This window comes from Sediminicoccus rosea, assembly GCF_033547095.1.
Classification (GTDB): Bacteria; Pseudomonadota; Alphaproteobacteria; order Acetobacterales; family Acetobacteraceae; genus Roseococcus; species Roseococcus rosea.
On sequence record NZ_CP137852.1, the window covers coordinates 737,501 to 967,120 of the forward strand.

Genomic DNA, 229,620 nt, shown 5'->3' on the forward strand with positions numbered 1-229,620 from the left:
CATGTGAGACGGCCAAAACAACCAGGAGGTTGGCTTAGAAGCAGCCATCCTTTAAAGAAAGCGTAATAGCTCACTGGTCTAATAGCTGTCTTGCGGCGAAAATGTAACGGGGCTCAAGCCATCTGCCGAAGCTGTGGATGCACCGTAAGGTGCGTGGTAGCGGAGCGTTCCCTAGGCCTGTGAAGGTGCATCGTGAGGTGTGCTGGAGGTATGGGAAGTGCGAATGCGGACATGAGTAGCGACAAAGAGGGTGAGAAACCCTCTCGCCGTAAGTCCAAGGGTTCCTGCGCAAGGCTAATCCGCGCAGGGTGAGCCGGCCCCTAAGGCGAGGGCGACAGCCGTAGCCGATGGGAATCAGGTGAATATTCCTGAGCTCGTCAGAAGTGACGGCCTTGAAGTTCCATCATGCCTTATTGGATTGGTGTGGTGGTTGGATAGGTCCGGGAAATAGCTCTGACATTGAACCGTACCCTAAACCGACACAGGTGGACTGGTAGAGTATACCAAGGCGCTTGAGAGAACCATGTCGAAGGAACTAGGCAAATTGCTCGCGTAACTTCGGGATAAGCGAGACCCATGCTTGCGCAAGCAGGTGTGGGTGGCACAAAGCAGGGGGTGGCGACTGTTTAGTAAAAACACAGGGCTCTGCGAAATCGAGAGATGACGTATAGGGTCTGACGCCTGCCCGGTGCCGGAAGGTTAAAAGGAGATGTGCAAGCATCGAATTGAAGCCCCGGTAAACGGCGGCCGTAACTATAACGGTCCTAAGGTAGCGAAATTCCTTGTCGGGTAAGTTCCGACCTGCACGAATGGCGTAACGACCTCCCCACTGTCTCCGGCATGGGCTCAGCGAAATTGAATTCCCCGTGAAGATGCGGGGTACCCGCAGTTAGACGGAAAGACCCTATGAACCTTTACTGCAACTTCGCAGTGGCGCCAGGAAGGGACTGTGTAGGATAGGTGGGAGGCTTTGAAGCATGGGCGCTAGCTTGTGTGGAGCCAACCTTGAAATACCACCCTGTGCCTTTTTGGCGTCTAACCGAGCCTGGTTATCCCGGGCCGGGACCCTGCGTGGTGGGCAGTTTGACTGGGGCGGTCGCCTCCCAAATTGTAACGGAGGCGCGCGATGGTGGGCTCAAGCCGGTCGGACATCGGCTGTTGAGTGCAAAGGCATAAGCCCGCCTGACTGTGAGCGTGACAGCGCGAACAGAGACGAAAGTCGGCCTTAGTGATCCGGTGGTCCCTCGTGGACGGGCCATCGCTCAACGGATAAAAGGTACTCTAGGGATAACAGGCTGATCTCCCCCAAGAGTCCACATCGACGGGGAGGTTTGGCACCTCGATGTCGGCTCATCGCATCCCGGGGCTGGAGCAGGTCCCAAGGGTTCGGCTGTTCGCCGATTAAAGCGGTACGTGAGCTGGGTTTAGAACGTCGTGAGACAGTTCGGTCCCTATCTGCTGTGGGTGTTGGAGACTTGAGAGGATCTGTCCCTAGTACGAGAGGACCGGGATGGACATACCTCTGGTGCACCAGTTGTCACGCCAGTGGCACAGCTGGGTAGCTAAGTGTGGACGGGATAACCGCTGAAAGCATCTAAGCGGGAAACCCACCTCAAAACCAGGTCTCCCCGAGGGCCGTGATAGACCATCACGTTGATAGGTCGCCTGTGGAAGCGCAGCAATGCGTGCAGCTAAGCGATCCTAATCGCCCGATAGGCTCACTACTCCCCAATGCAGTGTTCGCTGGCAACAGCGACACACCGCACGCAGCACCAAACCCCACTTCACCCACCCACTCAAAACCAACCAATCCAACACCACCTGAACCACAGTTTTCGGTTCGGTGGCCTGGTGCCTATCGCGGAGTTGAAACACCCGATCCCATCCCGAACTCGGCCGTGAAACACTCCAGCGCCCATGGTACTGCCGCTCAAGCGGCGGGAGAGTCGGTCAGCGCCAGGCCACCCAACCGAAAACTCACAATCACCACCGCGGGGTGGAGCAGCCCGGTAGCTCGTCAGGCTCATAACCTGAAGGTCACAGGTTCAAATCCTGTCCCCGCATCCACTGATACAGAACGCGAGAACACATCAAGCCCACCGGCAATCGTCGGTGGGCTTTTTGCATTTCCGCCAATAGCTTCGACACCAGCCGCCACCAATAGGGCGCTGAGCTCGCCCAAGAGCTCCAGCCGCGGGCGAGCGCCCGGCTCGGCGGGCGGATGGACCTCGACCCGCGCTATCAGCGCACGCGCCGCCTCCAGCACTTCACGATCCCCCTGAGCCTCGATCCCCTCCCGAAGAAGCGCCACCCGCGCCCGGTAGACCTCGGACAGGTTCGGATGCAGGCGCGGCGCCGACTGGCGCGCCTCCAGCCCGGCCAGCTCCGCCCGAAGCGCCTCCCGACGAGCGCCCAACCCATCAAGCCGGTCCTGAAGCCCAGGCGCCCGAAGCCCATCGGCAATGGCATCGATCAAGCCGTTCAGCTGCCGCTCGACCTGGTCGAGCTCCCGCCGACGAAGAGAGACCTGACCCCCGCTCTCGGCCGAAAGCCGATTCCACTCGGCCGTGAACTCCGCCACGAAGGTCGCGACCGCATCGGGCTCCATCAGTCGGGTCCCCAGCGCCTCCAGCACCTCGGCCTCGACCCGGCTGCGCCGAATCCGAACCTTGTTGGTGCAGGTGCCCTGACGCTCGGCCGCCTTGCAGCCCATGTAGTCTTTGCCGTTGGTGGCGTAGCTCCCGCCGCAGACCCCACAGACGACCTTGCCGCTCAGAAGCGACACGGCGCGCCGATGTTGCCAAAGCGTCTCGGGGCCATCGCCGCCCTCGCGCACCCCTTGCGGGCGCGCCGCCCTGGCGAGGCGCGCCTGGACCTTGTCCCACAGCTCCTGGGGAATGATCCGAAGCTCGGGTACCTCCTCCTCGATCACCGCCTCGGCATCATTATGCCGCGCCACCCGGCCGCCCGTTGTCGGATCCTTGAGCCAGCGGCGGCGGTTGCAGACGAGCCGACCGGCATAGAGCGGGTTACGGAGGATCCCAGTGGCCACCCGGGCATGGCCACGAAGCGCCCCATCGGACCAGGGTCCACCCCGCGGACCGGGGATGCCCTCCGCATTCAGCGCCTTGGCGATGGCGATAGGGCTCTCCCCCGCCGCGAAGCGTTCGAAAACGCGTCGCACCACCTGCGCCTGGACAGGGTCGATCTCCCGCAGCCCCCGCTCAAGCTCGCCACGCCGGTCCAGCGGACCGCGGACCACGCGGTAGCCGTAGGAGAGGCCACCTCCGGATCGCCCCTCGCGCACCCGTCCCTCCAGGCCTCGGCGGGTCTTGTCGGCCAGGTCTTTCAGATACAGCGCCCCCATCGTGCCCTTGAGGCCCACGTGAAGCTCGGAAATCTCACCCTCGGAGAGCGTGATGATCCGGACCCCGGCGAACTGCGCCGCCTTATGGAACCCAGCCACGTGCTCCTGATCACGGGAAAGCCGATCGAGGCTCTCAGCCAGGACCACGTCCACCGCGCTCGAGCGCATCGCCGACATCAGCGCCTGGTAGCCGGGACGCAGCGTCGTCGAGCCCGACACCGCGTAGTCCGTGAAGGTCTCGGCGATCACCCAGCCCTCGCGCTCGGCCCGAGCGCGGCAGATCCGAACCTGATCCTCGATCGAGGCATCTCGCTGGTTCTCCGAAGAAAACCGGGCGTAGACAGCCACACGAAGCGGACGGGTGGAGGTTAACGGGCGCATCGGTCACAGGCTCCGACGGGTGAGGGCGAGGCAGTGTGCCTGAGGGAAGGGATTCGACGGCAAGGGAATCACCCTGGACATCTCTATCCGCCCCCCCGTCGCTGGCGCCGCTCCGCATAGGCCCGGTCCGCCAGCTCCCCTAGCTGCTCGCGCAGCTCCGAGATGTACGCACCATGTCGACCACCGCTGTGATAGTCGACCGCCTGGGCATAGTATCGCAGGGCAACCCGCGGGGTATGGCCGGCGACCTCTGCCGCATCGAAGGCGGCCTCCGGCGAGCGGTTCTTGGCGGTCTCGGTGAGCCATTTCCGGGCCATCTGAGGCCCCTCCGCCACGCCTGTGAAATCCCGGTTCCGTCGCCGTACAACGCCCTCGAAACCCCGGTAGGTCAGTGGCTCACCGACCTTGCCCCACCAAAGCCAATCCTCCTCGGCAGGACCGCAAAGGTGGGGGCGCGCGAGTTCCAGGTAGTCCCGGACGATGGCGGCAACGACCGGGTGAAGGGGGTATTCCCGCCACCTCTTGTCCTTGGTCGCCGTCTCCCGAAAGCGCGCGATCATCTGCCCATTCCGGGTCATGCGGAGGTTCTCGCCCATCACCATCGACGAGATATCAGCGTGCCGCGGGCCGTAGACGTAAAGCATTGCCATGATTGCCGCGTCGCGGAGGGCCTTCCACCGTTGGTCGCCGTCACGGTCGGTCAGTCCACGGGCATGCAGAGCCTTGGCGTGCTCCAAAAGGTCGCCGCTGTCATGTGGGGTAAAGGGCTTGGGCTCGGTCGGGAAGAGCTCGTCCAGCGAGCGGCCGCCGGGGCGCAGGATGAAACTCGTGTCCGTCCCCGGCGCGAGGAACGCGAGGATGGCGTGAAGGCTCATGAGATAGAGTTTGATCACCCCGTTCTTGCGCCCCATGTCGCGCATCGTGCGGACCCAGCCGGCGATACGTTCGGGCGACGGGCGCTGGCCCGGCCCCTCAGCCGGGTCCAGCTGGCCCGACCGGTCCAGCCAAGCCAGCCAGATTCCATAGGCGCGCGCGTAGCCCTTACGGGTCCATGGCCTCAGCCTGAGCGCCTTACCGGCATCGTCCCAGACATCGTAGGAGACGGTATTCGCCAGCTCCCAGGCGGCGCGATCAGCCTCCGGCCAGGCGGCCGGCTTGCGTCCAGCCATCCGGTTCATCGGCCGCGCCCCCAGCCGCGCATCGGGCCTGGGCGCCCCTGCCGAGGAAGCGGGCTGCCCGGGCCAGGGCGCTGCGGCAGTCCGGTGGCGCGCCCCTCGGCGATGATCTCGCCCAGGCGGCGGCCTGCCTCCCAGGTGTTCATGCGGCGATAGAATTTCATCGCAGTGTCGAAGGTGGAGTGACCGAGGATCGCCCGGACATCATCGATCGCGTGCGGATCCCTCTTGAGGATTAGCGCACCCGCGATCACCCGAAAGGCGTGCGGGTTCACCCGAAAGCCCAGAACGTCGGCGATGGTCTCGGTGATCGTTGTGCCAAAAGCCTGGATGTCGCGGGGCTTGGCCGGCCCCGGTTTCCCCGGGAAGACCCACTGGCTGTTCGCGTTCGGCAGCAATGGGCGGAAATCGTCGAGATACTCCTTGAGCAGGCGGCGTGTCTCCGGGCGGATCGGCATCTGCAGCCCCTGACCGGTCTTGGAGGTGCGTGCGAAGTGGAACGAACCGCTGGCCTCCGGCGAAGCCTCCGCGGGCAGGCGAAGCTCCTGTCCGAGGCGCATCGTCGTGAGGTCCGTGATGCGCACCGGGGCGTGCAGCTCGATCTCAACGGCGGCCGCGATGCTCGCGAGCCAGGCGGCCTCGACGGGGCGAGGCGCTTGAGTGACCTTGCCCTTGCTCCATCCGTCACGGAGGCGCCGCGCGTTGTGCATGATCTGCATCGGCAGCTTGAGAAACATGGCCAGGATGCGGGGGTCCTCCAGGCGCTCCAGAATGCGCTCGTGGCGGTCGATCAGGCCGGTGCGGCGCTCAGTGACCGCAACCTTCTTGAAGAACGCCTTGAGCTCCGCGCGCTCCTCTCCGTCGACGCCGCAGTAGTTCGCCACCGAGAAGATCGTGGCCACCATGCTCATGAGGTGGTCGTCGAACTTCTTGTCCTGGATTCCCTTGCGCGCCATGTGCCAGCTGAAGGACCGCCTGAAGACCTTGGGCGAGAGGATCACGCGCAGGCTGTTCAACTGCTCCATCGGCACGCCGGCCTGGTGTGCACCCCAGAGCAGCGCCCGGACCCCGTAGCGGCGCGTGCGGACGGTGCGGGCGCTGCGCGGCTGTTTGGGAAGAACCTTGCGGAAGGTAATCACGGGCTCGTCCTCCGGTTCGTCCTCGGACCAGATGTCGCCGGCCGTCCGGATGTCGCAGAGATAGGTCTCGACCTCCTTCTCGAGCGGCGCCGGATAGGCATCGAAGGGGAGGGACATCTGGCGCGGGTTGGGATTGGCGAGGCCCGCCTGCGGCCACCCCTCGATGGTGCGGGCGGCGCGGCGCCAGAGGCCTACCACGCGGCGCATATGGTCCGTCTGCTTGTTGCCCCCGCGAGAGACCTCGCGCTCGAGCGCATAGGCGGCGAGGTGGTCCTGGCTGGTCTCCGCCGGAGCCACGCCCTGACGCGCCAGCCAGTTCACGAAGGCCTTGAGCCGGTCGAAGTCATGTCCCTCCTGCGGCAGGCGCTCGAGCAGGGCGACCCACGCCGGATCCTCCACAGGCGCCAGGGCCTCGCGACCCTTGAGCAGCCCAAAGCGGCGCAGGATGGCGCGGAGGTTGGACCGATAGCCGTTCAGCGTCGCCGCAGACTTGAGACCCAGTTCCGCCGGCGACGCGCGCTCCAGCAGGGCGAGCGATTTCTGCGGGTGGAGCACCAGCGATTCGGGCGGCTGGCCCTGGAGGCGCGCCAGCGCCTGGAGGGCAGACCGCAGCTGGCGACGCCGGCTGTCAGAAAAACCGGCATCCGTAGAAATACGGTTCAGAGCCTCAGCAATGGTGGGTAAATCACGTTTGCTCACGTTCGCTCTCCTATGTTTGAAACAGGCGGAAATTTCTCTGAATGGTCGACAGTGGAACTACCAAATCTACTGCCGACCATTCTGGCGTAGGGTTGTCATGCCCTTGTTCTGGAAGGGAACTCATCGCCGTCCCTCCTCCCAGAGCTTGCGGACGTCCTCAGGGCGGTAGTACCGGCGGCCGCGGATGCGGATCGGGGCGAGCACACCCTTCTGCTCCCAGTTCGACAGCGTCCGGCTGCAGATCCCGAAGAGCCACGCGACGTGGCCGGGCGTGACGAGAGGCTCGGGGACGGCGCTCTCCGAAAGCGGGGGCGCCTCAGGGGCCGAGGCACCAAATTGGCGCGCTACATCCGATCGGGCTGAAGCACCCGGCTGCCGGGAAGGGCGCGTCTGAGAAGCGTTCGGAGCGCCAGAGCTGGTACGCCCCGTCATGGCTCCCCACTCCGGGCATTAGGCACCGACGCGGCGAACGCCTCGCGTGCCGCTTGGCGGGCGAAAGCGCGGACCAAGTCCATGAGGAGAGACGGGCTGCAGCCGCCCGGCGAAGGGGCAACGAGGTCAGGTGCGTTCGACAAAAGCGTATTGCCGGTCATGCCAGCACGCAGATCCCAGTGGCGTGGTGTCGCCCTGATCGAGCGAAGCGCCGCACAATGCGTCGCCGGCTATTCTCGGTATCTGCAAATTTGGGAAAGTAAAGCGAATCACAGAAATGCATGCCAATGCAAGGCAACTACTAGTTTACATCACGAATGGGACGAACGCCTCTGATAATAAGATAATTTATTTAAGACTATGAATTTCCTCGATTGTCATGTGGGCGGGATATAGGGAGGTAACCCACGGTTGCTTCTGAAAAATATTCGTCATTTATTCCAATGAATGCAAAATAGCCAGCCTGGCTCATGCGCGAATCGGAGGCGCGAAGATCCCTCTCACCGCCGAACGGGCATCGGCCGCTCGGCCGCGCCCCGGTAACGAAAAAACGGCCCCGACTTTCGTCGGGGCCGTTTCGTTGGATTGGGTGCCTGGCAGGTCGTGTCAGGCCAGCGGTGGAAAGCCTCGGTGCGTGAAGAGCATGTTGACCGCCTCGACCAGGAGGTCGTGGGCGTTCTTGCGCTCCTTGGCCGCGAGGATCCTCAGCTGCTCCCATGCGTCTGGGTCCAGCCGTAGGGTCTGGCCGATCCGCCCATCGGTTGTGCTCCCCCGCAGAATTCTCGAACCGCTGCGCCGCTTGGGTGCGGGAGGCGGAGGGTCTGGGAGTTCGAGTGCCGGTTGGGGCTGATTGGCTGGTAGTGCCGGTTTCGGAGGCTTGCTCATGGCAGGCCGCCATCGCCGGCGGGTGGGAAGGGGGCGAGCAGCCGGCATGCGGCCACCCGCCCCAGAGCGCGCGGCATGGCGCCGGCGCCCAGTAGTGCTGGGGTCATTAGGTGATCCTAATTGTGGGGAGGTGAGCGAAATACGCTCGACGCAACTATGACATAAATTGCCATATAATTCAATTTATTAGTGATCCATTGAGCAGCGCATTGTCGGCCCGTCCTGACGACCGCCCGTCCGAGGGGGCGGTGATAGCGGACGCTGGAATCCGGCCACTGTCCCAGGATCAAAAAGTGGCCCGCAGTCGAGAAGGTCGGCTCGTCCTAGGTCTCGCGCATCCTGCGGCTGGCCCTGCTAGCGCCAGAGATCGTCGAGGCGATCCTGAACAGGCGGCTACCGGAGGCGCCGACCTTGTGGAGGCTAATGGCGCGGCTTCATGTGAATTGGCATTTATTGCATCGTGCCATCAAGATGTCATTGTGCGCCAAACAGCCTTTAAGCGGATATCGCTTGGCGCATTTACACTGGGGGACCCATGCAGAAGAAATCGCCATTGCGTATCCGCCAGGACGTCGAAAGCGCGCGAGGCCGGGTTGGTCTCCTGGTCGGGGTCCTCCGCGAGAATCAGAGAGAGCGGCGATGGCGGCTGGGCGAAGAATGCGAGCGCGCCGCCGACGGTCTCTCGCGGCTGCTGGAGGAGCACGCCGTCCCCGAGGACTACAAGGTCGCGGTCATCGGCCGTTTCAAAGCCGGCAAGTCCTCCTTCGTCAATGAGCTCCTTGGCAGCCGGCTGGCCGGCGAAGACACAAATCCAGAAACCGCCGCGGTTACCACGTTCCGGGCCGGTGAGCGGATCGTCGCGAAGATCCGGCTCATCGCGAGGGAGACATGGGACGAGCTCAGGGCGCTCCATGCGAAAGATCCAACCGATCCTGCCGCTTACAGAATCGCGAACTGGCTGAAGTTCTCCGGGAAGGATTCGAAGGCATCGGCATCCGGCCCTGTTGAGGTTTTCGACATCGGCTCGATCGAGAGAGAGCACATCCGGGCAGGCGGCCACACGCTCGTCATCGCTCTGCCGCAAGGCAACGGTGCGGAAGAGGACCGGAAAGCCGGTGCCGAATTCCGACGTCGGATCAAGCAGTTCACGTCCAGCACGAGACCTCACCACTGTCTCGTGGAATCCATCGAAATCGAGACGCCGTCGCAAATCCTGCAGCAAGGCGTTATCCTGGTTGATACGCCCGGCCTCGACGACACCGAGCGCTTCCGCATCCATCTGACCGAGCGCGCTGTCGAGGGTGTCGACGCAGTCCTCTTCCTGACCAAATCAGGCGGTTCCTACGGCCAGGCTGAGAAGGACTTCTTGCTCCGCCTTCTGCGCAAGGGAACGGTCAAGCAGCTCATCTTCGTCGTCACACAGGTGGACCAGACCTACGAGCAGCATGTCCGCCAGGCACGGGATCAGGATGAAGACGCCGAGCCCATTTCCGTTCGGATCGCTGCGGAGCGGCGTCGCATTCGCGCGGAGATCGAGGCAACCCTGGATGAACTAGCGGGTGATGCGGGCACTGTTTCGACCCAGCGCTTTCGTGAGCAGCTCAGCGCAGTCGAAATCGCATTCACCTCGGCAGCGAACCACCGCGACCATGCCCGCGGTGAGCGGATCGCGCACCCGATCGATCCCGCAGACCCAGGCGGCCTGAACCAGGTCAAGAGAACGCTTTTCCGGATTCTATCTACGGAATCCCGCTTGGCCACGTCCAAGCGAGCCATTGAGCAAGGCACCCGGTCGATCCTTCAGGAGATGCTTGGCGCAATCGAAAAGCGCCGGCTTGTCGTTGATGGCATGCGGAACAGGGAGGTGGCCGAAGAAAAGCTGGCTACCTTTCGTCAGCAGTTTGAGGAGGCTGGCGTTCGCTTCACAGAGGTAACGCGGCAGGCATCGGAGGTCCTGAAGAAGCAACTCGTGACGAAAGCGGCGGTCGGTGCCGTGGTGGCGCAGCTCGCCTCGTCCGAAGCGGATAGTGTCTTGGCTGCCTACGAGACCGATGATGCAGGACGCCACTGGAAGACGCGGCGGAGTGGCCATTGGGGCTACATGTCGGACCTGCAGAACCGTGTGGCAAACCGCATCTTTCCGCGCGTGGCGGAACACCTCGAGAGCCAAACGGGCGAGTTCGCAGTCTTTATCGATACCTTCCGTGCACACCTCGGAGGCCTCTCGGACGAAGCAGCGAAGTCCATTCGCGATCTTGAAATCGGGGAGGAACTGCAACTCGACATCGCCTCCAGCCTCGAAGAGTTCCTGGAAGGTGCGCTGGAGACACAGCAGGAGTTGCTGGAGGGCGAGGAGGCCAAAATCGTCGCGCTTCTGGAGGATTTCGTCGACGAATCTGTAGAGGCAACCATCTCGGCGGCGCGGGAGCGGGTATCAGGCGTGTGGGGGCGTGGAACAACGACGGCGCAGACAGGCGAGGTCCGTACATTCTATCGAGAGGTCCGCGGCATTTTGCGGAACGCTGTTAAGGGCCATGTCGAGATACGTTTTACGGAATTCGCACAGACCCTGATCGAACAGGCGGACGCCCTGCCGGAGCGGTCCATGAGCCAAGTGAGGGCCGAAATTCAGCGCGCTTCTGCTGACATCAAGGCAGCCGCCGAGGCGACCTTCGAGGGGCAGAAGGAGATATTTATTCGTCTGGTCGCGGAGCTGAAGGAGGCGGCCGAGGCCGCATTGAGGGATGTCGAATTCCTGCTGACGGAAGACCAAGCGATTGCCTTGGACGCACCAGCTTCCCCCGTGCTGCTCTCGGCTCCGTCGGGTGGAGAAGGCGCGCCAAGTCAGACGAGTTCTGCCAGCCAGGAGAATGAAACCCGCCGGCCATTTCCTGCCACACCTGCGCCAACAGGCTCGGCTGAAGCCGGGACCGAGGATATCGTAGCTGCGATCCGGCGACAGGCGACGCGGTGTGTGGGGCGTCATATCCTGCGCAACGGGGATAAGAATTGGCCGTTTTCCCGTATCTTCGCGGCAGAATTTCTCGGCGGCGCCGCAGAGATTTGGCTGATTGACCCCTATCTGGCGCAACCCCACCAGCGCCGGAACCTGCGCGAATTCCTGGACGCCGCTGCTGCGGCAGCGAGGCCCAAGATCGTCAACATTGTGACGCGCGAGGTTTCGGATTCAGGAGCGGAAGCGGACCAGTCCTTTTACGATGCACTGGATCGGACCTTCTTCGAGAAAGCCGGGATGAAGCTCACGCTCACCTTTGATGAGGACATCCATGACCGTTTTGTCGTGCTCGACAACGGCGTCGTCTTCAAGCTGGGCCGCGGTCTTGACCTTTATAAGCCGGTGGCCGGTCTGGCGGGGCGCGACCCGGCGCTGCGACAGACCCGCGCCTGCGAAATCGACGTGTTCGCGCCCGGCGATCGCGAGGGCTGAACAGCACTTCGTAGGCGCGGCCGGCGATCCTGATGGGCAGCGCGGCCCCCATTTCGGCTGAACGGTTGGGGGAACCGCGCAGGGCCTATGTTGAAGCCGCGGGCGGTGCCTCATCCGTCATCCCCCGGAACGCGCCCGGCCAGCCGCCGTGCTCCTCGATGATCTGGTCGATCTTCGGCATCAGTTCGGCTGTTCGGGTCAGCGCCAGGATGATGCGGCGGTAGTGGAGGATGTCTTGGTCCGTGAGGAGGCGGCCGGGATTGGCTTTCTTGCCGGATTTCTTGGTAGCGCGGTCCTTCAACCATTTCTGCGCGGGTTGATAGCCGCCGATGTGGAAGTTCCAGGCGAGCTCGGGGACGGTCTCGAACCAGCGCGTGCCGCTGTGACGTGCCCCCCTTGATGTATCCACTCAGACGGAGAGTCCTCTGCGTTGATGTCTGATGGTTGATGGGATGGCAACGGGGTTGGGGGCATGCCCCCAACCCGGTTGGCCGGCGATCTCGGCGGGGGGCCGCCCGCCCAGCTTCGAGTGCGGCCGGATGGTGTTGTAGTCCTGCCGCCAGGTGGCCAGTACCGCCCGGGCCTGCGGCATCGACGTGAACAACGTCTCGTTGAGGCACTCATCCCGCAGGCGGCCGTTGAAGCTCTCGACGAACGCGTTCTGGGTGGGCTTCCCGGGGGCGATGTAGTGCCACTCCACCTGCCGCTCCTGCGACCAGCGCAGGATCGACGTCGACGTCAGTTCCGTGCCGTTGTCACTGACCACCGCCAAAGGCTTCCCGCGGAGCGCCACAATCGCATCGAGTTCACGGGCCACCCTCGCACCCGACAGCGAGGTGTCGGCCACCAGTGCCAGGCATTCGCGTGTGAAGTCGTCCACCACGCACAGGATGCGGAACCGCCGACCACAGCCCAGCGCGTCGGACACGAAGTCCAGCGACCAGCGCTGGTTCGGCCCCTGCGGCAGCACCATCGGCGCCCTGGTGCCCAGCGCCCGCTTACGGCCCCCGCGGCGGCGCACCTTGAGCCCCTCCTCGCGGTAGAGCCGCAGCAGCTTCTTGTGGTTCGGCGCGAGGCCCTCGCGGGCCAGCAAATAGCCCAGACGCCGATACCCGAACCGGCGACGCTCGGCCGCCAGCTCCCGCAGCCGCTGCCGCAGGCCAGCGTCATCCGCCCGGCTCGGCTGATACCGCGCCACCCGCCGGGCGATGCCGATCAGATCACACGCCCGACGCTCGCTCAGCCCGTGACACTCCCGGGCATGGGCGACCGCGTTCCGCTTCGCGCCGGGCGTCACCATTTTTTTGTCGAGATGTCCTTCAGCACCGCGATGTCCAGCATCGCTTCCGCCAGCAGCTTCTTGAGCTTGGCGTTCTCCTCTTCCAACGTCCGCAGCCGCTTGGCCTCAGTCACCTCAAGGCCGCCAAACTTCGCCTTCCACTTGTAGAAGGTCGCGCCGCTGATGCCGTGCCGCCGGCACACATCCGCCGTAGCCGCACCGGCCTCCTGCTCTTTCAAAATCCCGATGATCTGCTCATCGCTAAACCTGCTGCGCTTCATTCGTCCGTCCTTCGCTGGATCGGACTCTACCGAAAAATGGCACCACTTCAGGGGAGCACGTCAGCTGATATAGACGCGTCCGGCCTGGAAGGTCGGGGCCTGGGAGACGCGGGCTTCGCCGCTGCCAGCGAGGCGGATGCCCTTGGGGTCGGCGAAGATCGGCAGTTTCTCGGGGCCGAAGCGATGTTCGGCATCGAGCAGATGGGTGGCGACGAGATCGGTGCCGATCGGGACCAGCGCTTCGAACAGCGCTGCGCTGCCGGGTAGCGGCACGCGGGCGAAATCGCTCTTCAGATAATCGGCGTAGCGGCTGCGATAGGCGGGTGAATGCAGCACCGCGTAGATCCAGTCGAGCAGGTCGCGCGGGCCGAAGCTGTGACCGGATTCGCCGCGCTCGCGGCGGTTGGCGAACATCGCGGTCTGGGTCGGCTTAGGGGGCAAGACGCCGGTTAGTGCGGCCTGCTTCGGCCCCTCAACGCAATCGTCCCAGGCGAGGCCGGTCAGCACGGCGACGCGCTTGGCAAAGATGGGCGCTATGTTGGGAAGCGTGCGGGTTTCGGTACCCTGGGGCTTGAGCCAAAGAGGGAATGCTATCGTCATGTCGTAGTTGCCAACGATCTTGTGAGCTGGCGGAATGTTGGTAACAAATACGGCAAACGGTTCAGTTGAACTTCGAGTTGCAAGAAATGCAACACTTTTTCCTGATAAATGCTGCATTACATTCAGGCGCGGATTTGTCACTACATCAGGATGCAAGAGCGTATATCTGTCATCGAAAGGCCGAAAAAGCACGCGTCGTATTTCGCATCGCCAATTCAGTTTGTTAAGCCGCGCCTTGGCACGCCCGAAATCCCACTGGTTAGATTTGCAAAGCTCAAAATTGTTCCTCAGCATTGATTCTGTTGAAGCCGCAGAAGTAAGCTGCTCAATATTTTGTTCAACAGTGAGGGCATCAAACCCAATCGCAAACTCGTCCTGCTGAGATTTGAAACCAGCACCGTAAAAGTGAGTTTTGTCACTCATCCAATTTCCTGTGCCGAAAATCTCAGCAGCAGATTGCCATTTTGGCCAGTCTAAATCGGTGCGGTCGCGAGGCACGAACGCTTGTGTGATGTAGTTTTGTGAGAGAATAGACCAACTCATGTCATTGAGAGAGCTCATCAGCTCTTTTGTTTTAACGCCTCGTTTTCCCCACAAATCGGTATATTTGATATTAGATTGATTATCACCAAAACGCGATCCTATAAATATAGAAACGCCTTGCTGAATATCGAATACGTTCTCGTCTTTACCCCCATCTGGAGCGACCTCCTTTTTTCTAGAGTCGCCATGCAAGTTAATGATATTAATTTTAGGCAAGTTATCACCCAGGGAGCGCCGAAGATCCCGAAATATTCGTCCATCAAGATAGCCATTATTTGTAATAAATCCAGCAATACCTAGATTATTTTTAATAATTTGTAGCTCTGCTAGTGCAATAAACTTAACGTAGTCGTCAGACAGGGCTTGTATCTGAGTCTCTTCGGTTCGTACTGTTGTCTTATAATTATTAATGATGTCCCGTACCCAAGGTGTATTGTTATCTGATCGGCTGTTGTACGGGGGGTTTCCAACTACAACCGTGAATCGCGTTTCCTTCGCATCATTCGCAGCCTTCGCTTCATGGGCCAACGCATCGCTCATGAAGGCGAGCTGCATGTCTAGGTCCTGCGCCGGTTCGAGCGCATTCGTAAGATAGATCTGCGCACGAGCGTCGCTACCGAAACGGTAGCCGGTGTCGCTGAGCTTCAGCCCCAATTTGACATGGGCAATGGCATAGGGGGCCATCATCAACTCAAAGCCGGTCAGGCGCGGCAGTAGGTGTTTCGGGACATAGGCGTTCCAAAGCGCCTTGATGTCGGCTGCGCTGCGTCTCTCCCTCTGCCATTTGGCCAGCATCGTCTTGTGGATGAGGTCGACGCACTCCACGAGGAATGTGCCGGTGCCGGTGGCGGGATCGAGAATGCGGACGAACGGATCGGCGAGGGCGGCGCCTGCGGGCAGTTTAATGGGCTTGGCGCCGCCGCGCGCAGCGCTCGCCGCGATCACCTCGCCCCAGGTCGCGGTGGAGGCGAGGCCGTCGGCCAGATGAAACTCGCTGCGCAATACTTCGTCGACCGAGCGGACGATGAAGCTAACAACGGGCCGCGGCGTATAGAAGACGCCGCGCTTGACCTTCTGTTCGGCGTCATACTCCTTAAGAAAAAGCTCGTAAAAATGGATGACGGGGTCTTCGTCGGGGTTCTTGCGATCAAAATCTGCCAACACCGCGTCCATGTCGGCGTTGCGCAGCAGCTCGACGACCTCGCCGATGCCAAGTTCGTCGAAGTCGAGTTTCGCGGCGGCTTTCCCCGTCTTCTTGCCGCCGGCTTCAATAAATTGACCGAGCATCTCCTTCAGGAAGGGGCTGGTGCCGGCTACATTGGCGGTGACGTCGTCCTGGGTCAGTCCACCCGAGGCTCGGCTGATTCGGGTGGAGAGCAGCCCATAGGCGACCGTCTGCGCGTAGGTGTCGGCAAAGCCCGCTGGCGTCAGATCGTGGATTAGCGCCTCCTTGAATGCGGCGTGGAGCTTCACCAATGAGCCATTGTCCGTCTGCGCCTCGATCAACTCCGTGGCGCGCGCCCGGATTCGGCGGGCGAGGGCCGCCAGCGCCTTGGCCATCGCCTTCGAATCGCGAACGACGGTGCGCGTATCGGCACGGGTGAAGGCCGCTGACCATTGGGCGCGCCAGTGTTCGGTGTCGGCGGGATTGTTCGGCCAGCGCAGCTTGGCGGCCAGCGTACTCTTGGTCAGCTCCAGCCGCCGTGGCGTGTCATCACCGTCCCACCCGAGGATCTTCAGCGTCGCAGCATTGCCGCCGAGCGGATCGTCCTGGAAATGCGCAAACGCCAGCCGCCGGTCGGCGCCCGCGCCGGTCGAGGTGATGAACAGCAGGTCACTTTTCAAGAAAGCCGGCCGGGACGGATCGTTCGACGCCTGCCGCTTCTTAACGGTCAGGCGGCCAAGGATGTTGCGGACGATGGTCTGCGGCAGCCGCTTGTGCGGCAGGTTGAGGAAGAACACGCCCCAGGGCTGGTTGTCGGTCAACTTGCGCAGTTGCTTGATTTCAATCGCGCCGCCGACCGCATCGGCCTTCAGCCCCAGCTCTGGCGGCGTGAAATCAAACGTCGCCTCCTCGAAGTTGGCTTCATTGATCGGCCAGTCGAGTTCCTCCTCGAGATAGGTGAGCAGCCCCGGGAAGTCGGTGATAGCGTCGAGGTTGGTGGGCGGCATCAGTTGAGTTCCATCCATGCCTTGAGCAGCGGCTTGACGCCGACCGGGGCCTGCATCTGCTTGAGGTAGCCGTTGCGAATATGCTTCTCGACCGCCTCTCGCGCCTCAGCGAGCGTGGGCCGCGGCGTCACGATCCGGCGTGGCGTTTCCGGCGTCGAGCGGATGAGGTCAGCGATGCGGTTGACGTCCTCGGCGATCTCGCCGGAGGCCGCGTCGCGAAAATACCATCGGACGTCGCCCGGGCTGGCGGTCCAGGCGTCGGCACCAAGCGACGGGTCAGCATCGCGCATGCGGACCGGCAGCGACCAGCAGAAGAAGGTGCCGGTGGCGCCCGGCGCTTCACGGCCACTGAAGATGCGGTTCGGAAAGCCGTCGAGCCGCTCGGCCAGCTTGGGATCAGCGTTGAGGATATCGGCGAGTTCGAGGCGCAGCGCCTCCTCCGGGCTCGTCGTGCCCTCGTAGTTGGCATTGAAGTCCTGGAGGTCGTCATAATCGTCGGCCGCGGTGAGCAGTTTTCGGCCTTCAATGCCGAACAGCTTGGAGATCCGCAGCGTCTTGCCGGCAATGCGGCTGTAGAGCGCGAGAAGGCGGTCGAGGTCGTTGGGCGGCAAAAAGTTCCAATAGGCGACGTGACCACGCAGTGGTGCCTGCTCCGGATGATCCGCAACGATCGCCGCCTCGATCGTCGGGTTCATGCGGCGGTCGACACGGCCGATGCGCTGCATCAGCCGCACAGGATTCCAGTGCAGGTCGTAGTTGATGAGGCGCGTCGCATCCTGGAGGTTGAGGCCTTCCGACAGCACGTCGGTCGAAATCAGAATGCGCGTCTCATTTGGCGCGACTTTGCGCGAGTTGCTGCCGTTGTAGTAGGGCGCAAAGCGCTTGATGACCTCGCCGCGGTCGAGTTTGGTTGTGGAATCGACCTGGGCGATGCCGGTCAGCCCGGCCTTTTCCAATTGCCGCTTGATGTGGCGAGCGGTCACAGTGAATTCGGTGAATATCAGAACCTTATGTTTGCTGAGCACTGGATCGGTCTTGAGCAGGTCGATCAGCGCCGCCAGCTTGCCATCCTGCTCGGCCGTGAAATCACGGAGGGTTTCCAGCAGGTGCGCGAGCTGCGTCAGGTCCTCATAGGTCTCGTTGACGATGGCGGGGACGTCGTACACCTCGTCGTTTAGCGCCTCTTCCGCCTCGATCATCTCGGGCGAGACGAGGTCCTCGCCGGCCTCGGCCTCCTCCTCCTTCCAGGCGGCGCGCACCTTGACGATATGATCGAGCAGGTCGGCGTGACGATCCTTCCACTGCGCAAGGCGGCGCTTTTCGAGCTCGGTTCCCGCGTTCCGCTCGACGAAGGCGAGCAGCTTGACGAACAGGTTCTGACAGCTGTTGTCGAAGGCCGGGGTCGAACTCTCCAGTCGCTTGAGAAATCCGGTGCGGATCAGAGTGACAACCTGCTTAAGGCGGCCACGATCGAACTCGGCAGCCGCGCCCTGACCTTTTCGCCGAAACTCTTCCGGATTGTAGATGGCCAAGCTGAACAGGGGTTTTTTCTTATCGAAAGACGCATCCACCAGATCGAGTAGCTTCACCTGGAGCAGCGAGTAGCTGTAGTTCGCCACCTTCGGGTCTTCGCGGGTGGGAAACTGGGCTGGCGCTCCCTTCGCCTCCCGCTTCTGGCTCTCTTTCACGTAGGCACGGCTGCGCTGCACTACTAAGTTTTGAACGAGCGGGTCCGAGGCGAAGATGTCGTGCGCTTCGCCCCCCGTGACATCCTCGTCGACACCTGCGGGTTGGTCTCCCGGATCGCCTGAGGCCAAGGCGATCCGCTTTTCGAGTTGTCGGAAATGGCCCCGAAGAGAATGGATGCCAAGCGGTGCTTGTTTCAGCTTGGTACCGTCGCCCGACCAAATTTCCACCAGGTGCATCAGATCGAGCAACGAGTTGTTCACAGGCGTCGCCGTGAGCATAAAGACCTGCTTGCCGGTCGCTAGCCGCTGCAGCACGCGATACCGCGATTCCTTGCGCTCCCCCTCGCCAGCGATGCCCGGATTCCGAAAGTTATGCGCTTCATCGATGATGAATGCGTCGGCCCGCTCAGCAATTTGCGCGAGCTGCCGGTCCATGCCGGGCCGGTTGAGATCTGTGTGGTTCAGGATGACAAGGCCCGAGAAGACGCCATCGGCGAGGTCGGGCATGAAGCGACGAAGGTTGGCGATCCAAACTGACTCGCGAGCCGATTTAGGAACCAGCAGGACGACGTTCTTCTTCTCGTGGCGCACGAGCCGCTCCAGCAGCATCAGACCAACGAATGTCTTGCCCAAGCCGACGCCGTCACACAGGAATGCACCGCTGAACGCGTCCGCGATCTCGAGCAGCCGCCCATATCCCTCGCGCTGGTAGCCGTCGAGCTGAGGAAAAATGACTGATTCATGCTGTTCCCATTCCGACGCCGAGAACTCACGGTCGCGGAACAGCTCACGCAATGAGTGTGCATAGACATCGAAAGGCGAAAAGGACTGGATGTGTCTATCGATCACCCGAAGCATGTCGAGGGTAACGTCCTCGGCTTCGTCCCAATGCTCGTCGTACCACTCTTGAAGAACTACTACAGGCTGACCCGTGATCTGAACGTTTAGCTCAATGTTCTGCGTGAGGCCGGGGCGGGTGAAGTTCGACGATCCGACCAGCGCTGCGGAACCTACCACTTCAAGACGGGCGTGAGTGATGTAGGCCTTCGCGTGGAACCGCTCCTTACGATAGATTCGAAACTTGATCTTGCCGCTCCTAACGGCGTCTGCAATCGCTGGAACACCGGTCAGGAAGTCGTCCTGCTCCTTTTCGGCTTCAACGCTTGCATCTAACCTAGCGACGCGCTCAGTGACGGCTCGCTCGAATGCCTTGCGGGTGCGGCGGCTGACTTCATCCCCCATCAGGACGCGCATTTCGTCGACGCGCTGCCACTCCCCTTCAAGCGCTATTAGCGAGCCGATTTCAAAGTAAGCCGTCGCGACATCGATCGCGCGTGAAATCTGACACCAATCGCGGATGTAGCGGAGCGCCCTCCACTCTTCGTCACTATTGTCGACGATGAATAGCTCGCTGCCTGCACGAGCACTCTTACGCTTTGGCATCAATCCCCCTGTTTCGGACGCCAACCATGCTCACCCATAGCTCTACACAATCAAGCGCGAACGGTCCTGTGTAAATAGATGATTGATGATGGATGACGGCGCGGGACGAGGTTCTTGGAGGGGGCAAGCCTGTCTATCTAGGTCAGTAGCTCTGAAGGCAATTGGCTTGCAGAGAGCCATCTGACGGCGTCTCCTCGCTGGGGCAGTCACCAGCTCGGCGCTGGGGCTATCAGTTCAAGGAAACCTGCCCCACAGCTAGGGGCTCTGGCAGACGGAGAACACGGCTCGCCTGGGAACTGGCGGACCGCCTGAGATCCAAACCGACGCTACGCTTATCTGAGCTTAGTTCTCCATAAGCCGAACCCTGTCCCCGCATCACCCAGTACAGAACCAGAGAACACATCAAGCCCACCGGCAATCGTCGGTGGGCTTTTTGTATTTCCGCCAACATCTTCCATACCAGCAGCAGCCAGCAACGCGCTGAGCTCACTCAACAGCTCCAGCCGTGGACGGCCGCCCTCCACCGCCGGCGGGTGCACCTCCACCCGCGCGATCAATGCACGCGCCGCCTCCAACACCTCCCGATCGCTCTGGGCCTCGATCCCCTCCCGAAGACGCGCCACCCGCGCCCGGTAGACCTCGGACAGGTTCGGATGCAGACGCGGCGCCGACTGACGCGCCTCTAGCGCGGCCAACTCCCCACGAAGCGCCTCCCGACGGGCGCCCAGCGCATCAAGCCGGTCTTGAAGCCCGGGAGCCCGAAGCCCATCGGCGATGGCGTCGATCAAGCCATTCAGCTGCCGCTCGACTTGGTCGAGCTCCCGCCGACGAAGAGAAACCCGATCCCCGCTCTCGGCCGAAAGCCGGTTCCACTCGGCCGTGAACTCCGCCACGAAGGTCGCGACCGCATCAGGCTCCATCAGCCGGGTGCCCAGCGCCTCCAGCACCTCGGCCTCCACCCGGCTGCGCCGAGTCCTGACTTTGTTGGTGCAAGTGCCCTGACGCTCGGCCGCCTTGCAGCCCATGCAGTCCTTGCCGTTGATGACGTAGCTCCCGCCGCAGACCCCACAGACGACCTTGCCGCTCAGAAGCGATACGGCGCGGCGATGTTGCCAAAGCGTCTCTGGGCCATCGCCGCCCTCGCGGGCCAGCAAGTAGCCCAGACGCCGATAGCCGAATCGCCGACGCTCGGCCGCCAGCTCCCGTAGCCGCTGCCGCAGGCCAGCATCGTCCGCCCGGCTCGGCTGATACCGCGCCACCCGCCGGGCAATGCCAATCAGATCACACGCCCGACGCTCGCTCAGCCCGTGACACTCCCGGGCATGAGCGACCGCGTTTCGCTTCGCGCCGGGCGTCACCACTTTTTTGTCGAGATGTCCTTCAGAACCGCGATGTCCAGCATCGCCTCCGCCGGCAACTTCTTCAGCTTGGCGTTCTCTTCTTCCAGCGCCCGGAGCCGTTTGGCCTCGGTCACCTCAAGGCCACCAAACTTCGCCTTCCATTTGTAGAAGGTCGCGCCGCTGATGCCGTGACGGCGGCACACATCCGCCGTCGACGCACCGGCCTCGTTGATCCGCTTTGCGGCTCAACTCTTCAATATCCCGATGATCTGCTCATCGCTGAACCTGCTGCGCTTCATTCGTCCGTCCTTCGATGGAGCGGACTCTACCGAAAAATAGCGCCATTTCAGAGGAGCACGTCACTTCCGTCGCATCGCGCCTGCGGGAAGATGGTCCCGGCCGATCAGCGCCAGATGCCGCGCTTATCCTGAATTAGCTTGCGGTGAATACAGTGTTGCATAATTCTAGCCGGATGCGTTCCGCCAAAGTCCCCCCCACCAAGATCGAACCCGCCCGGGGCAGCGCTGGTGACATGGCGTATGAAGCCCTGCGCGGGATGCTGCTGATCTTTGAGCTGCGCCCTGGCGAACGGCTCAACGAGGTTCATCTGGCTGAGCGTCTGGGCCTCTCGCGCACGCCGGTACGCGAGGCGCTGAACCGCCTGGCTGCCGAGCGCCTGGTCCTCGCGCGCGGCGGGCACGGCTTCTATGTGCGCGACCTCGACCTCAAGGAAGCGATGGACCTCTACGAGCTTCGCACCGCGCTGGAAATTACCGGGTTTCAGCAGGCCTGCGCCCGGGCGAAGGCGGCCGACATCACGGCGCTACGCCGCTCCTGGCGCGCCGCGCTCCGCCAATCGAACCGCATGAACGACCGTGCGGCGATGGTGGGCGAAGATGTGCGCTTCCACGAGGCGCTCTGCGCGCTCGGCGGCAACCAGGAATTGCTACGCATGCTGGGCGAGGTGAATGCGCGCACCACCTTCATCCGCTGGGCCTACGCCACCGGCCCGCGGCCCGAGCTCAACTTCGACGAGCATGACACGCTGCTGGAAGCGCTGGTGGCGCGCGATGCCCCAGCCGGCGCGGAGATCCTCACCCGCCATATCGGCCGCCGGGCCGAGGCGCTGACCACCTTGCTGGCGCCCGAGCGCGCCTTCCCCATCGTCCCCCGCAGGAGGAATCCCTGATGTCCGAGACCCTCGCACCGCTGGTGGTCGTGCAGCCCGATGACGCGCGCTCCTTCTGGCAGCCCGTGCCGGCCAATGGCTTCGTCCGCTGCATGCTGGCGTCCAACGAGATCGGTGCCGACACGCCCTTCTCGATGGGCACGCAGCTGGTGGATCCCGGCTGCTTCGTGCGTGAGCACGTTCATCCCGACAATGAGGAGGTGATCTTCGTCCTGGAAGGCAAGGGCGAGGCGCTGCTGAACGGCACGGACAAGGTGCCGATGCAGAAGGGCACCTGCATCTTCCTCGGCAAGAACCGCTCGCACCGCTTCCAGGCCAGCGATGACGGGCCGATGACCTTCATGTGGCTGATGATGCCTGGCGGGTTGGAAACCTTCTTCGCCCGCATCGGCCGGGAGCGGAAGCCGGGCGACCCCCAGCCGCCGAATTTCCCGCGCCCCGTGGACGTGCTGCAGATCGAGGCCGAGACGGTCTTCGGCACGCTTCCGCCCAAGGCCTGAGCGCATGATCGTCGAGGAGCGGGATTATCGCCTGAAGCCCGGCAAGCTCGGGCTTTTCGTCAGCACCTATGAGAAGCACGGGCTGCCGCTCCAGGTGAAATACCTGGGAAAGTTCCTGGGCTACTTCACCACCGAAATCGGTGAGCTCAACCACGTCGTCGCGCTTTGGGGCTATGAGGGGCTGGATGACCGCGCGCGCCGCCGCGCCGCCATGCTGGCCGACCCGCAATGGCAGGAATATCTCGGCATGGTCGCGGATTACCTGGATGTGCAGAGCACGCGCATCCTGACACCCTCCAGCTTCTCGCCGATCCAATGAGCGTGTCGCTGAAAGTGGCGCTGATCGGCGCCGGCACCATCGGGACGGCCTGGGCCGTGGTCTTCGCCCGCGCCGGCTGCACCGTGCGCGTCTGGGATGGCGATGCGGGCGCGCTGGAGCGCTTTCCCGCCCGCGTCGCCGCTGTCTTCGAGGCGCTGGAAGGCTCGGCCATCGCGGGACTGCCCGGCGGCGCCTCGCGCATCACCACCCATGCCGCCCTCGCGGATGCCGTGGGCGATGTGGATTGGGTGCAGGAACAGGTCAAGGAGGACCTCGCCATCAAGCAGGAGGTCCTGCCGCGCGTGGAGGCCGCGATGCGGGCGGATGCCATCCTCGCCACCTCCACCTCCGGCCTGTCGCAGGCGGCGCTGGCTTCGGTGCTGGCGCGGCCGGAGCGCTTCATCGTGGTGCATCCGCTGACGCCCCCCTTCCTGCTGCCGGTGACGGAAGTCGTCACCCATCCCGGCACCTCGGAGGCGACCCTGGCCGAGGCCTATCGTGTGATGGAAGCGGTGGGCCAGAAGCCGATCCGCGTGCATGGCGAGATCAGCGGCTTCGCGATGAACCGCATCCAGGCCGCCATGCTGAATGAGATGGTGGCGCTGGTGCGCGATGGCGTGATCAGCCCCGAGGATGCCGACACCACGCTGACCCATGGCTTTGGCCTGCGCTGGGCCGTGATCGGCCCCTTTGCCGGCGTGGACCTGAACGCGCTGGGCGGCATCCGGCAATACATGGAGCTGTTCGGCTATATCCTGAATGATGTGGCGAAGGATCGCGGCGCGGCGAAGGCGCTGACGCCGGCCGCGGTGGACAAGCTGGAAGCAGGGCTGCGCGCGCAATTGCCGCTGACTGAACTGCCCGCGCGCCAGAAGCGGCGGGACCGTGCCATTGCCGCCCTGCGCGGCCACCTAGAGAAGGCGGGCCGCCCGTGAAGCTGATCCTGGCCGGCATTGATGCCGTCAACCTCCTGCTGAAATACGTGCTGGCCCTGCTGCTGGTGATGATGACGGTGGGCGCGTTGGGCCAGGTGATCGTCCGCTTCGTGGTGCCGCTCTTCGGCTTCAACGCCTCCGCCGCCTGGACCGAGGAGGTGGCGCGCTTCTCGATGATCTGGACGGTCTTCCTGGGCGCCGCCTGGGCGCTGCGGCATGGCGAACTCATCGCGCTGGATCTCGTGACGCATGCGGTGCCGCGGATGCTCGGCATCGCCATCAAGGCGCTGGCCTACCTCAGCTGCGCCGCCTTCTGCCTGCTGCTCATTGTCGTCGGCCTGGAATTTGCCGAGATCGGCGAGATCGAGCGCAGCCCGGTGCTGGGGCTGTCGAAGTGGTATGTCTTCATGGCGCTCCCCGTGGGGGCGGGGCTCATGGTGATGAATATCGCGGGCTTCCTGCTCGCCTGCATCATCGAGGGCCGCGATCCCCGCGGCTCGCTCGATGCCGTGGCGGATTGAGCGATGATCGGGACCGCCATCGCGCTGATCATCATGTTTGCCGCCGCGGTGCCGATTGCCTTTTCGCTGGGCATGGCGCCGCTCATCGCGCTGGACGCGCAGGGCATCCCGCTGATCGTCATTGCCCAGGCCGCGCTGGAAAGCCTCGACAGCTTCACGCTGCTCGCCATTCCCTTCTACGTTATGGCCGGGCGCATCATGCTGGCGGGCGGGATGGCGACGCGCCTTGTCGGCCTCGCCGCCGCGCTGGTGGGCTGGGTGCGCGGCGGGCTGGGTGCCGCGGGTGTGCTGACCGCGATGTTCTTTGCCACCATCAGCGGATCCTCCTCGGCGACCGCAGCCGCGATCGGCTCGATCCTCGTGCCCGAGATGACCAAGCGGAACTATCCGAAGCCTTATGCGGCGGCGATCATCGCTTCCTCGGGCGAGATCGGCGTCATCATCCCGCCCTCCATTCCCATGGTGATCTACGCGGTCACGGTGAGCGAGAGCATCGGCTCGCTGTTTCTCGCAGGCATCCTCCCCGGGCTTCTTATCGGCTTCAGCATGATGGCGCTGATCATCGTGCAATCCACCATGCGCGGCTATGGCGACCCCACGCGCTTCGCCCCGCGCGAGATCGCCCGTGATGTATGGGCGGCGACGAAGCGCGCGGCTCTCTCGCTCCTCATGCCCGTGATCGTGCTGGGCGGCATCTATGGGGGCATCTTCACCGCCACCGAGGCGGCCGTGGTCGCCGCTGTCTATGCGCTGATCCTCGGGCTGTTCGTCTACAAGGAGCTGCGCTGGCGCGACCTGCCGGATATTCTCGCCGGCAGCGCCAAGACCTCGGCCATCGTGCTGATCATCGTCGCCTTCGCCAGCGTCTTCGCCTATGTGCTCACCACCTATCAGGCGCCGCAGGCCGTGGCCGCCTGGCTCACCGCCGTCACGGCGAGCCCCCTGATCTTCCTTCTGCTGGTGAACGGCTTCCTCTTCATCGTCGGCATGTTCATGGAGACGCTGGCGGCCATCATCATCCTGGCGCCGGTGCTCGCACCGGCCGCCATCGCCTTCGGCATTGATCCCATCCATTTCGGCACGATCGTCGTGGTGAACCTGGCGGTGGGCATGGTGACGCCGCCGGTCGGCGTCAATCTCTTCGTCGCGTGCAGTATCAGCAAGCTCCGCATGGAGCAGTTGATGCCACCGCTGCTGCCCTTCCTCGCGACCCTCATCCTCTGCCTGCTCATCATCACCTATGTGCCCGCGCTGTCCCTGGCGCTGGTGCGATAACGCCCAGGAGAATCCCCGAGATGACCGCCATTCCCCGCCGTACCCTGGCCCTTGGAGCCATCGCCGCGCCGCTGGCCACGCCCTTCGTCGCGCGCGCGCAGGCCGTGACGGAGCTGCGCCTCGGCCACGTGCTGTCCGAGCAATCCTCCTATCACGTCGCCGGCACCAAGCTCTCCGAGCTGGTGGACCAGCGCACCAATGGCCGCGTCAAGATCGTGGTCTTCGCCAACTCGGCCCTGGGTGGCGAGTTGCGGCTGATCCAATCGGCCCGCACCGGCGCGATTGACCTGATGTTCAACAGCCAGCCTTCGCTGGAGAACACCATCCGGGATCTCGGCGTGCTCTCGCTGCCCTGGCTCTTCGACAATTACGAGCAGGCGAACCGCCTGATGCAGGGCCCGATGGGCCAGCGCCTGCTGACGCTGCTCGAGCCGGTCGGCATGGTCGGCCTGTCCTGGTTCAACCTGTTTGAGCGCAGCGTGCTCACCAACCGCCCCTTCACCAACCTGGCCGAGGCGCGCGGCCTCAAGATCCGCGTGATCCAGTCGCCCGGCTATGTGGAGACCTACCGCGCCATCGGCATGCAGCCGACGCCGACCGCCTATGCCGAGCTCTTCCTCGCCCTGCAGAACGGCGTGGTGGATGCGGCGGAGCTGGCGCCGGATCAGATGATCGCCGATCGCTTCGTCGAGGTGATCCGCCACTACGTGCTGACCAAGACGCACCAGCTGCCCTCCGTCCTCATCGCCTCGCGCTCGCGCTTCAACGCGCTGCCGGCGGATGTCCAGGCGGCGATCCGCGCCAGCGTGCCGGCCGCCATCACCGAGGGGCTGGCCTATTACAACCGCTTCCGCGAGGAGAGCTTCGTCGAGGTGCGCCGCCGCGGCATCAACATCATCGAACCCGATCTCGCCCCCTTCAAGGCGGCCGCCCGCCCGGCCTATGACACCATCCTGGCCAATGCGCCCAATGGCCGGGCGCTGCTGGCCGAGATCGAGGCGGCGAAGGCGCGCGCTTGATCAGCCAGCGCGGGACGCGCCCGTGCTGATCGAGCGGCCCGACGGCGCCCGCCTTGCCGTGACCGTGACGGGGGAGGGGCCGCTGCTGCTGCTTCTCTCTGGCCTGGGCGGCACTGCGTCCTTCTGGAATGGCGTGGTGCCGGACATCGCCCGGCACCACCGCGTCGCTGTCATGGACCAGCGCGGCATCGGCGCCAGCACACGCGGGACGGCGTCCGTCACGATCGGCACGCTGGCCGAGGATGCTGCGGCGGTCGCCCTGGCGCTTGGTGGGCCCGTGGCGCTCTGCGGCCATTCGACGGGTGCCGCGATCGTGCTGACGATGGCGGCCGGGCGCCTCTGCCCCGTCTCGCGCCTGGTGCTCTCGGCCGGATGGCTGCGGCCGGACCCCTATCTGCGCGCGCTGTTCGAGATGCGCCTCGCCGTCCTCGAGCGTGCCGGCTTCACGGCCTATGAGTTGGCGGGGCGTTTCCTGGCTTATCCGCCGGAGGTGCTGGTCACCGAGGGGAAATTCCCCACGCCTGACTGGCTGCCGGCCGAGCGCGAAGCGGCCGAGAGAACCCGCTGGTCGGAGCGGATCGGCGCGCTGCTGGGCTTTGACGGCATGGACCTGCCGCAGCATGTGGCGGTGCCCACGCTGGTCCTGGGCACGCCCGATGATGTGATCGTGCCGCATCACCACCAGCGGGAGATGGCCGCGGCCATCCCGGGCGCGGCCTTGCAGCCGCTGCCCGATGGCGGGCATTTCTACCCGCAGACACGGTCCGCCGCCTTCCTGGACCGGCTGCTGCCGTTCCTGGCGGCCTGAGCCTCACATCACCACGCCGCCACCATCCACGACATAGGTGGCGCCTGTGACGAAGGACGCATCGTCGGAGGCGAGGAAGACGATCACCTGCGCCACCTCCTCCGGGCGCCCCGTGCGGTTCATCGCGCTCCGGGAGTTCAGCACCCGCTTGAATTCCTCGGGGTCGGCGGCGGTGGCGATCATCCGGTCGAAATAGGGGCTGCTGATCGGCCCAGGCGCCACGGCATTCACGCGGATGCCATCGGCGACATGATCGAGCGCCATCGCGCGGGTCAGGCTGTCCACCGCGCCCTTGCTGGCCACATAGGTCACGCGGTCCTTCAGGCCGATGATGGCGATGTTGGACGCCGTGTTGACGATGGCCCCGCCGCCCTGCGCGCGCATCACCGGCACGACGTGCTTCGCCGAGAGAAAGACGCCCTTCACATTGACGTCAAAAAGCGCGTCCCAATCCTCCTCGCGCGTGCTCACGACATCCCCCTGGATGCCGTAGCCCGCATTGCTGCAGAGGATGTCGATGCGGCCGAAGCGAGCCACCGTCGCCGCTGCCATGCGCGCACAATCGGCACTGATGGTCACGTCGGTGCCGATGGCGAGGCCCGGCCCCGCCAGCAGGCCGACCGTCTCTTCGGCGGAGGCAAGGTTGCGATCGGCGACGGCGACCGAGGCGCCCTCGCGCGAGGCCAGAAGGGCGGTGGCCCGGCCGATGCCGCTGCCTCCGCCGGTGATGAGGAGCACCTTGTTCGCAAGCCGCATGTCGCATCGCCTTCACTCGGGAGAAATCCGCCGGACCAGGCGGTCTCCGCATTGCTGTCTCAGCGCTTATCCTAGGCGGACGAGGTGCTTCTGCACAAACCGCGTGTCACAGTTCGGCGACCGCGTGCGCACGCGCCGGAAGCGGCCGGAGATGGCTGTGCTGCGTACGCCGGAGGGGGTGGAACGAAGCCCGCCACCTCCTCTCCGGCTCTGTCACGGACACCCCCCGCCGGCAGCCAAATGGTGCATTCGACCACGCCGGACTTGCCGAAGGCTCCGGTGCCTGGAGAGGCTGGAGCAACTGCCATACCCCCGTAGAAGCGGTCCGCCGATAATGTGAGATCGGCGGAACCGTGGAAGGTGTTGGAATGGCGATTAAGCGTTCACCTACCTGGGTGCAGGCGCTTTCAGCAACACGGCGGGCCAGTTGCGTTTCTCAGCGAGCGCACTCCAGGGGGATGTCGATGGGGACGGCGTTGCAGACCTCCACATCGATATGACTGGCGTCGTCACGCTCGCCGCCATCAGCATCTGGTTGTAGAGACCACAGGGCGGGTAGGGCAGCGCGACGGCGATATGGTGGAGGCGTGGACCGCGCCTACCGCCGCGTTAAACCACCAGCAGCAAATCAAGCTGTCTGCGCGTTCCTGCATCCCAAAAAGCCCGTTAACTCACAAGATCGGCGGGTTTCGTGCGTTTGGGCCCCGAAAGCGAGCCACATCCAGCAAGCGCATTGAAAGCAACAGGAAAAACCGCACGGGGCGATAGGCGATAAAGCCCGCTGTGATCTGCAGAGTTATGTTGAAGCAACCAGCCCGCTGTCGTAACCAACCCGGAAAAACACCAGCTTCCGGCGATCCAAACATTGGTCGCGGATCACGGAGGGAGCACCCAAGTGTCCAACAGACGGGGTACGTTACACGGCAAATGCCCGGCCAAGGACCGCCGAAGCGACGTAGAGCGCAACGGATGCTTGCTCAAAATCCATATTATTTTTTGCAATAAGTCAAACGTCGCGCTAGCGTGGCCCGGACGACCGGGAGACGGAATTGACCCAAATCCTGCCGCGCCGCCTTCGTGTCGCGCTCACCAGCCTGGTGGCGTTACTCCTCTTCGCGGTCAATGTCGCGCAGGCCTGCACCTCGCTGATCTACCGCGATCAGGCGGGGCGCATTTACTTCGGACGAACGCTCGAGCTGGCCATGGAGCTGCCCTATCAGGTCACGGTGTTTCCGGCCGGGCTGTCCTACACGTCACGCACGTCGCCCCAGGCGCCGGCGGCGAGTTGGACGACGCGCTACCGCATGCTGGCCGTCACCATGCCGGATGCGGGCCCGGATGACCTGAAGATCGTCGAAGGCTTCAATGAGGCGGGGCTGACCTTCAGCCTGCTCGCCTTTGCCAGCGCGGCGGGGCCGCGTGATTCCGCCCTACGCACCCGCGCTGCCCTCGCCGCGATCGACCTGGGCGCCTTCACCTTGGGCCAATTCGCGACAGTGGCCGAGGTAAAGGCAGCGCTGGCGGCGCAGCCGGTGCTGCTGACGCCGCTCGGGCCGGTGGGGGGCGCCGCCAGCCCCTTCCACTTCGCCCTGCATGACCGCTCCGGCAGGTCGATCGTTGTCGAATTCGTCAATGGCCAGCAGTTGGTGCATGACAATCCTGTCGGCGTCATGACCAACGGCCCGTCGCTACCTTGGCACCTGACCAACCTCGCCAACTACAGCTTCCTGCGGAACACGGACGTGTCCACCGGCCAGTTCGGCTCGCTGGCGGTGGCGCAGCCGGATTCGGGCATCGCAACGCAGGGCTTGCCGGCGTCCAACACCTCGGTCGGGCGCTTCGTGCGGGCGGCCTTTTACGCGCAATATGCCGAGAAGGTCGCAGCCCCGGATGATGCGGTGCGGACATTGGCGCGCATCATGAACAACTTCGATCGCCCGCGGAACATCACGATCGACCCGCGCGGCGCGAGCGGGGAGGGGCTGAGGGTCCCCACGGCACCGGGGGCAGCCGTACCGGACTTCTCCAGCGAGTACACATCCTGGACCGCGCTGACCGATCTGGACCGCTCAACCTTCTATCTGCGGACCTATGGCGGCCTGAACTACGTAAAGTTCGACCTCACGACGATGACTGGAATCACGCGGACACAGTCCATCCCGCTCGCCTCGTTGAACGGCATGGCGGCGGACGGAACGGCCGCCCTGGTCGCGGCGCGATAGGCGGCGGGAAGGAACAGGCGCTCGCCTGAGGCGGGTGAACCTCGAGAGTCTTCGGGCCGGACACCGGCTGACGACCAGGACGCGAGCGGAGCATAGAGGCAAGGATGCAGCGCGAAGACTGTCGGCGGAAACTGCTTCGGGGCGCGCGAGGCGGCGCGGCTCTGGCCCTGCTCGCCGGCGCGCCTGCCACGGCACAAACCGTCCCGGCTTTCCAGCTCTCCGCGGGGAACATCGCGCTGGTCACGTCGCAGGCGCCTGACCCCGCGAATAACTGCTCGGCACGGCAGACGGTCTATAATTCCGCGACACAGGCCGCAGGCTTCGCGAATGGCGTCGTGGCCTGTGTCGCCGGCATCTCGTCGCCCGGCACGGTCATCTCCGGCCCGACCAGTGACTCTGCCGGCACCGTCACGATTGCCAATTCGGCGAATATCGTGGCGACCACGGCCAATGCGCCAGGCGCGGCAGGGATTGTCGGCCTGTCCATCGGCGGCACGCCCGATGTGGCCACGCCCAGCTTCGTGCCGGGGGCCGGGGCGGGCGGGGCGGTGATCATCAACAATACGGGCAGCATCAGCGCCGTGCCGGGAACGGCCACCCCACCTACAACTTTCGTCAGTGGCCAGAATTTTGGCTTCTTCGTCCTGCCCTTCGGCGGGGCCGTGGCGGGCGTTTCCTTCGGCGGGCAAGGGACGGGCGGGTTCGCGTCGAACAGCCAGTCCGGTGCCGCCACGACGCAGGTCACCGGCGGGGCGGCGGGGGACGTGACCATCGCCAACGGCATTGATGCGTCCGGCAACCAGAGCTTCGTCAACATCTCCACCGGCGCCAGCGTGACGGTGCCGGCGGCCGGCTCATTCCAGGCACAGCCCAGCATCAATGCCGGGCTGCTCGCCATCAGCCTGGGTGGGGATGCGGCCTATGATTGGGGCATCGGCATCGGCCAGGGCGGTGCGGGTGGTACGGTCAGCATCACCACCTTGGGCAACATCACGACCATCGCCGACAACAGCCCGGCCGTGCTGGCCTTCAGCGCGGGCGGAGGCGGTTCGGTCGCCGCGGGCAGCCAGGGCGGCGGGAGTGGCGGGGCGGTCGGCGTCTCGTTCGTGGCCTATCTGGGCAATACCGGCGGCAGCATCTCGACCAGCGGCGGCGCCGCGCCGGGCATCCTCGCCATCAGCGCGGGCGGCAACATCATCGGCAGTGAGGAGCAGGGCAATGGCGGCCCGGGTGGGCCGGTCACGGTCAACGTCGCCAGCCCGAACCAGATCGTGACGTCGGGTGCCTTCTCGGCCGGCATCATCGCCGGCAGCCTCTCCGGCGGGGCCACGACCGGCGTCACGCAAACCCGCCCCTTCTTCAACGCGCCCGGCAATGGTGGCGCGGTCACGGTCACCAGCAACGCGACCATCGTGACGCAAGGGCCTGGCAGCGACGGCATCGTGGCGCAGAGCATCGGCGGCGCGGGCGGGACGCAGCAGGCCAGCAACGTGACCAGCAGCTTCACCCTTGGCTTCGGCACGAGCAATGTCAGCACCGCGAGCCTGGTCACGGTCACCCATGGCGGCAGCATCACGGTGGGCGCGGCCGGCATGTCGACCGGCACCCAGGCCGATTCGCAGAATCCCAATCTTATGGCCAATGGCATCGGCATCCTGGCCCAGAGCATCGTAGGCGGCGGCGGCATCGCCTATCTCGTCAACACCGCCGAGGGCGCTACGGTCAATCTCGGCGCGCCGAGCGGCGGGGGCAATGCGTCCGCCGCAGGCGGCGTCACAGTCACCAACACCGGCGCGATCACCACCTGGCAGGCGGGCGGCGTCGGTATCCTGGCGCAGTCCATCGGTGGCGGTGGCGGCAACGCCAAGAGCGTCTCTGGCCTGTTCCGCGTCGGCGGGAATGGCGGCGAGGGCGGCACGGGTGGCGTGGTCACGGTCGTCAATTCGGGCAGCATCCTGGCCAATGGCTGGCAGGCCCAGGCGATCGTGGCGCAAAGCCTGGGCGGCGGCGGCGGGAGCGGCTCCACCGTGCGCTCCGCCTTTTCGGCCGTCGGCGGCAGTGGCGGTGGTGGCGGCGCCGGCAATACCGTGCAGGTGACGGCGGGGGCCGGTGGCAGCATCCGCACCACGGGCGATGACAGCGCGGCCATCGTGGCGCAGAGCATCGGCGGGGGCGGCGGCCTGGGCGGCAAGGCCAGCGCCTGGGGGATCATCGCGAGTGTCGCGGTCGGCGGCACCGGCGGAGAGGGCGGCCCCGGCGGGGCGGTGACCGTGACCGCGGCCGGCACCATCGCCACCGGGACGGCCACCACCGACGGCACCAACATCTTCACCACGGGCGCCCACGCCTTCGGCATCCTGGCGCAGAGCGTCGGCGGCGGCGGCGGCGCGGCAGGTGCTGCCTTCTCGACCCAGGCGGGTTCTCCCTTCGCCATGAGCGTCGCGGTCGGTGGCACGGGCGGGACGGGCGGCGATGGCGGGACTGTCTCGGTCGCCTTCGGGGGAAGCGGGCCGGGCCAGCTTTCCACGATCGGCCCCGATGGACATGCCATCGTCGCGCAATCCATCGGCGGCGGCGGCGGGGCAGGGGGGCAGTCGCGCGCGCGCTCCTGGGGCCTGGTGTCCACCACGGCCATGCCGAGCCTGCAGATCGCGACCGCGGTCGGCGGGGCCGGGGGCGTGGCGGGCACGGCGCAGGGCGTGACCGTGACGACGGCGGCGCCGATCACCACCTCGGGGATTGGCGCCATGGGCATCCTGGCGCAGAGCATTGGCGGCGGCGGCGGCGCAGGCGGCGACAGCACCGCCCTGGCCACGACTCTTTTCGCGACCGGCAGCGCCGCCATCTCGGTGCCGGTCTCGGTGGGTGGCCGGGGCGGCGCGGGGGGCGATGGCGGCACCGTGGCGGTCACGCTCGGGGGCAGCCTCTCGACCATCGGCGATGGCGCGCATGGCATCGTCGCGCAGAGCATCGGCGGGGGCGGCGGGACCGGCAGTATCGGCAATTCGGCGGCGCTTCCGACGCTCGGCACTGGCACGCCGGCAACGGTCGCCTTTGCCGTTGGCGGCGATGCGGCGGGGGCCGGGGCCGGCAATACGGTCAGCGTCACCACCACGGCCGCCTTGCAGACGCAGGGGCTGCAGGCGCATGGCATCCTGGCGCAATCCATCGGCGGTGGCGGCGGCGTGGCCAATGGTGGCCTGGTCAATGGCTCCACCTCGACGAGCGCGGGCAGCGCGTCCTATGCGCTGACCGCCACCATCGGCGCCAAGGGTGGCGCGGGCGGCAATGGTGCAGCGGTGACGGTCAACGCCGGCGCGGGGATCGCCACGAGCGGCGCGTCCTCCATCGGCATCCTGGCGCAGAGCATCGGCGGCGGCGGCGGCGCGGGCGGTACGGCCGCCCCGCCACCGCCGGAGAGCTGGCTGGCCGCGCTCGCGAACCAGGCCAACCAGATCTACGGCTTTGGGACCGTGGCGCAGGCGGCACTGCTCCAGGGCAAGTTTCCGAGCATCATCAGCCTGACCTCCTTCACCGCCAACCTCACCATTGGCGGCCGCGGCGGCGCGAGCGGCGATGGCGGGAGTGTCACCATCAACCAGACGGCGGGGGTCATTTCCACCAGCGGCCTGCAGGCGCATGGCATCGTCGCGCAGAGTATCGGCGGCGGCGGCGGCATTGGCGGAGCCTCCTCCACGACCTCCAGCACCTCGACCCTGACGGCACCGCTCTCCGCCTCGCTCGATCTCGCGCTGGGCGGGGCGGGCACGTCTGGCGGCACGGGTGGGCAGGTGACGGTCAATCTCGGCACCGCCGGCCAGCCGGGGCAGACGGGCGTGTCCACCACCGGTGTCTCGGCCCATGGCTTGCTGGCGCAATCCATCGGCGGCGGCGGTGGCCTGGCTGAATCCGGCGGGGTGCAGAGCGCCGGCGTGATGACCCTGGGCTTCGCGCAATCCGGCAACGGGGGCGGCGGGGGCGCGGGCGGGACGGTCAACGTCACCAATTACAGCGCCGTGCAGACGGCGGGCGATGGCGCGCTCGGCATGCTGGTACAAAGCATCGGGGGTGGCGGCGGCGCCAGTTCCCCGCCGACCCTCACGGCCGGCGCGGGGCCGATCTCCTTCCGCCTGGGCGCGACCTTCTCCGGCAGCGAGGGCAGCGGCGCCATGGGTGGGGCCGTGAACATCGCGCATAACGCCGGGCTGACGACGAGCGGGCCGCGGGCGATCGGCATTCTCGCGCAGTCCATCGGCGGCGGCGGCGGCTACGCGCCCACGCTGTATGGGCAGACGGCTCCGGTCTCCCTCGTGGCGGCCGGTTCCGGTGCCGCGAGTGGCGGCGCTGTCAGCGTCAACCTGGGGCCGGGCGGCTTCGTCGCCACCAGCGGGGCCGGGGCGCATGGCGTCATCGCGCAGAGCATCGGCGGCGGTGGCGGTGTGGCTGGCAATATGGACCAGCCGACCGTCTTTGGCTTGGCATCCGGGACCATCTCGAGCACCGCGAACGGCAATGGCGGTGCGGTGACGGTGCAGGTGACCGGTGGCAGGGTCTCGACCACCGGAGCCAATGCACATGGCATCATCGCACAATCGCTGGGCGGCGGCGGTGGCATCTTCGGCGGCAACATGGGTGCCAGCGGCGTCAAGGGTACGGCGGGGACTGTCACCGTGAACATCGTGGGCGGCAGCGTCACCTCCGCCCAGGGCTATGGCATCCTGGCCCAGAGCATCGGCTCGACCGCCGGCGGCGCGGCCCAGCTTTCCATCACGGGCGGCGCCCAGGTGTCGGGCGGGTTGGCGGGGGTGGCCATCCATACTTCAGGTGTCGGGAACCCTATCACGAGGCTGACCATCGGTCAGGCATCGGCGCTCTGCGGCATAAGCTGTTCCACCAACACCGGCAGCCCGGTCACTCTGGTCAATCCGTCGAGCCAGGTGGTCGTCACCACCTACGGGCTGATTGCCGGCACGTTTCAGTCAGAAGGGATTCAGCTGGTAGCCGAATCGGGAAGCACATTGCGCCTGAGCGGGACGAACACCTTGGGCGCGCTGACGATGGCCCCCGGCAGCACCCTCGATCTCCAGACTTTCAGCAGCTTTGCCGGCGTGACACTCCAGCTGCCGTTCGGGGCTGTTGCCCTGGACAAGGCGACCATCCTGATGCCGGTGGATTTCCTGAACCAGCAGTCCAACCGCCTGACGGTTGTTGGGAACTATAGCGTCAACGGGGTGAACCTCAGTATCTTCCCAACCAACCTCTACCCGGTCTCCACCCCGGTCGAGGTCATCGCCAGCCAGGGGCTCAACGTCGGAACCAACACCGTCGCGAACGGCGTGTCCGTCGGGAACAGCGACCTCGTCTACAGCTTCTCGCTGGTGAGCCAGGTCCTCCAGCAGGTCAACACCCTGGGTGTGACGGTTGGCGCCAATTTCACGCCGGCCAATGTCGCGCTGACCGGCAATCAGTCCCAGGTGGCGGCGGCGGTGCAGTCCAGCTGGAATACGGATGCGGCAGGGCAGCCCAACTCCTACACGCCGCAGCAGCGCGCCGTGGTCTATTCCAGCCTCTATGGCCAGAGCGCCAGCAGCTATGGCACCGCGCTTGGCAACCTCCAGAGCCAGACGCCGGGCGCCCAGGTTGCCAACAGCCTGAGCAGCGGGGCTGCGCTGGCCAATACCCTGCAATCCTGCCCGGATTTCGCGGGGCCGGAGACGCTGCTGCGTGAGAATACCTGCCTTTGGGCCAGGGTGATCGGCCGGCTCAGCGACACCGGTCGCACCCAATTCGGCTCCACCTCCAGCGCCTCCGCCGTGGCGTTCCAGATTGGCGGGCAATATGAGTTTGCGCCCAATTGGTTCATCGGCGCTGTGTTCAGCGAGGAGCAGGCCTGGCTTCGTGCCTCGGCCGGCAATGAGCGTGCGACGCTCCAGGGCCAATCCTTCGGCGTGACGCTGAAGCGCCAGATCGGCACCTGGCAGGTCTCGGCCTCGGCCATTGCCGGCTATGCTTCGGGGGATGCGCGTCGCAGCCTTCCCGCCTTCGGCGCGAACGCCACGAGCTCGCCCGGCGGCGACATTCAGATCGGGCGGTTGCGCGTGTCACGGGAATTCGTGGGCGAGGCCGTCTATGCGAAACCGGCCGTCAACCTCGACGTGATCCGGCTGGGCGCCTGGGGCTACACGGAGCAGGGTGCCGGCGCCTTCGGATTGCGTGTGGCTGGCAGCAGCCAGGTGCAATTCGCCGTCACGCCGCAGGTCGAACTGGGTGGCCGCTGGAATGTCTCCGAGAATACCGTGCTGCGTCCGAACGTGACCCTTGGCGCCACCTTCCAGTCGGAGAGCAGCTACGAGACGCGGCAATATCTGCTGGGCCAGCAGATGCGGATCCGAAGCCCGCTGGCGGGGACGATCGGAAGCTTCGCCCTCGGCGTGGACCTGACGCATAGTCGCGGCTTCCAGATGCGGGCGCAGTATGTGCTGGACGCATCCGCGGACATGACGGCCCATACGGGGACGCTCCGTGCGGGGTATCGGTTCTGACGCAACTGACGTCTCGCCTTGCACGTGCACTGCGACCTCAAGTCTTGTGCTGCTGGATTCTTCCTCGCCACATCCTCGGTAGCAACGGAGCCACGCTCTACCGATCGCCTTGCGGCAAGTGGTCCTGTCAGGCCGCCGCATTGTGGTGCGCGGCGTGATCCCTCGAACCAGCGGCCATGGCTATGCTGCCGCTGGACGAGGGAGAGGGCGTTGCGGTTCGGCACGGCACGTCCTGCTCGTCCCGCGCGGCAGATCAGAGCGCATCCGTGACCGAACCTGGGAGGAGGCGAGACCGACCACAGGCGATCCATGGTACGTCCTTGCAGGGCTCCGGTGACGTTCTTAGGTGCCGCGCGAACCAGAGCGAGACTGGCGGAGAAGGTGCGCCTCGGGACAGGCGGTCTCCAGGCTGACGCCTTGGAGAGCGGCGCTCACCGCACCCCCGTTGCTGGCTTGTCGAGCGATCGCCTGGGGCTCGGAAGATGCCTTATCTCAAAGGCGCGCATCCGGGAGAACAAGCCGGCCTGACGCAATCAACGGGTGGAAGCCGTCAATCCACCATCGACGACGAGTTCCGTCGCGGTCACGTACTTCGCCTCGTCAGAGGCAAGGAACAGCGCGGCATGGGCCACGTCCCAACCCTCGCCCATCTGGCCGATGGGAACGGCGGCGTTGCGCTTCGCCACGAATCCCTCCAGGTCGCCGCCCGCAAATTGTTCGGCGAGCTTGGCCACCAGCGGCGTGTAAATGAGGCCTGGCAGCACGCAGTTCATGCGGATGCCGCGCGGAGCATAGGTAATGGCGGTGGTCTTGCTGAAATGGATCAGCGCCGCCTTGGCCGCGGAATAGGCCGCCTGGGGCTTGCCCGTGTAGCGAATGCCCGCCGTGGAGGCGATGCTGACCACGGCTCCCTTTCCCTGCTTCTGCATGATCGGCAGCACCGCGTGGCAGCAAAGGAAAGCGCTTTTGAGGTTGATGGCGATCTGGCTGTCCCACAGCGCCTCGTCCATCTCACCGGGGATGGCGGGTTCGGACTTGCCGACATTGTTCACCAGCACGTCGATACGGCCGAAGCGCGCCATGCAGGCATCGACCAGCCGCGCCACCTCGGCGGAATCCGTGACGTCGCCCGTCGCGATCTCGCAGGTGCCGCCCTCGCCCTGGATGATCGCCTGCGTCTCGCGTGCCGCGGCTTCGTTGATGTCCACGCCGAAGATGCGCGCCCCCTGCCGGGCAAACAGCACCGCGATCGACTTGCCGTTGCCCCAGCCCGGTCCGACCGAGCCGCAGCCGGTCAGGAACACCACCTTGTCCGTCAGCTTGAACATGCGCGCCTACTCGATCTCGATATTGGCGGCGCGAATGACGGGGCCCCAGAGCGCCGCCTCCTCCGCGATGAAGCGCGTCGCGCTTTCGGGCGTGGAATCCGTCACGGGCACAAAGGCGATGGCCTCCAGCGCGCGGGCAATCTCGGGCGTGGACATCGCAGCGCGAGCGGCAGCGGCCAAGCGCTCCAGCCGGTCCGGCGGCGTGCCGGGGGGTGCAGCCAGGTAGTTGGCGATGCGGGTCACGACGTCGAAGCCGCTCTCGCGCGCGGTCGGCACATCGGGCACCACCGCTGCGCGCTGCTCGCCGAAGACGGAGATGATCCTGAGCTTCCCCTCGCGGTGCTGCGGCAGCAGCGTCGTGAAGGCGTCGACGGCGAAGGAGATCGTCCCGGAGAGAAGATCCTGGGTCAGCGGCCCCGAGCCTCGGTAGGGCACGTGCACCACATCAAGGTTGCCGACCCGTATCCGCAGCAACTCCGTCGAGAGGTGCGGGGCGCCCCCGATGCCCGAACTGCCATAGCTGAGCCGGCCCGGCTGGGCGCGGATGAGCGCAATCAATTCGGCCAGGCTGTTCACGCCAAGCCGTGGATTGACCGCCAGGGCGAGCGGCGTGATGCCGAGGATGGCGATATGCGAAAACCCCGTCACGGGATCGAAGGGCGGCACGCGACGTGTGAGTGGGCCGGTGATCCCGGCCGTCGGGCTTTGAAAGATCAACGTATACCCATCCGGCCGGGCGCGATGCACCTCGGCCGAGCCGATGAGACCCCCCGCCCCGCCGCGATTGTCGACGACAACGGATTGGCCGAGCGCCCGCCCGAAGGGCTCGGCAAACATGCGCCCAAAAATGTCGGTGTTTCCACCCGGCGGGAAAGCCACCACCATGCGGATGCTGGAACTGGGGAAAGGCGCTTGCGCATAGGCGGGGGCGGCCAGCAGTCCAAGGCCGGCTGCCGCGCGCAGGATCTGGCGCTTCTTCATGGCTTTTTCCTCATCGCCCTCTCGCGGGGCCGATGATAGGCAACGCCGCCCCGCCCCGGCTGTCAATGTGAGGGTGAGGTCATGTGGCGTGCCTGACGTGCTCCCGCCGGACCAGTTTCAGGGGTCAGGACCAGGGGCGAGACGGCACCACCAGCCGGGCGATCGAGGCACGCGGATCCGAAGCGGGCGGGATGGCCCGCGGCCCGGCGGCCCCAACCCCTGGGAGGGGTGATGACTGAGCGATCACTCATTTCCCTTGACCACCCGGCCGCAGCGGTCGCAGGCTCCTCCGGGGAGCAACGCCATGACGCCAACGCGCGTGATCACGGCACAAGTCAGTGACACCGGCCTCGTGAACGAGCGCCGCGCGCATATCGCGCAGGCCGCCGCGCGGGTGTTTCGCCGCAAGGGCTTCCACAACGCCACCATCCGCGACATTGCGGTCGAGGCCGGGCTTTCGCAGGGCAGCCTCTACAACTACGTCCGCACCAAGGACGATATCCTCTACCTCGTGCATCAGGACATGACGGCGGCCTATGCGCGCGATGTGGAGCGCGCGCTGGAAGACGTGACCGAGCCCCGCGCGCGGCTGCACGCCGCCATCGCCGCCTTCATCCATTCGATGCGGGAGCGTCGCGCGGACATCGCCCTGATCTACCAGGAGACGCATGCGCTGGGCGAGGAGTCGCGCCGCGCTGTGCTGGCGCAGACCCAGGCCTTCATCCAGCGTTTCGCCCAGTTGATCGAGGAGGCGCGCGCCGCCGGCATGGCGCTGCCGGGCGCCGGCCCGCTCGCCGCCGATATCGTGACCTTCCTGCCCGTCATGCTCTCGCTGCGTGCCTGGCGCCTCCGGGACATCATGCCGGGCGATGCCGCCGAGGCGGAGCTGGTCGGTTTCCTCATGCGTGGATTGGGCATTCAGGATGGAGTTTGACCGGCAGCGCCTGCTGGTGGTGGGCGGCAGCCGCGGCGTGGGCCGCGCCATCGCGCTGGCGGGTGCCGAGCGTGGCGCCGATGTCGCCATCCTCTATCGCAGCCGAAGCGAGGAAGCGGAGGCGGTGCTGCAGGCGATCCGCGCCAAGGGCCGGCGCGCCGTCGCGGTGCAGGCCGATCTGGCCGCCGCCGAAGCGACTTCCGCCGCGATCAATGCTGCCGCCGAGGCGCTCGGCGGGCTTTCGCTGATGGCGCATGCGGCGGGCGCCATGGGGCAATGGGCCAGCGTGGCCGAGATGTCGCCGTTGGATTGGGGGCGCTACATCGCGGTGGATCTGAATGGCTGCTTCCACGCGCTGCATGCGGCGATTCCGCATCTGCGCCAGGCCAAGGGGGGCGCCATCCTCGCCATCTCCTCCATCGCCGCGCAGATGTGCCAGGCGCGCAATGCGCAAGGGGCTGCCGCCAAGGCCGGCGTGGAGGCGCTGATCCGCGTCACCGCCAAGGAGGAGGCGCGCCATGGCATCCGCGCCAACGCGCTCGCCATCGGCCTGACGCAGACCGACATGGCGCAGACCGCCTTCGATGCCTGGGGGCCCGAGACCTCGGCGCGGATCATCAAGGGCATTCCGCTGCAGCGCATCGCGACGGCCGAGGAAGTGGCCGGCGTCGCCTGCTTCATGATGGGACCAGCCTGCAGCTATCTCACCGGCAAGGTGCTGCAGCTTGATGGAGGCCAGATCATCGCCGGTTGATTTCACGCAAGACGGCAGCCGGAACACCGGCGCCATTCCAGGAGGAACACCCGCATGACCATGAACATCGCCCGCCGGCCTGCCTTGGCCGCACTTCTCGCCGCCCCCGCCTTCATCAACACCGGCCGCGCCCAGGGGGCGCCGCTCAAGATCGGCGTGCCGACAGCCATGACCGGCACCTGGGCTGCGCTGGGCGCGCAGGTCGTGCGCTCCTGCCGGCTCTGGGCCAAGACAACCAATGCCGAGGGCGGGCTGCTCGGCCGCCCCGTCGAATTTCTCTTCGAGGACACGCAGGGCGTGCCCGCCAACTGCCTGCGCAAGGCGCAGGAAATGGTGGAGCGGGACCGCGTGAACATCCTGCTCGGCCTGATGGCGAGCAGCGAGGCGCTGGCGGTGATGCCCAAGCTCGCCGAGTGGAACGCGCTCTTCATCTCGTCGGTGAACGGTGCCGGTTCCATCACGGCGGAAGCCTGGGTGCCGAACGCCTTCCGCTCCAACACCTCGGGCCCCATGGGCGCGCGCGCGCTGGCGCTCTGGCTGCGCAATTCGCCGCAGACGGATTTCTTCTCGCTTTCGCTCGACTATGCCTGGGGCCGTTCCTCGGTGGAGACCTTCGAGGGGCTTCTGCGCGGCATCGGCAAGCGCTCCATCGGCAGCGTCTTCGCCCCCGTCGGCACGCGCGACTATTCCAGCTTCATCACCCGCGTGCGCCAGGCCAATCCGCAGGCGCTCTACATCGCGCTCACCGGCGATGACGGCACGGCCTTCCTGCGCCAGGCCGCGCAGTTCCGGCTCTTCGAACGCATGCCGGTGGTGACCGAGACGGTGGACATGCTGTTCACGCGCCCCGCCGGCGATGCGGCGATCGGCCTCGTCGGCGGCAGCCGCTACACCTTTGCTTACGATCACCCGGCCAACAACGCCTTCGTCCAGCGCTTCCGCGCCGAATACAACGACCTGCCCGACACCTACGACGGCGAGCAGTGGCAGGCCTGCGAGGTGCTGCGCGCCGCGGTGAACAAGGCGGGTTCGACGGAGACGCCGGCCGTGGTGGCCGCGCTGCGTGACCTGGAGCTGAACTCCATCAAGGGCCCGCTGAAGATCCGCGGCTGCGATGGCCAGGCCGAGCAGCAGGGCTTCGTGGTGCGCGTGGCGCGTCGCGAGGGCTTCCCCGTTCCGGCGCCGGAGGTGATCGCGACCTTCACGGCCTCCGAAGTGACGCCGGCCTGCCGCGCCTCCAACTTCACCTGAACGGGCGATGGACCCCCTCGCGCTCTTTACCCTGCAGACGCTGAACGCGCTTTCGCTTTCGGCGCTGCTCTTCTTCATTTCGCTGGGGCTGACGCTGATCTTCGGCATCATGCGGGTGGTGAATTTCGCGCATGGGGCGCTGTTCATGCTGGGCGCCTATGTCGGCGTGGCGACCCAGACGGCAACGGGCAGCTTCGCCCTCTCGCTGGTCGCGGCCCCGCTCGCGGCAGCGCTGCTCGGCCTCGCCTTCGAGCGGAGCGCCCTCTCGCGGCTTTATGCGCGGGAACATTCGGCCTTCCTGCTGGTCACCTTCGGCCTCGCCCTCGCGCTGACCGAGGCGATCCGGCTGATCTGGGGGGCGGATGCGCGCCAGGCGGAACTGCCGCAGGCTTTGGCGGGCATCGTCTGGGTGATGGATGAGCCGTTTCCGGTCTATCGCCTGGTCCTGATCGGCGCCGGGCTGCTCTGCGCGCTGCTCTGCTGGGCAGGGTTGCAGCGCACACGGCTCGGGCTGCTGCTGCGCGCCGCCTCGCAGAACGCGACGATGACGGCCGCACTCGGCAATGACGTGGGCCGCGTGCGGGCGCTGGTCTTCGCGCTGGCCTGCGGGCTCGCGGCGCTGGGGGGCGCGCTGGCGGCCCCCTTGCTCAGCGCGTCGCTCGGCCTCGGTTCCAACGTCATCATCGACGCCTTCGTGATCGTGATGATCGGCGGGATGGGAAGCTTCATCGGCACGGCGGCGGGCAGCCTGCTCGTGGGCTTCGTGCAGACCTTCGGCAATTTCTACGTGCCCGAGCTGGCCCTGGGCATGACCTACGCGCTGATGATCGCGGTGCTCGTGCTGCGGCCGGGCGGCCTGTTCGGACGGAGTGAATGAAGCTGACCGATCCGCGATGGGTGCTGGCCGGGATCGCGTTGGCGGCCGCGTTGGGCTTCGTGCTGCCGGGTCATGCGACGACGCTGCTGACCGAGGCGCTGATCCTCGCCCTCTTCGCGCTGAGCCTCGATCTTCTGGTGGGGCATGCGCGGCTGACGTCCTTCGGCCATGCCGGGCCCTGGGCCTTCGGCGCCTATACGGCCGCCACGCTGCTGCTGGTCTGGCAGGTGCCGCTGCCGCTTGCCGTACTGCTGGCCGGCGCCTTGACCGCGCTTGTCGCCATTCCGGTGGGATGGCTCTGCGTGCGCACGGGCGGTGTCACCTTTGCCATGCTGTCGCTCGCCTTCGCGCAGCTCGGCTATGCCGTGGTGTTCAAATGGAATGCGGTGACCGGCGGCTCGGACGGGCTGGCCGGCATTCCGCGCGCCGGCCTGCCGGAGATGTTCTCCGGCCGCGAGGGCTATCATCTTCTCGTCTGCCTCTTCCTGGCGTCGGCCTATCTGGTGGCGCATGGCTTCATCCGCTCGCCCTTCGGGCATGTCGTGGCCGCGGTGCGCGAGAACGAGCAGCGCGCCGAGGCGCTGGGCCATGATCCCCGCCGCATCCGCCTCGTCGTCTTCGTGCTGTCCTACGCCCTCGCCGGCGTGGCGGGTGCGCTCTATGCGGGCTTTGCCCGCTATGTCTCGCCGGAGCTCTTCTTCTGGACCGTCTCCGGCCATGTGCTGGTGATGGTGGTGCTGGGCGGCGCGGGCACGCTCGTCGGGCCCATGCTTGGCGCGCTGGCGCTGTTCTATGCCGAGCATGAACTCTCGGGCCTTACGCAAAGTTGGGGCCTGGCGCTGGGCATCCTCTTCGTGCTCGTCGTCATCTTCGCGCCCGCGGGACTGATGGGCTGGGTGCAGGCGGCGCTGCGGGGGAGGGCACGATGAGCCTTCTGGAATGCCGCGGCCTGACCCGTGCCTGGGGCGCCTTCCGCGCCGTGGATGGCGTGGACCTGACAGTCGAGGAGCGCGAGATCTGCGCCGTCATCGGCCCCAATGGCGCGGGCAAGAGCACGCTCTTCGCCATGATCGCGGGCAACCTGCGCAAGACCTCCGGCACGGTGCGGCTGGGTGGCGAGGATGTGACGGCGCTGCCCGCCCATGCATTGGCAAGGCGCGGCGTGGCGCGCAGCTTCCAGATCACCGCCATCTGCCCAGGGCTGAGCGCGCTCGAGAATGTGCGCCTGGGCGCGCAGGCCAAGATGCCCTGGCGATTCTTCGGCGGTGCCGCCGCGATGCGCCAGGGCGAAGAGCGGGCGATGATCTGGCTGGACCGCCTCGGCCTTGCCGCGCAGGCCGGAACCCTGGCCGGGGAACTGGCGCATGGCGACCAGCGCCTGTTGGAAGTGGCCGTGGCCCTGGCGCAGGAGCCGCGGCTGCTGATCCTCGATGAGCCGACGCAGGGGATGTCGGTCGAGGAGACGCGCCGCACCGTGGAGTTGCTGCGCAGCGTGATGGCGGAGGCGCGCACGGCCATCCTGCTGGTGGAGCACGATCTGGAGGTGGTCTTCGCGCTGGCGCCGCGCATCGTGGTGCTGCATCGCGGCCGCAAGATCGCCGATGGCCCGGCCGATGAGGTTCGGGCCGACCCCGCCGTGCAGGACGCCTATCTGGGCGGGCTCCATTGATGCTGGAACTGCGCGACATCCGCGGCGGCTATGCCTCGGCCGAGGTTCTGGGCGGCGTAAACCTGCGTGCCGCGCCCGGCGAGGTGACGGCGCTGATCGGCCGCAACGGCGTGGGCAAGACGACGCTCCTGCGCGGCGTCATGGGTTTGCTGCCGCGCTGCGCGGGGCAGGTCACGCTGGCCGGCGCGGCGCTGGCCGGTCTGCCCACGCACCGCATCGCCCGCGCCGGCATCGGCTATGTGCCGGAAGGCCGGCAGATCTTTCCCGAGCTGACGGTGATGGAGAACCTGGCCGTCGGTCAGCGGACACCCTCGCGGCTCTGGCCGGAGGAGCGGCTCTTCGCGCTGCTGCCCAATCTGCGCGAGCGTCGCGCCAATGCCGGCCGCGCGCTCTCGGGTGGCGAACAGCAGATGCTGGCCATCGCCCGCGCGCTCGTCACCGATCCCCGCGTGCTGCTGCTGGATGAGCCGAGCCAGGGCTTGGCCCCCATGGTGGTGCAGGAGCTCGCGCGCGTGCTGCGGCAATTGGCGGGCGAGGGCGTGGCGGTGCTGCTGGTGGAACAGAACCTGCGCATGACGGAGGCGGTGGCGGACCGCATCCTGATCATGGCGCGCGGCCAGGTGGTGCATGACGACACGGCAGCGGCCTTCCAGGCCGATGCGGATGCGCTGCGCCACCGCTGGCTGACGATGTGAGGGAGGCAAGGATGCGTTTCACACCCCGGCGGGATGAGGCGCGCGCGGCGCGATGGCGTGCCATCGGCCAATGGACCGGCGAGACCCAGCACGACCTGCTGGAGCGCGCCACCGCCGCCACGCCGGACAAGATCGCCATCACCGATGGCACGGCCAGCATCACCTATGCCGAACTGCGCGACGCGGTGGACCGCATGGCCGCCGCCTATCGCGCGGCGGGGATCGGCGAGGATGATGTCGTCGCCATCCAACTGCCCAACTGGATCGAGTTCGCGCCGGTCTTCTTCGCGCTGGAGCGTGTCGGCGCTGTCGCCGTCACCGTCTCCACCGATTTCCGCGCACGGGAGCTGGAGTACATCCTCCGCTTCAGCGAGGCGCGCGGCTTCGTGACCACCGGGCAGTATCGCGGCTTCGACCATCTTGGCATGGCGCTCGATCTGCAGACGCGGCTGCCGAACCTCGCGCTGATCGGCAGTCTGCGGGCCGAGCCACGCGCGGGGGTGACGGCGCTGGATGCCGCCTTCGCAGCCAGCGGCCAGCCGCCCGGTTTCCGGCCGCTGCGCCAGCCGGCGGCGGCGGTGATGCGGATGGCCTTCACCTCCGGCACCACCGGCAACCCCAAGGGGGTGATGCACAGCCACGAGACGACGCTGCCGGCCGCGCGCATCCTGAATCACGATCTGCGCCTCGGCCCGGAGGACCGGATGATGATCTGGCTGCCGCTCGGGCTGAACTGGGGCTACCTCACGCTCGTGCAGGCCATCATGGCGGGGGCGACCGCCGTGCTGCTGGAGCGGTTCTCCGCCAAGCCCGCGCTGGCCCTGCTGGCCCGTGAGCGCTGCACCTATGTGCCGACGGCGCCGGCTTCGCTCACCGCGTTGCTGCAATTGCCGGACATGGCGGGGGCGGATCTCTCGGCGCTGCGGCTTGTCGTCTCCGGGGGCGCCTCTGCGCCGGTTGAGACCATCCGCGCCTGGCGCGCCGCCGCCCCGGGCCATTTGCTCGAGCTCTACGGTATGCTGGAGGACGGGTTCCACACCTTCACCCGCCAGGAGGATGATCCGGAGGAGGTGGCGGGCTCCGTCGGCCGCGTCGCGACCGCCATGGGCCTGCGCCTGCTCGACCCCGAGGGGCATGATGTGCCGGCAGGCAGCGAGGGCGAGATCGCGGCCGATGGCCCCTCCGTGCATCTGGGCTATCACGCCAACCCCAGCGCCAATGCCGAAGCCTTCACGCCGGATGGATGGTTTCGCACGGGCGATCTCGGCTTCATTGATACGCGTGGCAATCTGCGCATCAGCGGCCGCGTGAAGGAGATGATCAATCGCGGCGGCAAGAAATTCTTCCCGCGCGAGATCGAGGAGGTGCTCTACACCCATCCCGGCATTCTCTACTGCGCCATAGTCGGCCTTCCTGATGCGCGGCTGGGCGAGCGCGCCTGCCTCTGCATCGTGCCCCGCCCCGGTGAGCCGGTCCTGGACCTGGCGGGCGTGCTGGAATTCCTCGGCGATGGCTTCGCCACCTACAAGCTGCCGGAGCGCGTGGTCGTGCTCCCGGAGCTTCCCTTCACCCCCACCGGCAAGATTCAGCGCCACAAGCTGGCGCAGGCCATTCTCGCCCGCGATCAAGAGGACACGACGCCGTGAACTACGACACGCTGCCCCATATCCTGGCCGACCGGCCGCATCCGCGCGTGCTGCGCCTCACGCTCAACCGTCCCGACCAGCTCAATGCGCTGACCCCCGACATGCACCGCGCGCTGACCGATGTCTGGCGCGAGATTGACGCAGATCCGAGTGTCAGCGTGGTCATCGTCACCGGCGCGGGGCGGGGCTTCTCGGCCGGCGGCGATCTCGATCTCGTCGGCCGCATGATGGAGGATTTCGAGACCCGCATCCGCGTGTGGAAGGAGGCGCGGGACATGGTCTACAACATGATCGGCTGCTCCAAGCCGATCATCTCCGCCATCAACGGCCCGGCGGTGGGCGCGGGCCTGGTCGTGGCGCTCATGGCGGACATCACCATCGCCGGGCATTCGGCCAAGCTGATCGATGGGCACACGAAGCTCGGCGTCGCGGCTGGCGATCATGCGCCGATCATCTGGCCGCTGCTCTGCGGCATGGCCAAGGCGAAGTACTACCTGATGACCTGCGAGCCGTTGGACGGCATCGAGGCCGAGCGCATCGGCCTCGTCTCCCTCGCCGTACCGGATGACGTGCTGCAGGCGCGCGCGCTGGAGACGGCGGTGCGCCTGGCCGAGGGGCCGCAAAGTGCGCTGCGCTGGACCAAGCATTCCATGAATCTCTGGCTGCAGCAGGCGCGCCCCATTTTCGAGGCGGCGGTGGCGATGGAGTTCCTGGGCTTCACCGGGCCGGAGTTGCCCGAGGGCGTGCAGGCGCTGCGCGAGCGGCGCAAGCCGAGCTTCGTACCCGGCAGCCCGATCTGAGGCAGCGCTGGCGACGTCGGCACGGATGCCGCGCGTTTGAGGCCGGGAGTGGGCGGTCGCATCGCCCTTCGGTCTCGGGCGGCGAAGCCTGGCTTTCGGCGGTTGCAATCGGCAGCGTCTCGTGCGCTGCATGGACCACGTAGAACCCGGATCAAAGCCGCAATGCCCGGGCCCGAGTCTGGGTGCGTCCTATAGAGGCATGGAGTCCATCGCGTGAGCGCCGAGATCGAAGCGAGCCAGGATTTCCTGCCGCACAGTTCGCATTGGGGTGTCTTCCAGGCGGCGCTCCGCGAGGGCGCACTCCTGGTGCGCCCCTATTCGGGCGATCCCGACCCGAACGACATTCTCCAGAACTTCCCCGCCGCCCTGCGCCATCGGGCGCGCATCGCCCAGCCCATGGTGCGTCGCGGCTGGCTCGAGCGCGGCCCGGGTCCGGATCGTGGACGCGGCCGGGAAGAGTTCGTCCCGATGTCCTGGGATGCGGTGCTGGATCTGCTGGGCGGGGAGCTCCGCCGCATCCGCGACAGGCACGGGGCGGGCGCGGTCTTCGGCGGTTCCTATGGCTGGGCCAGTGCTGGTCGCTTCCACCACGCCCAGAGCCAGATCCATCGCTTCCTGAACTGCGCCTTCGGCGGCTATGTCGCCTCGGTCAATTCCTACAGCTCCGGCGCGGCCTCGGTGATCGTTCCGCACATCCTCGGCAACTACGAGGACCTGACGAAGCACAACGTCACCTGGGATCAGGTGGCGGCCCATAGCGAGGTGGTCCTGGCCTTCGGCGGCATGGCGCTCAAGAACGCGATGGTCGCGGGCGGTGGCATCAGTGAGCATGTCGAGCGCGGCGCCATGCGGGCGGCACGCGAGCGCGGCTGCGACTTCATCCTGGTCGGTCCGCTGCGCAGCGATCTGCCGGAGGAGGTCGGCGCCGAGTGGATCGCCAATATCCCGGGAACCGACACCGCGCTGATGCTGGCGCTCGTGCACACCTTGGTGACGGAGGGGCTGCATGACCAGGCCTTCCTCGATCGCTACACCACCGGATGGCCCGTCTTCGCGCGCTATCTGCTCGGCGAGGCGGATGGCCAGGCGAAGGACGCCGAATGGGCAGCACCGATCACGGGGATCGCAGCCCAGGACATCCGAGACCTCGCCCGGCGGCTGCATGGCCGCCGCGTGCTGGTGACCGTGGCGCACGCCCTGCAGCGCGCGGAGCATGGGGAACAGCCGGTCTGGATGGGCGCCGTGCTGGCGGCCGCACTAGGGCAGATCGGCTTGCCCGGCGGGGGCTACGGCTATGCGCTGGGCGCCATCGGCTACTACGGACGCCGCGCCAATGCCGTCCCCGGCCCGACCCTGTCTCAGGGGCGCAACCGGCATGGCAACTATATCCCCGTCGCCCGTATTGCCGACATGCTGCTCAAGCCGGGCGCGGCTTATCGCTACAACGGGCAGACGCGCACCTATCCCGATATCCGGCTGGTTTATTGGGCGGGCGGCAACCCGTTCCATCACCACCAGGACCTCAACCGGCTACGCCAGGCCTTCGCGCGCCTGGACACGCTGGTTGTGCACGAACAGGCCTGGACCGCCACGGCGCGCCACGCCGACATCGTGCTGCCGGCCACGATGACGCTGGAGCGCGAGGATATCGGCTATAGCTCGCATGATCCGCTGATGGTGGCGATGCATCGCATCGCGCCGCCCTTCGGCGAGGCGCGGGACGACTACGATATCTTCGCCGGGCTCAGCCAGCGCCTCGGCGTGGGGCAGGCCTTCACGGAAGGCCGGAGCAGCCGCGAGTGGCTTCGTCACCTCTATGCGCGCACGCAGCAGGGTCTGCGCGATCAAGACCTGCCGGCGCCCGATTTCGATGCCTTCTGGGCCGCCGGAACATTGCGCCTGCCGCAGGCGCCCGATGATGGCGGCCCCTGGCGCGCGTTCCGCGAGGATCCGGAGGCCAACCCGCTGCCGACAGCGAGCGGGCGGATCGAAATCTTCTCCGAGACCGTTGCCAGTTTTGGCGAGGTGAGTTGCCCCGGCCACCCGGCCTGGTTGCCACCCGAGGAGGCGCCCGGTCCGGGCACGCCGCTGCACCTGGTCGCCAACCAGCCTGCCACACGGCTGCACAGCCAGCTCGATTTCGGCGCGCACAGCCTCGGCTCGAAGCGACAGGGGCGTGAGGTGGCCACCATGCATCCCGCCGATGCGGGGCCGCGCGGCATTGCCGATGGTGACATCATTCGTCTGTTCAACGGCCGTGGTGCCTGCTTGGCCGGGGTGCGGCTGAGCAGGGAGATCCGCCCCGGCGTCGTGCAACTCGCCACGGGCGCCTGGTACGATCCGGAGGACCCGGAGGATGACCGGCCGCTCTGCGTGCATGGCAACCCGAACGTGCTGACCCGAGATGTCGGAACCTCAGCGCTTGCCCAGGGGTGCACCGGGCAGTTGACCGTGGTGGAGGTGGAGCGCTTCAGGGGCAACCTCCCGCTGATCCGTGCCTTCGATCCGCCGACAGGCGTGTGACGATGCACGGGAATCGCGGATCGACCATGGCGGCCGTGCGTCAGGGGATGCGAACTCTCATCCCTTGATCAAGGGCTGGTGCCCCCCCGTTACGCAGCCTCGTCCTGCATGAGCCGAACCCTGTTGTCCTAGAGCCAGAGATCGGTTGCGGTCAGCGTGGCGATCCCGGTGAGCGTGACCTGGAAGTCGGCCCCGCCATCGCCATCCAGGTCACCCTCGAGCACCCCGCTGGCAAAGCGCAACTCGCCCACCACCTCGCCAAAATCGGCACCACCAATCCAGGTGAAGCTCTGATTGCCCAGCAGGCTGGAATCCGGGTCGATCCGGCGCAGGTCGATCCTGTCGCCCGCCGCCACGTTGAAGTCCGCGATGACATCACCATCGGCCTCGGTCGCGCTGCCGAACAGGAAGACATCGGCCCCGAGCCCGCCCTCGATGCTGTCCGCGCCCGCGCCGCCATCGAGGGTGTTGGCCCCGGCATTGCCATCCAGCCGGTTGGCCATGCCATTGCCCGTGCCGTCGAGGTCATCGCTGCCCTCGAGGCTCAGCCGCTCCAGGTTGGCATCCAGCGTGTAGCTGATCGAGGCCGAGGATCCTCTCCCTTGGCGCGTGTGGCCGCGCCACAAGCGCCGGTCGGGGCCGTGAGACCAGCCTCAGTCGTGGCTGGCCCAAACGGATCCCATCAGCCTGCCTGACTGCGACGGGCAACTTTCGCGCGTCAGTAAGGGATGTCCCTCATGCCGAGGCTGGCCGCTGCCCGCGCTTGATAGGCCAGCAATTCCGGTGTGACCTGGCGTCCCTTGAAGCCACCCCGAACCGTGCCGCGCTCGACGCTCTTATAGGCATCTTCCAGCGCCGCGCAGAGCGGGCGTCCGCTCGGCACCGCGAGCCAGAGGCGGAACAGGTGGCGCTTGAGCTCCTCTTTGTCGTGATCCTCGTAATGCGTGCGCGAGTGATAGAGCACGTGGTTGTTCACGAGCTGCAGGTCGCCCGGCTCCAGCCACATGTCGAAGGAGAAGGCGGGGCTGCTCGCCATGTCCTGCAATCGGTCCAGCGCCTCGTGCTGCAACGCCGTCAGCCGCGGCTCGCCCTCCATCAGTTGCGTCGAGCGGATGTGGTTGCGGAGGTAGCGGCTGGCGAAATGCCCCTCGCGCAGGCTGTAGACCGGCGCCATGTAGGTGGGTGGCTCATCCGGCGCATGCTCGTTCTGGCGGCTGTGCGGAAAGAGGCCGTAGAGCGTCTCCACGAGGTCGGGCCGTTCCGTCAGCAGCGCGTTGTGAATGGCGACGGAACTCGCCAGCCGGCTCAGCCCGCCCGACTTCGCCGTGTTGCGGCAAAGCAGCGCGACGATGTCGCTGCCATCGGTGTGATAGTCCAGCTCAGCATTGGTGTTGTACCCGCGCCCGCTGCCGCCGCGGTAGGTGCCCCCTGCGTCGCGCACATCGGACATCAACTGGCTCGCCTTCCCCTGAGGTCGCGCCACGCCAAGATGGGTCCCGATGGCCCAGGCCATCAGGCGGTTGTGCTCCACGTCCTGTCCTTCCATGGGCAGACCCCGCAGGACGAGGAAGCCGATGCCTTCTTCCATCTCCGCCTCGGCCTCGGCCAGGACAGCGCCGAAGGCGCCAAGCGGCACGTCGGCACGGGTGATCTCAAGCATCGGCCGGCCGGATTCCGCCAAGCCATCAATGGCGGCGCGCAGATCGGCCCTCTCGCGGTCGGTCAGGACGCGGAGCCAGCGCCCGGATTGTTCCAGCTCCGAGGGGCGCCAATCGGCCCGGCTGATGATCTTGTGTGTCACTCTCGTCCTCGCCTCGTTCCGCGCGGTTCTGGCGGCCGCGACCGGAGATAGATTTGCACGGACCTATTCTCCGGACCAGCGGTCGCTTCACCTGATCCCCCGTCAGGCTGCCGAAAATCCGTCCACCGGCGATTGCAGGTCGGCTCCGTCACCCCGATTGCTCGCAGCGCACCGGCCACGATCTTCCTCTCGCCAACCCGCCCCTCCGCCGACCGTCGCTTTGCCACGCCGTAGGACGCGGCAGGCGTGAGAGAGGAGGGCTTCGATGCCCCAGGGTGCAGCGTTGCCGCCCCCCATCCGTGCCGTCAGGTCGCCAGCCATTCGGCGAGGACATGGATGGCCGCCATCAGGTCCGGCGTATCCATCGCCTCATGGGGGTTGTGGCTGCCATTCTGGTTGCGGACGAGCAGCATGCCCGTCGGCACGCCGGCGGCGGCGAAATTGTTCGCGTCATGGCTGCCCGGGCTGTTCAGGCGTGGGGCGTTGACGCCGCAGCGTCGCGCGGCCGTCGACAGGCCTTCGATCAACGCCGGGTCCATGGGGCCGGGTGCGGCGGCGCTGCGCTCGCCCAGCGCGATCGTGACGTTGCGATGCGCCGCGACCTCGGCCGTGATGGCCTGCAGCCGCGCCTCCAGCGCCGCCAGATGATTGGCGTTGTAGGCGCGCAGATCCAGGCTCAGCTCGAACTCGCCCGAGACGGCGGTGAGGCTGTGGCGCGCGACGGGCGTGTGGAAGCGGCCGATGGTGACGGCCATGGGGCGGCCCTGCGCTTCCTCGTCCAGCCAAAGCCGCTCCAGCGCGAGCGAGAGATCGGCACCGGCCAGCGCCGCGTCCCGGCGAAAGCGGTGCGGCAGGCCGGTATGCGCGTCCTCGCCCGTGATGCGGATGAAGGGGTGGCGCACATTGCCGGGATTGGCGAGGCAGATGGCCAGCGGCGCGCCGGCCTCGATCAGCTGTGGCGCCTGTTCGATATGGATTTCGAGATAGGCGCCGATGGCGCGTGGGTCGCGCAGGGGGGTCGCTTCGCGCAGGCGCGCGGGGTCGCCGCCGCAATCCGCGATGCTCTGCGCCAGGGTGCGGCCGGTGCGGGCATGCGGCAGGTCCAGCGCGCCCTGCGGCAGGCGCGCCAGCATGCAGCGGCTGCCGATGAGGCCGAGGCCGAACCACACCGCCTCCTCGCAGCGCAACGCCAGCACTTCGATGTCGCGCCTCGGCTGGATGCCGGCGGCCTTGAGTGCCGCGATGGCGCCGATGCCCGCGATGACGCCCGCCGCGCCATCGAAATTGCCGCCCTGCACGATGCTGTCGAGGTGCGAGCCGATCAGCACCGGCGCGACCTCCGGCCTGGGCGCGGCCCATCGCAAGGTGAGGTTGGCACCCGCGTCGGTGCTGGCGGTGAGGCCCAGCGCAGCGCCAGCCTCGGCGATCAGGGCCTGGGCCTGGTTCTCGCCCAGCCCATAGGCATCGCGCGTGATCCCCGGCGGATCCGCGCCGATCGTGGCGACACCGTCCAGCAAGCGCTGCACGAGCGGGGTCTGCGCCGCGATGGCATCGGCGAGGGTCATGCCTTCATCATCCTCGCGCGGTAATCCTGGATACGCTGCTTGAGGCCCGGCCGCGCGACCGAGCGCGCCAGCGCGGCAAGGTCGCCGTTATCATCGGCCTGGCGCGTGCGCCCGTGCAGCGCAGCCACGGTTTCCGCGTCGAGCCGCGTGGCGGCCGCGGTCGCGGCGGCGATGTCCTCGCCCATGGCGGTGGCGAGGCCAAGCGCCAGCGCCGCTGCCGCGTCCACCGCTTCACCCGCGAGCAGCAGTCGCCGCGCCGCGTCGCCGCCCACCAGGCCCGCCAGACGCGCGGTGCCGAGGATCAGGCCGAAGGCGGGGCCGGGAAAGGCAAAGCTGGCGCCAGGCATGGCAAGGCGGTGGTCGCAGGCGGCGAAGAGATCAGCCCCCGCGCCGAAGACGCGGCCCTGCGCGATCGCCACCGTCGTCACCGGCAGGGCGTGAATCTTCTGGAGCAGGATCTCGATGCGAAGGATGCGCAGCGCCAGATCGCCATCCGTGCAGGCCTCAAGGTCGCCGAGATCGAGGCCGGTGCAGAAATGCCGGCCCTTGCCGCGCAGGATCAGCATGCGCGCACCAGCCGCCAGCGCCGTGTCGATCGCGGCGTCCAGCGCCTCGACCAGGGCCGCGCCCAACGCATTGCCGCGCTCGGCGCGGTTGAGCCAGAGGGTGGCGGCGGGTCCATCCGCCTCGATGAGGACGAGGTTCTCTGTCTGCACGGTCATTCCCGCAAGTTATGGGCAACAACGGTGCAGGATTCGGGAGTTGGCGTCGATACGCTGCTGGTGCGGCCGGTTGCCATCCTCCGGCGCAAGCGGCGCACGCCATGGCGCGCATGCCTGCCGGCATCGCATGCGGTGAGGGCTGGATCCACGGTGTCGAAGCGCAGACGGCGTTCGTTGAACCGGGCTGTCCGTAGGAGAATAGCTGCGACGAGCGCTGCAACGGCAAATTTCCAAACCAACCGCTGGACGCAGAGCTGTTAAACCTTCTCCGGGAGGCTCAAATCCTGATCGAGGAATGAGGGTGCCACTGCAACCGGACCCGGTCACGCTCATCGCAGGGATATCGCCCGCCCGCACCTGAAACGCCATGGCAGGCGGCCCATCCAAGATGGCTCAGGAAGAGGTCCGGCAGGGATGGTGACCTGAAGTTTCGCCCGGATCATTCAACGGGGCCTGTCCATCAGACCACACGTGTTCGCCATGATCCGAACGCGGTCCCAACATCCATCAACACAGAGCCAAAGAGCAGATCATGCCCATTGGCCCACGCCAACGGGCTTCTTGCGTTAGCGCCAACACCCTCCGCCCCTCCGGGGCAGATATTCAAACGGCAGACCAAGTCATGCAGCGCCTTGTCCTAGAGCCAGATATTGGCTGCCGTCAGCGCTGCGATCCCGGTGAGCGTGACCTGGAAGTCGGCCCCGCCGTCGCCATCCAGGTCACCCTCGAGCACCCCGCTGGCAAAGCGCAACTCGCCCACCACCTCGCCAAAATCGGCACCACCAATCCAGGTGAAGCTCTGGTTGCCCAGCAGGCTGGAATCCAGGCCGATCCGGCGCAGGTCGATCCTGTCGCCCTCCGCCACGCCAGGCCTGTCCGATGCCCTGCGCCGCCCCGGGCTTGATGATGGGTGCGCGCCGGCCCCGCTCCTGGGCTAGCCTGGCGTGAGACTGGGCTGCATCGCCCCGCCCGCGCCGCGGGCCGGCGCCAGGCCCGGATCACCCACGCGCCCCGGCCATGGGGCCAGCCCGGAGCCCGCGCATGCCTGTCGTGCCCCTTCCCGAAGGTCTCGAAGCCGCGGTGATCGCGGTGGCCTCCTGGCTCAAGCTGGGCATCGAGGCGGTGAGCATCGCCATCATCCTCGTCGCCATGCTGATGGCGGTGGGGCGGTTGCTGCGCCAGGCGCTGGGCCGCGCGGCGCCGGATGTGCGGATGGGCCTGGCGCGCGGCCTCTCGCTCGCGCTGGAGTTCCAGCTCGCGGCCGACATCGTCGGCACGGCGATTTCGCCGGGCTGGGACCAGATCGGCAAGCTCGCCGCGGTGGCGGCGATCCGGACCTTCCTCAACGTCTTCCTGCAGCGCGAGATGGTCGAGGTGCCGCGCGCCAGCCCACCCCGCTGATCGCGGCCCACGCCCGGGTGCCGCCCATGCGGGCCTGTCCGCTCACCGCTCGCGAGGGCCGCGACGGTCATGGCGGAGGGTTAGAGGACAAAGCACTCCCGTCACCATGAGGTGGCGCCGCCCGTGAAGGTGCGGCTCACGGAGCATGCCCCTTGGCGCGTGCCCCAGCGCCCGCATGACGCCATCGGACGGCCGACGCTTGCCATCGTCACGACCCTGGGCGTCCTGATCGTCCAGACCGGATTGCCGGCCTTCGGCGCCGAGATGGGCCTGGGCCATGCGGGCAGGCTGACGGTCTTGGGCGTCATCCTCCCCTCCATCGCGCCGCGGCCGCGCGGCTGCGCCGATCCGCCGGCGGTGGCGCGCCATCTGCTGAAGGATCCGGGCCTGATCGCCTTCGTCGCCATCATGGGCCTCCGTGCGGGCAATCCGCTGCTCGCGCGGGGCATGGGCGTGCGGCTGACGGACGCCGGTTATCTTGCCATGCTGCCGGCGCAATAGCCCGATCGGCCAAGGAGAGCAGGAATGGCGTGGTTCGCGGAATTTCTCGTCAGATATCCGGAACTCGCGCTGTTCCTGGTCATCAGCATCGGATACCTCATCGGCCGCGTGCGGATCGCGGGCTTCAGCCTCGGTCCCGTCACCGGCTCGCTCTTCGCGGGCATCCTGATCGGACAGTTCGCGCATGTGCCGGTCTCGGGCATGGCGAAGTCCTTTCTCTTCCTGCTCTTCCTCTTCGGCATCGGCTATTCGGTCGGCCCGCAATTCGTGCAGGCGCTGAAGCGGGACGGGCTGAAGCCCGTGCTGCTCGCCATCATCTGCTGCGTCACGGGGTTGCTCACCGCCATCACCGTGGCGAAGACGCTGGGCCTGGATGCGGGCTTCGCGGCCGGCCTCGTCTCCGGCGCGCTGACCGAAAGCCCCGCCATGGGTACCGCGACCGAGGCGATCAACGCCCTGCCGCTCCCGCCCGAGGAGCGTGCGCGCCTGGTCGCGCACATCGCGGTGGCGGATGCGGTCTGCTACGTCTTCGGGGCGGTGGGTGCCATCCTGTTCTGCAGCGTGGTCGGCCCACGCCTGCTCGGCATCGACCTCAAGGCCGAGGCGTTGGCGCTGGAGCGTGAACTCGGTATCACCCGGCGTCCGCCGGGCACCATCTCCGCCTGGCGCCGCATCGAGGCGCGCGCCTATCGCGTGCCGGAGGGCGCGGCCGTCATCGGCATGACCATCGCGGCGGCGGAGGCGCGCAGCGGGGTGCACCGTCTCTTCGTCGAGCGCGTGCGGCGGAATGGCGAATTGCTGGAGGGCACGCCGGAGCTGGTGCTGGCGGTGGGCGACGTGGTGGCCGTCACCGGCCCGCGCGCCGCACTGCTCGAAGTGGTGGGCCCGCTGGCGGAGGAGGTCGAGGACCAGGAGCTGCTCGACATCCCTGTCAGCCTGGTGGACGTGCTGCTGACGAGTGCGGAGGTCGCCGGCCGCTCCGTCGCGGAGCTGGCGCGCGAGCCGGGCGCCCGCAGCCTCTTCCTGCGCGGGGTGCGCCGCGGCGGGCAGGAACTGCCGCTCTCACCCGGCCTGGTGCTGGAGCGCGGGGACATGCTCCGCCTCGCCGGGCCCGCCCCCACCGTGGCGCGTGCGGCCGCGCGCATCGGCGCGGTGGTGGCGCCGGTCGCCAGCACGGATTTCGTCGTGCTGGGCCTCGCCATCTTCCTGGGCGGGCTGGCCGGCGTGCTGGTCACCTTCACCGTGGGCGGGCTGCAGATCTCGCTCAGCACCAGCGTGGGCACGCTGCTGGCCGGGCTCGTCGTCGGCCATCTGCGTACGCGCTTCCCGCTCTTCGGCCGCATCCCGGATGACGCCGTCTCGCTGATGACGGCGCTCGGCCTCGCCGCCTTCGTGGCGATGACCGGGCTGCATGCCGGGCCGGTCTTCGTCTCGGCGCTGGCTGAGGCGGGCATTGGCCTGCTCTTCGGCGGCATGGTGGTGACGCTCATGCCAATGATCGTGGGCCTCTATTTCGGCCGCTATGTGCTGCGGATGAACCCCATCCTCCTCCTGGGCGGGCTGGCGGGCGCGCAGACCATGACGCCTGCGATGGCTGCCGTGCAGGATCGTTCGGGCAGCGCGGTCGCGGTGCTGGGCTATACGCCCGCCGCACCCTTCGGCCACATCCTGCTGACCACCTGGGGCACCATCATCGTGGGCGTGATCGCCGGATGAGCGGCCTCACCCTCGCGGGCGTGGTGGGCCGGCGCCGTGGAGGACAAGGAGGCGGTGCGGGCCGGCTTGCTCTCCGCCAGCGTCGCCATCCTGACCGTGGGGCGACCGTGGCCCCCTGAACGCCCATGGCGGGGCGCGCCTGAGGGGCTGGCGCCAATCAAAGGTCGAAAGGCCCGCTCTGATCGAGATAGTCGTGGCTGTGCACGATCACCGCGTCGTCGCTCACCCGCACCAAGGCATAGGCGGCAGGTTCATGGCTGCCCGGCACGGTTCCGCGTTCGGAGAGGTCGAGTGCCACCTGGTGCGCGGTGCCGCGGATCGAGCTGAAGGGGATGCCCCGCCATGATCCCGCCAGCGGCCGGTGCAGATGGCCGTGGAACATGTGCCGGATGCGCGGCTGGTGCGGCGCGAGCACGGCGGCCAGCTCGGCCGCATGCATCATCTGGATGCGATCCATCTGGACGATGCCCACGGGCATGGGCGGGTGGTGCAGGAACAGGAAGACCGCCCCCTCGCTCTCGGCCAGGCGGGCGGCCAGCCAGGCCAGCCGCTTCTCGCACAGCGCACCGGCATGGGTGCCGGGTGTCTTGGTGTCGAGTAGGAGGAAGAGCCCTGCCTCCGTTTCGATCGCCTGCTGGACGAAGCCGTCTTCGTCCACGCCCTGATCGGGGAAGGCGGCGCGGAAATGGTCGCGCTCGTCATGATTGCCGAGCATCAGGTGGAAGGGCAGGGGCAGCCCCTCCAGGATCTCGCGCAGCTGCGCATAGGCTTCGGGCTGGCCGTGATGCGTCAGGTCGCCGGTGGCGATCACGAATGCAGCCGGTGCTGCGCTGCCGGGGCCGTGCCGCTCGGCGATGCTCCTGACCGCCATGCGCAGCCGCTCCGCCGGGTCGAGCCCGTAATTGGTCTCGCCGGCGGGCAGGATGTGCAGGTCGGTGATGTGGATGAAGTCGAACATCGGATCAGCGGCGCGGCAGCAGGGCTTGCACGTCGGCCGCCATGCGGGTCAGCGCCGCCTGCGGCTCGGCCCGCCGGGCCACCACGCTTTGCAGATGGTCATTGATCGTGTCGGTGATGCGCAGCGCGTTCTGGCCGGGGAAGGCGTACCAGCCGGTGATCACATCCTGCTGGCGGAAGGTGACGAGGTGGTTCGGGTTCTCGCGGTAGAAGCGGCCCAGCATCTCCTCGCGCTGCGCCGGGATGGTGCTGGCGGGCATATAGCCGGTGGCGTTGACCATCATGGTGGCGCCGACCGGGCCGGTCGCGAATTTGATGAACTCCCAGGCGGCGGCCTGCTTCGCCGCGTCGCGCGTGAACATCATCGCGACATTGCCGCCGGCCGGCAGCCGCGCATTCGGGGCCGAGAGCGGGTAGCGGCCGCAGACCAGCGGGAAACGGCCGCCGATCTCGCGGTTGTAGCGGCCGAGCTGGGCGGTGGACTGCATCGAGATGCCCAGGCGCCCGGCGAAGAAATCGGCGATGGCGGCGTTCGGCCGCATGTCGGGCATGCGGCCCTCATCCACGAGCATGCGCAGGGCCGCGATGGCGCGCTGGCCCTGCTCATTGCCCATCGCCACCTGGCGCTCATCGGCTGACAGCATGGTCCCGCCATGGCTGAAGACCAGCGCCTGCCAGGCCCAGTTTCCGGTGATGGTCCAGTCGTAGAACATGCCGTTCAGGTTCTCGGCCGTGCCATGGATGGCACGCGCCAGCGCCGCGACCTCGGCCCAGCTGCTGGGCAGCTTCTCCGGATTGCCGCCGGCGCGGCGCAGCTGTTCCATATTGTAGTAGAGGATGGGCGTGGAGAGCGCGAAGCCGATGCCGGTCTGCAACTGGCCGACCTGGCCGAGCGACAGCAGGCTCTCCGAATAACCCTGCTCGGCGAGGCGCGCATCGGCCGCCATGAAGGGCTTGAGGTCCACCGGGATTTCGCGTTCGACCAGCGTGCGCTGCCGGTTCAGGCCATGGAAGGCGACATCGGGCAACTGGCGCGTCACCGCATCGCGCAGGTTGCGCTGGAGGATGGCCTCGTAATCGGGCTCGGGCGCGCGGATCGTCACGCGGATGTTGGGGTTGGCCCGCATGAAGGCGGTGGCCACCTCCTCCATCAGGCCGCGGAACAGCTCCGGGATGGAATACTGGATGGAGATGTCCGTGGGGGCGGTCTGTGCCAGGGCTGGCGCTGCCAGGGCAGGAAAGGCAAGCGGCGTGGCAAGCAGGGTGCGGCGATGCATGGCGGGGCTCCAGCGAGTGTTGTGGGTCATTTCACGCCCGTCATCGTCACGCCCGAGATGAAGGCGCGCTGGGCGAGCAGGAAGGCGAGGGCAAGGGGCGCGGTCACCACCGTGGCGGCCGCCATCAGCGGCCCGAAGGAGGTGCCCGCCTCGGCATTCGAGAAGAAGGCGATGCCGAGGGGCGGCGTCATCAGGTGTTCCTCCTGCACCGCGATCAGCGGCCAGAAGAACTCGTTCCAGTTCCAGATGAAGGAGAGGCAGGCGAAGGCCGCGATGGCGGGTGCGGCGGTCGGCAGCATGATCCGCCAAACGATGGCCCATTCGGACAGCCCGTCCATCCGCGCCGCCGCGATCAGGTCATCGGGCACGGTGCGGAAGAATTGCCGCATCAGGAAAATGCCGAACACCGAGATGGTGGAGGGCAGGATGATGGCGGCGTAGGTGTTGAGCAGCCCGAGCTGCCACAGCCCGATATAGAGCGGGATGGCCGGCACCTGCGGCGGGATCAGCAGGGCCAGCACCACCAGCGCGAAGGCCGCCTCGCGCCCACGCCAGCGCAGCTTGGCCAGGGCATAGGCCATGGGCAGCGCGGTGATGGCCTGGGCGGCGAAGATGCAGAGCGTGACGAAGAGCCCGTTCGCCATGAAGCGCGCCAGCGGCACCTTGGTGAAGGCGGCCGTGTAGTTCTCGACTGCGTGCCATTGCGTGGGCAGGAGTGCGAATTGCGGTGAAAACACCTCGCCCGGCGGCTTCAGCGAGATGGACAGCATGATGACGAAGGGCGCCAGCATGGCCACGGCACCGGCCAGCAGCACGAGATGTGTCAGCGCGCGCCTAACCATAATGCGCCCGCCGATCCAGGATCACGGTCTGCGCCAGGGTGATGGCGAGGGTGAGGAGCAGGAACACCATCGTGATGGCGGCGCCATAGGCCGAGCGCAGGAAGGTGAAGCCCTGCTGCACCATGGTGAAGAGCAGCACCTCGGTGGATTTCGAGGGCCCGCCCTCGGTCAGCACCTGGACCGTGTCGAAGACCTGGAAGCTACGGATGGCGGTGATGGCGACGACGAAGACCAGTGCCGGGCCCAGCATCGGCCAGGTCACGCGGCGGAAACGCTCCCAGGTGCCATCGGCGCCATCCATCGCCAGCGCCTCGTACAGATCAGGCGGGATGGCTTTCAGCCCCGCCATGAACAGCACCATGGCCAGGCCGAGATTCTGCCAGACGCCGATGGCGGCCAGCGCGAACAAGGCCGTGTCCGGGTTCTGCAGCCAGTCGGCGGTGGGCAGGCCCAGGGCCCGGAAGACCTGATTCACGAAGCCCACACTGGGGTGGAACATGAACTCCCAGACCAGCGCCATGGCCAGCAGCGTGCTGGCCACCGGCAGGAAATAGGCGGCGCGATAGAAGCCGCGCAGCTTGGGCCCCACGCTCTCGATCGCGACGGCGGCGAGGAGCCCGAGCATTACCGTGGCGGGCACCGAGATGCCGACATAGATCACCGTGTTGCGCAGGCTGATCCAGAACACCCGGTCGCCCCACATCTCCTCGTAGTTGTCGAGGCCGGCGAAGCGGATCTGCGGCTCGCCGAAATTCCAGTCGGTGAGCGAGAGCAGGCCGACCGCGACGGCTGGGCCCAGCAGCATGAGCCACATCAGGATGAGGGCCGGCAGCGCCAGCAGCGTGCCGGCCAGCGCCTCTGCGCGCCGGGGGCTGGGTGGGCGTCGCGGATCAGCCAAGCGCGGCCTCCCGCAGCGCGGCCTGCAGGGGCAGCCGCCGGCCATCCGGGCCGAACAGCACCGCCTTGCGCACGGCCAGCCGCAGGGCCTGCCCCGCGAGCATCCCCCGCGCCGCGTCAGGTGCGAGCCGCAGCACCGCGCCACCCTCGAGGTGGCACAGGGTCTCGGCGCCCAGATGCTCGATCAGCGCGATGACGCCAGGGATGCCGTGGCCGGCCGGCACCCAGCCCTCGGGCCGGACGCCTAGCATCACCGGACCACGCGCCGGGCTGAGCCAGGGCAGGCGGACATCACCAACCATCACCGCGCCGTCCTCGCCGACATGGGCGGGCAGCGCGTTCATGGGCGGCGAGCCGATGAAGCGGGCGACCTCCAGACTGGCCGGCTCGTCATAGAGCTCCTGCGGCGGCGCCAATTGCAGCACGCGGCCGGCCTGCATCACCGCCACGCGGTCGGCCATCGCCATCGCCTCACCCTGGTCATGGGTGACGTAGAGGGTGGTGACGCCGAGCCTGCGGGTGAGCGCCACGATCTCGGCCCGCGCCTCCGCCCGCAGGCGCGCATCGAGGTTGGACAGCGGCTCATCCATCAGGAAGGCCGCGGGGCTGCGAACCATCGCGCGGGCCAGGGCCACGCGCTGGCGCTGCCCGCCGGAGAGTTGCGCCGGCTTGCGGGCGAGCAGCGGCGCGAGACCGAGCGGCGCCGCGACGGCCGCGACATCGGCCGCGATCGCCTGGCGCGCCGCGCCCGACCAAATCCGCCCCAGCACCGGAATGCGCTGGATCGCCGACATCCGGCGCATCTCCAGCGGGAGGGCGATGTTCTGGCCGACGGTCATGTAGGGGTAGAGGGCGTAGCTCTGAAACACCATGGCGAGGTCCCGCGCCTTGGGGGGCAGCGCATCCACGCGGCGGTCACCGATCAGCACCTCGCCGGCATCGGCGGTTTCCAATCCGGCGAGGATCCGCAGCAGGGTGGATTTGCCACAGCCGGACGCGCCCAGGATGGCGACGAACTCGCCCTCGGAGACGTCGAGCGTGACGTCCCGCAACACAGGTGTGGCACCGAAGCTCTTCTGGATGCCTCGCAACAAAACGCCCGGCACAAGCACCCTCCCACCCATCAGGTTGCGAGGCGGGGGTAGGGCAGGGGCATGTCACCGATGCTGCGAATGGAAGAAGCTTTGGCGACAGGCGGTGGCGTGTATCCCGCCTGCCTCCACCTCTTCCGGATTCATCCGCGAAGCTTGAGAGGCTTCAGCGAAGCCAGCCCCCGTGCCGCACCCGGCCCAGACACCTCCTGGCGGGAGGCCGTGGCCATCCCCGGCATCCTGTGGTCCAGCGCCTCACTCCGCTTCCGCATCCCGGTCCATGCCCTCCGGATGATCGCGATGGCGCCGCCGGCGCCGGGCAGCGTGCAGCCGACCCGCCCATCCGTCGGGCAATCGCTGTCGCGCGCGGGCTGGTCCTGCGGGTGCGGATGGCGAACCGGGCTGAGGATCACCGCGGCGGCGTGTTCGGCGATGGATTCGGGCCAATGGGCCGGCACTCGGATGCGCTCCTTGGCCTCCGGCCGTCCCCCCTTCAATCGATCCCGATGCACGACCCAGGCCTCCCTGACCCCAACGGGTCACGTGCGTCTCGGCGTCCTGCGACGCCAGAACGGCCGGAGAGCCAGCCTTTCAAGCAGTCGGCCGGGCGAAGCACATTTATCCATGCGGTCAGCCCCATGGACGGGCTAAACAAGCATGAGGCTCTGCGCATCGAAGGCGAGGCGAACAACCTCATCCGGATGCGTTGAGGACCGAGCTGCCGCCACCAAGGCACGAGGGAGGAAAGCCGCATGCTGCGTGCAGCCGGAGAGGAAGCCGCCGTCGGCTTCCGCCGCTTCGCCGAGCCGGAGGATTTCGCGGCCGACCTGCTCGGTGGGCAGTTCGAGTATCTGCCCATTCCGGGCCGCCCCTTCTCGGGCACGCTTCGCGTCCTGCGCCTCGGCGATACCGTGATCCAGCTCGCCGAGGACGGCGCCCATATCGCGCGCGCCGCCTTCGACCCCGGCATCGTCGGGCTGGTGTTTCCGCGCCGCTGCCATGGCGTTCCCCCCACCCTGAACGGCACGCCACTCCAGCCCATGCAGGTGCTCCTTGCGCCCGGTGGCGCCGAGTTCCTCGCGCAGGCGCCCGACCCGCTCGAATGGGGGGCGATCGCCCTGCCGGCGAGCGACCTGGAGGAGCTTGCCGAGTTGACGTCGATCCCCGGCCGCGCCACCGGCTCGACCCGCCTTCTGGCGCTCGACCCGGTCGCCGCCGAGGCCCTTGCCGCCGCTTATGCCGGCGCCGCGGCGCTGGTGGATGCCCCGCCCGAGATCCTGGGGCGCCCGGATTGTGCGCGGGTCCTGGCGCTGTCCATGCGCGAGCTGGTCGCGTCGGCCCTGACCAACGATGCCGTCGCGGGCCCGCCGGGACGCGCCACGCGCGAGGCCCTGCGCGTGGTGCGCGGCGCCGAGGAGTTCCTGCGCGTTCACCTCGCCCGGCCGATCAGCCGTGACGAGCTGTGCGTGGCGCTCGCCGTGTCGCGGCGCAAGCTGCAGGATGCCTTCGTGGCTGTCGTCGGGATGAGTCCCGCCGCCTACCTGAAGATGCGCCGCCTGGTGCTGGCCCGTCGCGCCCTGCTGGATGCGGAGGGCGGCACGCCGCAGGTGAAGTCGGTCGCGCTGTCGCACGGCTTCTGGCACTTCGGTTACTTCGCCCGGGATTATCGCGGGCTTTTCGGCGAGACCCCATCACAGACCCTGGCGCGGCGGCATGGCCCGAAAAGCGCCTGAGTTTGCCCGATCTGGATAGTGAGACCTCCTACCGACCACGAAGGCGGTATGGGACAGTTTCGTGGAGCCGGGCGACATCTCCACCGATCGACTTGGTCGCCGGGCCTGCCAGTGGAGCAAGAACCGATGATCAGGTTGAGAACGACGGCCCGCGGGCTGCTCTGGGCTGGATTGGCGATGGTCGCCGTGACCGCGGGGGCTGCGGCCCAGGAGATCCGCGGCACGCCCGGCGCCCCCGATGCCGTGATGACGCCGAACAGCTTCAGCCTGCCGGCGCCGACACCCCCCTTCACCGGCGCGATCATGCCCAATGTGGGTGACAGCCAGCTCGCCTGGCCGCCACAGATCGCCGCGCCCGAAGGGGCGCCCAATGTCCTCGTCATCCTGACCGATGATGTCGGCTTCGGCGCGCCCTCCACCTTCGGCGGCGTCGTTCCCACGCCCGCGCTGGAGCGCGTGGCGCAGGCCGGGCTGCGCTACACCCAGTTCCACACCACCGCGCTGTGTTCGCCCACGCGCGCCGCCCTGCTGACGGGCCGCAACCACCATTCGGTCGGCGCCGGGGTGATCTCCGAGCTGACGACCGGCTTCCCCGGCTACAACTCGATCGTCCCGCCCGAGACGGCGCATGTCGCCGCCGTGCTGCGCGAGATGGGCTACGCCACCTCGTGGTTCGGCAAGAACCACAATGTGCCCACCTGGGAATCGACGCCGGCCGGTCCGTTCCGGAACTGGCCGACCGGCCAGGGCTATGACTATTTCTACGGCTTCGTCGGCGGCGACACGAGCCAGTGGCAGCCCGGCAACCTGTTCCGCAACACCACGCCGATCCATCCGAACCTCGGCGTGCCGGGCTGGAATCTGACCACGGCGATGGCGGATGACGCCATCAACCACATCCGCCTCACCACCTCGGTGGCGCCCAACCGCCCGTGGTTCATCCACTACGCGCCAGGCGGCGCGCATGCGCCGCACCACGCGACGCCCGAATGGATCGCCCGGTTCCGCGGCCAGTTCGATGGCGGATGGGAGGTGCTGCGCCAGCGCATCTTCGACAACCAGCGCCGCCTCGGGGTGATCCCGGCCAACGCGCAGCTGCCGCCATTGCCTGAATATGTTCCGCGCTGGGAAAGCCTCTCCGACAACCAGCGCCGGCTCTATGCCCGCCAGATGGAGGTCTACGCCGCCTACCTGGCCTATACCGACCATGAGATCGGCCGGGTGATCCAGGCGGTGGAGGATGCCGGGCAGATCGACAACACCCTCATCATCTACATCAGCGGCGACAATGGCGGCAGCGCGGAAGGCGGGCCCGACGGCACGGTGAACGAGGTGGCCTGGTTCAACGGGACCTTCTTCACGGTGGACCAGATGATGCCGTTCCTCGACGCCTGGGGGAATGACCGCACCTACAACCACATGTCCATCGGCTGGACCTTCGCGCTCAACACGCCCTACCGCTGGACCAAGCAGATCGCCTCGCACCTGGGCGGCACGCGCAACGGCATGGCCATCTCCTGGCCCCGCCGCATCGCGGAGCGTGGCGGCATCCGCCACCAGTTCCACCATGTCATCGACGTGGTGCCGACCATCCTCGAGGCGGCCGGCATCCGGGCGCCCAACATGGTGAACGGCGTCCCGCAGCGCCCGATCGAGGGCGTCAGCATGGCCTATACCTTCGACGCGGCGAACCGCGACGCGCCATCCCGCCGCCGTACGCAATATTTCGAGATCATGGGCAACCGCGCCATCTATCACGAGGGCTGGATGGCCAGCACCACGCCGCCCGTGCCGCCCTGGGATTCGCAATCCCCCAAGCCGGCCGACGTGACCAACGGCTACCGCTGGGAGCTCTACAACCTCGCCGAGGACCCGACGCAGATGAACGATCTGGCCGCGCGGGAACCGGCACGGCTGCGCGCGCTGCAGGACCTGTTCCTGACGGAGGCGACGCGCTTCCAGGTGCTGCCGCTCGACAATTCCACGCTGACACGGCTGATCTCGGCGCGGCCCGGTCCGGCCGCGGGGCGCCGCCAGTTCACCTATACCGGCCCCGTCAGCTCGATCCAGGGCAGCGCGGCGCCGAGTCTGCTCAACCGCTCCTACCGCGTCACCGCCGAGATCGAGGTGCCGCCGGGTGGGGCGAATGGCGTGCTGGTGACGCAGGGTGGCCGCTTCTCGGGCTATGCCTTCTACCTCGTCCAGGGGCGCCCGGTGTTCAACTGGAACTTCCTCGGCACGCAGAACCACCGCTGGGAGGGGCCGACGGCGCTGCCGCCGGGCCGGCACACGCTGGTCTTCGACTGGCAGATGCAGCCGGAGGGTATGCCCTTCGGGCGCGGCGGCACCGGCACGCTGACCGTCAACGGCACGCAGGTGGCGCAGCGCGCGCTGCAGAACACGCTGCCCTTCACCGTCGCCTGGGACGAGACCTTCGACGTGGGCCTCGACACCGGCACCTCCGTGGATGACCGCGACTACACCTCGCCCAACCCCTTCACGGGGCGGATCCGGCGGCTGACCATCGACCTCGGCGAGAGCACCATCACGCCGGCCTCGCTGCGGATCTTGGAAGAGGAGATGGCACGACGCCAGCGACGGCCGAACTGAGCCGGGACCCGCGGCCGCCCGCCGGCCCGATGTCGGAGCCGAAGATGGCCGCCAGGCTTCCTGGCCCCGTTCCGGCGCCGACGGCCGCTCGGCGCCTGGCGGGCAGCCTGGCGCTGCTGGCGATGATCCTGCTGCCCTTCGTGATCGCGGCGCTGGTCACGGTGCCGGCGGAGCCCAGGGCGCGCGAGGCGGAGCGCGCGGGCTTCGTCGGTTCGGCCACATGCGGCGGCTGCCATGCGCGGGAACATGCCGATTGGCAGGCGAGCGATCACGCGCGCGCCATGGCGGCGGCCACGCCCGCGACCGTGCTGGGCGACTTCTCCAGCCGCAGCGTGACCGATGGGCGGCACAGCGCCACCTTCCTGCGCGATGGGGCCCGCTGGCTGGTCCGGACCGATGGTCCTGGCGGCGACGTCGCCGATGTCGAGGTGACCGAGACCTTCGGCGCCGATCCGCTGCAGCAATACCTCGTCCTCATGCCGGATGGGCGCCGCCAGGTGCTGCCCTGGGCCTGGGACAGCCGCCCGCGCGAGGATGGCGGGCAGCGCTGGTATCACCTGCTGCCGGAGGAGACGCTGCGCGCCGGTGATCCGCTGCACTGGACCGGACGTGACCAGAACTGGAACTTCATGTGCGCCTCCTGCCACTCGACCGGCCTGGTGCGCGGCTATGACGCAGCGCGCGACCGCTACGAGACGCGCTGGACGGAGATCAGCGTCGGCTGCGAATCCTGCCATGGCCGTGGCGCCGCCCATGTCGCCTGGGCGCGCGATGGCGCGCGCCCAGGCGTTCTCCATCGCGGGCTCGAGGTCGTGTTGCGCGATCGCTCCGGCGGCGGCTGGCGCTTCCTGGAGGGCGACGCGCGCGGCATCGCGCGCTGGGACGGCCCGCCGCGCCAGGCGACCCAGGCCGGCGTGGAGACCTGCGCGCCCTGCCATGCGCGCGCGCGCCCGCTGGTGGCCGATCCGCTGCCCGGGCAGCGCTTCCTGGACACCCATGCGCCGCTGCTTTTGGCGCGCGGCGAATACCATGCGGATGGCCAGATCCAGGGCGAGGTCTTCGAATGGGGCAGCTTCGCGCAGAGCCGGATGCAGCGCGCCGGCGTGGTCTGCGCGGATTGCCACCAGCCGCATAGCGGCAGGCTGCGGGCGGAGGGCAATGCAGTCTGCACGCAATGCCACCTGCCCAGCCGCTTCGAGGCTGCGGAGCATCATCGCCACGCAGCGGGCGGGGCGGGTGCGCGATGCGTGTCCTGCCACATGCCGGCAGTGACCTACATGGGCGTGGATCGGCGGCGCGACCACGCCTTCAGCATCCCCAGGCCCGATGTCGCGGCCACGATCGGGGCGCCCGATGTCTGCACCACCTGCCATGCGGGCCAGACCCAGGCCTGGGCGGCGACGCAGCTCGCCGCCTGGCACGGCCCCCCGCGTGGCCCGCCGCATCCCGCGCTGGCGATCCATGCTGGCCGCGAGGCCGCGCCCGGCGCCGACCAGGCGCTGGCCCGGCTCGCGCTCGACCGCGCGCACCCGGCCATCCTGCGCGCCACGGCGCTGTCGCTGCTGCCCGCCCGCCCGAGCCGCGCCGTGGGCGAGGCTGTGGGCGGCACGCTGCTCGACCCCGAGCCCCTGGTGCGCGCCGCGGCCTTGCGCGCGCTGGAGGGGCTGCCGCCGCAGAACCGCTTGCACGCCGCGCGGCTCCTGTCCGACGAGGTGCGGCTGGTGCGCATCGAGGCCGCGCGCGCGCTGGCGCCGGTCCCGCCGGATGCGCTGCCCGAGGCCGCGCGCGCCGCCTTCCCGCGCGCCTGGGCGGAGTTGCTGGCCAGCGAGGGCGTGGCGGCGGAGCGACCGGAGGCGCATGTGAACATCGCGGCCCTGCTCGCCCAGCGCGGCGACCGCGCCGGGGCCGAGGCGGCGTATCGCGCCGCCCTGGCGCGCGACCCCGCCTTCCTGCCCGCGCTCGTGAACCAGGCGGCCTTCGAGGAAGCGCGCGGCCAGCCCGACGCCGCGGAGGCACTGCTGCGGCGCGCCGTGGCCGCGCACCCGGCCGATGCCGAGCCGATCTACGCGCTGGCGCTTCTGCAGGTCCGGCGGGGCCGGCTGGGCGAGGCGACCGAGGCCTTGGCGGCCGCGGCCAGGCTCGCGCCGGACAGGCCACACTATGCCTATGCCCATGCGCTCGCGCTGCATCGGCAGGGCCGCACCGACGAGGCGGTCGCCGCGCTTGCCCGCAACCCACGGCATCGCGAGAGCCTCATCGCCGCAGCCGCGCTGGAGCGTGACCGGGGAAGGCTGGCGCAGGCCGAGGCGCATGCGCGGGCCGCCCTGGCCCTCGATCCACGCGACCGGGAAGCCGCGGCCCTGCTGGCCGAGATCACCTCACGCGCGGCGCCGCCACAAGGCGCCCTCGGGCGATGAACGTCACCTCCGTCGCGGGCGGTCTCAGAACCGCAGCGTCAGCGCCGGGACGTAGCTGATCGCCAGCAGCACGCCGACGGCCACGGCGAAGAAGGGCCACATCGCCCGCACCGTCTCGCCCATCTGCGCCCGGGCGAGCGTTGACGAGATGAACAGCGTCGTCCCCACCGGCGGCGTGTAGAGGCCGATGCCGAGGTTGATCACCATCATCAGCCCGAGCTGCAGCGGATCCATGCCGATCTGCGCCGCCAGCGGCAGGAAGACCGGCGTGAGCAGCAGGATGGCCGGCGGCAGGTCGAGCGGCCCGCCGATCACCAACATGATCAGGTTCATCGCCAGGATGATGAGGATGGGATGCTGCAGGGTGAGCGAGATCCACTCGGCGAAGCGCTGCGGCACCTGGTCATAGGTGAGGATCCAGGAGGCCGCCGCGCTGCCCATGATCACCAGCATGACGATGCCGGTGGCGACGCCGGCATCCACGAAGGCCCGCAGGAAGCGCCGCCAGGTCATGTCGCGGTAGATCAGGATGGAGGCGGCCAGCGCGTAGAACACCGCCATCACCGCGATCTCGGTCGGTGTCGCGAAGCCGAAGCGCAGCGCCAGAAGGATCAGGATGGGCAGCAGCAGCGCGGGCGAGGCCAGCAGCGCGAGGCGCGCGAGGCGCTTCAGGTCGAGCCGCGCATCCGCCTCGGGCGGGCGGCCCTTCCACCAGCAGACCGCCATGAAGCCGCCCGCCATCATCAGCCCCGGCAGCACGCCCGCCAGGAAGAGCGCGCCCACCGAGACGCCGGAGACGACGGAGAAGAGGATCATCGGGATGGAGGGCGGGATCAGGATGTCGATCACAGAGGAGGTCGCGTTGTTCGCCGCGCAAAGCCCGGGCGCATAGCCCAGCCGCTTTTGCCAGGGGATCATCACCGAGCCCAGCGCGGAGGCGTTGGCGACGGCCGAACCCGAGACGCCGCCAAACACGACCGAGCCCACCACCGTCGCCTGCAGGGGGCCGCCGCGGAAGGGCAGCATCGCCTCGCCGGCAAAGCGCAGCAGCTCCTGTCCCAGGCGGCCATCCATCATCAGCGCGCCGGCCAGGATGAAGAAGGGCAAGGCGAGCATGGGGAAGGACTGGGTCTGCGCGAACATCTGCTGCGCCACCAGCATCAGCGGCATCTGCCCGTCCCACATCACGGCGAGGCCCGAGGCGATGACCAGCGCATGCGCCACCGGAAGCGCCGCCGCCATGAGGCCGAGGAAGGCCAGAACGAGGACGAGGCTCATGTCACGCTGGTCTCCCCGGCGTCGCGCGGCAGGCCTTCGGGGCCGAGCAGCGCGACGCGCAGCATGTTGGTCGCCGTGCCGAGCACCAGCAGCACGCAGCCCGAAGCCACCGCCCAATAGCCATGCGCGCCGGAGAGGCCGAGCACGGGCGACCGCTCGATCGCGGCGATCTCCGCCACCTCGAGGGAGGATTGCGCCAGCATCACATAGGCCGCGATGACCAGCGCGTGCCCCGCCAGCAGCAGCGCCTGCGCGGCGCGGCGCGGCATGAGGTAGAGCGCGGTCTCCACGGCCACATGCCCGCCCGTCTGCACCGCCAGCCCCACGCCTGCCATGATGAACCAGGGAAACAGGCGCTCCGGCACCTCCTGTGCCCAGTCGAACCCGCCCGTGTCGAAGATGTAGCGGGCGATGACATTGGCGCCGAGCGCCACCATCAGGGCGATGCCGGTGATCACCAGCACCAGCTGGCACAGCCCGCGCACGGCCGCGTCCAGCGTCCCGGCCATGCGCAGGCCGCCCATTTCAGGAGACCGCGCTGCGCAGTTGCCGCACGAAGCCGCCGATGGGGCGGGTCTGCCAGGCATCGAGCACGCCCGCGGTGGCGGCTCGGAAGGCGGCCTGGTCGGCCACATTCACCTCGACCGAGGACATGCCGCGATATTCCGCCAGAAGCTGCACATCGGCCTGCTGCATCAGCATCCGGTTGTGCTGCGTCGCCTCCCGCGCGGCCTGGGTGACAAGCGCGCGATCCGCCTCGTTCAGCCGCCCCCAGGCGACGCGCGAGGCGAGGAAGGGCGAGCATTCCCACTTGTGCGCCGTCAGCGAGATGAAGCGGTTCACCTCATGCAGCTTGGAGGCATGGATGTTGGCCAGCGGATTCTCCTGCCCATCCACCACACCCTGCTGGAGCGCCACATAGAGCTCGGAGAAGTTGATCTGCTGGGTGGCCGCGCCGAGCGCCTGGAAGGTGTCGATCGTCGCCGGGTCGGCCGGGGTGCGGATGCGCAGGCCACGCAGATCCTCGGGCCGATTGATCGGGCGGCGGCGGTTGGTGATGTGCCGGATCCCATTGTCCCAGAAGCCGAGCGACACGAGCCCGACGGCGCCGAGCTTCTGCCCCAGCTCCTGCCCCACCGGGCCATCCACCACGCGATAGGCGGCATTGGCGTCGGGGAAGAGGAAGGGCAGGCCGAGGGCCGCGATCTCCGGCACGAGCGAGGAGGTCGGGCCCTGGCTGTTCACGCTCATGTCCAGCGTGCCGGTGCGCAGCGCGGTCAGCATGGCGACGTCATCACCGAGCTGCGCCGCATGGGCCACACGCATTTCGATACGGCCATTGGAGAGTTCACGCAGCCGCAGCGCCATGCGCTCGGCGGTCACGCCGCGCGGATTGGCGGCGGCGGTGCCATGCGCGAGGGTCAGCCGCACCTGCCCCTGCGCGCGCAGCGTGGTGGGCGCGGCCAGGATGGCGGTGCCGGCCAGCACGGCGCGGCGGGCGATCTTGATGTTCATTGGTGTCCTCCCTGTCTCGATGTTCGTCCCCGTTCCGGGGATCAGCTGGGTTGAAGCGATGCGAAGCGCACCGGCAATTGCTCGGCCAATGCGGGAAATCCCTCGCGGAAGCGCGCGAGGTGCGGTGTGGCGAGATGCGCGTCGAAGGCCGCGCGGTCGTCATAGATCTCGTAGAACAGCACGCGGTTTTCGACGGCGTGCAGCAGGGTCACGTCGAAGCGCCGGCAGCCGGGCTCGTCGCGCAGCGAGTGGCTGGCATCCTCGCGCGCCAGCCTGAGGAACGCGTCCAGGCAGCCGGGCTTCACCTGGAATTCCGCGAGGACGACGAAGCCGCTCATGCCGCGCGGGCCTGTCCCGGTGCGCCGCCGCGCTCCATCTCCTGCCGCAGGGCGAGCACATCGAGGTCGCGGACGATCTCGACATCGTCGAAGGAGACCAGGCTGCCCTCCGCCACCGGACGGCGGAGCTTGACGTTGTGCGCGAGGCCGATGGGCAGCGCGCGCGCGGCAAGGCTGCGCGTGGCGGGGATCGCATCGGCAAAGACGGTGAAGCCGCCCTCGCCATCCAGCATCTCGCCCGGCTGGAGGTTGCGCTTGGCGATGGAGACGGCATCGCCGCGGAATTCGCGGGGCGTGCCCGTGGGCTCGCCCCGCAGCACGGCGGAGAGGACGGAGACCGAGGTCTCCAGCCCGATCATGTGGAAGGGCCGCCACATCGAGCCATACCAGCCCGACTGGTCCACCAGCAGCCCATACTGGTTGAAGCAGGCGCGGGTATATTCGTTGTTGGCGCGGAAGGTGACGAAGACGCCGTACTGGATGTGGTTGTGCACCACGCGCCCATCCGGCTCGCGGCTGGCGGCGATGTCCACCAGGCCCGCGCGCGGCAGGCGCCCGCCCTCCGCGCGCGGCTTGAAGACCTGCGCGAGGTCATGCAGGCCGGTGGGCGGGAAGGCGAGGCCTTCATCGGGGCAGTCGAGGCCCGTGCCGTTGGCGACGGCGGCCATCTCGATCGCCGCCTTCGTGCCATCGGTGAAGGAGTTGTACATCTTCGGGTTGAAGTCGCCCTTCGCCACCTCCTCCTCGGTCCAGCCGAAGAAGCCCCAGACGGTGTCGGGCGTCGAGTGCCGGTAATGCGGCGCGAAATTCATCCCCTTGCCGGCCGAGACCAGCTCGAAGCCGCAGGAATGCACCCAGTCCACCAGCTCGCAGATGATGGCGGGCTGGTCGCCATAGGCCATGGAGTAGACGAGGCCCTTGGCGCGCGCGCGCTCTGCCAGCAGCGGGCCGCAGAGCACATCGGCCTCGACATTCACCATGATGACGTGCTTGCCGCCCTCGATGGCGGCGAGCGCGTGGCGCACGCCGGCGATGGGGTGGCCGGTGGCCTCGATGATGCACTCGATGCCGTCGAAGGCGGCCAGCGCGCCGGCGTCATCCAGCACGCAGGTGCCGCCCGTGCGATGCGCCTCTTCCAGGCTGCGCGCGGCGTAGCGCTCCTCCGGCCAGCCGACGCGGGCGAGCGAGGCGCGCGCCTTGCCCACATCCAGATCGGCGACACCCACCACGTGGAAGCCCGGGATGCGCTGCGCCTGGGCCAGCACCATGGAGCCGAACTTGCCCGCGCCGATCAGGCCCACCCGCACCGGGCGGCCGCGCGCAGCCAGCAACGTCGAAAGATTCATCGTGTCCTCCCTCAGTCTTTCGTCGCGGTGAGGCTAGGCGGCGCGATCCATTAGGAACAAACGAGTTTTTTGGCGGCTTGCTTCAGTTTTTCTAATGATTCACGCTCCCAGGTACGCGCTTCGGCGCGCAGCCAATCGGCGAAGGCCTGGACCCGGCGGTGGCGCAGCCGGTCCGGCGGGCAGACCAGCCATTGCGTGGCACGGCGCATCTCCGGCGGCGCGGCCACGGGGCAGACCAGCCGCCCATCCTCCAGCGCATCGCCCAGCATCAGCGTGCTTTCCAGTGCGATCCCCATGCCGGCCATGGCGGCATCGACCGACATGTGGCTGCGATCGAAGAGCACGCGGCGGGAGGCGGGCAGGGGCAGGCCCTGCGCCGCGAACCAGGCAGCCCATTTCACCTGCGACTTCACCGAATGGATCAGCCGGTGGGCGCCGAGATCCTCCGCGCGCAGGCTGCCGGCCGCGACGAGGCCGGGGGCGCAGACCGGCAGGAAGCGCTCCTCCGCCACCGGCTCGGCCATCAGGCCGGGCCATTCGCCCTCGCCGTGGCGCACCTCGAGGTCCACGCCCTCGCGCGTGAAGTCGGTGGGTTCATTGGTCGCATCCACCCGCAACTCGATCTCGGGATGGGCGTCGAGGAAGCGGGGCAGGCGGGGCAGCAGCCACTTGGTGGCGAAGCTGGGTGTCGCGCGCACGATCAGCGATGCGGAGGAGAGCGTGCCGCGCACATACAGCGTCGCCTCGGCGATGCGCTCGACATGCGGCGCGATCATCTCGAGGTAGCGCTGGCCCGCCTCGGTCAGCGCGATGCGCCGGCCCTGGCGCGTCATCAGCGCGGTGCCGAGCTGCACCTCCAGCGCCGCGATCTGCTGTGACACGGCCGAAGGTGTCACGCCCAGCTCCATCGCCGCGCGCGTGAGGCTGCCGGCCCGCGCCGCGGCATGGAAGACGGCGATGGAGCGCAGCGGCAGCATCAGCCGAGCCACCCCTTGATGCGCCCGGCCATGGCCTCGGCCGAAATGCCGTAGCGCTCATGCAGCGTCGGCAGGGCGCCGGCGTCGAGGAAGGCGTCGGGCAGCGCGATCTGCCGGAAGCGCGGCGGGATGGTGCCCTCGTTCAGCAGCAGCGCGGCCACCGCCTCGCCCAACCCGCCGATGACGCTGTGGTTCTCCGCCACCACGGTCAGGCGCGGCTTGCGGCCGACCTCGTGCAGCAGCGTCGCCGTGTCCAGCGGCTTGATGGTCGGGCAATGCAGCACGGCCACATCCACCTGGTCGGCGGCAAGCAGCTTCGCCGTCTCCAGCGCGCGCATGGTCATGAAGCCGGAGGAGATGAGCAGCACATCCGCGCCGTCGCGCAGCAGCTTCGCGCGGCCGAGCTCGAAGCGGTAGTCATACTCGTCCAGCACCATCGGCACGTTGCCGCGCAGCAGGCGCATGTAGACGGGGCCGTCATGCGCCGCGATCTGCGGCACCGCCTGCTCAATGTCGAGCGCATCGCAGGGGTCCACGATCACGAGGTCCGGCATGCCGCGGAAGATCGCGAGATCCTCCGTCGCCTGGTGGCTCGGGCCATAGCCGGTGGTGAGGCCGGGCAGGGCGCAGCAGATCTTCACCGGCAGGCCTTCCTCGGCGATGCCCTGGCTGATGAAGTCAAAGGTGCGGCGCGAGGCGAAGGCGGCATAGGTGGTGACGAAGGGAACGAACCCCTCATGCGCGAGGCCCGCTGCCGCCAGCATCAGCAGCTGTTCCGCCATGCCCATCTGGTAGAAGCGGTCGGGATAGGCCTGCGCGAAGATGTGCAGGTCCGTGTATTTCGCGAGATCCGCCGTCAGCCCAAGGATCTCCGGCCGTGTGCGACCCAGTTCCACCAGCGCGCGGCCGAAGGGCGCGGGACTCGTGCGCTGATCCTCGCCCGCCAGCGAGGCGATCATGGCCGAGGTGGTCAGGCGTGGCCTGTTCGGATCGGCCGCGGCCATCTGCTTCTTGCGGCTCATGCGCGCTCTCCCGCATCCAGCGCGGCCAGCGCCAGCGCCCATTCATGGGCCTCGACGCGGAGGAAGTGGGACTTCTCGCGCGTTTCCAGGAAGGGCACACCCTTGGCCATCTTCGTGTCGCAGATGATGACGCGGGGCTTCGGCTCCGGCGTGTTGCGCGCCGCGTCGAAGGCGGCGACGAGGGCGGGGATGTCGTTGCCGTCCACCCGCTGCACATGCCAGCCGAAGGCCGCCCATTTGTCAGCCAGCGGCTCGAAGTTCAGCACGCCGGTGGAGACGCCATCCGCCTGCATGCGGTTCACGTCCACCAGGCAGATCAGGTTGTTCAGCTGGTAATGCCCGGCCGACATCGCGGCCTCCCAGGTCGGCCCCTCATCCAGCTCGCCATCGGACATGAGGTTGAGGACGATGCTGTCGCTGCCCTTGCGCTTCAGGCCGAGGCAGCGGCCCACGGCGATGCCGAGCCCGAGGCCCAGCGAGCCGCCGCTCATCTCCATGCCCGGCGTATAGGCGGCCATGCCGGACATGGGCAGGCGGCTGTCATCCGTACCGTAGGTCTCGATCTCGCTTTCGGGGATCACGCCGGCCTCGATCAGCCCGGCATAGAAGGCGATGGCGTAGTGGCCGATGGAGAGCAGGAAGCGGTCCCGCCCCTCCCACTCCGGATCCTCGGGCCGGTGCCGCAGCGCATGGAACCAGGCGACGGCCAGCACATCGGCGATGCCGAGCGCCTGGGCGATGTAGCCCTGGCCCTGCACCTCGCCCATCCGCAGCGCGTGGCGGCGGATGTTGCGGGCGCGCTCGGCCAGGCTCGGGGCGTTGGCGCGGGACATCAGTGGATCAGCATGCCGCCATTGACGTCGATCACCGCGCCGGTGACGTAGCCGGAGAGGTCCGAGGCGAGGAAGAGATAGATCCGCGCCACGTCGATCGCATCGCCCAGGCGGTTGAGCGGGATGCCCTTCAGGATCTCCGTCTTCATCTCGGGCGTCAGCTTGCCGCCGGTGATGTCGGTCTGGATCAGGCCCGGCGTCACGCAGTTCACGCGGATGCCATCCGGGCCCAGTTCGCGCGCCATTGCCTTGGCGAGGCCGAGCACGCCCGCCTTGGCCGCAGAGTAGTGCGGCCCGCCGAAGATACCGCCGCCGCGCTGCGCCGAGACGCTCGACATGCAGGCAATGCTGCCCTGCTTGCGGGCGCGCATATGCGGGATGAAGGCCTGGCTCAGATAGAGCACGCCCGTCATGTTCACATCCACGACACGCGCCCAGTTCTCGGGCTCGATCTCCATGATCTTCAGGGGCTGGGTGATGCCCGCATTGTTGATCAGGATGTCCACCTTGCCGAAGGTGCCGATGGCCTGCTCGGCCGCGCGGCGGCAGCTTCCGGCATCGGCCACGTCGCAGCCGATGCCGATATGGCCCGCGCCGAGTTCGGCGGCGGCGGCCTTGGCGCCGGCTTCGTCGAGGTCGAGGATGGCGATGCGCGCGCCCTGCGCGGCGAAGAGTTGCGCCGTGGCGCGGCCAATGCCGCGCAGGCTGGCGGCGCCCGAAATCACGGCGGTCTTGTCGGCGAGCAGCATGCGTTTCCCCTGGGAGTATGGTTCTTGAAGGGGATGTGACGCGCAGCCATGCTCATCCACAAGCGAGAAATTCACGCCATATGGAGAGTTGAATTCATCTATTGGCGGCAGCGTCCACCCCGTCCAGGTTCAGGGGCAGCCCCAGCTCCTGGCTCATCCAGCCGAGGAAGAGCAGCATCGAGCGCGCGTAGCGCTTGGCCCGCGGGAAGACGAGCCAGTGGCCGGTATAAACCACATCCTCGCAGATGCCCTGGAGTGGGCGCACCAGGCGGCCGCTCGCCAGCTCGCGCTCGGCCAGCAGCGTGCTCTCCAGCGCGACGCCCAGGCTGTCGGCGGCGGCGCTGATGGAGATGAAGCTGCGGTCGAAGCGCGGGCCGCGTGGGGCGGGGGCGGGGAGGCCATTGGCCGCGAACCAGGCGGGCCAGCGCACGCGCTTGTTGTCGCTTTCGATCAGCGGCAGGGCGAAGAGGTCACGCGCGCTCTGGATCCGCTCCGCCATGGCGGGGGAGCAGAGGGGCGTGACCACCTCGGTCCCCAGGGGCAGGACGACGACGGCCTGGTGGCCTGTCCCGTAGCTCTCGGCGGGTGGCGCGCCATAGACGACGTCGGCGTCGAATTCATCGGCCACGAAGCGTGTGTAGTCGGTGCCGGCGGCGATGCGGATTTCCAGCCCCTCGCACTCCTCCAGGAGCCGGCCGAGGCGCGGCACCAGCCATTGCGCCGCAAAGCTCGGCGCGCTGTGCACCTTGAGCAGGTGCGGGCGGCGTGCGGCGACGCTGCCGATGCCGAGGTGCAACTCGCCGAAGCCGCGCTCGACATGGCGCATCAGCGTGTCGCCCTCGGGCGTCAGGCGGATCGAGCGGCCCTCGCGCTCGAAGAGCATGGTGCCGAGGTCCCGTTCGAGGCCGCGGATGGCGTGGCTCACGGCGCTGGGCGTCAGGCCCAGATCCTCGGCGGCGGCGCGGAAGGAGCCGGTGCGGGTCGCGGCCTCGAAGACGCGGAGCGCGGAGAGGGGCAGGTGCTGGGGCATCTGGAATGATGAACTGAGTTCAGCAACGCGTGCAATATTCTCGCTTGTGCATGAGTCGGATGCAGGGCGACATCACCCCCAACCAGGAGGAAGCCGGCATGAACAGCCCCATCGACCCGCGCCGGATGGCCCATGCCATCCGCTTCCTCGCCATGGATGCCTGTGAGCGCGTGGGCGAGGGCCATCCGGGAACGCCGCTGGGTGCGGCCGATATCTGCACCGCGCTCTTCACCCGCCACCTCAAATACAACCCGGCCGATCCGCTCTGGTTCGACCGCGACCGCTTCGTGCTGAGCGCCGGCCATGGCAGCATGCTGCTCTACGCGCTGCTGCATCTGACCGGCTATGCCGGCATGCCGGTCGAGGCGCTGCAAAGCTTCCGCGAACTCGGCTCACCCTGCGAGGGTCACCCGGAATACTGCCCGGCGCATGGCGTGGAAGTGACGACCGGGCCGCTCGGGCAGGGCATCGCCAATGCCGCCGGCATGGCGGTCGCCGAGGCCTTCCTCGCGGCACAGCTTCCCGGCGTGATCGACCATCGCAGCTACGCGCTGGTGGGCGATGGCTGCCTGCAGGAGGGCGTGGCGCATGAGGTCGCCTCGCTCGCCGGGCATCTGCGTCTCGGCAAGCTCACCTGGCTCTGGGACGACAACCGGATGACCGATGACGGCCCCATCGGCATCGCGCAGAGCGAGGATCTTCCGGCCCGCTTCCGCGCCGCTCATTGGCAGGTGCTGGAGGTGGACGGGCATGATCCGGAGGCGCTGGATGCGGCGCTCACGCTCGCCAAACGCGACCCGCGGCCCAGCTTCATCGCCTGCCGCACCGTGATCGGCCGCGGCCTGCCCGGCGTGGAGGACACGCGGGCCGCGCATTCCGGCAAGCTCACGCGGGCCATCACCGATGCGGCGCGCGCGGCGCTGGATTGGCCGCATCCGGCCTTTGTCGTGCCGCCCGACATTGCCGAAGCCTGGCGCGCGGCGGGCCGCCGCTCGGCCGCGGAATACCAGGCCTGGCAGGGTCGCGTCGCGGCCCTGCCGCCCGCGCAGCGCCGGCTGCTGGACCGCCTGCGCGAGGGGCGCCTGCCGGAGGGCTGGCAGGATGGCCTGCGCGCCTACGCCGCGCGCGCGGCCGAGGCCGGCCTGACCCAGCATGGCTGGAAGACCTGCGGCGAAATCGTCGAGATCGCCAGCGCCGCCATCCCGGAGATGCTGGCCGGCGCGCCCGACCTCGAGGCGGCGACGCAGCACAAGCGCAGCCTCTCCGCCTTCACCGCCGAGCGGCGCGACGGACGCTACCTGCATTACGGCGTGCGCGAGCATGCCATGGGCAGCATGCTGAACGGCATGGCCGCGCATGGCGGCGTGGTGCCGAGCGGCGTGACCTATCTGGTCTTCTCCGACTACGAGCGCCCGGCCTTCCGCATGGCGGCGATGATGGGCCTGCCCGTGCTCTACGCCTTCACCCATGACAGCATCGGCATCGGCCGCAACGGACCGACGCACCAGCCGGTCGAGTATCTGGCGGCGCTCCGCGCCATTCCCAACCTGCACGTCTTCCGGCCGGCGGATGCCGTCGAGGCGGCCGAGTGCTGGGAGCTCGCCATCGCGCATCGCAGCGGTCCTTCGGCGCTGATCTTCGCGCGGCAGCCGCAGCAGGGCGTGCGCCGCGAGGCGGGGGCCAACCGCAGCGAGGCCGGCGCCTATGTGCTGGCGGAAGCCGAGGGGGCGCGTGCCGCCACCATCCTCGCCACCGGCACGGAAGTGGCCTTGGCGATGCGCGCCCGCGCGATGCTGGCGGCCGAGGGCATCCAGGTGGCCGTGGTGTCCATGCCCTGCTGGTCGCTGTTCGAGCAGCAGCCGCGGGACGAGCGCGAGCGCATTCTGGGCCGCGCGCCGCGCATCGGCGTGGAGGCCGCGGTCCGGCTGGGTTGGGACCGCTGGATCGGGCCCGACGGTGTCTTCATCGGCATGAGCGGCTTCGGCGCCTCCGGGGCGGAAGAGGATCTCTGGCGCCATTTCGGCATCACGGCCGAGGCGGTCGCCGGCGCCGTCCGCATGCTGGTGGCGCGCTGACGCGCCCCGCCCTGGAGTGGCCGGAGATGTGCGGGCGCGACATCCGATGGGCAGGTGGCCGATCCGCCGGGGCTGCCAAATCCATGAAAATCGGATGTATTGGAATGGCTTGCATCCTGGAACGAAAGGGGTTGATCTAAATATCAAGAAAAGTGTCCCGGCTCCTTTCCCGGCCCCCGGCGCCGATGAGAGACGGCGGTTTGGGGAGGAAACTGGCCATGAAGATCGGATGGCAACCGCGTCCCGTGCGGTCGCATCTTCTCCGTCATCTCCTCCTGGCCAGTGCGGCCTTGTGGGTCGCGTCGCCATCGCGGGCGGTCTGGGCGCAGACGCCGAACTGCGCCATCTCCGACAATGCCTGCACCATCGCAGCGGGTAACTATACGGACGTCTATTACCTGGACGGGGTGACCAACCCGTCGCTCACCGTCACCAACAACGGCACCTTCAACGTCACGAGCACAGGCTATTTCGGCGCCCTCGCCTTCGTGCTGTCGGCCAATAGCGGCCAGACCGTCGCCAGCGGCGATGCCGGTAATGCCGGTTCGGCCGGGCCCCTCACCTTCACCAACAACGGGGCGATCACGCAGAACCTCCCGGTGCAACTCGGCTCGACCTACAGCATGGTGACGCTCTACGCGGCCTCCGTCGGCGGCAATGGTGGCAGCTATGCGGACACGGACGGCAAGGGCAATGCCGGCTATCCCGGGAATGGCGGCACGGCCACGCTGACCAACAACGCCGCCGTGCAGCTCTGGAGCTCAGGCTACTCCAGCCCGCCCGCCACCATGGTCTTCGGGGCGGCGCTGCTGGCCGACAGCCAGGCCGGCGCTGCCGGCAGCGTGGCGAACAGCTCGACGGACAGCTTCGGAAATCCGAGCTACAGCGGCGACGGCACCGCCGGTTATGGCGGGGGCGCGGCAGCCGCCAGCTTGACCAACAGCGCCGCCGTCTCGGTGGATCTTTTGGGCGGGCCCTATGTCTCGCAAGGCTTCATCGGCGCTGGCGCCCGCTCCATCGGCGGCAATGCGGGCAATGGCCCGAACGGGCCGCCCGGCGGCAATGGCGATAGCGCGGCCGTCATCAACACCGCCCATGTGAGCGTCGCCCTCGGGTGGGGGAAGAGCAGCGCCTCCGTTCCCCTGACGCCCGCGGTGACCTCCGGCGCCTTCGCCGTGCTGGCGGAAAGCCGCGGCGGCCGCGGCACCATGTCCCGCGAGTCGTCGGTCAACGGCGGCTATGGCGGCGCGGGGCAGGCCGCGAGCCTCACGGCGGGCCTGGCCGGCACGCCGGTGACGATCAGCCTGAGCACCTCCAACCCGGACAACCTGTCCACCACGCCGCTCTCGGCCGCCATCGGCGCCATCTCGCGCGGCGGCGATGGCGGGCAGGGCTACAAGAACTCGACGGGCGGCTTGGGCGGTGCCGCAGGTCAGGCAAGCGTCACCACGCTGGACGCGTTGACCATCACCGCCACCGGCGACCGCACGCTGGGCATCCTGGCGCTGTCCCACGGCGGGGCGGGGGGCAGCAGCGGGCAGGGGCAGGACGGCAGTGCCGGCGGCAATGGCGGCTCGGCCGGCGTCACCACCGACACCGCGAACTTCGCCACCATCAGCATGACCAACACCGTGGTGAGCACGGCAGGTCTGCTCTCCCCGGGCGTGATGGCCCTGGCCCAGGGCGGCGCCGGGGGAACCGGGCAGGCCGACGGCTCCGACGGCTCCGCGGGGCGCGGCGGCGGCGGCGGCAATACCGGGCCCGTCCAGGTCATCATGAGCGGGGGCTCCATCAGCGCGACGGGCTCCCAATCGGTCGGCCTCGCCGCCATCGCGCAGGGCGGGGCGGGCGCGGTCGGGGGCGATCTCAACGCTTTCGGCGGCACTGCGGGCGATGGCGGCTCGGGCGGCGGCGCCGGGCCCGTCACGGTGACCCTGCAGAACAATGCGCGGATCAGCACGAGCGGCTCGCCCTCCGGCTCCGGCGGCAATCCCGCCCATGGCCTCTATGCCGCCTCGCTCGGCGGGGCGGGCGGGGTGGGTGGGACGCTAAACTCCTCGGCCGGCGGCGCCGCTGGCGCGGGCATGTTCGGCGGCACGGCGAGCCAGGTGACGGTCACGGTCACCTCGGCGACCATCACGACCCAAGGAGCCTCGGCCAGCGCGATCGCCGCCTTCAGCATCGGCGGCAATGGCGGCTCGGCCAGCAGCGTCGGCACCTCTGGCTTCGTGGGCGTCCCGGCCACGGGCGGCAACAGCGGCAGCAGCGGCGACGTCAGCGTGACCAATGCCGGCACGCTCACCACCAATGGCAGTGCGGCGCACGGCATCTTCGCGGTCTCGCGCAGCGGCGTCAGCGGCAATGGCAGCAACGGCACGGGCTTCCTCTACGGCCCCGGGGGCGATGCGGGCACGAGCGGCACCACCGGCAACGTCACCGTGACCAACACCGGGTCCATCTCCACCTTCGGCTCCTCCTCCCTCGGCATCCTCGCGCAGTCCCTGGGCGGGGGCTCAGGGGCGGGCGGCAGCGCGGAGGGCAGCATCGTCAGCTTCGGCGGCTCGGGCACGGCGGCGGCGAATGCCGCGGCAGCCTTCGTCAACCACAATGCCGGCGGCATCACCACCTATGGCAGCTACGCGCTCGGCATCCTCGCGCAGTCGGTGGGCGGCGGCGGCGGCAATGCCGGCGATGCGAGCGGCGTCTTCGGCTCGATCGGCGGCTCGGGCGGCGGGGGCGGCGCGGGCAACACGGCGCAGGTGAGCCTGGGCGGCGGCGGCATCAACACCAGTGGCCGGCTGGCGCATGGCGTGGTCGTGCAATCCATCGGCGGCGGCGGCGGCAATGGCGGCGATGCCACGACCACCGGCACGGTCGTCACGCTCGCCATCGGCGGGACGGGCGGCAGCGGCGGCATGTCGGGCCAGGCCGTGGTGAACGCGACGGGCGGCACCATCAGCACCTGGGGCTCCAACGCGGCCGGCATCGTCGTGCAGAGCATCGGGGGCGGCGGCGGCACCGGCGGTTCGGGATACACGCTCAACGGCGGCGCCGTCTTCACGGCCGCCATCTCGATCGGCGCCACGGCCGGCTCGGGGGGTGCGGGCAACGCCGCCTCGCTCAACCTCTCGGGGCTGAACATCTCCACCGGGCAGGGCACTGTGCCCAACTCCAACCAGAACCCGGTGGATGCCTACGGCATTGTCGCGCAGAGCATTGGCGGCGGCGGCGGCCTGGGCGGCTCGGCCGCCGCGACGGCGCTGACCTTCGGCATTCCCGTGCCGGGGACGGATGCCAACACCTATGCCGGAACGGTCGCGATGGCGCTGGGCGGGGCGGGCGGCGCGGGGGGGGCGGGTGGTGCGGTCAACCTGACCATGAACGGCGGCGGCAGCGTCACCACCCAGGGCCAGGGCTCGCACGGCCTCCTGTTGCAATCCATCGGCGGTGGCGGCGGCGCGGGCGGCGATTCCTCGGCCATGGCCATGACCATCTCCTATGGCCGCGCCACCTCGGCCGCCTCCAGCGTGACGGCCAGCAACGGCTTCTCGTCGGCGATCTCGATGGCGGTCGGCGGCAACGCGGAGAACGGCGCGGGCGGCGGCAGCGTGACCGCCAATGTCGACCAGACGAACATCATGACGCTGGGCGACTATGCCAATGGCCTGGTCGCGCAGAGCATCGGCGGTGGCGGGGGCAATGCCGGCTTCGGCTCCTCCACCACCCTCGCCTTCGGCAGCACGCGCAGCGTCGATCTCTCCATCGCCCTGGGCGGGGGCGCGGGCGGCGGCGGCGCGGGTGGCGGGGTGAGCGTGACGATCGAGCCCCAGGCGGTGATCCAGACCTATGGGGCGAGCGCGATCGGCCTCGTCGCGCAGAGCATCGGCGGTGGCGGCGGCACCGCGCAGGGCGGCACGATCAACCTGGGCGCCGCCTTCGCCATCGGCAGCGGGCCGACCGTCACGCCGAGCGGCAACTTCACCGTCAACCTGGGCGCTTCGGGCGGCGCGGGCGGCGATGGCGGGGGCGTCACCATGGTGATGCAGGGCCAGGTGCGGACCAGCGGCAGCGATGCCGCCGGTGTCGTGCTGCAGAGCCTGGGCGGCGGCGGCGGCATCGGCGGCTCGGCCGGCACCGAGGCGTCGTTCGACAACCCGATCGCCATCGGCACGAAGACGCGCACCGCCATCAGCGACATCGTCGAGCGCAACCTGCCCTTGGGCTTCACCAAGACACTCAATGCCGGCAGTGGCGGTGGCCCCGGAGTGGCCGGCAACGGCTCGGGCATCAACTACAGCCAGGCCGGCGGCATCACCACGCTGGGCGACTGGTCGCACGGGGTCGTCGCACAGAGCATCGGCGGCGGCGGCGGCATGGGCGGCCTGGCCAATTCCAGTACGAGCCAGGCGGGCACAAGCTCGACCATCCGCCTCGGCAGCCAGGGCAATTCCTCCGGCAATGGCGGCAGCGTCAGCCTCACCTTCGGCACGGGTTCGAGCATCTCGACCGGGCTCGTCTCCAGCAGCAGCGTCACCGGCTACGCGGCCTTCGGCGTGCTGGCGCAGAGTATCGGCGGCGGCGGCGGCGTGGCGGCCGATGGCTCGATCTCACCGAGCGAGGATGTCGTTTACCTGGGCGCCAATGGCAGCGTGCCCTCCGGCACCACCCGGAATGGCGGCACCGTCACGATCAACGGCACGGCCAGCATCGTCACGCGCGGCGCCTTCGGCGTCGGCATGGTGCTGCAATCCATCGGCGGGGGCGGCGGCGTCGTGGGCACGGGCAATTCCCTCTCGCTCGGGCCCGGTGTGTACACCGGCTATGATCGCTTCTGGGTGGGCGGCGGCGGCGGCACCTCCGGCAATGGCGGGGGCATCAGCACCAGTTCCAGCTTCGCGGTGAACATCCAGACCTCCGGGTCCAACGCCTTCGGCATTCTCGCGCAGAGCATCGGCGGCGGCGGCGGCTTCGCCTTTTCGCCGGGGCCAGCCTATCAGGGGACCTACAGCCTGGGCCCGCTCAACAATGCGGGCGCGTCCGGCAGCGGCGGCATGATCAGCCTGACGCTCGCATCGGGCAGCATCACGACCTCCGGGCTGGGCGCGCATGCCATCGTCGCGCAGAGCATCGGCGGCGCGGGCGGCATCGCCGGCCTGCCGACGGCCGCTGCGACGCTGTCAATCACGCCGACCAACGGCTTTGCCGTGGCCAATGGCGCGGGGTGGGGCGACACGATCACCATCGCCTCCAACGCCGTGATCACCACCACGGGCGCCTTCGCCCATGGCATCCTGGCGCAGAGCATTGGCGGCGGCGGCGGGCTCTGGCTGGACGGCAGCGGGCGGGTGCTTGCGGGGACGACGGGCGTGGCAAGCTCCGGCGCCATGGGGGCCGGCGGCATCATCAACATCACGAGCACGCAGTCGATCCTGGTGACGGGTTCGAACTCGGTCGGCATCTTCGCGCAGTCCAATGGCGTCAATGGCGGCAACCAGGTCCTGATCACCGCGAATGCCAGCATTACCGGCGGGTCCGGCGCGCAGGGCATGGGGATCTGGGTGGACACGCCCATCGCGAGCAGCCTCGTCACGGTCGGGCTGGGGGCGGTTATCTCGGCCACCTCGGGCCTCGCCATCACGATGACGGCGGGCAGCGTCACGAACAACGGGATGGTCGTCGGCAGCTACACGCTGGGCAATGGCAGCTTCATCAATACCAGCGGCGCGACGCTCAACGCCGGTGCGTCGCTGGTCGCCGCACGGCTCGATAATGCCGGAACGCTGCGCGTCGCGGCGCATGTGCGGCATGGCGTCTCGCGCGTCAGCCAGGATTTCGTGCAGCAGGCCTCGGGCCGCATGCTGGTGGACGCCGATTTCGGCAACCGCCAGGCGGACATGCTGGTGGTGGCGGGCGATGCCACGCTGGCCGGGCGGATGAAGCCGCTGATCTCCTCCGTGCTGCCCAACATCGCGCTGCCCTTCATGACGGTGCAGGGCACGATCCGCGGCACGGTCGAGGCCGAGAACTCGACGCTCTTCACCTACCGGGCGGACCGCAAGGATGGCGGCTTCACCGTGACGGCGACGGCGGCCGATTTCACCCCGGTTGGCTACAATCTCAGCCGCAACGTGGCCGCCGTGGCGGGGCACATGCAGGCCGCCTGGGATGCGGGCGGCGCGGCGTTCGGCCCACTCTTCGCGCTGCTCGGCAACACGGCGGATGCCCGCGGGGCCGGCGCCTATAGCGCCGCGCTCAACCAGATCTCGCCCAATGCCAGCCTGGCGCCCGGCGCGCGCCTCGCGGCCGCCGCGCGCGGCTTCGCCAATGCAGCGATGAGCTGCCCGCAATTCGAGGGCACCACCGCCATGCTGCGCGAGGGTGAATGCGTGTGGGCGGGTTTCACCGGCCGCACCGCCTCGCAGGCCGGCAGCGAGGGGCTGTCCAGCTTCCGGGTGGACTCCAGCACCTGGCAGGTGGGCGGCCAGCGCGCGATGGGCGGCGGCTGGTTCCTGGGCGGCTCCCTCGCCTATGAGGGCACCCGCCTCACCACCACCGAGGGACTGAACAATGGCCGCGGCCAGGCAGGCTTCGCGGCGGTGACGACGAAGTACCAGACCGGGCCGTGGCTCTTCGCGGGCGCGGTGTTCGGCGGCGGCGGCGCCTTCAACGGCACGCGCACCATCACCCTGCCGGGCTTCGGCAGCGTGGCGCGCGGCAGCCCCACGCTCGCCAATGCGGGCGCCATGCTGCGCGCGACCTACACGATCGGCCGTGAGGAGATCTATCTCCGGCCCTCGTTGACGGCGAGCCTCGTCCATTCCGCATCGAGCGCCTATCGCGAGAGCGGTGCGGGCGTGCTGAACCTCGAAGTCTCGGGCGCGTCGAGCACGGTGGGCGCGCTGACGCCGGCGCTGGAGCTGGGCGGGCGCGCGAACCTGCGGGATGGCACGGTGCTGCGGCTCTACACCACGGCGGGGGTCAGCCTGCTGAGCCAGGGGCAATGGCGGCAGGACAGCCAGCTGATCGCCGCACCGGCCGGGACGGGGCGCTTCTCCACGGTGGTGCGCGCGGACCAGGTGGTGGGGCGCTTCGCCGCGGGCATGCAGGTCTTCGCGACGGACCGGCTGGAGCTGCGGCTGCAATACGAGGGCGAATACAGCCAGAACCTGACGGGCCATGGCGGCGTGGTGGCCTTCGCCTACCGGTTCTGACGCGCGCCCCCGTCAGAACGCCCAGGACAGCGCCAGCGTGCCGCCATGCCCGGTCAGGCTGTTGCTGTATTCGCCCTCGTATTGCAGGCGCAGCGACAGGTTGCGCCCGGCATAGAGCTGCGCGCCGGCCGTGACGCGGCCGACCACCCCGTCCATCCGCACCGCCGTCCGGAAGGCCGCCGCGCCCGCGGGCGCGCCCAGCAGGCGTGCCTCCTGCGTCCAGCTGTCATTGCTCGCGAAGCTCAGCCCCGCATTGGCGAAGAGCCGCAGCACGCGCTCCGGGGCGAGGGCGATGCGGCCGCCGACCTCGACCGCGGGCGTCACGCTCGCGATGGTCGCCGAGGCGCTGGAGACGTCGAGGCTGAGGGCGCCCGCCCCGCTCTCGCGATAGCCGCCGCTGCGCGCATGCACGACGCCGAGCGTGACGGAGGGGCGGAGGTAGATCTCCTCGCCCCCCATCGTGAAGGAGGCACGCAGCATCACACCCAGATTGCTCAGCCCCGGCCCGCCGCTCGCGACCGCGCCGAAGCCCGGCAGCTGGATGGTGCGGCGCGTGTCGAAAGAGCCGCCGCCGCCGAAGGCGACACCGGAGAACAGCCACGGTCCGGTCTGGTACTTCACCGTCACCGCGCCGTAGCCGGCCTCGCCCCGCCCGCTTTCCGTCTTGTCCGAGCTGGAGAGCCGCCCCGCCTCATAGGCCAGCGATCCGCCGAGGAACCACCCGCCGCCGAGTTCGCGCTGGCCGCCGACCTGCCAGGTGCTGGTGTCGACGCGGAAGCGCGAGACGCCGTCCGTCGCGCCCTGCGTCGCGGTGCGGCCCATGACGCGCGCCCAGACGCATTGGCCCTCGACCAGCATCGCGGTGGTGCCCTCGAAGGCGGGGCAGCTGAGGGCGGCATTGGCAAAGGCCTGCGCGCCGGCCACCTGCCGCGCACCGGGCGCGAAGGTGGTGTCGGGCGAGAGCTGCTGCATCTGCGTCGCATAGGGGCCCGGCCCGCCGAGGGCCGCCGTATTGCCGAACAGGGCGAAGAACGGCGCCAGCGCCAGGCTGCCGCCCGCATCCCAGGCGGATTGCAGGTGGCCCGCGACCGCGGCCTGGGCCCGGCTCAGCGGGAAGCCCGCGGGCGTGAAATCGGCCGAGGTCACCTTGACCGAGTAGATGCGGTTGGCCTCGGTGATGCCGTAGCCGAAGACCGGCGTGGCCTCGCCCGTCAGCATGCCCGCGGCGTTGCCGCCCACGGTCAGAAAGGGCAGCGCGATGTCGGGCAGCGCCGTGGCCAGCAGCGGGCGCACCCGCCCGTCGAGTGTGGCCGCGCCCGCGACCTCCAGCCGGGCGGCGCGGCGCCCGGCGAAATCGGCCTGGACCGCCATCACGCCGGCCGGCGTCTGGATGAAGGCATCCGAAACGCGCGAAACGCCATAGGGCGACAGCGCCGCGACGCGCAGCGTGCCGGCATTCACCAGGCTGGCCGCGACCAGCGAATCCCCCGCGTTCAGCGTGCCGTAGTTGGTGAAGCCGCTCGGCGCATTGTAGGATCCGGTGACGGTGCCCTCGTTCACCACGCCACCCTGCGTCATCGAGATCGCGACGCCTGAGAGGGCGGAGACGCTGCCCGTCGAGGTGACGGTGACGAGGCTCGAATAGTCGTAGCTGTCGACCCAGATTCCGCGCCCCTGCGAACCCGATCCACCCTGGATGGCAGCCGACACGGTGACATTGACCACCGAGCTCAGAGCGAGGCTGGCGCCGGCACTCTGCGCGAAGATTCCGACCGAATTGGCGCCTGTCGCGCTGATCGGCGCGGATTGGGTCACCGTCACGATCCCGCCCGGGGCATTGGGCGGGCCGCCATTCGTCATGGCGGCGGAACTCGTCCCCGCCACGATCGTCGATCCCTGCACCAGCAGCCCGCCGCCGCTGCCGACGCTCTGCGCCAGGATGCCGTAGGCGAAGTCGCCCGTGGTGGTGATCGGCGACGAGGAGTTGATCGTCACCGTGCCACCATTTCCGGCCGGCGCGTAGGTTGAGGTGGGGCCGTGCATGCCGGAGGTGACGAGCGTCGGGGTGATGCCGGGGGCCGGCACGCCGGCGATGCCACCGCCGCCGCCGATGGATTGTGCCACGATGCCATGCGCCCCGAAGCCACTGGTGCGGATCGAGCCGCCGCTCAGCGACAAGAGCATGCTGTTCCCATTACCGACCGCCTGGCCGTAGCTGACGTTCTGCGCGCCGATCGCAGTCGTCGTCGTGGTCGTGATGTTGGAACTGAACGCGAAGCCGCCGCCGCCGCCAACGCTTTGCGCCAGGATGCCATAGGCATTGGCGCCGGCCGTGCTGATGGTGAGCGCGGCATTCTGGATGATGACTTCGGCCCCGTTGCCGCCCGCGCCATTGGCCGCACCGACCGTGATGGAAGTGGAGCCGCTGACCGGCCCCAGCCCGTCCGTGAAGGAGGACCCGTTGCCGGCGAGTCCGCCGCCACCACCGATGGACTGCAGCACCACGCCCACTGCGACGTCTCCGAGCGTCGTGATGGAGGTGGTGCCGCCCAGGTTGATGGAGTTGGCTTGCCCCCCATTGCCGCCGATCCCGGCGAAGGTCGCACCGAGCCGCATCGTGCCGGTGGACGCCATGTTGCCATCCACCCCGACGCCGCCGCCGCCGCCGACGCTCTGCGCCAGCACGCCGAAGGCGCCGTAGCCGGTAACACCGTTCGCTGTGTTCGCTCCGGTCGAGATGCTGCTGCCCGATGCGAAGGTAATGCCGATATAGCCGCCGAGGCCACCGGGCCCGCCCGCGCCGCCAACCGCGATTTCGGTGGAGAGGCCGAGCCCGCTTCCGGCAGAGGTCGCGACACCACCCTTGCCGCCACCGCCACCGATGCCCTGGAGCAGGACACCGTGGGACCAGTCCCCCTGCGTCGTGATGCTGCCGGACTGGCTGTAGGAGATCAGATTGGAACTGCCGCCCGCGCCGCCCGATCCACCGACGGTGACGCTGCCCGTCAGGCCGAAGGTGATGTCCTTGATCCAGATCTCCGTGATCGTCTCGCGGATGCCGGTCAGCGGGTTGATCGGATTGTCGGAGGATGCGTCCGCGCCAGCGGCGCCGCCTGTGCCGCCGCCGCCACCGATGGATTGCAGCACGACGCCTTGCGCATCGCCCCCGGCGGTGCGGACCTGCCCTGAGATTGTCGCCGTGACCGGCGACGCGGAGCCACCGGTTGCGCCGGTCGCGCCCAACTGGACGTTGAGATAACCTTGAGGGGTTACGCTCGGGCTTTGGCCGAGCGAATAGGCGCCGCCGAAGCTGAATCCGCCGCCCTGGGCCGTGCCGCCACCGCCGCCGATGCTCTGTCCGACGATCCCGATCGCGCCGGAGCCGTAGGTCTGGATCACGGAGTTCGCTTCATGCGTGACGGTAACGGAGCCGCCCTGGCCGCCGGACCCGCCCGTGCCGCCCAGGTTGAGCCCGAGCTTGACCTCGCGCGAATTGCCGAAATTCAGCGTGTTGGAGGAGCCGACGCCGCCATTGCCGCCGCCGCCGCCGATGCTCTGCGCGACGACCGCGTTGGCATAGTCGCCATAGGTCGTGACGGTCGCGCCACTGAGCGTGACGTTCACCGGACCGCCATTGCCCCCATCGCCGCCGCTGCCGCCGAGCGCTACGGAGGCCTGCAGGTTCCACATGGATGCGCCTTCGGAACTGCTCGATGCGCGGCTGTACGAGATCGTCGCCGCGAGCGCCGAGGAATCGCCGCCGGCGCCGCCGCCGCCGCCGATCGATTGCAGCAGCAAGCCGTGCGAGCCCTGCCCCTGCGTAGCGATGGTCGCATTGTCGTTCAGGGTGGCGGAGACATTCCCCCCATTGCCGCCCGATCCGCCGCTGCCGCCCATGGCGAAGGACAGGGCACCGGTATAGCTGTTCCCGGTTTCCGGGTTCGGCAGGCCGACCGCGACTGCGCGGGCCGTCGCCGAGCCGGCCAAGCCGCCACCGCCGCCCAGCGACTGCGCGACGATCCCGTAGGAATCCACCGGGTTCGTGTTGGTGCCGGAGATCACGGACTTGCCGGTGGTAATCGCGGTGCCTGACAGCGTCAGCGTCACGCCCCCCGGCGTCCCGCCGCTGCCGCCCGACCCGCCCATGGCGACGGCCACCGAAAGCTCCGTGGAGCCCGTTGTCGAATAGGCCGATCCGCCCGCGCCGCCGCCCCCGCCGATGGACTGCGCGACGATGCCAGCGGCGTTCGTGTTGAGGGTGCCGATACTGCCGCCCGTGGCGGTCACCGTGACCGCCCCGGCGCCACCACCGTCGCCGCCAGATCCGCCATAGCTCATCGTCACCAGCGTGCCGGCCGAGGTCGCATTCCCGCCGGTGCCGCCGCCGCCGCCGATGCTCTGCGCGACCAGGCCGTGCGCCAGGTTCCCCTGCGTCGCGATCGTGCCGGCCGACAGCGTCGCCGTGACCGTCGTGGCGCTGCCGCCCCCGCCCCCAGACCCGCCGAAGGAGCCGATCACCTCATTCGAGTCGCCGCCATTGCCGCCGCCGCCGCCGATGCTCTGCACCAGGATGCCGAAGGAGGACTGGCCGGCCGTGCTGATCCTGCTGGAGTGGGTGACGCTCGCCGTGTTGCCGCTGGCCGCCGCGGGGGCGGAGCCGCCGACTCCGAAGAAGCCGCCATCGGTCGCGCCCGCCGTGCCGGTGCCGCCGCCGATCGACTGGGCCTGGATGCCGATGGCGTTCTGGCCCTGCGTCGTGATGCTGCCGCGGTTCGTGACGCTGACCGGGCCGACGGTGCCGCTCGCGCCCGCCGAACCCGCGGGGCCATAGATGATCCCGGCGCCATTGCCGCCCGATCCGCTGGTGCCGGTGATGGAGAGCGCCATGATCCCATGCGCGCCTTGCCCCGTGGTGGTGATGGTCGCGGCGCTCTCGACCGTCACGGTGCCGCTGTTGCCGCCAGCGCCGCCATTGCCGGGATTGGTCGCGATGCCGCCTGACGAATTGTACTCGCTGCCCGACCCGCCGCCGCCGCCGACGCTGCGGGCGATGACGCCAATCGCGCCGCTCCCGGTCGTTGCGACGCTGACGCGGGGGCCGAGCTGGATGGTGACAGCTTCCGCGCTGCCGCCCGCGCCGCCATCGCCGACCGCGCCGCCCAGATCCACATTGATCGCACCGCCCGTGCCGCCCATCCCGCCAATGGAGGCCGCACTGACGCCGAAGGCAGCTGTCCCGTCCGAGGCCTGCCCGCCGGCGGTCGAGATCACGACATCGCCCAGAATGCGCACGAAGACGGAGCTGGCCGTCCCGCCGGCGCCGCCCGTGCCGGAATCGCCCTCGCCGGATGCGAGGTTGCCGCCATTCCCGCCGGTGCCGCCGCGCGACAGCCCGAGGATGGCAGGCGAGCCGCTGCCGGTGGTCGTAACGCCGCCGCCCAGCATCTCGACGCGGACTGCGCCACCCGCGCCACCCGCACCGCCCATGCCCGCCGTCGTGCCGGGCTCGAGAGCCTGGGTGTAGTCCTGACCGGTGCCGCCGGCGCCGCCTTGCGCGATCGCGGCGACGCCGGCCGCGAGGCTGCCGCTCGTGGTGACGCGCGTCTCGGCGAGGCGCGCGATGGCGATGTCCGGCGCCGAGCTGGTGGTCACGACGCTGGAGGCGCCGCCAGGCCCGGCACGGCTGTGATCCTGGCCGATGCCGCTATTGCCGCCGCTGCCGCCCTGCGACAGCGCCAGCAGGCCGAGCACGCCATTGCCGCTCGCGGTGATGTTGGCGAAGCGCGCGCTGGCCTCGGCCGCACCCGCATTGCCGCCTGAGCCGCCGGTGGACGAGTCGTAGCCGGCGCCGCCATTGCCGCCGAGCGCGAGTGCGCCGACGGCGGCGGAGCGCGTGCCCTGCGGCGCCGTGCCGAACCCGCTGGCCGAGATCGTGACCGGGGCGTCCTGGCTGCCGGTCACCGTGGCGAAGGCCGCACCGGTCGAGCCGCCCGGGCCGCCATTGTTGCCGCTGTTGACCGACATGGTGCCGTTGCCACCCTGGCTCAGCGCCAGCACGCCGAAGAGGCCGGTGGGCGTGCCGAGTGGCGGGGTGCCGGAGGGCGTGATCCATGTGGCGGCGACCGTGACCGGTGCGGTCGTCGTGACCTCCACCTGTGTCGCCGATCCGCCGGCCTGGCCATTGTTGCCAGTGCCGGCATTGCCGCCGAGGCTGCGCCCGGCCATCGCCCAGTAGCCCTGCATGACGTTCGGCGTGAAGACGCTGATGGCGCCGCTGTTGGTCAGCGTGACGGCCCCGGCACTGGCGCCGTTCGTGCCGGTCTGGCTGCCATATTGCGGATTGCCGTTCTGGTCCGGCCCGCGCGACGTCACATTGCCGCCCTGGCCGCCCAGGCTTTCGGCCAGCAGCCCGGCCCCGCCGAACATCAGGCCCGCAGCAACGCCCCCGACCGAAGAGCTGGTTGCAAACTGGATCGGTCCGGCATTGGTCACATTGACCGTCGAGCCGGTCTGTGCGGCGCCTGCGCTGTGGTTGGTGTCGGTATTGGTGTAGTTGCCGCCATTGCCGCCCTGCGAGGCGGAGCGGAGGACGAAGGCGGTGAATGGCGTATTGGTGTCGGTCAGCAGCGTCTGGGACAGGGAACCGCTGTTGTTGAACTGCACCGGGCCGGCCGGGCTGCCATTCTGGCCATTGCCCGTCGAACTGCTTGTGCCGTTGATCGCGACCAGGCTGAATTCGAGCGCGCCGGCGAAGCCCCCACCCCCGCTTGGGGTCGAGATGACGAAGTTTCCGGTGCTGCTCCCGGAGTAGGTCAAGTTGCTCGCGATCTGCACCTGCAGCGGCGCGTTGAAGTTGCCGGGCGAGACGGTGCAGACATAGGTGCCGCTCTGCGTGGTGGATGCCGCGCAGGAATAGGTCGCGGTCTGTGACGAGGCGGAACCCGCGGGCACCAGCAGCCCCGCGACGGCGAAGGCCATACCGAAGCCGGGCACCAGATGACTACGCGGCATGATCTCGGCTCCGACGCGACCGGCACACATTAATTAACATGGTATCGCTTGCATCTGACCTTGGCCAGACGAAGCAGGCCGGCAGGCCTGGGGTCAAGCCGCGGCATTGGCTGCACCGGCCGAAGCCTGCCACCGCGGCCAGCCTGATCTGCACGGGGAGCGCCGCAGCCCCACGGATGATCAGGGGCCGTTGAACCCCGCCGGCATCATGGGACTCAGAAGGTCCAGAACAGCTGCGCCTGCAGCGTCGTCCAATTGGCCGCGCCGCCGCCCGCCGCGCGGATCGCCTCGCCCGGCTGGGCCAGACCGGCGACCCCCAGGAAGAACAGCCGCTCATTCAGCGGCATGCGCAGCACCGCCTGCCATTCCTGCCCGAGATCGCGCGAGCTGAGCTGCGCGAGGCGCGGATTGCCGCCGAGGTTGTTCAACTCCATCGCGCGGTTCAGATACCAGTCGAGCGTGAGGTTGGTGCCCTCGCGCGGGCTGACGTTCAGCCGCACCCGGTGCACGGCGCGGTTGGACTGCGTCAGCAGCTTGCCCATGGTGATGCCCTGCAGCCATTCGTCGAGACCGCCGGAGTAGAGCGTGTCGAACCGTTCGTAACGGGCGGTGGCCGGATTGTCCCCGGTGAAGGCCGCGTACCGATAGGAGAGGCTGGGCTGCCAGGGCAGGTCGCGCGCGAGGAAGCCCAGCTGCCCATAGCCGCCCCAGGCCGACATCGGGAAATTCTGGTTGGACTGGTGCGCCAGCGCCCCCTCGATCCAGAGGCCCGGCGCCACGGCCGGGTCGGCCCAGCGGCCGCGCGCGGCGAGCGTGAGCAGCCCCTCGCGCCCGCCCGGGGCGGGCGCGTTCGGCACCGCGTAACTGGTGTTGGACATGGGCACGTAGATGACATTCGCCGCCGCATGGCTGTGCGCGTCGAAATTCCAGCGCAGGCTGCCGCCGACCAATTGCGTGCGGGAGAGAATCTCCCCCGTCCGGTTGGGCTCGAGCCAGAAGCCATTGAACACCCAGTTGCCGGCGCGGGCGCTGACGAGGCCGGCGAGGTCGGCCGCGGTGCGTGGCGAGAGATAGACGCCGGGCAGCCAGCCCGCATTCAGCCGCTGGGTGAAGCGCGCGATGAGGAAGCCGTCCTCCAGCGTGAAGGCCTGCCTGCCAACAGAGGCGTTGACGCGAAGGTCACTCTCCAGGGGCGCATAGATCACGCCGGCATAGGCGCGGTTGAGTTCGTTGGTGGAGCGCGTGTCGTCGCGGAAGATGTCCTGCCCGGCGCTGATGGCGCCAAGGCCAGTGAGCGCGCCGTAGAGGTAGAAGGGGCTCTCGCGCAGGCGCGTGGCGCCGCCGATCCCGTATTCCGCATAGGCTTCGCCCCAGCCGGCCCGCGCGCCGGTGCCCACGCCCTGCGGCGGGTTCAGTGCGAGCGGGCTGCCGCGCGTGAAGACGGCGGGGCGGCCGAACCAGGGATGGCCGTCGGTGAAGACGCCGAGGCCGCCATTGGCGATGAAGGTCACCAGGCTGCGCTCGTCACGCCAGATGGTCGGGAAGGCGCGGATGCCCTGCTCGGCCAGGATGCCCGACGGCCCAACCGCCCCAGGGGCCAGGCGCAGCACGACGGTAAGGCTGCGCCCCGCGCCATCCAGCGCGAGGCGATAGGTGGCGCCACCCAGGCCCGGCAGCGCCCGCACGCGGCTGAGTGCCGCCTCGACCAGGATCGCCTCGAAGCCCGAGCCGGGGGTGAGCCCGAAGGCGCGGCGCGCGGCGGCCTCGGTCACGGCGGCGACGGGCGCGCCGCCCGGACCTTCCACCGTGACCGCCGCGATGGTCGAGCCCTCGGCCAGCGCGGGCTGGTCCGCCGTGCCGGGGCCGCCGAGGCCCGTCGCATTGCCCGCCATCTGCGCGCGGGCGGGCCCGGCCAGCGCGAGCAGCGCGAGGAGGAGAAGCGCCCGCCTCAATGCCCGAAGAGGCGCACCACGCTGCCGCCGCCATGGACGTTGATGGTCTGCCCGCTGATCCAGCTTCCGGCGGGCGAGGCGAGCCAGAGCATGGCATGCGCCACATCCTCGGGCCGGCCGGGGCGGCCGGTCAGCGTGTCGGGGTGCATCATCCGCTCCTGCGTCGCCGCATCGATGCCGGCCGCCGCATAGCCCTCGGTGATCACGGTGCCGATCAGCACCGAGTTCACGCGCACCCTCTTCGCCAGCGCATGGGCGAGGCTCACCATCATCTGGTTCAGCGCCGCCTTGGCCGTGGCATAGGCCAGGATGTCGTAGGCCGGGACGGCGGAGGAGAAGCTGCCCGAATTGATCACCGCCGGGTTCTGCGCCTGCAGCAGATGCGGCACGCAGGCCGCCGTCATGCGATAGGCGCTGATGGTGTTCAGCCTGTAGCTGTCCAGCATCTGCTGCTCCGTCACGGCCAGCGGGTCGGTATTCACGCCGCCCCAGCCGACATTGTTCACGAGCGTCGAGAGGCCGCCGAAGGCCGCGACGGCGGCGGCGACCACGGCCTGGATGTCGCCCTCCTGCGTCACGTCGCAGGCCATGCCGCGCACGTCGCGGCCGGTCTCGGCGGCGATGGCGGCGGCGGTGGCTGCGGCCTTCGCGCCGTCGAGATCGGCGATCATCACGCGCGCACCGGCGCCGGCGAAGGCGCGCGCGATGCCGGCGCCGATATTCTGCGCGCCGCCGGTGACGATGGCGGCGTGGCCCTCCATCCGGAAGGCGGCGAGCGGGTCATAGGTCATGGTCGTTGCTCCCTGTCAGTCCAGTTCCTGCACGCCGCCGCCGCTGACGGTGAGCACCTGGCCGCTGATCCATGTCGCCAGCGGCGAGCAGAGGAACAGCACCGCATGGGCGATGTCCTCCGCCGCGCCGAGGCGGCCGAGCGGCGTGTGCTTCAACATCGCGGCCTCGATGGCGGGCGTGAGCACGCTCGCCAGTGCCTGCGTCTTGATGGCGCCGGGTGCCACGGCGTTCACGCGGATGCCCATGGGGCCGAGGTCGAAGGCGATATTGCGCGTCAGGTGATTGGCCGCCGCCTTGGAGGAGGCGTAGGACGCCATGCGCTTGTTGGTGTTCTCGCCCGCCATGGAGGAGATGTTGACGATGGCGCCGCCGCCGGCGGCCCGCATGTGCGGCGCGGCCAGCTGGCAGAGGCGGAAGACCGAATAGACGTTGAGGCGGTAGGCCCATTCGAAGTCGGCCATGGGCATGTCGAAGGGCTTGGGCCCGCCGCCGCCCGCATTGTTCACCAGGATATCGAGCCGGCCGAAGCGCGCGGTCGCCACCGCGACGAGCGCGGCCAGCGCCGCCTCCTCCGTCACGTCGCAGGCCTGCGCCAGCGCCTCGCCACCCGCCCTGCGGATGCCCTCAGCAGCGGCCTCGGCGCTGGCGGCGTCACGGTCGCTCACGACGATGTGCGCGCCGGCCCGTGCCAGCGTCTCGGCCGAGGCACGGCCGATCCCGGCCCCCGCGCCCGTCACGATCGCCACCTGGCCGGACAGGCTGATCTCCACGCCCATGATGATGTTCCTCCCCTGTGCCGGATCGGCTTGCCGGCTGAATGACATGCTCGCAAGAATGAAGGTGCCCATTCTGGGCATGGCCCAGGGAGCCACCCCCATGACGCGACGCATGCCCCCGCCCCCCGAGGCGCAACCCTCCGCGGAGCAGGCGTTCGAGCGCGCCTACGCGGCGCGCTTCGCCGAGTATCACCTGGCCTGGTCGGTCTTCTTCGTGGGCCACATGGCCGATCTCCGCACCCATTTCGACGATCTCGAGGATGCGCTGCTGCTGGCCGCATTCGGCCTTGGTCCCCTTGCGGAGAAGCTTCGACGCTCGCGCCGCGAAGGCGACGCGGAGGGGCTGATCTATGGCAAGCGCCCGGCGAGCGAGGGCTGGACCAATGCCCGGCGGCTGGCGGAGGTCACCGGCATCCCGCGGGAGACGGTGCGGCGCAAGCTCGAGCGCTTCCGGCGCCGCGGGTGGGTGGAACAGACGGACGACCGGTCCTGGCGGATGGCTCTGCTGCCCGATGGCAGCGCTCCCCTCGCCGCCGACATGAAGGCCGCCAACGCCGAGTTCGTGGCGCGGCTGGCGCGGCTCATGGCGGAGTTCAAGCGCATCGAAGGCGCCGGGCCGGGATAGGCCGGAGCGCGGCAGCCTTCGGCGGAACGGGGCTCCCGGCTTCGCCTGTCAGCTTCCTGTCAGGTTCATCTCCTACCGATCCCTTGACCCGGCCGCGAGCCGGATCGCCGCGGCTGCCTTCGTCCGGGCGGCGTCAAGGATCCTGTCATGCCCATCCCCGCCACCAAGCTGTTCCTGACCACCGCGCTCACCGCGGGTGGCGCCTACCAGCTGCTGCCCGAATCCCCCACCGACTTCGCGCCCGCCCTCGCCACCCCCCCGGGCAGCGTCTGGATCTCGGGCATCGCGGACCTCAACGGCGACGGCCTGGCAGAGATCATCACCGGCGCGGCCGGCAGCGACGACAAGGCGGCCGATGCGGGCCGCGTCTATGTCACCTTCGGGCAGTCCATCGGCGGCACCAGCACCACCATCGGCGATTCCGTGCAGGAGATCATCATCGATGGCCTGAACGCGGGCGACCTCGCGGGCACGGCCGTGGGCAGCATCACGGACCTCAACGGTGACGGGCGCGCCGAGATCCTGGTGGGCGCGCCGGGGCAGGACATCTCGACGCGGCTCGACGCTGGCGCGGGGTTCGTGCTCTGGGGCGACGCGACCGCCGGCGGCATCGACCTGGGCGACCCGACGGGCGGGGCTGGCAATGGCGTGGGCTACATCATCCGCGGCGAGGTGGCGGGCGATGCGGCCGGCTCCGCCATGCTGTCCATCGGCGACCTGAACGGCGATGGCCGGGCCGAGGTGCTGATCGGCGCGCCCGGCAATGACGCGGGCGGCACGGATGCGGGCGCAGCCTATGTGGTCTTCGGCAAGGCCAGCGACGGCGCGGTCAACCTCACCAGCGTCACCGCGGGCACGGGCGGCTTCCGCATCAAGGGTGCCGGCAAGAAGGATCGCGCGGGCGAGGCGCTGGGCGTGCTTGGCGACCAGAATGGCGACGGCAAGGCGGAGATCCTGGTCGGCGCGCCCGGCAGCGAGGCGGGCGGCACGGATGCGGGCGCGGTCTATGTCGTCTTCGGCAAGTCCACCGGCACGCAGGTGGCCCTCGGCAGTCTTGGCGCCGGCGGCTACCGCATCACGGGCCAGGTCGGCGAGGGCGCGGGCAGCAGCGTGACCGGCCTGGGCGACGTGAACGGCGATGGCCGGGCCGACCTGCTGGTGGGCACCACCTCGGGCACGCAGGCCTATGTGGTCTTCGGCCAGGCGGGCACGTCGGAGATCCTGCTCTCGGACGTGGCGGCCGGCACGGGCGGCTACATGATCACGCCGGAATGGCCGGACGACCTGGCCGGCATGACCGTCACCGGCGGGCGCGACCTGAACCGCGACGGCGTGATGGACCTGGTCATCGGCACCCCGCATGAGAGCGAGGGCGGCGTGGATGCGGGCGCCGTCTATGTGGTCTGGGGCGGTGGCCGGACGGCGGTGGATCTCTCTCTCGTCGCGCAGGGGATCGGCGGCGCCAAGGTCGTGGGCGAGGCCGGCAGCCTGCTGGGCAGCGCGGTGGCACTGGCAGGCGATGTGGACGCGGATGGCACCTCGGACCTGCTGCTGGGCGCGCCCGGCACGGAGACCGTCTCGGTGCTCTACGCCCCGCCGACCTGGCAGCCTGACGCGAACATCTACGGCACGAACGCGGCGGATGTGATTGGCGCCGGCTATGGCGGGCTGCATGTCGTGGACAATCTGGACAACGAGATCCACGGCCTGGCCGGCGATGATTCCATCACGGCGGGCGAGGGCGCCGATACGCTGGATGGCGGCAGCGGCGCCGACACACTGGTGGGTGGCCTGGGCGACGATGCCTATGTCGTGGATGACGCGGGCGACCTCGTCACCGAAGTCGCGGGGGAGGGGCAGGACCGGGTCGAGGCCTGGGTGGATCATGCACTGGGCGAGGCGGTCGAGGCGCTGACGCTGCGGGGCGGCGCGCATTCCGGCTTCGGCAACGCGCAGGCCAACACGCTGGCCGCGACCCAGGGCAATAACGCGCTGCGCGGCGGCGGTGGCGCGGATACGCTGCTCGGCGCCCTCGGCCAAGACACGCTGGATGGCGAGTCCGGCGATGACAGCATGGCCGGCGGCGCGGGCAACGACCTCTACCTCGTGGACAGCCTGGGCGACGTGGTGAGCGAGGCGGTCGGCGCGGGCAGCGACACCATCCGTGCCGTGCTCGACTGGACGCTGGGCGCCAATGTCGAGGGGCTGGCGCTGGAGGGCGCTGCGGTGCGGGGCGAGGGCAATGGCCTGGCCAACCGCATCGTCGCCAACGCCGTCTCCAGCACGCTGCTGGGCCTTGGCGGCAATGACACACTGCTCGGCGCCGCGGGCGATGACAGCCTGGATGGCGGCACGGGCGCCGACAGCATGGCGGGCGGCGCGGGCAATGACAGCTATCTGGTGGACCAGGCCGGCGACATCGTCACCGAGGCCGCGGCCGGCGGCTTTGACACGGTGCGTGCCAGCGTGGACCACACGCTCGCGGCGCAGGTGGAGGCGTTGGTGCTGACCGGTGCGGCGCGCCAGGGTACCGGCAATGCGCTCGCCAACCACATCACCGGCAATGCGCTGGGCGATACGCTCTCGGGCGCGGGCGGCCACGACACGCTGCTGGGCGGCATCGGTGCCGACAGCCTGGATGGCGGCACCGGCGATGACAGCATGGCCGGCGGCGCGGGCGATGACACCTACAGCGTGGACAGCGTGCTGGACCTGGTGGTGGAGGCCGCGGGCGCGGGCACCGACACGGTGCGGGCCACCGGCGACTACGTGCTGGGTGCCGAGGTTGAGAACCTCGTCCTGCTGATGGCCGGGCGCACCGGCACGGGCAATGCGGGCGCCAATAGGCTCGTGGCGGCGGCCGGCGGCGATACGCTCCTGGGTGATGCCGGCCATGACACGCTGCTGGGCGATGCCGGTCAGGATCGCCTGGATGGCGGCATCGGCGCCGACAGCATGGCCGGCGGCGCGGGCAATGACGCCTATGTGGTGGATGATGCGGGCGATGTGGTGACCGAACTCGCCGCGGGCGGCACCGACACCGTCTTCGCCACGGTGGACCACACGCTCGGGGCCGATGTCGAGGCGCTGGTGCTCACCGCCGCCGGCCATAGCGGGACGGGCAATGCGCTGGACAATGCGCTGACCGGCACCGCCGGCAGCGACACGCTGCTGGGCGAGGGCGGCGCCGACACGCTGGACGGCGCGGGCGGCGGCGACCGCATGGTGGGCGGCGCGGGCGACGACACCTACCATATTCGCAACGCGGGCGACGTCGTGGTCGAGGAGGTGGCGGGCGGCTTCGACACCGTCATCGTCTCCAGCGACTGGACGCTCTCCGGGAATATCGAGGCGGTGCAGCTCATCGGCACCGGCCATGCGCTGACCGGCAATGCCGGCGCCAATTCCCTGAGTGGCAATTCCGGCAGCGACACGCTGGATGGCGGCGGCGGCGACGACACGCTGCTGGCCGGCGACGGGGATGACGTGCTGGTCGTGCGCGCGGGCCGCGCCACGCTGGATGGCGGCAGCGGCGATGACCGCTACGTCGTGCATGGCGGCCAGGCCCATATCGAGGATTTCCTCGGCGAGGACACGATCGACGCGAGCGAGGCGATTGAGGATTGCGTGATCGACCTCTCGGGCGACACCACCTCCTCGGTCGAGGGGGATTCACTGGATTTCGGCCCGGGCGGCAGCACCTCGGCGCCGCTGGACGTGCAGTTCCTCCAGGACCTTACGGGGTCCTTCGCCGACGACATCGTGATGGTGCGCGGCCTGGTGCCGCAGATCGTGACTGCGTTGCAGGCGGTGCAGCCGAATGCGGAATTCGGCGTCTCCACCTTCCGCGACAAGCCGATCGGCGGCTTCGGCGGGGCGGGCGACTGGGTCTATCAGCAGCAGCTGGCCCTCTCGGTGGATACGGCGGCGCTGACCGGCGCCTACACCGCGATGGTCGCGAACAATGGCGCGGACGGGCCGGAGGCGCAGATCGAGGCGCTGATGCAGCTCGCCCTGCACAGCACGGAGGTGGGGTATCGCGCCAATTCCGCGCGCTTCGTCATCCTCTTCACCGATGCGCCCTTCCACAGCGCGGGCGATGGGGCGGCGGCGGGCATCCCTCTCGCGAACAATGGCGATGCGGTGATGGACGGCACGCCCGCCGGCACGGGCGAGGACTACCCCCTCGTCGCGCAGGTGCGGCTGGCGCTGGAGGCGGCGAACATCATCCCGATCTTCGCGGTGGCCGGCGGCAATGACGCGGCCTACCAGACGCTCGTCACGCAGCTCGGCCGTGGCGCCGAGGTGACGCTTACGGCCAACAGCTCCAACGTCGTCGCCGCGATCACGGGCGGTCTCACCGTCGCCACCACGACGCGGGTGGAGAATGCCTGGGGCGGCGCGGGGAACGATCGGCTGACCGGCGGCGTGGGGCGCAACACGCTCCTCGGCAATGGCGGCGATGACAGCCTGGACGGCGGCAGCGGCGGCGACCGCATGGAGGGTGGCGCGGGCAGCGACAGCTACGCGGTGGATGATGCGGATGACAGCGTGCTCGAACTCGCCGGCGGCGGCGCGGATGTCATCCGCTCCAGCGTGGACCTGACGCTGGCGGCCGAGGTGGAAGACCTGGTGCTGCTCGGTACGGCGCGGCGCGGCACCGGCAATGCGCTCGCCAACCACCTCACCGCCAATGACCTGGGCGACACGCTGGCTGGTGAGGCGGGCAATGACTCGCTCCATGGCGGCGCGGGCGCCGATGCGCTGGATGGCGGCACGGGCCAGGACCGCCTGGAGGGCCGGGGCGGCGACGACAGCTACCTCGTGGACAATGCGCGGGATGCGGTGGTGGAGCTGGCCGGCGGCGGCGTGGACACGGTGCGCGCCATGGTGACCGTCACGCTGGCGGCGAATGTGGAGAACCTCGTCCTCCTCGCGCCGGCGCGGACGGGTACGGGCAATGGCCTCGCCAACCTGATCACCGGCAATGACCTCGGCAACACGCTGAATGGCGGCCTGGGCGACGACACGCTGGTGGGCGGCCGCGGCGCGGATGCGCTGAGCGGCGGCGCCGGGGCGGACCGCATGGAAGGCGGCGCTGGCAACGACGTCTACAGCGTGGATGATGCGGGCGATGTCGTCGTCGAGGCCGCGCTGGGCGGCACCGACATGGTGAAGGCCAGCATCGGCTGGACGCTGGGCGCCGATCTCGAGAACCTGACCCTGCTCGGCACCGCCGGCCTCACCGGCACCGGCAATGCGCGGGCCAATGCGATCACCGGCAATGCGGGCGCGAACCTGCTGGCCGGGCTGGACGGCAACGACACGCTGGATGGCGGGCTCGGCGCCGACACGATGGAGGGCGGCGCCGGCCAGGACAGCTACCTCGTGGACCAGCTCGGCGATGTCGTCACTGAGCTGGCGGGCGGCGGCGTGGACCTCATCACGGCCAGCCTCGACTGGACCCTGGGCGACGAGGTGGAGCAGCTGCTGCTCTCCGGCGCGGCCGACCTGACCGGCACCGGCAATGCGCTGTCCAATACGCTGACGGGCAATGCGGGCGCCAACCACCTGCTGGGCCTGGGCGGCCATGACACGCTCTCCGGCGGGGCGGGCAGCGACACGATGGAGGGCGGGCTGGGCAATGACGTCTATGGCGTCGGAACCCTGGGGGATGTGGTCATCGAGGCGGCGAATGGCGGCACCGACACGGTGAAGGCCTCGGTCTCCTACACGCTCACCGCCCATGTGGAGCGGCTGTCGCTGAACGGCAGCGCCGCGCTCGACGGCACGGGCAACGAGCTGGCGAATCTGCTCACTGGCAATGGCGGGGCCAATCGCCTCGCGGGCCTCGACGGCAAGGACACGATCAATGCCGGGAGCGGCGATGACGTGCTGTTGGGCGGCATGGGCGCCGACCTGCTGGCGGGTGGACTGGGCGCCGACGCCTTCCACTTCGGCAGCGCGCTGGAGGGCGGGGACCGCATCACGGACTTCGTGTCGGGCACCGACGTGCTGGCCTTCTCCGCCACGGGCTTCGGTGGCGGGCTGCTCGACGGCATGGATGCGGCGGCCGCCGGGCTGCTCGTGCTGGGCGCCGCGGCGACCGAGGCGCATGGCCAGTTCCTCTATGCCACGGCGAGCGGCGCGCTTTCCTGGGATGCGGACGGGACCGGCGCGGGCGCCGCCCAGCTGGTGGCGACCCTGACCAACCACGCCCTGCTCACCGCGGCGGACCTGCACATCTTCGGCTGAGCGTCAGGGCGCGGGCGGGAATTCCAGCACCGTCTCGAAGCCTGATTCCGCGCCGGGAGGCGGGGCGTGCAGCAGGAGCGCGCCGCCCGCCTGGCGCATGATGCGATCCACGATGGCGAGCCCGAGGCCGGTGCCCGCCACGTGCTGGTTGTGACGCTGGAAGGGCCGCTTCAGCTGCTCCAGCGCGGCGGGTGGGATGGGCGGCGCGGCGTTGCGCAGGCTCAGGCGCCGCCCGGGACCGAGCGTGAAGCGCACGGGCATGTCCGGCTCGCCGTGGCGGAGCGCGTTCTCCAGCAGGTTGCGCAGCGCGATGCCGAGCGCGTCCAGGTCGCCCCGCACCGGAAACGCGGCGATGCCGTTGGTCTCCACGGTGATGCGGCCCGGCCCGGCCTCGGCGGCGAACTCATCCACCAGAAGGCGCAGCAGGGGCAGCAGGTCCACCACTTCCATGCTCGCCGCAACGCCCGCCTCGGCGCGGGCCAGCTGCAGCAGGCGCTCGGCCAGCCGGCCCATGCGGCGCAGCTCGGCCGCGATGGCCAGGGCGCGCTCGCCCATCGGCGTCGCCTCGCCGAGATGCGCGGCCAGAAGCTGCGTCTGCACCAGCGCGGCCGCGATGGGCGTGCGCAGCTCATGCGCGCTGTTGCGGGCGAAGCTGCGCTCGCTCTCCAGCGCCTTGGCGAGGCGGCTGAGGAGCTGGTTCATGTCGGTCACCAGCAGCGCCAGCTCCTCCGGCAGGCGGGACGCGGGCAGGGGGGAGAGATTGCCGCCGCCGCGCGCCGCGACCTCCCGCTGCAGCTGGGTGACGGGCGCGAGGCCGCCGCGCACGTTGTGGCGGATCAGCCAGACGACGACGGGCAGCAGCCCCGCGAGGGGCAGCAGCAGCAGCAGGATCGCGCCCCAAACCGCTTCCTGGCGGTGCCCCGCGGGTTCGGCGATCTGGATGGCGAAGCGCCCATCCACCGAGAGCTCGGTATAGACGCGCCGGCCCGCGCCATCCCAGGCGAAGCCCGGCGTGACGGGCAACAGATAGGCCGCGCTGGGCGCCTGGTGGGAGCGCAGGCGCACGACGCCCGCCACGCTGAGCACCTGGTAGGTCACGTATTCGTCATGCGGCACGGCGGGCAGCGTGTCCGGCACTTCGGCGCTGGCCGGCCCTTCGAGCACGGCGGCATGGGTGCGCAGGATGTCGGGCAGCATGTGCTGCGCGGTCTCCTGCAGCACGCTGTCGAACACCTCGTTCAGCTCGTAGCGCACCATCAGGCTGGCCAGCGCCGCCCCCAGCACCCAGCACAGCGTCAGGCCGATGGTCAGCGAGCGCGTCAGGCGCCCCGCGAGCGTCCAGCCCGGCCTCGTCACGGCCGCAGCCGGTAGCCGATGCCGCGCAAGGTCTCGATCGCGTCATGGCCCAGCTTGCGGCGGATACGGCCGACATAGACCTCCACCGCATTGCTTTCGAAATCGCCCCCGAGATCGCGCAGCGCCTCCTCGATCGAGGCGCGGGTGACGGCATGGCCGGGCCGGCGTGCCAGCAGGGCCAGCACGGCCATCTCCCGCCCCGTCATCTGCACCGGCTGGCCCGCGACCACCGCGTGGCCCTCGGCCAGGTCAAGGCTGACCGCGCCGGCATGGCAGGTCGTGCGCGGCGGGCCGAGCGTCCGCCGCGCCACCGAGGCGATGCGCGCACCGAGCTCGGCCAGGTCGAAGGGCTTGACCAGGTAGTCGTCGGCGCCGGTGTTCAGCCCGGCGATGCGATCGCGCACCTGGTCGCGCGCCGTCAGGATGATGGCCGGCCGCTGGTCCCCGTGGCGCCGCAGCGCACCGAGGAAATCGAGGCCCGAGCCGTCCGGCAGGCTCAGGTCGAGCAGCAGGAGCTCGGGGAGGAAGCCGTGCAGCTCGTCCTCGGCCTGCGCGATGCGCGTGGCCCATGCGACCTGATGGCCGGAAAGGCGGAGATATTCGGCGACACCCCGTCCCAGGCCGGGATCATCCTCGAGCAGAAGAATGCGCATGCCTCCCCGGCTCCCCGTTGCTGGTCGTGCATCGAAGCCGGGATCGGCGATGCAGGGCAAGGGTGGGGCACCCACCCGCTGCCTCCATCGGGCCCATATGTTGACATCAAGCACTCGATTGCCGACAATCTGACGATGATCGCCAGCACTGCGCTTCCCGTAATGGAGGAGGCCGTCGAGGAGTCGCCGCGCCGTCGCGGCGTCTCCGAGATCGCCTTGACCCTGGAGGACACGATCCTCCGCGGCGAATGGCGCCCGGGTGATCGGCTCAACGAACTCGCCCTCTCGCGCCGCCTGGGCATTTCCCGCGCCGCGCTGCGCGAGGCCGTCCGGCTGCTCGAGCAGATGGGGCTCGTCGCCGTCGTCCCGAACCGGGGCGTCATCGTGCGCGAGGTCTCGGTGAAGGACGCGCTTGACCTCTATGACCTCCGTGCCGCGCTGTTCCGCATGGCTGCGCAGCTGGCCGCGCGTCGCTGCACGGCCTCGGCCCTCGCCGCGCTGCGCGCGCTGAATGCGGCAATGCGCGAGGACGCGGCGGCCGAGCGCTTCGCCGACTACTATGCCCGGAACCTCGACTTCCATGCCGCGCTGATCGCCGCGGCAGGCAATGCGCCGCTGGCGCAGGCCTATGCGAATGCGACGAAGAGCCTGCACCTCTTCCGCCGGCGCGCTCTGCTGAATCCGGTCCAGCTCGATCTCTCCCTCGCCGAGCATGAGGCGATCCTCGCCGCCATCGCCGTGCACGACGCCGCGGCCGCCGGCGAGGCGGCGGAGGCGCATATCCTGGTCGGCCGCGATCGCATGCTCGACACACTCGACCGCGGCATCCAGCCGTGACCGCGCCGGTCCTGCAGGTCGAGGCCGCGCGGATCCGCGCGCAGATCCTGGCCGTCCTCCGGGCCTGGGGGATGGATGGTGCCCTCGCCGAGGTCACGGCCGAGGCCATGGTCGAGACCGACCTGATGGGCGTGGACAGCCACGGCATCTCGATGCTGACCATGTATGACGCCCAGCGCCGCGCCGGCCAGCTCGACCTGCGCGCGCAGCCGCGCCTGGTGCGCGACCTGCCCTCGCTCGCGCTGATGGATGGCGGCGCCAATCTCGGTCATCCGGTGGCGGCGGCGGCGATGATGCTGGCGGCCGACAAGGCGCTGGCCGCCGGCATCGGCGCGGTCGGCGTCTTCAACTCGCATCACTTCGGCGCGGCGGGCCACTATGCGCGGCTCGCCGCGGCGCGCGGCGTCGTCGCGCTCATCACCTCCTCCGCACGGACGGTCTTGATGGTGCCGGCGCGCGGCGCGCTGCCGATGCTCGGCAGCAATCCGATCGCCTTCGCCGCCCCGCTGCGGGGCGCGCCGCCCGTCGTGCTCGACATCGCCACCACCACCGTCGCGGCGAACAAGGTCAAGGTCTACGAGCTCAACGGGAAGGCGATCCCGCAGGGCTGGGTGGTGGATGCGGCCGGGCGGGCGGTCACCGATTCCGCCGCCGCCATGGCGCAGATCTTCCGTGCGCCGGGCGGCGGCATCACGCCGCTGGGCGGCGCGGAGCAGACCGGCGGCCACAAGGGCTACGGCCTCGGCCTCATGGTGCAGATCCTGTCGGCGACGCTCACCGGCGCAGCCTTCTCGCCGCTGCGCAACCGCAGCCAGAAGGCGGACGAGCCCGACAATATCGGGCACTTCTTCCTCGCGCTCGATCCCTCGGCGCTGCGCCCCGAGGGCGGCTACGAGGAAGAGATCGCGGCGCTGGTCGATATGCTGCGCGCCACCCCGCCCGCCGATCCCGCGCTGCCCGTGCTGGTGCCGGGCGATCCGGAAATGCGCGAGCGCGAACGCCGCCAGCGCGAGGGCGTGCCCATCCCCGCCGCGCTCGACCGGCAGATCCGCGAGATCTGCGAAGGCTGTGGCGCGCCCTATCTGCTGCACCCATGACGAACCGGGAGGAGACACAGGAATGACCAGGATGCATCGCCGCGGCCTGCTGGGCGGAGTTGCGGCCGCGCTGGCCGCGCCGGGATTGGCGCGCGCGCAGACTGGCTGGCAGCCGACGCGCCCGCTGCAGCTCATCGTCGGCTTCGCGCCGGGCGGGGGCAGCGACATCATCGCCCGCACGATCGCGGAAGCCGCTGCACCCTTGATGCCGCAGCCCATGGTGGTGGTGAACCGCCCCGGCGCCGGTGGCGTGATCGCCGCGGAATTCGTCGCCCGCGCGGCGCCCGATGGCCACACGCTGCTGCTGGCCGGTGGCAGCGAGAGCACCTCCGTCCCGGCGCATCGCGAGGTGCCCTACGACCCCAAGCGCTCCTTCCGCGCCGTCATTCGCCTGACGCGGCACCCGCACTTCATCTGCGTGCGCAATGACAGCCGCTTCGCCAACATGACGCAGGTGATCCAGCAGGCGCGGGCCGAGCCCGGGCGCATCACGCATGGCTCCGCCGGCGTCGGCACGCTCTCGCATTCGCTGTTCATGCTGCTCGAGCGCCGCGCGGATGTGGAGTTCCTGCATGTGCCCTATACCGGCGGCGGGCCCGTCGCGCAGGCACTGATCGCCGGGCAGATCGACCTCGGCGTCATGGCCTCGGACGAGTTCGGCACGCTGAACGCCGCGGGCCTCTTCCGGCCGATCGCCGTGGCCTCGGGCGAGCGCGCGCTCTCGCAGCCCAATGTGCCCACGCTGAAGGAGCTGGGCTGGGACGTGCAGGCGGACAACCAGAAAGGCTGGGTCGGCCCGGCCGGCCTGACGGACGAGATGAGCACCTACCTGCATGACCGCTTCCGCCAGGCCATGCAGGCGCCCGTGTGGCAGCGCTTCCGCGAGCGCCTGGGCGAGGGCGACGGCTATGCCGACGGGCCGGGCTTCCAGCGCGACATGGACACGCTGCTGGACAATGTCCGTGCAGCGCTGCGGCGGAGCTGACGCGGCATGCCAGCTCCGATCCAGCCGCCCGCGCGCGTCGCTTTCCTCGGCCTCGGCGTGATGGGGGCGGCCATGGCCGCGAACATCGCCCGCGCCGGCTTCGCGCTCACCGTCCACAGCCGCAGCCGCGCCAAGGCGGCGGCGCTCGAGGCGGCCGGCGCCGGCTGGGCCGCCAGCCCCGCCGATGCGGCGCGCGAGGCCGCCTGCGTCGCGCTCTGCCTGCCTGATACGCCGGATGTGGAGGCGGTTCTGTTCGGCGCGGGTGGCGTGGCGGAAGGCGTGCGGCCGGGCACGGTGGTGATCGATTTCAGCAGCATCGCCGCCGCGCCGACCGCCGCCTTCGCCGCGCGGCTCGCGACGGAGCGCGGGGCCTTCCTGCTCGACAGCCCGGTGAGCGGTGGCCCCGGCGGGGCGCGCGACGGCACGCTGACCTGCATGGTGGGCGGCGATGCGGCGGCCTTCGCGGCGGCCGGGGGCGTGTTCCAGGCGGTGGGGCGCACCGTGACGCATCTGGGCCCGCCCGGGGCGGGGCAGGTCTGCAAGTCGGCCAACCAGCTCATCATCGCCGCCACGGTGCAGGCGGCGGCCGAGGCGCTGGCGCTGGGCCGCAAGGCCGGCCTGGACCCGGAGGCGATGCGCCAGGCGCTGCTCGGCGGCTCCGCACGCTCCTTCGTGCTGGAGAACCACGCCAAGCGCATCAATGACGGCGTGACGAAGGCCGGCTTCCGCGCGGAGCTGATGCGCAAGGACATGCGCCTCGCGCAGCAGGCCGCGCGTGACCATGGCGTCTTCGCGCCGGCCACCGGCCTCGCCGCGCAGATGATGGAGGCGCTGGTGAACAGCGGCCGCGGCGAGATGGATGCGTCCTCGCTCGGCGCGTTGGTGGCGGAACTCTCGGGTCTCGTGCCGAGCGGCTGAGGCCCGGCGGGTCAGACGAAGTCGAGCTGCAGCACCTTGGCCGTACTGGCGCGGCTGGTCCGGCATGCATCGGCATCGAGCTTCAGGTCGATGCCATAGGTCGGGATCATGGCCTTCAGCCGTTCGTGCCAGGCGCCGCCGGCGGCGATCTGGCCGGCGAAGCAGCGCTGCAGGACCTCCATCGCGATGAAGGCCGCTGTGGATGCGCCGGGCGAGGCGCCGAGCAGCGCCAGCAGTGACTTGTCGGCGCTGACGACCAGCTCCGTGCCGAATTCGAGCGTGCCGGTATGGGCCGGGTCCCGCTTGATGACCTGCACGCGCTGGCCGGCCACCGCCGTCCGCCATTCGTCGCGCATGGCGCGCGGATAGAAATCCTGCAGCGCGGCGAACTGATGGCCTGACGTCTGCAGCACCTGACCGATGAGGTATTCGCTCAACCGCCAGTCATCCCGCGCCACGGCCAGCATTGGCAGCACATTGCCCGGCTCGATCGTCTCGATCAGGTCGAGGTAGGAGCCGTGCTTCAGGAACTTGCTGGAGAAGCCCGCATAGGGCCCGAACAGCAGGGACCGCTTGCCGCCGATGATCCGCGTGTCGAGATGCGGCACCGACATGGGCGGCGAGCCTTCCGCCGCCTTGCCATAGACCTTGGCGTGGTGCCGCGCGCTGACGGCATCATCGTCGCAGCGCAGCCAGATGCCGCTGACCGGAAAGCCACCATAGCCGCGCGCCTCCGGGATCGCCGACTTCTGCAGCAGGCGCAGCGCGCCGCCGCCGGCGCCGATGAAGACGAAGCGTGCCTGCATGACCTCCTCCGCGTGGCCGGCGAGATCCTTCACCGTGACCGACCAGCGCCCATCGGCGCCGCGCGCAAGCCCTGTCACCTCATGCCGGTAGTGCACCGCGAAGCCTGTCTGCGCCGCGAGCTGCGCGACGAGGAGATGGGTGAGCGAGCCATAGTCCACATCGGCGCCGGTGATGATGCGCGTGGCCGCCACGGCCTGCTGCGGGTCCCGCCCCTCCATGGTTAGCGGCGCCCAGGCGGCGATCTGCGCGTGGTCATCGCTGTATTCCATGCCGTGATAGCAGTGGTGGGCGGACATCTCCTCGAAGCGCTTGCGGAGGAAGGCGACGTTCTCCGCGCCCCAGACGAAGCTCATATGCGGGCAGGGATGCAGGAAGGCGCGCGGATCGGGGATCGCGCCCTTGGTTACCAGATGGGCCCAGAGCTGGCGGGAGATGTCGAACTCCGTGTTCACCTCGAGGGCCTTCGAGATGTCCACGCTGCCATCGGCGCGTTGCGGCGTGTAGTTCAGCTCGCAATTGGCGGCATGCCCGGTGCCGGCATTGTTCCAGGCATCCGAGCTTTCCTGCGCGCAATCGGCCAGCGTCTCGAACATCACGACGTTGAGCGACGGCTCCAGCTCCTTCAGGACGGTGCCGAGCGTCGCGCTCATGATGCCGGCGCCGATCAGCACCACATCGGCTGTCATGGTGGCCATTACGCATGCTCCTTCGCAGCGGGCTTGAACCGGAGTTCCGCGCCCGGCTCATAGACCACATAGGCGCGGCGCCAGGGTTCGCTGCCGATCAGGCGCCATGTATGCCCGCTGCCGGTATCGTCCTGGGCGAGCAGGATGTCGCCCGGGTTGATGCGGAAGGTGGCCCCCGACTTCACCTCGAATTCCAGCGTGCCGGACAGGGTGATGACGAAGCGCGGCACCGGATCCTTGTGCCACTCGTAGGAGCCGCCGCTGCTGGTCTCCTGGAAGGAAAGCTCCCTCACCTTCACCGGTTGGCCGACCGCATCGCCGCGCATGCCCTCCGTCATGTCGATCGTGCCTTCTTCGAACAGCGAATTGCCGTCCTCGCCGGTCCAGATGCGAACGCACCGAATCATGGGGCACCTCGTGGGGCTGGTGATGGAAGGGGGGCGGCGAGCGCCAGGGACAGGCCGATGCCGATGCCCAGCGTGACGAGCATGGCGGTGACGGCGAGGCCGGCGGTCTCGCCGAGCAGGGTGGCGGGCGACGCCGCGCCGGCCTGCATGATCGCAAGCCCGCCGATGCCCGCCTGGAAGGCATAGAAGCCCGGGATCATCGCGACCACGCCGGGGAAGGCGAAGGTCACGGCGGGTGCCTGGGCGTGCTGCCCCACCAGCCGCGCGAGCAGCGTGGCCAGGAAGGCGCCCGCCAAGGAGGCCAGCGGCAGGTCGAGCCCGAGCCCGACCAGCGCGGTCCGCGCCCCGTGCCCGGCCAGGGCGCAGAGGCAGCAGGCCCAGGCGAGGCGCGGCGGCACGTTGAACAGCAGCGCATAGCCGGCACCCGCCAGGGCCGAGAACAGCAGGTCCTGCGCCAGCGGCAGCGGCGGGAAATGCGCGCCGACCGGCAACGCATCGCCGGCGATGGCCGCGGCAAGGAACAGCCCGAAGGCGATGGCGAGGACCGTCACCGTCCCGAACAGCAGCCGCGCGATCCCATTGCCGATGTGGTTGCCGATGGTGTCGCGCACGCCGTTGATGAGCGGCACGCCCGGCACCAGGATCATGCCCGCGGCGACGAGGCACAGCGTGGGCGATTCGTCGGGGAATGCCAGCATCGTCAGGGCGCCCGTGGCGCCGCCGCCGAAGGCCGCGAGCCCTGCCCCCGCGATCGGATTGACGCCGCGCTGCGCCAGCGCCAGGCGCAGCCCCTGCGTGACCATGCCGACCAGCAGCGAGACGGCAACGACGATCCAGCTGCCGCCGAAGAGCCGCGCCAGCGCCGCGGCGGTGACGCCCACGCCCACCACGACGAGCCAGGCCGGATAACGGCGCGGCGCATGCTCGACGGCGTCGAGCTGGCGTTCGATCTCGGCGAGGCCCGCCCCGCCGGCGCGGATGCGCTCGATGGCCACCAGCGCGTCCATGTTGACGGCGAAGCCCGCGACCTGCCGCCCGATCTTGGTGCGGAAGCCGTCGGCATCCTCGACCGTCAGCAGCAGGCCCTCGGCATGGACCAGCAGGTGTGCCTGGAAGCCGAAGCGGCGCGTGAAGCCCAGCACCGCATCCTGCACATGCGCCGTGTCGGCGCCGTTGAGCAGCATGAGCCGGCCCAGGCGCAGCGCGAGATGGGCCACGTCATGGATGGGCGGGGCAGCGCCCGCCATCAGGCACCGGCAAGGCCGCTGCCGACCATGTCGATGGGCCGGACCGTCTTGTCGAACAGCGCCTCATCCACCTTGCCGGAGGCGAGCGCCGCCTGCTTCAGCGTGAGGTTCCTCGCGATCGCATCCTCGGCGATATGCGCGGCGTTCTGGTAGCCGATGACGGGCGAGAGCGCGGTCACAAGCATCACGCTGCCATCCACGTATTGCTGGATCTTCTCGCGGTTCAGCTCGGTGCCCTCCACCGAGTATTCGCGGAACTTGCCGCAGCCATCCGCGAGGATGCGCGCCGAGTGCAGGAAGTTGTCGATGATGACGGGGCGCATCGCGTTCAGCTCGAAATTGCCCTGGCTGCCGGCGAAGGCGACAGCGGTGTCATTGCCCATCACCTGGATGCAGATCATGACCATCGCCTCGCACTGCGTCGGGTTCACCTTGCCCGGCATGATGGAGGAGCCGGGCTCGTTGCTCGGCAGCACCAGTTCGGCCAACCCGCAGCGCGGGCCGGAGGCGAGCCAGCGCATGTCATTGGCGATCTTCATCAGGGCGACGGCCAGGTTCCGCAGCGCGCCATGCGCCCGCACCATCGCGTCGAGCGAGCCCTGGGCGGCGAATTTGTTGGGCGCAGTGACGAAGGGCTTGCCGGTCAGGCGCGCGATCTCTGCGGCGACATCCTGCGAGAAACCCTTGGGCGCGTTCAGCCCCGTGCCGACCGCCGTCCCGCCGACCGCGAGCTGATAGAGGCCGGCGCGGCTGGCCTCGACCTGGGCGATGGCGTCGCGGAGCTGCCCCGCCCAGCCATGCCATTCCTGCCCGACCGTCAGCGGCACGGCATCCTCCAGATGCGTACGGCCGATCTTCACCACATCCATCCAGCCATCGGCCTTGCGCTCGATGGTCTCGACGAGCTTCGTGAGCTGCGGCACCAGCATGCCGTCGATCGCGTCCACGGCGGCGATATGCATCGCCGTGGGGAAGGTGTCGTTGGAGGACTGGCCCATGTTGACGTCGTCATTGGGCCCGACCGGCTTCTGGCTGCCGAGCTCGCCGCCGAGCAGCTGGATGGCGCGGTTCGAGAGCACCTCATTGACGTTCATGTTGCTCTGCGTGCCTGAACCGGTCTGCCAGACGAAGAGCGGGAAATGGTCGTCCAGCTCGCCGCGGATCGCTTCATCCGCCGCGCGGAGGATAGCCGCCATCTTCCAGTCCGGCAGCCGCCCGGCGGCGTGGTTCACCAGCGCGCAGGCCTTCTTCACGACGCCGTAGGCGCGATAGACCGCCTTGGGCATGCGGTCGTCACCGATCGAGAAGTGCTGGAGCGAGCGCTGGGTCTGCGCGCCCCAGTAGCGGTCGGCCGGGACTTCCACCTGACCCATGCTGTCGAATTCCGTCCGCGAGCCCGATGCGGTCAGGCCGATGGGAACGTCCTTCAAGGCAGGGGTCTCGGTCGGCATCGCTCATCCCTCTTCTTGTCGCGTTCGACGCTAGCAAGGGACGAAATGTGAAACAATGCAATCTGCCTGGGCGCGGCCCGCCGCCCGCGGCCGGATCAGCGTTCCAGCCGCCTCAGATAGGCGATGAAGTCGGAGATCTGCGTGCGGGTCATCCGGAATTCCGGCATGGCGGAATGGCCGGTGACAATCCCCTCGGCCAGCGCCTCGGACAGCTGCGAGACGGGGTAGCGCCGGTGCAGTTCGCGAAAGGGCGGCGCCGCTGCGAGCGGGCTTGCGCCGGAACGGTCGATGGCGTGGCAGTCGGCGCAATTCGCCGCGGCGATCGCCCGGCCGCGCTGGGCTGGCGTGGTCTGCGCCGGCTGGGCCTGTGCGGCGCCGGCGCCCCACAGGAGCAGCAGCGCGGGAAGGGCGCGGAGAAGCATGGGGAACCTCGAACCTTGCATGTTCGGAACGAGGCTATCGTGGCGCTGCTGCACGCGCCAGACGTGGATGCGTGGCCGATGCTCCGGCCCTGCCGTAACCTTTGCCCTCCGCGCGGGTTACCCGGTTTCTTCACAACCCGGGAGGTCGTTCCGTGAGCACAGGGCTCATCGCGCTGCTGGACGACATCGCGGGCCTGGCGAAGGTCGCGGCCGCCTCGCTGGACGACGTGGCGGCGCAGGCGACGAAGGCCGGCGCCAAGGCGGCCGGCGTGGTGATCGACGACGCCGCCGTGACGCCGCGCTACGTGGTCGGCTTCGCGGCGGCGCGGGAATTGCCGATCGTGCGTCGCATCGCCATCGGTTCGCTGAAGAACAAGCTCCTCTTTCTGCTGCCGGGGGCGCTTGCGCTGAGCCTGCTCGCCCCCTGGGCCATCACGCCGCTGCTGATGCTGGGCGGCGCCTACCTCTGCATCGAGGGGGCCGGCAAGGTTCTGGAGGCGATCTTCCCGCACGCGGCGGAAGCGACGCTGGTCACTGCCGCGCCGCCCGACGCCCAGGCCTTCGAGGATGCGCGGGTCCGCAGCGCGATCGGCACCGATTTCATCCTCTCGGCGGAGATCATGGCGATCACCCTGGCGACGGTTCCGCAAGCTTCCTTCGTCGCGCAGGCGGCAGTGCTGGCGACGGTCGGCATCGGCATCACCATCCTGGTCTATGGCGCCGTGGCGCTGATCGTGAAGGCGGATGACGCGGGCGTCGCCCTGGCCCGGATGCGCGTGGGTCTCTTGCGCGCGATCGGGCGTGGCCTGGTCCTGGGGATGCCACCCTTCCTGAAGCTGCTCGGCCTGGTCGGCACGGCCGCCATGGTCTGGGTGGGCGGCGGCATCATCATCCACGGGCTGGAGGAGTTCGGCCTGCACGGCCCGGCCCGCATCGTCCAGGCCGCCGCGGCCTGGGCAGCGGCCGCCATGCCCATGGCCGGCGGTGTCGCGGGCTGGCTCGCCACCGCCCTCGTCTCCGCGATGGTGGGCCTCGTGGTGGGCGTGGCGCTGGTCCTCGTCCTGCATCGCGGCCTGGTGCCGCTCTATCGCGCGCTCACCGCGCGGGGATGACCTCGGCCATCCGGCCGGTGATGGATAGGGGCCCGCGGCACGGCATCGGGGCCGCCGCGCAGGCCAGATGCGGTCTGGCGTTCATAATTTACAATGCTCGAACATTCGTGCGAGCCTTCTTCGCATCAGGGATGGGAAGAGGTTGAGCGACATGAAATTCTGGCCCCTGGCGGCCGGTCTGTTCGTTCTGAGCGCCGCCTCCAACCTGCTCGGCCTGATCCTCCCCCTCGCGCTGCTGCAGGTCTATGACCGCATCCTGCCGAGTGCCGAATATGGCACCGCCATCAGCCTGTTCGGGGCCGTGGCGCTGGCCATCCTGATGGAGGGCGTGCTGCGCCTGGCGCGCACCCGCGCCGCGGCGCGCGCCGCCATCCTGAGCGAAACGCGCGAGAGCCTGGCCGTCGCGCGCGGCATTCTGGGCGCGCCGCTGGGCCGCCTCGCGGCGACCGAGCCCGGCGCCCGCCGCGGCGTCTTCGACGCCCTCTCCCGCGCGCATGACGCTGCGGGCGTGAGCATCCGCATCGCCTGGTTCGACCTGCCCTTCGCCGCCGTCTTCCTGCTGCTGGTTTGGTTCATCGGCGGCGCGCTCGTCCTGATCCCGCTGGCGATCCTGCTGCTGGGCGCGACGCTCGGCCTCTTGCTCGCCCGCCGCCAGCGCGGCGCCTCGGTCGCGCGCGCCCGGGCGGAGGACGAGGCCCGGACGCAGATGGGCGACGTGCTCGCGGGCCTCGCCGACCTCAAGGGATTCGGCCTCGCCGGGCGGCTGATGGGCGAGGTGGAGGGCAAGCTGCGCCAGCAGGCACGCGCGACCGAGCGGATCGAACGCGCCTCCAGCCTGCTGACCGACCTGCTGCAGGCGGCCTCGGTCGCCGCGACGCTGGCGATCACGCTGGCGGGCGCGCTGCTGGTGGTCGAGGGCGACATGACCACGGGCGGGCTCGCCGCCTGCTCCCTGCTGGGCGGGCGCGCCGTCGCCTCCGGGCTCGGCGTCTTCACCGCGCTGTCCCGGCGCGGGCTGGCCGATGCGGCGGCGCGGCAGGTGGAGGGCCTTGCGGAGGCGCTCGGCGCACCTGCTCCCGCCCTGCCTCGCCCCGCCGGGCCGGGCGTCGCCCTGCGGATCGAGGGCGTGGCCGGCGCCGCGGCGCGGCTCGAGGCGGGGCAGATCCTGCGCGTCGTGGGCCTGGCGGAGGCGGCGGGCGCGCTGCTGCGCACTGTCCTTGCCGATGATCCGTCCGCCCAGGGCCGGATCGAGCGGGCCGGCCCGGCCATCCTGGTCCCGGCTGAGCCGGTGCTGTTCCGCGGCACGATCCTGGACAACCTCACTGGCTGGGATCCCGCCCGCGCCGAACGGGCGCTCGGGCTGTCGCGCTCGCTCGGGCTCTCGGCGCTGGTGGACGCGCTGCCGGAGGGCATGCGGACGCCAGTCGGCGGCATGCTGCGGCCGGAACTGAGCGCCGGGATGGTCAAGCGCATCGCGCTGGTGCGCGCGCTGGCCGCCGATCCGACGCTGCTCCTGCTGGAATATCCGGAGCAGGATCTCGACGCCGAGGGGCGGCAGCGCCTCGCCGCCCTGCTGGGCGGAGCGCGTCCGGCGATCCTACTGGCGACGGATGATCCCGCCCTGGCGGCGCTCGCCGCGGGCGAGATCGTCCCGGGCCTGTCGCGGGCGCTGGCGGCATGAGCGCGACGGTTCCCGCGCTGGAAGGGCCCTTCGGCGCCACGCTGCTGCCGCTGCTGCGTGCCCTGGGCAACCAGCGTGGCGAGGCGGTGGTGATCTCGGGCATCTTCGAGACCGGGCGGCCGCTCGACATGGACGCCCTGGCCGCGACCCTGGAACGGCTCGGCCATGACGTCAGCCAGGGCGAGCGCGCCCGCGCGCGCTGGCGCGAGCCGCTGGATGGTGGCCTGGTCGCGGTTACCGGGAGCGGGGAGGTCCGCGCGCTGATCAAGCGCGCCGGCCAGATCTTCGCAGTGCCCGGCCTGGAGCCGCTGGCGCCGGAGGCGGCGGCCGCGATCGCCGCCTCGTCCCGCCTCCTGCATGTGCGGGCGATGTATGACCTGCCGCTGACCGAGTTCGACGAGGATGTGCGCCATGTGGTCGCCGGTGGCTATGCCATCAGCCTCGCGGCCAATCTCGTCGCGCTCTGCGTGCCCTTCCTGATCATGGTCGTCTATGACCGCGTGATCGGCGGCGCGGCGCCCGAGATCCTGCCCGGCCTCGCCACCGGCGGCGCGCTGGTGCTGATCGCGCTGCTGCTGCTGCGCGTGGCGCGGGGGCGGCTGCTGGCCGCCGCGCATGCCCGCTTCGGCGATGCGCTGCAGGCCCGCGTCGCGCGGCGCCTCGCGCGCGCGCCGCTCGCCGTGGCGGGGCGCTTCCAGCCGCATGGGGCGCTGGCCCGCCTCGCCGAGGCCTGGCGGCCGGTGGACCCGCTCTCCCATGCGCTCAGCACGGCGGTGTTCGACGCGCCCTTCGTGCTGCTGGGATTGCTCGCCGTCGCGCTGATCGGCGGCTGGATCGTGCTGGTGCCGCTGCTCTACCTGCCCCTGCTGGCCGGCCTTGCCCTGCTGCTGGCGCGGCGGACGCGCCTCGGCCTGCAGGTGGCGGGCGAGGTCGCGACGGAGCGCGAGGCCATGCTGGCCGAACTGGCCGACAAGGCCGTGGCGCTGCGCGAGGCCGGCCTGGCCGAGGGCTGGCTCGCCCGCTTCGGCGCGGTGCAGCGGCGCATGGCGGGCGTCGCCATGCAGGCCGCCACGCGCGCCGCCTTCACCCAGGCGCTGGGCCATGTCTTCGGCTCCGGGCTGGCGCTGGCCACGCTGGCCTTGGGCGTCGCCCTGGTGCTGGAGGGCGCGATGACGGCTGGCGGGCTGATCGCCTCCATGCTGCTCATCTGGCGCATCAACGCGCCGGTGCAGGCGCTGTTCTTCTCCCTCGCGCGGCTGCGGCAGGTGCCGGCGCAGCGCGCCCGGCTCGAGGCCGTGCTGAAGCTGCCGACCGAGGCCGACCAGCCGGCCCGCCTGCACCATGCGGGCACGACGCCGGTGGAGCTGCGCTTCGACCGCGTGAGCTACACCCATCCGGGGGCGGGCAGCCCCGCCCTGCTCGGCCTTACGCTGCGCATCGCGCCGGGCGAGGTCGTCGCGGTGACGGGGCCGACCGGTTCGGGCAAGTCCACGCTGCTGCAACTCGCCGCGGGGCTGATGGCGCCGCAGTCCGGCGCGGTGCTGCTGGGCGGTGAGAACCTCGCGCATGTGGATCCGGATGAGTTGCGCCTGCGCGCCATCGCCCATGTCCCGCGCGCGCCGCACGCCTTCCGCCTCGGCGCGGAGGACAACCTCCGGCTCGCCGCGCCCTGGCGGCGGGAGGTGACGGTGGCGGTGGCGGGGGGCGATCTTGGCCTCGCGCGGGCGCGCCTGAAGGATGCCTGGATGACGCTGGTGGACACGCCGTTGCGCGGCGCGGAGGACCCTGGCCGACCGGCCTTCGAAGCCTTTCTCGCCGCCGAGCGCGGCCGTCGCACGGTGATCTTCGCCACCGCCGACCCCGCGCTGGCCGCGCTGGCCGACCGCGTGGTCGTGCTGGATCGCGGCCAGGCGGTCTATGCCGGCCCGCCACGGCCGGCGCTCGCCCTCGGAGCTTCAGACGCATGACGCCGCCCGCCCCCTCCGAAGAGCCCTTCCTTGATGACGGCGCGATCCGCCGGCTGCTGAACGCGGCGGCCGCGCTGATCGTTGCGATCGTCGCGGCCGCACTGCTCTGGTCCGTCGTGACCCCGGTGGACGAGATCGCGAAGGCGCCCGGCGCGGTCGTTCCCTCGGGCAATGTGCAGGTGGTGGATGCGCGCGATGGCGGCCTGGTGCGCGAGGTCTTCGCGCGCGAAGGCACGTTGATCCGCCAGGGTGAGCCGATCCTGCGCTTCGACCGCGTGCGCGCCGAGGCGGAGCTGGCCACCACCCAGGCCAACCGCGCGGCGATGGAGATCGCGATCGAGCGGCTGACCGCCTTCATCGAGGAGCGCGATCCCGACTTCGCGCGCTTCGCAACCGAGTACCCCAACCTCGTCGCGCGCGAAGAGGCGGCGCTGGCCGCGCAGCGGAGGCTGCTGGAGGCTGACCTGCTGACCCTGCGGCAGCAGGTCGTCGGCCGGCGCGCGCAGCTGGAGGCCGTGGATGCGCAGCTCCCGGCCTTTGAGCAGGAGGTCGAGGCGCTGCAATCCTCGCGCAACATCCTGGGTGGGCTGGCGGCGCAGGGTCTTGCCTCGCAATTGCGGCTGGCGGACCTGATCGAGCAGCAGGCGCGCACCAGCCGCGCCTTCGCCGAGGCGCGCGGGCAGCGGCTCGTCCTGATCGGGCAGCTGGGCGAGCTCGATGTGGCGCAGGAGGCGCGGCGCCAGCGCGGCCATGCGGAGGCCGCCGAGCGCCGGGTCGAGGCCGGGGTGCGTTTCCGCAGCCTGACGGAGGAAGCCGCGACCCTGCGCGACCGGCTGGAGACGGCCCTGGTCGTGGCCCCCGTCTCGGGCCTCGTGCAGGCGCTGCCGGCACCGCGCGCGGGCATGGTCGTGCCGCCGGGCGGCACCATCGCCGAGATCGTTCCGAGCGACGAGGGGCTGATGTTCGAGGCGCGGCTCTCGCCCCGCGATGTGGGCTTCGTGCAGCCCGGCCAGCGCGCGCGGGTGAAGATCGACGCCTTCGACTTCAGCCGCTTCGGCGCGCTGACCGGCACGGTGGAGTCGGTCTCGGCGACGACGGTGAACGACACGCGGACCGCGCCCTACTACCGGCTGCGGATCCGCTTGGACCACAGCCGCTTCCGCGGCGATGACGCGCTGGCCCTGCAGGCGGGCATGACGGGCGAGGCCGATGTGACGACCGGCGCGAAGACGGTGTTCCAGTATCTGTGGAAGCCCGTCTTCACCGTGCTGGACCTGGCCTTCACAGAACGCTGAGCGGGGAGGGGCGCGACGCATGGCGAGCGATCAGGACAAGCCCACGCCCCGCCCTGAGGAAGCGGTGAACGCGGCGAGTCCGGCCGCTGCGCCGGCACGGCCGCGCATCTGGGAGGAGATCTTCGCCTGGGTCTGGCGCGGCGGGCGCGCGAGCCCGGCCCCTGTGGAGACCCCGCCGAAGCCGGCGGCGATGCCCGAGGCGGAGGTGAGGCCCGCCGTGCCGCTTGGCGGCAGCGGCGTGGTTGTGCCCCCGGCCGAAGGGTTTGGACCGATGCCGGCGGACGGTGCCGGAACGCGCCCTGCGGATGCGGGCCCGGCCATGGATGCTGGTGCGCCCGGGCAGGATGATCGGCCCGTGTTCACCTCCGGCGCGCCGCTGGTGCAGCCCGAGGTGCCGCGGCCGAACTTGCCGCCGGCCTTGCGGGAGCCGCTGCCGCAGGCGGATCTGCCGCCCGCGCAGCAGGTCCCGCCGCCGGGTGGTCCTGGTCCGCAGGACCCGACGTTGCTGCAGCCGCCGCTGCCGCAACCGAGCTTGCCGCCGACGCAGCAAGTTCCGCCACCGGGTGGTCCTGGCCCGCAGTATCCTCCGCTGCTGCAGCCGCCGCTGCCGCAGCCGAGCTTGCCGCCGACGCAGCAGGTCCCGCCGCCGGGTGGTCCTGGTCCACAGGACCCGCCGTTGCTGCAACCGCCGCTGCCGCAACCGAGCTTGCCGCCGACGCAGCAGGTCCCGCCGCCGGGTGGTCCCGGTCCGCAGGACCCGACATTGCTGCAACCGCCGCTGCCGCAGCCGAGCTTGCCGCCGACGCAGCAGGTTCCGCCGCCGGGTGGTCCCGGTCCGCAGGATCCTCCGCTGCTGCAGCCGCCGCTGCCGCAGCCGAGCTTGCCGCCGACGCAGCAGGTTCCGCCGCCGGGTGGTCCCGGTCCGCAGGACCCGACATTGCTGCAACCGCCGCTGCCGCAGCCGAGCTTGCCGCCGACGCAGCAGGTTCCGCCACCGGGCGGTCCTGGCCCGCAGGATCCGCCGTTGCTGCAGCCGCCGCTGCCGCAGCCGAACCTGCCGCCCGTGCAGCAGGTTCCGCCACCGGGCGGCCCCGGTCCGCAGAATCCGCCGTTGCTGCAGCCGCCGCTGCCGCAACCGAGCTTGCCGCCGACGCAGCAAGTTCCGCCGCCGGGTGGGCCTGGTCCACAGGACCCGCCATTGCTGCAACCGCCACTGCCTCAGCCAAACCTGCCGCCCGTGCAGCAGGTTCCGCCGCCGGGTGGTCCTGGTCCGCAGGACCCGCCATTGCTGCAGCCGCCGCTGCCGCAGCCGAACCTGCCGCCCGTGCAGCAGGTTCCGCCACCGGGCGGCCCCGGTCCGCAGGATCCGCCGTTGCTGCAGCCGCCGCTGCCGCAGCCGAACCTGCCGCCGACGCAGCAAGTTCCGCCGCCGGGTGGTCCCGGTCCGCAGGATCCGCCGTTGCTGCAGCCGCCGCTGCCGCAACCGAGCTTGCCGCCGACGCAGCAAGTTCCGCCGCCGGGTGGTCCCGGTCCGCAGGATCCGCCGTTGCTGCAGCCGCCGCTGCCGCAGCCGAACCTGCCGCCGAAGCAGCAGGTTCCGCCACCGGGCGGTCCTGGTCCGCAGGATCCGCCGTTGCTGCAGCCGCCGCTGCCGCAGCCGAACCTGCCGCCGACGCAGCAAGTTCCGCCGCCGGGTGGTCCCGGTCCGCAGGATCCGCCGTTGCTGCAGCCGCCGCTGCCGCAGCCGAACCTGCCGCCGAAGCAGCAGGTTCCGCCACCGGGCGGTCCTGGTCCGCAGGATCCGCCGTTGCTGCAGCCGCCGCTGCCGCAGCCGAACCTGCCGCCGACGCAGCAAGTTCCGCCGCCGGGTGGTCCCGGTCCGCAGGATCCGCCGTTGCTGCAGCCGCCGCTGCCGCAGCCAAACCTGCCGCCCGTGCAGCAGGTTCCGCCGCCGGGCGGCCCCGGTCCGCAGGACCCGCCGCTGCTTCAACCGCCGCTGCCGCAGCCGAGCTTGCCGCCGACGCAGCAAGTTCCGCCGCCGAGTGGTCCTGGCTCGCAGGACCCGACATTGCTGCAGCCGCCGCTGCCGCAGCCGAACCTGCCGCCCGTGCAGCAGGTTCCGCCACCGGGCGGTCCTGGTCCGCAGGATCCGCCGTTGCTGCAGCCGCCGCTGCCGCAACCGAACCTGCCGCCGACGCAGCAGGTCCCGCCGCCGGGTGGTCCTGGTCCGCAGGATCCGCCGTTGCTGCAGCCGCCACTGCCTCAGCCGAACCTGCCGCCGACGCAGCAAGTTCCGCCGCCGGGTGGTCCCGGTCCGCAGGATCCGCCGTTGCTGCAGCCGCCGCTGCCGCAGCCGAACCTGCCGCCGACGCAGCAGGTCCCGCCGCCGGGTGGGCCTGGTCCGCAGGACCCGCCATTGCTGCAGCCGCCGCTGCCGCAGCCAAACCTGCCGCCCGTGCAGCAGGTTCCGCCGCCGGGCGGCCCCGGTCCGCAGGACCCGCCGCTGCTTCAACCGCCGCTGCCGCAGCCGAGCTTGCCGCCGACGCAGCAAGTTCCGCCGCCGGGTGGTCCTGGTCCGCAGGACCCGACGTTGCTGCAGCCGCCGCTGCCGCAACCGAGCTTGCCGCCGACGCAGCAAGTTCCGCCACCGGGTGGTCCTGGCCCGCAGTATCCTCCGCTGCTGCAGCCGCCGCTGCCGCAGCCGAGCTTGCCGCCGACGCAGCAGGTCCCGCCGCCGGGTGGTCCTGGTCCACAGGACCCGCCGTTGCTGCAACCGCCGCTGCCGCAACCGAGCTTGCCGCCGACGCAGCAGGTCCCGCCGCCGGGTGGTCCCGGTCCGCAGGACCCGACATTGCTGCAACCGCCGCTGCCGCAGCCGAGCTTGCCGCCGACGCAGCAGGTTCCGCCGCCGGGTGGTCCCGGTCCGCAGGATCCTCCGCTGCTGCAGCCGCCGCTGCCGCAGCCGAGCTTGCCGCCGACGCAGCAGGTTCCGCCGCCGGGTGGTCCCGGTCCGCAGGACCCGACATTGCTGCAACCGCCGCTGCCGCAGCCGAGCTTGCCGCCGACGCAGCAAGTTCCGCCGCCGGGTGGTCCTGGCCCGCAGGACCCGACATTGCTGCAACCGCCGCTGCCGCAACCGAGCTTGCCGCCGACGCAGCAGGTCCCGCCGCCGGGTGGGCCTGGTCCACAGGACCCGTCGTTGCTGCAACCGCCGCTGCCGCAACCGAGCTTGCCGCCGACGCAGCAAGTTCCGCCGCCGGGTGGGCCTGGTCCGCAGGATCCGCCGTTGCTGCAGCCGCCGCTGCCGCAGCCGAGCTTGCCGCCGACGCAGCAAGTTCCGCCGCCGGGTGGTCCTGGTCCGCAGGATCCGCCGTTGCTGCAGCCGCCGCTGCCGCAGCCGAGCTTGCCGCCGACGCAGCAGGTCCCGCCGCCGGGTGGTCCTGGTCCGCAGGATCCGCCATTGCTGCAGCCGCCGCTGCCGCAGCCGAACCTGCCGCCCGTGCAGCAGGTTCCGCCGCCGGGTGGTCTTGGTCCGCAGGACCCGACATTGCTGCAGCCGCCGCTGCCGCAGCCGAACCTGCCGCCGACGCAGCAGGTCCCGCCGCCGGGTGGGCCTGGTCCACAGGACCCGTCGTTGCTGCAACCGCCGCTGCCGCAGCCGAGCTTGCCGCAGCCCCACCTCGCCGCCGTGGAGCAGCCAGCCCATGCCGAGTTGTCGCCGCACCCGCATCCACCGCAGGTCGCGCCGCAGCAGGGCTTTTCGCTCACGAACGATCTCGTCGCAGGGCAGGTCGTCCAGCCGAACCGCGAGCCCGACTTCGTCGTGTCACCCGGCGATGTCACCGAGGACCGGAACGTCTCACCGCTGGGCGACCTCGTCACCCATGGTCAGGTGAAGGTCTTCGATCCCGATCCCGGCGAAGACCGCGTGCGCCCAGCCGAACTACAGGGCAGCTACGGCACCCTCCTGCTGCGGCCCGACGGAAGCTGGACCTATTCCGCGCGGAACGACCAGCCGGGAATCCAGCAGCTCAAGCAGGGCGACATCCTGCAGGAGGCCTTCACGATCCATAGCGCGGACGGCACGCCGCAGAAGCTCATCGTCACCATCCACGGCACGGATGACCGTGCGGTCCTCGAATCCACGCCACTCACCGTGCAGGAGGATGTGGACGTGACCCGCGGCGGGCTTCTCGTCGCCCAGGGCTTCGTGGCGGTGGAGACGACCGATCCCGCCCTCGCGCATGTGGTGCCTGGCACCGTCAGCGGTACCTACGGCACCTTCGTCGTGAACGCGGACGGCACCTGGCGCTACGCCGCCGCCAACAACCAGCCGGCCATCCAGTCCCTCGGCGCCGGCGACAGCCTGACTGATACGGCGCAGGTCCATGCCGCCGATGGCACCGCGCATACCCTGCACGTCACCATCCAGGGCAGCGACGACGCGGCCTGGATCTCCTCCACCCCCGGCAACGTCACCGAGGACCGCCACGTCTCGCCCGCAGGGCTGCTGCTCGCGACCGGCCAGCTCTACGTGGCGGACGCCGATGCCGGGCAGGACCACATGGTGCCCCAGACGCTGGCCGGGCAGTACGGCACCTTCACCCTCGGCGCCGATGGAAGCTGGCGCTACGCCGCGCCCAATGCGCATCCCGACATCCAGGCCCTGGGCGCGGGCGAGAGCATGACGGACTCGGTGCGCGTGCACAGTGCGGACGGCACCACGCACCTGCTCCAGGTCACCATTCATGGCGCGAATGACGCGGCCAGCATCCAGTCCTCGCCCGGCCAGGTGACGGAGGACCGTGCGGTGGGCCCCGGCGGCGTGCTGGCCACCTCGGGCATCGTCCTCGTCTCCGACCCCGATCAGGACCAGAACCACCTCGTGCCGCAGATCCAGGACGGCCGCTTCGGCACCTTCGAGGTGCAGGCCGATGGCAGCTGGCGCTACACGGCCGACAACAACCGCCCCGACATCCAGGACCTTCGCAATGGCGAGACCCTGGTGGACCAACTCCGCATCGAGAGCACGGACGGCACGTCGCACCGGATCCAGGTCATCATCCACGGCAGGGACGAGCCCTCTTCCGTGCGCCCGATCACCGGCAGCGTGTCGAGCGGCGGCTGGGGTGGAGGCGACCATGACAATCATGGCCGCTATGGAACGCTGGGCAACACGGGCAACCATTACGGATGGTCGTCCGACGCGCCGGAGGATGATGCCGCGCCGGCCGGGCCCTATGCCGCGCTGGTGCCCGACGGGGCCGGCGAAACGCCGGCCGAGGGCGAGCGCAACCCCTACCTGGACCATGTCGCCATGGACGAGGCCGATGGGTATCACGTGGCGCCGCCCACCGAACCGTCCCTCCCGCCTTCCGACCCGGCCGCCGCGACGCCGGACACGGAGGCGACGGGCCAGGATGGCGGGGCCGAAGATCCGGCCTCGCTGCTCGCCAATGGCGTGATCCCGCTGCCGGCCGCGAGCTTCGACCTCGAACCCCCGGCGCAGCAGCACCCGGAGACGTGAGCCCGAGGCCGAGCCTGCCGCGCCCTCAGCGCGGCGAGGCGCCGTGCTGGCTGCGCTGCGACACGTGCCAGGGCAGGGCCAGGCGTTCCGCGGCCTCCACCATGTAGAACAGCAGCGTGCCGATGACGCCGAGCACGAAGAGCGCCGCGAAGACGCGCACCGTGTCGAACTGCCCCTGCGCGATCAGGATCACATGGCCGAGCCCTGCCGAGCCGCCGACGAATTCGCCGACGATGGCGCCGACCAGCGCGAAGCTGATCGCCACCTTCATGCCGACGAAGAGCGCCGGCAGGGCGTTGGGAAAGCGCACCTTCCAGAGGATGCGCCAGCCCGAGGCGCGATGCACGCGCGCCAGCGCCAGCGCGTCCGGATCCACCGAGCGCAGGCCGAGCGCCACATCCGCCACGATCGAGAAGATGGCGAGCATCACGGCGATGGCGATCTTGGGCTCGGCGCCCGTGCCCATCCAGATCACGAAGAGCGGCGCCAGCGCCACCTTGGGCAGCGAGTTCATCACGACGAGAATGGTGGTGATCACCCGGTCCGCCCAGCGCGAGGCGACGGTTGCCACCGCGAGCGCCACGCCCAGCACCACGGAGAGGCCGAAGCCGGCCAGCGTGGTCCAGAGCGTGAAGCCGGCATGGCGCAGGAAGTAGCGCGGGGAGGACCACAGCTCGGCCAGGATGGCGCTGGGCGCGGGGAGCAGGATGGGCGCGGGCGCGAAGAACCACACCGCCGCCTCCCAGGCGAGGAGCAGTCCGAGAAGCACGGCGAAGGTGCCGCCGATGCCCTGCGCGTGCGAGCCGCCCGCCATCGCCTACTCCTTCACGATGCCAAGGCGCGAGAAGAGCCCGCGGATCTTCGCCACATGCTGCGCGAATTCCGGCGTCTCGCGCATCGCGAGCGGCCGGGGGCGCGGCAGGTCGATGTCGAAGACCTCGACCACGCGCCCGGGCCCGGTGGACATGACAGCCACGCGGTCGGAGAGATAGACCGCCTCGGCGATGGAATGCGTGACGAAGACCACGGTCCGTGCGCCATCCTGCTGGATGCGCGAGAGCTCCAGGTTCAGATCGTCGCGCGTCATCGCGTCCAGCGCGCCGAAGGGTTCGTCCATCAGCAGGATCTCGGGCTCGCAAAGCAGCGCGCGGCAGATGGCCGCACGCTGGCGCATGCCGCCCGAAAGCTCCCAGGGGTGGCGCTCGGCGAAGGCGCCGAGGCCGAAGCGGTCGAGCAGCGCCATGGCGCGGGCCTCATGCGCGCGCCGTGGCAGGCCCTGGAACTCGGCCGCCAGCAGCACATTGTCCCGGATGCTGCGCCAGTCGAGCAGGACGTCGCGCTGGAACACCATGCCCATGCGCTCGGGCGGGCGCGTGATGGGCACGCCGCGCAGCATGATCGTGCCGGAGGTCAGCGGGTCCAGCCCCGCGATGGCGCGGAGCAGCGTGCTCTTCCCGCAGCCCGAGGGGCCGAGGAGCGAGAGGAATTCACCCTCCTGCACCGCAAGCCCCACATCGGTGAGGGCCGTGACCGGGCCACGCGCGGAGGCGTAGGTCTTGCCCCCGCCCCGGACCTCGATGCACGGCCCCATCGCCCGCTCAGCCGATCAGGTCATTGGTGAAGTAGTTGGCGGCCTGCCAGCCGGCGCGGATGGCGCCCGCCGCCTCCAGCGAGCGCAGCGCCGCCGTCCAGTCCGCCTCGGCCTGCCAGCCGATCGCACGGCCGGCGCTGGCCGGCGTGTCGAAGAACTCGATCGTCAGGCGGATCTGCTCGCGCGTCACCGTGCGGTCGAGGCGCGCATCGGGGCGCTGCCGCAGCATGGCCTCCACGCCGTCATCCGGGTTGGTGCGCAGATGCGCCCAGGCGCGCTGCTGCGTCTCGATCAGCTTGCGCAGGGCGGGGCCGCGGGCGCGGATGGTCGCCTCGGTCGCGATCAGGCCGTAGCTTGGGAAGCTGATGCCGGCACTCTCGGCCAGGATGGCCCGGCTCGGGCGCGGGCGCTCGGCGACCGGAAGGGCCGAGGGCGCCGTGGACATCAGCCCATCCGCGCGCTTGGCCGTATAGGTGCCCCAGAGGGCGGAGGGGTCCACGAACATCACGTTCACGCTGCTGCGGTCGAGGCCGCCGGCGCGCAGGAAGGCATCAATGAAGGGTGCCCAGGGGCTGGCCGCGAAGACGACGAGGCTGCGCCCGCGGAAATCCTGCACGCGCTGGATCGGGCTGTCGCGATCCACCAGCACGGCGAGGTCGGTCCGGCGCCCGAAGCCGGCGAAGGCGCGCACCGTCGCTCCCTGCTCGCGCGCCTGCGCGATGAGGCCGACCTGGATCTGCCCCACATCGGCCTGGCCGGCATTGACCAGCTGCAGCGTGTTGCCGCTGCCGCGCCCATCCTGCACGTCCACGGTGAGGCCAGCCTCACGGAACCAGCCGCGCGTCTCGGCCAGGTGCATCGCCGCCTGCACGCCCCAGGGCGAAAAGTCGAGGCGCACGGTGAGGCGCTCGCCCTGCGCGCGGGCGATGCCCGGCGCGGCGAGGGTGCCCGCGGCGATCAGCGCGCCGCGGCGCGAAAGCTGGAAATCCTTGGTCATGCCCGTTCTCCCTGCTGTTGCCCGCGCAGCCTTGCGGTTTCGATCCTGTTCAGTGCGCCGCCCTCGATGACGACGCCGTAGCAGCGCCGAGCGGCCTCCACGCTCACCTTGCCGTTCCAGACATCCTGCGCGACGGCCTCGGGGTCGCGCGCCATGGGCGCGCCATGGCCGCCGCCACCGGCCTGATGATGCGTGAGGAGCTGCCCGCGTCGCATGCGCATCGTGACCTTGCCGGGAATGGCCTCACGCGCATCGCCCTCACCGAGCCAATTGCCCGCGGCACCGCCGGGCATCCCGCCTTCCAGGCCATAGGGCGCGAAGCGCAGCCGGTCGGCGCGGAGCTGCAGCACCGCATCCTCCGCCAGCAGGCGGTAGCTGCGCGAAAGGCCCATGCCGCCGCGAAAGCGCCCGGGCCCGCCGCTGTCGGGCACCAGCGCATATTCCTCGATGCGGACCGGGTGCTGGCGCTCCAGCACCTCGACCGGCGTGTTGGAGAGGTTCTGTGAGGGGTTGGTGATCGCCTCGATGCCATCCTGGTCGGGGCGGCCGCCCCAGCAGCCGCTGATCATGTCCACGATGATGAAGGGGCGGTTGTCCGGGTGGCGGCCACCCAGGCAGACCACTGTGTTCCCGCCCTCGCCGGCGGCGGGGATGATGTCGGGCACGATCTGCGCCAGTGCCCCGAACATCGTGTCCATCACGCGATAGCCGGTCAGCGCGCGGGCCGCGACCGGCGCGGGGGAGATGGGGTTGAGCACGCTGCCCTCGGGCGCCGTCACCTCGATGCAGCGGAAGACGCCGGCATTGTTCGGGATGTCGCCGCGCAGCGCGCAGCGCACGGAGAGGAAGCTGTTGGACTTGGTGAAGGAGAGGGTGGAGTTGATGGCGGCCCGCACCTGCGGCGAGGAGCCCGCCCAATCCACCTTCAGCGTCCCGTCGCCCACCACGGTGATGGCGACGCTGAGCGGCACCGGCTCGTCGGAGAGGCCATCGCTGTCGATATGGTCGGTGAAGCGATAGGTGCCGACGGGCCAGGTCGCGATCTCGGCGCGCGCCATGCGCTCGGCATAGTCGAGCAGTCCGGCGAGGTGGCCGCGCATGCCATCCGCGCCGTAGCGGCGCACGAGGGCGCCCAATTCGCGCGCGCCCACCTGGCAGGCCGCGTATTGCGCGCGGAGGTCGCCCAGCACGATTTCCGGGACGCGGACGTTGAGCGCGATCATGGCCGAGAGCGTCTCGTCCATCACGCCCGCGTGGTAGAGCTTAAGCGGCGGGATGCGGATGCCTTCCTGGTAGATCTCCGTGCTGTCCGCCGCGTTGGAGCCGGGCACGCGACCGCCCATGTCGGTGTGGTGGCAGATCACCACGGTCCAGGCGAGCAGCGCGCCCTCCTCGAAGACCGGGTAGAACATGAAGATGTCGGGCAGGTGCATGCCGCCCGAATAGGGGTCGTTCATCACCACCGCGTCGCCGGGGGCGAGCTGGCCGCCCCAGCGCGCCTGCACGGCGGCCATGGCCTCGGGGATGGCGCCCAGGTGCTGCGCGATGGTCTTGGCCTGCGCCACCATCTCGCCCTTCGCGTCGCAGATGGCGGCGCTGTAGTCCATCACGTCCTTCACGATTTCGGAGCGCGCGGTGCGGATGACGGTGTAGGCGACCTCATCCACGATCGCGTCCATCGCGTTCTTGATGACCGCGAAGGTGATCGGATCCTCAGGCATCGACGCCCTCCATCTCGATGACGACGGTGCCCGAGCCGGCAGCCCGCGCCGTGCAGCCGGGCGGGATGATGATCGTCGTGTCGTAGCTTTCCAGGATCGCGGGGCCCTGGACAGGGCCATCGGCCAGCGCGGCGCGGGGCAGCAGGCGCGTCGGCACCGGCGCGGCCCCGCGCGCGAAGGAGACCAGGCGCTCGCCCACCGCGCCGGCCAGCGCGCGCGCATCGAGCGAGAGGGAGGGAAAGTCGATGCGGCCTTCCGCCCGGCCGATGGCGGAGAGGCGGAGGTTCACGAGCTCCACCGCCTCGCCCGCCGCGGTGTAGCCGAAGGTCTCGCCGTAGAGCCGCTCGAAGCCGGCATGCAGCGCTTCCACCGCGAAGCCGGTCAGCGGCACCGTCAGCTGCGAGGATTGGCCGGCGTAGCGCAGATCCGCCGCGAAGCGCAGCTCCACCGTCTCCTTCGCATAGCCCTCATGGGCGAGGGCCGCGTGGCCGCCCTGCGCCAGGCCCTGCCGCGCGGCATCCAGCTGCGCGGCCGTGACCTGCGCGAGCGGCATGAGCAGCGGGTGCACGAATTCATGCACGGCCTCGGCCGCCAGCATGCCGGCGGCGGAGAAGACGCCCGCGACGGGGCTGATCAGAACGCGGCGGATACCGAGCAGGCGCGCCACATCCACCGCATGCAGCGGGCCACCGCCGCCGAAAGCCATCAGCGCCAGGTCGCGCGGATCCTTGCCGCGCTCCACCGTCACGGCGCGGATGGCGCGGGCCATGTTCACATTGGCGATCTGCCGGATGCCATGCGCGGCCTCCTCCACCGTGATGCCGAGCGGGCCGGCGATGCGCGTGGCGATGGCGGTGCGCGAGAGTTCCGCATCCACCCGCAGCGAGCCGCCCGCCAGCGCGGCGGGGTTGAGATAGCCCAGCACCATGTTGGCGTCGGTCACGGTGGGTTCGGCATTGCCGCGCCCGTAGCAGGCCGGGCCCGGATCGCCGCCCGCGCTCTGCGGCCCGACAACGAGCAGACCGCCCGCATCAATGCGCGCGATGGAGCCGCCGCCCGAGCCCACTTCCGCGATGTCGATGGCCGGCACCTTCAGCATGTAGCCCGCGCCCTTCACGAAGCGGGAAGGGGTGCTGATGCCGTCGCGGAATTCGTATTCCGTCACCAGCGAGGGCTGACCGCCCTCGATGATCGCGGCCTTGGCCGTGGTGCCGCCCATGTCGAAGACGATGAGGTCCGGCGCGCCGATGCCCGCGCCGAGCCGGGCCGCACCCGCGACACCGCCGGCGGGCCCCGATCCCACGGCGAAGACCGGCCGCTCGCGCGCCGCATCCAGGCCGATCATCCCGCCATTGGAGGCCATGACCTGCACGGGGGCGGCGATACCGATGGCGGCCAGGCGTTCCTGCAGGCGCGAGAGATAGCCGCGCATGGCCGGCAGCAGATAGGCGTTCACCACCGCCGTGCTGGTGCGTTCGTATTCCTTTATTTCGGGCAGCACCTCGCAGGAGGCGGTGACCAGCAGCCGTGGCGCGGCCTCGCGCAGCAGGGCGGCGGCGCGGCGCTCATGCGCGGGGTGTGCGTAGGAGTTGAGGAAGCAGATCGCCACCGCCTCCACGCCCTCGGCCAGGAAGAAGGCGGCCGCGTCGCGCACGCTCTGCGCGTCGAGCGGCGTGACGATGCCGCCATCGGCCGCGATGCGCTCGCGCGCCTCCAGCCGCCAGCGGCGCGGCACCAGCGGCTCGGGCTTGCGCCAGGCCATGTCGAACATGCCAGGGGTGCGGATGCGGCCGATCTCCAGCACGTCGCGGAAGCCCTGCGTCGTCAGCAACCCGGTGCGGGCGCCGGCCTTCTGCAGGATGGTGTTGGACGCGACGGTGGTGCCATGCACGATCTCCGTGACATGCCGCGCATCCAGCCCCGCCTCGGCGATCACCGCCGCGATGCCCGCCGCCACGCCCTCGCCGGGATCCTGCGGCGTGGTGGTCGTCTTGTTGACGACGATCCGCCCGCCCGGAAGGGCCAGCACGACATCGGTGAAGGTGCCGCCGACATCCACGCCGATGCGTGCCTGCATTCCGGTCGAACTCCTGTGGCGAGGCCTACATTTATGTTGACCAACTGGTCAATAGCGGGAAGGATGAGCCGGATCATGGCCCTGCGTCAACGAAGAAAACGCGGTGCGCGCGATGCCGAGGGGGCCAAGGCCGCCATCCTCGCCTCCGCTGTGCGCGAGTTCACCGACAAGGGGCTGGCCGGCGCGCGCATGGATGTGATCGCGCGCGGGGCCGGGGTGGCGAAGGGCCTCGTCTTCCATCACTTCGGCTCGAAGGACGGGCTCTGGATCGCAGCGCTCGAGCATGTCTATGCGCTGCTGCGCGCGGGCCAGGATGAGGTCGCGCTGGATGCGCTGGGCCCGGTCGAGGGCATGCGGCGCCTCGCGCATGACACCTTCCGGCTGTTCCGCGCACATCCCGAGATCGTGGCGCTGATGAACGAGGAGAACCTGCACCGCGCGCGCCACCTGCGCGCGGCCGGCAACGTCCCGCGCCTCTACAATCCACTCTTCGCCACGATCGGGCGCCTGCTGGCCGAGGGGCGCGCGCAGGGGCTGTTCCGCGAGGATGTGGATGTCACGGCGCTCTATGTCGCGATGTCGGGCCTCGGCTATTTCCACTGCGCCAATCGCTGGACGCTCTCGGCCGCCTTCGCCGGGGATCTGTTCCAGCCGCAGCGCATCGCGACCTATGAGGAGATGCTGGGGGAGATGGTGGTGGCCTATCTCCGCCACACGCCGCGCCTCGCCTGAAACGGCTTGCATTGGTTCCGGCCCTGCCTGACGCTGGCCGCCTGCGCGCCCGTCTCCTCACCCCTCGCCGGAGGAATTCCTGATGCCCGATACCCCCATGCCCCTGGCGCCGCTCGTCGTCGTGCAGCCGGACGAAGCGCGCTCCTTCTGGCAGCCCGTTCCGGCCAATGGCTTCGTGCGCTGTATCCTCGCCGCCAACGAGATCGGCGCGGAGACGCCCTTCTCGATGGGCACGCAGCAGGTGGATGCCGGCTGCTTCGTGCGCGAGCACATGCACCCGGATAATGAGGAGGTCATCTTCGTGCTGCAGGGAAGCGGCGAGGCGCTGCTCGATGGGAAGGACAAGGTGCCGATGACGGTGGGCACCTGCATCTTCCTCGGCAAGGGCCGCCCGCACCGCTTCCAGGCGAGCGATGATGCGCCGATGACCTTCATGTGGCTGATGATGCCCGGCGGCCTCGAGACCTTCTTCGCGCGCATCGGCCGCGAGCGGAAGCCCGGCGACCCGCAGCCGCCGAATTTCCCGCGCCCCGCGGATGTGCTGCAGATCGAGGCGGACACGGTCTTCGGCACGCTGCCCCCCAAGGCCTGAGCGGAACCCGGCCCCCGCGCCCGGGCGCATGGACGCGGCGGGTGGCGCGCGCTATGTTCGGAGGGATATAACGTCAGCGGGAGACCCCCGATGCGCCGCCGCTTGCTGCCTGCCCTCGCCGCCCTTCTCCTGCCGGCTGCCATCCTGCCCGCGCGCGCGCAGGAGAGCGTCACCGTCTTCGCCGCGGCCAGCCTGACGGATGCGCTGCGCGAGCTGGGCGCGCAATGGGCCGCGCGCGGTCATCCGGCGCTGCGCTTCTCCTTCGCCGCCTCCTCCGCGCTGGCGCGGCAGATCGAGCAGGGCGCGCCGGCCGATCTCTTCATGTCCGCCGACGAGGCCTGGGCGAACTACCTCCAGGAGCGGAACCTGCTGGCGAATGCCACGCGCAGTTCGCCCATCGGCAATGCGCTCGTGCTGATCGCGCCCGCGAATGTGGCGCAGCCCCTCACGCTCACGCGCGGCACCGACCTCGCCGTGCTGCTCGGGCCGCAGGGCCGCATCGCCACGGGGGACCCCGCGCATGTGCCGGTGGGCCGCTACGCCCAGGCCGCTCTCACCTGGATGGGCCAGTGGCCGGCCCTGGCGCCGCGCCTCGCGCGCGCCGACAACGTCCGTGCCGCGCTGCTGCTGGTGGAGCGTGGCGAGGCGCCGCTCGGCATCGTCTATGCGACGGATGCGGCGGCGAGTGCGGGCGTGCGCGTCATCGGCACATTCCCGGCCGGCAGCCATGAGCCCATCACCTATCCCTTCGCGGTGACGCGCCGCGCCGAGGCCAATGCCCGCGCCCGCGCCCTGCTCGCCTTCCTGACCAGCGCGGAGGCGGCGCCGACCTGGCAGCGCTTCGGCTTCAGCCTTGCGCGATGACCTCCTGGCTCAGCCCCGAGGAATGGATGGCGGTGCGCCTCAGCCTGGAGGTGGCGACGCGCTCCGTCGCCGTCTCGCTGGTGCCGGCCGTCGCCATCGCCTGGCTGCTGGCGCGCGGGCGCTTTCCGGGGCGCATGCTGCTGGATGCGCTGGTGCACCTGCCGCTGGTGGTGCCGCCGGTGGTGGTGGGCTGGGGGCTGCTCATGCTCTTCGGCGTTCGCGGGCCGATCGGCGCGCCGCTGCATGAGTGGTTCGGCATCCGCCTCGTCTTCACCACCGGGGGCGCGGCGCTGGCGACCGCGGTCATGTCCTTCCCCCTGATCGTGCGCGCGGTGCGCCTCGGGCTCGAGGGGGTGGATGAGGGGCTGGAGGCGGCGGCGCGCACGCTGGGCGCGGGGCCGTTCGACCGCTTCGTGACCGTCACGCTTCCGCTGATGTCGCCGGGGATCCTTGCCGGCGCGGTCACCGCCTTCGCGGCGGGGCTCGGCGAATTCGGCGCGGTCATCACCTTCGCCTCCAACATCCCGGGCGAGACCCAGACCCTGCCGCTCGCCATCTACGCCGCGACGCAGACGCCGGGGGGCGAGGCGGTGGCGGCGCGGCTCGCCTTCGTCTCCTTCACGCTCGCCGTCTGTGGCCTGCTGCTCGCGGAGGTGATCGCGCGGCGCATGGGCCGGCTGCTTGGTCGCGTGGCGTGATCGGCGTCGCGCTCCGCCACCGCTTCGGCCGGGTGGGCTTCGCGCTCGATGTCGCCTTCGAGGCGCCGGCCGCGGGCGTGACCACGCTGTTCGGCCCCTCGGGCTGCGGCAAGAGCACCATCCTCGCCGCCGTGGCGGGGCTGCTGCGGCCAGATGAGGGGCGCGTGGCGATCGGCGATGCCGTGCTGCTCGACACCGCGCGGCGCGTCTGCGTGGCGCCCGAGCGGCGGCGCTGCGGCGTGGTCTTCCAGGATGCGCGGCTGTTTCCGCATCTGAGCGTGGAGACGAACCTGCGTTACGGCCTCCGGCGTGCCCCGCCCGACGCGGCGGGCCCGGGCTTCGAGGAGGTGGTGGCGCTGCTCGGCATCGGTGCGCTGCTGGCCCGGCGCCCGGCCGGCCTCTCGGGTGGGGAGCGGCAGCGCGTGGCGCTCGGCCGCGCCCTGCTCGCGCGCCCGCGCCTGCTGCTGATGGACGAGCCGCTGGCCGCGCTCGACGCCGCGCGCCGCGCCGAGGTGCTGCCCTTCCTCGCCCGGCTGCGCGACGTGGCGGGGCTGCCCATCCTCTACGTGACGCACGCGCTGGAGGAGGTGGACGCGCTGGCCGATCACCTGGTGCTGCTCGAGGCCGGGCGGGTCGTCGCCGCCGGCGCGGTGGAGGCGCTCTCCGCCCGCACCGACCTGCCGCAGCTCGCCGGCCGGCGCGATGCGGGCGTGCTGCTGGCCTGCACCGTGCGGCGCGCGGCGGGCGGGCTCACCGCGCTCGGCTTCGCGGGCGGCGAGCTGCTCACCACCGCCCGCCCCGGGCCGGAGGGGACGCGGCTGCGCGTCCGCCTGCGCGCGCGCGACATCGCCATCGCCATCGAGGAACCGCGCGGCCTCTCCACCCAGAACATCCTGCCGGCGACCATCGCCGGCATCGCCGCGGGCGGCGACCCCGCCGAGGCCTTCGTGCGCCTCGCGGTCGGGCCCACCATCCTGCTCGCGCGCATCACCCAGGGCAGCGTCGAGCGCCTCGCGCTCCGTCCGGGCCTGGCGGTCTGGGCGTTGATCAAGGCCGTCACCTTCGACCACCGGGTGGCGGCATGGCCGAAGTCGGGCGCGGAGGCGGGCGCATGAGCCGGCAGGCGCCCCTGGCCGCACTGCTCAGCCTGCGGATCGACCTGCCGGGCGGGCGCATCGGGCCGGGGAAGATCAACCTGCTGGAGGCGATCGAGCGCGAGGGCTCGATCTCGGCCGCCGGGCGCGCGCTGGGGATGAGCTACAAGCGCGCCTGGGACCTGGTGGATGCGCTGAACAAGCAGCTGCGCGAGCCGGCCGTGGCGGCCAGCCCAGGCGGCCCGCGCGGCGGAGGCGCGACGCTGACCGATGCGGGGCGGAAGCTCGTGGCCGATTACCGCGAGATCGAGCGCGCGGCGCAGCGGGCCGCCGCGCCGCGGCTGGCGGCGCTGATGCGGCGCACCAGGGCCTAGCCGCGACGGCTACCAGGCGGGGAAGGGCGGGCGCGTCCAGGGCGCCGCGGCCGCGATGACGCGGGCCAGCGCGAAGAGGTCCGCTTCGCCGCCGAAGCGGCCGACCAGCTGCACGCCGAGCGGCCTGCCATCCGCATGCGGCCGGCCCGGGATGCTCAGCCCCGGATGGCCCACGGCATTCACCCAGGTGGCGAAGGTGTTCTGCGCCGCGGCATGGCCGGGCTTGCCGCCGATCTCGGCGGGGAATTCGTCGTCGATCGCCCAGGCGGGGGAGGCGGCGCTGGGGCAGAGATAGACATCCGCCGCGCCCCAGTTTTCCGAGACCTGCGCGCGCAGTGCCGCCAGCCCGTCCAGCGCGCGGACATAGTCCACCGCGCTCATGGCCAGGCCGCGCTCGGCCGCGGCGGCGATGGCGCCACTCGCCTCCTTGCGCCACCGCTCGGGATGCAGTTCGGCGGCGCGGGCGGCGCCGGCGGAGCTGATGGCGCCCCAGACGCGGCGCACCAGCGCCACGTCATAGGGCGGCGGGCAGGGTGTGACCTCGTAGCCGGCCGCTTCCAGCAGGCGCGCGCATTCGATGACGGCGGCCTCCACCTCCGGATGCACCAGCTCGCCCTCATAGCGCGCGAACCAGCCGATGCGCGGCCGGCCGGCGGCGCGCGGCGGCGGGAAGCGAAGCGAAGCGGGGTCGCGCTCATCCGGGCCGGCGAGCAGGCCATAGGCCAGCTCCAGATCCGCCAGCTCCCGCGCCAGGATGCCGACCGCCTGGAAATCGATCCCCATGGGCGGGAAACCGTGCCGCCGCGCCAGGCGCCCATTGGAGGGGCGCAGGCCGTAGAGGCCCGTATAGCTGGCCGGGATGCGCGTGGAGCCACCCGCATCCGTCGCGACGGAGAAGGGGACCATCCCCGCCGCCACCGCCGCCACCGAGCCGCCACTGGAGCCGCCCGGCGTCAGCGCCGGGTTCCACGGGTTGCGCGCCTTGCCGTGCAGCGGGCTGTCGGTGCGGCCGGAGAGCGCGAATTCCGGCGTGTTGGTCTTGCCGATGATGACCGCACCCGCCGCGCGCAGCCGCTCCACCACGATGTCATCGCAGGGCGGCGTGAAGTCGGACCACATCCGGCTGCCCCAATGCGCGGGCATGCCGGCCACCCAGATGTTGTCCTTCACCGCGACGGGCACGCCATCCAGCGGGGAGAGGCGCCGCCCCGCCGCCTGGCGCGCGCCGGCCTCGGCCGCGGCGCGCGCGGCGCCGTCTGGGTCCAGATGGACGAAGGCGCCCAATGTCGCATCGGCGCGCGCCACGCGCGCCAGCGCATCCGCCAGCAGCGTGGCGGGCGTCACCGCGCGCCGTTCCAGCGCCTCCGCCATCGCGGTGGCGCTGAGCGGGGCTGTGGGTTCGGTCGTCATGGGCTTTGGCTTTCGGTTGTGCCGGCGGGGGCGATGGCGAGCATCTCCCGCAGCGCCTGTTCTTCACGGAGGAGGATGCGCGCCACCTGCTCGACCCGGCGCGGATCGAGCCGCTCGGCGATGGCGACGACGGAGAGCGAGGCGGGCACGCCGCCGATGCCGTTGCCCACCGCGATGGCGACGCCGCGATAGCGCGCGACGATGCGGCCGGAGGTGATGGCAAAGCCGCGTGCGCGCGTGGCCTCGACATAGACGCGGATGCGTTCGGCGGTCAGGCCGTGGCGGCGATAGCGCCGGGCATTGGCCTCGATCACGGCCTCTGCCTCGCCCGGCGGCAGGCTCGCCAGCACGGCAAGCGCGCCCGCACCCACGCCGAGCGGGCGGCGATTGCCGATCTCGATGGGCAGGGCCTGGATCTCGAAGCTGCCCGCGCGCCGGTCGAGGCAGAGCGCGTCATTCCCGCTGCGGCTGTTGAGGTAGGTGGTGTCGCCCACCGCGCGGGTGATGCGGTCCAGCGTGGCGGCGCAGAGGCGGCGCGCATCCACGCGCGGCGCGACGGCCAGGCCGAATTCGTAGAGCAGCGGGCCCAGGCGATAGGCGCGGCTCGTGGTGTCGCGCTCCAGCAGGCCTTCCGCCTGCAGCAGCTTCAGCAGGCGGTGCGCGGTGGGCTGCGGCAAGCCCGCATTGTCGGCCAGCGTCTTCAAGGTCGCGCCATTGCCGCGCGCGGCCGAGACCTCGCGCAGGAGGGAGACCGCGCGGCGGACCACGCGCGCGCCATCGGCCGAGGAGGGAGGCCCAGTGTCCATCACGCAAACCCCGAATTCCTCAGTAGCCTATCGGGGGCCAGCCCCACAAAAAAGCCGCGCCCGACATGGAATCTCCCGGGCGATTTTCACAGGGTGGAATTGCCCGCCGAAATCCCTTGGCATGGGGCGGGCTCCGCCGGGATGCTCCGCACGGCTTTGCCACAACCGACGGAGGACACCGATGACGACATCGCGCTTCGCACGCCGCACGCTGATGGCCACGGGCCTCGTCGGCCTGGGTGGGGCCGCTGCCCGCGCCCAGGCCTTTCCCAGCCGCTCGGTGCGCGTGATCGTGCCCTTCCCGCCGGCGGGTGCGGCCGATGTCATCACGCGGCTGCTCGCCGAATCCGTCTCGCGCGAGCTGGGGCAATCGCTGGTGATCGAGAACCGCACCGGCAGCGGCGGGCGCATCGGCACCGAGGCCGCGGTGCGCGCCGCCCCTGATGGCTACACCATGCTGATGGGCAGCCAGGCGACGAATTCGATCAACCCCGAGCTCTATCGCGACAGCAGCTTCGATCCGGCGCGGGATCTCGTGCCCGTCGCGCTGGTGGGTGGCGTCGGCTCGATCATCTATGTGCGCAACAGCCTGGAGGTGCGCAGCCTGCAGGACCTGCTGGCACTGGCACGGCGCCGGCCGGGCGAGCTGACCTACGGCTCGGCCGGCAATGGCGGCGCCTCGCATCTCTCCATGGCGCTGCTGGAGGCGATGGCCGGCATCCGCATGACGCATGTGCCCTATCGCGGCACGGCGCCCGCGACGGCCGACCTGCTGGCCGGGCGCATCGACGCGATGAGCGATCCCATCACCACCGCGCTGCCGCATGTCATGGCGGGCTCGGTGCGCGCGCTGGCGGTGACGACGCCGCGGCGCTTCCCCGCCCTGCCCGAACTGCCCACCGTGGCCGAGGCCGGCGTGCCGGGCTACGAGGCGGTGAGCTACTACGGCTTCTTCGCGCCCGCGGGCGTGCCGGCCGAGCCCCTGGCGCGGCTGCGCGCCGCCTGTGCCGCCGCCATCGCCGAACCGGCCGTGGCGCGGCGGCTGGAGGAGCAGGGCATCGTCCGCCTCGGCCTCAACCCCGAGCAATTCGCCGCCTATGTCGCCACCGACCGCGCCCGCTGGGGCCGTGTGATCCGTGACGCCAACATCACCGTCAACTGACCGCAGGAAGACATCCCATGGAAATCGTCGATCTGAGCCGCGAGCTGTTCCACCGCACGCAGACGCATCCCTCGCATCCGCCGGTCATCATGACCGTGTGGAACGACCACTCCGAGAAGAAATACGCGGGCAACACGGTCTTCACCAGCAAGGCCATGTCCATCGCCTTCAGCGACCATGCGGGCACGCATGTGGATGCGCCGGTGCATTTCGACCCGCGTCCGGGCGCGCTCTCGATTGATCAGGTTCCGCTCGAGAACTTCATCACCTCAGCCTTCTGCATCGATCTCTCGCATGTGCCGCTGAAGCATGCGGCGACGGTGGATGAGGTGCAGGCCGCGGTGAAGGCGTCTGGCGAGACGATCCGCAAGGGCGACACGGTGCTGATCCTGATGGGCACCAATGCGCGGCTCCTCGGCAAGCCCGGCTATGGCCATGACTTCCCGGGCCTCTCCATCGAGGCGATCCATTGGCTGGCGCAGCAGGGCATCGGCATGTTCGGCGTGGAGGCGATCAGCCCCGCACCCGAGGGCGAGCTGAACTTCAAGGCGCACATGGCCTGCGCCGAGCTGGGCATCACGCATATGGAATGCCTGGCCAACCTCGAGGCCGTGGTGGGGCGCGGGCGCTTCCGCTTCATCGGCCTGCCGCTCAAGATCCGCGGCGGCACGGCCAGCCCGATCCGCGCCGTGGCGCTGTTCGAGTAGGCGCGGCTGGGCCGGGGGGCCATACTGCCCCCCATGCCGGCCTGGCCGGCCCATAGCCCAGAGGACCGCGAGGCCATGACCGCCCTGCCCATCAGCCGTTTTCCCGTGCCCGCCCTGGCGGAGATCCCGGAGGATATCCGCACGCGCCTGCTTGCCGTGCAGGAGAAGGCGGGGTTCATCCCCAACGTCTTCCTCGTGCTGGCGCGCCGGCCCGAGGAGTTCCGCGCCTTCATGGCCTATCACGACGCGCTGATGGACAAGCCCGGTGAGCTCACCAAGGCCGAGCGCGAGATGATCGTCGTCGCCACCAGCAACGCCAACCAATGCCAGTATTGCGTGGTGGCGCATGGCGCGATCCTGCGCATCCGCGCGAAGAACCCGTTGATCGCGGACCAGGTGGCGATCAACTACCGCAAGGCGGACATCACGCCGCGCCAGCGCGCCATGCTGGATTTCGCGATGAAGGTGGCCTTCGAGGCCCATGCGGTGGGAGAGACGGATTTCGCGGCCCTCGCCGCGCATGGCCTGGGCCAGGAGGAGGCCTGGGACATCGCGGCCATCGCCGCCTTCTTCGGCATGTCCAACCGCATGGCGAATGTCACCAGCATGCGGCCCAATGACGAGTTCTACACGATGGGGCGCTAGGTGCTGATCAACAGGGATTGATCACGGTCCCGCCATTCGCCGGGAGGCCGATCCACGTCCCTGGTGGTTCCACCAAGGACGAGCGGAGCGGCGGCCCCGGCGCGTGGCACGCCATGGGTGCAACCTTTCCACGCCCCGGGCTTTTTCCCTCCTGTTGAACGGAGGGTTTCGGCATGTCGGATGATCATCGCGAGGCGGAGGGCGATTACGGCCCGCAGGACGGCAAGCCGGGCTCGCCCGCCGATCGCAGCGCGAAGACCGCGCTGCCCGACAGCTTCCCGGCGAGCGACCCGGTGGCCACCACGCCCGCCGTCGGCGTGCGGGCGATGGAACTGGACGAGATGCTGGACCAGGCGCCGCCGCCCGAGACGCCCGACGCGCGGCGGGCGACCTCGCGCTTTCCGGACATGATGACCGCCAAGCTCACGCTGGAGAAGCTGGTGCAGGAAATCCCGCTCGATCGCCGCGTCGCGACGCTCGACGAGGAGGCGGGTGGCGAGGTCTTGCTCACCATCACCGCGCCGGGTGCCGACATGGCGCGCATCCGCAAGCTGCTCGCCCGCGGTGGCGATAGCGGCCACACGGGCTGAGGCTTGCGAGACGCCGGGTTCAGCCGGCGCTCAGCGCACGGGGCAGGTGTTGAGGCCCAGCACGCTGTAGAGCGGGCAATTGCCCATCAGGCCGGTCGCGAGCGGCACGATGCCGATCGCGCCCCACCAGCCGAGCGGTCCGAAGGCGCCCAGCCCGAGCAGGGCGAGCCCCGCCACGATCCTCAGGCCCTTGTCCAGGCCACCGACATTCTTCGCCATGCTCATTCTCCGTCCTGCTGCGACGCGGGCCGCGCCCGCGCCATGGTGGAACTTCCCGGACTTCTCGCCTTGATCGCGGTCAAGGTGGCGTGGCCGCCAGGGCGCGTTCTGCCCAGGCGGCGATGTCGCGCGCGCGCATCGCGCCCGCCTGCCGCGCCACCTCCCGCCCGCCTACGAAGAGCGCGAGCGTCGGGATGCTGCGGATGGCGAGTTCGGCGGAGAGCGCGGGCGCTTCCTCGGTGTTGATCTTCACGAGGCGCAGGCGCGGTTCGAGCAGCTTGGCCGCGGCCTCGAATTCCGGCGCCATCACGCGGCAGGGGCCACACCAGGCGGCCCAGAAATCCACCAGGAGCGGCACGCCCGAAAGGTGCAGGTGGCGGCGGAAGCCGGCCTCGTCCAGCGCGAGCGGCTTGCCTTGAAAGAGCGGCGTCTTGCATTGCCCGCAGCGCGGCCCGTCGGCCAGGCGCGCGGCCGGCACGCGGTTCACCGCGCCGCAAGTGGGGCAGGGGAGCTGGACGGCCTCGCTCATCGCGCGCCTCCCGGCAGCAGGCGGAACAGGCCCATGCCGGCCAGCATCGCGGCGACGAAGAGCCAGGGCTGCCAGCCGCCGAAGCCGAGCGCGGCCAGCGCCGGCCCCGGGCAGAAGCCGGCCAGCCCCCAGCCCAGGCCGAACAGCACCGCACCGCCGATCAGGCGTGCGTCCACCAGGCCGCGCGCGGGTGGCGCGAAGGCCTCGGCGCAGAGCGGCGCCGTGCGGCGCCGGCCCAGTGCGAAACCGATGGCCGCGACCGGAATCGCCCCCGCCATCACGAAGGCGAGGCTCGGGTCCCAATGGCCCGCGAGGTCGAGGAAGGCCAGCACCTTGGCCGGATTGGCCATGCCGGAGAGGATGAGGCCCAGGCCGAAGAGGGCGCCGGCCGCCAGCGCCGCGAGGATCCGTGCCATGGCCTCAGCCCCCCAGGACATGGCGGGTGAGGAAGACCACCGCCGCCGCCGTCGCCATGAAGACGCCGGTTGCCACGATGGAGCGCGGCGAGAGGCGCGCGAGGCCGCAGACGCCATGCCCGCTGGTGCAGCCCGAACCGAGCCGCGTGCCGAAACCCACCAGCAGCCCGGCGGCGATCAGCGTCAGCGGCCCGGCGGCCACATGCAGCGCGGGCGCGCCGGCCAGCGCCGCCCAGGCGAGCGGCGCGCCGATGAGGCCCGCGAGGAAGGCGATGCGCCAGGCGCGATCCGAACCGATGCTGCCGGCCAGGATGCCGCTGATGCCGGCGATGCGCCCGAGCGTGAGCCAGAGCAGCAGGGCCGCGGCACCGATCAGGGCGCCGCCGGCGGCGGAGGCGAGGGGGGTGAAGCTCGTCATCACAGCACGTCCAGCGGAACCTTGAGGAAGCGCTTGCCGTCCGCCTCGGGCGCGGGGAGCTGCCCCGCATGCATGTTCACCTGGATCGAGGGGATGATCAGGCGCGGCATGGCGAGCGTCGCGTCCCGCGCCTCGCGCATCGCCACGAAGGCACCCTCCGTCACGCCGTCGCGCACATGGATGTTGTCCGCGCGCTCGGCGGCGACGGTGGTCTCCCAGCGGATCTCGCGGCCATTGGGGCCGTAGTCGTGGCACATGAAGAGGCGCGTGGTGGGCGGCAGCGCCAGCACGCGCTGGATGGAGCGGTAGAGCAGCGCGGCGTCGCCGCCCGGGAAATCGGCCCGCGCCGTGCCGCCATCGGGCATGAACAGCGTGTCGCCCACGAAGGCGGCGTCACCCATCACATGCGTCATGCAGGCCGGCGTGTGGCCCGGCGTGTGCAGCGCGACGCAGGGCAGCGTGCCGACGCTGTAGGTCTCGCCATCGGTGAAGAGGTGGTCGAACTCGCGGCCGTCGCGCTGCCATTCGGTGCCTTCGTTGAAAATCTTGCCGAAGGTTTCCTGCACCACGGTGATGCGCTCGCCGATGCCGATCCTGCCGCCCAGCGCGCGCTGGAGATAGGGCGCGGCGGAGAGGTGGTCGGCATGGACATGCGTCTCGATCAGCCATTCGACGGTGAGGCCGCGTGCGCGCACATGCGCGATGATGGCGTCGGCCGAGCGGGTGGCGATGCGGCCGGCGGCGTAGTCGAGGTCGAGCACGCTGTCCACGATGGCGCAGGCGCTGGAGCCGGGATCCTTCACGACATAGCTGATCGTGTTGGTTTCCGCATCGAAGAAGGGCGTGACCTCGGGGGCGGGGTGGCCTGACATGGGGTGACCTCCTGGATGGGGCGCGCGGGGCTCAGCCATGGCCGAGGGAGCGCCAGATGACGAAGCCCGCCACGACGAGCACGATGGCGGCGAAGATGCGGTTCAGCGTGTCGCGCCCGGTGGCGAGGTGGCGCGCGGCCTGCATGCCGAGCGCGCCGCCCAGGATGCCGCCCGCGATGAACTCGCCTGCGACGGTCCAGTCCACCAGGCCGGAGGCGGCGTAGTTCAACGCGGTCGCCAGGCCGAAGATGCCGACGGCGAGCAGCGAGGTGCCGACGGCGTGCAGCATGGGCATGCCGGTGGCGAGGATCAGGCCGGGCACGATGAGGAAGCCGCCGCCGATCCCGAAGAAGCCCGAGAGCAGCCCGACGCCGAGCCCGATGCCGCCGAGGCGCAGCGCCATGGCGCGGGTGAGCGGCGCCGCCGCATCCGCCGTGCCGCCCCGGCGCGGGCGCAGCATGGCGAGGCCGACGATCACCATCATCACGGCGAAGAGCAGAATGAGGCGTTCGCCATCCATCGCCTTGCCAAGGCTCGAGCCCGCCAGCGCGCCGGCCAGGCCGGTGGCGGCGAAGATGGCGGCCGCCGGCCAGCGCACATGACCGGCGCGCGCATGGCCCGCGAAATTCACGAAGGCATTCGCCGAGACGGCGAGCGCACCGGTACCGAGGGCCATGTGCGGTGAGAGGCCGACGGCGTAGAGCAGCAGCGGCGTGGCGACGATCGAACCACCGGCGCCGATCAGCCCCAGCACGAAGCCGACCAGGCCGCCCGAGCCGAGGGCGAGGAAGGCTTCGGTCATCATCGGGGCAGGCCCCAGCCGGTCACGGCGAAGAGCCCGGCCTCGCCCGTCGCGCGGGGTGGTTCGGCGGGCGTGGGTGCGGGTACGGGCGCGCGCTCACGCGGGGCAGGCGGCGGCCCGCCGATGGCGGCGCGCAGCGCCTCCAGCACCGCGGCGACGCGCGGATCGGCCAGGCTGTAGATGATGGATTTCGACTCGCGGCGCGTGGTGACCAGCCCCGCCTCGCGCAGCGCGGCGAGCTGCTGCGAGAGGTTGGGCTGGCGCAGGCCGAGCTCGCTCTCGAAGCCCGCCACCGCAAGCTCGCCATCCAGCAGCCGGCAGAGGATGCGCAGCCGCATGGGATGCGCGAGGGCGCGCAGGAATTCCGCCGCTACCTCGGGGTCGCAGCCGAGCGCGCTCATGGCTTCACCGCCTTGCGGGTCCGGGCGCCGGGCTGGTGGTACCAGGCGGGGGTGGCGCGGTGGGCCACCTCCTCCATGGTTTGCGGCGGGGGCAGCAGGCCGGGCTCGCCCGGGCGCCAGTCGGCGGGGGTGGAGAGGCCCGAAGCGTCGCTCTCCTGCAGGGCGGCCAGCGCGCGCAGCAGTTCCTCGACGCTGCGGCCGGTGCTCATCGGGTAATGCGCCAACAGGCGGATCATGCCGGCAGGGTCGATGAGGAAGGTGCCGCGCACCGTCGCGGTGCTTGAATCGCCCGGATGGATCATGCCGTAGGCGCGGGCCATGGCCATGGAGATGTCCTCGGCGACGGGAAAGGGGATGGCGATGCCGAACTCGGCCTCGATCGCGCGCAGCCAGGCGAGATGGGCGAAGAGGCTGTCCACCGAGAGGCCGAGCAGCTCGCAGCCCAGCGCCTGGAAGCGCGGATGGGCGCGGGCGAAGGCGATGAACTCGCTGGTGCAGACGGGCGTGAAGTCGGCCGGGTGGGAGAAGAGCAGCAGCCAGCGGCCGCGATAATCGGCGAGGCTGCGTTCGCCCATGGTGGTGCGCACGCGGAAGGGGATGGCGGGCGCGCCGAGGCGGGGCGCATCCGGGGCGGGTTCGGGGGAGGGAGGAAGATCTGACATGGGGTTCGCCTTCGATATACAAAACATAGTTTAGTAGATTGTATATTGTCAAGCCGAAAACGATCCCGCAGCGGTCAGGCGTCTTCGGGGGATGGGCCCGCGGCCGGTCAGGCCCGCGCGGTCAGCTCTTGCCAGGGCGCGCCGAACCCGGCGGCCAGCGCCTCGGCCGGCCCCGGCTTGAAGGCGGCGTAGAGCCCGCGGGCCCAGCCTTCCATGGGGTGCGGCCGGTGCAGCAGGCGGGCGAAGCCGAGGTCGCGCAGCAGGGGCGCCATCAGCGGCGGATTGGGCGCCCAGCCCGAGACCAGCGCGCCATAGGGCATGGCGCGGGTGGTGGCCGTGAGCATGGGCCGCGCCTCGTCCAGCGCCGCCTGCGCCGTCTCCAGCAGCAGCACCTGGCCGGTGACGGCGGCCATGCCGCGCAGGGCGAGGATCGGGTTGAAGAGCTGCTCGAAAAAGGCGGTGGCCAGCACCAGGTCGAAGCAGCCGAATTCCGCCGTCAGCGCGCGCGGGTCGAGCACCATGGCCTGCGCCGCGGCCCCGGTGGCCTCCAGCGCCAGCATCGTCGCCGTGCCCGCCTCCGCGCCCGGCAGGCTCCAGGCCAGGTGGTCCGTCACCAGGGCGCTGGCCGCGCCGCGCCGCAGCGCCGCCAGGCTGAAGCCGCCATTGCCGGCGCCGACCTCGAGCAGCGCCATCCCGGCCAGCGGCAGGGGCGCGAAGAGCGCATCGGCCTCCGCTTCCAGCACCGCCTCGGGCTTCGCCCCGGGCGTGACGAGGCCGGGCGCGAGGCGGAGGCTTTGCAGCCAGGGCAGGGCGGCGACCTGTGCGGCGAGCGTCATGGCCGGAAGTCCCGCATCGCGCCCTCGGCGCCGAGGTCGCGCCATTCCATGCCGAAATTGGCGGACATGGCGGGCTCGGCACCCGGCAGGATGGCGGCGAAGATGCCACGCGTGCGGCTGCCCTCGGCCGGAAGGTAGTGCGGGTGATCGCGGTAGTAGATCCGCGCGAAGCCGAGCTGCCGCAGCAGGTGCAGCATCAGCGGCGGATTCGGCCCCCACCAGTTGGTGTCGTCATTGGCCAGGGTCCGCCCCGGGTAGAAGACCATGGCCGGCTCCGCGCGCTCCAGCGCGTCCTGGTGGGTCTCGACCAGCAGGACCTGGCGGGTCACGGCCCGCATGCGCTGCAGCACGTCGATCGGGTCGAACAGGTGGTAGAAGACGCCGAGGAAGAGCACGAGGTCGAACTGGCCGAGCGATTCATCCATCCGCGTCGGGTCGATCTGCAGCGTCTCGACCTCGAGGCCGAGCTCGGCGCGGGCGAGGTCGAAGGCTTCCCGGCCGCGATAGACCGGATGCGTCCAGGCGAATTCGTCGGTCGCCAGCACGCGGCCGGCGCCGCGCCGCTTGGCGGCGAAGGTGAAGGCGCCGTTCCAGGCGCCGATGTCGAGCACGGAGCGGCCGGTGAGGTCGAAGGGGCCGAGCAGCGCCTCCTCCTCGCGCCGCAGCACCGCGAGGCTCTTGGCGCCGGGCGTGACCAGGCCCGGCCGCAGCTCCAGCGAGTGGAACCAGGTGATGCGGCCGATCCGCGCCAGCAATTCCTGGTCGGAGAGATCGGTCCGGGCCGTCATGCGGCCTGCGGATGGGTGAGGTTGATCCAGGGGGTGTGGAACCCCTCCAGCAGGCCATCGGGCGCCTCTGGCAGGAAGGCCGCGTAGAGGCCGCGCGCGGTGCCCAGCGTCGGGTGGTCGCGGTAGAGCACGCGGTTGAAGCCGAGGTCGGTCAGCAGGTGCGTCATCAGGGGACGATTGGGAGCCCAGCCGAAGACCCAGGCGCCCTCGGGCCCGCCGATCGGCAGCGTCTGCCCATGGCCCATCATCAGCGGGCGGGTATCGGCCAGGCCGTCCTGCAGCGTCTCGATCAGCAGCACGCGCTCGGTCACGGCGCGCATGCCGCGCAGCGCCTGGATCGGGTTGAAGAGCTGCTCGAAGCAGGCCGTGGCCATCACCACGTGGAAATTGCCGAAGCGCGGCGTCAGCTCGCGCGGGTCGAGCGGCGACATCTCGAGGCTGGCGCCCAGCGCATGCGCGGCCCATTGCGTGGCCGAGAGCGCGTCGCTGCCCGGCAGGGTCCAGGCCAGGTGGTCGGTCGCCAGCACGCGGGCCGCGCCGCGGCGCAGGGCGGCGAAGCTGAAGGCGCCGTTGCCCGCGCCGACCTCCAGCACATGCGCGCCCTTGAGGTTCAGCGTGTCAAGCAGCGCGGCCTCCTCGGCCTGGAGCTGCGCTTCCGGCTTGAGGCCGGGGGTGACGAGGTCGGGGCGCAGGCGCAGGCTCTGCAGCCAGCGATGGCCGGCGACGGCGGCGCGGAGTTCGGCCTCGCTCACGGCGTCAGCAATCCTTCGATGGCGCCGGGCACGTCCAGGTCCAGCCAATTGGAATCGAAGCCGCGCACCAGGCTGTCCTCCACCTCGGGCGTGAAGGCGGCATAGACGCCGCGGGCGCGGCCGAGCGTCGGGTGGTCGCGGTAGAAGATGCGCGTGAAGCCGAGCTGCAGCAGCAGGCTGAGCATGAGGGCGGGGTTGGGGCCCCACCAGTTCGTCGCGTCCTGGTTCAGGATGTCGCTCGGGTAGAAGACCATGCCGGGCTGCGCCGTGCCGAGCAGGTCCTGGTGGGTCTCCACCAGCAGCATCTGCCGGGTGATGCGCCGGAGGCGGGCCATCACGTCCAGCGGGTCGTAGAGGTGATAGAAGACGCCCAGGAACATCACCACGTCGAAGAGGCCGAGCTTCTCCGTGATGTCGGGCGGGTCGATCATCTTGGCCTCGATCTCGAGGCCGAGTTCGTCGCGGGCCAGTTCGAAGGCCTCGCGCCCGCGCCAGACGGGGTGGTTCCAGATGTAGCTGTCGGTCGCCAGCACGCGGGCGGCGCCGCGCCGCTTGGCGGCGAAGCTGAAGGCGCCATTCCAGGCGCCGATGTCCACCACGCTGCGGCCGGTCAGGTCGAAGGGGCCGAGGAAGGCCTCCTCCTCCTGCGCCAGGATCGCTTCCGTCTTGCCGCCGAAGGTCGTCAGGCCCGGCCGCAGCGGGATCGAATGCCACCAGTGGAAGGACTGCATGCGCGCGAGCAGTTCGGCGTCCGAGAGACGGGCGGTGGGCAGGTTCATGCGGCGCAGATACCAGAGGCCGGAGGGTTTCGCCATTGACCCTGCGCGCCCCGCGCCGCACCAATGGGCCATGCATGTCCTGATCCTCGGTGCCGGCGTCACCGGCCTCGCCACCGCTCGCGCCCTGGCCGAGGAGGGGCACGCGGTGACGGTGCTGGATGCCGAGCCCCGGGTGGGGCAGGGGGCCAGCTTCGCCAATGGCGGGCAGCTGTCCTATAGCTATGTGGCGCCCTTCGCCGGCCCCGGCGTCATCGGCAAGGTGCCGCACTGGATGCTGGACCCGGACGGCCCGCTGCGCTTCCGGCCGCAGGCCGATCCCGGCCAATGGGCTTGGCTCATCGCCTTCCTGCGTGCCTGCAATCCCGCGACGGCGGAGCTGACCACCCGCCGCCTGCTGCTGCTGAGCTACCTCTCGCGCGACCTGATGCGCGAGCTGGCGGCGCGGGAGGGGTTCGACTTCGCCTTCGCCCCCGCCGGCAAGCTGGTGCTGCAGCCGGATGAGGCCGCCATGGCCGGCGCCCGCCGCCAGATGGAATTGCAGGCGAAGTGGGGGACGGAGCAGCGCGCCCTCTCGCGCGAGGAATGCCTGGCGCTGGAGCCGGCGCTCGGCCACATCGCCCACCGCATCGCCGGCGGCATCCACACGGTGAGCGAGGATGCCGGCGATTGCCGCATGTTCTGCGAGGGGCTGGCGGCCAGCCTCGCGCGCTCCAATGCGGGCGTGACCTTCCGCCTGGGCCTGCGCGCCACCCAGATCATCCGCGCCGAGGGGCGGGTGCGCGGCGTGATGACGAGCCAGGGCGTGATCGAGGCGGATGCGGTGGTGCTGGCGCTGGGCGTCGGCGCGCGGGCGCTGGCCCGGCCCCTCGGGCTTGACCTGCCGGTCTATCCGCTCAAGGGCTATTCGCTGACGCTGCCGATCCAGCGTGACGACGCGGCGCCGCGGATCAGCGTGACCGACAGCGCGGCGAAGCTGGTCTATGCGCGCATCGGCCGGCGGCTGCGCGTCGCGGGGATGGCGGATGTGGTGGGCTATTCCACGGCCTTCGAGGAGAAGCGCCTGACCAGCCTGGTGCGCCAGGCCCGCGCCGCCTTCCCCGAGGCGACCGATTGGCGCGAGCTGAACCCCTGGGCCGGGCTGCGCCCGGCAACGCCGACCGGCCTGCCCATCCTGGGCCGCGCGCCGGGGATGGAGGGGCTCTACCTCAACCTCGGTCAGGGCTCGCTCGGCTTCACGCTGGCCATGGGCAGCGCCGCCGTGCTGGCGGCGGAGATCGCGGGGCGCGCGCCACCCATTCCGTTGGATGGATTCCGGATGGGTTCGATGCCTTGACCCATCGGGCGGGCGCTGCCAAACACCCCGCGCCCGCGTGAGGTGGGCCAGCCTGACCGGGGTGTCCGGTCGCCCACTGGGTGATTCCGCGGGCTGATCCCGTTCCGGAACACTCATCCAGCGACAAGAGGCCGAACCAAGCCATGCGCGACAAGGGCGAATACCTGTTCACTTCGGAGAGCGTCTCCGAAGGCCACCCCGACAAGGTCGCGGATCGCATCAGCGATACCGTGCTCGACACCTTCCTCGAACAGGACCCGTATGCCCGCGTGGCGTGCGAAACTCTGGTCACCACCAACCGCGTGGTCATCGCCGGTGAGGTTCGCGGCCCCGCCTCGATCACGCCCGAGCTGCTGATGCACAAGGCGCGGCTGGCGATCCAGGATATCGGCTACGAGCAGGAAGGCTTCCACTGGCAGAACGCCCATGTGGAGTGCCACCTGCACGCGCAGTCCGCGCATATCGCGCAGGGCGTGGACGCGGCCGGCAACAAGGATGAGGGCGCCGGCGACCAGGGCATCATGTTCGGCTATGCCTGCACCGAGACGCCCGACCTGATGCCCGCGCCGCTCTACTACGCGCACCTGATCCTGCGCCGCATCAGCGAGATGCGCCGCAATGGCGATGTGGCCGTGAAGGGCCTGCTGCCCGACGCGAAGAGCCAGGTCACGCTGCGCTATGTGGACGGCAAGCCCGTCGGCGCCACCTCGGTCGTCGTCTCGACGCAGCATGAGGAAGGCCTGGAGCAGGCGCAGATCAAGGCGATGCTGAAGCCGCTGATCGAGACCTCGCTCCCCGCCGGCTGGATGTGCCCGGACAACGAGCTCTATATCAACCCGACCGGCACCTTCGTGATCGGTGGCCCGGACGGCGATTGCGGCCTGACGGGGCGCAAGATCATCGTGGACACCTATGGCGGCGCGGCCCCGCATGGCGGCGGCGCCTTCTCCGGCAAGGACCCCACGAAGGTGGACCGCTCGGCCGCCTATGCCGCGCGCTACGTGGCGAAGAACGTGGTGGCCGCCGGCCTGGCCGATCGCTGCACCATCCAGGTCTCCTACGCCATCGGCGTGGCGAAGCCGCTCTCGGTCTATTTCGACCTGCACGGCACGGGCAAGGATGTGGACGAGGTGAAGCTCGCCAAGGTCGTCCAGGACCTGGTGAACCTCTCGCCGCGCGGCATCCGCGAGCACCTGCACCTGAACCGCGCGATCTACGTGCCGACCTCCAGCTACGGCCATTTCGGCCGCACGCCGGATGAGGAGAAGGGCACCTTCACCTGGGAAAAGACCGACCTGGTCCCCGCGCTGAAGGCGGCCTTCGGGCGCTGATTTATCCCCCACGAAATCGCTTCGCGCTTTCGTGGGGACCCCGGATTGGTTTCCATCCTGATGGGATGGCTCATCCTCGCGTGGCGAAGCCACGCGAGGGCTCCAGGGGGCGGAATGGCCCCGCAGGCACGGCCGCATGACATCTGACATTCCTTCCGACGCGGACGACTGGCCCGAGGGGATTCCGCATCGCCTCTATGGGCGGCGGCGCGGCAAGAAGCTGCGCGCGCGGCAGGAGAAGCTGCTGGCCGAGGCGCTGCCGCGGATCCGCTTCACCGACCTGGATTTCGCGGCAGGCGCCGATGCGCTCTGGTTCGAGGTGGGCTTCGGCGGCGGCGAGCACACGCTGGCGCAGATGCAGGCCAACCCCGACACCGCCATCATCGCGAGCGAGGTGTATGAGCACGGCCTCTGCTCCCTGCTCACCGAAATCATCCCCGAGGGCGCGGAAGCCACCTCGCCCCTGCCGCCGCGCCTGCGCCTCTGGCCCGAGGATGCGCGGGAATTGCTGATGGCGCTGCCGGAGGCGAGCCTCTCGCGCCTCTTCCTCATGTTCCCCGACCCCTGGCCCAAGGCGCGCCACGCCAAGCGGCGCTTCGTGCATCCCGAGATGCTGCCCATCGTGGCGCGCGCGCTGAAGCCCGGCGGCATCTGGCGCGTGGCGAGCGATGACCCGACCTACCAGGCCTGGGTGACCGAGGTCTTCGCCGCGCAAACCCTGTTCACGGGCGAAGCGCCTGCCACCACGCGGCCGGAGGGCTGGCCGCCCACGCGCTACGAGGCCAAGGCGCTCGCCGCCGGGCGCCGGCCGCTCTATTGGGAATGGCGCCGCGGCGCCTGAACGGCGGCTGCCCCTTCCGGCCCGCCGAGGCTTCGGCCTAGCATCGGCCATGACCGCGACGATGCCCTTCCGCCGGCTTGCCGGCTTCGCCGTGCTGGCCCTGCTCCTCGGTGCCTGCGAGGCGGTGGCGCAAGGTGGCGCCCAGGCCGGCCCCCAGGGTGGCCCGAAAGGCGCCGCGACGGCGCATGCCGGCTGCGATGCGAAGCAGATGATCCTCATCCAGCACGCCGTCGCGGTGGCCGAGCGGCGCACCGCGGAGGCCGTCGCCTTCATCGATGCCGAGCCGCATCACGCGCATGTGCGCGAGTGGTTCGGCACCACGCCGCCGCCCAAGATCCGCGTCCGCCTCGCGCGCACGCTGGAACTGCTGCGGCCCGAGCGCCGCCCGCCGCTGATCTGCGGCACGGCCGAGACCTGCGGCAACCGCCCGGTGTTCGCCGTGGCCAACCTGACGCGGCGGACGGTGACGCTCTGCCCGATGTTCTTCCAGGCCCGCAACGAGGGCGCGGATTCGCGCCCCGGCGTGATCGTGCATGAGATGACGCATCTCGCCGCCGGCACCGGCGACATGGCCTATGGCCGCAGCGCCGCCCTGGCGCTGGCCCGCAAGGAGCCGGACCGCGCGGCGCTGAACGCCGACAACTACGAATACTTCGTCGAGTTCCTGCCCGAGCGGCGGCCGGCGCGGCCCGGCGCGCGATAGGCGCCCGGCGCGATAAGCCGTTGGCGCGCGGCGGGAATGCTGGCTAGGCTCCCCGGCAAAGACGTCCAGGGAGAAACACCACATGCAACGCCGCAACCTGCTGGCGCTGGCCGCTGCCGCGCCGCTCGCCGCCCCCGCCGCCGCGCAGGGGACCTGGCAGCCCGACCGGCCGATCCGCATCATCGTGCCCTTTCCCGCCGGCGGCGCCACCGATGTCTGGGCGCGGCTGGTGGCCGAGCCGATGAGCGAGATGCTGCGCGTTCCGGTGCTGATCGAGAACCGCTCGGGCGCTGCCGGCATGATCGGCGCCGACGCGGTGGCCAAGGCCGCGCCCGATGGTCACACCCTGCTCTTCACCATCACGCCGCTGGTCCAGTCCCCCATCGTGCTGGGCAATGCGCCCTATGACGCGGTGCGTGACTTCAGCCCGATCGGCCAGATGGGCACGACCACGCTGATCTTCATGATCCGGGCCGAGCTCCCGCCGCGCACCCTGCAGGAATTCATCACCTATGCCCGCGCCCAGGCGCGCGCCGGGCGCGGCCTCACGCTCGGCTCCTGGGCCGCGGGGTCGAGCGCGCATGTCTTCGCGCTCGCCATGAACAACAAGCTCGATCTCGGGATGACGCATGTCGCCTATCGCGGCGAGGCGCCGATGGTCGTCGCCTATCTCTCGCGCGAGGTGGATGCGGGCATCAACAGCCTGACCAGCACGCGCGAGCACATCGCGAGCGGCCGCCTGCGCCCGCTCGCGGCGCTCGGCGACACGCGGGCCGCCAGCATGAATGAGGTGCCGACCTTCATCGAGCAGGGGGTGGATGTGGGCCGCGGCTGGTCGGGCTTCGCGGGCCTGCTGGGGCCGGCCAACATGCCGGCGCCGGTCCATGCGCGCCTCGTGCAGGTGTTCCGCGACACGATGCAGCGCGAGAGCATCCGCCAGCGTCTGCTGGCCATGGACACCGACCCCGCCTGGCTCGGCCCCGAGGATTTCAGCGCCGCGATCATCCGCGTGCGCGACATCTGGACCGAACTGACGCGCGGGATGGATCTGCAGCTGCGCTGAGCCTGGCCGCGGCGCCGCCATGCGGCGCGAGGGCGGCCCGGCCTATCCCGGCGTGGCGGCGGATCCAGCGAGAAGGCCGCCATCCACATGGAGCTCCGCGCCCGTCACGTAGGTGGCCTCGTCGGAGGCCAGCATCGCCGCGACAGCCGCGACCTCCTCCGGCATCCCGAACCGCCGCAGCGGGGTGTCGGCGACCAGCGCCGCCATGCGCGCTTCGCGGCCGGGACCGTCGCCCAGCATCGGCTCCCACATCGGCGTGAGGATCGCCCCTGGATGGATGGAGTTGCAGCGGATCTTCCATCCCTGCTCCGCGCAGTAGAGCGCGACGGTCTTGGTGTGGTTGCGGATGGCCGCCTTGGAGGCGGCGTAGGCCGCCGCGGCCGGAATGCCGACCATGCCGGAGCGTGAGGAGATGTTGATGATGGACCCGCTGCCCGCGGCCTTCATCGCGCCGATCGCGTAGCGGCAGCCGAGGAAGGTTCCATCGAGGTTCACGCGGTGGACCGCCCGCCAATCCTCCAGGCGGGCATGCTCGGGATCATGGCGAACCGGGCCATCCTCGAAGCCGGTGACGCCGGCATTGTTGACCATCACGTCCAGCCGCGGCACCAGCGCGGCGAGGCGCAGCCAGTCGCCCTCCTCGCCGACGTCGAGCCGGATGAAGCTTGCGCCGATCTCCGCGGCCAGGGCGGATCCGCCGGCCTCATCGCGGTCGGTGACGATGACATCGGCACCTTCCGCGCGGAAGCGCCGGGCGATGGCGCTGCCGATCCCGCGCGCGGCACCGGTGATGACGCAGGTCTTTCCGCTCAGTCGCTGCAAGCCGGTGCCTACTCCTCGACGCGGTGTTCCTACCGCAGTTTCTCGAAGGTGAAGGTGTTGGAAAGCGCGCCACCCGGGCGGCCGATGAGGAAGCTGTCCTCCCGCAGGTCACGCAGCACCAGGCCGTGCCAGTCGGCCAGCTCGAGGATGGCGCGCTGCGGGATGGCGTGCATCTCCATGTCCGCCCCCGGCGTGCCGGCGAGGTAGGAGGCGATGTCGAACTGATAGCCCTGGAGCCAGACCGGCAGCTGGAAGATCGCGACGCCACCCGTCTCCAGCGCGCGGAAGGCCTGGCGCAGGATGTTCATGGTGACCGGCGGCGGGCAATGCTGCAGGACGATGCGCGAAAACCAGAGGTCGCAGCTTTCCACCGGCATCAGCCGCTCGGGCATCACCTGCGTCAGCGTCACATGGCCGAGGCCCGCGGCGCGGAAGGTCTCGCGCGCCAGATGCAGATGCGGCCCCGAGATGTCGAGGCCGGTCACCTGCGGGAAGCGGCGCGCCAATTGCAGCGTGACGCGGCCGACGCCACAGCCGTAATCCACGCAATGCCGGAACTGCCCGACGCTGCGTCCGATGCGGCCGAGCGTCGCCTCCACCACCTGCGCGTCCCAGGCGCCGGCGGCGTAGAAGGCCTCCAGGTTGTTCGCGATGTTGTGCGGCAGGAAGCGTTCCTCGGTCAGCACGGACCAATGGGGCGCCGTCTCGCCCGCGCGCGTCCAGTAGCCGCCGACCTTGGCCGCCATCAGCGCGAGCGTGTCGGCGTCCGCCTCGGTCTCGACCAGGTTGGAGCCGGCATCGAGCGAGGGCAGGGCGTGCAGGTTCGAGCCGTGGCGCAGGCCGAATTCCGCGCAGGTCGCCAGCGCCTTGCCGAAGCTCTGCAGGTCCGGCCAGGCGGCGAGGGCATTGGCGATGACGTCCTCGTTCTCCGGATCGCGGCCGAGCAGCATGCGATAGCCGAGGATGACCGCCTCGCGCGTTACGGGTTCACCCGGCAAGGGCGGCCTCCACGGCGGCACCGAAGCGATCGAGGATCATGCCGACTTCCGCCTCCGTCACATTGTAGGGCGGTGCGAGGATGACGTGGTCCCCGCGCAGGCCGTCGATCGTGCCGCCCATCGGGTAGCAGCCGAGGCCGCGCGCATAGGCCTCGCGCTTCACGCGGTCATTCATCTTCAGCGCGGGGTCGAAGACGGCCTTGCTGGCTCGGTCCTGCACCAGCTCGATGGCCCAGAACAGGCCGCGGCCGCGGATGTCGCCCACATGGCGGTGATTGCCCAGGCGCTCCGTCAGGCCCTGTTCCAGCAGCGCGCCCATGGCGTTGACATTGGCGAGCAGGTTTTCCTCTTCGATCACCTCCTGCACGGCGAGCGCCGCCGCGCAGGCCATGGGGTGTGCCTGGTAGGTATGGCCGTGCATGAAGCCGCCCGAGCCGTCACGGATGGCGGCGATCACGCGCTCCTGCACCAGGATGCCGCCAATGGGCTGATAGCCGCCGCCGAGGCCTTTCGCGATCACCTGGATGTCGGGCGCGACGCCCTCCTGCTCCCAGGCATGCATGGTGCCGACGCGGCCCATGCCGCTCATCACCTCGTCCAGGATGAGCAGCGCGCCGTGGCGGTCGCAGATCTCGCGCATCTTCCGGAAATAGCCAGGGAGCGCGGTGACGCAGCCCAGCGTGGCGCCGACCACGGTCTCCGCGCAGAAGGCGATGACGTTCTCGGGGCCCAGGCGCTGGAACTCCGCCTCCAGCTCATCGGCCAGGCGCTGGACGTAGTCGGCCTCGCTCTCATGGTCCGCGCGGTCGCGATAGGCGTAGCAGGGCGAGACATGGCTGAAGGCGTCGCTCAGGATCGGCGCGTAGGGGGCGCGGCGCATGGCGTTGCCGCCGGCGGCGAGCGCGCCCAGCGTGTTGCCGTGGTAGCTTTGGCGGCGGGCGATGTAGCGGGTGCGCTGCGGCTCGCCCTTCTCCACGAAATACTGCCGCGCCATCTTCAGCGCCGCCTCCATCCCCTCGCTGCCGGAGGAGACGAAATAGGCGTGGGTAAGCCCCCCCCCGTATTCCTTGCCGGGCGCATGGCCGACCAGCCTGTCCGCCAGGCGCTCCGCGCTCTCGCAGGAGAAGAGCGCGGTATGGGCGTAGGTGAGCTTGCCGAGCTGCGCCTGCATGGCCGCCAGCACATGCGGGTGGCCATGGCCGAGGCAGGCGACGGCGGCACCGCCAGAGCCGTCGATCACGGCATGGCCGCCCGCCTCCCGCAGCCAGATGCCCTGGCCGGAGACGGCGACGGGCGGTGCCGTCTTGAGGTTGCGATGGACGAGATGGGAGCTGCTCATGCCGGGAGCCTAACCCGGCCTCAGGGCGGTGTCAGCACGCCGACCGCCGCACCCATCAGGCAGCAGGCGAGGGTGGCGGCGGCAAGGGAGGGCAGGCCGAGCGAGACGATCTCGCCCCGGCGCTCGGGGCACATGGCGCACATGCCGCCCAGCATGATCCCGACCGAGCCGAAATTGGTGAACCCGCAGAGCGCATAGGTGAGGATGAGGCGCGAGCGGTCCGACAGGGCGGCGGCCCCGCCGCGCGCCATGTCGAGATAGGCGACGAACTCGTTCACCACGAGCTTCACGCCGAGGAACTGCGCGACCGTCGCGGCCTCGTTCGCCGGCACGCCCATGGCCCAGGCCAGCGGCCAGAACAGCACGCCCGCCACCTGCTGCAGCGTGATGCCGAAGAGCGGCTGCAGCACCTCATTGCCCAGCGCCACCAGCGCCACGAAGACGATGAGCGCGGCCATGATGCCGAGCAGGAGCTGCAAGCCATCCGTCGTGCCCTGGACCAGCGCCTCCATGGTGCTGGAATAGAGCGGCGGCGCCTCGATCTGCCCTCGGGCCTCGCCCTCGGTCACCGCGCCGCCCGGGATCATCAGCAGGGCCACCAGCACAGCGGCAGGCGCACCGATGAGGGAGGCGGTGAGCAGCTGCCCCGCCGCATCCGGCACCACGGGCGAAATGATGAGCGCATAGATCACGAGTGTGTTGCCCGAGATGGTGGCGAGGCCCGCCACCATCACGACGAACAGCTCCGAGCGCGTGAGCCTGGCGAGCCAGGGGCGGATGAGCAGCGGCGCCTCCACCATGCCGACGAAGACATTGGCCGCGACGGAGAAGCCCGCCGCGCCGCCCAGGCCGAAGAGGCGGCGCAGCCCGGCGGCGAGCACGCGCACCACGAAGGGCAGCACGCGCCAGTGATAGAGAACGGCGGAAAGCGCGCCCACCAGCAGCACCAGCGGCAGCGCCTGGAAGAAAAGGATGAAGGAGGCGCCGGGCGCGGTCTCGGCGAAGGGCAGCGGCCCGCCGCCCAGATAGCCGAAGACCAGCGCCGTGCCGGCCTGGGTGGCGCGCGCCAGCGCATCCACGGCACGCCCGATCAGCGCGAAGCCGGCGCGCAGCAGCGGCACATGCAGCATGAGCGCCGCGAGGCCGATGAGGCCGGCAATCCCGCCCGCCACCACCCGCCAGGAGGCATCCCGCCGGAAGCCGCCCATGGCCCAGGCGAGGGCGCAGAGCAGGGCGAGGCCCAGCGCGGATTGGAGTTGGAGAGTCGTCACCGCGTGGCCTCCTCATCCTCGGGCGCATCCAGGCCCAGCACCTCGCCCGATTGCTCGCCGGGCAGGGCCTCGACGGTGCGGAGCTTGCGGGCGATCTGCCGCGTGCGGGTCTGCGCCTCGCCGATGGTGCGCGTCATCGTGCCCGCCTGCTTGCCGAGCTTGTCCAGCACCTCGGCCATCCTGCCCATCTCGCCCTTGGTGGCGGCCAGAAGCTCGCGCACCGATTCCGCGTTCTTCGAGAGCGCCAGCGTGACATGGCCGAGCTGGATGGTCCGCAGCAGGGCAGGCAGCAGCGAGGGGCCAAGGATGAGCACGCGCTGGTTGCGGCCGATGTCGTCGATCAGGCCGGGGATGCGCGCGACCTCGGCATAGAGCCCCTCCGTCGGCAGATACATCACGGCGAATTCCACCGTGCGGGGCGGGATGATGTATTTCTCGGCGATCTTCTTCGCCTCGCCGCGGATGCGGACCTCCAGCGCGCGGCGGGCGGCGGCCTCCGCCGCGCCGTCGGCCGCTTCCCAGGCATCCAGCAGGCGGGCGTAGTCCTCGATCGGGAATTTGGCATCCACCGGCAGCAGCACGCGCACGGCGCCCGGGCTCGGCATGATGACGGCGAATTCGACGACATCGGCGCTGTCCTCGCGCAGGCGGATATTCGTCTCGTAGCCGCCCTCGGGGAGGATGTCGTCCAGCAGGGCGCGCACCTGCGTCTCGCCCCAGCCGCCGCGCGTCTTCACATTGCCGAAGAGGCGCTTGATGTCGCCGATCTGGCCGGTGACGGCCTGGATCTCGCCCATCGCCTTCTGCACGGCGGTGAACTGGTCGATCACGCGGGCGAAGCTCTCGTTCATCTGCTTCTCGACCGCGCCGGCGAGTTGTTCGTTGACGGATTTCTGGATCTCGGCGAGGCGCTTCTCATTCGTCTCGCGCATCTCGGTGAGCTTCTGGTCGAGCACGTCCCGCGTGCGCGCGGCGTCGGTGGCGAGGCGTTCGAGCAGGGATTTCTCCAGCGTGGCGAGCGCCGTGGATTGGCGGTGCTGTGCCTCGTTCAGCAGCTTCGCCTGCTCCACCGCGAAGCCCGAGACGGCGGCGCCGAGCGAGGCCTCGCTCGCGGCCAGGGCGGCCTTCACCTCGCCGGTCAGCGCGCCGAGGCGTTCGCCCTGGCGTTCCTGCGCGGCCTGGAGCAGGGGGAGGGCCGGGTCGCTGGCGGGCTTGCGAGCGAGCAGCACCCCCAGCACCGCGAGCAGCAGCAGCACGACCAAGCCCAGCAACACCACTTCGACCGTCACGAAGCCTCCCGCGAAGAATCGCAGGAATCATGCCGTCTCCCGCGAATCCGCACCACCCCAGATCCTTTGGCCTCCTGCCGCCCTCCGGAGGCTTTGCCACCGGAGGATGAGCCGAGTTCAAAGGATCAGCGGCAATCCGGCGCCCCCAGAAAAATGCCGGAGGCGCTTTGCGGGGAATTAGTGCCGGAAGTGGCGCATCCCGGTGAAGACCATGGCGAGGCCCGCGGCATCGGCGGCGGCGATGACTTCCGCGTCGCGCATGGAGCCGCCGGGCTGGATCACGGCGGTCACGCCGGCGGCGGCGGCGGTCTCCAGGCCATCGGCGAAGGGGAAGAAGGCGTCGGAGGCCACGACGCTGCCCTTGGCCAGCGGCTCGGGCAGGCCGGCGGCCTTGGCGGCGGCTTCCGATTTCCAGGCGGCGATGCGGCTGCTCTCCACGCGGTTCATCTGCCCCGCGCCGATGCCGACGGTGGCGAGGTTCTTCGCGTAGATGATGGCGTTGGACTTCACATGCTTGCAGACGCGGAAGGCGAAGAGCAGGTCCGCCATCTCGGCCGCGCTGGGGGCGCGCTTCGTGACGACGCGCAGATCCGCCTCGGTCACGCGCCCGGCGTCGCGGGATTGCGCCAGGAAGCCGCCGGCCACGCTGCGGAAGACCATGCCGGGCGCCACGGGGTCGGGCATGCCGCCGGTCAGCAGCAGGCGGAGGTTCTTCTTGCGGGCGAAGATGGCGCGCGCCGCTTCATCGGCGTCAGGCGCGATCACAACCTCGGTGAAGATGGCGGTGATCTTCTCGGCGGCGGCCGCGTCCAGCGTGCGGTTGGCGGCAACGATGCCGCCGAAGGCCGAGACGGGATCGCAGAGCAGCGCGCGGTCCCAGGCCGTGGCCAGGTCATCCGCGATGGCGATGCCGCAGGGATTGGCGTGCTTGACGATGACGATGGCCGGCGGCTCGAACTCGGCGCAGGCCTCATAGGCGGCGTCCGTGTCGTTCAGGTTGTTGTAGGACAGCTCCTTGCCCTGGATCTGCTTCGCGGTGGCGATGCCGGGGCGCGCGCTGCCATCGAGGTAGAAGCCCGCCTTCTGGTGCGGGTTCTCGCCATAGCGCAGCGTCTGCGCGAGCGTGCCCGCGAAAGCCAGGCGCGGCGGAAACTCCTGGCCAAGCTGGCCGGCGAACCAGCTGGAGATGGCCGCGTCATAGGCGGCGGTGCGGGCATAGGCGGCGGCGGCGAGTTCGCGACGGAGCTCGGCGCTGGTGCCGCCCGTGGCCTCGATCTCGGCGGTGATGCGGGCGAGGTGCGCGGGCTCGGTCACCACCACCACATGGGCGTGGTTCTTGGCGGCGCTGCGGATCATCGCGGGGCCGCCGATGTCGATGTTCTCGATGCAATCCTCGAAGGCGGCGCCTTTCGCGACCGTCGCCTCGAAGGGGTAGAGGTTCACGGCGACGAGGTCGATCGGCGCGATGCTGTGCTCTTCCATCTGCGCCACATGCGCGGCCTCATCGCGGCGGCCGAGGATGCCGCCATGCACCTGCGGCACCAGCGTCTTCACGCGGCCATCCAGGATCTCGGGGAAGCCCGTGTGCTCGCTGACATCCTTCACCGGGATGCCGGCCGCGCGGATCGCCTGGGCGGTGCCGCCGGTGGAGAGGATCTCGGCCCCGCGATCGGCCAGGAAGCGCGCGAATTCCACGATGCCCGTCTTGTCGGAGACGGAGAGCAGCGCGCGGCGAATGGCCAGGGGGGTGGTATCAGTCATCGCTATAATCCCAACAGGTCGAGCGTGCGGCCCACCACCGCGCTCTCGGTGAATCTTTCGCGGGCACGGGCGAGGCCGGCGGCCCCCATGCTTTGCCGCAAGGGGGCATCCGCCGCCAGCCGCGCCAGCGCAGCCCCGAGTGGCGCCACCTGCATGGGCGGGACCAGCAGCCCTGTCTGCCCATCCAACACCTGCTCGCGGCAGCCGCGGATGTCGGTGCTGACGACGGGCAGGCCGCTCAGCATCGCCTCGATGATGCTCATGGGCAGGCCCTCGAAATGGCTGGGCAGGGCGAAGATGTCGGCGGCCTGGAGCAGCCGTGCCACGTCATGCCGGTAGCCGAGCATGCGCAGGCGCGGGCCAAGCGCGGCGGCGGCGCGCTGGAAATGCGGCGTGAGGTCCTCGCCATGGTCGGAGGCGAGCCGCTCGCCCACCACCCAGAGATGGGCGTGGGGCACGCGCTCCATGGCCTGCAGCAACTCGGGCCAGCCCTTGTGGCGAACCAGGCGCGAGACGCCGATGACGACGCAGTCGGTCGCGCCCACGCCCATCTCGGCACGCAAGGCGGTGCGCGTCGCGGCGTCGGGGTGGAAGAGCGCGGGGTCGCGGCCATTCCCGGTGGCGGTAGCGCCCCGATGGATCCAGAGGCGGCGCGCATCCGCCGCCTCCTCCTCGCTCACGGTGAGGAAGGTGTCGGTGAACTTCCCCGCCGTCCATTCGGCGCCGAGCGAGAGGCTGCGCCGCAAGAACGAGCCCGGCTGGTTGAAGAGAAAGCCGTGGCAGGTATAGGCGATGCGCGGCACGCCCTCGGCCTTGGCCGCGGCGCGCGCCAGGAAGCCCGAGATGGGCATGTGCGCGTGCACCAGGTCGAACCGCTCCTCGCGCATGATGCGACGTAGCTCGCGGAAGGCGGGGATATGCGCGCGGGGGTTCAGGCTGCGCTGCATGGCCACGGGGATGATGCGGAAGCCCTCGCCACGCGCCACGTCGAGCAGCGGGCCCTCGGCCGAGATGCCCACCACCTCATGCCCGCGCGCGCGGGCGCCGCGCATCAGCGGCAGCAGGAAATGCCGCAGCGAGAAATCCACATTGGCGAGTTCCAGGATCTTCATGGCCAGCCCCCTGGCGCCGGAGGGCGGCCCTAGTTCTCGCCGCCCGGGATCACGCGGCTGACGGCCCATTGCACCGTCTCCGCCTCGCCATCCGAGGTGAGGACGATCTGGCTGGAGCGGCGCGGCTCGGCGGCGAGATAGACGCTCTCTTCCAGCTCCACGCGGGCGCCGCGGGCGCGAAAGCGCCAGCCCTGGCCGCCCGGCAGGCGCATGAGCACGCCGCCCTCCTCCTCCTGCAGAACGGCGGTGACCGCGGGGTGCAGGTGGAAGCGGATGGCCCAGGCGGTGGCGGGGCCGGGGAAGGGCTCCAGCGCATCCTCGCCGCGCAGGTCGTCGCCGCTTTCCGAGAGGTAGAGGCGGCGGCGATGCACCACGCCATGGGTGCGGCGATAGCCGTCATGGCTGATGTCCAGCCATTGCGCGCCATTCGCCTCCTGCCGCTCGATCTCCACGCGCTCGGGCCGGCGGCCCAGGCCTTCGTCGCGGAGTTCGGCGCTATTGGTGTCGGCGAGCGTCAGGGTGGAATGGGCGGCGGTGCCGCGCAGCGCGTCGCGCCAGGCGGCATCGGCGGCGGGGGCGGCGCCGCAATTCACGATCAGCCGGTCCCGCCCCACCGACATTTCGAAGGAGAGGGTGCCCGCATGGGAGGAACGGTCCGCGCCGCGCGGCAGGCCGGAGGCGGGGTCGGCCGGGCGGCCGGGGGGCGGTGCGCCGCAATCGGCGATGATGAGGGTGCGGCCGGCGGCAAGGCGCTGGAAGCCCGTCTCCTCCAGCAGCATGGGCGCGCGGCCCTTGGCCAGGCCCTGGGCGAGGACGACATCCACCAGTGCCGGCGCCTCCTCGCGCGTGCTGTTGAACAGCGCCAGCGACATGTCGCCATGGCGGAACAGGCGCAGCGCCTGGCCCGCGCGCTCCAGCGCGAGCGAGAGCTGCGGCGGCGAGGCGATGCCGACACCGTTCAGCAGGTTGCGGATCTCGATGAGGTCCTGCAGGGCGAGCAGCTGCACCGCCGGGCTGCGCTCCACATGGCCGCCATCGGGGTGGAATTGCCTCTCGAGTTCGGGGCCGAGGAAGCGCAGCGCGCGCGTCATCCAGGCCTCCTCCTCCAGCGCCACGGCGGCGGCGATGCAGCCCTTGAGCGCGACCAGCCCGCCACGATGCGCGGCCTCGGCCGGCAGGCTGGCGGAGAGCGCGCGGCCATCGAGGGCGAGGCGCTGGAGCAGGGGCTTGCGGAAGGCCTCCTCGGCGGTCGCGGCCAGGAAATCCCAATGCCCAAGCCAGGCGGAGATGCGGGCCGCGGCGATCTCGGGCGCCTGGGCCATGGGCTCGGCCGCGCCGCGCGCGAGCCAATCCTCCGTCAGGTCGCGCGCCATGACGCGGGCGGCATCGGTGCCGAGCATCCGCAGGTCGCGCAGCCAGGCGAAGCTGTGCGCCGCCTGGCGCCAGAGCACGGGGCCGGCGGCGGGCGTCCAATCGTTCAGCAGGCGGACCGAGCCCAGCACCTCGAACTCGCCGCGCAGCAGGCGGGCGCCGCGCGCGGCATCGCCGGGCCAGAGGTCGCGGAAGGAGCGGGCGGGCGCATCGGGCACGCGCATCGGCTTGAGGCGGGTGAAGAGGCCCCGGACATTGCGGAACACATCGGCCATCAGGCGCCCCCTCGCAGCCCGGCGATGGCCTGGGCGTAATCGGCCGCGCCGAAGACGGCCGTGCCGGCGACGAGCACATCCGCCCCGGCCGCGATGCATTGCGGCGCGGTCTGCAGCGTCACGCCGCCATCCACCTGGAGCGCGATGTCGCGGCCGGATTCGGTGATCATCCGGCGGAGCGCGGCTATCTTCGGCAATTGGCCCGCCAGGAAGGACTGCCCGCCGAAGCCCGGATTGACCGACATGACGAGGATGAGGTCCGTCAGGTCCAGCACATGGGCGAGGCATTCGACCGGCGTCGCCGGGTTCAGCACCACGCCGGCCTTCTTGCCGAGCGCGCGGATGGTCTGGAGGCTGCGGTGCAGATGCGGCCCGGCCTCGGGGTGCAGGCTGATGACATCGGCGCCGGCTTCGGCGAAAGCCGCCAGGTAGGGGTCGGCCGGGGCGATCATCAGGTGGACGTCGAAGGGCATGGCGCTGTGCTTGCGCAGCGCCTTGATCAGCCCGGGACCGAAGCTGATGTTGGGCACGAAATGCCCGTCCATGATGTCAAGGTGGAGCCAATCCGCGCCGGCGGCTTCGATGGCACGAACTTCCTCGCCCAGGCGGGCGAAATCGGCGGCGAGCAGCGAGGGGGCGATGCGGATGGCGGACATGGGACCCGGAGAGGAAAAGCGCCCCTCCGGTTAGCCTATTCATCCCCGCCTGCAAACCTTCGCCGGCGGGGATTCGGGGCCAAAATCAGCCCTCGATGACGCTGCGCGAGCCGCCGATGATCGAGAGGAACTCGCGGCGCGTCGCGTCATTGGTGCGGAACTCGCCCAGCATGCGCGAGGTGACCATGGAGACGCCCGGCTTGTGGATGCCGCGCGTGGTCATGCACTGGTGCGCGGCTTCGATCACCACGGCGACGCCCTTGGGCTTCAGCACGCTCTCGATCGTATTGGCGATCTGCGCCGTCAGCTTCTCCTGGATCTGGAGGCGCTTGGCGTAGGTCTCGATGACGCGGGCGAGCTTGGAGATGCCGACCACGCGTCCATTCGGCAGGTAGGCGATATGCGCCTTGCCGATGATGGGAACCATGTGGTGTTCGCAATGGCTTTCCAGGCGGATGTCGCGCAGGACGACCATCTCGTCATAGCCGTCCGTCTCCTCGAAGGAGCGAGCGAGCATCTCCACCGGGTCGCTGCCGTAGCCGGCGAAGAATTCCTCATAGGCGCGGGCGACGCGGGCGGGGGTGTCCACCAGGCCTTCGCGGTCCGGATCATCCCCGGCCCAGAGGAGGAGGGTGCGCACCGCGGCCTCGGCCTCGGCGCGGCTCGGGCGTTCGATGGCGCTCTGCGAGTCAGCGGCCTTGGCGCTGGCGGGCAACTGGATGTTCATGGCTTTCGAAATTCCTTGGAGGCCTGCATCAGCCCCGAGATGGGGCCGCGTCAGTCCTTCGAATTGGCCAGATGGGGCGGCGTCGCGACTCCGCAAGGCATCCGGGTTCGTTGGGGCGGGATTCGTCTCGCTGGAGGCGCGCGGGGCGGTCAATGCACCCCGCCCTGCTGATGCGGGCTGTCGAGCGAGAAGGCCGGGACGGCCGCGTCGAATTCCTCGCCGGTGTCGCTGACGATCATGTGGTAGGTGCCGCGCATGAAGCCCGACGGCGTCGGCAACGGCGTCCCCGAGGTGTAGTCGAAGCTCTCGCCCGGCTCGAGGATCGGCTGCTCGCCCACCACGCCCTCGCCATGCACGCGCATCTCGCGGCCCAGCGCATCGGTGATGATCCAGCTGCGCTTGAGGAGCTGCACGGTGGCGGAACTCAAATTCTCGATCTGCACCTTGTAGGCCCAGACATAGCGCCCCGCCTCGGCATCCGACTGGTCGGCCAGGAAGAAGGGGCGGATGGTGACGCGCACCCCGCGCGTGACGGTGGTGTAGGGCTTCATGCGCGGCGCATCGCGGCGGTGGCGAGGCCGGCGCCGATCAGCATGCCGCCACCCAGCCGGTTGAAGCCGCGGCGGATGGCGGGGCGCTTCACCGCGTCCGAGAGCGTGCCGGCCAGCAGCGCATAGCCCAGCGCGTTCAGCGCGCCCAGGCCCACGAAGGTGACGAGCACGATCGCCGCCTGCGGCAGGAAGGCGCTGGCCGGGTTCAGGAATTGCGGGAGGAAGGCCACGAAGAAGGCGATGCTCTTGGGGTTCAGCACCGTCACCACGAAGGCGTCGCGGAAGGCGTGGCGGGCGGGCAGGGCCACCGCCTCGCCGATCGGCGCGCGCCAGAGCTTCACGCCGAGCCAGATGAGGTAGGCCGCACCCAGCCACTTGGCCACGGTGAAGGCGGTCGCACTCGCCGCCAGCAGCGCGCCGAGGCCGATGAGCGAGGCGGTGAGCGCCACCGCATCGCCCAGCGCCACGCCGCCCACGGTGGGCAGCGCCGCGCGCCAGCCGCCGCCCAGCGAGCGGCCGAGGATGAAGACCACGACCGGCCCCGGGATCATCACGGTGATGAGCGAGGCGAGGGCGAAGGCGAGCCAGGTTTCGAGCGTCATGGCCGCATCATGCCATGACGCCCCCCGCCGGGGCTACTCCGCCGCGCGCAGGCCCGGGGCGCTGACCGCGTCCAGCGCCTCGGCCAGGTCCTCGATCAGGTCCGCCACATCCTCGAGGCCGACGGAGAGGCGCACCGTGCCGTCGGTGATGCCGAGCTTGGCGCGCTCCTCCGGGCCGATCCGCATATGGGTGGTGGTGGCGGGATGCGTGGCGAGCGACTTGGAATCCCCCAGGTTGTTGGAGATGTCCACGATCTGCAGCGCGTTCATGAAGCGGAAGCACGCTTCCTTCCCGCCCTTGATGTCGAAGGTGACCAGCGTGCCGCCGGCGGACATCTGCCGCACCGCCAGCGCATGCTGCGGATGGTCGGCGCGGAAGGGGTAGAGCACGCGGGAGATCTCGGCGCGCTCCGAGAGGAAATCGGCCACGGCGGCAGCGTTGCGGCACATCTGGTCGACGCGCAGCTTCAGCGTCTCCAGCCCCTTGAGGATGACCCAGGCGTTGAAGGGCGACATGGCGGGGCCGGTGTTGCGGATGAAGGGCATCAGCACCTCCTCCACCCACTTCTTGCGGCCGAGCACGGCGCCGCCCAGCACGCGGCCCTGGCCGTCCATGTGCTTGGTGCAGGAATAGACGACGACATCCGCGCCCTGTTCGAGGGGCTTCTGCAGCAGCGGGGTGGCAAACACGTTGTCCACCACGACCAGCGCGCCCGCCGCATGCGCCAGCTTGCAGACGGCCGGCACGTCCACCAGTTCGAGCATGGGATTGGAGGGGCTTTCCAGCAGCACCATGGTGGCGGGCTTGCTCAGCGCCACCTGCCACTGCGCCATGTCGCCGCCATCCACGAACTCCGCCTGGATGCCGTAGCGCGGCAGCAGCGTGCTCACGATCCAGTGGCAGGAGCCGAACAGCGCGCGGGAGGCGACGAGGCGATCGCCGGTCTTGAGGTGGGAGAGCAGCGCCGAATGCACCGCCGCCATGCCGGTCGCCATCAGGCGGCAGGCTTCCGCGCCCTCGATGGCGCAGAGGCGGTCCTCCAGCATGGTCGTCGTCGGGTTGGCGAAGCGGCTGTACTGGTAGTGCTCGATTTCGTTCTTGAAGGTGGCTTCCGCCTGCTCGGCATTGTCGTAGACGAAGCCCGAGGTGAGGAACATCGCCTCGGCCGTCTCGCCGTGGTTGGAGCGGTTCAGGCCACCGCGGACGAGTTGCGTGGCGGGGCGGAGCTTGCGGGACATGGTGACACCCTCGTGCAATAGACCAACACGTCCGGCACCCTGGGCGGGGCGGGTTCACGCCCCGCGAAGGGGGCGCTCCCGAGGCCGTTTAGCGCGCTTGTTTTCCGCCCTCTCGAAAGGGGGCGACCCGGTTGGGACCTCGCCGCAAGCTGGCCGGACAAATCGCGAGGACACGTCAGGGATAGACCCCGGCAAGGGGTGGCGTCAATCATCCGAGTGATTGACGGCGACTGTTGAGAAATGCGAAGATTCTCACGAATGAGCGCGCTCGACCCAGAAGTGGCCAATCAACTGGCCGAAGACCTGCCGCCCGACGTGTTCCGCACGATCATCTCGACCTTCGAGGAGGATCTGACGCGGCTCGCGCAGGAGCTGGCTGCCGCGGCGCAGGCCGGGGACCAGCAGGGCTATGAGCGCGCGGCGCACAGCTTGGCCGGCGCGGCCGCCGCCGTCGGCGCCGTGGGGCTGGAGCGCGAGGCGCGGATCGCCATGGACCATCGCCAGCCGGTGCCTCCGCAGGAGGTCCTGCCGCGTCTGCTGACCGAGGCCAAGGCCGCCCTTCAGGCGCTGCACGCCCTGATCCATTGAGGCGCGCGGCCCGATGACCGCGCGCGTCCTGCTGGTCGAGGACACACCGACCCAGGCCGAGATCGCCAAGGCCATGCTGCGCGACTTCGGGCATGAGATGCGCCACGCCGAGAACGGCGGGCAGGCGCTCGCCATGGCGCAGGAGTGGCGGCCGGACGCGATCCTGGTGGACCTGATGCTGCCGGATTTCTCCGGCCTCGAACTCATGCGGCGCCTCAAGGCCGCACAGGTGGACGCCACCTGCATCGTGCTCACCGCGCATGGCTCGGTGAACACCGCCGTCGAGGCGATGCGCGAGGGCGCCACCGACTTCCTGCTCAAGCCCTATGCCGCGGCCCGCCTGCGCGTCACGCTCGACAATGCGCTGGAGAAGCGCGCCCTCCGCAAGGAGCTGGACACGGCGCGGATCGAGCTGGGCCGCGAGAGCTTCGGCGGCTTCATCGGCGCCTCGCCCGCCATGCAGGCGGTGTATCGCACGCTGGAGAGCGTCGCCGCCTCCAAGGCCACGGTCTTCATCACGGGCGAGAGCGGCACCGGCAAGGAAGTCGCCGCCGAGACGCTGCACAAGGCCTCGCCGCGCAAGAACAAGCCCTTCATCGCGCTGAATTGCGGCGCCATCCCGCGCGACCTGCTGGAGAGCGAGATCTTCGGCCATGTGAAGGGCGCCTTCACGGGGGCCACGGAAAACCGCCTGGGTGCCGCGAAATCGGCCGATGGCGGGACTCTCTTCCTGGATGAGATCGGCGAGATGCCGATGGAGATGCAGGTGAAGCTGCTGCGCTTCGTGCAGAGCGGCACCGTCACCCCCGTCGGCGGCACACGGGCGGAGGCGGTGGATGTGCGCCTCGTTTGCGCGACCAACCGCGACATCCTGGCCGAGGTGCAGGCCGGCCGCTTCCGCGAGGACCTCTATTACCGCCTCTATGTGGTGCCCGTGGCGCTGCCGCCGCTGCGCATGCGGGGCGAGGATGTGCTGCTGATCGCGCGCCACCTGCTGCGCAACTTCGCGCGGGAGGAAGGCAAGCATTTCCAGCGCTTCGACGCCGAGGCGGAGGCCGCGATCCGTGCCTATCCCTGGCCGGGCAATGTGCGGCAGTTGCAGAACGTGCTGCGCAACGCCGTGGTGCTGCATGATGGCGAGGTGGTGACGCGCGCCATGCTGCCCGGGCTGCTGCTGCACGGCGCGCCGGTGGCTGCGCCCGCGGGCGCCACGCCCGTGAGCACCGCACCATCCGTGGCGCCGGCCGCGCCGGTCATCGAGCCGCTCGCCGTCTCCGAGAAGAAGCTGATCCTGGCCGCGCTGGAACACACCGGCCAGGATGTGCCCCGCGCGGCGGCGCTGCTGGAGGTGAACCCCAGCACCATCTACCGCAAGCTGACGGCCTGGAAGAAAGAGGGCTGAGCCCTCACACCATCAGCATGCCGCCATTCACATGGATGGTGGTGCCGGTCACCCAGGCCGCCTCCTCCGAGGCGAGGTAGGCGACGGCCGAGGCCACGTCCTTCGCGCCACCCATCTTGCCGAGCGGGATGCGGGAGAGCAGCGCCGCCTTCTGCGCCTCGTTCAGCTTGTCGGTCATCGGCGTCGCGATGAAGCCCGGCGCCACGACATTGATGGTGACGCCGCGCGGCGCCACTTCCTGCGCCAGCGCCTTGCTCATGCCGATCAGGCCGGCCTTGGCGGCGGCGTAGTTGGCCTGGCCCGCATTGCCCGTGACGCCCACGATGGAGGCGATGGAGATGATGCGGCCCGCGCGGCGCTTCATCATGCCGCGGAGTGCCGCGCGCGCCAGGCGGAAGGGCGCGTTCAGGTCCACTTCCAGCACGGCGTTCCAGTCCTCGTCGCCCATGCGCAGCGCCAGCATGTCGCGCGTGAAGCCGGCATTGTTCACCAGGATGTCCAGGCGGCCATGCGCGGCCTCGATGCCGTCCACCAGCGCGGCGGGGGCGGCGGGGTCGTTCAGATCCGCCGGCATGACGCTGGCGCGCTCGCCGAGCTGCGCGGCGACGGCGTTCAGCTCCGCCTCGCGCCGGCCGGTGAGGACGACATGCGCGCCCTGCGTGTGCAGCGCCTCCGCGATGCCGATGCCGATGCCCGAGCTGGCGCCGGTGACGAGCGCGATCTTGCCGGTCAGGTCAAACATGGGGTGGTTCCTTCGTCTCGCGCGCGAAGCGCTTCATCATGAAATAGCGGCTGTGGCCGGGCGGGCTGTCCGGCAGCGTGCCGAAGAGGGTGTAGCCGCGCTTCTCGTAGAAGGGGCGGGCCTGCCAGCTCAGCGTGTCGAGATAGGCGCCGACGCAGCCGCGCGCCATGGCCTCGGCCTCGATCCGGTCGAAGAGCCGGGTGCCGAGGCCGCCGCGGCGCAGATCCTCCGGCAGGAAGACCATCAGCACATGCAGCCAGGCGGCGTAGCAATGCGCGTGGATGCCGCCGGCGGGCGCGTCCTCGCCGTCGCGGAACACCATGAGGCGCAGCGGCTTGTAGCCGTGCTCCCCGACAAAGGGGCCGTTGAAGGCCTCGAAGCCCTTCGACAGCACCGCCGGGAGGGGCGTCTCATCCGCTTCGGAGAGGATGATCCGCGTCACAGGGACTTCAGGAAGGCTTCGATGTCGGCCGGGTTGTTGATGGCCAGCGCCGTCGCCTCGGGGGCGTTGCGCTTCATCAGGCCGGTCAGCACCTTGCCGGCGCCCACCTCGGCGAAGCGGGTGCAGCCGGCGGCGACCATGGCGGCCACGCATTCGCGCCAGCGCACCGTGCCGGTCACCTGCTTCACCAGCAGCCCGCGGATCGCCTCGGGGTCCGAGACGGGGGCGGCGGTGACATTGGCGACGACGGGCACGGCCGGGTGGGCCATGGCGGCCTTGGCCAGCGCCTCCTCCATCACGCGCGCGGCGGGGGCCATCATCGCGCAGTGGAAGGGGGCGGAGACGGGCAGGATCATGGCGCGCTTGATGCCAGCGGCCTTGGCGGCCTCGACGGCGCGCTCGACGGCCGCCTTGGCGCCGGAGACGACGACCTGGCCGCCGCCATTGTCATTGGCGACCTCGAGGACCTCGCCCTGTGCTGCGGTGGCGCAGATGGCGGCGGCCTGCTCGGCCTCCGCGCCCAGCAGGGCGGCCATGGCGCCCACGCCCGGGGGCACGGCGGCCTGCATGGAATCGCCGCGCAGGCGCAGCAGGCGGGCGGCGGTCGCGAGGTCGAAGGCCCCGGCGGCGGTCAGCGCGCTGTATTCGCCGAGCGAATGGCCGGCGACCAGCGAGACCTGGCGGGACATGTCGAAGCCGCCCTCCTTCGCCAGCACGCGGCTGACGGCGACGGAGACGGCCATCAGCGCCGGCTGGGCATTGGCGGTGAGGGTGAGTTCCTCGGCCGGGCCTTCGAACATGAGGCGCGAGAGCTTCTGGCCCAGCGCGTCATCCACCTCCTGGAAGGTCTCGCGGGCGATGGGGAAGGCCTCGGCGAGGTCGCGGCCCATGCCGGGGGCCTGGCTGCCCTGGCCGGGGAAGACGAAAGCGAGTGACATGGCGGTTCCGTGATGGACGTGTGACGAAAGCCCCTTCGCGCCCAAGGGGGCGTGAGTCAACCTGGGCGCAAGCGGGATGCAAAGGGAGGGATGGTGGGGGTAGTGGCAGGCCAACCCACCTTCCAAGCCTATCCGGCCGCACAGCGGCTGGCGCCGCCCAACTGGGCGGATGGCCCAGCGCCCCCGTGGCGCGGCGAAGCCAAGCGCGCGGAGCGCGCGCCCGGCGCTTGAGGGCGGCCCAACATCCTATCCGGCCGCACAGCGGCTGGCGCCGCCCAACTGACCTCCTGGCCCATCGCACCAGTGGCGCGGCGAAGCCAAGCCGCCGGAGGCGGCGCCCGGCGCTTGAGGGCGGAAAAAACCCCTGCCTCGCGCCGGGCTGATCCGCTCCTTATTCCGGCTGGAACCCCGAGGCGCGGACGATTGGCCCCCATTCCTCGCGCTCCTGGCGGATGCGCGCGGCGAAGGCGGCCGGGCTGGCCGAGGTGCCGACATTGAAGTCGAGCCGCTCCAGCGCGGCGCGCATCTCGGGCGTGTTGCCCACCTGGGTGATGGCGTTGAACAGGCCCTGCACCACCGGCGCCGGCGTGCCGGCGGGCAGCAGGGCACCGAACCACTCATCCTTCGTCAGCGCCGGATGGCCCAGTTCCTGGAAGGTCGGCACGTCGGGGAAGCGCGGGTTGCGCTGCGCGGAGGAGACGGCGAGCATCCGCAGCCCCACGCCGTTCTGCGGCGAGACATCGCCCAGCACGCCCATGAAGGCGTTGAGCCGGCCCGCGATCAGGTCCTGCACGGCGGGCACGGCGCCGCGATAGGGCACATGCGTCATGCGGATGCCGAGCGCCTGGGCCAGCATCAGCCCCATGAAATGCGGGCTGGCCCCGGCGGCGGGCGAGGCGAAGGGGATCTCGTTCGGCTGGGCCCGCGCCCAGGTGCCGAATTCGGCGAGCGTGCGGGCCGGGTGGTTCATCGGCACGCAGAAGGCAAACGGGAAGGTGCAGACGGTGCTGACGGGGATGAAGTCGGTCAGCGCGTCATAGCGCACGTCGCGCGGGAAGATGTGCGGCTGCAGCGTCAGCATGGAGGCGGGCGTCTGCAGGTAGGTGGTGCCGTCCTTGTCGGCGTCACGGACGAACTCGACGGCGATGCGCCCGGCGGCGCCCACGCGGCCCTCGACGATCAGGTTCGGCGCATAGACGCCGCGCAGCCGGTCGGCATAGAGGCGCGCCACGATGTCCGAGCTGCCGCCGGCCGGGAAGCCGATGACGATGCGGGCGTTGCGCGCCACGGTTTGGGCCTGCGCAAGGGCAGGGGTCGCGAGGGCGAGGCCCGCGCCCAGCAGGGCGCGGCGTTGCATCGGGATCATGGGCGCTTCTCCATCGGGCTTTTATGAATTGGGGTTTACCCAATCCCCGGGCCCGATGCGAGGGGTCAGGCGACCTCGGCCGGGGCGCGCAGGGTCAGGGCCAGGGCATGCAGGCCGCCGGCGAACTCGCTGGCCAGCGCCTCGTGCACGGCGCGGGAGCGCGCGACGCGGTTCATGCCGATGAAGGCCTCGCTGACCAGGAGGACACTGTAATGCGTCTCGCCCTCCGGCCGCGCGCCGGCATGGCCGGCATGGCGGTGGCTGTCATCCACCACCTCCAGGCGAAGGGGCGCGAAGCCCTGGGTCAGGGCGGCATGGATGCGTTCGGCGCGTGGGGACATCCGTGCAGAATCCCAGAGGACGGGGCGCTTGCCAAGTTGTTGTTAACTTGGTTGCCAACTTGGGGGGGCACACCCATAACGAGCCGATGGCACGGCGTGCGAGCTTCCAACCCCAGACCGACCCGAAGGCGCCGCCGCGGCCGTGCGCCGCGCCGGACTGCCCGGCGGCGGGCGAGTATCGCGCGCCCAAGGACCGGGCGCTGCGCGAGTATCTCTGGTTCTGCCTGGATCATGTCCGGCAATACAACGCCGGCTGGGATTTCTACCGCGGCATGGCGCCCTCCGACATCGAGAGCGCCATCCGGCTCGACACGGTGGGCGGGCGGCCGACCTGGCCGCTGGGGCGGTTGGGCGGCGTGCGGCTCGACCCCGAGCGCATGGCGGACCCGCTCGGCATCCTGCGCGACGCGGCCCCGCGGGAGAAGCGCCGCGCGCCCCCGCGGGCCGAGGCGCCACCCGAGCTGCGCGCGGCACTCGGCCTGCTCGAGCTGGATTGGCCGCTCGACCCCGCGACGCTGAAATCGCGCTACAAGGAACTGGCCAAGCGCTACCACCCCGACGCCAATGGTGGGGACCGCAGCGCGGAGGAGCGGCTGAAGGACATCAACCGCGCCTATTCCCTGCTGCGCCAGAAGATCGGCCGCGCCGAGCCCGCCCATGCGGGTTGACCCACGCCCCGGCGGTGCCCGGGTAGCCCAATCGCACGGGCTGCCCTAACATCATCCGGACCTGTAGATGCCCACCTCCATCCAACGAAGCGGAAGCGTGATGACCAAGCTGGCCCAGAGCGGCGATGTGAGCCCCACCTCAGCCATCAATATGCCCGACACCACCGTCAACGCGCGCGACGTCTTCGGCGTGGACATCGACATGCAGGTGCCCGCCTATTCGGTCCGCACCGAGCATGTGCCCGAGCTCGACCCCTCCTATCGCTTCGACCGTGAGACGACGCTCGCGATCCTGGCCGGCTTCGCGCACAACCGCCGCGTGATGATCCAGGGCTACCACGGCACGGGCAAGTCCACCCATATCGAGCAGGTGGCGGCGCGGCTGAACTGGCCCTGCATCCGCGTGAACCTGGACAGCCACATCAGCCGCATCGACCTGATCGGCAAGGACGCCATCGTCCTGAAGGATGGCAAGCAGATCACCGAATTCCGCGAGGGCATCCTGCCCTGGGCGCTGCAGCATCCCTGCGCGCTGGTCTTCGACGAGTACGACGCGGGCCGCCCGGACGTGATGTTCGTGATCCAGCGCGTGCTCGAGGTCGAGGGCAAGCTCACGCTGCTCGACCAGAACCGCGTGATCCGCCCGCACCCGATGTTCCGCCTCTTCGCCACCGCCAACACGGTGGGCCTGGGCGACACGACCGGCCTCTATCACGGCACGCAGCAGATCAACCAGGGCCAGATGGACCGCTGGAACATCGTGGCGACGCTGAACTACCTGCCGCACGCGCAGGAGACCGAGATCGTCATGGCGAAGATCGGCTCGACCGACGCCAAGATGAAGAAGCAGGTGGAGGCGATGGTGGCGCTGGCCGACCTGACGCGCGCCGGCTTCATCGCGGGCGACATCTCGACCGTCATGTCGCCGCGTACCGTCATCACCTGGGCGGACAACACGCGCATCTTCGGCGATGTGGGCTTCGCCTTCCGGCTCACCTTCCTGAACAAGTGCGACGAGGCCGAGCGTTCGACGGTGGCGGAATACTATCAGCGCTGCTTCAACGCCGAGATCGCGACGGGGCTCTACAAGAAGGCGGGGTGATGTGACCAAGCAGGACCTCACCCGCCAGGAAGAGTTCAAGCGCGCGACGGCCGGCGTGGTCCGCGCCATCGCGCAGCAGACCGAAGTGCAGGTCGCCTTCCAGCCCGGCCCGGCCGGCGTCTCGGGCAAGCGCGCGCGCCTGCCGCTGCCCACGCGCTCGCTCCCGCCCAATGAGATGGCGAAGCTGCGCGGCGCCGCCGACGCGGTGGCGCTGAAGCTGCGCCACCATGACGAGGCGACGCATGCCGCCCGCGCACCCGCCCGCAAGGAGGCGCGCGAGGTCTTCGACGCGCTGGAGGATGTGCGCGTGCAGGCCGTGGGCAGCCGCCACATGGCGGGTGTCGCCGCCAATCTGCGCGCCCGGCTCTCGGAAGAGTGCGAGGCCGAGGGCTATGACCGGATGACGCGGAAGGACCAGCTTCCGCTGCACACGGCCCTTTCCCTCATGGCGCGCGAGCGCATCTCGGGCGAGCCCGCGCCGGCCGCCGCGACCCGCATCCTGGAGATGTGGCGCGGCAGCCTGGACGAGAAGGCCAGTGCCGCGATGGAGGAGCTGGTCTCCGCCACCGAGGACCAGGAGGCCTTCGCCCGCGCCGCCCGCAAGCTGCTCACCGCACTCGACCTCGCCGAGGCCGAGACGGAGAGCGAGGCCGACCAGGACGAGGAAGGCGACGAGGGCGGCGACCAGTCCACCCAGCAGGACCAGGCCAGCGCCGGCGAGGCGCAGAGCCAGGAGCAGGAATCCATGCAGGGCGCCGAGCCCGAGAGCATGGAGGGCGAGGCCGCCGACGAGGAAGCGCAGGACAGCGAGGAAGAGGGCGCCGCCGCCGAGGGTGACGAGAAGCCCGGCGGCCCGCAGGCCCGCAAGGAAGTCCCGCAGACCGACGACACCACGCGCTACCGCGCCTTCTCGACGCAGTTCGACGAGGTGGTGGAGGCCGATGACCTTTGCGATCCGGACGAGCTGACGCGGCTGCGCCAGCAGCTCGACCAGCAGCTCCAGCATCTGCAGGGCGTCGTCTCGAAGCTCGCCAACCGCCTGCAGCGGCGCCTCATGGCGCAGCAGCAGCGCGCCTGGGATTTCGACCTGGAGGAGGGCATCCTCGACGTGGCGCGCCTCGCGCGCGTCGTGGCGAACCCCACGCTCGCCCTCTCTTACAAGCATGAGCGCGAGGCGGATTTCCGCGACACGGTGGTGACGCTGCTCATCGACAATTCCGGCTCGATGCGCGGGCGGCCCATCACGGTGGCGGCTATGTGCGCCGACATCCTGGCCCGCACGCTGGAGCGCTGCGGCGTGAAGGTCGAGATCCTCGGCTTCACCACGCGGGCCTGGAAGGGCGGTCAGGCGCGGGAGCGCTGGGTGCAGGAGGGCAAGCCGCGCAATCCGGGCCGCCTGAACGACCTGCGCCACATCATCTACAAGGGCGCCGATGCGCCCTGGCGCCGTTCGCGCCGCGCCATCGGCCTGATGCTGCGCGAAGGGCTGCTGAAGGAGAACATTGACGGCGAGGCGCTGAGCTGGGCCTACAAGCGCATCCTCGCGCGCACCGAGCATCGCCGCATCCTGATGGTGATCAGTGACGGCGCGCCGGTGGATGACAGCACGCTCTCGGTGAATCCCGGCAATTACCTCGAACGCCATCTGCGCGAGGTGATCAAGGACATCGAGACGCGCAACGCGGTGGAGCTGATCGCGATCGGCATCGGCCATGACGTCACGCGCTACTACCGCCGCGCGGTGACGATCGTGGATGCCGAGGAACTGGGCGGCACCATGATGAAGAAGCTCACCGAGCTCTTCGACGAGGACGCCGCCGAGGCCTGGCATCGCGCTTCGGCCGAGCGCGCGGCTGCGATCCTGTGACTGGGCTGACCCTTGGCCTTTGCGCGCCGCGCGGCGCGACGCACCGCGCCTCCGCCGAGCGTGCGGCGGCCATTCTCTAGCGGTGTGACGGGCTGAACCGTTGCAACGCCGCGCGCTTCTCGCCGGCCTCGCGCTGCTGCCGGGTTGCGCGCGGGCCAGCGCGCCGGTGCTGGGGGCACCCGCGCGCCCCTTCCTCGAGCCGCTCGGCGCGCTCGCGCTCGATACCGCGCCCTGGGGCTTCGGCGGGCTGTCCGCGCTGCATCTCGCACCCGACCTGACCTTGAGCGCCGTCAGCGACACCGGCCGCTGGTGGCGCGCGCGGCTGATCCTGCGCGAGGGGCGGCTGGCCGCGATCGGCGAGGCGCGGCACGGGCCGCTGCGCGATGCCGCGGGCAACCCGCTGCGGCGCGGCGTGCAGAGCGATGCGGAGGCCCTGCTCCGGCTGCCCGATGGCGATTGGCTGGTGGGCTTCGAGCGGCGCCACCGCATCCTGCGCTATCGCGATCTCACCACCGGCCCCGGCACACCCATCGAGACGCCGCCCGGCCTCGAGGAATCGCCCGGCAATGGCGGGCTGGAGGCGTTGGCCCTGCTGGCGGATGGACGGCTGCTGGCGTTGGGTGAGTCGCTGCCGGGTGCCGCGGGGCCGGAGAGCCGTGCGGCCTGGCTCGGCACCTTCAGCGGCTCGCGCGTCATCTGGCGGCGGACCAGCTACCTCCCCGTGCCGGGGATGGACCCGACCGATGCGGCGGGGTTGCCGGATGGCGGCGCGCTGGTGCTGGAGCGGCGCTTCTCCATCTTCGGCGGCTTCACCGGGCGCCTCGCGCATCTGCCGGCGGCGGCGCTGCGCGGGGCCGAGCCGCTGCGGGGCGAGACCTGGCTCGACATGCCGCCCGATGCGCCGGCCGAGAACTGGGAGGGCGTGGCCGTCGCGCGGCATGGCGGGCGCACGCTGGTCGCCCTCGTCTCGGACGACAACCAGAACCTGTTCCAGCAGACCCTGCTGCTGCTCTACGCGCTGCGTTGAGCCACTTCCTCCGGCGTCGCGGCCCAGCCGCGCGCGGTGAGGAAGCGGGCGAGCGTGGGCGAGGCGGTCGCGACGCAGAAGGGGATCGCCAGCAGCAAGCCGCCCGCCCAGGGCAGCGCGAACCAGATGGCCCAGGGCGCGGTCAGCGCCAGGGCGGCGAAGGCCAGCACGCCCACCAGCGTGTGGAAGCCCAGCAGCCGCGCCGCATCGCCCCAGCCCACATCGCGTGCCGCGCGATTCTGCGCGGCCCAGCCCATCCGCGCGCCGAAGGGCAGCGCCAGCAGGAAGCGCGCCTTGTTCACGCAGGAGATGGGCGAGAGGATCGTGGTGAAGAGCAGCTCCGCCAGCGCGCCGGCAGCGAAGCGGCCGCGCCCGCCATAGCGCGCGGCCTCCCGCCCCTGGATCATCACCTGGGCATAGCCCGTGAGCTTGGGGGAATGCTGCGTCACCCAGAACAGCGCCATGATGGCGGCGAGCTGCGCGCCGCTCATCCCGTCGAACCCGCCCAGCGCGGCGAGCAGCGCGGCCAGCGCGAAGGCCAGCACCCAGAGCGGCGCGCAGAGGAACAGCAGGATCGCCTGCATGAGCTGGAAGCGCGCCATGGCGGACAGCCCCGGCCGGCGCAGCAGCGGCAGGTATTGCATGTTGCCCGCGGCCCAGCGCAGGTCGCGCGCCATGAATTCGGGCAGGGCGGGCGGATTGCCCTCCATGCTCCCCGCCTCCTCCGGCAGGCACCAGACCTCCCAGCCCGCGCCATGCAGGCGGATGGCCTCCACCTGGTCATGGCTGAGGATGGTGGAGCCATCGGGCAGGGTGTCGAGCTTGCCGTGTTCGCGGAAGGGCGCGATGCGGATCAGCGCGTTGTGGCCCCAATAGGGGCCCTTCGGGCCCTGCCACCAGCCTTGGCCGGTGGCCCAGGCGCGCATGCCCGCCCGCATGCCGAACTGGAAGAGGCGCGGAAAGGGCGCCGCGACCGGCCGGCCGACGATGAGCTGCTGCAGGATGGCGATGCGCGGCGCGGCGTCGAGTGCCAGGGCCAGCTTCATCACGGCCGCCGGCGTCATCTCGGAATCGGCGTCGAGGCAGAGCAGGTAGTCGTAGCCGGCGCCCTCGTGCTCCAGGAATTCCATGACGTTGCCCGCCTTGAAGCCGGTGTTCGCGGCGCGGCGGCGCAGATGGATGCGCCCGGCATCCTGCGGGCGCCAATGGGCGATGGCCGCATCCTCGGCCGCTCGGAATTCGGGGTCCTGGGTGTCGGAGAGGAACCAGAGGTGAAAATGGCTGGCGGGCAGGCCATCCAGCAGCGGGCCGAGGGCGGCCAGGATCGGCGCCATCTCCTCATTGCGGAGGCAGAGGGCGATGGCCGTGCGCCCCTGGGGCGTCGGCTGCCTGAGGTCGAGGCCGCGCAGCGCGGGCACCACATGGGCCGGCGGGTCGCGGGTGAAGAGCAGGATGGCGCCGCCCAGCAGCGCATTCACCGTGGACAGCGCGATCCAGGGCGTCAGCAGGGCGATGCAGGCGAGGAACAGCGCCTCGGGGAGAAGAAGGGCCTCCACCATGGGGGGGTGGGGGATGGTGGAGGCCAGGAGCAAGGCGCCGGAAATCAGGGCGCCGAGCCCGAGCACGGCAATCGGTCGGATGCGCATGCCGTGAGCCTTAGCGGATAATCCGCGCCGGATCACGGCGGCCTGGGTGTCGGCCGCTGCATCCCGCATCCCGGCGGGGAGGCGGGCGGTGTGCCCCCGGGCCGTGAAGGTCCGGGGGCGGGATAAAAAGGGCCTCCGCCGCGGGAAAAGGGGTGGGGGGAGCGGCGGAGGCCAGGATCAAGGAGCCCTGGGTGGGGCGCCTGATCCGAAGCGGTTTCGGTCGGGCAAGGCGGTCATGCGGCAGCGCGGGAGGGGGGGCCGCGTCGCCGCAGGACCGTGTGGCCGTGTCTCACCCCGTCGGGCGAGGGGGGCCGCTGCGGTCAGGCGGAGATGATCTTCCAGGCGACATGGCCCAGCACGCCGACCAGGGCGGCCGAGGCGGCGAGGAGGGAGAAGCGCAGCGCCATCAGAACGATCTCACCGCGGTTAATCTCAGTCCGGTCAGACATTCTCAATTTCCTTACAGTTGGAGGTTGCACCTGCCATTCTTATACACGATCCGTTAACGGATGAAACCTATAATTGTGTCGAACCTGCATTTTGTTTATTTAAAAGACTGTTTATTGTTTTTTGAGACGTTTTTACTCCCGCGCGACTCTCGCCTATCCTCCGCATGCAACCCCGGGAGCGCGCCATGGATCATCCACAGAGCCCCAACGACGCCGCCCTCCGGCAGCTCTATGCCGAGATGGCGCCGCACCACCTGCATCCGCTCTGGGAGGTGCTGCACGGCCTGGTCACGCCCACGCCGCGCTCCGCCGCGGCGCCCGTCCTCTGGCGCTATGCCGAGGCGCGCGAGTTCCTGCTGCGCGCGGGTGGGTTGATCAGCGCGGAACAGGCCGAGCGCCGCGTGCTGATCATGGAGAATCCGACGCTGCCCGGTTCCTCCTGCGCCACGCCCTCGCTCTATGCCGGGCTGCAGCTCATTCTCCCCGGCGAGGTCGCGCCCTGCCATCGCCACACCCAATGCGCGCTGCGCTTCGTGATGGAGGGCGATGGCGCCTTCACCGCGCTGGATGGCGAGAAGGCGGTGATGCGGCCCTTCGACCTCGTGCTCACGCCGAATTGGCAATGGCATGACCATGGCAATGCGAGCGACGCGCCGATGATCTGGCTCGACGGGCTCGACATCCCGATGGTGCGCTTCTTCGAGACCAGCTTTGCCGAACGCCTGCCGGACTCCGCGCATCCCGAGACGGCGCCGGCGGGCGACACGCTCGCGCGCTATGGCCGCAATCTGCGCCCCTTCGCCGGCACCACGGCCGCGCGCCGTCCCGCGCATCTGCCGCTGTTCCACTACCCCTTCGCCGAGTGGCGTGCGGCGCTGCGGGCGATCGCCACGCATGACGCGCCCGACCCGCATCTCGGCCATGCGCTGGAATTCACCAATCCGGCCGATGGCGGGCCGATCATGCCCACCATCGCGGCGCATGTGCGGCTCTTGCCCGCGGGCTTCACGACGCGGCCACGCCAGGCGACGGACGGCACCATCTTCGTCGTGGTCTCGGGGCGCGGCACGGCGCGCATCGGCGGGCAGGATTTCGCGCTGATGGAGCGCGACTGCTTCGTCGTCCCCTCCTGGCAGGCGCTGGAGCTGGAGGCGGCGAGCGAGCTGGTGCTCTTCGCCTATTCCGACCGCGCGGCGCAGGAGAAACTTGGGCTTTGGCGCGAAGCCAGGGCATAAGGACCGCCCCTCTCAAAGGAACCGCGCGCGGCCTGTGGATCACCCCCCTTTCGGGCCGCCCTTCGCCATGCTTCGCCTCACGCGCCTCCGCCTCACGCGATATCGCTCCTACGCCCAGGCGGAGCTGCGCTTTGCCGAGCCCATGCTGGTCTTCACCGGGCCCAATGGCGCGGGCAAGACGAACCTGCTGGAGGCGATCAGCCTGCTCGGCCCCGGGCGTGGCCTGCGCGGTGCGCGCATCGGCGACGTGGCGATGCAGGGCGGCGCGAGCTGGAGCGTCTCGGGCCACTTTGATGACGGGCTGGGCGGCTTCGAGATCGGCACCGGCAGCCTGGAGGAAGGCAGCGCCGACCGCCGCGCCTTCCGCCTGGATGGCGAGAAGCTGCGCGCCCAGGCGGAGCTGGCCGAGCGCGTCGCCGCCGTCTGGATCACGCCGCAGATGGACCGCCTGTTCCAGGAAAGTGCGGGCGGGCGCCGCCGCTTCCTGGATCGCCTCGCGATGGCGCTGGAGCCGCATCTGGCGCGCGAGGCGACGGCCTATGAATCCGCCATGGCCGGCCGCAACCGGCTGCTGCAGAAGGGCCGGGCCGAGCCCGCCTGGCTGGCCGCGCTGGAGGATGCGATGGCGCGGCACGGCATCGCCATCGCCGCCTCACGCCGCGCCCTGGTGGCGCGGCTGAACGCGGCCCAGGGGGGCGTCGCCGAAAGCGCCTTCCCCGCCGCCATCCTCGCGCTGCAATGCCCGGCGGCGGCGCTGCTGGAGGAGATGCCGGCGCTCGCGGCCGAGGAGGCGCTGCGCGATGCCTGGGCCGCCTCCCGCGCGCGGGATGCGGCGGCGGGCGCGACGCTGAGCGGCCCGCACCGGGCGGACCTGCTCTTCACCCATGCGGCCAAGGCCATGCCGGCCGGCCTGTGTTCGACCGGCGAGCAGAAGGCGCTGCTGATCTCGACCGTGCTGGCCCATGCCGGGCTGATCGCCGCCGCGCGCGGCTTCGCGCCCCTCCTGCTGCTGGATGAGGTGGCCGCGCATCTGGACGAGGCGCGGCGCGGCGCGCTGTTTGCCGCGCTGGCCGCGCTGCCCGCCCAGAGCTTCCTGACCGGCACGGATCCCGAGGTGTTCCACCCCCTGGCAGGCCGCGCCGCCCATTGGCGGATCGCTCCGGGGGAGGCCCATCCGGCGCCCCTGTCCCTCGGCGCGTAAATCGGGCATAAACCGTAGGTTCTTCCAGAGGTTTTCCGATTCCCGATGAGCAGCGATTCCCCGACCGGTGACGAGACCCCGAACCAGGTTTCGGACGCCGACTACACCGGCGCCTCGATCACCGTGCTGCGCGGCCTGGAGGCGGTGCGCAAGCGCCCCGGCATGTATATCGGCGACACGGATGACGGCTCGGGCCTGCACCACATGGCCTTCGAGATCATCGACAATTCGGTGGACGAAGCGCAGGCCGGCTATGCCAGCCGCGTGGATGTCGTGCTCAACGGCGATGGCAGCGTCTCCGTCACCGATGACGGGCGCGGCATCCCGGTGGACATCCACGCCGAGGAGGGGATTTCCGCGGCCGAGGTCGTGCTGACGCGGCTGCATGCCGGCGGCAAGTTCAACCAGAATTCCTACAAGGTCTCGGGCGGGTTGCACGGCGTGGGTGCCGCCGTGGTGAACGCGCTCAGCGAATGGATGGAAGTGCGCATCTGGCGCGGCGGGATCGAGCATTTCATCCGCTTCGAGCATGGCGACACGGTGCAGCCGCTCAAGGTGATCGGCCCGTCCGACCATCCGCAGGGCACGCAGGTGACCTTCAAGCCCTCGGCCGCGACCTTCACCCAGGTGGAATACGACTTCCATATCCTGGAGCGCCGCCTGCGCGAGCTGGCCTTCCTCAATTCGGGCCTCGCCATCACGCTGCGCGACGACCGCCACGTTCCCGCGCAGAGCGCCGAGTTCAAGTTCGATGGCGGCCTCGTCGCCTTCGTCGAATGGCTCGACAAGGGCAAGGAATCCCTCTTCAAGCCGCCGATCAGCGTCATCGCCAAGGAAGGCGACGGCATCCGCGTCGAGCTCGCGATGTGGTGGACCAATTCCCCGCGCGAGGTGATGCTCTGCTTCACCAACAACATCCCGCAGCGCGATGGCGGCTCGCACCAGGCGGGCTTCCGCCAGGCGCTGACCCGCATCGTCTCCAAATACGCCGAGGACCTGGCGAAGAAGGAGAAGATCGAGCTGGTCGGCGACGACATGCGCGAGGGGCTGACCTGCGTGCTCTCGGTCAAGGTGCCGGACCCGAAATTCAGCTCGCAGACCAAGGACAAGCTCGTCTCCTCCGAGGTGCAGCCGGTGGTGCACATGGCCGTCGCCGACGCGCTGTCGCACTGGTTCGAGACGCATCCGAAGGAGGCGAAGCTCGTCCTCGATCAGGTCGTCCTCAGCGCCGTCGCGCGCAAGGCGGCGCAGCTCGCGCGAGAGAAGGTGGGGCGCAAGAACGCGCTCGATATCTCCACGCTGCCCGGCAAGCTCGCCGACTGCCAGGAGAAGGACCCTACCAAGAGCGAGCTCTTCCTCGTCGAGGGTGACAGCGCGGGTGGCTCGGCCAAGCAGGGACGCAACCGCGCGAACCAGGCGATCCTGCCGCTCAAGGGCAAGATCCTGAACGTGGAACGCGCCCGCGTGGACAAGATGCTGGCGAGTGCGGAGATCGGCACGCTGATCACCGCGCTCGGCACCGGCATCGGCACGGGGGAGCCCGCGAAGGGTGGCTTCTCGGCCGACAAGCTGCGCTACCACAAGATCATCATCATGACGGACGCGGATGTGGACGGGTCGCACATCCGCACGCTGCTGCTGACCTTCTTCTTCCGCCAGATGCCCGAGCTGATCGAGCGCGGGCACCTCTACATCGCGCAGCCGCCGCTCTACCGCGCCAAGCGCGGCAATGAGGAGCGCTACCTCAAGGATGACCGCGCGCTGGAGGACTACCTGATCGAGAAGGCGACGGCGGGGGCGCGCATGACGCTGGCCGATGGCCGCGTCGTCACCGGCGACGAGCTGGCCGAGGTGGTGGAGGGGCTGCGCCAGACCACCTCGCGCATCCGTCGCCTCGCCGCCAATGTACCCGTCGAGATCGTCGAGCAAGCGGCGATGGCGGGCATCCTCACGCCCGACCAGCAGCGCGCCATGGAGGGCGCGCAGGATTTCGTGACGCGCCTCGATGCCATGGCGCCGCCAGCCGAGCGCGGCTGGAAGGCCTCGGTGGACGAGGCCGGCATCCACATCCACCGCATGGTGCGCGGCGTGGCCGAGCGCCACACGCTGACGGTCGCGGCGCTCCGCAGCAGCGAGGCGCGTTGGCTGGATGACCGCCGCGCCAAGCTCCGCGCGGAGTTCGAAGCGGGCGCGAAGCTCGCCTTCGAGGGGCAGGAGGCGGCCGTGCGCGGCCCTCTCGCCGCCTTCGACCGCATCCTGGCGCAGGGCCGGCGCGGCCTCTCCTTCCAGCGCTTCAAGGGCCTGGGCGAGATGAACCCCGACCAGCTCTGGAAGACCACGCTGGACCCGGCGGTACGCACGCTGCTGCAGGTGCGGGTGGACGATGCCGAGGATGCCGAGAGCGTCTTCTCCACGCTGATGGGCGATGTGGTGGAGCCGCGCCGCGACTTCATCGTCGGCAATGCCCTGAAGGTCGCCAACCTCGACGTGTGAGGGTGGAGCGCGGCCGCTCCATCGGCCGCGCCGATCCTGGTGATCGTTTCCGCAGCGTTTTATCTATCGCGTCTCGCGCGCATAGTCTCGCTCGTGGGAGATGACCTCCACGCGAAAAGGAGACGGTGCCATGACGTTCTTTGCCAGGACCACTGCCCTCGCCGCCGCGGCCGCCGCGGTGATGAGCCTCGCCCAGCCGGCGCCGGCCGCCGCCCAGGGCCTGCCGACCTACTGCGACAATGTGCTGTCCACGAACTCGCTCTACGCCAACGTCATCTCGGATGGCAGCACGGCGCAGGTGCAGTATCACGGCCAGTTCCAGAACCGCGGCAACCGCCCGATGACCGCGCGGATGCTCTCCGTGAACGAGATCGTCATCGGCAGCATCCGCTTCGTCGTGGTGCGCCACGTCGCGACGATCAACCTCACCGCCTGGCAGCAGGCGGATGTGCAGTTCCTGACGCTGCGGGTGAACAACCCGGCCGGCTCCGGTGCGCCCTCCGCGGTGGATGTGGGCCGCGCGATCCGCTTCACCTGCACCTACAGCTGAAGGCAGGCGTGACAGGGGCGGGCGCATGGCGCCCGCCCCGTTTCGCGCCCGCCGTGCTCAACCCACCACGAAGCGCGCGCTGCTGCCCCGGAGACCGGGCGTCACCTCCAGGCGCGCGGGGATGCGCGTCTTCAGCTCCGCCACATGGCTGATGATGCCGACGAGGCGCGAGCCGCCCTGCAGGCCGGAGAGCACCTCCATCGCCTTGTCCAGCGCCTCCTCGTCCAGGCTGCCGAAGCCCTCGTCGATCAGCAGCGTGTCCACCGGGCGCGCGCCGGCATGGGCTTGCACCGTCTCCGCGAGGCCGAGCGCGAGGGAGAGCGCCGCGCAGAACCCCTCGCCGCCCGAGAGCGTGCCGGCGGGGCGTGACTGGCCCGTGTGCTCGTCGAAGACCTCGATGTCGAGGCCGATGGCGGCATTGGCGCGGCCGGGATCCTCGCGCCGAGCGAGGTGGTAGCGACCGGCCATCATGCGGTGCAGATGGGCATTGGCGGCGGCCAGCGCCTCGTCCAGCAGGCTCGCCAGCACGAAGCCCTCCAGGTCCAGCCGGCGCGGGTTCTGGCCGCGCGTCTGCCGCGCGAGGTTGTCGAGCAGGGCGTGGCGCGCGCGCGCGGTGGCGAAGGCCGCGTCGGATTCCTGGATGCGCTGCGCGAGGCCCAGGGATTGCGTGGCCCGCTCGCGCGCCTCGCCCTCCAGCACGGTGGCGGCGCGGGCGGCTTCCTGCGCCGCGCTTGCCGCGGATTCCAGCGCGGCGAGGTCGGGGGCGGCCAGACCCTCGATGTCGCGGGCGGCGCGCGCGGCTGCGGCGCGGGCCAGCTCCAGCTTCAGCTGGAAATCCTCGATGCGCGCGGCCAGCGCCTCCATCTCGGCGGGGGCGAGGCGCGCCTCGGCATAGGCGGCGAGGGTGGCGAAGCCCGCGGCCTCGCAGGCGGCGTGCATCCGGGCCTTGCCGGCTTCCAGCGCGGCCTGCGCGGCCCCCGCGCCCGTGGTGGCGGCGATGGCGGCGGCTTCGGCGGCCTGAAGGGCGGCGCCGGCCGCGGCCTCCTCCTTCCGGTCGCGCTCCAGCGCGCTGGCGAGCGTGGTGAGCCGTGCCTGCGCGGTCGCGAGGGATGCGGCGAGCGCCGCCTCGTCCCGCGCCTCCGGCGGCACGGATTCGAGCCGTGTGGCATGGGCGGCGGCGGCGATGGTCGCCGCCTCCTGCGCTGCTGCGCGCGCCACCTCCCGCGCGGTCAGCTCGGCTTCGGCGGCGAGGCGCGCCGCCTCCGCCTGGGCGAGCGCGGCGTCGAGGGCGGGCAGGCGTGTCGCGGCTCCCTCGGCGGCGCGGAAGGCGGTCTCGGTCGCGGCCACGGCCCCCTCGGGCAGCGGATCCGACAGGCGGCGGGCGAGGTCGTCGCGCCGCGTGGTGGCGGATTGCAGCTCGCCCTGGGCGCGGGTGAGCTGGGTGCTGGCCTTGAGATGCGCGGCGCGCGCCGCCTCCTCGCGCCGCGCCACCACCACCCGGTCCTCGCCCTGCGGCGTGGCGGTGGTGGCGGGGTGCGGGTGATGCGTGCTGCCGCAGACGGCGCAGGCTTCGCCGTCACGCAGTTGCAGCGCGAGCTCTCCGGCGGCGGCGGCCCAGGCGGTGGCATCGGCGGCGGCGCGGGCGGCGCTGGCCTGTTCCAGCGCGGCACTGGCCATCGCCGCCCCCGCCTCGGCCCGCGCCAGCGCCTGTTGCGCGGCGAGGCGCGCCGCCTCCGCGCCGGTCAGCGCCGCGGCGTCCTGCGCCTGCTGCGCGGCCTGGGTCATGGCGGCGCGGCGGGGTTCGAGCTGGGCGGCCAGCATCGCCGCCTCCTGCCGCGCGATGGCGGCGCTGTCGGCCCGGGCGCGGGCGGCCTCCTGCGCCGCGCGGGCCGCATCGCGCGCGGCGGTGGCGCGGGCCAGGGTGCCATCGGCCTCGCGTGCGAGGCGCGCGCTCTCGCCGAGGCTGGCGGCGCGGATGCGGAGGTCCTCCAGCTCGTGCTGCTGGCGGGTGGCGGCATCCAGCGCGGTGGCGCGCGCCGCCTCGTCGCCCAGGGCGCGCATGGCGGCGGCGCGGCGCGCGCGCGCCTTCTCCGCCGCATCCTGCGCCGTCTGGGCGCGTGAGGCGGCCTCCTGCGCGGCGTCGCGCGTGGCGCGCAGCGTCGCTTCCTCGCCGGCCAGTCCTTGCGCGCGGCGGGCGGCGTCGAGCTGCGCGCGCTGCGTCGCCATGGCGGGGGCCTCGGCTTCACGCGCGGCCAGCGCGGCGGCGGCCTCGGCGGCGGCGGTCAGGCGTTCGGCGCCGCGCCGGCCCTCGGCGAGGGCGGCGGCGGCAAGCTGCGCCAGCGCCGCCGCGCTGGCCGCCTGGCGCGTCGCCTCGTCCAGCGCCGCCACATGACTTGCGGCGTTCGCGGCGGCGGCCTCGGGCGTTTCCGCGCGCGCCTCGGCCAGCAGGGTTTCGCGCTGGGTCCGGGCCTCGGAAGCGGCCGCCTTGGCCTTGGCCTCCATTTCCGCGAACCCGGCCTGGATGCGCTTGTAGAGCGCCGTGCGGAACAGCGTGGCCAGGATCTTCTGCCGGTCATCGGGGGCGGCGGTGAGCAATTCGCGGAAGCGGCCCTGCGGCAGCAGCACCACCTGGCGGAACTCATCGGCCTGGTAGCCCAGCAGCTCGGTGATGCGGTCGGCCACGGGGGTCGTCTTCTCGGCCAGCACGGCGAGCGTGCCATCCGTGCCGCGCTGCCAGAGCGTGACCTGCGGCGTGCGCTGCACGGGCTTGCCGCGGCTGCCGGTGACGCTCTGCGCGGGCGTGCGGCGGATGCGGTAGCGCCGTTCGCCCAGCGCGAAATCCAGCTCGACGAAGGTCTCGGTCGCGCCGCTGGCGTGGTGGCTGCGGAGGTCATTCGCGCGGCGTTCCTCGCCGCTGCTCTCGCCGAAGAGGGCGAAGCAGATGGCGTCCAGCAGCGTGGTCTTGCCCGCGCCGGTCGGCCCATGGATCAGGAAGAGGCGATGCGGACCGAGCGCCGCCAGGTCGAATTCCTGCTCGGCCGCATAGGCGCCGAAGGCGCAGAGGCGGAGGATTTCCGGGCGCATGGCGTCAGGGCTCCGCGCGCATCGCGGCGCTGATCGCCTGGATGGCGGCCGCGCGCTCCTCGCCGTCGAGGTCGCCCGCGCCGATGGCGGCGCGGAAGGCCATCAGCGCCTCCAGCGGATCCTGCGGGATGCGCGCGCCGGGCGTGGCGCCGGCCTCGCCCATGGCCAGCGGGGATTCGAAGCGAAGCTCGAGGACGAAGGGATAGCGCTCCTGCAGCAGCGCCTTGGCGCCGAGCTGACGGTCGGTGAGGATGACCTGCAGCCAGTCCTCGCGGCCCGGGTCATCGGCCATCGCCAGCACCTCGGCCAGCGTGCCGCGCAGCACGCGCAGCTTGTGGCGGGGCGTGAGCGGGATGTCCTCGGCGGTGACGTTTCCGGCGGCGTCCAGCTCCACCAGCGTGACCGATTTCGTGCCGCCCGCCTCGGCGAAGGAATAGGCGAGTGGCGAGCCGGAATAGGCGATGCGCCCCTCGGCCATGCTCTGCCGGCGATGCAGGTGACCGAGCGCGGTGTAGTGGAAGCCGGCCAGATGCGCGGCGGAGACGGCGCCGCTGCCGCCCACCTGGAGCATGCGCTCGCTCTCGCTGGTCAGCCCGCCCGAGATGAAGGCATGCGCGACCACGACCGTGCGCGCACCGGCCGGGGCCAGACCACGCAGATGGGCCGTGACGGCGGCGAAGCCCGCATCATGCGTGGTGATGCCCGCCTCCGCGCCGAAGAGGTTGGCGAGCAGCGCGGGCGTGCCATAGCCGGCGGCCAGGATGGAGACCGGGCCATGCGCGTCCTCGAAGGGGAAGGCGCAGCCCATCGCGCTGTCGCAGATGTGCAGCCCCGAGGGGCGCAGCAGCCGCGCGCCGAAGGCCAGGCGGCGCTCGTCATCGTGATTGCCCGCGATCATCACCACGGGAATGCCGAGGCCGCGGACGATGCGTTGCAGGACGTCATCCAGCAGCTCCACCGAATCGGCGGGCGGCAGGGCGCGGTCATAGACATCGCCGGCGAGGAGCACGGCGTCGGGTCGCGTCTCGCGCAGGATGTCGAGGAAGGCGCCGGTCAGCAGGCGCTCCTGCTCGGCATGGAAGGATTGCCCGCAGAGCGCCCGGCCGAGATGCCAGTCCGCGGTGTGAAGAAGGCGCATGGGGAGGAACACTCTCGCTGAGGAGGCAGGATACCAGAGGCGGGCGCGGCCGGTCAGCCGCGGCTCAGGAGGGCTTCGGCCAGGGCGGGCAGGTCATCGGGCCAGTAGCGCGGCGGGCGGGGTTGCAGCGCGCCCAGCGCCTCGATCGGGCGGCAGGCCTGGATCGCCATGCGCCAGCGCATCGGCACGGCGGCGCTGCCCTGGGCGGCGCCCAGCAGCGCGCCGCAGATGGCGGCGTTGGTGTCCGTGTCGCCGCCCTCGGCCACCGTGGCGACCAGCGCCCCTTCCAGCGGCGTGCCGAGCGCCAGGTGGCGGAAGGCGTTCTGGAAGGCGATGCGGACATAGCCCTGCTGGTGCGTGAAGCTGGCCGGGCCTTCGCCTTGCCGCGCCAGGGCCAGGGCCACGCACAGCTCCTCCGGCGCGTCGCGGCGCAGCTCGGCCTCGGCCGCATCCAGCATGGCGGTGCCGTCACCCCGCGCGAGGGCCGTGGCGATGGCGACGGTGAAGGCGGCGGAGGCCGCCTGGCACATGGGGTTGGGGTGGGTGAGGCGCGCATCCTCCCGTGCGGCCGCCGCCGCCTCCGCCGGATGGCGCGCCCAAAGGCCGATGGGCGCGCAGCGCATCAGCGCGCCATTGGCCTTGCTGTAGGTGCTGGCGGCGTGGCGGGCGGCCTCGGCCGCGTTCCCTTCCGGCGCGGCGGCGGCGGCGGAGAGCGCCTGGGCGGTGGTGCCGCCGATGTCGAAGGGGCGGGAGCGGTGCCAGCCGGCATAGGCAGCGGCCACCGCCTCGGCCGACCATGCGGCACGGCCGGCCAGCGTGCGCGCGAGGTCGAGCGCCAATTCGCTGTCATCGGTCGGCTGGCCGGCGAGCGTGCTCCAGGTGCCGCCATCGGCGAGGTCACGCAGCCCCTCGGGGTAGCGGCGGGCGATCTCGGCGGGGGATCTGAACTCGACGAGGGAGCCCAGCGAATCCCCCGCCACCTGGCCGAAGAGGCAGCCCAGCGCGCGGTCCAGCGCCAGGTCCCAGCCGAGGCGCGGCCCGGCGGGGGTGGTGCGCGGCGCCAGGGGATGGCCCTCGGCGAGGCTGCTCCAGTCGCGGTTCGACAATTCGCGCGCGATGCCCGCGGCGCCGCCGAAGCAGCGGCGCGCGGCGCTTTCGCCCGCTTCGCCGTAGGTGACGGGGCGGCCGGCCTCGTTCAGCAGCACGCCGCCCGCGCCGCGCAGCAGGGCATGGCCGGCCGCGTAGTCCCAGCCGCTGGTGGGAATGACGGAGGCCGCCGCCGCCGCATCTCCGGCCGCCACGCGCGCGAGGCGATAGGCGATGGAGGGCAGCGCCACGAAGCGCGCGGGCTGTACCGCGCGGCCATTGCCGAGGGGGAAGCGCGCGGCGGCGGGGGCCATCAGCACCACGTCGCCGGGCGAGAGGCGGGCGCCGCGCGGCGGCCTCGGGCAGGGCGCGCCGTCGCGCAGCAGGTGGTCCATCCCCTCGGCCCAGGCGATGGTGTCGGGGCCGCGATCGGGCGGCAGGGGGGCATGCACCACGCCCAGCACCGGCACGGTGCCGCGCAGCAGGGCGATGGAGACGGCGCTGCCGCGCTGCCCGGCGAGGAAGGCGCTGGTGCCGTCCTGCGGGTCCACCACCCAGCAAAAGTCATTGCCGGGCCCGGCGGCGGCGCCGGTCTCCTCGCCGCGCCAGGCGGCGGGCAGCAGGCTGAGCAAGGCGGGGCGGAGCATGAACTCGATCGCGTCATCCACCGGCGCGTGGCCGGACTGGCCCTGCGGGCCGCCCGGCCGGGTGAACTCGTCGGCGAGCATGCGCCCGGCCTGTTCGGCGAGGGCGGTGACGGCGGGGAGCAGGCTGGGGATCTGGGTCATCTTGTCTCGGGCCGGGCGGGAGGGGCAGGGGCGGGGCGCGGGATGCGCCCCGCCGGCGGGCGTCAGGCGCCCACGCGGGTGACGAGGCGCAGCGCGTTCAGCCGGGCCAGCTCCTCGTCACGCTCGCGGCCCAGGGCCTGCATCCGCTCGTTGCAGGCGGGCCGCTCGCCGGGGCCGCAGCCGGTGTCCACGGCGCGGATGCGCTCGTCGAAGATCCGCCGCGTCTCGGCCGCGCGCTGGGTGAAGAAGGACTCGCGGCTCTGCTCGCTGGCGAAGGTTTCGGGCGGCAGCGAGAGGGTGAGGCTCGACGGGTAGTAGGAGAGCGCGCCCGAGGCGGCATCGATGCCGAAGCCGATCAGCCCGCCGAGCAGCACATTGCCGACGGTCATCCCCTGGAACTGCGCGGTGTGGCTGGCGACGCCGGGCAGGTGGCCAGGGCGGGTGCAGTTCACCGCGATGTCGCGGGTGGATTTGCTGACGGTGACGGTGCCCGGAGTCGGGTTCACCACCGCGATGACACTGCCATCCCGCGAGAGGGTGCAGCTGGCGCCGGGCGGTTCCGTCATCACCGCGATGCTCTGGCTGGTGCCGGTGGTGATGGTGGCGCAGGCGGGCAGCAGGGCGGCCACCAGCAGCAGGGGAAGCAGGCGTTTCAAGGGGTTGAGCATGGGCAAAGTTCCTCCCTTCGCTCCCGGAGGCTCCGAAAGCGGCGTTGCGTGATGAGTCTGGGCCGGATGAATGGTCCGCGTAGTTTCTATTCGTATTGCGGAACCCGCGTCAACATAGTTTCTATCCGCATCATGAGCGGCGAATCGCCCCCGCCGCGGGCCACGGACCTCCGCTGGAGCCAGGAGGCGCGGCTGCGCGCCATTGACCTCGCCGCCTTCTGGGAGGGGCGGGTGAACCGCGCCGACCTGATCCGCCGCTTCGGAATCTCGGTGCCGCAGGCGACCAACGACCTGCGCGACTACCAGGCCCGCGCGCCCGCCAACCTGCGCTACGACACGCGGGAGAAGACCTATCTGGCGGGGCCGGATTTCCGCCCGCTCTTCGGCGAGCCCAGCGCCGAGGCCTGGCTGCGCGATGCCGAGGCGCCGCACGGCCTGCCGGTCGAGATCATGCCCCTGCCGGCGCGGCGGCTCGATCCCTGGCTGCTGCGGCGCCTGGCGCAGGCGCGGCGCGCAGGGCAGGCGCTGCGCGTCTTCTACCAGCCGATGAACCAGCCCGAGCCCGCCTGGCGCTGGATCTCCCCCGTGGCCTTCGCCAGCGACGGGCTGCGCTGGCATCTGCGCGCCTGGAACCATGACGCCGAGCGGCACGAGCATCTGCTGTTTCCACGCATGCTCGAATTGGGCGCGACGCGGGATGCAGGGCCGCTGCCGCCGGATCCGGATTGGGAGCGGCGCTTCGCCATCCGGCTTCGCCCGGCCTCGCGCCTCAATCCCGCGCAGCAGCGCGTGGTGGCGGCGGATTACGGGATGGAGGGCGGCGAGGCGGTGGTGGAGGTGCGCGTGGCGCTGCTCTTCCTGTTCCGCCGGCGCCTCGGCCTCGATCGCGGCGACGGGCTGGTGGAGGTGGCGAACCAGGCGGAGATGGAGGCGGTGATGGCTGAGGCCGATGGCCGCTTCAGCGGGAATGGCGGGGGCTGATGGGCGGGATCGGCGCGACCGATTGGACGCCCGGAATCGCGCCCGCCAAGCTGGAGCCGCAACCGGGATGATCCCATGCCCACACCCAGCTTCTCCACCCGCATCGCCGCCGCCGTTCTGGGGGGCGTGATCCTGGGCGCCGCCGCCACGGTGGGCGCGCAGCAGGGGTTCACGCTGCTGAACGGCATTGTCGGCCTCCCGCCCGGCAGCACGGGCATCGTCGCGTGCGTGACCCCGGGGGGCGCCGCGCTGAGGAACGGCGTTACGCCAACCACGACCGTCGCGATGATCAGCACCGGTAGCGCGAGCCAGGCGGCCGTGTTGGCTCGTTGCCCCGCCTGATGGCGTCCGGCCGCTGATATCGGGGGGGGTAAAGTGTTGGTAGCGGCGAGCGGACTTGAACCGCTGACCCCGGCATTATGAGTGCCGTGCTCTAACCAGCTGAGCTACGCCGCCAACGAGGGGGGACGTAATCGCCCCCCTCAAAACTGTCAACCGAAGCGCCTTAACCGCGCAGCGTCGCCCCCGTCGCCTTCGCCACGGCGGCGACGATCTTGGCGGCCACGGCCTCGATCTCGGCATCCGTCAGCGTGCGCTCGCGCGGCTGCAGCGTGACCTGGACGGCGAGGCTGACCTTGCCCTCCGGCAGGCGCTCGCCCGCATAGCGGTCGAAGAGCGTGACCTCGGTGATCAGCGCGCGCTCGGCGCCGCTGGCCGCGCGGATCAGCTTCTCGGCCGGCACGCCGGCATCCACCAGGAAGGCGAAGTCGCGCCGCACCGGCTGGAAGGCCGAGAGCTCGGGCGCCGATTTCTTGCGGCGCTTGGGCTCGGGGATCGCATCGAGGAAGACCTCGAAGGCGACGCTGCCAGCCGGCAGGTCCAGCGCGGCGCAGAGGCGCGGATGCAGCTGGCCGAATTGCGCCAGCACCACCTTCGGCCCCTGCCGCAGCACGCCGGACCGGCCCGGGTGGTAGTAGACCGGCGCATCCTGCGTCACCTGCAGCGCCGCCATGGGCACGGCCAGCGCCTCCAGCACGGCCAGCGCGTCGCCCTTGGCGTCCAGCGCTTCCACCGGCCGCGCGGGGGCGGCCCAGTTGGCGGGCGTCGCACCCGTGCGCAGGCCGCAGGCGATGGCGAGCTGCCCCGTGGGCGTCGTGTCGCGATAGCCGCCGCCCACTTCACAGAGCGCCACATCGGCGAAGCCGCGCGCCGCATTCTGCGCCGCCGCCAAGGCGAGCGAGGCGACGGGCGTGGGGCGCATCTGATCGAGGTCGGAGGCGATGGGATTCTCGAGGCGCAGGGCTTCCGGAGTCTCGCCGAACATTGCCGCGATGCGCTGCGCGATGAAGCCGTAGGTCACCGCCTCCTGCATCCCGCGCGCGGCCATGACGCGCCGCGCCAGCGCCGCGCGCACCTGCTTCGCGTCCAGCGCCGGCAGCGGCACGGGCGAGGCCACGGGCAGCGAGACGGAGGGCACGGCGTCGAGGCCGCCCAGGCGCAGCACCTCCTCTACCAGGTCGCATTCCGCTTCCACCGCGGCACAGCCCTCGGCGGCGATGCGTGCGCGCGCGGCATCCAGCGTCGGGTCCTGGTCGAGGTGGATGGCGGCGGCGATGTCGTTGCGCCAGGGCGGCACGGCGACGGTCACCTGCGTCGCATCCCGCTCGGTGGCGGTGAAGCCCAGTGCCTCCAGCCGCTCGACCGCGAGGTCGGGCGGAACGGCCAGGCCGCCCAGGCCCGCCAGCCGCTCGAAGCGCAGCGTGGCGGTGCGCTGCCAGGCCGGCGCGCGGCCCGCTTCACTGACCGTGCTGGCTTGGCCGCCGCAGAGTTCCATGATCATCGCGGTCGCGGCGTCGAGTGCTGCCGGCAGCAGCGCCTGGTCCAGCCCGCGCTCGAAGCGCGCGCGGGCATCGGTGAAGATGTTGTGCCGGCGCCCGCTGAGCGCCACGCGCACGGGGTCGAACAGCGCGCATTCGATGAAGCATTCGGTGGTGGTTTCGTCGCAGCCCGAGGGCTCGCCGCCGATGATGCCGCCCAGCGCCTCGGGGCCCTCGGCATCGGCGATGATGCCGTCCTCCTCGGTCAGGGCGTAGGTCTTGCCGTTCAGCGCGTGCAGTTCCTCGCCGCCGCGCGCCATGCGCATGGCGAGGGTGTCGCCCTTCACCTTGGCAACATCGAAGACATGCAGCGGGCGGCCGAGGGCGAAGGTGAACCAGTTGGTCACATCCACCAGCGCCGAGATGGGGCGCAAGCCGATGGCGGTCAGCCGGTCCTGCAGCCATTGCGGGGAGGGGCCGTTCTTCACGCCGCGCACGGCACGGCCCAGCACCCAGGTGCAGGCGCGCGGATCCTCGATGCGCCAGGTCAGCGGCGTCTCATAGGCGGGCGTGATGGCGGGGGCGGCCCATGGCTTGAGGCGGCCGAGGCCGGCGGCGGCGAGGTCGCGCGCCACGCCGCGCACGCTGAGCGCATCGCCGCGATTGGGCGTGACCTTGATCTCGATGATCGGATCATCGAGGCCCGCGTAATCCACGTAGCGCGCGCCGAGCGGCGCGTCCTCCGGCAGGTCCACGATGCCGGAATGGTCGTCGCCCAGGCCCATCTCGCGGGCGGAGAGCATCATCGCCTCGCTCTTCACGCCGCGGATCTCGCCGGCCTTGAGCGTGATGCCGGTGCCGGGGATGAAGGCGCCGGGCAGGGCGGCGACGCCCAGCATGCCGGTGCGCGCATTGGGCGCGCCGCAGACGACGGAAAGCTCGCGCCCATCGCCCACATCCACGCGCAGCGCGCGCAGCCGGTCGGCATTGGGGTGCTGCACCGCCTCGATCACGCGGGCGATGCGGAAATGGGCCAGCGCCGCGGCGCGGTCCTCGATGCCTTCCACCTCGATGCCGATGGCGGAGAGGGTGGTGCTGATCTGATCGAGCGTGGCCTCGGTCTCGAGGTGTTCACGCAGCCAGGACAGGGGGAACTTCATCACACGCCCTCATGCAGGCTGGCGGGGGAAAGCGGGTTCGTGCCGTAGTGGCTGAGCCACCGCGTATCGCCCTCGAAGAAGGGGCGCAGGTCGGCCATGCCGTGCTTCAGCATGGTGATGCGCTCGATGCCCATGCCGAAGGCGAAGCCCTGCCACTCGCGCGCATCCAGGCCGCAATTGGCGAGCACGCGGGGGTGGACCATGCCGCTGCCCAGGATCTCCAGCCAGTCGGTGCCCGCACCCAGCTCGCCCGTCTTGCGGTTCCAGCCGATATCCACCTCCATCGAGGGCTCGGTGAAGGGGAAGTAGCTGCTGCGGAAACGCACCGGCAGGTCGGCGATGCCGAAGAAGCTGCGCAGGAAATCCGTGAGGCAGCCTTTGAGGTGGCCGAGTGTGATCCCGCGGTCGATCACGAGCCCCTCCACCTGGTGGAACATGGGCGAATGCGTCGCGTCATGGTCGGCGCGATAGGTGCGGCCGGGGGCGATGACGCGGATCGGCGGGGCCTGGCCGATCATGGTGCGGATCTGCAAGGGGCTCGTCTGCGTGCGCAGCACGGTGCGGCGGCCCTCGATCATCCCGGGCAGGTAGAAGGTATCCTGGTCCTGCCGCGCGGGATGGTGGTCGGGGATGTTGAGGGCGGCGAAATTGTACCAGTCGCCCTCGATGTCCGGGCCTTCCACCACCTTGAACCCCATGGCGCCGAAGATCGCCGTCAGCTCCTCGATGGTGCGGGAGATGGGATGGATGCCGCCGGTGCCGCCTGGTGCTGCGGGGCGCGGCGGCAGCGTCATGTCCTGCCGCTCGGCGGCGAGCTTGGCGTCGAGGGCGGCGGCTTCCAGCACCGCGCGGCGCGCCTCGATCGCGGCTTCGAGCTGGAGCTTGAGCGCGTTCACCGCCGCGCCACGCTCCTTGCGCTGCTCGGCGGGGATCGCGCCCAGGCCCTTGAGCAGCGCGGTCAGCGCGCCGGACTTGCCGAGCACCGCGACGCGCACGGCATCCAGCGCGCGCAGATCGGCGGCGGCGGCGAGGTCGGCTTCGGTGCTGGCGGCGAGCGCCGCGAGATCATCGGACATGAGGTGGTCCCTATCACAAGAAAAAGGGCCGCGAACGCTCGCGCGCCGCGGCCCTTGAAACTCGGCGTCCGACCGCGATCAGGCGATGGGGCGCGCGGCCTTGGCCTTCTCGACGATGGCGGCAAACGCCGCCGGCTCGTCGAAGGCGAGCGCCGCGAGGACCTTGCGGTCCATCTCGATGCCGGCGGCCTTGATGCCGGCGATGAACTGGGAATAGGTCATCCCATGCTCACGCGTGGCGGCGTTGATGCGCTGGATCCACAGGCCGCGGAAATCGCGCTTCTTGTTGCGGCGGTCGCGATAGGCGTACTGGAGCGCCTTCTCGACGCGCTGCAGCGCCGCGCGATAGGTGGTGGAGCTGCGCCCCACATAGCCCTTCGCGAGGTCCAGGACCTTCTTGTGACGGGCATGGGCGGTAACGCCGCGCTTGACACGAGCCATATCTGTTCTCCTTTCCGCGCTTTACCGGGGCAGCCCGTAGGGCAGCCAGGTCATCACCGTCTTGGCGTCCTGCGGCTCCAGAACCTGCGAGCCGCGGTTCTGCCGCTTGGCCTTCTGGCTGCGGGCGGAAAGGCAATGGCGCTTCTTGCCGGGGCCGGCCATGACCTTGCCGGTGGCCGTGATCTTGAAGCGCTTCTTCGCGCTCGAAGTGGTCTTCATCTTGGACATTCGGGCCCTCCTGTCGGTGGGTTGGGGCTGCCCCTGGCTCTCGCACCATGCGAGGGAGGCATGCATTTCCGCTCGCCAGGCTGTCCAACGGCCATGGCAAGGGAGGCGGGTCTTTAGCGGGAGGCGGCCCCCAAGTCCAGGGGGCGCTTGCCCGGCGGGCACCTGCATGGCAGCAGCCCTGCCATGTGGATCATGCTGGCCGGACCCTACAGCACGGGCAATGCCGATGCCGAGACCCGCGCGGCGCGGCTCGTCGCGCTGAACCGGGCGGCGCTGGAGGTGTTTCGCCGCGGCCATGTCCCCGTCATCGGCGTGAACATGGCGCTTCCCCTCATCGCGGCCGCCGGCAATACCGAAGCCGCCCATGCCGAGGTGATGATGCCGCTCAGCCTCGCGCTGGCCGAGCGCTGCGACGCTTGCCTGCGCCTCGGCGGCGCCTCGGTGGGCGCGGATGCGGAGGTGGCGCGGTTCCGCGCGGCCGGAAAGCCCGTCTTCTTCGCGCTGGATGAGGTCCCGGCCGCCTAGGGCGCGCGCGCCGCATCCATGGGGGCGGCGATGGGCGTGAGGCCTTGCACGGGCGCTGGCTCCGGGTCGGGCGTGGCTGGCGCGGCCTGGGCCAGGGGCGCGGCCGGCGGCAGCGGCTCGGCCACCGGGGCGGGCGGTGCGGGCGCCGGCTCCGCGCGCGGCGCGGCGGTGCGGCGCTGGCCGGGGCGGGCGGCGGGCTCGGCCTGGGTGGCGGTGTAGTCGGGCACCACGCGGGCCTGGTTGCCCGCGATCACCAGCACGGCCGTGCCGAGGGGGATGGGCACCTGGTCCCGCTGCGTGACCGAGATCAGTTCGGCGTCATTGTTCTTGCGGATGATGTATTCCACCGCGTCCGTGTTGGCCGTGGCGCGCTCGGCCGTCGTGCCGACCAGGCTGCCCAGCAGCGCGCCACCGACCGCGCCCAGCGCCGTGCTGACGGAATTGCCGGCCGCCGCCGCGCCGCCGATGGCGCCGCCCGCCGCAGCGCCCGCCGTGGCGCCGGTTTCGCCGCCCGCCGCGATGGCGACCCGGCGCGAGCCGACGATCACGCCCTGCTGCACGGGGTTGGCCTGCTGCACGGCGCGCGCCGAATACTCATTGGCCGAGAAGCTGCTGCCGCAGGCGCCGAGCGCACCCAGCGCGAGCAGGGCAGCGAGGCGGAGAGGAAGGGAACGGTTCATGCGCGCAGCACATAGGCCCCCCCACCCCTTCGCGCCAAGTCTTTGCATGTCCTATATGCAAGCCATGCAAGTCCCCTTCCTGAAGATGCATGGCCTGGGCAATGACTTCGTCGTGCTGGATGCACGGGCGGAGCCGCGCGCCCTGGCGGCCGAGACCATCCGCTGGGTGGGGGACCGGCATCGCGGCGTGGGCTTCGACCAATTGATCACGCTGGAACCGGCGCAAGACGCCGACGTCTTCTTCCGCTTCCACAATTCCGATGGCAGCGAAGCCGGCGCCTGCGGCAATGGCACGCGCTGCGCGGCCTCGCTCATCCTGAACGAGACGGGGCGCTCCAGCATCGCGATCCGCACCATCGCGGGCCTGCTGGGTGCCGAGCGCCTGCCCGATGGCACGGTGCGCGTGGACATGGGCCCGCCCCGCCTGGGTTGGGCCGACGTGCCGCTGGCGCGCGAGATGGACACGCTGCATGTGCCCATGGCCGCCGATGGCGTGAGCGATGCCGCCTGCTGCTCCATGGGCAATCCGCACGCGAATTTCTTCGTCGAGGAGCTGAGCGCACTCGACGTCTTCCGCATCGGGCCGGAGCTGGAGCACCACCCGCTGCTGCCCGAGCGCGCCAATATCGGTTTCGTGCAGGTGCTGGCGCGGGACCATATCCGGCTCGTCGTCTGGGAGCGCGGTGCGGGCTATACGCTGGCCTGCGGCTCTGGCGCCTGCGCCGCGCTGGTGAATGCGCGGCGGCGCGGCCTGGTGGAGGCGCGCTGCACCGTGACGCTGCCGGGCGGGGACCTCGTAATCGAGCAGCGCGCGGACGGGCATGTGCTGATGAGCGGCCCGGTCGCGACCTCCTTCAAGGGTGAGCTCACCCTTGGCTGAAACCCTGACCTTCGGTTGCCGGCTGAACCTGGCCGAGAGCGAGACCATGCGCGGCCTCGCGGCGCGGGCGGGCTATGCCGATGCGCTGATCATCAACACCTGCGCCGTGACGGGTGAGGCGGAATCCCAGGCGCGGCAGGCGATCCGCCGCGCCGCGCGGGAACAGCCCGGCCGGCCCATCCTGGTGACGGGCTGCGCCGCGCAGATCGCGCCCGAGACCTGGGCGGCGCTGCCCGGCGTCACGCGCGTCATCGGCAATGGCGCGAAGCTCGACCCCGCCGCCTGGGGCGCGCCGGTGGCGCCGATTGGGCGCGCGGCCCCCATGGGCATCGCGGCAGGCGGCGGCACGCGCGGCTTCCTCGCGGTGCAGCAGGGCTGCGACCACGCCTGCACCTTCTGCATCATCCCGCAGGGGCGGGGGCCGGCGCGCGCCCTGCCGATCCCCGAGGCGGTCGCGGCGGCGCGGGACCTCGCCACGCGCCATGCCGAGATCGTGCTGACCGGCGTGGACCTGGCCAGCCACCCCGAACTCCCCGTGCTGATCCGCGCCATCCTGGGCGAGGTGCCGGAACTCCCGCGGCTGCGCCTCTCCTCGCTCGACCCCGCCGCCTTGGGCGAGGATTTCTGGCGCGTCTTCGCCGAGGAGGCGCGGCTGATGCCGCATCTGCACCTTTCGGCGCAGCATGGGCATGACCTGATCCTGAAGCGCATGAAGCGGCGACATTCGCGGGCCGACCTGCTGCGGCTCTCCGCCCGCGCCCGCGCCCTGCGCCCGGATGCGGCCCTGGGGGCTGACCTCATCGCCGGCTTCCCGACCGAGACGGAGGCGCATTTCGCCGCGTTGCTGGAGCTGGTGGCGGAGACGCGTCTCGCCTTCCTCCACGTCTTTCCCTATTCCGCGCGCAGCGGCACGCCGGCCGCGCGCATGCCGCAACTGCCCATGGCGCTGCGGCGCGAGCGCGCGGCGCGGCTTCGCGCGGCGGGCGAGGCGGAGCGCGCGCGCTTCCTGGCGGCCCGGGTGGGGCGCATCGAGCACAGCCTGATGGAGGCGGACGGCATGGGCCACACGCAGCATTTTGCGCCGATCCGCGTGCCGGGGGCCGCGCGCGGCAGCCTGATCCGCGCGCGCGTCACGGGCCATGACGGCCGCATGCTGATGGCGGAGGCGGCCTGATGGCGCTGCGTGACCTATGGGGCAAGCTGACCGGCAAGGCGCCCGCCCCGGCCGAGCAGAGCACGGTGCCGCCATCGCCCATGGAGCCGGTGGCCGAGCCGCCGGCGCCCGAGCCGGAGCCACCACCGCCGCCCGAGCCCCCGCCGCCGCCCGCGCCCATCCCAGAGCCGGCGCCGCCCATCGAGGCGCGCGCCCCGGAGCCCCCGGCGCCCGAGCCGGAACCTGCCCAGCCGCTCGGCTTCTTTGGCCGGTTGAAGGCCGGGCTCGCGCGCTCCACCGCGAAGCTGACGGATGCGATCGGCAGCGTCTTCACCAAGCGCAAGCTGGATGACGCGGCTCTTGAGGAACTGGAGGAGACGCTGATCGCGGCCGATCTCGGCGTCAGCGCCTCCGGCCGGATCGTTGAGAGCTTCCGCCGCACGCGCTTCGGCCGCGAGGTGACGCCCGAGGAGGTGAAGGCGGCGCTGGCCGAGGAGATCGCGGCCATCCTCTCGCCCGTCGCGCAGCCGCTCATCGTCACGCGCGGGCACAAGCCGCATGTCGTGCTGGTGGTGGGCGTGAACGGCACCGGCAAGACCACGACGATCGCCAAGCTGGCCGAGCAGTATCGCGCCCAGGGGCTGAAGGTCTGGATGGTGGCGGGCGATACCTTCCGCGCCGCGGCCGTCGAACAGCTGCAGATCTGGGGTGAGCGCACCGGTGCGCATGTGGTGGCCCCGGCCAAGCCGGGCGCGGATGCCGCGGGCCTCGCCTTCGATGCGCTGCGCGATGCGCGCGCGGCTGGGGCGGATGTGCTGCTGGTGGACACGGCCGGGCGGCTGCACAACAAGTCCGCCCTGATGGAGGAGCTGCGCAAGGTGGTGCGCGTCCTCAAGCGCGACGACGCGACCATCCCGCATGACACGTTGCTGGTGCTGGATGCCACCACCGGCCAGAACGCCGTCAGCCAGGTGCGCGTCTTCAAGGAGATGGTGGATGTGACGGGCCTCGTCGTCACCAAGCTCGACGGCTCGGCCAAGGGCGGCGTGGTGGTGGCGCTCGCGCAGGAATTCGCGCTGCCGGTGCATGCGGTGGGCGTGGGCGAGAAGGCGGCCGACCTGCGGCCCTTCGAAGCGCGGGATTTCGCGCGCTCCCTGGTGGGGCTGGACGAGTAGGCGCTCCCTCCGCAAGCTTGGCGGCAAGCAGAGGGAGGCACGCATGCTCGAGATCGAAAAACCCGCCGACATGGCCAACTGGGTCGGCAAGAAGCTCGGCACCAGCGAATGGTACACGGTGGACCAGCGCACCATCGACCTCTTCGCCGAGGCGACGGGCGACCACCAGTGGATCCACATCGACACCGAGCGCGCGGCGCGGGAATTGCCGGGCGGCAAGACCATCGCGCACGGCTTCCTCACGCTTTCGCTGCTGCCGCGGCTGTCGCCGCTGGTCTATCGCATCAAGCATCGCTCGCGCGCGCTGAACTACGGCAGCAACAAGGTCCGCTTCACGGCGATGGTGCCGTCCGGCTCACGCGTGCGGCTGCACCTGACGCTCAAGGCTTGCGAGCCGATCCAGGGCGGCGTGCGCCTGACGATGGAGAACGAGATGGAGGTGGAGGGCAATCCGCGCCCCTGCCTCGTGGCCGAGACGCTCAGTCAGGTCTACGACTGAGGCGGAGCATGCCGCGCCCGACCGGAAGTGGGCTCCGGAACGGCGTGAGATCTGATCCAGGCTCCGGCCATGGCGTCGGGGGCGGCTCGCGGCCAGGCCCTCGCCGCTATCCGCTTGACCCGCTGCGGCGGCACTATATGAATTTCTGGAGGAATTGAAGCGGGTTCCCACGATGACGCTGCTGTCGCGCCGCCATGCGCGGCAGGTCGCGCAGCCCACGCCGACCGGCTGGATGTTCTTCCAGGCCGAGGCGCCGCTCACGATCGATATCAGGGCCGGGGAGGCCGCCAACATCGGTGGCATCGGGCAAGTCGCCCAGAACATGGTCTTCGCCGACCGCGCGGCGCGCGACGCGGCCTGCCCCCCGGCCTGGCGCAACGACAGGACCGTGTATGGCCCCCTCTGCGACCGCTGGGACGTGAACTTCCTGCGCCATGACATGGCGCGCGACCGCGCCCGGATCCTCGCGCGCTTCCCCGCGCTCGCCGCGCTCAGCCTGGTGGACCGGCCGCTGGCGCCCACCCCCCAATGGCCGCTCTGGCCGGATGTGCTGATGCGCCGGGCCTGAGTCGGGGAGCCTGATTCAGTGGTCTGAGCCGGGCGCGCCGCGCTATTGCGGGTTGGTGCCGGCCTGGGGCGCCCGTTCCCGGAGCATGTCCACGATCTCCGCTTCGTCTGGGAAGATCCGGTAGAGCCCGGTCCGCGGCGGCTGGCCGAGCGCGATGTGGCGCGGGGCGTTGGTTTCGACACTCAAGCCGCCGATGAAGTTCCCGAAGATGTCGGTTCTGGGGCCGACGGGGGCGATCGCGACGATCTCGCGATACGGGATCCGGAAGGAGAGGACATAGCCGCGTGTCTCGCCGGTCCAGCTGGCGCCGATCAGCGACCGCTCGGTCAGGGCGACCACCCCCACCACCGGCGGCTCAGGGCGGGCGCCGAGCAGAAGCGAGTCCGCGAGCGATGGTATGGTCCGCGCGTTGACCCATCGGGCCGGCAAGGCCAGTTCCAGCGGCCCGTCCTCCGGAAGCAGGAGCGGCTGCAGGCGGGAGGTGCCGTCCCGCGTCGCGGCCGGCCCGAAGGAGGCCGAGCAGCCGGCCAGCAGTAGGGCGGCGAGGGCGAAGGCGGCGCGGCGGGGGAGAAGCGTTGTCATGGGCCACTGGTCCTGAAGACAGATCGGTGCCGAGGGCGCCGCGCTATTCGGGGTTGTCGCGCGCCTGCGGCGCCCGGCTGCGCAGCGCATCCAACACCTCCGGTCCGTCCGGGAGGACCCGGAAGAGCCCGGTCCGCGACGGCTCACCAAGCGGGACGTGGCGCGGGGCGTTGGTTTCGACATCGAAGAAGCCGACGCGGCCACCGAAGATGTTGGTGGCGGGGCCGAACTGGCGGAGCGCGACGATCTCGCGATAGGGGATGCGGAACGCGACGACGTAGCCCCGCGTCTCGCCGGTCCAGGTGGCGCCGATCAGCGACCGCTCGGTCACGGCGACCACCCCCATCACCGGATCGTTGCGGGCGCCGAGCAGGAGCGCCTGGCCCAGCGTGGGCTGGAGCCGCAGGTTCACCCAGCTGGCCGCCATGGAGAATTCGAGCGGCCCGTCCTCCGGCACCAGCACCGGTTGCAGGCGGGACATGCCGTCCCGCGTCGCGGCGGGCCCGAAATAGGCCGAGCAGCCGGTCAGCAGCAGGGCCGCGAGGGGGAGGGTCGCGCGGAGGGCGGCGCGCCGCGTTTGGATCGCCAACACGAAGAATTCATGATATGAAATCTGTGTCCGGCCAAGGGTGGCGCGGGTGTCCACAGGCGCGGTGACTGCCCACGGGCTTGCGGCGCGATCGAAGCCCTGCCCGCCGAGATCGTCATGGCGGGTGCTGCCTCCGATGGCGGTCCGCTGCGGCAGGTCATCGCCCCCAAGGGCGCATGCTGTCTTTCCCAACAACCCGTCGCCCGCTCGCGAACATCAGCGGCGACAGACACGTCCCTGCCCGGCGTCACACCCGCCGCAACCCTCCTGGGGCTGCGGTCCGTGTCCAGCGAGCCTAGCGGAAGCCCTGGGTGAAGCTCGTCGTCCCCGTCGGGAAGCCGGAGGCCGGCGCCGTGGGGAAGGTCGGCGCGCGCGCCGGTCCCGCGATGGGCGGCAGCGAATTGGGCGCGCCGGGCAACGGATTGGGGCTCGGCACCACCAGGCCATAGCCCGGCATGGGCTGGCTCGCGGTGATCACCGGCAGCGCCGGGGCGGAGCCGCCCGCCTGGATGGGCGGGAGGCCGCCGGGCAGGTCCTGGCGGGTGATGGTGGGGAGCGTGGGCGCGGGCTGCGCCTCGGCCGTGGCCGGCTGCGGCGCCACGGCCCCCGCCTCCAGGCGGGGCAGCAGCACCATGGGCGAATCATCGGCCGGCGGCATGCGGCGCGCCGGCGGGGCGGCGGCGACCAGGGATTGCCCAGGCGGCGGGGCGAAGAGCGGCTGGGCGGGCATGGGCGGGGTCGGCGGCAGGATATTGGCGTCGGCGGGCTGCCAGGCGATGGCGGGGCGGCTGTCCCGCTCCATCGGCGGCAGGCTGGCGGCGAAGCCGAGGGCCGGGCCGGTGCTCGTGGTCTCGGCCGGCGGCGTGCCGCGGCGGCCGCGCGGGGCGCGGGCGGGCGGCGGCGGGGGCGGCGCGCTGGCCGCGGCCAGGGGCGGCACGTTGTTCGGCGCCACGCAGCGGAAATCCAGGCGATAGCCGCTGGAACCCACCTGGCTGTTGGTGATGACGAAGAGGCGCCCGTGCTCGCCGCAGAAACTCTGCGCCTGGGCCAGGCCATCCTCCACCGCCACGACGCCGCTGATATTGGCGCGGGTGAGCACGAAGGCATCGCCGCCCGCGGTCTCGATCCCCGCGTTGGGGCTGGCGCAGGCGGCCAGCAGGGCGGCCGGCAGGCTCAGGAAAAGGGGCCGTCTCATCGCATCATCCCATGGCACTCTGCACCGTCTTAACCCGGCGGGGCGGCTTCCGCCATGCCGTGATTCCCCTCGCCGCGCGGCATGCTATAGCGGCCCGCATTGGAGGACCAAGACCATGCGCCGCCGCAGCCTGCTCGCCACCCCGCTTCTCGCCGCCCCGCTCCTCGCAGCGCCGCGCCTCGCGCGCGCGCAGGAGGGCTGGCCGACGCGGCCGGTGACGATGATCGTCCCCTGGGCGCCGGGCGGCTCGAACGACGTGACGGCGCGGCTCTTCTCGCCTCAGTTCGAGGCGCGGCTCGGCCAGCCCTTCCTGGTGGACAACCGCCCGGGCGGCGGCGGCTCCGTCGGCATGGGGGCCGCCATGCGGGCGCGGCCGGATGGGCAGACGCTCTTCGTCTCCTCCGCCTCCAACCATGTCTTCCACCCGCTCGTCTCGGGCGAGATGAACTATGACGTGCGCGAGGCCTTCCACGGCATGGCCATGTGGGTGGACGTGCCCAATGTGGTCGCCGTCCATCCCTCGCTGCCGGTGCGCAACGTGCCCGAGCTGATCGCGCATATCCGCGGCATGCGGGGCGGCATGAGCTTCGGTTCCTCGGGCGTCGGCTCCTCCAACCACCTCGCGGGCGAGCTGTTCCGCATGCGCACGGGGCTCGACATGACGCATGTGCCCTATCGCGGCGGCGGCCCGGTGCTGAGCGACCTGATCGCGGGCACCATCCAGCTCGCCTTCATGAACCTGCCCACCGTGATCCCGCCGGCCGAGGCCGGGCGGGTGCGCGTCATCGCCGTCTGCACGGCCGAGCGCGTGGCGCTCCGCCCCGACCTGCCGACGGTGAGCGAGGGCGGCGTCCCCGACTACGCCGTGCGCTCCTGGACCGGGCTCTTCGCGCCGCGCGGCACGCCGCCGCAGATCGTCGAGCGCATGTCCGCCGTCTCGAAGGAGGTGATGGAGGCGCCCGCCATGCAGGGCCGCCTGCGCGACCTGGGCAGTGAATCCATCTGGATGGACGCGCCCACGACCGACCGCTTCGTGCGCGAGGAATATGCGCGCTGGGCGCCGATCATCCGCGCCGCCGGCATCAAGATCGAGTAGCGCCGTTCCCGCCCAACGCCGCGAGCAGGTGGTCCGTGAAGAGGGCCGGGTTCTCGGCGAAGGGGAAGTGGCCGATGCCCGGCATCATGGCGAAGCGGGCGCCCTTGATCTTCGCCGCCGTCTCGGCCGAGTGCTCGGCCGTGCAGGAATAGTCGTATTCGCCGGTGAGCATGGTGAGCGGGCAGCGGCCCGTATCAATGCGGTGCACGCGGTCCCGCGCATCCCAGTCGCCCGAATAGAAATGGATGTCGCCGGGGAAGGTGCCGCAGCCGCCCTGGCTGTAGTGCCACCAGATCTCGGCCGCGCATTCGGCCGGCGATTGCGGCGCCATCAGCCCCTCGATCCATTCGGGCGTGAAGATCGCGGCATTCACGCGCGGATGATCCGGGAAGGGCGTGCGGCGGCCCTCGATATGCTCGGAGGATTCGCAGGCCACGATATGCGCGAAGCGCTCGGGCGCGCGCAGCGCGATCTCCAGGCAGATCTCGCCGGACATGGAGGCGCCGAGCAGCACGGGGTTCTCGGTGAAGCCCCAGGCCTCGCGGAAACCCAGGATCAGCTCTGCATAGAGATCGGTGGTGAGGCGCCAGGCGCCGGGCTCGATGATGGCGGGCGAGCGGCCATGGCCCGGCAGGTCGAAAGTGGTGAGCGCATAGCCGGCCTGGGCGAGGCGCGGCTCGCTCATCAGCCGGTGGAACTGGCGCGAGTCCGCGCCGGCCGTGTGCATGCCGAGGATGGGCCGGCCCGTGCCGCTGCTCTCGCCATAGAGGACGAAATCCCGCCCCTGGGCGCGCACCGTGACGTAGCGGCCCTGCGCGGGCGGGCGTGGGGTGGGCGTGCCGAGGCGCGGGCGGAGCGAGGCGGGCGCAGGCCCGCTCCCGCCGCGCGCCAGCCAGCGGCCGAGGTCGAGCACGCGGCGGATGAGGTGGACATGCTGCGCCCAGGCGAGCTGGTCGCCCTCGGCCGAGAAATCCGCCACGCGCATCCGCATGGCGAGCAGGTTCTGGTGGTGGCGCGCGGGGACGGGCTGGAGGAAGCGGCCCCAGCTGGCGGCGCTGGCGGCGAACACCGTGGGCGCCTCGCCGCCCTCGGCCAGCGTCACGCGGCCGTCGCGGAAATCCAGCGTGACGGCGCGGCCGGGCTGCACCACGGCGAAGCGCCCCTCGGCGCCGGGCAGGCGGTGGCGGAGCGTTTCATCCGCGTCGCACAGCGCCTGCCAGGCCGCGAGCGCGCCCTCGGCGCCGAGCCAATCCCATCCGCGTTCCATGCCGTCCTCCCTCGTGTTGCGCGCATGTTCGGTCGCGCGGGCGCGATGGGCAATCACCCCGCTTGAAAGGGCGCGCGGGGCGGGCGAGCATCCCGGCCATGAAACTCCCGGCTCATCACCGCTACGCGCACAGCGCGATCCCGAACCGCCCGGTCTATGACTGGCCCGGCGGCAGGCGCCTCGCGCTGCTCGTCGTCAACAACATCGAGCATTTCGCCTTCCGCGCCGGCCTCGGCTCGGACAGCACGAGCCTCAGCCCGGTGCAGAACCAGCGCAGCTATGCCTGGCGCGATTACGGCAACCGCGTCGGCCTCTGGAACATGCTGGAGACGCTGGATGAGCTGGGGATCCCTGCCGCGCACAACATCAATTCCGCGGCGCTGGAGGCTTGCCCCGAGATCGGCCCCGCCCTGCGGGCGCGGGGCGACGAGTTCATCGGCCATGGCCGCAGCAATTCCGAACGGCAGGACATCCTCTGGGAGGAGGATGAGCGCCGGCTGATCGAGGAAAGCCGCGACGTGCTGGCGCGCCATGCGGGTGTGGCGCCCAAGGGCTGGCTCGGCCCCTATATCGCGCAGAGCAGCGTGACGCCCGACCTGCTGCAGGAGGCGGGCTTCACCTACGTTATGGACTGGCCGGCGGATGACCAGCCCTTCTGGATGAAGACGCGTGCGGGGAAGATTCTCTCCGTGCCCTATTCGGTGGAGCTGAATGACAGCCCGGCGCTGATCGCCCGCCAGCACAGCGCGCGCGAATTCGCCGAGATGATCACCGACCAGTTCGACGAGATGCTGCGCCTCTCGGAAAAGCGCCCGCTGGTGTGCAGCATCGTGCTGCACCCCTTCATCCTGGGCCAGCCGCACCGGCTGCGCCCGCTGCGCCAGGCGCTCCGGCATGTGATGGCGCATCAGGACAAGCTTTGGGTGACGCGGCCGGGCGAGCTGGCGGAATATGTGGCCGGCCTGCCGGCGGGCATCATCCCCGGTTCGGAGGCGTGATGCGCGATTTCGAGGGCTATGGCCGCAACCCGCCCGACCCGCGCTGGCCCAACGGCGCCAAGCTCGCGCTCAACTTCGTCATCAACCATGAGGAGGGCGGCGAGGAGAGCTTCCCGGATGGCGACCCGCGCAGCGAGAACGCGCTGACCGAGGGCAGCACGGCGCCGGTGAAGGGCCGCGACCTCGCGGCCGAGAGCATGTTCCAATATGGCAGCCGCGTCGGCTTCTGGCGGCTGCATCGCCTCTTCACCGAGCGCGGCCTGCCCTGCACCGTCTTCGCCGTGGCGCGCGCGCTGGAGCGCACGCCGCAGGCGGCGGCCGCCATGCGCGAGGCCGGCTGGGACGTGGATGGCCACGGCCTGCGCTGGGAGATGCATATCGGCATGGAGGAGGCGGAGGAGCGCGCGCGCATCGCGGAAGCCACCGCCATCATCACGCGCATGATCGGCACGCCGCCGCTCGGCTGGTACACGCGCTATGCGCCGAGCCTGCACACGCGCCGCCTGCTGGCCGAGGCCGGCTACCTCTATGACAGCGACGCCTATGACGACGAGCTGCCCTATTGGCGCGACCTGCGCGGCACGCCGCGCCTCATCCTGCCCTACAACCTCGCGCATAATGACGTGCGCTTCCAGCGCACCGCGCTGACCACGGGCGAGGAGTTCTTCCAATACATCAAGGGGGCCGTGGAGCTTCTGCTGACAGAACCGAAGGGGCGCATGCTCAGCGTGGGCCTGCACAACCGCATCATCGCCCATCCGGGGCGCGCGGCGGGGCTGGCGAAGCTGCTCGACTGGGTGGCGACGCAGCCGCAGGTCTGGGTCTGCCGGCGGGGGGACATCGCGCGGCACTGGATCGCGCATCACGCGCCGTGAGGGGCGGATTTGGCGCGCGGCGGATGAGACGTTACAAAATCGCGGCATGAGCACCCGCATCGCCCAACGCGCCCTTTGCCTCGATGATTTCGAGACCATGTCGCGGCGCCATCTGCCGCGCCCCATCTTCGGCTACGTCGCCGGCGCCACCGAGCGCAATGCGGCCCTGGCCGATAGCGCGCGGGCCTTCACCGAATACGGCTTCGTGCCGCGCGTGCTGCGGGATGTCTCCCAGCGCAGCACCAAGGCCACCATCTTCAACCGCGAATGGGCCGCCCCCTTCGGCATCGCGCCCATGGGCCTTTCCGCGCTCGCCGCCTATCGCGGCGACATCGTGCTGACCGAGGGCGCGAAGGCCGCCAATATCCCGATGATCCTCTCCGGCTCCTCACTGATCCGGATGGAGGAGGTCATCGCGGCCAACCCGGACACCTGGTTCCAGGCCTATCTCCCGGGCGATGCCACGCGCGTCGAGGCGCTGGTGGACCGCGTGGCGGCGGCGGGCTTCGGCACGCTGCTTCTGACGGTGGACACGGCGGTGCTGCCCAACCGCGAGAACAATGTCCGCAACGGCTTCTCCACGCCGCTGCGCCCCTCGCTGCGGCTGGCGCTGGACGGCATCACGCACCCGATGTGGTCCATCAACACCTTCCTCAAGACGTGGCGCCTGCACGGCATGCCGCATTTCGAGAACAGCTTCGCCGAGCGCGGCGCGCCCATCCTCGCCAGCAACGTGCTGCGCGACTTCACCGCGCGGGATCACCTGAACTGGGAACATCTGGCGCTGATCCGCCGGCGCTGGCCGGGCTGGCTGATCGTGAAGGGCGTGATGCACCCCGAGGATGCGGCCCGCGCCGCGGCCGAGGGGGCGGACGGCGTCATCGTCAGCAACCATGGCGGGCGCCAGCTGGACGGCACCTCGGCGCCCTTGCGCGTGCTGCCCGAGATCAAGGCGGCGGCGCCCAACATCACGGTGATGCTGGATGGCGGCATCCGGCGCGGGACCGATGTGATGAAGGCGCTGGCGCTGGGCGCCGACTTCGTCTTCGTCGGTCGCCCCATGCTGCATGCGGCGGCCGTGGCCGGGCGCGAGGGCGTGGACCGCGCCATCTCGCTTCTGCTGGGTGAGCTGGAGCGCAACATGGCGCTGCTCGGCGTGAACTCGCTGGCGGAGCTCACGCCCGAATGCCTGATCCGCGTGGGCGGGCCCTGATCCGGCCTCAGGCGGCCTTCACCTCCGCGAGGAAGCGGCCCAGCTCCGCCTGGGTCGAGGCCGCGTAGCGCGACAATTCGCCCGCCGCCTCGTGCACCTGGCCCGCCGCGCTGCCGGTGGCGGCGGCGAGGCCGCTCACGGCGCCGATGCTGTCGGTCACCGCGCGCGTGCCGGTGGCCACTTCCTGCACATGGCCGCTGATGGCGCGCGTCGCCCCCTCCTGCCGCTCGACCGAGGCGGCGATGGCGGCGGTGATCTCGCTCACCTGCGTCACCGTGCCGGCGACGCCGCGGATCGCGGTCACCGCATCCGTCGTCGCGGCCTGGATCTGGCCGATCTGCGAGGCGATCTCCTCCGTCGCCTTGGCCGTCTGCTCGGCCAGGGTCTTCACCTCGCCGGCGACGACGGCGAAGCCCTTGCCGGCCTCGCCCGCGCGGGCGGCCTCGATCGTCGCGTTGAGCGCCAGCAGGTTGGTCTGCGCGGCGATCTGGCGGATCAGCGTCACCACCTCGGTGATGCGCGTGGCACCGGCGGCCAGCTCCCGCACCACGCCGTCGGTGCGGTGGCTCTCGGCCACGGCGGCATCCACGACGCTGCGGGACTGCAGCACCTGGCGCGTGATCTCGCCGATGGAGGCGGTGAGTTCCTCCGCGCCGGCCGCCACGCTCTCGATGCAGCCGCGGCTGCTTTCGGCGGCGCGGGCGATGGCGCCGGCCTCGGCCTGGCTCTGCTCGGCCGTGCCGGTCATGGCGGCGGCATTGGCCTCCAGCTGCGTCGCGGCGGCGGCCAGCGCGCCGACCAGTTCGCCGACCCGCGCCTCGAAGCCGTCGGTCGCGCGGCTCAGCGTCTCGGCGCGGGCGAGGCGGGCGGCCTGGCTCGCGGCCTGCTCGGCGGCCAGGCGCTCGCCCTCGATCAGCCCGTCCTTGAAGTGCTGCACGGCGCGGGCGATGGCGCCGATCTCATTCGCGCGCTCCTGGTCCGGGATCTCGACGGCGAGGTCGCGCGCGGCGAGGCGGTCCATCGCCGCGGTGGCGCGGGCCAGCGGGCGCAGCACCAGGCGCTGCGTGGCGATCAGCCCGCCCGCCGCCAGCAGCAGCGCCAGAGCCAGCAGGGCGAGGCCGCCGAACAGGCCCCAGGCGGCCTGCGCCTTGCTGGCGCGGGCATGCGCCACCAGGGCATCGAAGGCGGCATTGGGCACGGTGTTCACGCTGGCGAGGCCGGCGACCTGGGGGTCGCGGAAGGCGGCCTGCTCCATCTCCGCCCGCTGGCCGCGCAGCAGGGTCTGCATCAGAGGCGGCCGGGCGGTGGCCAGGGCGCCGGTCACCATGGGCGCGGCGGTGCCCATCGCTGCCCGCAATTCGGGCGGGCCGGCGGGGGCGGCGCGTTCGAGCTGCGCCCATGCGGCATCAATCAGGCCCTGGGCCCGCAGCGCGGCCATGGCCTCCTCCGGCGTCCAGCCCCGGCCGGCGCTGAGCGCCGAGGAGATGGCCAGCGCCACGTCGCCCACGGCGCTGCGGAGCACCCAGCCGGCGCGGCGCATGGCGATCAGCCGGTCCACCGCCGGGTCGTTCCCCAGGGCGAGATCCTCCACCGCCTCGGTGATGGCGAGCAGCGTGTTCACATGCGACAGGCTGCCCTCCGCCCAGCGGCGCGAGAGGTCCTGCGGGCGCTGGTCGCGCGGCAGGCGCAGGGCGGCATCCACGGCGGCGCGCAGCCCCTCGATTTGGCCGCGGCCCTGCTCCAGCCGCGCCGCCTCGGCGGTGAGGCCCGAGGCGCGCAGCGCGGTGGCGGCGATGGTGCTTGCCGCCTCCGCCTCGGCGCGGCGCGGGCGGATGCGCGTGCCCTCCGGGTCCGGCGCGGGGCCGGCCAGCGCGGTCATGGTCTCGCCGCGTTCCAGCCGGAGTGCCGCGGCGGCGCGAAACAGCTCCCGCCCCGCCTCGGCCATCTGGACGATGCGTGCCGCCTCGTTGTGGCGGGCCCAGGCGCGCATCAGGAGTTCCGTGGCGAAGCCAAGGGCGAGCATCGCGAGGAGCCCCAGCGAGAAGCCCAGCAGGATACGGACGGAAAGGCCTTCGAGGGCGCGGCGGATCATCGGTCGGCGGGGCTCCGGCGAAACTCAGGGAGCCGCAGCCTAGGCGCGCGAGATTACCCGCCGGTGAACACCGCCCGCGCGCCTATTCGCGCCAGGGATGCTGGTCCCACAGCGCCTGGTAGTTCCGCCGGAGCGCGGTGAGCTCGGCCAGGTATTCCGGGGGCGCCAGGAAGCGCAGCGGCAGGTTCTGCTGCGTGGCGGCGGCCTGGAAATCGCTGTCGGCCACGGTGCGCTGCACCGAGAGGGCGAGGCGCGCCTGCACCTCGGGCGGCAGGCCGGCCGGCGCGGCCATGCCGCGCATCGAGCCCTCCACCACGTCGAAGCCCAGTTCGCGCAGCGTCGGCACCTCGGCCAGCGGCGCCCAGCGGCTGGTGCCCATCTGCGCCAGCGGCTTCAGCACGCCCTGGCGCATCTCGGCGATGCCCTCGGCCACGTTCATCACGGCCACGGGAATCGCGCGGGACATGAGGTTCTGCTTGACCTGGGCCGAGCCGCCGAAGGGCACGTGCAGGAAGCGCGCGCCGGATTTCCGCTCCAGCGCCAGCATGGCCAGGTGGTCATCGGAGCCGACGCCGGTGGTGCCATAGCCGATGGTCTCGGGCTGGGCGCGGGCGGCGGCGAGCAGGGCGGCGAAATCGTTGATCGGCGAATCGGCGCGCACCCAGATGCCGCCCGGATCGTCCACGATGTTGCCGATCAGCGTGAAATCCTCGAGCCGGAAGCGCGTGCGGCGCTCGATCGGCAGGGTCACGATGTGGGGCGTGTTGATGAAGCCGATCGTCAGCCCATCCGGCCGCGCCCGGGCGAGTTCGGTGAAGCCGATCTCGCCGCCCGCGCCGGGGCGGTTCATCACCACCACGGACTGGCCGAGGTCGCGCTCCATGAACCGGGCGATGGTGCGGGCCGCGAGGTCGGTGCCGCCACCGGCCGCGAAGGCGACGATCATGGTGAGCGGGCGATCGGGCCGCCAGGTTTCCCCTTGGGCCTGGGCCTGAGGCTGGGGCGGAAGGGCCAGCAGGGCGGGGGCGGCAAGCAGGCTGCGGCGGGTCGTCATCGGGGCATCCGGTCAAGAAAAAGCCGGCCACCGCGGGTGCGGGGCCGGCTGGAAGGGGGACGAGGCCAGGTCTCAGTCGGCGGCGAGCGCCATCCGGCTGCGGTTCAGCACGGAGAGGACGTGGTCCTCGGCCATGCCGCTGATGGTTTCCACCTGCTCCGGCGTGAAGACATGGCCGGCATTGGGGATGGTGCGGTAGTCGATGGTGACGCCCTTCTGGGTGTTCAGCTTGTCCACCAGCTTCTGCACGCTGTTCACCGGAACCAGCTCATCCTCCTCGCCATGCAGGATCAAGCCCGAGCAGGGGCAGGGGGCGAGGAAGCCGAAATCATAATGGCTGGCCGGCGCGCTGATGGAGATGAAGCCGCCCATCTCGGGCCGGCGCATCAGCAACTGCATGCCGACATAGGAGCCGAAGGAATACCCGGCGGCCCAGAGCATCGAGGCGTTGGGGTTCACCGTCTGCAGGAAATCGAGCGCCGCCGCGGCGTCGCTGATCTCGCCGATGCCGCCGTCGTAGCGGCCCTGGCTCTTGCCGACGCCACGGAAGTTGAAGCGGAGGACCGAGAAGCCCATCGCCTGGAACTTGCCGTAGAGGCTGTGGACCACGCGGTTGTTCATCGTCCCGCCATGCAGCGGGTGGGGATGGAGCAGCAGCGCGACGGGGGCGTTGGGGCGCTTGGCGTGGTGATAGCGGCCTTCGAGGCGGCCATCGGGCCCGGCGAACATGACTTCAGGCATCGTGTCCTTGTGTCCGTTTCTTCGGTTGGGCGGCACGGCCGGGCCGGGGGAGCCCGTCATGCTGCCGAATATGCGGCCAATGCCCCGCAACTGACCTGGCCGCTGCCCGTCTGCCTGCCCGGCCCCCCGGCACCGGATGGGGCAGGAGGAGGGCAGGGCAGACGGGCAGCAGCAGGCCCGCTTGGGCGATCCTGACGCGAAGTTCTGCCATGGCATGCACGCTTGACGCGCGCTGCCACCGCCTGCACCATCTTGCCCGCCGGTGAATGCCCCGGCATGCCGATCCATGCATGGCCCCGCCCGATTTTTCAAATTTCGGCCGGAAAAACAATCGCTTCAAGAGTCGTTCCGGCTCACTCCGGCGCGACGGCGGCATCATACGCATTCGCGGTTGCGTTTCATAATGGATTCACACAGCGAATTGCATGGCTGGGTCCGTGCCAGCGCATGGCGCGCCAATTCGCATGCGGAATCTTTCCCGCGCCCCGGTTTTTTGATGCAGACTGCCCGTCGGCATCGGGACATCCCGTGAAAATCGCGACCGCGAAGCGGCGCTCCGCCTCAGGCGCCCCTCCGCGATTCCGGTCGTGGACGGCGCCCGATGCGGTTTGAGGAAGGAGTGCAGGCCATGCGCCTGTCAACGCGCGGCCGATACGCCGTGATGGCGATGGTGGAATTGGCGGCCCGGCAGGATCGTGCGCCCAAGCCGCCCGCCGCGAAATCGACGCCGCCCGTCAGCCTGGCGGAGATCGCGGCCGCGCAGATGCTCTCCCTTGCCTATCTCGAGCAGCTCTTCGGCCCGCTGCGCCGCGCGGGCCTGGTCGCCTCGGCCCGCGGGCCGGGGGGCGGCTATCGCCTCGCGCGCCCGGCCGAGCAGATCAGCATCTCCGCCATCGTGGACGCGGTGGACGAGCCGATCCGCGCGACCCGCTGCGAGGATGGCGCGCCCGGCTGCATTGCGGGCCGGCGCTGCATCACGCATGACCTCTGGGCCGAGCTGGGCGAGCAGATCCGCCTCTTCCTCGACGGCCTCTCGCTGCAGGATGTCGTGCAGGGCCGTGTGCTGGGCCGTGCCGTGGCGCCCGCCCAGGCCGAGAAGGCCGCGGAATTGACGCGCGCCTGATCCGGCGGGAAAGGGCACGGCCATGACCGTGCCCCTCGACCTCGACGCCAATGCCACCGAACCGCTGCGCCCCGCCGCGCGGACCGCGCTGCTGGCCGCGCTGGAGGGTGGGGGCAATCCCTCCTCCATCCATGGCGGCGGGCGCACCGCGCGCCGCGCGGTGGAGGCGGCCAGGCGGGCGGTCGCCACCCGTTTCGGCGTGGCGCCGGGCGATGTCGTCTTCACCTCGGGCGGCACCGAGGCCAATGCGGTGGCCCTCCATGGCCTTGGCGCCGGCCGCCGCATCCTGGTGGGCGCCACCGAGCACCCGGCGGTGCAGGCCGCGGCACCCGGCGCCGAGATCCTGCCGGTGCTGGCGGATGGCACGCTCGACCTCGCGGCGCTGGAGGCGGCGCTGGCCGCGGGCGGGCCGGCGCTGGTCTGCGTGATGGCCGCCAACAACGAGACGGGTGTGCTGCACCCGCTGGGCGAGGTTGCAGCGCTCTGCCGCGCCCATGGCGCGCTCCTGCATGTGGATGCGGTGCAGGCCGCCGGGCGCATGGCGATGGACCTCGCCGGCTGGGGGGCGGCGAGCGTGGCCCTCTCCGGCCACAAGCTGGGCGGCGCGCCCGGGGCGGGGGCGCTGATCCTGGCCCCGGGGCTGCATCTGCCGGCGCTGATCGCGGGTGGCGGGCAGGAGCGCGGGCGGCGTGGCGGGACCGAGCCGCTGCCGGCCATCGCGGCCCTCGGCGGCGCGTTGGAGGAAAGCTACGACGCGCCGCGCATCGCGGCGCTGCGCGAGGCGATCGAGGTGGGGCTGCGGGCGCTTGATGCGGGCATCATCATCGCGGGGCAGGCGGCGCCGCGCCTGCCCAACACCACGCTGGCCGTGCTGCCGGGGGTGCCGGCGGAGACGCAGGTCATCGCGCTCGACCTCGCGGGGGTGCGGGTTTCGGCGGGGGCGGCCTGTTCGTCGGGGAAGGTCACCGCCTCGCCCGTGCTGCGGGCGATGGGATTCGGGGCGGAGGCGGGCCATGGCATCCGCGTCTCGTTGCCCTGGAATGCGCCGGAGGAGGCGCCGCAGCGCTTCCTCGCGGCCTACGCGGCCATGCTCGACCGCATCAGACGGCGCTAGCGCGTGGGGACCGGCGGGTCCTGGCTGTAGTCGTAGAAGCCGCGGCCCGTCTTGCGGCCATACCAGCCGGCTTCCACGTATTTCACCAGGAGCGGGCAGGGGCGGTACTTGCTGTCCGACAGCCCGTCATAGAGCACCTGCATGATGGAAAGGCAGGTGTCGAGGCCGATGAAATCCGCCAGCTCCAGCGGGCCCATCGGGTGGTTCGCGCCGAGGCGCATGGCCGTGTCGATGGAGCGGATGTCGCCCACGCCCTCATACAGGGCATAGACCGCCTCGTTGATCATCGGGACCAGGATGCGGTTCACGATGAAGGCGGGGAAGTCCTCGCTCGTCGCGGTCTGCTTGCCCAGGCGCTTGGCCAGCGCATCCACCGCGCGGAAGGTCGGCTCGTCGGTGGCGATGCCGCGGATGATCTCCACCAGCTTCATGATCGGCACGGGATTCATGAAGTGCATGCCGATGAACTTCTCAGGCCGGTCGGTGCCGGCGCCGAGACGCGTGATCGAGATGCTGCTGGTGTTCGACGCCACCATGGCGGAGGGCTTGAGGTGCGGCACCAGCGCCTTGAAGACCTCGTGCTTGACGGCTTCCTTCTCGGTCGCCGCCTCGATCACGAAATCCGTGCCGCCGAAGCTCGCATAATCGGTGCTGGTGGTGATCAGCCCAAGCGCCGCGTCGCGCTGCTCGGGCGTGATCAGCTTGCGGCCGATCTGGCGCTCCATGTTGCGCGCGATGGTGGCGAGCGCCTTGTCGAGCGCCGCCGGGCTGATGTCCACCATCGCGACCGGAAGGCCCGCCAGCGAACAGACATGGGCGATGCCATTGCCCATCTGCCCCGCGCCGATGATGCCGACCGAGGCGATCTCGGGGATGTCGAGCAGCGCGTCCGGCATGTCGGCGCTGCTGGCGATGCGGACCGACATCAGGCGGGCTTGCCGAGTTCGGCCTCGAATTCCGGCAGCGCCTTGAAGAGATCGGCGACCAGCCCGTAATCCGCGACCTGGAAGATCGGCGCCTCTTCATCCTTGTTGATGGCGACGATGATCTTGCTGTCCTTCATGCCGGCGAGATGCTGGATCGCGCCCGAGATGCCGACGGCGATGTAGAGATCCGGCGCCACGATCTTGCCGGTCTGGCCCACCTGGTGGTCGTTGGGCGCATAGCCCGCATCCACCGCGGCGCGCGAGGCGCCGACGGCGGCGCCCAGCAGATCCGCCACCTTCTCGATCAGGTGGAAGTTCTCGGCCGAGCCCATGGCGCGGCCGCCGGAGACGACGACCTTGGCGGCGGTGAGTTCCGGGCGCTCGCTCTTGCTCACCTCGGCGCCGACGAAGCTCGACGTGCCGGGGTTCGCGGCGGCGGCGACGGCCTCAATGGCGGCGCTGCCGCCCGTGGCGGGCACCGGGTCGAAGCTGGCGGCGCGGATGGTCATCACCTTCTTCGCGTCGCTGCTCTTCACCGTGGCCAGCGCATTGCCGGCATAGATGGGGCGCACGAAGGTGTCGGCATCCACCACGCCCGAGACGTCGCTGATCGGCTGCACGTCGAGCAGGGCGGCCACGCGCGGCATCACGTTCTTGCCGGCGGCGGAAGCGGGCGCGGCCAGGTGGCTGTAGCCGGGCGCGAGCTGCACCAGCAGGGCGGCCAGCGGCTCGGCGAGGCGGTTGGCGAGGGACGCATCCTCGCAGAGGAGGACCTTGGCGACACCGGGCATGGCGGCGGCGGCGGGCGCCGCGGCGGCGGCACCCTCACCCAGCACCAGCACATGGACTTCGCCCAGCTTGCCGCAGGCGGCCACGGCGCTGCGCGTGGGCTGCGAGACGGCGCGGCCGTCGTGGTCGGCGAGAAGGAGGACAGCCATCTCAGATCACCTTCGCTTCGTTGCGGAGCTTCTGCACCAGCTCCTGGATCGAGCTCACCTTGGCGCCGGCCTGGCGCTTGCCCGGCTCCTCCACGCGCAGCACCGTCAGGCGCGGCGTCGGGTCCACGCCGAGATCGGCGGGCTTCACGGTATCGATGGTCTTCTTGCGCGCCTTCATGATGTTGGGCAGCGAGGCGTAGCGCGGCTCGTTCAGGCGGAGGTCGGCCGTCACGATGGCGGGCAGCGTCAGCTTCACCGTCTCCAGGCCGCCATCCACCTCGCGCGTGACGAGGATCGACGCGCCCTCGACCTCGACCTTGCTGGCGAAGGTGCCCTGCGGCCAGCCCATCAGGGCCGCCAGCATCTGGCCGGTGGCGTTCATGTCGTCGTCGATGGCCTGCTTGCCGAGGATGACGAGGTCGGGCGATTCCTTGGCGATGATCGCCTTCAGGATCTTGGCGACGGCGATCGGCTCGAGCGTGCCGTCATGCTCGACCAGGATGCCCCGATCGGCGCCCATGGCGAGCGCGGTGCGGATCTGCTCGGCCGCGGCGGCCGGGCCGGCCGAGACCGCGATGATCTCGGTGGCGATGCCCTTTTCCTTGAGGCGGACCGCTTCCTCGACGGCGATTTCGTCGAAGGGGTTCATGGACATCTTCACGTTGGCCGTCTCAACGCCCGTATTGTCCGCCTTCACGCGGACCTTGACGTTGTAATCAACCACCCGCTTGACCGGGACGAGGAGCTTCATGGCCGGTTGCGCCTTCTTTCCTGACTGGCTTTGCTGCACTGCCGAATGACGCCAGACCCTAGCCACGGCCCGGGGGGAGGGCAAGTGAGCGACCTCTAATCTGGGGGGCTTTCGAGAAGGGCAAGGAGGGCGGCGACCCGTGCCTCCGGCAGGTCCCGGATGGTCCGGGCGAGGCGATTGGCCAGTTCCGTGGCCATGGGGGAAAGCCCGGCCGTGTCCACCACCACGCGCGGATGGGAGAGGCGCGCCAGGCGCACCAGTTCCTCGGCATCGTCCCAGATCAGGCCGAAATGCTCGTTCACCTGGTGGATCAGCCCGGCCGAGGGGCGGCCGCGCTTGCCGTGCTCCAGCGCCGAGAGATAGGCGGGGGAGACATGCAGCGCGGTGGCGAGCTCGGTCAGCGAGATGCCGTGCTGCTCGCGGAGTTCGCGGAGTCTCTTTCCGAACGGCGTCATGGAGGGCCTTGCCGGTCACGGGACCGCCGCGAGCCATGGCGGGAAGCTCCCGGCCTCGTCAAGCCGGCCGTGGGCCAGGGAGGGGCGTTTCGGCCAGCGGTCCAGGAGGCGTCTTCCGTGTTGGATGGAGGACCGGCGGCTGCTAGCCTCGGCGCCCGGGAGGATGTGAACGTGCAACCTGTCCTGACGCGCCGTGGCCTGGCCACGCTCGGTTCCTCGCTCGCCGCACCCGCGGCCTTCGCCCAGCAGGGCTATCCCAGCCGCCCGATCCGCATGGTCGTCGCCTTCGCGGCGGGCGGCAACTCGGACACCATGGCCCGGCTGATCCAGCCCCGGATGTCCGCCGCCCTCGGGCAGAACATCATCATCGACAATCGCGGCGGGGCAGGCGGCACGCTGGCCGCCGGGCAGGTCGCGCAGGCGCCGGCCGATGGATACACGCTGTTGTTCGATGCGGTCTCCTTCGTCATCGCGCAGTTCATCCATCGCGGCACGCCCTTCGATTATGAGCGCGACTTCGCCACGATCGGACTGGTGGCGGAGGCGCCCTACGTCGTTGCCACCTCCGCCGCGTCAGGCATCCGTGACCTGCCGGGCGTCATCGCGGCCGCGCGGCGGGATGGGCTGGCCTATGGATCGCCCGGGATCGGCACGCCGGGGCATCTGACCGGCGTGCTGCTGGCCCATCAGGCGGGCGTGCGGCTGGAGCACGCGCCCTATCGCGGGGGGGCGGAGGTCGCGCGGGATATCGCGGCCGGGACCCTGCCGGTCGGCATTCTCACCGTGAGTTCGATCAAGCCGGTGGTGGATGGCGGCCGGGCCTTCGCGGTGGCGATCACGAGCGCGCGGCGTGGCGGCATCGAGGGCGTTCCCACCATCGCCGAGCAGGGCTTTCCCGGCTTCGACCAGACCAGCTGGAACGGCATCCTCTGCCGCAGCGGCACGCCGGAGCCGATCCGCCGGCGGCTGGAGGCGGCGTTGAACGCCGCGACCTCCGACCCGGAGGTGCGGACGCGCCTCGCGCAGATGGGGGCGGAGGCGGTGCTGGCGGACATGGACGCCTTCACCCAGCGGCTCACGCGGGAACGAGCGGCGGTGTCACGCCTGATCCGGGAAACCGGAATCACCTTCGGCTGAGGGCGGGAGGCCGCGCGTCACTTCACCCTGCGCAGCAGCAGATGCACGGCGCCCGCATTGGCCTTGTGCGGATGCGCGGCTCCCAGGATCAGCGGGCGCAGATGCGGCGCGTTCAGCCAATGCGGCAATTCGCGGCGCAGCACGCCACCCTCCGTGCTGCTGCCCTTGCCGGTCACGATGCAGACCACGCGTGTGCCATCCGCGTGGCACATGCGCAGGAAGTTCTCGACCGCCTGGTGGGCGCGGGCGGCCGTCATGCCGTGCAGGTCGAGTTTGCGCTCGGGCCGCATCGTGCCGCGCCGCAAATCGCGCCAGCGCTTGGCATCCAGCCCCGAGGGCTGGGCGCCGACGCTGATCTCGGGCGGCGGCAGGCGCGGCTTGGGCGGGGGCGGCGGTGGTTCGGCGGCGCGGGGCGGGGGCGTGATGGTGACCGAGGGCGGCGCCTCGGGCATCTCGCGCCCCGGCAGCGGGCGGATGGTGCGCGCCACGGCGGCCCAGACCGCCTTGTCCTCGGCCGTGAGGCCGCGGCGGCGCTTCACGCCTTCGCCGCGGGGTCGTCATCCACGAGGAGGATGTGCAAGGCCCTCGGACCATGCGCGCCGAGCTCGAGCGTCTGCTCGATATCGGCGCTGCGCGAGGGGCCGGTGACCCACATGATGTTGCGCGGCATGAAGCCGCCGGTCAGCTTGTCGCGCCGCTCCTCGCGCAGCAGGTCCCAGGCTTCCTCATAGGCGCCGACGATCCGGCTCGCGCGCAGGACCACCATCTCGGTGTCGGGCAGGAGGTTCAGCGTGGTGGGGCGGCCCGCCTCGGAGGGGAGCATCAGCGTCCCGGTCTCGGCCACGCCGGCATAGCCGTGCTGCAGGCTGACGAGGTCGGTCGGCTGGCCTTCGCGGATTTCCACCTCGAGCATCGGGTGATCCGCCCATTTGATGCGCTTGAGTTCGGGGTGCGGCGCCATGGCGAAGCGGGCGGGCAGGTTCTGCGCGGCGAGATAATCGGCCACCGCCTGCGGGATGGCGGCGAAGTTCGGCACGCGGGCGACGCTGCCGAATTCCTTCTCCACATTGCGGATGAAGAGCGCGATCTGCTCGGGCCGCGCGACGCGCGAGCGTGCCGGGATGAGGTGGCGCGGATGGGTGGCGAGCCGCCCTTCCAGCATGGCACGCTGGTCGGCTGGCAGGGGGCCGCGCTTCAGGCCGCGCCGGATGGCGCCGAGGATGGCCTCCTTGCTCATCGGCCGGCTCCCGCACGCTGGCGCTTCGCATATTCATCCATGAAGGTGCGGCCCTGCGGCACGGGCAGGTCGCGCCCTTCGGTCCAGCCGCCGGCCAGCGGCAGCGACCTGAAGGCGCCCTTCTTGCGGCCGAGCCAGCCCAGCGCGCCGATCCCCCAGCGCGAGGCAAGGCGGTACATCCCCGGCCGCTTGGCGAACCAGGCCCAGACGCCGAGGCCGGTGCGCACGCCGGAGGGCTGCAGATGCCGCTCGAACTCGCGCTCGCGCCAATGGCGCATGAGCTTGGGCAGCGGGATCTTCACCGGGCAGACGCTTTCGCAGCGGCCGCAGAAGGTGCTGGCATTGGGCAGGTGGCCCGCCTCCTTCACGCCAATCAGGCTCGGCGTCAGCACGCTGCCCATGGGGCCGGGATAGACCCAGCCATAGGCATGCCCGCCCGTGGTGCCATAGACCGGGCAATGGTTCATGCAGGCGGCGCAGCGGATGCAGCGCAGCATCTCCTGGAACTCGGTGCCGATCATGTTGGAGCGGCCATTGTCCAGCAGCACCACATGATATTCCTCCGGCCCGTCCAGATCGCCCTTGCGGCGCACCCCGGTGGAGAAGGTGGTGTAGACCGAGAAATCCTGCCCGGTGGCCGAGCGCGCCAGCACGCGCAGCAGGCTCGTCGCATCCTCGAGCGTCGGCACCACCTTCTCGATGGAGGCGAGCGCGATGTGCACGCGCGGCAGGGTCTGCGTGAGGTCCCCGTTGCCCTCGTTGGTGACGATGACGCTGGAGCCGGTCTCGGCGATCAGGAAATTGGCGCCGGTGATGCCGACATCGGCGGCGAGGAATTTCTGGCGCAGCCGGGTGCGCGCCTCGGTGAGGATGTCGCGCCGCTCATGGAAGACGCGGTCGGGGTCGAGGTCGGTATGGGCGCGGCGGAAATCCGCCTCCCAATCCTCACGGTTCAGATGGAAGGCCGGCGCGATGATGTGGGACGGGATCTCGCCGCGCAGCTGGATGATGTATTCGCCGAGGTCGGTCTCGACCGGCGTGATGCCGTGCTCTTCCAGGTGATGGTTGATCCCCATCTCCTCCGAGATGATGGACTTGCCCTTGGTGACGGTCTTGGCGTTCGCCTTGCGGCAGATCTCCAGCACCGTCGCGCGCGCTTCCTCGGCCGTGCTGCACCAATGCACATGGCCGCCCGCGCGCTCGACGTTCTCGGCGAATTTTTCCAGGTAGAAGTCGAGATTCGCCAGCGTGTGGTTCTTGATGTCGCGCGCCGTGTTCCTGAGCTGCTCGAACTCCGGCAGGTTCGCCACCGCATTGGCGCGGCGCTGCAGGAAGGCGCCCTTGGCGGTGCCGAGCGCCTTTTGCAGCCCGGCATCGGCCATCGCCTTGCGGGCATTTTCCTTGAATTGCGGTGAGGTGCTGTTCATGCGCGCCATCATGCCTGTCGTGGCCCGAGGGGGATGCTTCGGACCTGACGGAGCTTAACAGGAATCGCGCTTCTGTCCCATCGGGGTGCCCCATCGGGGGAAGCCTGCCCCTTTCCCACCCGCGCGGGACGCGCCAAGCTCCGCCGGAGAGCCGGGGCAACCGGCGCCGATCCCGGGAGACGACCATGCAACGCCGCCACCTGTTCACCGCCGCCAGCCTTCTCGCCGTCCCCCTTCTTGCTCCCCCCGGCATCGCCCGCGCGCAAGCCGCCTGGCGGCCCGACCGGCCGATCCGCGTCGTCGTGCCCTATGCGCCGGGCGGCACCACCGATGTGGTGGCCCGCATCATGGCCGAGCCCGTCTCGCAGATCATCGGCCAGCCCCTGGTGGTGGAGAACCGCCCGGGCGGGGCGGCGGGCCTCGTCGGCACGGATTTCGTGGCGAAGTCCACGCCCGATGGCCACACCATCATCGTCCACAGCAATGGGCACGCCATCGCGCCCGCGCTGGTGGCGCGCATGCCCTTCGACCCCGTGGCGGATTTCGCGGGGGTCAGCATGTGCGGCCGCGTGCCGCAGGTGCTCTGCGTCAATCCGCGCCTGCCGGCGCAGAACCTGGCCGAGCTTCTGGCCCTGATCCGCGCCAATCCGGGGCGCTACCACTTCGCCTCCGCCGGCATCGGCACGGCGGTGCATCTGGGCGGCGAGATGTTCCGCGCGGTCAATCGCCTCGACATCGCGCCGGTGCATTACCGGGGCGGCGGGCCGGCCATGCAGGGCGTGATCACGGGTGAGGCGCTGTTCACGGTGGACCCCATCGCCTCGGCGCTCGGCCATATCCGCGGCGGCAATGTGCGCGCGCTGGTCGTGGCGGGCGCGGAGCGCGCGCCGACCCTGCCTGACGTGCCTTCCGCCTCGGAGCTTGGCATGCCGGAATTCGCGGTGGATGCCTGGATCATCGCCATGGCGCCCTCGCGCACGCCCGCGCCGGTGGTGGCGGCGCTGAACGGCGCCTTCGCCATGGCGCAGCGCCAGGTCGCGCAGCGGCTGGCCGAGCAGGCGGTGATGCCCATGCCCGACCTCAACACGCCCGAGCAGATCATGGGCTTCGTCCGCAGCGACATGGCGCGCTACGCCGCCGTCATGCGGGGTGCGGGCATCCGGCCGGAATAACCTCCAGCACCAGGGCGCCCTGCTTGCGCCCGGAATCCACCAGCGCATGCGCCGCGACGATGTCGCTGAGCGGCATGCGCCGGCCGATCACGGGGCGGATCGCGCCCTGCTCGACAAGGTCGCGCAGGGCGAGCAGGTCGGTCTGGCGGCCGGGCGCATGGCCGCAAAGGACGCGCGGGCCGGGGCGCAGGCGCGTCCAGAGCATCAGCGCCAATTCGCGCGCGCCGAAATTCACGAAGACATGCCGCCCGCGCGGGTTGAGCACGCGGCGCACGCGGCCGAAGCGGGTGCCGCCCACCGCATCCAGCACGATGTCCTGGCGCGCCGCGCCTTCGGTGAAATCCCGGGTCGCGCGGTCCAGCACCTGATGGGCACCGAGGGCGCGCAGCAGGGCGTCGTGGCGGGCGGAGGCCACCGCCGTGACTGTGAGGCCGAAATGCCGCGCCATCTGCACCAGATGCACCCCCACGGCACCCGCCGCGCCATGCACCACCAGGCGCTCGCCGGTCCTGGCCTGCGCCACGTCGCGCAGGAAGACCAGCGCGCTCAGCCCGCCGAAGGGCAGGGCGGCCGCCTCGGCATGGCTCAGCCCCGCGGGCTGGCGGGCGACGCAGCCGGTCTCGGGCATGGTCAGGTA

At 70.3% G+C, this 229,620-nt stretch carries 188 protein-coding genes, 2 tRNA genes, 2 rRNA genes and 1 pseudogene (2 of these 193 only partly in view); 84 read left to right on the plus strand and 109 right to left on the minus strand.

What is annotated here, in order from left to right; translation table 11 throughout:
* From R9Z33_RS03590 to R9Z33_RS03600, 3 genes are all read left to right on the plus strand, one after another.
* Nucleotides 1–1,726, plus strand: a 23S ribosomal RNA gene (locus R9Z33_RS03590); it begins 1,011 nt to the left of the window's first position.
* Between the two features lie 121 nt (nt 1,727–1,847).
* A 5S ribosomal RNA gene (gene rrf, locus R9Z33_RS03595) occupies nt 1,848–1,962 on the plus strand.
* Nucleotides 1,963–1,990: 28 nt separating this feature from the next.
* Nucleotides 1,991–2,067 (plus strand) — tRNA-Met (locus R9Z33_RS03600).
* On the opposite strand, the gene R9Z33_RS03605 is transcribed toward R9Z33_RS03600, so the two are convergent.
* The 5 genes from R9Z33_RS03605 to R9Z33_RS24755 form a co-directional block, all read right to left on the minus strand.
* Entirely contained in the window at nt 2,024–3,748 is a 1,725-nt protein-coding gene (locus tag R9Z33_RS03605) for a recombinase family protein (RefSeq protein WP_318651607.1), read from the minus strand. The genes R9Z33_RS03600 and R9Z33_RS03605 overlap by 44 nt on opposite strands.
* Nucleotides 3,749–3,831: 83 nt before the next feature.
* Nucleotides 3,832–4,926, minus strand: a complete 1,095-nt coding sequence (locus tag R9Z33_RS03610; protein ID WP_318649937.1) for a hypothetical protein — start codon at nt 4,924–4,926, stop codon at nt 3,832–3,834.
* Entirely contained in the window at nt 4,923–6,761 is a 1,839-nt protein-coding gene (locus R9Z33_RS03615) for a tyrosine-type recombinase/integrase (protein WP_318649938.1), read from the minus strand. The genes R9Z33_RS03610 and R9Z33_RS03615 overlap by 4 nt, the downstream gene beginning before the upstream one ends.
* Before the next feature lie 120 nt (nt 6,762–6,881).
* The gene (locus R9Z33_RS24750; protein ID WP_404830651.1) at nt 6,882–7,193 is read right to left on the minus strand and encodes a MerR family transcriptional regulator; all 312 of its coding nucleotides are present in this window, start codon (nt 7,191–7,193) and stop codon (nt 6,882–6,884) included.
* Between the two features lie 606 nt (nt 7,194–7,799).
* Nucleotides 7,800–8,126 carry a ribbon-helix-helix domain-containing protein gene (locus R9Z33_RS24755; protein ID WP_404830652.1) on the minus strand — a complete coding sequence of 109 codons (327 nt, stop codon included), beginning with the start codon at nt 8,124–8,126 and terminating at the stop codon, nt 7,800–7,802.
* 487 nt (nt 8,127–8,613) lie between these two features.
* On the opposite strand from R9Z33_RS24755, the gene R9Z33_RS03620 reads away from it, so the two are divergent.
* A complete protein-coding gene (locus tag R9Z33_RS03620; RefSeq protein ID WP_318649939.1) occupies nt 8,614–11,526 on the plus strand; it encodes an MIT C-terminal domain-containing protein in 2,913 nt (970 codons plus the stop codon).
* An 85-nt stretch (nt 11,527–11,611) separates the two neighbouring features.
* Here R9Z33_RS03620 and R9Z33_RS03625 read toward each other — a convergent pair whose 3' ends face one another.
* From R9Z33_RS03625 to R9Z33_RS03650, 6 genes and pseudogenes are all read right to left on the minus strand, one after another.
* The gene (locus tag R9Z33_RS03625) at nt 11,612–11,935 is read right to left on the minus strand and encodes a type ISP restriction/modification enzyme (protein WP_318649940.1); all 324 of its coding nucleotides are present in this window, start codon (nt 11,933–11,935) and stop codon (nt 11,612–11,614) included.
* Nucleotides 11,936–13,086, minus strand: a protein-coding gene (locus R9Z33_RS03630) for an IS3 family transposase (protein ID WP_404830607.1) whose coding sequence is annotated in 2 segments (ribosomal slippage) — nt 11,936–12,834 and nt 12,834–13,086 — 1,152 coding nt in all. Because the reading frame shifts where the segments join, the coding sequence is not laid out codon by codon here.
* 60 nt (nt 13,087–13,146) lie between these two features.
* Nucleotides 13,147–16,401 (minus strand): type ISP restriction/modification enzyme, encoded by a 3,255-nt coding sequence (locus R9Z33_RS03635; protein WP_318649941.1) that lies wholly within the window; start codon nt 16,399–16,401, stop codon nt 13,147–13,149.
* Nucleotides 16,401–19,532, minus strand: a complete 3,132-nt coding sequence (locus R9Z33_RS03640) for a helicase-related protein (RefSeq protein ID WP_318649942.1) — start codon at nt 19,530–19,532, stop codon at nt 16,401–16,403. Before R9Z33_RS03640 ends, R9Z33_RS03635 begins: the two co-directional genes overlap by 1 nt.
* 332 nt (nt 19,533–19,864) lie before the next feature.
* The gene (locus tag R9Z33_RS03645; protein ID WP_318651608.1) at nt 19,865–20,686 is read right to left on the minus strand and encodes a zinc ribbon domain-containing protein; all 822 of its coding nucleotides are present in this window, start codon (nt 20,684–20,686) and stop codon (nt 19,865–19,867) included.
* Nucleotides 20,669–21,171 (minus strand): annotated as a pseudogene (locus tag R9Z33_RS03650) (transposase); the annotation flags it as partial. The pseudogene R9Z33_RS03650 and the gene R9Z33_RS03645, both read right to left, overlap by 18 nt.
* Nucleotides 21,172–21,404: 233 nt before the next feature.
* Here R9Z33_RS03650 and R9Z33_RS03655 point away from each other — a divergent pair.
* From R9Z33_RS03655 to R9Z33_RS03690, 8 genes are read left to right on the plus strand one after another with little or no spacing between them, the layout of a single operon-like run.
* Nucleotides 21,405–22,061, plus strand: coding sequence for a GntR family transcriptional regulator (locus R9Z33_RS03655; protein WP_318649943.1), 657 nt, complete (start codon nt 21,405–21,407; stop codon nt 22,059–22,061).
* Nucleotides 22,061–22,561 (plus strand): cupin domain-containing protein, encoded by a 501-nt coding sequence (locus R9Z33_RS03660; RefSeq protein WP_318649944.1) that lies wholly within the window; start codon nt 22,061–22,063, stop codon nt 22,559–22,561. The genes R9Z33_RS03655 and R9Z33_RS03660 overlap by 1 nt, the downstream gene beginning before the upstream one ends.
* Before the next feature lie 4 nt (nt 22,562–22,565).
* Nucleotides 22,566–22,880 carry an NIPSNAP family protein gene (locus R9Z33_RS03665; RefSeq protein WP_318649945.1) on the plus strand — a complete coding sequence of 105 codons (315 nt, stop codon included), beginning with the start codon at nt 22,566–22,568 and terminating at the stop codon, nt 22,878–22,880.
* A gap of 2 nt (nt 22,881–22,882) precedes the next feature.
* Nucleotides 22,883–23,815: a 3-hydroxyacyl-CoA dehydrogenase NAD-binding domain-containing protein gene (locus R9Z33_RS03670; protein ID WP_318649946.1), complete on the plus strand. Its 933-nt coding sequence runs from the start codon at nt 22,883–22,885 to the stop codon at nt 23,813–23,815.
* Complete coding sequence (locus R9Z33_RS03675) at nt 23,812–24,336, plus strand: TRAP transporter small permease (RefSeq protein WP_318649947.1); 525 nt, start codon at nt 23,812–23,814, stop codon at nt 24,334–24,336. The genes R9Z33_RS03670 and R9Z33_RS03675 overlap by 4 nt, the downstream gene beginning before the upstream one ends.
* Nucleotides 24,337–24,339: 3 nt before the next feature.
* Complete coding sequence (locus R9Z33_RS03680) at nt 24,340–25,611, plus strand: TRAP transporter large permease (protein ID WP_318649948.1); 1,272 nt, start codon at nt 24,340–24,342, stop codon at nt 25,609–25,611.
* A 20-nt stretch (nt 25,612–25,631) separates the two neighbouring features.
* Nucleotides 25,632–26,630 (plus strand): TRAP transporter substrate-binding protein, encoded by a 999-nt coding sequence (locus R9Z33_RS03685; protein WP_318649949.1) that lies wholly within the window; start codon nt 25,632–25,634, stop codon nt 26,628–26,630.
* 22 nt (nt 26,631–26,652) lie between these two features.
* Entirely contained in the window at nt 26,653–27,438 is a 786-nt protein-coding gene (locus R9Z33_RS03690) for an alpha/beta fold hydrolase (RefSeq protein ID WP_318649950.1), read from the plus strand.
* Nucleotides 27,439–27,441: 3 nt separating this feature from the next.
* Here R9Z33_RS03690 and R9Z33_RS03695 read toward each other — a convergent pair whose 3' ends face one another.
* Nucleotides 27,442–28,194: an SDR family oxidoreductase gene (locus R9Z33_RS03695; protein WP_318649951.1), complete on the minus strand. Its 753-nt coding sequence runs from the start codon at nt 28,192–28,194 to the stop codon at nt 27,442–27,444.
* Between the two features lie 1,049 nt (nt 28,195–29,243).
* Here R9Z33_RS03695 and R9Z33_RS03700 point away from each other — a divergent pair.
* Both R9Z33_RS03700 and R9Z33_RS03705 read left to right on the plus strand, forming a co-directional pair.
* Nucleotides 29,244–30,416 (plus strand): linear amide C-N hydrolase, encoded by a 1,173-nt coding sequence (locus R9Z33_RS03700; protein WP_318649952.1) that lies wholly within the window; start codon nt 29,244–29,246, stop codon nt 30,414–30,416.
* Nucleotides 30,417–30,520: 104 nt separating this feature from the next.
* On the plus strand, nt 30,521–36,958 hold the full coding sequence (locus R9Z33_RS03705; RefSeq protein WP_318649953.1) for an autotransporter outer membrane beta-barrel domain-containing protein: 6,438 nt from the start codon (nt 30,521–30,523) through the stop codon (nt 36,956–36,958).
* 533 nt (nt 36,959–37,491) lie between these two features.
* Here R9Z33_RS03705 and R9Z33_RS03710 read toward each other — a convergent pair.
* Nucleotides 37,492–38,286, minus strand: coding sequence for an SDR family NAD(P)-dependent oxidoreductase (locus R9Z33_RS03710; protein WP_318649954.1), 795 nt, complete (start codon nt 38,284–38,286; stop codon nt 37,492–37,494).
* A 6-nt stretch (nt 38,287–38,292) separates the two neighbouring features.
* A complete protein-coding gene (locus R9Z33_RS03715; protein ID WP_318649955.1) occupies nt 38,293–39,267 on the minus strand; it encodes a Bug family tripartite tricarboxylate transporter substrate binding protein in 975 nt (324 codons plus the stop codon).
* Between the two features lie 304 nt (nt 39,268–39,571).
* Here R9Z33_RS03715 and R9Z33_RS03720 point away from each other — a divergent pair, with 304 nt between their 5' ends.
* From R9Z33_RS03720 to R9Z33_RS03765, 10 genes are all read left to right on the plus strand, one after another.
* Nucleotides 39,572–40,201: a TetR/AcrR family transcriptional regulator gene (locus R9Z33_RS03720; protein ID WP_318649956.1), complete on the plus strand. Its 630-nt coding sequence runs from the start codon at nt 39,572–39,574 to the stop codon at nt 40,199–40,201.
* Nucleotides 40,191–40,955 carry an SDR family NAD(P)-dependent oxidoreductase gene (locus R9Z33_RS03725; protein ID WP_318649957.1) on the plus strand — a complete coding sequence of 255 codons (765 nt, stop codon included), beginning with the start codon at nt 40,191–40,193 and terminating at the stop codon, nt 40,953–40,955. Before R9Z33_RS03720 ends, R9Z33_RS03725 begins: the two co-directional genes overlap by 11 nt.
* 54 nt (nt 40,956–41,009) lie before the next feature.
* Nucleotides 41,010–42,206 (plus strand): ABC transporter substrate-binding protein, encoded by a 1,197-nt coding sequence (locus R9Z33_RS03730; protein WP_318649958.1) that lies wholly within the window; start codon nt 41,010–41,012, stop codon nt 42,204–42,206.
* A gap of 7 nt (nt 42,207–42,213) precedes the next feature.
* On the plus strand, nt 42,214–43,083 hold the full coding sequence (locus R9Z33_RS03735; RefSeq protein ID WP_318649959.1) for a branched-chain amino acid ABC transporter permease: 870 nt from the start codon (nt 42,214–42,216) through the stop codon (nt 43,081–43,083).
* Nucleotides 43,080–44,012 (plus strand): branched-chain amino acid ABC transporter permease, encoded by a 933-nt coding sequence (locus R9Z33_RS03740; protein WP_318649960.1) that lies wholly within the window; start codon nt 43,080–43,082, stop codon nt 44,010–44,012. The genes R9Z33_RS03735 and R9Z33_RS03740 overlap by 4 nt, the downstream gene beginning before the upstream one ends.
* On the plus strand, nt 44,009–44,752 hold the full coding sequence (locus R9Z33_RS03745; protein ID WP_318649961.1) for an ABC transporter ATP-binding protein: 744 nt from the start codon (nt 44,009–44,011) through the stop codon (nt 44,750–44,752). The genes R9Z33_RS03740 and R9Z33_RS03745 overlap by 4 nt, the downstream gene beginning before the upstream one ends.
* Nucleotides 44,752–45,447: an ABC transporter ATP-binding protein gene (locus tag R9Z33_RS03750; RefSeq protein WP_318649962.1), complete on the plus strand. Its 696-nt coding sequence runs from the start codon at nt 44,752–44,754 to the stop codon at nt 45,445–45,447. Before R9Z33_RS03745 ends, R9Z33_RS03750 begins: the two co-directional genes overlap by 1 nt.
* An 11-nt stretch (nt 45,448–45,458) precedes the next feature.
* Entirely contained in the window at nt 45,459–47,093 is a 1,635-nt protein-coding gene (locus R9Z33_RS03755; RefSeq protein ID WP_318649963.1) for a class I adenylate-forming enzyme family protein, read from the plus strand.
* Complete coding sequence (locus R9Z33_RS03760) at nt 47,090–47,893, plus strand: enoyl-CoA hydratase/isomerase family protein (RefSeq protein WP_318649964.1); 804 nt, start codon at nt 47,090–47,092, stop codon at nt 47,891–47,893. The genes R9Z33_RS03755 and R9Z33_RS03760 overlap by 4 nt, the downstream gene beginning before the upstream one ends.
* A 213-nt stretch (nt 47,894–48,106) precedes the next feature.
* A complete protein-coding gene (locus R9Z33_RS03765; RefSeq protein WP_318649965.1) occupies nt 48,107–50,416 on the plus strand; it encodes a molybdopterin guanine dinucleotide-containing S/N-oxide reductase in 2,310 nt (769 codons plus the stop codon).
* Between the two features lie 128 nt (nt 50,417–50,544).
* Here the strand turns inward: R9Z33_RS03765 and R9Z33_RS03770 are convergent, their stop codons facing one another.
* From R9Z33_RS03770 to R9Z33_RS03790, 5 genes are all read right to left on the minus strand, one after another.
* A complete protein-coding gene (locus tag R9Z33_RS03770) occupies nt 50,545–51,042 on the minus strand; it encodes a calcium-binding protein (protein ID WP_318649966.1) in 498 nt (165 codons plus the stop codon).
* 92 nt (nt 51,043–51,134) lie between these two features.
* Nucleotides 51,135–52,217, minus strand: a complete 1,083-nt coding sequence (locus R9Z33_RS03775) for a TauD/TfdA family dioxygenase (protein ID WP_318649967.1) — start codon at nt 52,215–52,217, stop codon at nt 51,135–51,137.
* A 305-nt stretch (nt 52,218–52,522) separates the two neighbouring features.
* The gene (locus tag R9Z33_RS03780; RefSeq protein WP_318649968.1) at nt 52,523–53,782 is read right to left on the minus strand and encodes a Zn-dependent hydrolase; all 1,260 of its coding nucleotides are present in this window, start codon (nt 53,780–53,782) and stop codon (nt 52,523–52,525) included.
* A complete protein-coding gene (locus R9Z33_RS03785) occupies nt 53,779–54,504 on the minus strand; it encodes an enoyl-CoA hydratase/isomerase family protein (protein ID WP_318649969.1) in 726 nt (241 codons plus the stop codon). The genes R9Z33_RS03780 and R9Z33_RS03785 overlap by 4 nt, the downstream gene beginning before the upstream one ends.
* A 637-nt stretch (nt 54,505–55,141) precedes the next feature.
* On the minus strand, nt 55,142–55,369 hold the full coding sequence (locus R9Z33_RS03790) for a hypothetical protein (RefSeq protein ID WP_318649970.1): 228 nt from the start codon (nt 55,367–55,369) through the stop codon (nt 55,142–55,144).
* Between the two features lie 176 nt (nt 55,370–55,545).
* Between R9Z33_RS03790 and R9Z33_RS03795 the strand changes: the two genes are divergently transcribed.
* From R9Z33_RS03795 to aspT, 3 genes are all read left to right on the plus strand, one after another.
* A complete protein-coding gene (locus R9Z33_RS03795) occupies nt 55,546–55,905 on the plus strand; it encodes a DUF1622 domain-containing protein (RefSeq protein WP_318649971.1) in 360 nt (119 codons plus the stop codon).
* A gap of 123 nt (nt 55,906–56,028) precedes the next feature.
* Nucleotides 56,029–56,406 (plus strand): cation:proton antiporter family protein, encoded by a 378-nt coding sequence (locus tag R9Z33_RS03800; RefSeq protein WP_318649972.1) that lies wholly within the window; start codon nt 56,029–56,031, stop codon nt 56,404–56,406.
* A 24-nt stretch (nt 56,407–56,430) separates the two neighbouring features.
* Nucleotides 56,431–58,122, plus strand: a complete 1,692-nt coding sequence (gene aspT, locus R9Z33_RS03805; RefSeq protein WP_318649973.1) for an aspartate-alanine antiporter — start codon at nt 56,431–56,433, stop codon at nt 58,120–58,122.
* A gap of 157 nt (nt 58,123–58,279) precedes the next feature.
* On the opposite strand, the gene R9Z33_RS03810 is transcribed toward aspT, so the two are convergent.
* From R9Z33_RS03810 to R9Z33_RS03830, 5 genes are read right to left on the minus strand one after another with little or no spacing between them, the layout of a single operon-like run.
* Nucleotides 58,280–59,080 carry a phosphodiesterase gene (locus tag R9Z33_RS03810; protein ID WP_318649974.1) on the minus strand — a complete coding sequence of 267 codons (801 nt, stop codon included), beginning with the start codon at nt 59,078–59,080 and terminating at the stop codon, nt 58,280–58,282.
* 4 nt (nt 59,081–59,084) lie between these two features.
* Nucleotides 59,085–60,356, minus strand: coding sequence for an extracellular solute-binding protein (locus R9Z33_RS03815; protein WP_318649975.1), 1,272 nt, complete (start codon nt 60,354–60,356; stop codon nt 59,085–59,087).
* 26 nt (nt 60,357–60,382) lie between these two features.
* Complete coding sequence (locus tag R9Z33_RS03820; protein ID WP_318649976.1) at nt 60,383–61,198, minus strand: carbohydrate ABC transporter permease; 816 nt, start codon at nt 61,196–61,198, stop codon at nt 60,383–60,385.
* Entirely contained in the window at nt 61,191–62,096 is a 906-nt protein-coding gene (locus tag R9Z33_RS03825; RefSeq protein ID WP_318649977.1) for a carbohydrate ABC transporter permease, read from the minus strand. Before R9Z33_RS03825 ends, R9Z33_RS03820 begins: the two co-directional genes overlap by 8 nt.
* Nucleotides 62,089–63,150, minus strand: a complete 1,062-nt coding sequence (locus R9Z33_RS03830; RefSeq protein ID WP_318649978.1) for an ABC transporter ATP-binding protein — start codon at nt 63,148–63,150, stop codon at nt 62,089–62,091. The genes R9Z33_RS03825 and R9Z33_RS03830 overlap by 8 nt, the downstream gene beginning before the upstream one ends.
* A 788-nt stretch (nt 63,151–63,938) precedes the next feature.
* Here R9Z33_RS03830 and R9Z33_RS03835 point away from each other — a divergent pair.
* From R9Z33_RS03835 to R9Z33_RS03845, 3 genes are all read left to right on the plus strand, one after another.
* Nucleotides 63,939–64,919: a helix-turn-helix domain-containing protein gene (locus tag R9Z33_RS03835; protein WP_318649979.1), complete on the plus strand. Its 981-nt coding sequence runs from the start codon at nt 63,939–63,941 to the stop codon at nt 64,917–64,919.
* A gap of 126 nt (nt 64,920–65,045) precedes the next feature.
* On the plus strand, nt 65,046–67,529 hold the full coding sequence (locus R9Z33_RS03840; RefSeq protein WP_318649980.1) for an arylsulfatase: 2,484 nt from the start codon (nt 65,046–65,048) through the stop codon (nt 67,527–67,529).
* A 44-nt stretch (nt 67,530–67,573) separates the two neighbouring features.
* The gene (locus R9Z33_RS03845) at nt 67,574–69,946 is read left to right on the plus strand and encodes a tetratricopeptide repeat protein (protein WP_318649981.1); all 2,373 of its coding nucleotides are present in this window, start codon (nt 67,574–67,576) and stop codon (nt 69,944–69,946) included.
* Nucleotides 69,947–69,970: 24 nt separating this feature from the next.
* Here the strand turns inward: R9Z33_RS03845 and R9Z33_RS03850 are convergent, their stop codons facing one another.
* The 10 genes from R9Z33_RS03850 to R9Z33_RS03895 form a co-directional block, all read right to left on the minus strand.
* Nucleotides 69,971–71,224 carry a TRAP transporter large permease gene (locus tag R9Z33_RS03850; RefSeq protein ID WP_318649982.1) on the minus strand — a complete coding sequence of 418 codons (1,254 nt, stop codon included), beginning with the start codon at nt 71,222–71,224 and terminating at the stop codon, nt 69,971–69,973.
* Nucleotides 71,221–71,733: a TRAP transporter small permease gene (locus tag R9Z33_RS03855; protein WP_318649983.1), complete on the minus strand. Its 513-nt coding sequence runs from the start codon at nt 71,731–71,733 to the stop codon at nt 71,221–71,223. Before R9Z33_RS03855 ends, R9Z33_RS03850 begins: the two co-directional genes overlap by 4 nt.
* 16 nt (nt 71,734–71,749) lie before the next feature.
* Nucleotides 71,750–72,739: a TRAP transporter substrate-binding protein gene (locus R9Z33_RS03860; protein WP_318649984.1), complete on the minus strand. Its 990-nt coding sequence runs from the start codon at nt 72,737–72,739 to the stop codon at nt 71,750–71,752.
* A gap of 41 nt (nt 72,740–72,780) precedes the next feature.
* Nucleotides 72,781–73,077, minus strand: coding sequence for a putative quinol monooxygenase (locus tag R9Z33_RS03865; protein ID WP_318649985.1), 297 nt, complete (start codon nt 73,075–73,077; stop codon nt 72,781–72,783).
* Entirely contained in the window at nt 73,074–74,423 is a 1,350-nt protein-coding gene (locus R9Z33_RS03870) for an NAD(P)H-dependent oxidoreductase (RefSeq protein ID WP_318649986.1), read from the minus strand. The genes R9Z33_RS03865 and R9Z33_RS03870 overlap by 4 nt, the downstream gene beginning before the upstream one ends.
* A 50-nt stretch (nt 74,424–74,473) precedes the next feature.
* Entirely contained in the window at nt 74,474–75,400 is a 927-nt protein-coding gene (locus R9Z33_RS03875; RefSeq protein ID WP_318649987.1) for a LysR substrate-binding domain-containing protein, read from the minus strand.
* Nucleotides 75,400–76,422, minus strand: a complete 1,023-nt coding sequence (locus R9Z33_RS03880) for a transketolase family protein (RefSeq protein WP_318649988.1) — start codon at nt 76,420–76,422, stop codon at nt 75,400–75,402. The genes R9Z33_RS03875 and R9Z33_RS03880 overlap by 1 nt, the downstream gene beginning before the upstream one ends.
* A complete protein-coding gene (locus tag R9Z33_RS03885; protein ID WP_318649989.1) occupies nt 76,419–77,255 on the minus strand; it encodes a transketolase in 837 nt (278 codons plus the stop codon). Before R9Z33_RS03885 ends, R9Z33_RS03880 begins: the two co-directional genes overlap by 4 nt.
* The gene (locus tag R9Z33_RS03890) at nt 77,255–78,004 is read right to left on the minus strand and encodes an SDR family NAD(P)-dependent oxidoreductase (protein ID WP_318649990.1); all 750 of its coding nucleotides are present in this window, start codon (nt 78,002–78,004) and stop codon (nt 77,255–77,257) included. Before R9Z33_RS03890 ends, R9Z33_RS03885 begins: the two co-directional genes overlap by 1 nt.
* Nucleotides 78,005–78,098: 94 nt before the next feature.
* Nucleotides 78,099–79,034, minus strand: a complete 936-nt coding sequence (locus tag R9Z33_RS03895; protein WP_318649991.1) for a LysR family transcriptional regulator — start codon at nt 79,032–79,034, stop codon at nt 78,099–78,101.
* Between the two features lie 50 nt (nt 79,035–79,084).
* Between R9Z33_RS03895 and R9Z33_RS03900 the strand changes: the two genes are divergently transcribed.
* Together R9Z33_RS03900 and R9Z33_RS03905 are read left to right on the plus strand one after the other, a co-directional pair.
* Nucleotides 79,085–81,109, plus strand: coding sequence for a transketolase family protein (locus R9Z33_RS03900; RefSeq protein ID WP_318649992.1), 2,025 nt, complete (start codon nt 79,085–79,087; stop codon nt 81,107–81,109).
* Nucleotides 81,110–81,399: 290 nt separating this feature from the next.
* Nucleotides 81,400–88,320 carry an autotransporter outer membrane beta-barrel domain-containing protein gene (locus R9Z33_RS03905; protein WP_318649993.1) on the plus strand — a complete coding sequence of 2,307 codons (6,921 nt, stop codon included), beginning with the start codon at nt 81,400–81,402 and terminating at the stop codon, nt 88,318–88,320.
* Nucleotides 88,321–88,332: 12 nt separating this feature from the next.
* Here the strand turns inward: R9Z33_RS03905 and R9Z33_RS03910 are convergent, their stop codons facing one another.
* From R9Z33_RS03910 to hdhA, 4 genes are all read right to left on the minus strand, one after another.
* Nucleotides 88,333–95,331, minus strand: a complete 6,999-nt coding sequence (locus R9Z33_RS03910; RefSeq protein WP_318649994.1) for an autotransporter outer membrane beta-barrel domain-containing protein — start codon at nt 95,329–95,331, stop codon at nt 88,333–88,335.
* A gap of 215 nt (nt 95,332–95,546) precedes the next feature.
* Entirely contained in the window at nt 95,547–97,283 is a 1,737-nt protein-coding gene (locus R9Z33_RS03915) for an alginate export family protein (protein ID WP_318649995.1), read from the minus strand.
* A complete protein-coding gene (locus R9Z33_RS03920; RefSeq protein ID WP_318649996.1) occupies nt 97,280–98,074 on the minus strand; it encodes an SDR family oxidoreductase in 795 nt (264 codons plus the stop codon). The genes R9Z33_RS03915 and R9Z33_RS03920 overlap by 4 nt, the downstream gene beginning before the upstream one ends.
* Before the next feature lie 15 nt (nt 98,075–98,089).
* Nucleotides 98,090–98,851, minus strand: coding sequence for a 7-alpha-hydroxysteroid dehydrogenase (gene hdhA, locus R9Z33_RS03925; RefSeq protein ID WP_318649997.1), 762 nt, complete (start codon nt 98,849–98,851; stop codon nt 98,090–98,092).
* Between hdhA and R9Z33_RS03930 the strand changes: the two genes are divergently transcribed.
* A complete protein-coding gene (locus R9Z33_RS03930) occupies nt 98,850–99,476 on the plus strand; it encodes a hypothetical protein (RefSeq protein ID WP_318649998.1) in 627 nt (208 codons plus the stop codon). The two genes, hdhA and R9Z33_RS03930, sit on opposite strands and share 2 nt — an antisense overlap.
* Before the next feature lie 147 nt (nt 99,477–99,623).
* Nucleotides 99,624–105,731: a hypothetical protein gene (locus R9Z33_RS03935; protein WP_318649999.1), complete on the plus strand. Its 6,108-nt coding sequence runs from the start codon at nt 99,624–99,626 to the stop codon at nt 105,729–105,731.
* A 3-nt stretch (nt 105,732–105,734) separates the two neighbouring features.
* On the opposite strand, the gene R9Z33_RS03940 is transcribed toward R9Z33_RS03935, so the two are convergent.
* Both R9Z33_RS03940 and R9Z33_RS03945 read right to left on the minus strand, forming a co-directional pair.
* Nucleotides 105,735–107,087, minus strand: a complete 1,353-nt coding sequence (locus R9Z33_RS03940; RefSeq protein ID WP_318650000.1) for a sensor histidine kinase — start codon at nt 107,085–107,087, stop codon at nt 105,735–105,737.
* Nucleotides 107,084–107,740, minus strand: a complete 657-nt coding sequence (locus R9Z33_RS03945) for a response regulator transcription factor (RefSeq protein ID WP_318650001.1) — start codon at nt 107,738–107,740, stop codon at nt 107,084–107,086. Before R9Z33_RS03945 ends, R9Z33_RS03940 begins: the two co-directional genes overlap by 4 nt.
* Before the next feature lie 135 nt (nt 107,741–107,875).
* On the opposite strand from R9Z33_RS03945, the gene R9Z33_RS03950 reads away from it, so the two are divergent.
* Genes R9Z33_RS03950 through R9Z33_RS03965 form a run of 4 tightly spaced genes read left to right on the plus strand, consistent with a single transcriptional unit; the run spans nt 107,876 to nt 111,577 of the window.
* Entirely contained in the window at nt 107,876–108,577 is a 702-nt protein-coding gene (locus R9Z33_RS03950; protein WP_318650002.1) for a GntR family transcriptional regulator, read from the plus strand.
* Entirely contained in the window at nt 108,574–109,674 is a 1,101-nt protein-coding gene (locus R9Z33_RS03955; RefSeq protein ID WP_318650003.1) for an Ldh family oxidoreductase, read from the plus strand. The genes R9Z33_RS03950 and R9Z33_RS03955 overlap by 4 nt, the downstream gene beginning before the upstream one ends.
* A gap of 22 nt (nt 109,675–109,696) precedes the next feature.
* Nucleotides 109,697–110,659, plus strand: a complete 963-nt coding sequence (locus tag R9Z33_RS03960) for a tripartite tricarboxylate transporter substrate binding protein (protein WP_318650004.1) — start codon at nt 109,697–109,699, stop codon at nt 110,657–110,659.
* A 6-nt stretch (nt 110,660–110,665) separates the two neighbouring features.
* On the plus strand, nt 110,666–111,577 hold the full coding sequence (locus tag R9Z33_RS03965) for an NAD(P)-dependent oxidoreductase (protein ID WP_318650005.1): 912 nt from the start codon (nt 110,666–110,668) through the stop codon (nt 111,575–111,577).
* 11 nt (nt 111,578–111,588) lie between these two features.
* Here R9Z33_RS03965 and mqo read toward each other — a convergent pair whose 3' ends face one another.
* The 5 genes from mqo to R9Z33_RS03990 form a co-directional block, all read right to left on the minus strand.
* Nucleotides 111,589–113,079, minus strand: a complete 1,491-nt coding sequence (mqo, locus tag R9Z33_RS03970) for a malate dehydrogenase (quinone) (protein ID WP_318650006.1) — start codon at nt 113,077–113,079, stop codon at nt 111,589–111,591.
* Nucleotides 113,079–113,477 carry a cupin domain-containing protein gene (locus R9Z33_RS03975; RefSeq protein ID WP_318650007.1) on the minus strand — a complete coding sequence of 133 codons (399 nt, stop codon included), beginning with the start codon at nt 113,475–113,477 and terminating at the stop codon, nt 113,079–113,081. The genes mqo and R9Z33_RS03975 overlap by 1 nt, the downstream gene beginning before the upstream one ends.
* Complete coding sequence (locus R9Z33_RS03980; protein WP_318650008.1) at nt 113,474–114,724, minus strand: threonine/serine exporter family protein; 1,251 nt, start codon at nt 114,722–114,724, stop codon at nt 113,474–113,476. Before R9Z33_RS03980 ends, R9Z33_RS03975 begins: the two co-directional genes overlap by 4 nt.
* Nucleotides 114,724–116,175 carry a class II fumarate hydratase gene (fumC, locus tag R9Z33_RS03985; RefSeq protein ID WP_318650009.1) on the minus strand — a complete coding sequence of 484 codons (1,452 nt, stop codon included), beginning with the start codon at nt 116,173–116,175 and terminating at the stop codon, nt 114,724–114,726. Before fumC ends, R9Z33_RS03980 begins: the two co-directional genes overlap by 1 nt.
* 95 nt (nt 116,176–116,270) lie before the next feature.
* On the minus strand, nt 116,271–116,597 hold the full coding sequence (locus tag R9Z33_RS03990; RefSeq protein ID WP_318650010.1) for a c-type cytochrome: 327 nt from the start codon (nt 116,595–116,597) through the stop codon (nt 116,271–116,273).
* Between the two features lie 152 nt (nt 116,598–116,749).
* On the opposite strand from R9Z33_RS03990, the gene R9Z33_RS03995 reads away from it, so the two are divergent.
* The 5 genes from R9Z33_RS03995 to R9Z33_RS04015 all read left to right on the plus strand — a co-directional run bounded on the left by R9Z33_RS03995 (nt 116,750) and on the right by R9Z33_RS04015 (nt 128,179).
* A complete protein-coding gene (locus tag R9Z33_RS03995; RefSeq protein ID WP_318650011.1) occupies nt 116,750–117,709 on the plus strand; it encodes a DUF808 domain-containing protein in 960 nt (319 codons plus the stop codon).
* Nucleotides 117,710–117,860: 151 nt separating this feature from the next.
* Nucleotides 117,861–119,390 (plus strand): ABC transporter transmembrane domain-containing protein, encoded by a 1,530-nt coding sequence (locus tag R9Z33_RS04000; RefSeq protein WP_318650012.1) that lies wholly within the window; start codon nt 117,861–117,863, stop codon nt 119,388–119,390.
* Nucleotides 119,387–121,357: an ATP-binding cassette domain-containing protein gene (locus R9Z33_RS04005; protein WP_318650013.1), complete on the plus strand. Its 1,971-nt coding sequence runs from the start codon at nt 119,387–119,389 to the stop codon at nt 121,355–121,357. The genes R9Z33_RS04000 and R9Z33_RS04005 overlap by 4 nt, the downstream gene beginning before the upstream one ends.
* Complete coding sequence (locus tag R9Z33_RS04010; protein WP_318650014.1) at nt 121,354–122,652, plus strand: HlyD family type I secretion periplasmic adaptor subunit; 1,299 nt, start codon at nt 121,354–121,356, stop codon at nt 122,650–122,652. Before R9Z33_RS04005 ends, R9Z33_RS04010 begins: the two co-directional genes overlap by 4 nt.
* A gap of 19 nt (nt 122,653–122,671) precedes the next feature.
* A complete protein-coding gene (locus R9Z33_RS04015) occupies nt 122,672–128,179 on the plus strand; it encodes a VCBS domain-containing protein (protein ID WP_318650015.1) in 5,508 nt (1,835 codons plus the stop codon).
* 25 nt (nt 128,180–128,204) lie between these two features.
* Here the strand turns inward: R9Z33_RS04015 and R9Z33_RS04020 are convergent, their stop codons facing one another.
* Genes R9Z33_RS04020 through R9Z33_RS04040 form a run of 5 tightly spaced genes read right to left on the minus strand, consistent with a single transcriptional unit; the run spans nt 128,205 to nt 134,565 of the window.
* Nucleotides 128,205–128,993 (minus strand): ABC transporter permease, encoded by a 789-nt coding sequence (locus R9Z33_RS04020; RefSeq protein WP_318650016.1) that lies wholly within the window; start codon nt 128,991–128,993, stop codon nt 128,205–128,207.
* A 3-nt stretch (nt 128,994–128,996) separates the two neighbouring features.
* On the minus strand, nt 128,997–129,770 hold the full coding sequence (locus tag R9Z33_RS04025) for an ABC transporter ATP-binding protein (RefSeq protein ID WP_318650017.1): 774 nt from the start codon (nt 129,768–129,770) through the stop codon (nt 128,997–128,999).
* Nucleotides 129,771–129,777: 7 nt separating this feature from the next.
* Entirely contained in the window at nt 129,778–130,767 is a 990-nt protein-coding gene (locus tag R9Z33_RS04030; RefSeq protein ID WP_318650018.1) for an ABC transporter substrate-binding protein, read from the minus strand.
* Nucleotides 130,764–132,488: a hydantoinase B/oxoprolinase family protein gene (locus R9Z33_RS04035; protein WP_318650019.1), complete on the minus strand. Its 1,725-nt coding sequence runs from the start codon at nt 132,486–132,488 to the stop codon at nt 130,764–130,766. The genes R9Z33_RS04030 and R9Z33_RS04035 overlap by 4 nt, the downstream gene beginning before the upstream one ends.
* Nucleotides 132,481–134,565, minus strand: a complete 2,085-nt coding sequence (locus tag R9Z33_RS04040; protein WP_318650020.1) for a hydantoinase/oxoprolinase family protein — start codon at nt 134,563–134,565, stop codon at nt 132,481–132,483. Before R9Z33_RS04040 ends, R9Z33_RS04035 begins: the two co-directional genes overlap by 8 nt.
* Before the next feature lie 75 nt (nt 134,566–134,640).
* Between R9Z33_RS04040 and R9Z33_RS04045 the strand changes: the two genes are divergently transcribed.
* The 6 genes from R9Z33_RS04045 to R9Z33_RS04070 all read left to right on the plus strand — a co-directional run bounded on the left by R9Z33_RS04045 (nt 134,641) and on the right by R9Z33_RS04070 (nt 138,919).
* On the plus strand, nt 134,641–135,297 hold the full coding sequence (locus tag R9Z33_RS04045) for a TetR/AcrR family transcriptional regulator (RefSeq protein WP_318650021.1): 657 nt from the start codon (nt 134,641–134,643) through the stop codon (nt 135,295–135,297).
* Nucleotides 135,298–135,379: 82 nt separating this feature from the next.
* On the plus strand, nt 135,380–135,889 hold the full coding sequence (locus R9Z33_RS04050; protein WP_318650022.1) for a cupin domain-containing protein: 510 nt from the start codon (nt 135,380–135,382) through the stop codon (nt 135,887–135,889).
* 90 nt (nt 135,890–135,979) lie between these two features.
* Nucleotides 135,980–136,753: a molybdate ABC transporter substrate-binding protein gene (gene modA, locus R9Z33_RS04055; RefSeq protein WP_318650023.1), complete on the plus strand. Its 774-nt coding sequence runs from the start codon at nt 135,980–135,982 to the stop codon at nt 136,751–136,753.
* A complete protein-coding gene (modB, locus tag R9Z33_RS04060) occupies nt 136,750–137,451 on the plus strand; it encodes a molybdate ABC transporter permease subunit (RefSeq protein ID WP_318650024.1) in 702 nt (233 codons plus the stop codon). Before modA ends, modB begins: the two co-directional genes overlap by 4 nt.
* Nucleotides 137,448–138,566 (plus strand): molybdenum ABC transporter ATP-binding protein, encoded by a 1,119-nt coding sequence (gene modC, locus R9Z33_RS04065; protein WP_318650025.1) that lies wholly within the window; start codon nt 137,448–137,450, stop codon nt 138,564–138,566. Before modB ends, modC begins: the two co-directional genes overlap by 4 nt.
* Nucleotides 138,563–138,919, plus strand: coding sequence for a winged helix-turn-helix domain-containing protein (locus R9Z33_RS04070; RefSeq protein WP_318650026.1), 357 nt, complete (start codon nt 138,563–138,565; stop codon nt 138,917–138,919). Before modC ends, R9Z33_RS04070 begins: the two co-directional genes overlap by 4 nt.
* A gap of 9 nt (nt 138,920–138,928) precedes the next feature.
* Here the strand turns inward: R9Z33_RS04070 and R9Z33_RS04075 are convergent, their stop codons facing one another.
* Nucleotides 138,929–140,329: an amidase gene (locus R9Z33_RS04075; RefSeq protein WP_318650027.1), complete on the minus strand. Its 1,401-nt coding sequence runs from the start codon at nt 140,327–140,329 to the stop codon at nt 138,929–138,931.
* Nucleotides 140,326–141,135 carry an IclR family transcriptional regulator gene (locus tag R9Z33_RS04080; RefSeq protein ID WP_318650028.1) on the minus strand — a complete coding sequence of 270 codons (810 nt, stop codon included), beginning with the start codon at nt 141,133–141,135 and terminating at the stop codon, nt 140,326–140,328. Before R9Z33_RS04080 ends, R9Z33_RS04075 begins: the two co-directional genes overlap by 4 nt.
* A 181-nt stretch (nt 141,136–141,316) precedes the next feature.
* On the opposite strand from R9Z33_RS04080, the gene R9Z33_RS04085 reads away from it, so the two are divergent.
* The 4 genes from R9Z33_RS04085 to R9Z33_RS04100 all read left to right on the plus strand — a co-directional run bounded on the left by R9Z33_RS04085 (nt 141,317) and on the right by R9Z33_RS04100 (nt 144,239).
* A complete protein-coding gene (locus R9Z33_RS04085; protein ID WP_318650029.1) occupies nt 141,317–142,297 on the plus strand; it encodes a Bug family tripartite tricarboxylate transporter substrate binding protein in 981 nt (326 codons plus the stop codon).
* Nucleotides 142,298–142,314: 17 nt separating this feature from the next.
* Nucleotides 142,315–143,004: a cyclase family protein gene (locus R9Z33_RS04090; protein ID WP_318650030.1), complete on the plus strand. Its 690-nt coding sequence runs from the start codon at nt 142,315–142,317 to the stop codon at nt 143,002–143,004.
* Nucleotides 143,005–143,079: 75 nt separating this feature from the next.
* A complete protein-coding gene (locus R9Z33_RS04095) occupies nt 143,080–143,649 on the plus strand; it encodes a peroxidase-related enzyme (RefSeq protein WP_318650031.1) in 570 nt (189 codons plus the stop codon).
* A gap of 173 nt (nt 143,650–143,822) precedes the next feature.
* On the plus strand, nt 143,823–144,239 hold the full coding sequence (locus R9Z33_RS04100; protein WP_318650032.1) for a hypothetical protein: 417 nt from the start codon (nt 143,823–143,825) through the stop codon (nt 144,237–144,239).
* Between the two features lie 30 nt (nt 144,240–144,269).
* On the opposite strand, the gene R9Z33_RS04105 is transcribed toward R9Z33_RS04100, so the two are convergent.
* From R9Z33_RS04105 to R9Z33_RS04160, 12 genes are all read right to left on the minus strand, one after another.
* Nucleotides 144,270–144,458: a YgaP family membrane protein gene (locus R9Z33_RS04105; RefSeq protein ID WP_318650033.1), complete on the minus strand. Its 189-nt coding sequence runs from the start codon at nt 144,456–144,458 to the stop codon at nt 144,270–144,272.
* A 79-nt stretch (nt 144,459–144,537) separates the two neighbouring features.
* A complete protein-coding gene (gene trxC, locus R9Z33_RS04110; RefSeq protein WP_318650034.1) occupies nt 144,538–144,987 on the minus strand; it encodes a thioredoxin TrxC in 450 nt (149 codons plus the stop codon).
* On the minus strand, nt 144,984–145,403 hold the full coding sequence (locus tag R9Z33_RS04115) for a DUF6691 family protein (RefSeq protein WP_318650035.1): 420 nt from the start codon (nt 145,401–145,403) through the stop codon (nt 144,984–144,986). Before R9Z33_RS04115 ends, trxC begins: the two co-directional genes overlap by 4 nt.
* A gap of 4 nt (nt 145,404–145,407) precedes the next feature.
* Nucleotides 145,408–145,821, minus strand: a complete 414-nt coding sequence (locus R9Z33_RS04120) for a YeeE/YedE family protein (RefSeq protein ID WP_318650036.1) — start codon at nt 145,819–145,821, stop codon at nt 145,408–145,410.
* The gene (locus tag R9Z33_RS04125) at nt 145,821–146,693 is read right to left on the minus strand and encodes an MBL fold metallo-hydrolase (RefSeq protein ID WP_318650037.1); all 873 of its coding nucleotides are present in this window, start codon (nt 146,691–146,693) and stop codon (nt 145,821–145,823) included. Before R9Z33_RS04125 ends, R9Z33_RS04120 begins: the two co-directional genes overlap by 1 nt.
* Nucleotides 146,694–146,724: 31 nt before the next feature.
* On the minus strand, nt 146,725–147,495 hold the full coding sequence (locus tag R9Z33_RS04130) for a sulfite exporter TauE/SafE family protein (protein WP_318650038.1): 771 nt from the start codon (nt 147,493–147,495) through the stop codon (nt 146,725–146,727).
* Entirely contained in the window at nt 147,495–147,896 is a 402-nt protein-coding gene (locus R9Z33_RS04135) for an ArsR/SmtB family transcription factor (RefSeq protein ID WP_318650039.1), read from the minus strand. Before R9Z33_RS04135 ends, R9Z33_RS04130 begins: the two co-directional genes overlap by 1 nt.
* Nucleotides 147,893–148,558, minus strand: coding sequence for a peroxiredoxin (locus R9Z33_RS04140; RefSeq protein ID WP_318650040.1), 666 nt, complete (start codon nt 148,556–148,558; stop codon nt 147,893–147,895). The genes R9Z33_RS04135 and R9Z33_RS04140 overlap by 4 nt, the downstream gene beginning before the upstream one ends.
* A 107-nt stretch (nt 148,559–148,665) precedes the next feature.
* Entirely contained in the window at nt 148,666–149,394 is a 729-nt protein-coding gene (locus R9Z33_RS04145; protein ID WP_318650041.1) for a class I SAM-dependent methyltransferase, read from the minus strand.
* Nucleotides 149,391–150,182, minus strand: a complete 792-nt coding sequence (locus R9Z33_RS04150; protein ID WP_318650042.1) for a class I SAM-dependent methyltransferase — start codon at nt 150,180–150,182, stop codon at nt 149,391–149,393. The genes R9Z33_RS04145 and R9Z33_RS04150 overlap by 4 nt, the downstream gene beginning before the upstream one ends.
* Nucleotides 150,179–150,934: a class I SAM-dependent methyltransferase gene (locus tag R9Z33_RS04155; protein WP_318650043.1), complete on the minus strand. Its 756-nt coding sequence runs from the start codon at nt 150,932–150,934 to the stop codon at nt 150,179–150,181. Before R9Z33_RS04155 ends, R9Z33_RS04150 begins: the two co-directional genes overlap by 4 nt.
* Nucleotides 150,931–151,749 (minus strand): class I SAM-dependent methyltransferase, encoded by an 819-nt coding sequence (locus R9Z33_RS04160; protein ID WP_318650044.1) that lies wholly within the window; start codon nt 151,747–151,749, stop codon nt 150,931–150,933. Before R9Z33_RS04160 ends, R9Z33_RS04155 begins: the two co-directional genes overlap by 4 nt.
* A gap of 34 nt (nt 151,750–151,783) precedes the next feature.
* Between R9Z33_RS04160 and R9Z33_RS04165 the strand changes: the two genes are divergently transcribed.
* The 5 genes from R9Z33_RS04165 to R9Z33_RS04185 all read left to right on the plus strand — a co-directional run bounded on the left by R9Z33_RS04165 (nt 151,784) and on the right by R9Z33_RS04185 (nt 156,984).
* Complete coding sequence (locus R9Z33_RS04165; RefSeq protein WP_318650045.1) at nt 151,784–153,046, plus strand: D-amino acid dehydrogenase; 1,263 nt, start codon at nt 151,784–151,786, stop codon at nt 153,044–153,046.
* Nucleotides 153,047–153,189: 143 nt separating this feature from the next.
* Entirely contained in the window at nt 153,190–154,377 is a 1,188-nt protein-coding gene (gene metK, locus R9Z33_RS04170) for a methionine adenosyltransferase (protein WP_318650046.1), read from the plus strand.
* A 136-nt stretch (nt 154,378–154,513) separates the two neighbouring features.
* Nucleotides 154,514–155,218 carry a tRNA (guanine(46)-N(7))-methyltransferase TrmB gene (trmB, locus tag R9Z33_RS04175; protein WP_318650047.1) on the plus strand — a complete coding sequence of 235 codons (705 nt, stop codon included), beginning with the start codon at nt 154,514–154,516 and terminating at the stop codon, nt 155,216–155,218.
* 49 nt (nt 155,219–155,267) lie between these two features.
* Entirely contained in the window at nt 155,268–155,921 is a 654-nt protein-coding gene (locus R9Z33_RS04180) for a M35 family metallopeptidase (protein WP_318650048.1), read from the plus strand.
* Between the two features lie 82 nt (nt 155,922–156,003).
* Nucleotides 156,004–156,984 (plus strand): tripartite tricarboxylate transporter substrate binding protein, encoded by a 981-nt coding sequence (locus R9Z33_RS04185; protein ID WP_318650049.1) that lies wholly within the window; start codon nt 156,004–156,006, stop codon nt 156,982–156,984.
* A gap of 42 nt (nt 156,985–157,026) precedes the next feature.
* Here R9Z33_RS04185 and R9Z33_RS04190 read toward each other — a convergent pair whose 3' ends face one another.
* From R9Z33_RS04190 to metZ, 13 genes are all read right to left on the minus strand, one after another.
* Complete coding sequence (locus tag R9Z33_RS04190) at nt 157,027–157,806, minus strand: SDR family oxidoreductase (protein ID WP_318650050.1); 780 nt, start codon at nt 157,804–157,806, stop codon at nt 157,027–157,029.
* 29 nt (nt 157,807–157,835) lie between these two features.
* Nucleotides 157,836–158,804 carry a class I SAM-dependent methyltransferase gene (locus tag R9Z33_RS04195; RefSeq protein WP_318650051.1) on the minus strand — a complete coding sequence of 323 codons (969 nt, stop codon included), beginning with the start codon at nt 158,802–158,804 and terminating at the stop codon, nt 157,836–157,838.
* Complete coding sequence (locus tag R9Z33_RS04200) at nt 158,794–160,143, minus strand: aspartate aminotransferase family protein (protein WP_318650052.1); 1,350 nt, start codon at nt 160,141–160,143, stop codon at nt 158,794–158,796. The genes R9Z33_RS04195 and R9Z33_RS04200 overlap by 11 nt, the downstream gene beginning before the upstream one ends.
* A gap of 20 nt (nt 160,144–160,163) precedes the next feature.
* Nucleotides 160,164–161,414, minus strand: a complete 1,251-nt coding sequence (locus tag R9Z33_RS04205) for a NupC/NupG family nucleoside CNT transporter (RefSeq protein ID WP_318650053.1) — start codon at nt 161,412–161,414, stop codon at nt 160,164–160,166.
* Nucleotides 161,411–162,703 carry a DNA recombination protein RmuC gene (locus tag R9Z33_RS04210; RefSeq protein WP_318650054.1) on the minus strand — a complete coding sequence of 431 codons (1,293 nt, stop codon included), beginning with the start codon at nt 162,701–162,703 and terminating at the stop codon, nt 161,411–161,413. Before R9Z33_RS04210 ends, R9Z33_RS04205 begins: the two co-directional genes overlap by 4 nt.
* A 177-nt stretch (nt 162,704–162,880) precedes the next feature.
* Nucleotides 162,881–164,464, minus strand: coding sequence for a bifunctional phosphoribosylaminoimidazolecarboxamide formyltransferase/IMP cyclohydrolase (gene purH / locus R9Z33_RS04215; protein WP_318650055.1), 1,584 nt, complete (start codon nt 164,462–164,464; stop codon nt 162,881–162,883).
* A gap of 2 nt (nt 164,465–164,466) precedes the next feature.
* Entirely contained in the window at nt 164,467–165,576 is a 1,110-nt protein-coding gene (locus R9Z33_RS04220) for a glycosyltransferase family 4 protein (RefSeq protein ID WP_318650056.1), read from the minus strand.
* Nucleotides 165,577–165,605: 29 nt separating this feature from the next.
* Nucleotides 165,606–167,222 (minus strand): heparinase II/III family protein, encoded by a 1,617-nt coding sequence (locus R9Z33_RS04225; protein ID WP_318650057.1) that lies wholly within the window; start codon nt 167,220–167,222, stop codon nt 165,606–165,608.
* Nucleotides 167,222–167,878, minus strand: a complete 657-nt coding sequence (gene rpe / locus R9Z33_RS04230) for a ribulose-phosphate 3-epimerase (protein ID WP_318650058.1) — start codon at nt 167,876–167,878, stop codon at nt 167,222–167,224. Before rpe ends, R9Z33_RS04225 begins: the two co-directional genes overlap by 1 nt.
* Nucleotides 167,879–167,963: 85 nt before the next feature.
* Complete coding sequence (gene folE, locus R9Z33_RS04235) at nt 167,964–168,605, minus strand: GTP cyclohydrolase I FolE (RefSeq protein ID WP_318650059.1); 642 nt, start codon at nt 168,603–168,605, stop codon at nt 167,964–167,966.
* 149 nt (nt 168,606–168,754) lie between these two features.
* On the minus strand, nt 168,755–169,156 hold the full coding sequence (gene apaG, locus R9Z33_RS04240) for a Co2+/Mg2+ efflux protein ApaG (RefSeq protein WP_318650060.1): 402 nt from the start codon (nt 169,154–169,156) through the stop codon (nt 168,755–168,757).
* The gene (locus R9Z33_RS04245; RefSeq protein WP_318650061.1) at nt 169,153–169,758 is read right to left on the minus strand and encodes a LysE family translocator; all 606 of its coding nucleotides are present in this window, start codon (nt 169,756–169,758) and stop codon (nt 169,153–169,155) included. Before R9Z33_RS04245 ends, apaG begins: the two co-directional genes overlap by 4 nt.
* Nucleotides 169,759–169,791: 33 nt before the next feature.
* Nucleotides 169,792–170,997, minus strand: a complete 1,206-nt coding sequence (gene metZ, locus R9Z33_RS04250; RefSeq protein WP_318650062.1) for an O-succinylhomoserine sulfhydrylase — start codon at nt 170,995–170,997, stop codon at nt 169,792–169,794.
* A gap of 258 nt (nt 170,998–171,255) precedes the next feature.
* On the opposite strand from metZ, the gene R9Z33_RS04255 reads away from it, so the two are divergent.
* Together R9Z33_RS04255 and R9Z33_RS04260 are read left to right on the plus strand one after the other, a co-directional pair.
* The gene (locus R9Z33_RS04255; protein WP_318650063.1) at nt 171,256–171,585 is read left to right on the plus strand and encodes an Hpt domain-containing protein; all 330 of its coding nucleotides are present in this window, start codon (nt 171,256–171,258) and stop codon (nt 171,583–171,585) included.
* Nucleotides 171,586–171,598: 13 nt separating this feature from the next.
* Nucleotides 171,599–172,987 carry a sigma-54-dependent transcriptional regulator gene (locus R9Z33_RS04260; RefSeq protein WP_318650064.1) on the plus strand — a complete coding sequence of 463 codons (1,389 nt, stop codon included), beginning with the start codon at nt 171,599–171,601 and terminating at the stop codon, nt 172,985–172,987.
* A gap of 4 nt (nt 172,988–172,991) precedes the next feature.
* On the opposite strand, the gene fabG is transcribed toward R9Z33_RS04260, so the two are convergent.
* The 5 genes from fabG to R9Z33_RS04285 form a co-directional block, all read right to left on the minus strand.
* On the minus strand, nt 172,992–173,729 hold the full coding sequence (fabG, locus tag R9Z33_RS04265) for a 3-oxoacyl-[acyl-carrier-protein] reductase (RefSeq protein ID WP_318650065.1): 738 nt from the start codon (nt 173,727–173,729) through the stop codon (nt 172,992–172,994).
* Nucleotides 173,722–174,171, minus strand: coding sequence for a GNAT family N-acetyltransferase (locus tag R9Z33_RS04270; RefSeq protein WP_318650066.1), 450 nt, complete (start codon nt 174,169–174,171; stop codon nt 173,722–173,724). Before R9Z33_RS04270 ends, fabG begins: the two co-directional genes overlap by 8 nt.
* Nucleotides 174,168–175,109 (minus strand): ACP S-malonyltransferase, encoded by a 942-nt coding sequence (gene fabD, locus R9Z33_RS04275; RefSeq protein WP_318650067.1) that lies wholly within the window; start codon nt 175,107–175,109, stop codon nt 174,168–174,170. Before fabD ends, R9Z33_RS04270 begins: the two co-directional genes overlap by 4 nt.
* A 391-nt stretch (nt 175,110–175,500) precedes the next feature.
* Entirely contained in the window at nt 175,501–176,475 is a 975-nt protein-coding gene (locus tag R9Z33_RS04280) for a tripartite tricarboxylate transporter substrate-binding protein (protein WP_318650068.1), read from the minus strand.
* Between the two features lie 65 nt (nt 176,476–176,540).
* Nucleotides 176,541–176,816 (minus strand): BolA family protein, encoded by a 276-nt coding sequence (locus R9Z33_RS04285; RefSeq protein ID WP_318650069.1) that lies wholly within the window; start codon nt 176,814–176,816, stop codon nt 176,541–176,543.
* A gap of 86 nt (nt 176,817–176,902) precedes the next feature.
* Between R9Z33_RS04285 and R9Z33_RS04290 the strand changes: the two genes are divergently transcribed.
* The 4 genes from R9Z33_RS04290 (at nt 176,903) to R9Z33_RS04305 (ending at nt 181,480) form a co-directional block, all read left to right on the plus strand.
* Nucleotides 176,903–177,484 (plus strand): J domain-containing protein, encoded by a 582-nt coding sequence (locus R9Z33_RS04290; protein WP_318650070.1) that lies wholly within the window; start codon nt 176,903–176,905, stop codon nt 177,482–177,484.
* 100 nt (nt 177,485–177,584) lie between these two features.
* On the plus strand, nt 177,585–178,586 hold the full coding sequence (gene cobS / locus R9Z33_RS04295; protein ID WP_318650071.1) for a cobaltochelatase subunit CobS: 1,002 nt from the start codon (nt 177,585–177,587) through the stop codon (nt 178,584–178,586).
* A gap of 1 nt (nt 178,587) precedes the next feature.
* Complete coding sequence (cobT, locus tag R9Z33_RS04300) at nt 178,588–180,453, plus strand: cobaltochelatase subunit CobT (RefSeq protein WP_318650072.1); 1,866 nt, start codon at nt 178,588–178,590, stop codon at nt 180,451–180,453.
* 100 nt (nt 180,454–180,553) lie between these two features.
* The gene (locus R9Z33_RS04305; protein WP_318650073.1) at nt 180,554–181,480 is read left to right on the plus strand and encodes an esterase-like activity of phytase family protein; all 927 of its coding nucleotides are present in this window, start codon (nt 180,554–180,556) and stop codon (nt 181,478–181,480) included.
* On the opposite strand, the gene mdoH is transcribed toward R9Z33_RS04305, so the two are convergent.
* Together mdoH and R9Z33_RS04315 are read right to left on the minus strand one after the other, a co-directional pair.
* Nucleotides 181,465–183,126 (minus strand): glucans biosynthesis glucosyltransferase MdoH, encoded by a 1,662-nt coding sequence (gene mdoH / locus R9Z33_RS04310; protein ID WP_318650074.1) that lies wholly within the window; start codon nt 183,124–183,126, stop codon nt 181,465–181,467. The genes R9Z33_RS04305 and mdoH overlap by 16 nt on opposite strands.
* A gap of 320 nt (nt 183,127–183,446) precedes the next feature.
* The gene (locus tag R9Z33_RS04315; protein ID WP_318650075.1) at nt 183,447–183,575 is read right to left on the minus strand and encodes a hypothetical protein; all 129 of its coding nucleotides are present in this window, start codon (nt 183,573–183,575) and stop codon (nt 183,447–183,449) included.
* 185 nt (nt 183,576–183,760) lie between these two features.
* On the opposite strand from R9Z33_RS04315, the gene gtdA reads away from it, so the two are divergent.
* From gtdA to R9Z33_RS04335, 4 genes are all read left to right on the plus strand, one after another.
* Nucleotides 183,761–184,810, plus strand: coding sequence for a gentisate 1,2-dioxygenase (gene gtdA / locus R9Z33_RS04320; protein WP_318650076.1), 1,050 nt, complete (start codon nt 183,761–183,763; stop codon nt 184,808–184,810).
* A 67-nt stretch (nt 184,811–184,877) separates the two neighbouring features.
* The gene (recF, locus tag R9Z33_RS04325) at nt 184,878–186,011 is read left to right on the plus strand and encodes a DNA replication/repair protein RecF (RefSeq protein ID WP_318650077.1); all 1,134 of its coding nucleotides are present in this window, start codon (nt 184,878–184,880) and stop codon (nt 186,009–186,011) included.
* A gap of 45 nt (nt 186,012–186,056) precedes the next feature.
* Entirely contained in the window at nt 186,057–188,504 is a 2,448-nt protein-coding gene (gene gyrB, locus R9Z33_RS04330; protein ID WP_318650078.1) for a DNA topoisomerase (ATP-hydrolyzing) subunit B, read from the plus strand.
* Between the two features lie 130 nt (nt 188,505–188,634).
* Nucleotides 188,635–189,054: a hypothetical protein gene (locus tag R9Z33_RS04335; protein WP_318650079.1), complete on the plus strand. Its 420-nt coding sequence runs from the start codon at nt 188,635–188,637 to the stop codon at nt 189,052–189,054.
* Between the two features lie 57 nt (nt 189,055–189,111).
* Here the strand turns inward: R9Z33_RS04335 and R9Z33_RS04340 are convergent, their stop codons facing one another.
* From R9Z33_RS04340 to R9Z33_RS04355, 4 genes are all read right to left on the minus strand, one after another.
* Complete coding sequence (locus R9Z33_RS04340; protein ID WP_318650080.1) at nt 189,112–192,138, minus strand: AAA family ATPase; 3,027 nt, start codon at nt 192,136–192,138, stop codon at nt 189,112–189,114.
* Between the two features lie 4 nt (nt 192,139–192,142).
* Nucleotides 192,143–193,276 carry an exonuclease SbcCD subunit D gene (locus R9Z33_RS04345; RefSeq protein ID WP_318650081.1) on the minus strand — a complete coding sequence of 378 codons (1,134 nt, stop codon included), beginning with the start codon at nt 193,274–193,276 and terminating at the stop codon, nt 192,143–192,145.
* 53 nt (nt 193,277–193,329) lie between these two features.
* Nucleotides 193,330–195,150, minus strand: coding sequence for an inositol monophosphatase family protein (locus R9Z33_RS04350; RefSeq protein WP_318650082.1), 1,821 nt, complete (start codon nt 195,148–195,150; stop codon nt 193,330–193,332).
* Between the two features lie 62 nt (nt 195,151–195,212).
* On the minus strand, nt 195,213–195,806 hold the full coding sequence (locus R9Z33_RS04355; protein WP_318650083.1) for a hypothetical protein: 594 nt from the start codon (nt 195,804–195,806) through the stop codon (nt 195,213–195,215).
* Nucleotides 195,807–195,950: 144 nt separating this feature from the next.
* Between R9Z33_RS04355 and R9Z33_RS04360 the strand changes: the two genes are divergently transcribed.
* Nucleotides 195,951–196,799 carry a WYL domain-containing protein gene (locus tag R9Z33_RS04360; RefSeq protein WP_318650084.1) on the plus strand — a complete coding sequence of 283 codons (849 nt, stop codon included), beginning with the start codon at nt 195,951–195,953 and terminating at the stop codon, nt 196,797–196,799.
* A 75-nt stretch (nt 196,800–196,874) separates the two neighbouring features.
* A complete protein-coding gene (locus R9Z33_RS04365; RefSeq protein ID WP_318650085.1) occupies nt 196,875–197,141 on the plus strand; it encodes a hypothetical protein in 267 nt (88 codons plus the stop codon).
* A gap of 37 nt (nt 197,142–197,178) precedes the next feature.
* On the opposite strand, the gene R9Z33_RS04370 is transcribed toward R9Z33_RS04365, so the two are convergent.
* The 5 genes from R9Z33_RS04370 to rpmI form a co-directional block, all read right to left on the minus strand.
* A tRNA-Met gene (locus tag R9Z33_RS04370) sits at nt 197,179–197,255 on the minus strand.
* Nucleotides 197,256–197,304: 49 nt separating this feature from the next.
* Complete coding sequence (gene pheT, locus R9Z33_RS04375) at nt 197,305–199,776, minus strand: phenylalanine--tRNA ligase subunit beta (protein ID WP_318650086.1); 2,472 nt, start codon at nt 199,774–199,776, stop codon at nt 197,305–197,307.
* Nucleotides 199,776–200,852: a phenylalanine--tRNA ligase subunit alpha gene (gene pheS, locus R9Z33_RS04380; RefSeq protein ID WP_318650087.1), complete on the minus strand. Its 1,077-nt coding sequence runs from the start codon at nt 200,850–200,852 to the stop codon at nt 199,776–199,778. Before pheS ends, pheT begins: the two co-directional genes overlap by 1 nt.
* 78 nt (nt 200,853–200,930) lie before the next feature.
* Nucleotides 200,931–201,293 carry a 50S ribosomal protein L20 gene (gene rplT, locus R9Z33_RS04385; protein ID WP_318650088.1) on the minus strand — a complete coding sequence of 121 codons (363 nt, stop codon included), beginning with the start codon at nt 201,291–201,293 and terminating at the stop codon, nt 200,931–200,933.
* 21 nt (nt 201,294–201,314) lie between these two features.
* Nucleotides 201,315–201,521: a 50S ribosomal protein L35 gene (gene rpmI / locus R9Z33_RS04390; protein ID WP_213615555.1), complete on the minus strand. Its 207-nt coding sequence runs from the start codon at nt 201,519–201,521 to the stop codon at nt 201,315–201,317.
* A 183-nt stretch (nt 201,522–201,704) separates the two neighbouring features.
* Between rpmI and R9Z33_RS04395 the strand changes: the two genes are divergently transcribed.
* On the plus strand, nt 201,705–202,046 hold the full coding sequence (locus R9Z33_RS04395; RefSeq protein WP_318650089.1) for a DUF1937 family protein: 342 nt from the start codon (nt 201,705–201,707) through the stop codon (nt 202,044–202,046).
* On the opposite strand, the gene R9Z33_RS04400 is transcribed toward R9Z33_RS04395, so the two are convergent.
* Nucleotides 202,043–202,726 carry a hypothetical protein gene (locus tag R9Z33_RS04400; protein WP_318650090.1) on the minus strand — a complete coding sequence of 228 codons (684 nt, stop codon included), beginning with the start codon at nt 202,724–202,726 and terminating at the stop codon, nt 202,043–202,045. The genes R9Z33_RS04395 and R9Z33_RS04400 overlap by 4 nt on opposite strands.
* A 64-nt stretch (nt 202,727–202,790) precedes the next feature.
* Here R9Z33_RS04400 and dapF point away from each other — a divergent pair, with 64 nt between their 5' ends.
* From dapF to R9Z33_RS04425, 5 genes are all read left to right on the plus strand, one after another.
* Nucleotides 202,791–203,606 carry a diaminopimelate epimerase gene (gene dapF / locus R9Z33_RS04405; protein WP_318650091.1) on the plus strand — a complete coding sequence of 272 codons (816 nt, stop codon included), beginning with the start codon at nt 202,791–202,793 and terminating at the stop codon, nt 203,604–203,606.
* Nucleotides 203,599–204,780, plus strand: coding sequence for a MiaB/RimO family radical SAM methylthiotransferase (locus tag R9Z33_RS04410; protein ID WP_318650092.1), 1,182 nt, complete (start codon nt 203,599–203,601; stop codon nt 204,778–204,780). The genes dapF and R9Z33_RS04410 overlap by 8 nt, the downstream gene beginning before the upstream one ends.
* Nucleotides 204,780–205,934, plus strand: a complete 1,155-nt coding sequence (gene ftsY, locus R9Z33_RS04415) for a signal recognition particle-docking protein FtsY (RefSeq protein ID WP_318650093.1) — start codon at nt 204,780–204,782, stop codon at nt 205,932–205,934. Before R9Z33_RS04410 ends, ftsY begins: the two co-directional genes overlap by 1 nt.
* Before the next feature lie 43 nt (nt 205,935–205,977).
* Complete coding sequence (locus R9Z33_RS04420) at nt 205,978–206,433, plus strand: MaoC family dehydratase (RefSeq protein ID WP_318650094.1); 456 nt, start codon at nt 205,978–205,980, stop codon at nt 206,431–206,433.
* Nucleotides 206,434–206,605: 172 nt separating this feature from the next.
* A complete protein-coding gene (locus R9Z33_RS04425; protein ID WP_318650095.1) occupies nt 206,606–207,001 on the plus strand; it encodes a hypothetical protein in 396 nt (131 codons plus the stop codon).
* 42 nt (nt 207,002–207,043) lie between these two features.
* On the opposite strand, the gene R9Z33_RS04430 is transcribed toward R9Z33_RS04425, so the two are convergent.
* The 3 genes from R9Z33_RS04430 to R9Z33_RS04440 form a co-directional block, all read right to left on the minus strand.
* Nucleotides 207,044–207,583: a hypothetical protein gene (locus tag R9Z33_RS04430; RefSeq protein WP_318650096.1), complete on the minus strand. Its 540-nt coding sequence runs from the start codon at nt 207,581–207,583 to the stop codon at nt 207,044–207,046.
* Between the two features lie 43 nt (nt 207,584–207,626).
* Nucleotides 207,627–208,172, minus strand: coding sequence for a hypothetical protein (locus R9Z33_RS04435; RefSeq protein WP_318650097.1), 546 nt, complete (start codon nt 208,170–208,172; stop codon nt 207,627–207,629).
* 295 nt (nt 208,173–208,467) lie between these two features.
* Nucleotides 208,468–209,367 carry a hypothetical protein gene (locus tag R9Z33_RS04440; RefSeq protein WP_318650098.1) on the minus strand — a complete coding sequence of 300 codons (900 nt, stop codon included), beginning with the start codon at nt 209,365–209,367 and terminating at the stop codon, nt 208,468–208,470.
* A gap of 115 nt (nt 209,368–209,482) precedes the next feature.
* Here R9Z33_RS04440 and R9Z33_RS04445 point away from each other — a divergent pair, with 115 nt between their 5' ends.
* The gene (locus R9Z33_RS04445; protein ID WP_318650099.1) at nt 209,483–210,463 is read left to right on the plus strand and encodes a Bug family tripartite tricarboxylate transporter substrate binding protein; all 981 of its coding nucleotides are present in this window, start codon (nt 209,483–209,485) and stop codon (nt 210,461–210,463) included.
* On the opposite strand, the gene R9Z33_RS04450 is transcribed toward R9Z33_RS04445, so the two are convergent.
* Nucleotides 210,450–211,730 carry an alpha/beta fold hydrolase gene (locus R9Z33_RS04450; RefSeq protein ID WP_318650100.1) on the minus strand — a complete coding sequence of 427 codons (1,281 nt, stop codon included), beginning with the start codon at nt 211,728–211,730 and terminating at the stop codon, nt 210,450–210,452. The genes R9Z33_RS04445 and R9Z33_RS04450 overlap by 14 nt on opposite strands.
* A gap of 98 nt (nt 211,731–211,828) precedes the next feature.
* On the opposite strand from R9Z33_RS04450, the gene R9Z33_RS04455 reads away from it, so the two are divergent.
* From R9Z33_RS04455 to R9Z33_RS04465, 3 genes are read left to right on the plus strand one after another with little or no spacing between them, the layout of a single operon-like run.
* On the plus strand, nt 211,829–212,728 hold the full coding sequence (locus R9Z33_RS04455; protein WP_318650101.1) for a polysaccharide deacetylase family protein: 900 nt from the start codon (nt 211,829–211,831) through the stop codon (nt 212,726–212,728).
* Nucleotides 212,728–213,603 carry a polysaccharide deacetylase family protein gene (locus R9Z33_RS04460; RefSeq protein ID WP_318650102.1) on the plus strand — a complete coding sequence of 292 codons (876 nt, stop codon included), beginning with the start codon at nt 212,728–212,730 and terminating at the stop codon, nt 213,601–213,603. The genes R9Z33_RS04455 and R9Z33_RS04460 overlap by 1 nt, the downstream gene beginning before the upstream one ends.
* 46 nt (nt 213,604–213,649) lie before the next feature.
* Complete coding sequence (locus tag R9Z33_RS04465) at nt 213,650–214,816, plus strand: alpha-hydroxy acid oxidase (RefSeq protein ID WP_318650103.1); 1,167 nt, start codon at nt 213,650–213,652, stop codon at nt 214,814–214,816.
* 7 nt (nt 214,817–214,823) lie between these two features.
* Here R9Z33_RS04465 and R9Z33_RS04470 read toward each other — a convergent pair whose 3' ends face one another.
* The 3 genes from R9Z33_RS04470 to R9Z33_RS04480 form a co-directional block, all read right to left on the minus strand.
* Nucleotides 214,824–216,908 carry a methyl-accepting chemotaxis protein gene (locus R9Z33_RS04470; RefSeq protein ID WP_318650104.1) on the minus strand — a complete coding sequence of 695 codons (2,085 nt, stop codon included), beginning with the start codon at nt 216,906–216,908 and terminating at the stop codon, nt 214,824–214,826.
* Nucleotides 216,909–216,990: 82 nt separating this feature from the next.
* Nucleotides 216,991–217,962, minus strand: a complete 972-nt coding sequence (locus R9Z33_RS04475; protein WP_318650105.1) for a tripartite tricarboxylate transporter substrate binding protein — start codon at nt 217,960–217,962, stop codon at nt 216,991–216,993.
* Between the two features lie 72 nt (nt 217,963–218,034).
* Nucleotides 218,035–218,703: an alpha/beta hydrolase gene (locus R9Z33_RS04480; protein WP_318650106.1), complete on the minus strand. Its 669-nt coding sequence runs from the start codon at nt 218,701–218,703 to the stop codon at nt 218,035–218,037.
* Nucleotides 218,704–219,331: 628 nt separating this feature from the next.
* Between R9Z33_RS04480 and R9Z33_RS04485 the strand changes: the two genes are divergently transcribed.
* Both R9Z33_RS04485 and R9Z33_RS04490 read left to right on the plus strand, forming a co-directional pair.
* Complete coding sequence (locus R9Z33_RS04485; protein WP_318650107.1) at nt 219,332–219,826, plus strand: Rrf2 family transcriptional regulator; 495 nt, start codon at nt 219,332–219,334, stop codon at nt 219,824–219,826.
* Between the two features lie 22 nt (nt 219,827–219,848).
* A complete protein-coding gene (locus R9Z33_RS04490) occupies nt 219,849–220,940 on the plus strand; it encodes a cysteine desulfurase family protein (protein ID WP_318650108.1) in 1,092 nt (363 codons plus the stop codon).
* On the opposite strand, the gene R9Z33_RS04495 is transcribed toward R9Z33_RS04490, so the two are convergent.
* From R9Z33_RS04495 to R9Z33_RS04510, 4 genes are all read right to left on the minus strand, one after another.
* A complete protein-coding gene (locus R9Z33_RS04495) occupies nt 220,937–221,866 on the minus strand; it encodes a 3-hydroxybutyryl-CoA dehydrogenase (RefSeq protein WP_404830653.1) in 930 nt (309 codons plus the stop codon). The genes R9Z33_RS04490 and R9Z33_RS04495 overlap by 4 nt on opposite strands.
* Nucleotides 221,866–222,804, minus strand: a complete 939-nt coding sequence (locus tag R9Z33_RS04500; protein WP_318650109.1) for an electron transfer flavoprotein subunit alpha/FixB family protein — start codon at nt 222,802–222,804, stop codon at nt 221,866–221,868. The genes R9Z33_RS04495 and R9Z33_RS04500 overlap by 1 nt, the downstream gene beginning before the upstream one ends.
* 1 nt (nt 222,805) lies before the next feature.
* Complete coding sequence (locus R9Z33_RS04505; RefSeq protein ID WP_318650110.1) at nt 222,806–223,555, minus strand: electron transfer flavoprotein subunit beta/FixA family protein; 750 nt, start codon at nt 223,553–223,555, stop codon at nt 222,806–222,808.
* A gap of 95 nt (nt 223,556–223,650) precedes the next feature.
* Nucleotides 223,651–224,010, minus strand: a complete 360-nt coding sequence (locus tag R9Z33_RS04510) for a helix-turn-helix domain-containing protein (RefSeq protein WP_318650111.1) — start codon at nt 224,008–224,010, stop codon at nt 223,651–223,653.
* Nucleotides 224,011–224,181: 171 nt separating this feature from the next.
* Between R9Z33_RS04510 and R9Z33_RS04515 the strand changes: the two genes are divergently transcribed.
* A complete protein-coding gene (locus R9Z33_RS04515) occupies nt 224,182–225,147 on the plus strand; it encodes a Bug family tripartite tricarboxylate transporter substrate binding protein (protein ID WP_318650112.1) in 966 nt (321 codons plus the stop codon).
* 17 nt (nt 225,148–225,164) lie between these two features.
* On the opposite strand, the gene R9Z33_RS04520 is transcribed toward R9Z33_RS04515, so the two are convergent.
* Genes R9Z33_RS04520 through R9Z33_RS04530 form a run of 3 tightly spaced genes read right to left on the minus strand, consistent with a single transcriptional unit; the run spans nt 225,165 to nt 227,811 of the window.
* A complete protein-coding gene (locus R9Z33_RS04520; RefSeq protein ID WP_318650113.1) occupies nt 225,165–225,686 on the minus strand; it encodes a Smr/MutS family protein in 522 nt (173 codons plus the stop codon).
* The gene (locus R9Z33_RS04525) at nt 225,683–226,384 is read right to left on the minus strand and encodes a LutC/YkgG family protein (RefSeq protein ID WP_318650114.1); all 702 of its coding nucleotides are present in this window, start codon (nt 226,382–226,384) and stop codon (nt 225,683–225,685) included. Before R9Z33_RS04525 ends, R9Z33_RS04520 begins: the two co-directional genes overlap by 4 nt.
* A complete protein-coding gene (locus R9Z33_RS04530) occupies nt 226,381–227,811 on the minus strand; it encodes a LutB/LldF family L-lactate oxidation iron-sulfur protein (protein ID WP_318650115.1) in 1,431 nt (476 codons plus the stop codon). The genes R9Z33_RS04525 and R9Z33_RS04530 overlap by 4 nt, the downstream gene beginning before the upstream one ends.
* 185 nt (nt 227,812–227,996) lie before the next feature.
* On the opposite strand from R9Z33_RS04530, the gene R9Z33_RS04535 reads away from it, so the two are divergent.
* The gene (locus tag R9Z33_RS04535; protein WP_318650116.1) at nt 227,997–228,983 is read left to right on the plus strand and encodes a Bug family tripartite tricarboxylate transporter substrate binding protein; all 987 of its coding nucleotides are present in this window, start codon (nt 227,997–227,999) and stop codon (nt 228,981–228,983) included.
* Here R9Z33_RS04535 and R9Z33_RS04540 read toward each other — a convergent pair.
* Nucleotides 228,952–229,620 carry the 3' portion of an NAD(P)-dependent alcohol dehydrogenase gene (locus tag R9Z33_RS04540; protein ID WP_318650117.1) on the minus strand. Its footprint extends 324 nt past the window's final position, so 669 of the gene's 993 nt are visible here — the last part of the coding sequence; its start codon lies off the right edge, out of view; the stop codon is at nt 228,952–228,954. The two genes, R9Z33_RS04535 and R9Z33_RS04540, sit on opposite strands and share 32 nt — an antisense overlap.

Coding starts and splice junctions, on each gene's coding strand:
- R9Z33_RS03605 (WP_318651607.1), bottom strand. CDS start 3,748: ATGCGCCCGTTAACCTCCACCCGTCCGCTTCGTGTGGCTGTCTACGCC.
- R9Z33_RS03610 (WP_318649937.1), bottom strand. CDS start 4,926: ATGAACCGGATGGCTGGACGCAAGCCGGCCGCCTGGCCGGAGGCTGAT.
- R9Z33_RS24750 (WP_404830651.1), bottom strand. CDS start 7,193: ATGACGGGGCGTACCAGCTCTGGCGCTCCGAACGCTTCTCAGACGCGC.
- R9Z33_RS24755 (WP_404830652.1), bottom strand. CDS start 8,126: ATGCCGGCTGCTCGCCCCCTTCCCACCCGCCGGCGATGGCGGCCTGCC.
- R9Z33_RS03620 (WP_318649939.1), top strand. CDS start 8,614: ATGCAGAAGAAATCGCCATTGCGTATCCGCCAGGACGTCGAAAGCGCG.
- R9Z33_RS03635 (WP_318649941.1), bottom strand. CDS start 16,401: ATGCCGCCCACCAACCTCGACGCTATCACCGACTTCCCGGGGCTGCTC.
- R9Z33_RS03640 (WP_318649942.1), bottom strand. CDS start 19,532: ATGCCAAAGCGTAAGAGTGCTCGTGCAGGCAGCGAGCTATTCATCGTC.
- R9Z33_RS03655 (WP_318649943.1), top strand. CDS start 21,405: ATGGCGTATGAAGCCCTGCGCGGGATGCTGCTGATCTTTGAGCTGCGC.
- R9Z33_RS03660 (WP_318649944.1), top strand. CDS start 22,061: ATGTCCGAGACCCTCGCACCGCTGGTGGTCGTGCAGCCCGATGACGCG.
- R9Z33_RS03665 (WP_318649945.1), top strand. CDS start 22,566: ATGATCGTCGAGGAGCGGGATTATCGCCTGAAGCCCGGCAAGCTCGGG.
- R9Z33_RS03680 (WP_318649948.1), top strand. CDS start 24,340: ATGATCGGGACCGCCATCGCGCTGATCATCATGTTTGCCGCCGCGGTG.
- R9Z33_RS03685 (WP_318649949.1), top strand. CDS start 25,632: ATGACCGCCATTCCCCGCCGTACCCTGGCCCTTGGAGCCATCGCCGCG.
- R9Z33_RS03695 (WP_318649951.1), bottom strand. CDS start 28,194: ATGCGGCTTGCGAACAAGGTGCTCCTCATCACCGGCGGAGGCAGCGGC.
- R9Z33_RS03705 (WP_318649953.1), top strand. CDS start 30,521: ATGCAGCGCGAAGACTGTCGGCGGAAACTGCTTCGGGGCGCGCGAGGC.
- R9Z33_RS03710 (WP_318649954.1), bottom strand. CDS start 38,286: ATGTTCAAGCTGACGGACAAGGTGGTGTTCCTGACCGGCTGCGGCTCG.
- R9Z33_RS03715 (WP_318649955.1), bottom strand. CDS start 39,267: ATGAAGAAGCGCCAGATCCTGCGCGCGGCAGCCGGCCTTGGACTGCTG.
- R9Z33_RS03720 (WP_318649956.1), top strand. CDS start 39,572: ATGACGCCAACGCGCGTGATCACGGCACAAGTCAGTGACACCGGCCTC.
- R9Z33_RS03725 (WP_318649957.1), top strand. CDS start 40,191: ATGGAGTTTGACCGGCAGCGCCTGCTGGTGGTGGGCGGCAGCCGCGGC.
- R9Z33_RS03730 (WP_318649958.1), top strand. CDS start 41,010: ATGACCATGAACATCGCCCGCCGGCCTGCCTTGGCCGCACTTCTCGCC.
- R9Z33_RS03735 (WP_318649959.1), top strand. CDS start 42,214: ATGGACCCCCTCGCGCTCTTTACCCTGCAGACGCTGAACGCGCTTTCG.
- R9Z33_RS03740 (WP_318649960.1), top strand. CDS start 43,080: ATGAAGCTGACCGATCCGCGATGGGTGCTGGCCGGGATCGCGTTGGCG.
- R9Z33_RS03745 (WP_318649961.1), top strand. CDS start 44,009: ATGAGCCTTCTGGAATGCCGCGGCCTGACCCGTGCCTGGGGCGCCTTC.
- R9Z33_RS03750 (WP_318649962.1), top strand. CDS start 44,752: ATGCTGGAACTGCGCGACATCCGCGGCGGCTATGCCTCGGCCGAGGTT.
- R9Z33_RS03755 (WP_318649963.1), top strand. CDS start 45,459: ATGCGTTTCACACCCCGGCGGGATGAGGCGCGCGCGGCGCGATGGCGT.
- R9Z33_RS03780 (WP_318649968.1), bottom strand. CDS start 53,782: ATGACCCTCGCCGATGCCATCGCGGCGCAGACCCCGCTCGTGCAGCGC.
- R9Z33_RS03785 (WP_318649969.1), bottom strand. CDS start 54,504: ATGACCGTGCAGACAGAGAACCTCGTCCTCATCGAGGCGGATGGACCC.
- R9Z33_RS03795 (WP_318649971.1), top strand. CDS start 55,546: ATGCCTGTCGTGCCCCTTCCCGAAGGTCTCGAAGCCGCGGTGATCGCG.
- aspT (WP_318649973.1), top strand. CDS start 56,431: ATGGCGTGGTTCGCGGAATTTCTCGTCAGATATCCGGAACTCGCGCTG.
- R9Z33_RS03810 (WP_318649974.1), bottom strand. CDS start 59,080: ATGTTCGACTTCATCCACATCACCGACCTGCACATCCTGCCCGCCGGC.
- R9Z33_RS03815 (WP_318649975.1), bottom strand. CDS start 60,356: ATGCATCGCCGCACCCTGCTTGCCACGCCGCTTGCCTTTCCTGCCCTG.
- R9Z33_RS03820 (WP_318649976.1), bottom strand. CDS start 61,198: ATGGTTAGGCGCGCGCTGACACATCTCGTGCTGCTGGCCGGTGCCGTG.
- R9Z33_RS03835 (WP_318649979.1), top strand. CDS start 63,939: ATGCTGCGTGCAGCCGGAGAGGAAGCCGCCGTCGGCTTCCGCCGCTTC.
- R9Z33_RS03840 (WP_318649980.1), top strand. CDS start 65,046: ATGATCAGGTTGAGAACGACGGCCCGCGGGCTGCTCTGGGCTGGATTG.
- R9Z33_RS03845 (WP_318649981.1), top strand. CDS start 67,574: ATGGCCGCCAGGCTTCCTGGCCCCGTTCCGGCGCCGACGGCCGCTCGG.
- R9Z33_RS03850 (WP_318649982.1), bottom strand. CDS start 71,224: ATGAGCCTCGTCCTCGTTCTGGCCTTCCTCGGCCTCATGGCGGCGGCG.
- R9Z33_RS03855 (WP_318649983.1), bottom strand. CDS start 71,733: ATGGCCGGGACGCTGGACGCGGCCGTGCGCGGGCTGTGCCAGCTGGTG.
- R9Z33_RS03860 (WP_318649984.1), bottom strand. CDS start 72,739: ATGAACATCAAGATCGCCCGCCGCGCCGTGCTGGCCGGCACCGCCATC.
- R9Z33_RS03865 (WP_318649985.1), bottom strand. CDS start 73,077: ATGAGCGGCTTCGTCGTCCTCGCGGAATTCCAGGTGAAGCCCGGCTGC.
- R9Z33_RS03870 (WP_318649986.1), bottom strand. CDS start 74,423: ATGAATCTTTCGACGTTGCTGGCTGCGCGCGGCCGCCCGGTGCGGGTG.
- R9Z33_RS03875 (WP_318649987.1), bottom strand. CDS start 75,400: ATGCTGCCGCTGCGCTCCATCGCCGTCTTCCATGCCGCGGCGCGGGCC.
- R9Z33_RS03880 (WP_318649988.1), bottom strand. CDS start 76,422: ATGAGCCGCAAGAAGCAGATGGCCGCGGCCGATCCGAACAGGCCACGC.
- R9Z33_RS03885 (WP_318649989.1), bottom strand. CDS start 77,255: ATGTCCCGCGCCAACGCCCCGAGCCTGGCCGAGCGCGCCCGCAACATC.
- R9Z33_RS03890 (WP_318649990.1), bottom strand. CDS start 78,004: ATGCTGCTCGCCGACAAGACCGCCGTGATTTCGGGCGCCGCCAGCCTG.
- R9Z33_RS03895 (WP_318649991.1), bottom strand. CDS start 79,034: ATGCCCCAGCACCTGCCCCTCTCCGCGCTCCGCGTCTTCGAGGCCGCG.
- R9Z33_RS03900 (WP_318649992.1), top strand. CDS start 79,085: ATGAGTCGGATGCAGGGCGACATCACCCCCAACCAGGAGGAAGCCGGC.
- R9Z33_RS03910 (WP_318649994.1), bottom strand. CDS start 95,331: ATGCCGCGTAGTCATCTGGTGCCCGGCTTCGGTATGGCCTTCGCCGTC.
- R9Z33_RS03920 (WP_318649996.1), bottom strand. CDS start 98,074: ATGACCTATGACCCGCTCGCCGCCTTCCGGATGGAGGGCCACGCCGCC.
- R9Z33_RS03930 (WP_318649998.1), top strand. CDS start 98,850: ATGATGATGTTCCTCCCCTGTGCCGGATCGGCTTGCCGGCTGAATGAC.
- hdhA (WP_318649997.1), bottom strand. CDS start 98,851: ATGGGCGTGGAGATCAGCCTGTCCGGCCAGGTGGCGATCGTGACGGGC.
- R9Z33_RS03935 (WP_318649999.1), top strand. CDS start 99,624: ATGCCCATCCCCGCCACCAAGCTGTTCCTGACCACCGCGCTCACCGCG.
- R9Z33_RS03945 (WP_318650001.1), bottom strand. CDS start 107,740: ATGCGCATTCTTCTGCTCGAGGATGATCCCGGCCTGGGACGGGGTGTC.
- R9Z33_RS03950 (WP_318650002.1), top strand. CDS start 107,876: ATGATCGCCAGCACTGCGCTTCCCGTAATGGAGGAGGCCGTCGAGGAG.
- R9Z33_RS03960 (WP_318650004.1), top strand. CDS start 109,697: ATGACCAGGATGCATCGCCGCGGCCTGCTGGGCGGAGTTGCGGCCGCG.
- R9Z33_RS03965 (WP_318650005.1), top strand. CDS start 110,666: ATGCCAGCTCCGATCCAGCCGCCCGCGCGCGTCGCTTTCCTCGGCCTC.
- mqo (WP_318650006.1), bottom strand. CDS start 113,079: ATGGCCACCATGACAGCCGATGTGGTGCTGATCGGCGCCGGCATCATG.
- R9Z33_RS03975 (WP_318650007.1), bottom strand. CDS start 113,477: ATGATTCGGTGCGTTCGCATCTGGACCGGCGAGGACGGCAATTCGCTG.
- R9Z33_RS03980 (WP_318650008.1), bottom strand. CDS start 114,724: ATGGCGGGCGCTGCCCCGCCCATCCATGACGTGGCCCATCTCGCGCTG.
- fumC (WP_318650009.1), bottom strand. CDS start 116,175: ATGCCGACCGAGACCCCTGCCTTGAAGGACGTTCCCATCGGCCTGACC.
- R9Z33_RS03990 (WP_318650010.1), bottom strand. CDS start 116,597: ATGCTTCTCCGCGCCCTTCCCGCGCTGCTGCTCCTGTGGGGCGCCGGC.
- R9Z33_RS04000 (WP_318650012.1), top strand. CDS start 117,861: ATGAAATTCTGGCCCCTGGCGGCCGGTCTGTTCGTTCTGAGCGCCGCC.
- R9Z33_RS04005 (WP_318650013.1), top strand. CDS start 119,387: ATGAGCGCGACGGTTCCCGCGCTGGAAGGGCCCTTCGGCGCCACGCTG.
- R9Z33_RS04010 (WP_318650014.1), top strand. CDS start 121,354: ATGACGCCGCCCGCCCCCTCCGAAGAGCCCTTCCTTGATGACGGCGCG.
- R9Z33_RS04015 (WP_318650015.1), top strand. CDS start 122,672: ATGGCGAGCGATCAGGACAAGCCCACGCCCCGCCCTGAGGAAGCGGTG.
- R9Z33_RS04020 (WP_318650016.1), bottom strand. CDS start 128,993: ATGGCGGGCGGCTCGCACGCGCAGGGCATCGGCGGCACCTTCGCCGTG.
- R9Z33_RS04025 (WP_318650017.1), bottom strand. CDS start 129,770: ATGGGGCCGTGCATCGAGGTCCGGGGCGGGGGCAAGACCTACGCCTCC.
- R9Z33_RS04030 (WP_318650018.1), bottom strand. CDS start 130,767: ATGACCAAGGATTTCCAGCTTTCGCGCCGCGGCGCGCTGATCGCCGCG.
- R9Z33_RS04035 (WP_318650019.1), bottom strand. CDS start 132,488: ATGCCTGAGGATCCGATCACCTTCGCGGTCATCAAGAACGCGATGGAC.
- R9Z33_RS04040 (WP_318650020.1), bottom strand. CDS start 134,565: ATGCAGGCACGCATCGGCGTGGATGTCGGCGGCACCTTCACCGATGTC.
- R9Z33_RS04045 (WP_318650021.1), top strand. CDS start 134,641: ATGGCCCTGCGTCAACGAAGAAAACGCGGTGCGCGCGATGCCGAGGGG.
- R9Z33_RS04050 (WP_318650022.1), top strand. CDS start 135,380: ATGCCCGATACCCCCATGCCCCTGGCGCCGCTCGTCGTCGTGCAGCCG.
- modA (WP_318650023.1), top strand. CDS start 135,980: ATGCGCCGCCGCTTGCTGCCTGCCCTCGCCGCCCTTCTCCTGCCGGCT.
- modB (WP_318650024.1), top strand. CDS start 136,750: ATGACCTCCTGGCTCAGCCCCGAGGAATGGATGGCGGTGCGCCTCAGC.
- R9Z33_RS04070 (WP_318650026.1), top strand. CDS start 138,563: ATGAGCCGGCAGGCGCCCCTGGCCGCACTGCTCAGCCTGCGGATCGAC.
- R9Z33_RS04075 (WP_318650027.1), bottom strand. CDS start 140,329: ATGACGACCGAACCCACAGCCCCGCTCAGCGCCACCGCGATGGCGGAG.
- R9Z33_RS04080 (WP_318650028.1), bottom strand. CDS start 141,135: ATGGACACTGGGCCTCCCTCCTCGGCCGATGGCGCGCGCGTGGTCCGC.
- R9Z33_RS04085 (WP_318650029.1), top strand. CDS start 141,317: ATGACGACATCGCGCTTCGCACGCCGCACGCTGATGGCCACGGGCCTC.
- R9Z33_RS04090 (WP_318650030.1), top strand. CDS start 142,315: ATGGAAATCGTCGATCTGAGCCGCGAGCTGTTCCACCGCACGCAGACG.
- R9Z33_RS04095 (WP_318650031.1), top strand. CDS start 143,080: ATGACCGCCCTGCCCATCAGCCGTTTTCCCGTGCCCGCCCTGGCGGAG.
- R9Z33_RS04100 (WP_318650032.1), top strand. CDS start 143,823: ATGTCGGATGATCATCGCGAGGCGGAGGGCGATTACGGCCCGCAGGAC.
- R9Z33_RS04105 (WP_318650033.1), bottom strand. CDS start 144,458: ATGGCGAAGAATGTCGGTGGCCTGGACAAGGGCCTGAGGATCGTGGCG.
- trxC (WP_318650034.1), bottom strand. CDS start 144,987: ATGAGCGAGGCCGTCCAGCTCCCCTGCCCCACTTGCGGCGCGGTGAAC.
- R9Z33_RS04115 (WP_318650035.1), bottom strand. CDS start 145,403: ATGGCACGGATCCTCGCGGCGCTGGCGGCCGGCGCCCTCTTCGGCCTG.
- R9Z33_RS04120 (WP_318650036.1), bottom strand. CDS start 145,821: ATGACGAGCTTCACCCCCCTCGCCTCCGCCGCCGGCGGCGCCCTGATC.
- R9Z33_RS04125 (WP_318650037.1), bottom strand. CDS start 146,693: ATGTCAGGCCACCCCGCCCCCGAGGTCACGCCCTTCTTCGATGCGGAA.
- R9Z33_RS04130 (WP_318650038.1), bottom strand. CDS start 147,495: ATGACCGAAGCCTTCCTCGCCCTCGGCTCGGGCGGCCTGGTCGGCTTC.
- R9Z33_RS04135 (WP_318650039.1), bottom strand. CDS start 147,896: ATGAGCGCGCTCGGCTGCGACCCCGAGGTAGCGGCGGAATTCCTGCGC.
- R9Z33_RS04140 (WP_318650040.1), bottom strand. CDS start 148,558: ATGTCAGATCTTCCTCCCTCCCCCGAACCCGCCCCGGATGCGCCCCGC.
- R9Z33_RS04145 (WP_318650041.1), bottom strand. CDS start 149,394: ATGACGCTCGCCGCACAGGTCGCCGCCCTGCCCTGGCTGCAAAGCCTC.
- R9Z33_RS04150 (WP_318650042.1), bottom strand. CDS start 150,182: ATGACGGCCCGGACCGATCTCTCCGACCAGGAATTGCTGGCGCGGATC.
- R9Z33_RS04160 (WP_318650044.1), bottom strand. CDS start 151,749: ATGGCGAAACCCTCCGGCCTCTGGTATCTGCGCCGCATGAACCTGCCC.
- R9Z33_RS04165 (WP_318650045.1), top strand. CDS start 151,784: ATGCATGTCCTGATCCTCGGTGCCGGCGTCACCGGCCTCGCCACCGCT.
- metK (WP_318650046.1), top strand. CDS start 153,190: ATGCGCGACAAGGGCGAATACCTGTTCACTTCGGAGAGCGTCTCCGAA.
- trmB (WP_318650047.1), top strand. CDS start 154,514: ATGACATCTGACATTCCTTCCGACGCGGACGACTGGCCCGAGGGGATT.
- R9Z33_RS04180 (WP_318650048.1), top strand. CDS start 155,268: ATGACCGCGACGATGCCCTTCCGCCGGCTTGCCGGCTTCGCCGTGCTG.
- R9Z33_RS04185 (WP_318650049.1), top strand. CDS start 156,004: ATGCAACGCCGCAACCTGCTGGCGCTGGCCGCTGCCGCGCCGCTCGCC.
- R9Z33_RS04200 (WP_318650052.1), bottom strand. CDS start 160,143: ATGAGCAGCTCCCATCTCGTCCATCGCAACCTCAAGACGGCACCGCCC.
- purH (WP_318650055.1), bottom strand. CDS start 164,464: ATGACTGATACCACCCCCCTGGCCATTCGCCGCGCGCTGCTCTCCGTC.
- R9Z33_RS04220 (WP_318650056.1), bottom strand. CDS start 165,576: ATGAAGATCCTGGAACTCGCCAATGTGGATTTCTCGCTGCGGCATTTC.
- R9Z33_RS04225 (WP_318650057.1), bottom strand. CDS start 167,222: ATGGCCGATGTGTTCCGCAATGTCCGGGGCCTCTTCACCCGCCTCAAG.
- rpe (WP_318650058.1), bottom strand. CDS start 167,878: ATGTCCGCCATCCGCATCGCCCCCTCGCTGCTCGCCGCCGATTTCGCC.
- folE (WP_318650059.1), bottom strand. CDS start 168,605: ATGAACATCCAGTTGCCCGCCAGCGCCAAGGCCGCTGACTCGCAGAGC.
- apaG (WP_318650060.1), bottom strand. CDS start 169,156: ATGAAGCCCTACACCACCGTCACGCGCGGGGTGCGCGTCACCATCCGC.
- R9Z33_RS04245 (WP_318650061.1), bottom strand. CDS start 169,758: ATGACGCTCGAAACCTGGCTCGCCTTCGCCCTCGCCTCGCTCATCACC.
- metZ (WP_318650062.1), bottom strand. CDS start 170,997: ATGTCCCGCAAGCTCCGCCCCGCCACGCAACTCGTCCGCGGTGGCCTG.
- R9Z33_RS04255 (WP_318650063.1), top strand. CDS start 171,256: ATGAGCGCGCTCGACCCAGAAGTGGCCAATCAACTGGCCGAAGACCTG.
- R9Z33_RS04260 (WP_318650064.1), top strand. CDS start 171,599: ATGACCGCGCGCGTCCTGCTGGTCGAGGACACACCGACCCAGGCCGAG.
- fabG (WP_318650065.1), bottom strand. CDS start 173,729: ATGTTTGACCTGACCGGCAAGATCGCGCTCGTCACCGGCGCCAGCTCG.
- fabD (WP_318650067.1), bottom strand. CDS start 175,109: ATGTCACTCGCTTTCGTCTTCCCCGGCCAGGGCAGCCAGGCCCCCGGC.
- R9Z33_RS04280 (WP_318650068.1), bottom strand. CDS start 176,475: ATGATCCCGATGCAACGCCGCGCCCTGCTGGGCGCGGGCCTCGCCCTC.
- R9Z33_RS04285 (WP_318650069.1), bottom strand. CDS start 176,816: ATGTCCCCACGCGCCGAACGCATCCATGCCGCCCTGACCCAGGGCTTC.
- R9Z33_RS04290 (WP_318650070.1), top strand. CDS start 176,903: ATGGCACGGCGTGCGAGCTTCCAACCCCAGACCGACCCGAAGGCGCCG.
- cobS (WP_318650071.1), top strand. CDS start 177,585: ATGACCAAGCTGGCCCAGAGCGGCGATGTGAGCCCCACCTCAGCCATC.
- mdoH (WP_318650074.1), bottom strand. CDS start 183,126: ATGCGCATCCGACCGATTGCCGTGCTCGGGCTCGGCGCCCTGATTTCC.
- R9Z33_RS04315 (WP_318650075.1), bottom strand. CDS start 183,575: ATGTCTGACCGGACTGAGATTAACCGCGGTGAGATCGTTCTGATGGCG.
- gtdA (WP_318650076.1), top strand. CDS start 183,761: ATGGATCATCCACAGAGCCCCAACGACGCCGCCCTCCGGCAGCTCTAT.
- recF (WP_318650077.1), top strand. CDS start 184,878: ATGCTTCGCCTCACGCGCCTCCGCCTCACGCGATATCGCTCCTACGCC.
- gyrB (WP_318650078.1), top strand. CDS start 186,057: ATGAGCAGCGATTCCCCGACCGGTGACGAGACCCCGAACCAGGTTTCG.
- R9Z33_RS04335 (WP_318650079.1), top strand. CDS start 188,635: ATGACGTTCTTTGCCAGGACCACTGCCCTCGCCGCCGCGGCCGCCGCG.
- R9Z33_RS04340 (WP_318650080.1), bottom strand. CDS start 192,138: ATGCGCCCGGAAATCCTCCGCCTCTGCGCCTTCGGCGCCTATGCGGCC.
- R9Z33_RS04345 (WP_318650081.1), bottom strand. CDS start 193,276: ATGCGCCTTCTTCACACCGCGGACTGGCATCTCGGCCGGGCGCTCTGC.
- R9Z33_RS04350 (WP_318650082.1), bottom strand. CDS start 195,150: ATGACCCAGATCCCCAGCCTGCTCCCCGCCGTCACCGCCCTCGCCGAA.
- R9Z33_RS04360 (WP_318650084.1), top strand. CDS start 195,951: ATGAGCGGCGAATCGCCCCCGCCGCGGGCCACGGACCTCCGCTGGAGC.
- R9Z33_RS04365 (WP_318650085.1), top strand. CDS start 196,875: ATGCCCACACCCAGCTTCTCCACCCGCATCGCCGCCGCCGTTCTGGGG.
- pheT (WP_318650086.1), bottom strand. CDS start 199,776: ATGAAGTTCCCCCTGTCCTGGCTGCGTGAACACCTCGAGACCGAGGCC.
- pheS (WP_318650087.1), bottom strand. CDS start 200,852: ATGTCCGATGATCTCGCGGCGCTCGCCGCCAGCACCGAAGCCGACCTC.
- rplT (WP_318650088.1), bottom strand. CDS start 201,293: ATGGCTCGTGTCAAGCGCGGCGTTACCGCCCATGCCCGTCACAAGAAG.
- rpmI (WP_213615555.1), bottom strand. CDS start 201,521: ATGTCCAAGATGAAGACCACTTCGAGCGCGAAGAAGCGCTTCAAGATC.
- R9Z33_RS04395 (WP_318650089.1), top strand. CDS start 201,705: ATGTGGATCATGCTGGCCGGACCCTACAGCACGGGCAATGCCGATGCC.
- R9Z33_RS04400 (WP_318650090.1), bottom strand. CDS start 202,726: ATGAACCGTTCCCTTCCTCTCCGCCTCGCTGCCCTGCTCGCGCTGGGT.
- dapF (WP_318650091.1), top strand. CDS start 202,791: ATGCAAGTCCCCTTCCTGAAGATGCATGGCCTGGGCAATGACTTCGTC.
- ftsY (WP_318650093.1), top strand. CDS start 204,780: ATGGCGCTGCGTGACCTATGGGGCAAGCTGACCGGCAAGGCGCCCGCC.
- R9Z33_RS04420 (WP_318650094.1), top strand. CDS start 205,978: ATGCTCGAGATCGAAAAACCCGCCGACATGGCCAACTGGGTCGGCAAG.
- R9Z33_RS04425 (WP_318650095.1), top strand. CDS start 206,606: ATGACGCTGCTGTCGCGCCGCCATGCGCGGCAGGTCGCGCAGCCCACG.
- R9Z33_RS04430 (WP_318650096.1), bottom strand. CDS start 207,583: ATGACAACGCTTCTCCCCCGCCGCGCCGCCTTCGCCCTCGCCGCCCTA.
- R9Z33_RS04440 (WP_318650098.1), bottom strand. CDS start 209,367: ATGAGACGGCCCCTTTTCCTGAGCCTGCCGGCCGCCCTGCTGGCCGCC.
- R9Z33_RS04445 (WP_318650099.1), top strand. CDS start 209,483: ATGCGCCGCCGCAGCCTGCTCGCCACCCCGCTTCTCGCCGCCCCGCTC.
- R9Z33_RS04450 (WP_318650100.1), bottom strand. CDS start 211,730: ATGGAACGCGGATGGGATTGGCTCGGCGCCGAGGGCGCGCTCGCGGCC.
- R9Z33_RS04455 (WP_318650101.1), top strand. CDS start 211,829: ATGAAACTCCCGGCTCATCACCGCTACGCGCACAGCGCGATCCCGAAC.
- R9Z33_RS04460 (WP_318650102.1), top strand. CDS start 212,728: ATGCGCGATTTCGAGGGCTATGGCCGCAACCCGCCCGACCCGCGCTGG.
- R9Z33_RS04465 (WP_318650103.1), top strand. CDS start 213,650: ATGAGCACCCGCATCGCCCAACGCGCCCTTTGCCTCGATGATTTCGAG.
- R9Z33_RS04470 (WP_318650104.1), bottom strand. CDS start 216,908: ATGATCCGCCGCGCCCTCGAAGGCCTTTCCGTCCGTATCCTGCTGGGC.
- R9Z33_RS04475 (WP_318650105.1), bottom strand. CDS start 217,962: ATGACGACCCGCCGCAGCCTGCTTGCCGCCCCCGCCCTGCTGGCCCTT.
- R9Z33_RS04480 (WP_318650106.1), bottom strand. CDS start 218,703: ATGCCTGAAGTCATGTTCGCCGGGCCCGATGGCCGCCTCGAAGGCCGC.
- R9Z33_RS04485 (WP_318650107.1), top strand. CDS start 219,332: ATGCGCCTGTCAACGCGCGGCCGATACGCCGTGATGGCGATGGTGGAA.
- R9Z33_RS04490 (WP_318650108.1), top strand. CDS start 219,849: ATGACCGTGCCCCTCGACCTCGACGCCAATGCCACCGAACCGCTGCGC.
- R9Z33_RS04495 (WP_404830653.1), bottom strand. CDS start 221,866: ATGTCGGTCCGCATCGCCAGCAGCGCCGACATGCCGGACGCGCTGCTC.
- R9Z33_RS04500 (WP_318650109.1), bottom strand. CDS start 222,804: ATGGCTGTCCTCCTTCTCGCCGACCACGACGGCCGCGCCGTCTCGCAG.
- R9Z33_RS04505 (WP_318650110.1), bottom strand. CDS start 223,555: ATGAAGCTCCTCGTCCCGGTCAAGCGGGTGGTTGATTACAACGTCAAG.
- R9Z33_RS04510 (WP_318650111.1), bottom strand. CDS start 224,010: ATGACGCCGTTCGGAAAGAGACTCCGCGAACTCCGCGAGCAGCACGGC.
- R9Z33_RS04525 (WP_318650114.1), bottom strand. CDS start 226,384: ATGAGCAAGGAGGCCATCCTCGGCGCCATCCGGCGCGGCCTGAAGCGC.
- R9Z33_RS04530 (WP_318650115.1), bottom strand. CDS start 227,811: ATGAACAGCACCTCACCGCAATTCAAGGAAAATGCCCGCAAGGCGATG.
- R9Z33_RS04535 (WP_318650116.1), top strand. CDS start 227,997: ATGCAACGCCGCCACCTGTTCACCGCCGCCAGCCTTCTCGCCGTCCCC.